Source organism: Shewanella sp. 30m-14, assembly GCF_052977125.1.
The window spans coordinates 1-230686 of record NZ_JBRILW010000002.1 but is presented as its reverse complement, the minus strand read 5'-3'; the positions used below and the strand labels follow the sequence as shown (position 1 = coordinate 230686).

The following is a 230686-nucleotide window of genomic DNA, read 5'->3' as shown; positions in this document are numbered from 1 at the left end:
CTCAATGTACGTCTGAACTCAAAACTAAGCGCGCCGCCAATATACAGCTCATCCATAGACACAGCGGCTTGAATATACAGCTCCACTCCTTGGTCATATAACTCATCTACTAAGCTGATAAAACGCCGCGCGGGGTCATCACTCACCGCGTAAGACAGTTGTCTATTGCCCGTTTCAAAAGCAGCAGTGTTAAATGCAGCCGTTTCAATAGCGGCAGTTGTATTGGCGCTTTCAATTACAGTGGTTGTAAAGTGCTGGGCGCCATCTTCGGTGCCGCGGGCCCTAATCCAACTGCGGGGCTCGCCGCCTAATACAGGCACTTGAGTCAGCAGTACTGTGCTGAAGCGGCTGGCGATGTCGATGTAATCGAGCTGCGAACGTGGGCCGTCACACAGGGCGTCGAACTCAAACCAGGCCACTTTGGAGGTGTATTTTACGGTGTCGATTATGCGGCCATGAATTAACAGCGGCGCTGAAATTAATGCACCTGCATTAGTATCGGTATCAGCATTAGAGCAAGCGCTAAAAATGCGCTCAAACTGTTCAGTCACTTCGTTAGCTTCAGCAGCCAACTCTTGAGAGTGCGTTTCAACAAAGTAGCGCTGGGTCTGGCTTTTTGCTGTTACCTGATGAAAACGATGGTCCTGCTCGCCACTCAGGTGGATTTCTTGGGTAAAGGTATTTAATAGATCTATCGTGGGTAAAAATCGCTGTCGTTGTAAGCCATTTTTATATAGCTCATTAATCGGGGTATTAGAGGTGGCGATTAAGGTAATACCTTGCTCGAATAGCGCTTCAAACAGCTTGGCTAAAATCATGGCGTCGCCAATATCACTGACAAAAAACTCATCAAAACATAACACGCGGCACTCTTTGGCGACCCGTTTGGCAATGCGCTTGAGTGGATCACGATTACCCGCTTCGCTAATCAAGTCTTTATGGATCCGTGCCATAAAGCGATGAAAGTGCAATCTAAGCTTAGGGACGTTAGTTTTAGCACCACCCTCAAGGCTATTGTAAAACAGATCCATCAAATAGGTTTTACCGCGGCCAACATCACCCCATAAATACAGCCCCTGACAGACTGGATTTGCATGGCCATTCATTTGAGGCATTTGAGTTAGCCGCTGATGCAATTGCTCGAGCGCATTAACGGCTTGGTGCTGCGCGCTGTCATCAATAATCAGCAGCCGCTCTACCTGCTGCAGGTAGCGAGCCTGTGGACCACTCTGTGACAGCGGCTCATCACTGCCGCCGTGTTCGACCTGTTGGCTGATTAAGTTGCAGGCTTGATTAGTCATGGTTTCACATAGGGCTCATTACGTTAGATGGCGAGAGTATATCAGCTTGATCGAGGATGTTGGGCACAGCTATACGTGAGTATGCCTAATGATTAACGTGCATCGGCTGATGTTGTGAGGGTGATATCTGCTAACTATTAATCATTAACTATTAACCACAGGCTATCGATTATTTAGCGAAAACGATAATCCACCCTCAACAGCATGAAAGTGGATTATCTTAACGTACAAAAAACGACAAAAAACGACAATAATTACCACAGGCCTTTGGATTTTACTCGGCTTGCTCGCTCAAGTTGAGTCGCTAAGTTTGGTGCCTCATCGTTCGCACCTGCGCTGGCAGGTGTTTGGGCTAATTGGCTAGATAGACTTTTTATCTGTGCCATTAACTTGTCCTGCCCCTGTTTAAGCTGACTAAATTGCGCGGCTAAATCAATTTCTGCATGAGGCTGCACCGTGTCTGCTACGGCGGGCAAGTTATTGAACAGTTTACTTAACTGCTCCTGCCCTTGTTGTAACTGCTCAATTGAGCTTAGGTTCAATGGCTCGCTTTGCTGATTAGGTAAGCTAGTGCCCTCAAGCATAGAGGTTAACTTTAGCCACTGCTGCTCAGATAAACCGTTATCTTCACTCGATTCTAAAGACAGGCCCGCTGAGCGGATCTGGCACACTAAGGTTTGGCAGTTCACCTTATCTTGTAGCAGAGTCTGAGTGAGCATAGACGGCAACTGCGGCGCCAATTCATGCAGGAATAATCCCGATAGATAGAGATCGCGATGAAACTGAATACGGCGCTGTAGCACGATATCAGTCTCATCATTACGCGCTTTTTCCTGCTGCTGCCAACCCCTTAGGGTTTTTATGGCGTAGCTGTGGCTGTCATAGATTTCAGGCTCTAGACCTACATTGAATCGAATGCGCATAAGGGTCCCTTTAAGCCGCGTCGCTTGGCTCTGCCGCGTGGTAGCAGCAGATCTCGCGTGATAGCGCTTCTTGCGGATCTTTCACCATCACAATCTTTTCGCCCAGCGACGGATACGCATCGCGGATCGCGCTTTCAATCAGCATCGCGCCGCCACCCACTAAGTAGATGCGGTTTGGATTACGGGTAAAGGTTTTAGCTTCATAGGCAACAGCCGCACCGAGCTCGGCAATCTTGTCTTCGATACGCTCAAGTACCCAGTCTACCTTGCTGATATCGTTAATGACTTCTTCAACAAACTCGCGGTTATGGCGGCGCTTAATGAGCTCGTTAGCCACTAAGTAACTCGCGTCGCTGTCTGCCGCAGATAAGGCTTTTCTCGCTGCGTTGGTGACCATAGACACGCCAATCTCGGCATTGCCATAAACAGCCGATACATCGTCAAATTCACCGACAATCACGCCCATATCTAAGGTTGTGCCACCGCAATCAATCACTAATGATTTAGCGAACTCGTTAACGCCTGAGTCCATCAGTGTGGTCAACACGGCCGGTAGGCTTTCTGGCAGCACTTCAACGTCAACAATGGTAAATAGCTCGCCCTTGTTAAGCGTAATTTCGCGCATCAAGTTAGCTTTTTTACGTGCGATATTTTCTTCGTTTTTCTGACAATCGTCAGCTTTGTAGTACTCGGTGATGGGCAAGGTAACCAAAATACTGACAGGACCTGGCTTTACACCAGTTTGTAGCAGAGCATGGTGAACAGAAAGTAGGTTTAAGTCATCATATTGAAAGGCAACATGAGTGGTAGAAAGTGCTTTGTCAGATGTGGCATCGTAGGTGTATTTAGTCGATGCGATTTGGTAGTTAAATACTTTGCGGTCACTGAGTAAAGCAGCACTTTTCCAGTCCTTACGAAAAGAGTTAGGTGAGGTAACACTACGCACTTGACCGTTGTCAATCCAGCTAATTTTTACATTGGTAGAGCCATCATCGATAGCAAATTTGGTCATGCTCGAATGCATTACAGTTCCTTAAAATAAACCCAATTTTGCAAATTAATGCGACCGCAACTTTGAAGAACTGAAATCTAAATGTGATTTATTTTTTAAGGCTGATATCTCAGTCGCAAACTTGATAGTTTGGCGCTTGAAAAAGCATCAATAATCGGTGGTGTAAATTGGCGGGTCAGTGGTACGCCATCACCGCTATGCAACCCCTATGTCACCACTGTTATGTGATAGGGGTTGTCATAGGGATGGCCATAGGGATGGCATAGCCTGAATGTCGGCAGATGAGCAGAGCGTTATTGTCGCCACAGCGAGTCATATTGGCTAATCGACACTGGCGTTAACAATGTTCCACTCGGGCAATTTTTGCTTAATATCTTCGCGTATTTTGTCACTATCGCCTCTAATCACGATATAGGGCGTATTGTTAAATACCGAGCTGGCAATCTGTTGTAGCTGTGCAGGGGTTAAGGCTGCCAACCTTGCAGCCTCTTTTTGCTCGCGCTCAGGTTCATAGCCGCGCACTAACTGCTTTATGCTATCGAACTCGACGGCGCGGTAGCTGGCTTGGCGTAGCATCTGCTGACTAGTGAGGTAGTTCTTTAAGGTACTAACCTCTGCCGTTGATGCCGGCGTTTGGCTTGCTAATGCTAAATGATCTAACACGCCGCTGATAAAGGCACCTGAGTGCTCAAGCTTAGTGCTGCCGTAAAACTTAAGTGTGCGTGATAGTGGATTATCAAAGCAGCGGCCATAGATGCCGTAGGTTAGCCCGCGCACTTCGCGTAGATCGTAATAAAGCCGGCCTGAAAAACTGCGCCCAAGCCAGCTGGCCAGTAGTTTACAATCTTGAATGCTATCCTTGCTTGTATCTCTGGCATCCAGTGGGTAGCCGATACGTACCTGTGTTTGTACGCTACCAGGGGCATCGATGATAAACAGTGTCTTGTTATCATTGCTGATATCGACTGCAGGACTGATAGCTGGGATGACAGCAGGGCTAGAGTCCATCACGGCACTCGAACGCGTTGTCAATTTGCTGCTCGCCGCTGAGTTTGCGAGCTGGGCAGTAGAGATTAACGAGCTAAATTGCTTTGTCACCGCAGAAGTAAACTGCTTGTCTTGTCCAAGGCTTAGATTGGCAAACAGCGCCCAGTTAGATTGGGCAAAAATCGTGTCTCTGACTTGGTTAAGCTTGGTTAAGTCAAGCTCATCAGCAAGGGTTTTGTCGTTGAGCACTTGATTATAAACATGTTGCTCACCGAGGATTTTTTTAGCCCACACATCATCAATTTCGGCGCCACTGTAGGCATTGATATGTTTAGCCAACTTGAGTTGGCGGCGCACATTGGCGATGTCTATTTCGTTAAAACTCCCTATCTCATCAAAACTGCCTATTTGGTTAACACTAGCGGCTTGCCAAAACTGCATTAACAACTCACTAGCAAGAGCGGGGGAGTCGGGGCAATCGATACTAATAGTCAGGTTGTGCATGCTTGGGCGAATACGCAGACTCTCAGCGCAGGCTAAGTTTGATTGCTGCGCTAAGTAGCGGATTTTTTCGCGAAAAGCATTCACCAGCACATCAAGATTTGCCATCGGAGTTTGGCTATAAGCCACTAGCGACAGATGATTTAACCCAGAGGGCGTATCGTCAAATAGGTACAGTTCAAGCTCTGGTTTTAACTGAGGCTCAAGTACAGAATCAGAATCAGAATCAGGTTCTGCTTCAATTTCAATCGGCAGCACTACACGCTCAATGGGAGTGGCAGCTTGATAGGTTAGTGCGGCAATCTCTGGTGCGCCCTGCAACTTATCAAATATTGGCAGCTGCGGCTCAGCGGTTGGGGTAAATGTTATCTGGGTTTGCTGGCAGCCCAATAGACTTAACATTACGCTTAGCAGTAGCGTGCCACAGGTTAGTGGCTTAAGTTGTTGCTTCAGCGGCTTTTCAATATATGGCTTCATCACATTACTCCCTCTTCAAGGCTGTCGGTCATTCCCTTAGGCAAGAGTTCTAAAACTGACTTAGTGGCGCGAATATACCAAGGCGGAAGCAGGTCGAGACGAACGCCATTTTGGCTAAAATAGCCTTGGGCAATAGCTTGCAGTTGTGCAGGGGTGACGGCGTTAACTCTCTGCCACGGCCCGGTCAGTGGATGATGCTTATCTTGCGGGGCTGTGGCCGACAGTGCTTTTGCTAGTTGTGATGGTGAGTCTAAACGCGCTAGCGCTTTATTAAGCCAAATTTGTTTTAGCTGACACAGTTTGGCAGCTGATATCGGCTTGTCTGTCACTGTGTCGATTAAGCCCTGCACATTTTCAGTGAGCCTATCGAGCGAAGTGCGCGCGCGTGGCACTAATACTAAGTTAGTTACGCCGTGATGGGTCATCGTTAACGGGATAGAGTAACTTAACAGCTGGTCGGGGTCGTTAAGGCTAGTGCCTTGAATGAGGCTGCTTTTGTTTTGAAACAGATAGGCCTCAAGTAAGGCTAATCCGGCTGCATCGGGTGAGTTGCTCCCCGCAGTGTGCCACGCTAATAGCACCGCAGGCCAGGGGCCTCTCTCATCGATAATCTCACCATGCACAGGCTGTGGGGTTATCTTAAGATCACTTAATTGTGTCCGCTCAATGTTGGGTGCTTGCCAGTCACCAAACTGCTCATCTACCCAAGACTGGGTTTGAGCTGGAATATCGCCCACCAAGCTTAACTGCATGGCATCGGGGCGGTAATAGCGTTGATGAAAAGCGTTTAAGCTCTCGGGTGTGGCCGCCTTGACATCAGCCACGCTGCCAATCACCGCATGACCATAGGGCGTATTCTCAACTTGCGACAGTAAGAACTCCATCGCGCTGCGCACATAAGGCTGATTATCTATGCTGGTGGCCATCTCCTCGAGTACAGCAGCTTGCTGATTTTTTACCGTCGTCTCATTCAAGGTCGGATAACGAAAACGGTCGGCCTCAAGCCACAAACTCAGCTCGAGTGCTTGGGAGGGCACGGTTAAGTAGTAATTGGTGAAATCAAAAAAAGTGCTGGCATTAAACTGGCCACTTAAGGCGCTCATGGTTTGAGTATAACTGTCGCCGGGGGCATGTTTACTGCCCTTAAATAACATGTGTTCAAACAGGTGAGCATAACCGGTCTGGCCGTTAACTTCATTGCGGGAGCCCACATCAAACTGGCTGGCAATGGAAACGGCTTGTGTATCGTCTAAAGGCAGAATCCGAACTTGAAGACCATTATCAAGCAGACGATACTGCAATCGCTGCTCGGCATGAAATAGCGGCTGAGCAAGCGTGCTCAGCTCACAGGCTTTAGGCTCATGTGTGTCCTGGGCGCTCACGGGCAAAGAGAGCATGAGTATCGATAACGCAGTAATGGAGTGGGTTATTAATCGCTGCAATTTAGTCTTAATTCCTTTTAACGGCCTTTTTAGCATGAATAAACAGGCCAATTTATATCAGCTTAATCTACTGAATTATATAGGCGATATCAGCCAAGGTTTTATTTAATGCCGATACGTTTAGCGAGTCGGTGCAGGTTACCGGAGTCGACATCTAGCGCTCTGGCCGTTGCCGCCCAGTTGTTGCTGTTAGCGACTAATGTCTGGCTAATATATTGCGCCTGAAACGCTTCAGTAGCTTGTTTTAGCGTTTGCTCAATGGCTATTGTTTGGCGGGTTTGCGTTGCTGTTTTAAATGTTGTCTCAAACTGCTGCTTGTCTTGACCACGCAAGTCAAAGTGTTGCGGGGTGATCACCGCAATATCTGACTGAGACTGCGCTCTGGACAATACCGCCGCGCGGCGCAAAACATGTTCAAGCTCTCGTACGTTACCCGGCCAATCATAGCTATTTAACAGGTTAATACTGTCAGGGCTTAATCTCAGGCTCTTTAAACCGAGTTTTTCTCTGCTATGCTCGACAAAAAAGCCGCTTAATAAGATTACATCGCCTTCGCGCTCGTTTAGCGGTGGCACTATGACTGGGAATACGCTTAAACGATGATAAAGATCGGCCCTAAAGCGTCCGGCCAAGACTTCTTGCTTGAGATCTTTATTGGTGGCGGCGATGATGCGCACATCAACCTTTAAGCTTTTATCAGAGCCGACTTTTTGTAAATCGCCATACTGTAATACCCGCAATAATTTTGACTGTAAGGACAGTGGTAATTCACCGATCTCATCTAAAAAGAGGGTGCCTTTATCGGCCGTCTCGAACTTTCCGCTACGATGGCTAATCGCGCCAGTAAAGGCGCCTTTTACATGACCAAATAACTCACTTTCAGCAACGGACTCAGGCAGGGCGGCGCAGTTTAAATACACCAGCGGTTTACCTGCTCGCAGCGAACGCTGGTGGATTGATTTGGCAACCAGTTCTTTACCGGTCCCCGTGTCACCTAAAATCAACACATTAAGGTCGGTACTGGCTACCACATTAAGCTCGTTTTGCAGTGTTTGGATAGCAGAGGATTGACCAATAATTTCCACTTCACTGTCTGAGCTATTGTGGTTGAACGATGGCGGCTCTTGAGATTGCAGCGCCTGTTTTTCTAGCTTTTCGATAAGCAGGGCATTGTTAAGTGATGCCGACGCGATAGCGCTTAAGGTGCGTAGCTCTTTATCGCTAAAGCTATTGAACTGCTCTGGGTCAAAACCGTCGATAGTGACCGCGCCGATAAGCGCGCCGTTAGCGACTAAAGGCAGGCCAATACAGGCGTGCACCATTAAATGGTCTTCTTGATGGGGAATTAAACCATCGTAAGGGTCGGGCAGTTTACTGTCGGCTGGAAATCTTACCACATCACCCGCGCGAGCGATGGCCTCAAGTCTTGGGTGCTCGCTCAATATAAAGCGCCTGCCAAGTACATCGGGACTCAAACCATCGATAGCCAGTGGGGTAAAGTGTTTACCGCTAAATTGCAGCAGCGCGGCGGCGTCACAGTGCAGAGTTTGACGTATGGTATCAAGAAGTCTTGAGTATCTATCGTGATCTGACAGCCCTGATGTGATATCCAGTGCTATACGGGTAAGGTCGCTTTGACTCAGTGACATTGGCGCTCCAATTTCAGGTTAATTCGTTAACCTTGGACGAGTGTTATAGCGTGCACATTCCAGTGTGCTGATACTAGTTGCTGATACTAGGATCAGCCTAGGTCACTCGGGTGTGTCTTTTTAACAGTATTTAGCTATGGGCTGTCGATGTCAATTTTACACTTTGACTAAAGTGGGGGAGTTAGATTGCATCTATGGCTGCTGGCCATCAAACTTTGTTTGACCTTTAAGTTAGACTGCGTCTAACAATCAACATCACGGGGCTTCGCCTGCAGTTATAGCTAATCAAACTACGTTTGATAAAAGGTCGTGAGCTTCCAGCTCACGACCCTAGTCAGGCGTAGCCTGATACCTTTAGCTTTGCTAGAACCTAGAACCTAGAACCTAGAACCTAGAACCTAGAACCTAGAACCTAGAACCTAGAACCTAGAACCTATTTATATAGCGAAGCATCACCCTTATTAGGCCGTGTCTTAAACCGTCTATGTAACCACATATACTGCGATTTATTACGGCTAATAATCTCTTCGATAATCTTATTGCCACGCTTGGCATCTTCAATCTCATTCTCGCCGGGAAAGTTATCTAACGGCGGCTGGATCTCAATATTGTAGCCTGTGTCGTCACTATTACGCTCAACAAAGAAAGGCAACACTTTGGCTTTTCCCAGTCTGGCTAGAGTGGTGGCGCCGGTGATCGTTGCGGCTTCGGGTACATTAAAGAAGGGGATGAAAGTGGCGCTTGAACGGCCAAAATCTTGGTCGGCGGTATACCAGATAACGTTAGGCTCGCGCAGGCTGCGTACCATCTGGCGTAGGTCGCGTTTGGGGACTAAGGCTTTGTTCGAGCGGAGCCGACCTTTAACCTGTAAGTATTCCATCACCGGATTATTGTGCGGGCGATACACGCCAACACCGGGCTGGAACTGACCAAAAATACGGGCGCCTATCTCTAGAGGCAGACAATGGACCGCAAACAGAATCACGCCTTGACCACTTTCTAATGTCTGCTCGACATACTCTTGGCCTTTTATTGTCATGTGTTGCTGAATTTTTTCATCAGACCACCACCAAGCATTTGCGGTATCGAAGATAGCTTTGCCTGTTTGCTCGAAGTTTTGCGTCAGTAACTGTTGCATCTCGCTTGGCGACATCTCGGGGAAACATAGCTCAAGGTTGCGTCTTGCGGTTTTTACTCGACTGGCTATTAACTTCATGCCAAGACGGCCGATTGCGGCGCCCATTTTCATCTGAATTCGAAGCGGTAATAGCTGAGTTAAACGCATAAAGCCGACGCCTAACCATATAAGCCAATACTTAGGGTGATAAAGGTGAGATGTAAATTGCGCTTTTTCTACCACGTAATTCTCGAGTCCATTGAAAAATTACTCATTATTCTAACTCAAAAGCGATTAGAATTAGGTACAATCACAATTAAATTTTGCGAAAGATATAGGCACTATGAAGATTTCTCTGCCAGCATTTGAAAAAGCCAAGGTTCTCGTTGTCGGTGACGTAATGTTAGATCGCTATTGGGCGGGCCCTACCGCGCGGATCTCACCTGAAGCTCCTGTTCCTGTAGTTAAAGTTGAACAGCTTGAGGATCGACCAGGCGGCGCAGCTAATGTGGCAATCAATATTGCAACTCTAGGTGGCAGTGCAAGTCTTGCGGGTATTGTGGGTGAAGATGAAACCGCTGACGCGCTTACTCTAGGCATTCAGACCCTTGGGGTCGAGCCGAACTGGCATAAAGTGGCTGGCAAACCGACTATCACTAAGCTGCGTGTTATGTCGCGTAACCAGCAGTTATTGCGTTTAGATTTTGAAGAAAACTACTCTGAAGCTGAGAGTGAAGCGCTGTTAGCACAAACCTTGCCGGAACTGGATAAGGTCGATGTCGCGGTGTTATCTGATTACGCTAAAGGGGCATTAATTTCGCCACAAAGCTTTATTGCCGCCGCTAACGCGAAAGGCGTAAAAGTGTTGGTTGACCCTAAAGGCAGTGATTTTGCAAAATATCGCGGCGCGTACCTGTTGACGCCAAATATGAGTGAGTTTGAAGTGGTGGTGGGCAAGGTTGAGTCTGAGTCGGACTTAGTGACTAAAGCGCAAGGTCTGCTTGAGGCGTATGACTTTACCGCTATGCTAGTGACTCGCTCTGAAAAAGGCATGACCTTGATTACTCGCGACCAACCTGAGCTACATATTCCTACCGTTGCTCGTGAAGTTTTTGATGTAACGGGCGCGGGTGACACGGTGATTTCAGCTTTAGCAACCGCCATTGCCGCGGGCAGTGATTTGCCGCAGGCCTGTGCTATCGCGAACACGGCAGCAGGCATCGTAGTGGCTAAACTTGGCACCTCGACGGTGACCCGCCTTGAGCTAATTGAAGCGTTATCGCTTAATCATGGTGAGTCTGGTTTTGGGGCGGTCAGCGAAGATCAACTGGCCTATGCGCTTGAGCAGGCAAAGCTACGCGGTGAGCGTGTGGTGATGACCAATGGCTGTTTTGATATCTTGCATGCAGGCCATGTGAGTTACTTACAACAGGCTCGCGCTTTGGGCGATCGCTTAATTGTGGCGGTAAATACTGACGCATCGGTTAAACGCCTTAAAGGTGAAGGCCGCCCGGTTAACACCGAAGATAGACGCATGACGGTATTGGCAGCCCTTGCCTCGGTGGATTGGGTGGTACCGTTTAGCGAAGATACACCGCAACGTATTATCTCTCGCTTACTGCCAGACCTATTGGTTAAAGGTGGCGATTATAAAGTGGAAGATATTGCCGGTGGCAGCGAGGTCATGGCCGCCGGTGGTCAGGTCAAAGTCTTGTGCTTTGAAGACGGTATTTCAACCACGGCGATTATCCAAAATATCATGGCTAATCAGTAGTATTAACGTTATATGATGAGCTCGCTTGCCGTCACTTTTGCGCTCAGTGTCGGTACTGCAAGTGGCTTTTTATGGACAGATATTGGTCCTAAAAAAGCCCTTGTTTGCGAGCTAAATCTGCTTGAAACTTGTGTTACCCAGCTTCCGCCATCAGCTCGTCGTCAACTTCCCACTCGGCTCAACGATTTACACTATCTACTCGGTCAGCGGGGCGCGATGGTGCTGCCTCTACGCCATGATCATATTGCTGGTTTGGTGATCACTGATTATGAGCAATTACCGCGTAGCCAAACGATTAATTGGGGCGTGGGCCACTTCTCCTTGCCGCTTAAGCAGCAGGCGCAATTAACTTATTGGCACGAGCTTGGGCATCTGTATGCCATTGACGCGTTAAGTCGTCAGGGGCAAACGATTACAAGCCCATATCAGCACGAGTGGTTGGCGGATCTGTATTTGGTTTGGCGCATTGCGCTTGAGACTCAAAGTTTAGATCTCGCATGGCAGCAGTACCATAGACGTAATCTCGCGGTGATGGCTGACAGTGAGTTTATATCCCACTGGTCGGTGCCCGTGCTCGCGCAGGTACTTGCGCATTATTCACTTGAGCAGCTAAATCAATTTGATAGTTTTAATGACTTTTGGCGCGACATATCGCCTCGACTCGTGCTGCATGACAAAGATACCCTCAATGAGTTTTCTAGCCTTATGCAGCGCACTTTTGGTGCAGGAACCGTGCAACCTTTGCCGGGTTATATCTATTGGCGCAAAGCAACATTGGGCGAGTATTTAACGCCAACCTTGGTTGAGGTGATGGGGCAAACTGCAGCCGCTGACTGGCTTAGCTCGCAACAGATGACGGCTGAGTAAGAGCTGAATGAGAGCTGAATGGAAGTGATTGATTTAGGCATTGATAAAGTACTTTTGCTACAGTATCGCCATATCGATTTCAGTGAAGTGGTGTTATGGCAAAGCGTACTAAAATCCAAACTAAACAGACCATACAACAGATCCTCGATGAGGCGATGAAGCAGATTTTAGATCTGGGTTACGATGCCATGTCATATTCAACTTTGTCTGAGGCAACTGGCATTAGCCGTACCGGGATCAGCCATCACTTTCCCCATAAAATCGACTTCCTAAAACAGTTAGACTCACGCATCGCAAACCTGTTTATCGAACGCTTAGACTTCTCCTGTATTCAATCGTTACAAAATTCGTGGAAAGCCTCATTAAAGCTACCTTACTTTAGATCGATTATCCGTTTGTTCTTTGCCATTTGTGGCTCTAACCAGGTGCATGTTGAGCGTTATAACGCTATCAGCTTGGCCAGTGAAACGGCCGTAAAGGAATTGGGCGAGCAGGGAAGGTTACTGGTTAACGCTTTGGTTGGTCAGAGCGCGTTAGTGCTATTTGGCGAGCCCAATGAGGTTACCCGTTAGTATAGAGTCCACGATAAAAAGGCCGCAATTGCGGCCTTTTTAATGAGCATTAATTTAGTATTAGAAGTGCCACTGCAGGTAAACACTCTGATAGTTACTGCCGCCGCTAATACGGCCGAAGGCTGAACTTGACTCAAAGATCCCCGACCTGTGGTGAATGCTATAACCAAACCACATGTTTTCCATCTTGGCAGAGTTAAAGATATCGCCTACGTTGACGTCCAATGAGAAGTCTAAGTAGTTAAGTAATTTAGAGGGTTTGTAATCTTTAATTTCTAACTCGCTTCCCTCGATATGGGTGACGTTACTGACATAAGATAAGCCTTCTGCGACACCCAGTCTAAAGCGTGGACCCAGATCGAAGGTGTAGAATGCTTTTACGGCTATTACAGCTTCGGCAATATCACTTTGTACCTCTGAGCTATGGTGCCAAACCAGACCTGGGGTCAGGTATAAGTCGATAGGGAAATTAAACAAACTATCGGTGAGCTGAGTACCATAAAATGCCGAGGTCATCTGGTTATTGTATGGGTCGGTCTTGGTTTGCCATTTCAAGATGGCATTAAGGTTGGATGGTGTTGCCCAGCCGTGGGCGATGCGGATATATTCACTACCCTCTTTACGCTTAGTGGGGGCTGGTTGCGCTGAGTATTTTTTGCTATTAGGTTCAGGGAAGAAACCAAAGCCTAAGAATGACTCATATTGAAAGCGGTTATTAATGGTTGGCAAGTTGTAGACATCGTCTTCGAGACGACCAACGCCAAACTGTCCGAGCAGATATAGGTTGCTGAACACATGGTAGCGTGCTTTCACACCGGCGTTAACACTCACACCACCGCCTACATCGTATTGATTTAAGCCGTAGTAGTAGTCATTAAAATCAGCGCTTTTCCATTGAAATTCTGCATAAGGCTTGACTCTCCAGTCACCAGACTCCCAGTGATATTGGGTGCGGCTATAGGCATAACTGCGTTTATGAGAGTCGGATAAAAAGGCCAGGTCAACATCCCACTCATCTTTAACGAAGCGATATTGTAATCCAAAATCAAAGGCTTGAGATTGGGTGTCGTTTTGCAGTTCTTTGGGGATGTCGACAAAACGAAAACGGGTGTAGAGGTTGATCTGATGGTTGTCATTTTTCCAGATATGACCCGCAGCTTCCATTCCATTAATGTAGAAATAATCATTTTTAAAATAGATTAAAGGCAGGGTGTCGTATACCTCATCGTCTTCGGTTGCATAAGGAATATCGCCGCGGCGCATGCCAATGCCTATGCCCCAGTTATCGCTCCATTGCACTTTTGTGTCTTGCGCTAATTCGACGGGGGGCGGGGGCATTTTTGTTTGCTGGCTATTTTCTGCGGCCTGCAATGCGCTCATTGGTGCTAATAGTGTAAGGGGGAGCAACGAAAGCATTTTTTTTATCATATTATTTTCTTTTTAGCGCGGGGTACTGTGAGCTAGAGTACTGCTTTTTAACCGTGAATTACATAATTTTAACAACGACAAGTTAAATAGAACTTAATACCAATGTGGAATAAAAATAAAAGGCCGCATTGGCGGCCTTTTGGTGTTTAGCGATTAAACATTACTGCTAGTCAGCTTCTTTTAAGCTCTGTGTTAGCTCCACAATGGCCTTCTTACCATCGCCAAACAACATCAATGCGTTGTCCATGGCAAATAGCGGGTTAGGCAAGCCAGCAAAGCCTGGGCTCAATGAGCGCTTAACCACAACCACTGTTTTGGCTTTATCGACGTTAAGAATAGGCATGCCGTAAATTGGGCTGCCCTTATCTTCACGCGCCATTGGGTTGGTTACGTCATTGGCGCCAATCACAATCGCGACGTCAGTCTGTTCGAACTGTGGGTTGATCTCATCCATCTCAATCAACTGCTCGTAAGGCACTTCAGCTTCAGCAAGCAAGACGTTCATGTGACCAGGCATACGCCCTGCAACTGGGTGAATCGCATACAGCACCTGTGTGCCACGTGCTTCCATCACCGAGGCCAATTCACGCACGGCGTGCTGTGCTTGCGCCATGGCTAAACCGTAACCAGGAACAATCACTACGCGCTCGGCAGTTTCTAGTAGCATGGCCACTTCTTCTGGTGAAGATGACGTCACTTTACCCGCGTAGACTTCGTCGGCATCAATGGTTTCACCGCCTTCAGCCATCACACCAAACAGGACGTTAAACAGTGAGCGGTTCATGGCTTTACACATGATTTGCGTCAGGATAATACCCGATGCACCAACCAATGAGCCCGATACAATCAGTACTGTGTTGCCAGTGATGAAACCTGTGGTCGCTGCTGCAATACCTGAATATGAGTTAAGTAAAGCAATAACCACTGGCATGTCTGCGCCGCCAATGGGTACCACAAGTAGCAAGCCTAGAACCAGTGACACTGCGACCAAGGCGTAGATCAGGTTGATGTTGCTTGGATCCATGACGATAGCGATAGCAAGACCAATGGCACTGATAAGCAATAGTGCATTAAGCACCTTGTTGCCCGGCACCTTGATCGGGTTACCTGAAATCAGTTCTTGCAGCTTTGCAAACGCAACAAATGAGCCCGAAAGCGTGACCGCACCAATAATCACAGTCGCGGCAATAGACACAAGTGCAACCGTATGAGTTGCTGAGGTTGGATCAAGGAAGTTAGCCAATGCAATAAACAGTGACGCACCGCCGCCGAAGCCGTTTAGCATCGCAACCATTTGTGGCATTGAGGTCACTTGAATTTTGGTCGCCATAACAGCACCAATCGAGCCACCCAGTAACACACCAGCAATAATCCACTCGTAGCTTAAAATGCTTTGGTCAAACAGGGTGACCACTACCGCGATAAACATACCGAGCGCTGAAAGCTGGTTACCCCTAACGGCTGTACGTGGTCTAGTTAGCCCTTTAATACCTAAGATGAATAAGCATGAAGCTACCAAGTAGGCGAGGTAAATAATCGTCGTACTCATAGTGGCTTATTTCCTTTTAAACATGGCTAGCATGCGGTTGGTTACCATGTAACCGCCCACAACATTGATAGTGGCAAGTACCACAGCGACAAAGCCGAGTACGTTCACCCAAATACCAGCGCCAGAACCTGCTGACAACAGCGCGCCCACAAGCGAGATCCCTGAGATCGCATTTGAACCCGACATTAATGGCGTGTGCAGAGTAGGTGGCACCTTAGTGATCATCTCGACGCCTAAGAACACCGCAACCACAAATAGGGTCAATAGCAGTAAAATTTCCATTATTTAACCTCCGGAGCTGTTTCAACTGGACTTTCTGCTGGACTGTCAACTTGGCTTGCAACGTCAAGCGCGGGTAAGCCTAAAAGCTCACGTAAACGCGCGCTGGTAACCTGACCTTGGTGAGCCACGACCGTGTCTTTTACGATCTCATCTTCAAAGTCGAGGTTTAACTCACCTTCTTTGCTGACAAGTAGCTTAAGTAAGTTTTCAATATTGGTACCGTACATCTGACTGGCATGGTTTGCTGCTGTGCCAGGGACGTTTGATGGCCCCAAAATGGTTACACCTTTGTAAACCACCTCTTTATCAAGTTCGGTCAGTTCACAGTTACCACCGGTCTCAGCTGCAAGATCGACAATAATGGTGCCGCGCTTCATGCCATCGACCATCTCTTTAGTGATAAGGATAGGTGCCTTACGACCAGGGATAGCAGCGGTGGTGATAACGATATCTTGCTGGGCAAGTACATTCGCCATCGCTTGCTGTTGGCGTTTAAGGAAGTCATCAGACTGCTCTGCAGCGTAACCACCTTTGGTTTCGGTATTTTCGGTTTCTAGATCGAGCTCAACAGGTTTGGCGCCTACCGAGATAATCTGTTCCCGTGCTGCGGGGCGAATATCGTAAGCCTCAACCACAGCGCCTAAGCGTTTTGCAGTCGCACAAGCTTGAAGGCCTGCTACACCCACGCCCATGATAAAGGCGCGCGCAGGTTTTAGGGTGCCCGCTGCTGTCATCATCATGGGGAATAAACGCGGCGCTTTATGCGCAGCAAGTAACACCGCCTTATAGCCTGCGATTGTAGCCATTGAAGACAGAATATCCATGCTTTGTGCGCGAGTGATCCGTGGCACAAGTTCAAGTGCAATTGCGGTCGCACCAGTATCTGCAATCGCCTGGGCATTTTCGGGATGCGCTAGCGGATCCATCATGCCTATGACAATTTGCTGTGGCTTGATAAGCGATGTGAGTTCTGCGAGCTGTTCATCTTTTGCATTCACCACCGTGATGATGTCAGCGTCACTCAGAACTTGTTCGCGAGACACAATCGATGCGCCTGCTTGGATATAGTCTTCATCAGTAAAACCAGCATTGCTACCAGCGCCACTTTCAACAAGAACTTGTAGATTATTTTTAAGTAGTCGAGCCACATTGGCAGGAATAATCGCAACGCGACTTTCACCTGCGTGACTTTCTTTGGGTAGACCTAGCTTCACAAAGGTAAACCTCTCAGTTGAGGACATTAGTAGGAACAGATGTCATTTATTTTTCAGGGTGCATATTGTGGCGACTCTGGATTTAGACACAAGCGCATATTTTTCAATATCCTATTTTCAGGACTGGTCAGACTGAAAAGTTTGCGCTGCGACACACTTTTGAATAGAAGTTTGCACTCGCAAACCCTAGCCCAAATGGTTTATTTGAACCGCTAGTTACTTTTGTAGCTTAATTTTTGAACTTTGTATATTCCAAAATCGAATTAAAAATCAGCTTTTATTCTTTTTTTCTTTTTCAGCGAGGGGATAAGCTTGCCTACATTACACTGATACAGGGCCGTTTCCATGTTGTTAAAAGAGCTTTCATCACTCGCTTCGCCGCTTTCTGCTGGCCAAGTGGACAAGTTAAAGCAGCTCACTGCAGAGCTGAGTGCCGTTCAACTTGCTTGGGTTAGTGGCTATCTTGCTGCAACGTCTGAGCAAGGATCGGCGGGAGTACCACAAGCCGCGGGAAGCTCGCAAGCGGGTACAGAGCAAACTATTACCATTCTTTACGGAAGCCAAACGGGTAACGGTAGAGGAGTGGCAACTGAACTCGCCGAAAAAGCGCAGGCACAGGGCTATGCGGTCAACCTAGTGTCTATGGGTGACTATAAGACGCGTCAACTTAAACAAGAGAACTTACTGCTGTTAGTTGTGAGTACTCATGGTGAAGGTGAGGCGCCTGATGATGCTATTGAGCTGCACAAATTCTTAAGCTCTAAGCGCGCCCCTAAACTGGATAACCTTAATTACTCGGTGCTGGCATTGGGTGATTCAAGTTATGAGTTTTTCTGTCAAACCGGTAAAGACTTTGAGTCTCGCCTTAACGCATTAGGCGCGAGCGCTATTGCGCCATTGGTTGAGTGTGATGTGGATTACGAGGAACAATCACAGCAGTGGCAAGTGGATGTGCTAGAGGCGGTTAAGCCCTTGGTACAGAGCACGAGCGCAAGCGTGGTTTCAATTGCCAGCACCCAAGCTGTGACCTCAAGTTTTAGTAAACAAAAGCCTTACACCGCAGAGCTGCTTGTGAGTCAAAAGCTGACTGGCAGAGACTCAGATAGAGATGTTCGCCATGTTGAAATTGAGCTGGGTGAGTCGGGTATTGAATATCAAGCTGGTGATGCCTTAGGGGTGTGGTTTACCAACTCTCCAAGCTTGGTCTCAGAACTCATTGAAGCTTTGAAACTTGATGCTGATGAGCAGGTTAGTGTGGGTAAAGAGACCTTAACGCTTCAGGATGCGTTAACGAACAAGAAAGAGCTGACTCAACTTTACCCGGGCTTAGTGTCGGGATGGGCTGAGCTTAGTCAAGATCAAGCATTACTCGCAATCAGTGCGGATAAATCGTTAACCCGTGAGTTTGTTAATAACAACCAGGTGGCTGACTTAGTGCGCCAATACCCTGCGTCTGTGAGCGCCGAGCAATTTGTTGGCTTGCTACGCGGTATTACCCCAAGACTTTACTCTATCGCATCGAGTCAGGCTGAAGTTGAGTCTGAAGTGCACTTAACGGTGGCATTAGTTGAAGATGACCGTGACGGCGTAGCGCGTTTTGGCGGAGCGTCTCAGTTCTTGGCCAGCGCGGAGGAAGGTCAAGAAGTGCAGGTGTACGTTGAGCCTAATAATCACTTTCGTTTACCTGAAAATCCAGACACGCCAGTGATCATGGTCGGTCCTGGCACCGGTGTGGCACCTTTTAGAGCTTTCATGCAGCAACGGGCTGAGCAGGGTGCTCAAGGCAGTGCTTGGTTGTTCTTTGGTAACCCACATTTCGAGCAAGATTTCCTTTATCAAACTGAGTGGCAGCAATACCTGCAATCAGGTCTGTTATCTCGAATCGATTTGGCCTTTTCTCGTGATCAAGACCATAAAGTGTATGTGCAGCATAAGATTGCCGAACAAGGCGAGGCACTGTGGCAGTGGTTAGAATCTGGCGCGCATTTCTATATCTGTGGTGATGCTGAGCGTATGGCGAAAGATGTACATCAAGCCCTGTTAGATCTTGTTGTTGAGCACGGTGGTAAAAGCAAAGAGCAAGCGGCTGAATATTTAGAAGCACTGCGAGCGGCTAAACGTTACCAAAAAGATGTCTATTAAGACTCAGCGTTAAACGAGCACGCAATGATGAGCGCCGCTAGGGTGTAACTGGCGCGAGAGCAGAACAGAATTTGAAGAGAGTACCTTGCTATGAGTGAGCAAAAGTTAGCAGTAAATGAATACCTAAAAACCGACAGTGATTATCTGCGCGGTACGATTCAAGAAGGGTTAGACACCGCAGTAACGGGTGCGTTTAGTGAAGGCGATCAACAGTTGATCAAATTCCATGGCTTTTATCAGCAGGACGACCGTGACTTACGTAACGAGCGAAAAGAGCAAAAACTTGAGCCTCTATATAGCTTTATGTTGCGTGCCCGTGTGGCCGGTGGCGTGTGTTCGCCAGAGCAGTGGTTGGCGGTTGATAAAATAGCCTCGAACTTGACGAGCTCAAACAGTATCCGTTTAACCACGCGTCAAACGTTCCAGTATCACGGTATTCCAAAGCGTAATCTTAAGACGATTATTCAAGATCTCGACAAAGAGGCGCTGGACTCTATCGCGGCATGTGGTGATGTAAACCGTAACGTGATGTGTAACCCAAACCCTGTAGAGTCCAAGTTGCATCAACAAGCTTACGCTTATGCAAAGCAGCTGTCAGATAACATGTTGCCGCATACTAAAGCCTACGCTGAGATCTGGCTAGACGATGAAAAATTAGTGACCACAGAAGGTGAAGAGGTGGAGCCTGTTTACGGTAAAACCTACCTACCACGCAAATTTAAGATGGCGGTTGCCGTACCGCCAGATAATGATGTGGATGTTTACACTAATGATCTGGGCTTTATTGCTGTAGCCGAAGGCGATGAGTTGGTTGGCTTTAATATGGTTGCCGGTGGTGGCATGGGCTCAACTCATGGTGAAGTCTCGACCTTCCCACGTTTGGCCGACGACTTTGGCTATATCAAGGCCGAAGACACCTTAAAGTTTGCCGAAGCGGTAATGACGATTCAGCGTGACTGGGGTAATCGTGAAAACCGTAAATTATCACGCTTAAAGTACACCATTGTTAAACATGGTTTTGACACTTTTAAAGCTGAAATTGAAGCGCGCACCGGCATTAAGTTTGAACCTAAGCGTGATGTAGTGATTGGCGATCGCGGTGATCGCTATGGCTGGAAGCAAGGTGTAGATGATAACTGGCACTTAACGCTATTTATTGAAGGCGGCCGCGTTACAGATCTACCGGGTCAGCCGCTGCAAACAGGCCTGAGAGAAATTGCGAAAATTCACCAGGGTGATTTTCGTATGACCTCAAACCAAAATATTATTATTGCGGGTGTACCGAGTGCAGATAAAGAGCAGATTGAAGGCTTAGCAAGGCAGCATGGCTTACTTGGCAAGCTTATTACCGAAACCCGCGGTCACTCAATTGCCTGTGTGGCACTGCCAACGTGTGCGCTTGCTATGGCAGAAGCCGAGCGCTATTTCCCCGATTTTCTGACTAAGGTTGAAGGCTTGCAAGAAAAGCATGGTTTCCTCGACCAAGGCATTGTTATTCGCATGACGGGTTGCCCCAATGGTTGTGCAAGACCCTTTGCCGCTGAAATTGGTTTAGTCGGTAAAGCGCCGGGTCGCTACAACCTCTATTTAGGCGCTAGCTTTGAAGGCACCCGCTTGAATAAATTATATCGTGAGAATATCCAGGAAGCGGAGATCCTTGCGGAGTTAGATACCCTGTTTGCGCAATATGTATCACAGCGCCAGGCGGGTGAAACTTTTGGTAACTACACCGTGCGAAGTGGCGTAGTTGCAGCTGTGAACGATGCGGCTAAGGACTTTCATGGTTGATACCCACAATGTTGTTGATTCTGTGATTACGGCGGACGCGCTTAGCGCGTTATTAAGCGCGCCGAAAGTAGAGCAACAAGCTGAATTAAAACGCGTCAATGAATTTTTAGCTGAGTTGACACCCGTCCAGCGCGTGCGCTGGGCATTGGCATACTTGCCGGGTAAGCATGCATTATCGTCAAGTTTTGGTATTCAAGCGGCGGTGATGTTGCATATGGTTAGCGCTGAAAAGGCTGATATTCCAGTACTGCTCACCGATACGGGTTACCTATTTAGCGAAACCTATCAATTTATCGACGAGTTGACTGCAAGGCTCTCGCTTAATCTCAAGGTGTATGCATCGCCTTATAGCGCGGCATGGCAAGAAGCGCGCTTTGGTAAGTTGTGGGAGCAAGACTTAGATGGTCTGGATAAATATAACCAGATCAACAAAGTAGAACCTATGCAACGTGCCTTGGCTGAGCAAGAGGTCGGTACCTGGTTTGCGGGGTTGAGACGTTCTCAATCGAGTACTCGTGAGGCTCTGCCAATTTTAGCGATTCATGGACAGCGCTATAAAATTCTACCGATCATTGATTGGAGCAATAAACAGGTGCATGAGTACTTAACCGAGTTTGAGCTGCCTTATCACCCATTATGGGAGCAAGGTTATGTCTCTGTGGGCGACACCCATTCGAGTAAACCCCTAGAGCTGGGAATGAGTGAAGAGGAAACGCGTTTTAATGGATTAAAGCGTGAATGTGGTCTGCACTACGACATTTAGTGATAGAAACAGGCTAAGCAGAGTAATCGCCATAACAAGTGGTACAAACGTGCCATTTGTAGGCGAGTGAAACGTATATCTTTATACAAATTAAATATTTGTAAGTGATTGTTGTAAAATGGTTTTAGTGCTTTAGTATTAATTTTTGTTTATTTCTGTACATTTTTACTCACAAGGTTATGCACAGTTATTTTTTTAGGCTATAGTTTGAGGTTCCCGTAGATGGTTTTAGGGAACTGTTCTGTATCAAGCTCGATTGGGCTAGGCAAGGTTTAGTCTTCCACTGATTATTCGAGACGTACATCAAATGTGGTGTACATATCAAAATCAGCTAAACATTGCAGGCAGAGCCGTCAGTAACCAGATAAACCAAGCTCATTTTTTTACAGCCAAGGGGCGAAAAAAATGAGTGCTTTGATTGGCTTGCTAGCGCCTGCTTATCAAGCGATTTGTGCCCCAGGCAACCCCGCTATGTTGGGTTGCCTGGGGCTTTCAAGTATTTGGGGCTGGCGTTTGCTGTTATTATTCAGTCTCACCTCGCGCTAAATTAGTGTCATTTTTAGTTTCTCCCCACCCCTATTTAATCCAAATAGCATCATATTTCAGTCAATTTCCGCCGCTATTTCATACAGATTAGTATTAGCTACACACAATGTTGTAGTATTGATTCGGTAACACCGTTTACTGCTGTTTATACTGGATTAATTGAATTTTTAAATGGAGTTTTGAATGAATAAGATGCTTATTGCTGCAGTGGTTGTCGCTGCGGGTGCTGGTGGATATTGGTATAGCCAGCAATCAACGCAGGTGTCGGCAAGCGATAATGCTGTATTAAGCTATGTGCCAGCAGATACCCCGATTTTCTCTGCTCAGCTACAACCTTTTCCTATTAAGTCTTATATCAATTCTCTTTCTGAGGCCTATAGGCAGTATCCTGCTGATGCCTTAGATGATCTCGAGCAAGAATCCGACCCTAAAACACGATTTATATTGAGCCTTGCTAAGTCATACATGGCGTCAATGAAAGACGGTAGCACTTTTATTCAAACCTTTGGTCTTGCTGAAAACATTCGTAGCTACTTTTACACGCTCGGCCTAATGCCGGTGATAAAAGTTGAAGTTGAAAATGCCGATGCGATTTGGGCGTTACTCGATAAAGCCGAGGCTGATAGTGGCTTTACTCACACAAATGCCAATTTAAAGGGCGTGGATTATCGTAGCTATCAGCTCACAGATGAAAGCGAAAAAGAGCATATTAATCTGATTGTTACAGTGCATGACGGCCTGCTGGTATCAACCATAACCACCTCTTTTAGTGAAGCTGTTTTACTGGAAACCGCACTAGGCGTGACACCAGTGGATAATTCAATTGTTGATGCACATATTATTGAAGACATCATCAAGAACAATGGCTTTATGAACGAAGGTGTGAGCTATATCAATCATAAAGAGATTGTCACTGCGCTAACCAGCACAGATGGAAATCAACTTGCAGGTCAGCTATCTAAGTTATTTGAAATGGTTGAAGAAGACCCTCTGGTAGAACTTAGAACACCGGCATGTCAGCAGGAGCTTGCATCGATAGCCGATAATTGGCCGCGTACGGTGGCAGGTTATGATGAGCTTAAAGTGACCGACAAAGAAAGCATATTTGGTTTTAGAACGGTAGTAGAAAGTAATAACCAGGTGCTGCTAAATGCCTATCAAAAGCTGCGTGGATATATTCCAGCTTATGTACAAGACATTGACAATAGTGTGTTTACTTTCGGTCTTGGAATTGATGTTAACCAGATGGTGCCGTCATTAACGGCTATTTGGGACGACATGTTAACTCCGGAGTACCAGTGTGGCCCCCTTGCTGAAATGCAGGTGCAGATGAGCCAACAGAGCCCTGCAATGCTAGGCATGTTTACGGGGATGGCAAATGGCGTGAAAGGTATTGGTGTCTCGCTTATCGATTATAAGATCAGTGACAATCTTGATAATCCACAGCTTGAAAGCCTAGATGCGGTATTGAGTTTGTCTGCTGAAAACCCCGCAATGCTGTTTAACTTGGTGAAGCCTTTTGCACCTGAGCTGGCCAACATTCAGCTACCAGCTAATGGTGATGCAATCGATCTCAACACGATTATCCCAATACCAGCAGAGGTGAATGTCTCGCCAAAGTTGGCAGTTAAAGGGAATCACTTAGTGTTGTTTGCGGGCAATAAAGGTGAGGCTATCGCTAATAGCTTAGCGGCTGAAACGCTAGTCAATAATGGCTTGATGGTGATGTCTACTGATTACATGAAGATGTTTAAGCCTTTGCTAACCTTTATTGAGTTAACGGGCGAGCCTATACCTGAAGAGCTTGAGATGATGAAAGACTACGATATGCGCGTTAAGCTAAGTCTAGATATCGACCAGAAAGGCTTTGAGATTGACTCTTATGTTAACTCTCGCTCAACTCAGTAAAGCATTTATGCAATAATGAGCAATCGAAAACGCCAGCCAGTTACGGCTGGCGTTTTTATTTACCAATAGCATTATGGTTTGGAGTCAAGATGACTGAACAGGTTGTTTGTGGGGTATTTTTAAAAGCCAATGAAGTGAGGTTGGTTACCCTGTCGGGAAGTCGGGATACTCATCATGTTATCGCGCCTAAGGTGAATAAATTTAGCTTAGTGAAAAACCCGACTCAACAAGATACTCGTGAGTTTGTCGCGTTAATCAAGGCTTATATCAAGGAACATAAGCTTGATAAGTTAGTTGTCAATCGACGTGCGACAACGGGGCAAGGTGCTGGTGGCGCAGGCACTTTTTTAATGGAAGGCGCGATATTAGCCAGCGTAGAGATCGAGGTTGAGTTTGCTCATCCTGCTACACTAAGAGCAACCGATAAGCGTTGTAGTGACCTCAAAACACACAGACCTAAAACGGTCGACTTGGGCAAGGCTTACGATTTAGCGTTTGAGTGTCTGGGCTAGTGCGGAGTTGATCCTTAATCAGCTCTTTACGTATTAAGTAGCTAAAGCATTAAATAAATAAAGCTAAGTGTTTGATTTGGCCGTGAGGCTAAATTGAATATTGATAATAAAAACAAAATACAAACAATTCATAGAGTCAAAATGATTCATTGAATCAAAAAGGTGAACAACATGATTAAACAGCTTTCAAAATTTGGATTTGTCGCATTATTGCTGATGCCACTCGCTGCGATGGCAACCGATTTAAAGGTGGGGGATATCGCACCAGACTTTAAACTGCAGGCAACAGATGGCCATTTTTACCAATTAAGTGACTACAAAGGTAAGCAAAATTTGGTTTTGGCCTGGTACCCAATGGCAAACACGCGTGGCTGTACTTTGGAATGTAAATCGTTAGTGGAAAAGGGTCACCTAATCCGTGAATATAACGCCGTATACATGATGGCCAGCGTTGATGATTTAGAAGATAACCAAGCCTTTGCCCGTGAGCAAAAGGCAGACTTTCCAATGCTTAGCGATCCAAGCAAAGAGACTGCCAAGGCATACGATGTGCTTAACTTTGTTCGCGTTGCGAGCCGGGTGACATTTTACATCGGCACCGACGGTAAGATTTTAAAAATTGATGAAGATATCAATGCTAAAACAGCAGCGGAAGATATCGCCGCAAACTTGGCTGAACTGAATATTGAGAAGGTTAATCTAGAGTCTGCAACGCCTCAAGGCGACACCGATCAAGTTGACTAATTTCGATTAAACGGCACAGCAAAAATCCCTGCAATGGCGACATAGCAGGGATTTTTATTTGATAAATACCAGCTTAACTAGCTTAGTTATACAGATGAGGATTAAAACTCATCTTCCGTTTCACCCTGGATCCGCGCTTTTCTATCTTGCTCCTCTTCAAAAGCGGCTTGGATCTCGGCTAGCACCGCCTCAATATCGGCACTTTGCTCGCTCTCAATAAACTCACCTGTTAGCTCAGTATCGGGTAACAAGTCGCCAGACTCGAACTTAAGCCACATCTCTTGGGCATATTTACTGCCGAGCAGTGACGGCGCAAATTGACCGTAATACTGAGTCATATTATTCACATCACGTAATAACATGCGTTTAGCGTTATTGTTGGCAGCGGCATCGACCGCTTGAGGCAGATCAATGATCACAGGTCCAGTATGGTCGAGTAACACGTTAAACTCAGATAAGTCACCGTGAATAAGGCCTGCACATAGCATACGCTGCACACCTTTCATCACCATAGCATGGTGCGCAATGGCCATATCGGCGTTGAGAGTGACATCGTTAAGTCGTGGTGCCACATAACCGGCTTCATCTGTGATGAGCTCCATTAATAGCACACCATCAAAACAGCCATAAGGCGTAGGCACACGCACGCCAGCATCCGCTAGACGAAACAGTGCATCGACCTCGGCATTTTGCCATGCCTGCTCTTGTTCTTGGCGTCCGTAGTTAGATCCTTTCTCCATCGCCCTTGTTCGACGAGAGTTACGACCCTTACGTCCTTCACGGTATTCGACGGCTTTCTTAAAGCTGCGCTTATCAGCTTCTTTATAAATTTTGGCACAACGAACGTCGTCGCCACATCTAACTATGTAAACATCGGCTTCTTTGCCGCTCATTAATGGACGAATCACTTCGTCAATTAGTCCTTCATCAACCAGAGGTTGGAGTCGTTTTGGGGTTTTCATTGGGCTCTTATACCTTAGTTAGCCTGGTGATGGAATGCATTCGCTTATTATCATAGAAAAAAAATGACATTAATCAGTATTTGTTAGCCGAAAACCGCTAGCGTTTTTCTTGGGGAACGATAGCTAAAGTCCCCTTTAATGGCAGAAGCGATGCGTCTAACTTCTTGGTTGCGATAAGTTTAACAATCAGAGGATCCTCAAAGGCGAGCTGATTTAGCTGCATTGCTGGGGTAAGACCAACACCTGAGATCAGCTGACCATTGGGAGCATACACAACTCCTTTACTAAATTGCACCTCAATACCACTGTTGGGCAAAGTCACGCGATGACGAGGGCTTAGACTGCCGCGGGTGGTTTCACCTATTAGCTCGACATGAGGCCATTGCAGCGAAGCGAGAGCTACCCATTCGCACTCTAGTTCGCAACTTGAATCAACTAATAAGGAGAGGTAATGACTCTGCTGCTGGCTGTTAGATACCTGAGTTGGATGATATTTACGTACTAGATAATCGCTAAATACGGATGCGGGAGGCTGATGAGTTTCAAACCCCTGGTTTTTTAGCTCAGCTTGTTCAAAAAAGCTTAATTGTGACATTGGTATGTAGCGCGTGGGAAGTTGGTCGGCTCTGGATGTCGCAAAGCGCTTGTATTGTAATAAACCGATACTTTGCGGCTTATGTTGTTTAGCAAAATGGGTAATCAGCCAAGTCATAAGCAAGGGTTGAGGCTGCTTAATTGCCCGGATATCAATAACCAGCGGCGCAGTGGGATCAGTGCTAAGCCTTGCTAATTGGCTTGAAAGTAACTCTATTGTGGCAGCGTCTATATTTGGGCTTAGGCGCACAACATCTAAAGGCAAGGTGCTCTGAGGTGGGCTCGTTTCTGGAGCTGTCACTTCTAGGGCATTTACTTTTGGTGGCAGCTCTTTTGCAGTCAGCAGATCTTGCGTCAGCTTGATAGAGCGTTGCAGGCTTGTTTCGCCATTACTTAGGGTTATTACGGTTTCATCTCTGTCACTAAGGCCAATATCTAGCCTTAATCTGGCAATCTGTTTTATCCAGCGGCTTTGCGCCTGAGTCGACAACTTTATTGGATCGGCAAGATAGGTCAGGCTCGCCTCTACCCAACGTCTCATTGGTAGTCCATCGATATGAGTCAGGTAGGGAAAGTCTGGTTCGAGTATTTCACCATGTTGGGTAAATGCTTGCCAGTACTGACCATCAAAGAGTATGTCTATTGGCAGTTGCTGCAAACGGCTTATGTTGCCCGAGGCATTTATGGGGAGCAGCGCTCCGGCGCCGGGATCATTGAGTTGGCTTAGTAGTTGTAGTAACTGCTGCTCCAACTGTATGGCATGGTTACTGTTAGTCGCTGACAGCAGCAGTGACTGAGTTGCATGTGTGATAGCGGTTACACGCTCAGGGTCCATGGCGGCAAAGGCGGAATGCTGCTTAATGGCTTCAACAAGGGTATCAATATCTTGCTGATACTGTCTGTGGTTAAGTGTGGTTTTACCTGGGCTGGAGGGGAGTGATAGGTGAATGAGCTGAGCAGTACTCGCGCAAATGAGTATAGCGAAAATGCTAATGATGCCCTTAAAGCTCAAGCTCATGCTTCATCCTTTTTAATGCAGGCTTGGCGTGGTGTAGAACCAGGCCTGCTATAGATGTTTTTGGTATCGAGCCTACTACTGGTTATTCAATGCTGCTTACTCGTATCGCTTGCTGGCAGTCGCTCGCTGTCGATAGTGTGTTGTCAGTGACAGTAATGGCTAGTGGCGTCGATTACAAAATGTCGTTGATCGAAACCCCGATACCTATTCGTTGGTTATGTACATTGTAGTCGATTAAACTTTCGCCGTAGCCATTAAAATATTGAGTATAAAGTCTTAAGTTACCCAAAATCGGATAGCTCCAAGTAAACTCGACTGCGCCATAGTTAGGTTTTTGAATGTAGTTGCGCACCATTAAGGTAAACCTATGTTCATCGAGTCCGTAAACGCCTGTGAGCTCTACATTTCCCATATAATCAGTAATGTCGGGATTATCATCGCCTCGTGGTGAGCTGGGCGTCTCTTTTTCATCTTCAGGAATACGCCACCATGCCTTGGCTTCAATGGCAAAGGGACCATTATCAAATACCATCATGCCATAGAGCCTGTTCCAGCTACGAGAACGAGGGCCAGACTGGCCATTAGATTGATGCACAGCACCCAGCCCCCAAAAAGAGTTGGTCAGTGGTCCTAGCTGCCAATCGTTGGTAAACAGCATAAAGATCTCTGGCTCGTGGTTAGTCTCTCTAAACGGCGAGGAGATCTCTTTATTGTATACCTGCCAGTAAGACTGGTTGGTATAGGCCGCAAACAGATGACCGTTATCACCAAATACATTATGCCAAAGCGGAAACTTAAAGCTGATTTGAAACTTAGCTTCCATGTTATCTAAACCAAATGGATGCTCAGCGGCTTCCTCAGCAAAAGGAGCCATATTAGGTGATGCGCTGTAAGTCACAGGCAAAATGTAGTTCACTTTGTGCGGCGTGATGACATAGGGGAGATCGCCAGTGGCACTTTCCTCTGAGATGCGCTTATCGACTAATGACCTTTCTTTCTTTGGCTGGACTTCTATATTCGCGTTGCTGCTTTGTGTATCGGCAGCGTAAAGCGTAAATGAGCAACACACGCATAGCGGTATGAGTAGCGCACTAAGTTTGTTCATAACTTTCCCTGAGATTTGGTAGATCAATATGCAGCATTTTGTTATTTGTGCTGGATTCTACCTAGCTGCATAAAGATTTAACAGCTATTGAGCAGTCATGTAACACAAAGACACCTTTGATGGTGTGAAGTGCGAGCCTGTACGGCGCGTTGCTTATTTACTTGATTTTGTGACGCCTAACTAGATCTAAATGCAATAACTTAGTGCTAAAAATGAGCTAAGAGAAAACCTTCATCAACGCCTTCGTCACGATAAATATTTTTTCCCTTTATTATACATGCAGTTAATGGGTTGCAGGTTTAAGTAGTACGCTATTGAAAATCATTCAAATAACAAAAAGTTATAACGAGTAATAAATATCTATTTATTATGGAATAAGCAGCCCGCTATATTTCAACATAACGAAATAGAGTGAGGTAGCGTGATGGAGATTGTAGCTTTACCCGGTCAAGCCGAATTAGGCAAAGTATGGCTAGTGGGAGCAGGACCTGGTGATGTCGATCTACTGACGGTTAAAGCATATCGGGTGCTGCAAAGTGCCGATGCCGTACTTTATGACGCATTAGTGAGTGATGATATTCTTGCGCTTATCCCACAGCATGCCGAGAAAATTGCCGTCGGTAAACGCGCAGGCAAGCATAGCGCCGCGCAAAGTGAGATAAACCAGCTGCTGGTAACAAAGGCCTACACCCGTAAAAATGTCGTCCGTTTAAAAGGCGGCGACCCGTTTATTTTTGGACGTGGTGGCGAAGAACTCGAGACGATTGTTGCTGCCGGAGTCGATTTTGAAGTCGTGCCAGGAATAACCGCAGCGAGTGGCACTGCAGCCTATGCAGGTATCCCGCTTACTCACAGAGATTATGCTCAAGGCGTTACCTTTATTACTGGTCATTGCAAGCTTGAGAGCCGTCCCATGGACTGGCAAGGCTATGCGAACCCCAATAATACTTTAGTGGTTTACATGGGGATCTTAAACGCAAGCCGGATAAAGCAAGGTTTGATGGGAGCCGGCAGAAAAGCTGACACCCCAGTGGCTATCGTATCGAAAGCCACGACTGCCGAGCAGCAAACTTTTGTAGGGACACTCGACAATATTGATGAGCTAGCTAATCATCCCGACTTAGTGATGCCAGCGTTGATGGTAATAGGTGAAGTGGTAGCGCTCGCCGATAGTTTAAATTGGTTTACCCCTAAAAAGACTAGCCAGCTCAATAGCTCTGAATTAGCCGCACAACTTAAATAAGCTACGCCTAAACGTAACTGCCCGGCCAACTCAATGATCCTGAGTTAGCCGTAATGAAAAATAATTGATTGAAGAATACGGAGAATTAGCATGGCCGCGAAAGAGTTAAGCCATTTGCAACAACTGGAAGCTGAGAGCATTCAAATTATCCGCGAAGTGGCGGCTGAATTCGATAACCCAGTGATGATGTATTCCATCGGTAAGGACTCTTCTGTGATGCTTCATCTGGCTCGCAAAGCTTTCTATCCGGGAAAGATCCCCTTCCCACTGTTACATGTCGACACCGATTGGAAGTTCAAAGAGATGATCGCCTTTCGTGATGCTCAGGCTAAAGAGTTTGGTTTTGAGCTACTGGTTCATAAAAACGCTGAAGGCATAGAGATGGGGATTAACCCATTTGAGCATGGCAGCGCTAAGCACACTGACATCATGAAGACCCAAGGATTAAAGCAGGCGCTGAATAAGTATGGCTTTGACGCCGCTTTTGGTGGCGCACGTCGCGATGAAGAGAAGTCTCGCGCTAAAGAGCGCGTCTATTCGTTCCGCGATAAGCACCATACATGGGATCCTAAGAATCAACGCCCAGAGCTATGGCGCACCTATAATGGTGCGGTGAATAAGGGCGAAAGCATTCGTGTGTTCCCGTTATCTAACTGGACTGAACTGGATATTTGGCAATATATCTATCAGGAAAATATCCAGCTTGTGCCGCTGTACTTTGCCCAAAAACGTCCGGTTGTCGAGCGCGATGGCATGATGATTATGGTTGATGACGACAGAATGCCACTTGCACAGGGCGAGCTGCCGAAAGAGGAGTTAGTGCGCTTTAGAACCTTAGGCTGCTACCCATTAACCGCAGCGATGCACTCAGAGGCCGACACGCTAGAGAAGATCATTGAAGAGATGTTATTGACTCGCTCAAGTGAGCGCCAAGGTAGGCTTATCGATTCAGATCAAAGTGCATCGATGGAACTGAAAAAACGTCAGGGCTATTTCTAAACGCATGTCATCTGGGATGAATGTGGACTAAGAATTCTAAGGAATCATTATGAATCAAGCAGTAAATAATAACGCGCGCCTGGCGGCAGAACTTGAAGATTTAGGTGTGAAGGAATACCTGTCATTACAACAGCATAAAGGGCTCTTACGCTTCTTAACCTGCGGTAGTGTTGACGACGGCAAGAGTACCTTGATTGGTCGCTTGCTGCATGACAGCGCACAAATTTATGAAGATCAGCTTGCGAGCTTAAAGAGTGATAGCGCAAGGCTTGGCACTACGGGTGAAGAAGTGGATTTAGCCCTGTTGGTCGATGGCTTACAAGCAGAACGTGAGCAGGGCATTACTATCGATGTGGCTTATCGTTACTTTTCCAGTGACAAGCGTAAGTTTATTATTGCCGACACGCCAGGCCATGAACAGTACACGCGTAACATGGCAACGGGAGCATCTACCTGTGATTTAGCCGTGCTTTTGGTCGATGCGCGTTATGGCGTACAAACCCAAACCCGCCGTCATGCATTTATTGCATCGCAACTGGGTATTCGTCACTTTGTTGTTGCTATTAACAAAATGGATCTATTGGGCTTTGATGAACAAGTCTTTAATAACATTCGCGCCGAGTTTGCCGCGTTTGCCGAGCAGTTAGGTGATATTGATATTGATATTCGCTATGTGCCGTTGTCAGCCCTTAAAGGTGATAACGTGGTTGATGCCAGTAGTCAAACGCCTTGGTATAGCGGTGGCACGCTGTTAGAGCTATTAGAAACTATCGATACTCGCCGTGAGCTTAACAGCCTGCCGGTACGCTTTCCTGTGCAATATGTGCAGCGCCCCGATCTCGATTTTCGTGGTTTTTCCGGCACGCTGGCATCGGGTGTGATTAATGTCGGTGACGAGCTGGTGGCACTGCCATCGGGTAAGCGCAGTAAGGTTGCCCGTATCGTAACGTTTGATGGCGATCTTGAGCAGGCCGTTGCCGGCCAGGCGGTGACCTTAACCCTTGAAGATGAAATTGATATCTCAAGGGGCGATCTATTATCCCAAGTCGACAACGCGCCAGCACTGGCTAACCATGTCAGCGCCGATATCGCTTGGATGGATGAAAAGCCACTGCAATTAAACCAGCTATATGATCTGAAAGTTGCAGGTAAAAAGTTGCAAGCCAGCGTGGTAAAAATTGAATATGTGGTTGATGTTAATACCTTAGACCGTAATGACAGCAACAGTATTGGCCTTAATGATATGGCGCGAGTCACACTTGAGCTCAATGAGTCGATTGCTATCGACCCATACACGTTAATTCGTGATACCGGTGGCATGATCTTAATCGATCGTTTGTCTAACGCGACCGTTGCAGCCGTCATGGCGGTATCGAGCTCTAAAGAGCTTAAAAGGGCTCAGCAATACAGTGATTTTGAACTTGAGCTCAATGCGTTAATTCGCAAGCAATATCCTCACTGGCAAGCGATAGATATTAGCAAGGTTGAGGGCTAGAAGTGGCCGATTTGTGGGTGTTATCGTGCATATTATTTGCCTTAGTCGCCGCCTTAATGGCGGGGCTATGGACACCTGCAACGCTATTTTTTATGGCGTCGTTAACCACTTACTTACTTGGCATGGTGGAGCTTGAAACCACGTTAGCTAGCTTTACCAATGCCAGTCTAGTGACTCTAGTGCTGCTAATCATGTCGACTGCAGCATTAGAGAAAACCTCGCTATTAGGCAAGTTAAGCCAGGTGGTCGGCCAAGGATCTTTGGCATCGACCTTGGCTAAGCTTGGCTTGTCGACGGCACTATTATCGTCGTTTACGAACAATACCGCAGTGGTGGCATCACTCATTGGTGTGGTGCGCCGTAACCAGGCTCATGCACCGGCTAAGCTGTTGTTGCCGCTATCGTATGCGGCAATTTTAGGCGGAACGCTAACGCTTATTGGCACCTCGACTAACTTAATCGTCAACTCGTTTGTAGAAAATGCAGGCCTAGTACCGTTAGGTTTCTTTGAGTTTTCTATGATTGGCATCGTTATCGTTATTTCGGGCGTGGGGTTATTGGTGTTGTTAGCCAATTGGTTACCCGACAGGCGCGAAGAGTCTATCGATGAGGCTTTGCCTTACTTACTCGAAGCTCGGGTAGCAAAAGAGTCCTTATTGATAGGCCACAGCGTACAAGATAACCGCTTACGCGCGCTTAAAAAGCTGTATTTAGTTGAGCTTGAGCGCAGTGGTATTCGCATCTGCCCAGTGCCACCGCACTTAGTATTGCAAAGCGAAGATGTGCTGCGCTTTAGTGGCGCGGTGGAGTCGGTTGAGTTATTGCATCAGTTTGATGGTCTTGAATGGTTTGGTAAGCAACAAGCCAAGGGACAAAACTTAATTGAAGCGGTATTGGCACCGAGTTCGACTCTCGTTGGTCGCTCGCTCAAGGAGTCGACTTTTAGAGAGAAGTTTGATGGTGCGGTATTAGCTATTCGCCGTGGTCATCACCCGCTTAAAGGCGGTTTAGGTGACATAGAGTTGCAAGCGGGCGATGTGTTGTTAATCACCCCTGGTGACAGTTTTAGCAGCAACACTAAATTGGCGTCTGAATTTGCTGCCGTGAGTGGTTTAGATTTAAGTGTCAGGCTAGATCCTCGCCGCAGCCAATGGGTGTTAGCGGGATTTTTACTGACCATCTTAGCGAGTTTGACCGGTATTTTGCCGTTAGTAAAAGGGTTGGTTTTACTCTTGATGAGCTATCTAGCCATCGGGGCGGTGAGTCTTTCAGAGCTAAAGCGTCGTTTTCCGTTTGAGCTGGTAGTCATTGTTGGTAGCGCCTTAAGTTTGGCGAACTTGATGCTATCAACCGGACTTGCCGATGATATCGCCTCATTTATTTTAGCGGCGATTAATGGTTATGGGGTATTTGCGGCGTTTGTGGCGGTGTACTTCATGACCTTGTTGCTGACAGAACTGATTACCAATAATGCCGCTGCAGCGCTGTCGTTTCCCGTAGCGTATGCTATTTCGTTAAGTTATGGCGTAGATACTCGGCCGTTTATTTTAGCCGTCGTATTTGGTGCTAGTGCCAGCTTTATTTCGCCTTATGGATATCAAACTAACTTAATGGTTTATAACGCAGGTAATTATCGTTTTAGTGATTTTGTTCGACTGGGCTTACCTTTGTCACTGCTTTATTCGGCAATCGTATTGGTGTTGGTTCCGTTGTTGTTTCCCTTTTAAGCCTCTTGAATCGGTCTTGCTTGAATAGACTGATACTTGATTAGCGCTAGTGTTTGAATGAGCAAGTGCTTGTGTGAAGCAGGTATTTGAGAGAATTAAGTGTGCAGTTTACGCTTTTATAATGTTGAAGCACATTTGGCTATGTATTGTATAGATTAGATTTTTTGGAGTTTTTATGTCTGATATTGTTTGGCACCAGCACAGTATTGATAAGCAGTCTCGCGCGGATCAGAAAGGGCAGAATCCTATCTTATTGTGGTTCACAGGCCTGTCAGGTTCGGGTAAATCCACCTTAGCGGGCGCGCTTGAGCGGGCTTTATTTGATGCCGGATTTCACACTTACCTGCTTGATGGCGACAATGTGCGTCATGGTTTATGTAAAGATCTTGGCTTTAGCGCAGATGATCGTGATGAGAACCTGCGCCGAGTAGGAGAGGTGGCAAAGCTCATGGTTGATGCCGGCCTTGTAGTGCTTTCAGCCTTTATCTCGCCAACGCGAGAAGAGCGCGAGCGTGTGCGTGCATTATTCGATAATGGTCAGTTTATTGAAGTGCATGTGTCGACGCCAATAGAAGTGTGTGAAGCGCGCGACCCTAAAGGCTTGTACAGCAAGGCGCGTGCAGGAGAGATTAAAAACTTTACTGGGATCTCAGCGCCTTATGAAGTGCCAACCGCAGCCGAGCTCACCATAGATACCAGTAAAGGTGACTTGGCGACACAGGTGAGTGCGTTACTGGATTACTTAGCGGCGATTCAGGTGATTGACTCAAAGAAGTTAAAAAAAGCGGTGTAAAGGCCCATGTGAAGCCCTTCGCTAACAGTGAGGTGCGTTGTTAGTCCCTGCACTAAAAGGGATGATACCGATAGTGTGTCTATGCGAGACGAATAACTAGCCCCAAGGAACGTGATGAATATAAAAAGGATTTCGATTAAAGAACTCGATGATTTGGTCATGCTATTTGATCAATATATGGTTTTTTATAAGCAAGCATCGGCACCCGCTACCTATCGACAATACTTAAATGAGCGTTTACAAAACGCTGATGCAACGGTGTTTATTGCCTATAGCTCAGAAGATAAGCCTATTGGATTTGTATTAAATTATCATACCTTTTCGTCGGTATCGCTGGGTAAAATCATCGTCTTAAACGACTTGTTTGTGGCAGCATCACATCGAAAGCAAGGCGTCGCCAATAGCTTAATTGATTGCGCTATCGATTTAGCCAAACAAACTGGCGCCGTTCGAGTGGACTTAGGTACAGCTAAAGATAATCTATCGGCTCAGGCGCTCTATGAAAAAATAGGCTTTGTGAAAGACACAGAGTATTTTGCCTATAGCTTCTGTCTTTAAGGCTGATAACGGGCAAAGCTAGCAGCTAGCCTTACTTTGAATGATGAATGATGAATGAGTAATGATAACAAGCAATGCGATGCCCTTATGAACCCCATAGGCATCGCATTTTTGTTTGTGCTTTTTCTAAGTCGCTAAGGTGACATTAGCTAAGCTGTTGCTCGGTAAATAAGTCCTGGCTATTCAATCTTAAAATCTTGGGCAAACAGTACTCTCATCGCCTTGATATAGCTTTTATCGGTACTGAAAGGAATGAGTTGTGCTAGCTCATCGCCTATTGAAGTAAAGCGATAATAGCTGAAAAATAGTTGGCCGCTCTTAGGGGTGAGTTTGAGCTTTTGCTCGCTAAGAGAAAAGCTAATGGGCGTCTTACTGCTAAGCAATCCGGTCTCTAGTTCGCTGCGATGTAAAACTCCCGCCTCAACTAAGGTCAAAATATTAGAGTAGGGCAGGCCAAATTGAGACAGGCCGATATTGGTCGAGGTGGCTTTTTTAAAAAATTGCCCCAAGCCACTGGCATGTTTAAAACCGATAATAAGCTTGAGCCGAGTCTCATTGTTCACTAGGACCGACATACCGAGTGCCTTTTCTAAGATCTGCGCCTCTTTATGGGTTAACTGTTTCAGTGTGCTTAAGGTGCGCAGGCTAAAATTGCCGGGAGAGGTGATCTCATTCGCTAAAATTCTGCCCCAAAGCTCCTGCATTTTACGGTTATGAATTTGCTCGGCCAATTGAAAAAACTGATGCGCCCAATCGGGGTCTAAATCCACGCCAGTCACATCGGATGGTGTGTGGCTGATGGCGATTTTGTAAATGGTTTCAAGGTTCTCTTGATACTGACACGCTTGCTTCTGCGCCCTAAAAGCAGCACGTTCGCTAATCGAGGCAGTGCTAGCACGGTAGTCTTCCTCGCTGGCTAAACCAAGCATACGTCCCAGCAGAAGCGCTTTTTTACGGGCTGAAACATCAGCGGCTTTGCTGCTGTCTTTCGTTCTAGTTTTCACGGTATTGTTAGCCGTGCTTGTTACCGTTTCAACCATGGTTGTTTGTTCACCGTTTACAGGGTTCATAAGTATTAATAGGCTAGCGGTTTGTATCCCAGCTCAGTTAGCTGCGTAGGATCTTATATCGAGCTGAACTATCGAGCTTCAGTATTGAACTTGAGTACGAGCTTGCCGAAAAAAACAGATACTCAACACACGTTTATGCCAAGTATCTGCTTGATTGTCTATTAGTTTGTTACAGCTGTATTTGCTTTTTTAATGACTTTCGTCACTTTGCCAAAATGAGCAACCTCCTCACCTTGCTCTGGGTGACGAGGCACATTTATGGCCAAAATGAGTGAGCACACGGCAAAGCCCGCCCCAATATAAAATACCATGTCAGGTGAGCTTAACCACAAGAAGCCTAACAGGGCCGGAATGATGACCGCCGCAATATGGTTAATAGTGAAACTGACCGACATTGTTGCGGCAATATCTTTAGGGTCAGCAATTTTTTGAAAATACGTTTTCACTGCAATTGCCATGGCAAATAATAAGTGATCGATAACGTAGAGCGCTGCTGCAAATTCAGCGTGTTCAACCAGCGCATAACTCACAAACACTGCGATTAAACCAATATACTCAATGGTCAATGCATTGCGCTCGCCGATGCGGCCAATAAAGCGGCCTATGGCTGGTGCAAATAACAGGTTAACCACATAGTTAATTAAAAATAGCGAGGTGATTTGAGTGATGCTGTAGCCAAATTTTTCAACCATCATAAATCCAGCAAAAACCATGAAAATTTGCCGTCTAGCACCAGAGAAAAAGGTCAGCATATAGTAAAGCCAGTACCGCTTTCTTAGCAGTAGCTTTTTATGTTGGACTTCACCTTGAGGAAACGTGGGGAAATAAAGGCTAATGGTGATCACCATGATAAGGCCTAAGGCACCAATAATGGCGTACATCCATTGGTAATCGAGTTTTAACCAGCTCATGACAAGCCAGATACTGGCATAGCCCCCAAGGGCAGCAGCGCTTCGCCATGCAAGGGCTTTACCCATAAAAGCAGCAGCCTTTTCTTTTTCTACCCATTGCAGAGTTAGTGATTGATTAATGGTTTCAAAATAATGAAACCCAACTGACATTAATACCGTGGTGATGTACAGCCCCAGTACTTGTGGAAAGAATCCAGTAATCGCCACACCAATACAAAGCACGGCAAGAGACACCAGAGCAAACGCCTGTTCGCGGATCAGTAATAATACGAAGATGGCTGTAAAAGCGAGAAAGCCAGGGACTTCTCGTAAGCTTTGTAATATGCCAATTTCAGCTCCGGTAAATTGTGCTCGCTCGATAACAAAATTGTTTAATAGTGCCTGCCAAACCGCAAACACTAACGACATAATAAAAGTCATCCAGAGCAGGAGTTTCTGTGGGTCGTTTCTCATCTTACTTTCCCTGTATCAACCGCTGCCTCAGTACCCTAAATAGCGATTTTAAAAATGGTCATTTTAATGTTCACGAGTATACAAGGTTCAGTTTTGATAATGATATAAGGCGCACAAGATTTGCAGCGCAATAATGCATTTCACTCACTAGTCACCATTTTTGACATGTAAGAGGCCTTAATATTGTTAATAAAGGCACTTAAGTCGTTAATCTTTATACCATTACTGTTGTAACGCTCTCACGCTAATGTGAGCGGCTACTTCTGCTTTAGATATTGTTTTCATTGGTTTTATTCTTGCTTTAGCATCTGCATTGCTTGTTGCTCAATAGCTTTTAATGTAAGTCGTTTGTAAAGATGATTGTAAATATTAATGTAAATCATTCTCATTTGGGTTAATTTGTCCGCGAATTAGGGGAGCTGGTTAATACCGATAGGTATACAGCGTAGGATCAAAATGAGAGCCGTTTATGAAATCTATTTCGAAGCATACCAAGTTGAATATGTTAGCGATTGCTATCGCTAGTGTGTTCAGTACGAATGCTATGTCAGCAACCGAGCCAGAAGCATTAGCTGCTGCAATAGCCAAGCAAGAAGCTGAACTTGCCGGGCTTAAGACTCAGTTGCTGCAATTAGCTGAGCTGCAAAAAGTGAGCACAGAGCAAGCTGCAGCTACTCAGCAACAAGTTTTGCAGACTGCTAAAGCGACAGACACAGTGAATAACTGGGACAAGTTTTCGTTTAAGTCATATGGCAGCGTGATTTACACCAGCGACGAGTACTACGACAACGTACAGGATACATCTCCTGAGCGCCGCAGCCGTTTTGATCTAGAGCGGATCGTGACTGAGTTTGGCTACCAGTTCAATGACGAATGGGACATGGAAGTTGAAATCGAATATGAGCATGGCGGCACCGGCACCGCGCTAGAATATGACGGTTTCGATGAGTTTGGCGAGTTCGAAGCTGAAGTGGAAGCCGGTGGCGAGGTGATGATTGAAAAAGCCGAGATCCGTTATCGCCCAAGTGATGCCTTTGGCGTTAAATTCGGTAATATCCATCTACCTGTAGGTGTCGGTAGTATGCTGCATAAGCCTAGTCAGTACTTGACCGTGCAACGCCATAAGAGTGAAGCGGCGATGTTACCTACAGTCTGGAATGAAAACGGCATCGGTATTTTTGGTGAAATGGCTAACTTTCACTATCAAGCCCAAGTGGTTAGTGGTTTGAACTCAGAATATTTCCGTACCTATGACTGGGTGGCTTCAGGGCATCAAAAGCGTTTTGAGCATGTGAATGGCGATGATCTCGCTTATGTGGTTCGCCTCGATTATGGCAATTTTAAAACAGGCTCAGCCATTGGTGCCTCTTATTATTATGGCAACACCAGTGGTAATCGACATAAAACCAATAAACTAAGTGCTGACGGTACGGTTGAAATTCTATCAATTGCGGGTGCATTTGTTGAAGGCCCATGGATCTTACGCGGTCAATACCTTTATGGCACGTTAAGTGATAGTGACGCTATCACTCAAGCTAATAAAACCACCCCGGGCCTCAAGCCGGGTAACTTCGCTCAATTAGGCTCAAAGTCTGAAGCTTTCTTCATTGAGGCGGGTGTTGACCTTGGTGAATTTACCTCTGTACCAGTCACCATTTTTGCCAACATAGACTACTCAAATCCACTAAAAGAAGTGCAAACCGGCATTGCTACAAAACGCTATGAAAACACTTGGATTAGCGCTGGTATTAACTACTTCCCCATCCCTGAGATAGTGATCAAAGCTGAAGCAGGCGTACAGCAGGTGGCTGTGGCGTCTATTCCAGATACCCACTTTTTTGCTTTAGGCGTTGGTTACCAGTTCTCACTTTAACTAACAAAATACATGGAGTTTTTATGAAACACTTTACTCACTCAGCGCTAGCCATTGCGCTTATTTCAACGCTTAGCGCATGTGGCGGCTCTGGTTCTGACGATACCGCTGTTGTTGTACCAGAAACGGGTTTTAGCTTTGCCGCGACAGAGATGGTCACTAACCTCACTGATGATGTGATTGTTGCGGGGTACTCAAACCTTGCCCAGCGCGGTGAGGCAATGCTGCAAGCGACGCAAACATTGGTTGCCACACCGACACAAGCCAACTTGCTTGCCGCTCAAGAAGCGTGGAAAGCTGCTCGTCAGCCGTGGGAGCAAGGTGAATCACATATCTTTGGCCCAGTAGACTCACTGGGTATCGATCCACATCTTGATAGCTGGCCGCTAAACACCACTGATTTAACGACTGTGCTGGCCAATAGCACGGGCTTTGACGCTGACACCATTAAAGGTTGGAATGATGACGTGCAGGGCTTTCACACCATGGAATACCTATTATTTGGTGACGGTGTTGCAGATAACACCAAAACCATTAGCGAACTGACACCAAACGAGCGTGATTATTTAATGGGACTTGCAGAAGTGTTTCGTGATTACACCAAGACACTCGATGACGCATGGCTTATCAGCCACGACGGTCAAAGCGGTAAGGCTTATGGTGAGTTACTGAAAAATTCTGGTATCGATGGCAATACTTTCTATAGCTCAGAAGTGGGCGTGGTAGAAGAGCTCGTTAACGGCATGATTGCGATTGTTGACGAGGTGGGTAACGGTAAAATTGCCGACCCATTTGGTGAGTCAATCGATAAAGCTGACACCTCAAAAGTTGAGTCTCAATACTCTTGGAACTCGCTTACCGACTTTAGCGACAACATTATTGGCGTACGCAATGTTTACCTTGGTGAGCTAGCGGGCAATGCCGATAAGCAAGGTATTATCGATTTCGTCAATGCCGCTAATCCTGAACTAGCAACGCGAGTTAAGACTGAGATTGATGATGCAATCACTAAAATCAACGCTATAGCCGGTACTCACAATATGCCATTTCGTCAGGCTATTTCTGATAGCGACGCACGTGTGCGTATTCAAACTGCCGTCGATGCACTGACTAAGCTACAAGCGAGTTTAGAGTCTGATGTGTTGCCACTACTTAAAGAGTGGAACATCTAGAAGGTGAATATTTGAGGAGGCCGTAAGGCCTCCTTTTTAATAGGATAATTCCCTTGTTTTTTAAATGGTTAAAAAACGATAAAAGATAATGGGGAATAATTTTTGGCATGCCGTGTGTGGAACAGCAGATGACAGATAAACACTCTCAAAAAAACAGATCGCAGCAAAACGAAATACCGCAAAAAAGAGCGCAATTAAATAGCGGCATTAGTTTTCGAAAAAGCCTTATTAGCAGCCTAGTCTTGTTAGGGACCGCAAGCTTAAGTGCATGTGGCGGCTCTGGCGATGATGCAGCGCCCACACCTGAAGGAAAAATCTATCCAGCTTATACCGATATCAAAGCCCTTGGTGGTGATACCACTACCTTTGATGCCTCTGAGTCGGGCCATGGTTTTTCAACTCCTGCGCCAAACCTGACGGCTAATGAGCTGGAGTTGCACCTTGAGGGAGATGTAGGCTTTGAAACTACTTTTACTACCGCGCCCAATAGTGCCCATCCTGAGCTAGATGGTTTGGGGCCAGTATTTAATAACGCAGATTGTAACTCTTGCCATCAGCGTGATGGCCGTAACTCAAGCCCTATCGTTCCTGCAGGCAAATCTCGGGTTAAACTCGGCTCACAAGCGGGAATATTCTTAAGGATCAGTAAGGTGCCCAGCGAGCCTTGCACCTTAGGTACGGCGGCAAATAATTACTGCGCGCCAATACCTGTGCCCGACTTTGGTGGGCAACTATTTCATCGCGGCGTACTGCAAGCTCGAGATGACTGGCAGCAAAATCAATTTATTGGTCAGGCTGATGTTTACCTCTCCTATGAAACTAAGCGGGTTACTTACAGTGATGGCACGAGTGTCACGCTGAAAAAACCACGGTTCGATGTGGAAAACCCCTATGATGCGCCGGGGGAAACTAGGGCTAGTAGTAACGTCACCTCTAACTTGCTGCAAGATGATGTACTGATGGGCTGGCGAAATGGTATGCCGGTATTTGGTTTAGGTTTGTTAGAGGCCATCGCTGAGGCTGATATTATCGCCAACGTTGATGCTGCTGATAGCAATAATGATGGCATTTCTGGTCGTGCTAACTATGTTTTTGATGCAGTTAAAGCACAAGCGGGAGACAGTAATCCGGTGTCGCTGGGCCGCTTTGGCTGGAAGGCTAATACGCCCAGCGTTAGGGTGCAGTCATTAGGCGCGTTGCGCGGTGATATTGGCATTACTAATCCGCTGTTCCCAGATGAAAGTATTGCTGGCACTGCGCTGCATGATGCTTATTTAACTCGTACTGGCTTTGTCGATACCGGAGTTGGTGTCGATGGAGAGCCTGAAGCGAGCGCTGAGTTCAGTGATGCCGTGGTGTTTTATGCTGAAACGCTAGCGGTACCGGCAAGGCGTAATGTGGATAATGTTGATGTTCGTGAAGGAGCAAGATTGTTTGAGCAGTTAAACTGCAGTGGTTGTCATACCCCACGCTTTGTGACTCAAGCTTCAGGTGACATTGGTGGCTCAGAGATGATTGCTGGCCATAAGAGTCAAACTATCTATCCATTTAGCGACATGTTACTGCACGATATGGGTGATGAACTTGCTGATGGTCGTCCCGATTTCTTAGCCGATGGCAATGAGTGGCGTACGCGTCCGTTATGGGGAATAGGCCTAACGCAAACCGTTAATCCGCAAGCAGGATTTTTACATGATGGCCGCGCAGCCACATTAGAGGAAGCGATTTTGTGGCATGGCGGTGAAGCAGAGCAAAGTCAGCAAGGTTTTATGACATTAAGCCGCGAAGAACGCTCGCAAGTTATTGATTTCTTAATGTCACTATAAGCAAAGTCTGCATAACTGAAATTCACTCAGTCAACGTAAAAACAGCGGGGCTACCTCTTTAGGGGAGGCCCGCTGTTAATTTTGTGAACTAGGTAAAGCTAATTCGATTTATTGCACTACGCCTCGTGATCTGTTTCATGTAATCTTTTAGTCAAATCACCTATGATTTATTTATTAAATTCATTCACTTTAAAATTAACACTTCAGGGGTGCTTAGTGAGCAAAATTCTTATCGTTTACTCTAGTGTGCATGGCCAGACTCGTAAAATTTGTGCCTATTTAGAAGATAAGCTCAAGGCAGTCGGCAATTGTGTCACCGCTGTTAGCATTGCCGATAAAGTGGATTTAGGTGAATTTGATAAGATTATTATCGGTGCCAGTATTCGTCATGGTAAGCACAATGCGGCAGTTTATGATTTTATTGAAGCCCACCAAGCAGCATTAGAGCAAAAGCCGAGTAGCTTCTTTTCGGTTAACTTAGTGGCGCGTAAACCTCTAAAGAATACCGCTGAGACTAACCCATATATGCAAGCATTCTTTGAAAAGTCACCTTGGATGCCTGATGTGGCGCAAGTGTTTGCTGGCAACCTTAACTACCCAAGTTACGGCGTAATGGATAGGAACATTATTCGCTTTATTATGTGGATGACTAAAGGCCCTACTGCAGCTGATACTAATATTGAATATACTGATTGGAATAAGGTTGATACCTATGCTGACAGTATTAATAATTTGGCGGTTACGGTTTAGCAAGCACAGGATGAGATATGGCGCAATCGACGTTTAAACGCTTAGCGAGAAAGTATATTGATTTGCAGCATGTGCTCATCATTATCACCAGTGCATATCTAATTTTTACAAGCGGCTCTATTGTGATGGGCCGCAGATTACGCCCCAATGCATCGTTTTGGGATCAAAGCCATGTGTATCTTGGGCTTATCGCCGCCTTCTTGTCGATTACCTTTTTGATTACTACCTGTCTTAAAGGAAAGTGGCGTCAGTATTTCCCCTGGTTGCTCGGTGATTTTTCGCAGCTTAAGTCTGATATTCTAGGCTTGTTTAAAGGCAAGATCCCGATTGCCGGCGGGCGTGGATTATTCAGTGTTACTGAAGGCATAGGCATGCTGCTGTTTTTAGCGGTTGGAGTCACGGGTCTACTGTGGTTTGCCACTCAAGGCAGCAGTGATGCGCTGTTCTGGCGTGGTTATCATATTCATTTTGCACAAGGTTTTATCGGTTTTATCGTATTACATGCCGTATTTGCTTGTTTGCACCTGCTAGATTTTTTCAGAAGCTAATAAAACTTACACAAATGCGATAAAATTTGCTCTCTTGAGTAAGATTATTGCTTTTTTCGTGTCCTCAATGTCCTCCGTTTCCATAAGTGTCTTCCGTGGTGAATTGCTTTTGCCTTAAAGTGGTTTAGTTAACGTATACAATATTGCGTCGGCATAACTCTATTTCAAAGCGGAAATTTAACCACGAAGCGCTTCGCTTTCACGGAGGTCACGGAGAAGATCGTAGAGCAAAAAATTAAAATGTTTGATGACGAGCCTTTTACTGTTGCTTTTGTTCTAGCTGTTGCTTTTCTTCGTGTAGCGTAGCGCTCCGTGTCCCAATAACATCCGTGTTTAACGGCCAGTTCGCTATCCCTAGCTCTCGCTTATTAGCACATGGCTTCGGCATATTCGCCGTGGTGAATAGCTTATGTCCCAAAATGAGTTAGAAGCTTCTTTAATCTTGTGTGACCACCAAGCGATTATGTCATATCTTAACTACCAACCGATTATGTTGACTTGCCAAATCAGCTTGAGTGGGCTGAGCAAAACAATGCTTTCAAATTAGTTGGTTTTTCTTTAACTTAACGAGTATGAAGTAAAAGGAACTTATCCAGCATTCTATAAGGACTCGCTTTGCGGCCAACCGTAATCCATCTCGTCGATGATATTAAGCTTGGTGGCGTGAACCTCGCGCTAACGAGTCTTGCCGCCTCAAGGTTACAGCAGTCTTTTTCTTTTCAACGCGTGGTTAGTCAATTCAATAAGCCGCAATTTAAACGTTATCAAGCCGATGTTATCGTCGTTCATGGCGCCGTTAATTGGCGCAAACTCCCTGCATTTTTAGCACTTAAACTTGCCAATATTGGCACGCCAATCCTTTATCAAGAGCACCATTATAGTCGAGAATTTGCCCGTCACTGTGTTACGTCCCCTTGGCGTTTTCGCTTGATGCTTAGGCTAGGATATGGGCTTATGGATAAAGTGCTGTCTGTGTCTAACGCCCAGGCAGACTGGTTACAAGCGCTAGGCGTATTACCTACCGATAAGCTGGTGCGAGTCGGGCAGGGGAAAGAGCTGAGCTCGTTTATTGCATTGCCAGAAAAGAGCGCTAGTGCGCCAATTAGGTTATTGGCCTACGGGCGTTTGAGTCAGCAAAAAGGCTTTGATTTGTTGATTAAAGCAATGGCGAAAGTGTCGCCTAACAGAGTCGAACTGATATTGGCCGGAGAGGGAGATCAAGGGCCCGAACTTGCAGCACTAGCAGCGCCTTTAGAACATGTTCATTTGGTTGGTGAGGTGCATGATGTGCCTCAGTTTCTTAGCCGTGGCGATCTTGTCATTATCCCCTCACGTTGGGAGCCGTTTGGTCTAACGTGCTTGGAAGCCATTGCTGCGGGTAAAGGCGTTATCGCGGCAAATATTGACGGATTAGGTGAGCAGTTAGCAGGGTTAGAGCGACAAGGGGGTTATCAGCTGATTAATGAGTTAACCGTCGAGGGCATTGAAAGCGCGATTAATGAAGCAATAACAGAGCCGCTTAAAATCACAGCTTCTGAGCGGTTATCTAGCGTTCAAACTTGGGAGTCGATGCTAGAGCGTTGGCAACAGGTGTTAGAAGATGTGCTTAACAACAAATGATATTTAAAAACAAAAAAGGCGCTAATTAGCGCCTTTTTCTATTTCTCAACACGAGTTTGAGATTACTTGTGCTCAAGTGCTAGGTAGTTCATTAGGTCGATTAGCTCGGCTAGTGTACGGATAGAGCCCATGTTAACTGCATATTTGTCGTTGACGATGAACGCAGGTACGCTTTGTACTTTAAATTCACGTTGCTGTGAACGCCATAGCGCCAACTTCTCGTTGGTTTCTTTGCTGTCTGCTGCAGCATCGTATTGCTCTGCAGTTACGCCAAATTTAGCAAATACGGCTTTGATGTCGTCACGGCTTTGTAGCGGTTCGTCATGCTTGTGGCCTGGTGCGCTGTGATCATGCTTCTCACCATTATCGCCTTGGATAACTTTGAACATAGCATCAGTTAATGGCTTTTGGTTATCTAATGTTTGGATAACCGCAAGAGAGCGCATAACTTCAGTGTTAATTTCGGTGTTGGCAAAATCAACGTGCTTGCTGTCAAAGGTAACTTGCTTGTTCAAGTTGGCTTTGATATCAGCTAAGTACATCTTTTCCATGTTGAAACAGTTGCCGCAGTAGAACGAATAAAACTCAGTTAGTTTTGGTTCGCTGCTTGGTGCTTTATCTGAGATAACGCTGAAGTGCTTACCTTCAACAAATTGTGCGGCAAAGCTGCTCAGTGGAGCAACGGCAAGTGTTAACGCTAAAGCAATATGTTTAATCAAACTAGTGTCCTCTAGGTGACGTTTGTATAAGTAGTCAAGCGATAACGAATAATACAAATATTATTCATCCGTTACAGCAAATTACATTGTTGTTAAGAATAAAACCAGATGCTTAATTATGACTGAATTTGCATATTAATACATGCTCTAGAGTGTGACCCACGCAATGATTTTAAGCGTAAACGGGAGTTTTCATTTTAAATTTTGCTAAGCCTCACAATCTCAGTGAAATTTTATAAAAAGTTAACCTCCCAAGGGAACTTATTGCGCTTTTTAAGCCATGTATATCGAAATGCTGGGTTTAGACTGCAGCGAGAAGCCGATTTCTTTAACGGTAATTAATAAACTTTTAGATAATATCATGACTAATATTAAACAGATTATCTTATCTATTTATGTTAGTTTTTGACTAAGTTTAGAGCACTGCTTTGTTAGTTAATGGAATTGATTAATCAATATCTTCCGATTAATCAATAGCTTCTACATAAAGTCTGAGTATGCCTTGGGGGAAAGGGACTTGAACAATCAACCGCACTTATTTATTGCAGCATTAGCTCTTGTGGCAGTCGGGCTAACAACCAATGCACAGGCGACAGACTGGCGCATTGCATTTGGTGGCCAAAATACCATTGTCGATCAGGCCGATTCTCATACACTCGGCGCACATGCAGGCTTTTATGTCGCGCATCAAACCGAATCAGAGCTGCTATGGCAAGGTGAGTTAGATATCTTTATTGATGATGATAAAGATAAGTTAGACCCTGATCATATTCCTATTTGGTTCCAAAGTGCCTTTTCCGTTGACGGTAATTTATACCGCTTTTCTGAGGTGATGAACTTACAGTGGCAAGTAACCTTAGATGGCAAACGTAATACGGTTAGCTCGGTAGAGAAGCAAGCTAAACTCTTTCCCGGTATCGTAGCAAGGTTTGATAATGGCCGTGTGTATGCGGGATTTGAAGTCGCTGCGGGTTATTACATGCTGGAAATTGACGATGATGTGCCAAGAGAGCGTGGCTATGATCGTGACGACTTTCAAAATAAAACCGGCGCCTATTCAATAGCCCTCGATACTCTGTTACCCCTTGGTGATTCGTTTGACATTTATGCTGCTGCACAAACCTGGAATGATGGCAGTGATTGGCTAGAAAATAAGTATACCGGTGTGCTGAGCTATCATTCTGATGGCTGGATTGAGAATAGCGAAATAAAGCTTAGCGTTGAGCATACAGAATATAATCTTGACCCATTTGATAATCGCGATAAAACCTCACCAGATTACCTGGCTATCTTGCCATGGGACAGAGACACGTTAGTACGAATTTATGTAGATATGCCTTGGGGTTAACGATTGCTCTCTGAGGTTAACTGACGTATTAGTAATAAAAGCGCCATGCATTGCATGGCGTTTTTGTTGGTTGTAAATACTGTAATTAATAGAGCACTATTTATCTGTATTAGATATCTGTAATGCGTTAGCCGTAACTATTTATTAGTGACGAAGTCATCTAGTAAAATGACACTAAATACACCACTGGTATCGGTATCGATTGCAGCAACACCATAAATACCACCATTTTCTAAGCTAATGGGTAATGGACCTATGGCCACGGTTTTAGTACCTGTAACTGTTACGCTAACCACATAGTCACCAGCAGGAACACTTAAGCTACCTGAAGAGGCTTCAAATGGCACATCTGTCAGTACTGGGGTCGCATTAGCAATATCATCGGTTGCAGTTAAATAAATATCAACATTAGGCGCAGAGTATGCTGCATGAGATACCGTTAACTTAGCCTCTGTTGCTACCACTCGGGTATTTTCCATGATGATCCAAGGGGCAATGTCGTTATCAGCTAAAGAGCCTACGGCAAAAATTGAGTAGCTGTCACCAAGGTCTAACTCAAATGATGCGTTGTCGATGACAACAACATTGTTGTCGGCATTGGCTGCAACTGTAACGGTATGGTCACCTGCTGGGATGTTAACGTAACCGACAACGCCTTTAAACATCAGATCTGTGATTGCTGCAGTTGTGCTGCCATCTAAAAATACATCAACCGCTGGCGCATCGGCTACGGCGTGTATGACGCGTATATCACTGCCACTGTTTATGTCATTGAGTAATACTTGCCCTTCAGGCAGCGCCACAAGCAGAGCGACAGGAGACATACCGGTCCAAGTATTAGGGATAGCCGAGATAAAGTAATCTTCTTCATCGGCTAATGTTACCGGCCCTGAATCATATACTGCATCTTTTGAACCCGCAGCCGTAATACGAATTTGATATTTAGCGGCAGGTACCTCAAGTTGTGGACTCGCATCCATATAGTTTGCTGATAGGGTTGGCTGCATTGTACTGATATCGGCATTCGGTTCGGTAACGTAGACATCTACCAGCCCAACTGCAGGCGCGGCATGCAACACCTGCACTCGTGCGTAGTTATCGGCGATATCTTGCTCTGGGTTGGCAATCAGTTTAAGCATGAGTGAGTTGTCAGCGACTTTGCCTAAGGCAACGGCGGTATATTCTGTATCAGCTTCAGTATCTAAATCCGCAGTTAATACTGTTGTTGTCGTACCGTCGGGTAAAAGTGCATCGACCGCTACGGCGTAGCTGCCACTTGGCACCGTTGTTAAACCGCTCGACATGGCATAGTCCACATCGTCAACAAAGTTAGCGCCGTTGGCGGTAACATTGACTAGCGGTGCATCACTACCTGCGTGTATGACACGAATTTCAGATTCATAGAGTACAAATGGAGGGGGGACTATATCATTATCATCATCGCTACATGCAGTTAGACCTAATACTGAAATGGTAATGACAGAGGCATAACGTGCGAATGGAGTTGAAAATTTCATTGCTATATTCCTTGATGTTTAGTTTCGACAACCATTACGCTGCTGAAATTTCGTTAGATCAAAAAATATACAAATAATTTACATTGAGTCTGTTTTATGGTTTTTAAAGAGTGTTTTTTGGCATTCTAACGCATGTGCTTAATTGACAAGTCGGCAGCCGCATACCGTATTGCTGGGTTGAAACAGCACCACTGCAAAGTCTTTATTTTCATCGCGCTCTAAGACTTGAACGCTTAGATTATGCATGCCCTTCTTATTCAGGTTTAGGCTGCTGACATAAGACAGGTATTTAAAATGCTCTGGAGCCTGTTCCTGGTTCGAGTGTGTAAACTCTTGTTTGGTTTTGACTGAAATATCATAAAACATGTTATCAATATCAACCTGATTGACGTGCCCTTGCATGGACACTGAGCCCGCTGAATTGCCGTCTAGGTCGAAATAGCGATAGTTGATTTGTGCTTGTCCGTCTTTAGAAAACAGGTCGACTAATAGGTAATGCTGGCTGTCTTGATTCATTTTCTGTCGATTGAATAGCTCTGAGCTACAGCTAAGCATAAAGCTAGGTTGCTTTGCTGTGAGTTGATAGATCACCGCGACGCAGCTCAGTAAAGCTAGCAAAATGATGATATTTATCGCCCAGCGCCATGTTCGCGTCATACTCAATTCCTCGTTCTTATTCTTGATATTATTGATTAAGCGGCTAGTCACAAATCTCAACGTCTTGCAGCCATTGCTGATTGATAAACTGCTGGGGTTGGCGCAGATCACTAATCTTTAAATTGCGAATGATGGATTGGCCAAATTGATCACCCCGTAAGGTGATATTAAGGACTTGCTTGTCGTGGGATAGCGACAAGTACACGTTCTTCCAACTTGTGAGCGGGCATTGGCGCAGACTGCTTTTCATGATTTGGCCCAACTCGAGCAATAAACCATTGTTGGTTTTTGAATGGGAATACAAAATGACGTAGACAGCTTGTCCTGCGATGGTACTGACTTTGCTGGCTTGCAGTGGTGTGGGTTTACTTTTAGATAAACCGGGCGCAGCGTAAAAAATCCAGCCACAACTTAAGGCGAGGACTAAACAAAAAGTCAATATTGCTGTGAGTTTAAAAGGGAGCCTTTTGCGCGGTGATCCAGGTTGAGTTGCCTTTCTGCTTCGATGGTGGCGTAACAGATACCCCTGGCCTTTGACCGTTTCTATGAGTGACTCATATTGCGGGCCCAAGAATGAGCGAAGTGTGAATACCGCTCGGGTCACCGAGGAGTCACTAAGAGGAGGCTGCTTGCCATCACCGGCTTTTAATAGTGGTTTAGCCACCACTTTGCCTTGATAGTCTATCAATAGGGTTAAAACTTGCAGTTCGGCTCTTGGTAGGTGCCAAGTATTGCCATTGTCTAAGTTCGTTAACTCTTCTTTTTCAATATCAAATCTGCAATGTCCCAATTGCATCTTCGCCGCCTCACTAGAACTATCAATGTATACAAGTCTATGAAGTAAAACTAATGAAGTCTGTGATCCTGGTACTTATGTTGTTTAAAGGTGGCAAAATTGAGTCCTGTGTATAGGTCAGTATGGCTAATTGGGAGCTTGGTCACATTGATTCATACAATTCATTAACCTAATCATGTGTATAAAATGCCGCAAATCACCACAAATTAAGTGATTGCTATCGCAAATTCGCAGTATTTGCGATATGCCTCGGTGCGTTGATTCGTTGATGCGGCGTCTAATTGTTGAGTTGTGTTGCTGCTAGCTTCATCAGTCATAAATCACATTTTTATTTTCCTCATTTCTTACAGTTACTCCATCGAGTCGTTATCCAAAATTTGAACTCGTTGACTAATCGACATAGGCCCAGAGGCTTATAGACAAAATAAAATAATGATGGATATAGGGTGATTATTATGAGTATTGATAGACGTCAGGCGTTAACCAAAATTATCGGATTAAGCACTGCCGCTGCTGGTGCAGCATTAGTGGGGACTTCAGCTTTTGCCGCCACAGATGCAGACGGTAACTATCGATTAGAGATCGGTGAGCAGCTTAAGTATGTGCCGCTGGATGCAATGGCGACGGCAAAGCTAGCCTATGAAACAGGTGGCGGCTGTATGCACCAAGTATTCCACTCGATTATTACCATGTTGGCGCAATCAACTAGTGTTGATGCTGATAAGTTTGCCTCGATCCCAACCGCGCTTGCGGGCTACGGCTGGGCAGGGATTGTGGGTCAAGGCACCATCTGCGGTAACTTAAACGCGGCGGGTATGTTAATCAATATTCTAGATGATATTAACGGTCAAAATAGCGCGATTATCGGCGCATCATTCCGCTATTACGAAACTGAAGATTTACCTCTTTCATCTGATGCATTTATTACTGGTATTGGCTCTACAGCAGAAAAGAGTCTAGAGGTGGGGAAAACATCTATTGCTAATAGCCCACTTTGCCACTCTTCAATCAGTAATTGGTCAGCGGCTTCAGGCAAGGTGTTTAAAGAGAAGGGAGAGCGTTGTAAGCGCCTTTCAGCCAGTATGGCTTATCACATTGTAGAGCTACTTAACCGTGCTCATGGTGGTGAAGATATCTCGTTGCTGCCTGAGGCGAAACCTTCAGCGGAGGCGCAAGCTTGTCAGTCATGCCATGGCGTAACAGAGACGATGGGCTCAGCTGCCAGCGTGAAGACAGATATGGAATGCACGACTTGTCATACGGGTCATTTTAATTAAGGAGTCAATTATGAAGGTCAAATTATTGAGCGCCTTATTGGCAAGCTCTGTGCTCCTTATGGGGTGTGGCAGCGATGATGACAATAATGATGTTACCGAGCCACCAGTGGTTGTGCCACCGCCTGTTGCAGATGTTATTGATATTAGTGAAGCCACGAGTATCGAGATGAGTCTTAAGAGCTTTGATGGGGCAACTGGCGCAATCACGTTTAGCTTGAATGATGGAGATAATAGAGCCATTACTCAGGCCACAAATTACGACATTTATTATTTTGGTTACCCAGATCCTGCGTCACCATCGACTAAGCCAAAGGCTTGGAAACGCTGGCATGTGACTCAAGGCTATAAGTGTGACACTAGCACCGATGACGAATGTGGCGGAGTTTTGACTGAAACGGCGACCAAGGGGCAATACACCTTTGATGCCACTGACTTAGATTTAGATTCTAAAGCTGCAGCTGGGGCGGTTGAACTTTATAAGGTCGCGATTCAGATCCATGGCGCACAGGCAAGCAATGAGATCGAGCTGATTGCTGCTGAAGAATAATAGAGTTCAGTAAAGCACTCTTTTAATTTCAGGTACTGACTTAGATTAGTACGAGCACCCTGCCTAATTTCAATCTATGCAGAGGGGGAGTCCTCCCCTAGATTGAGTTAAGCCTTCAAAGCCGCAATGATTATATTGCGGCTCTTTTTCATTTTACTATTCGCAAATGTGTTCATTCTGGCTCATTGAGCGCGTGCTGTTTAAGCAGCTTGCGCTCCATAATGCTTGAGGCGATAAACATGGTTAAATAGCCACAACCTAGGGCTAAAATTACCGCGACGACGTTGTCGGTAAACAGTCTAAGCAGATAGAACATGATGAGCAGTGTCGAGACACCCAGCAGACGGATCATTAAACTTTGTAAAAACAAGCCGTGGGCTTTGATGTAGGCAACCTGAAAGGCGTTGAGCATCATAAAACCAAAAAATAGCGCGAAGTGCAGTAAAATGGGCGCTGCCTTAATGTAAGTCTCGGGGAAGATAAAGCCGACGATTTCATCACTAAACAATAGTAATACACTCAGTAAGCTTACGCTTATTGATAAACTGAGTTTGAAAAACCAGCGGCGGATCTGCTGAATTTGCTGATGTTGACCGCTGCGAAGACATTGAGCCAATTCAGGCAAAATATAGCGATAAACAGGGAAAACAAACAGCATTGTTAAATACGCAATCATCGGCCTGACAACCACCTGAAAATCACCGAGTTCGTCGATGGTGAAGTAGCCAATCGTTAGAAGCACCGTGATGTAAACCATCAAGATACTGGCGCCAACTTCGAGTGAGGACATCATGCTTTTTTTGACGAAATTCCGCATCTCAGGATCGAGTTGTACCGGCGCTAAGGGCGGGGTGGCAATCTGCTTTCTACGTTGAATAAACATGTAAGCGGCTACAGCTAAGTTAGATAGCATTAAGCTGAAAAATAGCGAGGCGATAGGGGATTGTGCCAATAGATAGTAGCAAAGCAAAAATAGCAATATCTGCACCAGCGGCTCTATCCAGATAGTCTTATTGGCGATGTCATAGAGGCGGTACATACCAATTTGATTGGTAAAATACACCTTAAAGCCCATACCCAGAATAATCCCCACCAACTGGATATATTCCACATCGATATTCAGTTGATGCTTGATATAAGGCAGCACTAGCCCCCAGGTAAATAGCACCATAAAAATAAGTGAATAACGGAAAATATTAGTGATATCTCTATCGTTCTTGGTTTGAGAGAAACTGACTACCATAGAGGTACGAAAGCCACTCAATAAGATAAGTGACATAGAGATGATATCAACGACCGTGTGATACAGAGCCAAGTCATCCTTCTCGACCCATTGAGCTAACCAAATCTTAAATGCTAAGCCGAGCGACATACTGGCAAGTGTCGCCCAGATAGCGCTAATGAAGACTTGCTTAACTCGAACGAATGAAGACTCTGTCATGCTGTTGTGTTACTCAGTGGATGCTTGTTAACGGGTGTCAAATATTAACCATTACCACTTGATGTGCTAGGACTGTTGCTAAAAGCTGTGAAGTGGCGATTGTAAATGATGCTAGCCAACGGTAGTGCAAAAGAAAAGTGCGGACTCAACCGCACCAATACCAATCAATATTATATTATTGAGAACGGAACCAGCCCGTTATAGATAAGCGCTTCGATGGGCAAAAAGGAGCCAAATAGGTGACTGCATGGACATGTTTAACATCAAATAAAGTCATGGAGTTAAATTGTGGTGCCCAAGCATCTCTCGGGGTGCCATCGTCTTGATAAAATTGCAGTAAACCTCCCCAGTCAGGGTGCCACTCTGGACTAAAACTTAATACAAAGGCGAGTATTCGACCCTCATGTTCAACCACATCTCTATGGCGAGTTAAAAAGTTGCCCGGGGTATATTGTGTTCCTTGAGCACTTGCGAGCTTGATATCAGCTCTACCAGATATGAACCTGATCTTTTCAAGCAGCTCCTCGGAATTTAAATAGCGTTTAACGGCATTTAAAGTAGTCGGACTAGATGGGGATATCATATGGCGACCATACCAAAATCCCACACCTTGAGCGGCATCTTGGTATAGATTGTGGAAGAGTGTCTTTTGACTATTGCTAGGCATAGCTCTTAATGCACTATTGCTCGATTCTATTGCTTTGCCAGCTTGAGTATAAGCATGAGAAAACTCCGTGTCATTCGCTAAACATTGCCTAATATCTTGCGCATCTTCAGTAAGCCATATGTTGTTTATTTTTATTCGATTATCTTTGGAATATTCGTTTTTAATCAGATCCCAATTGAGATCTGGAGAGAATGATTTACTCAAAAAAGCCTCCGACGTTTAAACATCATTTACAGGTTCTGCTAGATTAAAAATACCTGTAGGTTCGGTTCCACAGCAACAATAATCAGAATATATCAGATGTTATGCTTTTGCTTCTATGCTGTTTTGCTTTTGCCTCTATGCTGTTTTGGTATTGTTTCGACATTGTTTGGCTGTTTTTGTTATGATTTTTATTTTGTGGACCTAGGCAAAGATATTGGTTTTCAGTGGCTTTATGACTCAGGGACAAGTCATAGATGTTATCTTTTCAGATAGCGACAGGGTTCTTTATGGCGGTAAGAGTTAAGCGGGTTTTGCAAAGGAGTGATTATGCTTAAACAGAATGTGGAGCTGAGGCTTAAGCGGGTGAGTTACGCGTTAGCTTGGGTCTATTTGTTGCTGCCTCAGCTTAGCTATTCGGCCCCTGCTGCCAATGTAAAAACAACGATCGATAGGGTGGAAACCCCTGACAATGTCAAAGAAAAGTTGATTCTACCCTACCTATTTAGCACCGACTCTATGGGGTTGAACATCGGTGTGGGTGGAATGCTTAGTGGTTACTTTCAAGATCAAATGACTGTCGGTGGCACCGTGTTTGGCGGCGATGTGAGTCAAGGCGCTGGACTTGGAGTATGGAATGTAAAACTGCCTAAAACCGAGCGCTTCTTTTTAAGCGCCTATGGTTTTTTGGGCTATTACCCAGATCAAAGAGCCTATACGGGAGGAGCGCGCGAGTTCATCCCGTCGGGTACGCCACTGCCTGGAAGCAATGGTTCCAGTAATCAGCAATTTTTAGAGGCTGATGGCTCCTCTAATTGGTTCGACATTAAGCTTGAATATGCTTTACCTATAGGGGCGACCAAAGATAAGGGGCGAGTTGAATATAAGTTAGAAAACGGTTTACTCATTTCAGAGCCTAGTGGTGGTAAAGAGTGGAACCCTCTTGAAAGTGGTGCGACGGTAATAGTGCTGCGCCAGTTCAATCGTTATCAAAGTTTTGAGTTTGAAGATGAACCGCTTGACGGCAGTATTCATGCTGTTGAGCTTGGGATCTTATATGACAACACCGATTTCTCGGTCAATCCAAGTTATGGCAGTAGTCAGTACCTTTCTATATCACGAGATGTCTCTTGGCTAGATTCTGATAGTGAGTGGACCTTCATTAATCTCGATATGAGTAAATATTTCTCTTTTGGTGAGTCTGATTGGGCAAGCCAACGAATATTAGCGTTAAACTTTTGGAGCGGTTACTCCCCGTCCTGGGAGCTTGAATATGACGAGCAAGGTGGCCGTAGAATAACCAATGCTGCGCCTTATAATGAAGGGGCTACCTTAGGTGGCTTTTATCGTATGCGGGGTTTCGAGCAAAATCGATTTCATGACAAAGCTGCCATTTATACCAGTGCTGAATACCGGTACACCTTGAGGGCTAATCCAATAGAAGATGTGAATTGGTTAAGGTTCTTACGTTTAGATTGGTTTCAGCTGGTGGGTTTTGCTGAAGCGGGTCGAGTCGCGCCACAGTATAGTGCCAGCGAATTGTTGTCTGATGTAAAGTTTGATTATGGCGTGTCGCTGCGAGCCTTAACTGCTGGGATCGTTATTCGGTTTGATATTGCACACTCCGATGAAGCGACAAATGCTTGGGTGATGGTTGATCATCCCTTTTAACCAATGAAAACCACTAGACGGCTGTAAGTTACCTTCTATTTTTTCGAACGTTTGGTGTACCTTTTAGCGTTATTTATTCTGATTTGTGCTTGTTATGCTACAGTCATTAGAGATTAATGAGGCAAGAATGATGAAGCTGCTAGCACAATATCAAGCGCATAAAGCAATGGATGGTGATGGGGTTAATATCCGCCGAGTCGCTGATTTTAATCAGTTAGGTTTCGATCCTTTTTTGATGATAGATGAAATAAAATCTGATGATAAAAATGATTTTATCGGTGGATTCCCCGCGCATCCGCACCGCGGCATTGAAACCTTCACCTATATTTTAAAAGGTGGTTTTGAGCACAAGGACCAATTAGGTAACGTTAAAGCTATCCGTAGCGGTGATGTACAGTGGATGAGCACAGGCAGTGGCGTGATCCATTCAGAGATGCCATTAAAGGATGCTAATGATGGGCTGCATGGTTTTCAGATCTGGTTGAATATGCCTGCAAAGGACAAAATGCGCCCGGCACGCTATCAAGATACGGCCGATATTGAGTTACCTCAAGCGACTATAGAGGGAGTGTCTTTTAAAGCATTGGCTGGCCGTTGGCATGTTGGCGAGCATAGGTTAAGTTCGCCTTTACAGGGGCTTGCTGGCAGTGCTCAGATAGCGGATCTTATATTTGCACCTGAGGCAAACACCGAGCTTGATTTTAGTGTACTTGAGTTAAATGAAAATCGATTTGTGGGGATTTATATCTATGCGGGGTCGCTACAACAAGGTTTACCTGTAAACGGGGACGCTATTACTGAACAGCCAAAGCAGGCATACCAGGCGGGACACATGTTGGTATTAGACAGCCACACTATAACGCAGTTACAAGCTGGTGATGATGGCGCTGGGATCCTATTACTGATAGGCCAGCCGATAAATGAGACCATTGTTCACATGGGCCCGTTTGTGATGAACACTCAAGCAGAGATCCGCCAAGCGGTTGAGGATTACCAAATGGGACGTTTTGGCCATATAGAATAGTGCTAGACGAACGTTAATCGAAATAAAAATGCGAGCGAGTAAGCTCGCATTTTTATTGTCTAAGCCTTACTATCCGCTTGATAAAAATTGCAAAACTTAGCGAGTTTTTTACAGCTAATTTAACTATGACACGACTTACTCATGACGCGGCTTAATTATGAGACGATTTAATTATGAGACAAGTAGTATGCAAGTCGTTTGATATGGCTTTAGGGAGAGTAAATGGCGCTATGTTTAAATATATTTTCATTACCGAATGAGCATATTCGATTTTTGAAGGCTCACCCGCAAACGTTGGACGCTTATTTACAGGGGCAAAAGCCTCAGGCTGATGTGTTTCAGGAGCGCGGCTCTTTGCTGAGCAAAATCGCCAAGTTGATGGCAGGCTCTGGTGCGCAGTCTTTGCCTAATGATTGGCCTGAACACGAGGCGATGATGATAGGGCCTGATGCAAATCATCGTAATGTGGACCTTTATCATTACATTCTCAATAATACTGAAGAGCGAGTAAAAGGCGCGGGCAGTTTGTTTCAAACCTGGCTGGATATAATGCACCACGATGCGATAAAGATGGATGCTGATAATGAATCATTTGCATTTGAAAGCCATCGCTTACCCGCCTTGGTGTCACTGCTATCAGTACTTGATGAGTGCAGGGTTAGAGACCGATTCGATGCTTGGCTTGCGATACATAATCCCGATTACATTGTGCAGGAGCCTGAGTATCAAGAGATGACTCAGGGGATGGAGCGCTTTAGACGCAAGGTGACTGAGGCTAATACGCAGGACTTTGGCTTAATGTGGGTGACTCAGTAATACTTGATTGGGAACCGTTGCGAGTTTAACGATATTGACAGCTTTGCATGGTGCCAACTATTTGCTTATGCACGCTGTAAGGCTCGATATGGTTACGAGCCGTAATTTTACAATGTAGAGTAATCTAATGAGTCTATTTAAGTTTGGTTTAGCGGCAGATAAATCCGCGACAATTCGCCGAGAGCTAGGTAAAGATGCAGCGGCTTATTTTAACGTCATGCAGGCCGCTGAAGCGTCATTTTTTCGCGAGATCACCACAAAAGAGAACAGATTAAAGCTTGATTGGTTGCAGGTGCGTACTCGTTTAATTACTCGAATTGATGACAGTGACTTATCTAGACTAACTGAATTCAATGTCGAACTTATTCAGAATGTGTCTGCAGAGCAAGATGGCCAATCACGACAGGTCTGTGTGGTTACGCTTGAGTCGCTGCAAGCGGCGATAGCCGATATTGAAGCGCAATCTTGGCTAGGTTTTGATACCGAAACGGCGGCCACCTTTGAAAAGGGGCGACGTAATACTAATCCTATCTCATTGATTCAAATAGCAACTGCCACTCATTGCTATCTGTTTCGCATGCAGTCTGAGAATATAGAGCCCTTTAAGGCGGCACTGGCACCGGTATTAAGCAATGAACATCTGCTTAAAATTGGTATCGGCTTGAGACATGATATCAATGCAATGAAGCGAGATTTTGATATTAGTATCACCGCGATACTGGATCTAAATTGGCTGATGAATCAACTTGGTGCACCTAAACAGCTAGGCACACAGCAAGCAGCCGCAACGGTTTTGGCACTAAAGCTGCCTAAAAGCAAAAAGGTGACATTATCAAATTGGGGCAAGCCACTTGCAGAGCCGCTGAGTGAGCTACAACTGCAATATGCGGCGGCAGATACTTTTGTGGCATTGGACATTTTACATTCAATAACAGTGCAAATTGCCCCTTATCAAACACTATGGCCTAAATCGCTGATACAACGTTTAGCCGACTTAACAGGATCTTAAAAGAGAGAGACTTGATGATATATAAAGGTCAATTGGTACGATGGAATGATACGAAAGGATTTGGTTTTATTCGTATTGAGCAGGCTGATGACGTTAATGACTCCAATAATGAAGTATTTATTCATGTGTCTGCGTTAGGCTTGATACCACGTAGACCCTTGGTGGGAGATAGCATCTCTTTTCAAATACTGACGCAAAAAGATGGTAAGCGCAGGGCGGTAGAAGCGCAGATCGAAGGGCTGACTCTAGCACCGACTAGAGAACGGCAGAAGCTTAATCTGGAGCATCTAAATCTGCAGAAGCTTCATCTGCAAAAGGGGACTTCGCAATCGCAGCACCGAAAGTCGATTAACGGCGTTTTATACCGTATTGGCATTATGCTGGTGGTACTGGCTATTGCGAGCTTTGCCTATAATCGCGTATTTACAAGCACTGGGAATTTACATGGTGCGACAACATCAGGCTTAGCTGCACCATTTTCTGGTGAGCAACAGAGTAGCGCAGGAGAATTGCAGCGAGCTTTTGAGCAGGGGCTGAGTAACCTTCAAGTGCAAAGCTCTGGCGTGGTCAGTAAGGTTCTAGCAGATGATGATAAAGGTAGCCGTCATCAACGATTTATTGTGACATTGCCACACGGGCAAACGGTTTTAGTCGCTCACAATATTGATTTAGCGCCGCGAATAGCGGATTTAAATGTTGGTGATTCAGTTGAGTTTTACGGTGAATATGAGTGGAATGATCGCGGTGGGGTAGTGCATTGGACTCATCATGATCCTAGGGGGCGCCATATTGGTGGTTGGCTTAAGCATAATGGCCAGATTTATCAATAGCTTTTTATCTATACGCTCAGTGTCATAGCGGTATGGGAAACACTGGAGCTTGCCGTTAATGTAGTGCCAGATAGTCAAAAGGGGCAAAGCCCTTCAGCTTTTGCCCCTTTTGTTGTTTGCGGTTGTAAGACCCTTTACCTTTCTTTGGTTTTTCAGTGCGCGTTCTAAATAGCGAGCTAGTAACGATTGCCTTTAAAGCGTTATCTTTTATTACGCCGCGACCACTTTCGTGTTCGGTATGCGTTTGCTGGTGATGTTTTGCCATCATATTCTCCAATGGGTTAATTGAATCGATAAAAAAGCACCGTGCGGACAAATTTAAGCTATTGCTAAACTTGTCGTTACGGTGCGATTATACGCTGTTTTTTAATGACGGCGAACATTTATTGTTCACTTTTTAAACCGCGCAGTCACTATGGCTCTGAGCTAATGAGCATTAAGCATTAAAAGATCAGCGTGTATAGGTAACCTGCCGCTATCGCCATACCCAAGATAACCGCTAAAAATGCTGCAATCATTTGGTTCTTGAAGATAGATTTAAGCAAGATCACCTCGGTTAAGCTTGCCCCTGCACTGCCAATAATCAATGCCATCACTGAACCTAATGCCATTCCTTTCGCGACTAAGGCTGAGCTTAGTGGGATCACCGCTTCTGCACGAATGTAGAGTGGGATACCAATTACAGCTGCGATTGGAATAGCATACCAAGTACCTTCTCCGGCGTATTTTGCGATTAGCTCTGTAGGAATAAAGCCATAGATAAGCGAACCAACTAAAATACCAATCATTAAGTAAGGCAGTACTTGCTTAAAGTCTTTCCAAGTTGAACGCCATACGCGCATCCAACGACTATCTTCTTTTACCGCTGGAGCTTCGCAGCAGCTACTTGCTTCTACCTGAGTAGAGCAACCACTGCTGACCGTTGCGAGAGCGGGCTCTGAACAGCAACTTGCTTGGGCAACTGGCTCCACTTTTTCAGGTGCTGAGCAGCAAGCGGCTTCAGTGTTAGCTTTTTGTTTTGCTGTATCGTCACAACTTGTACCACAGCTTGAACCCCCCGCAGCTTCATATGCTTCAGGCTTTACGTAACGCTCAAAGCCAAGTTTCTCAAGCACATAACCCGCTGTTACTGAAACCACCATGGCAACGACGAAATAAAATAACGCCACTTTAAAGCCAAAGGTCACGATAAATAGGCCAATAATAATTGGGTTCAATAATGGGCTTGAGAACAAGAAAACCATCATAGGACCAAAGCCCGCTTTTGCTCTTAATAGACCCTTTAAGAAAGGGATCGTCGAGCAGGAGCAAAATGGCGTTATCGCACCGAGTAGCGCTGCAATAACATAGCCTTTGCCTTTCTTTGAACTCAAAATCGACTGGATCTTTTCTGGAGGAATATACTCCTGTAGTAATCCGACGATATAGCTAATCGCGATAAATAGTACGGTTAACTCAGCTGCAAGGAATAGAAACATTCCGGCTGACTCTTTTGCCATTGCAATGATTTCAGGGCTCATGGTGTTTACCTCTAGATTCTTTGTTTGTTATTTCCGGAATAACCGAAATAATAAGTTGGGCAAATAATAATCCGATTTGAAAAAGTGTCAATCATTATTTCGGTAAATGTGGAAATGATTTTATGGCAGTCTAGTCGTCAGTGACGTGCTTGTCGCGGTAGTCGTTATTCTCTATGATTAAAAAATAATGCAATTTAGGACGTTAGCATGCTTGACGCGATATGTTTATTCGATGAGTCGAATCCTATCACTTACTCTATATTTAAGTTTCAAAAGCTCAGTGAGTTAGATATCGAGCAATATCGTCAGGCATTGATATGTCCTGCTTGCGCAGGTAAAGCCTATTACCGTAAAGCATCTAAAGATGGTAAGGCCGCCTGCTTTGGTTCGCGCTATCACCAGACTGGTTGCCGCGAATTCAAACCTTCTGCGGCTAAAGAGCGCGAAGAGCAGCATGTCGTTGAGGTGAATCAGATATTAGCTGATAGCGATGCGATGATGATTGATTTTAGTCGCCATCCGCGATCATTTAAGTCTATGACAGATGAGCGAGCATCGTTAAACACCAAGGCAGATGTTGCCTTACCTACGGGGAAGAAACCGCTTGATGAAGCGGATTTTCAGCCCAGCGTGGGATCTGAGCTGCAAACACAGACGCAAGCAAGCCCACAGCAGCAGGCTGTGAGTCCGTCACCCAGTGACGTCGCTGCTCATTCTTCCACTGTTGAAAAGCGTATTGTCAGTGAAGGCCTAGAGAAGATATTGCACAGCTTAATGCGTGGCAGTGAGCTGGCCAGTTCAGAACTGTGGGTTTATACCGATCAGAAATACCGCTGGCGCGCCAAGAACCTATTCGTCAATTTTGCCGATGCCGAGCCAACAGAAAATGGCTCTCCTAGAATGTACTGGGGCACTATTTCCCATATGGATAAAGAGGGGCTTTGGCTTAACCCTGCTGATAGCAAAGACGTTGGGATCCCAATTGATAATATTGCTAAAGCATTACAGCAGCGCTTTGGGTTAACTGAAAGGCGAGATTTCGAGGGCGCAGGCATTATCTTATTCGGTAAATGTTTTTGGAATAAAGCTAAAAACCGAAAAATTATTCAATTGTGGGGTAAGGACTTAAATCGTATTTTTATTTCTAAATCGGAAGAGGGCGAATAGTCCAAATTGATGAAATGTAAAACCCGCTGGGATTAGGCAAAGATTTCGGTATTTTTAAGTCAAAATTGGCTGTAATTTGTCATTGGCGTCAATATTGTTAAAGTTAATATATTCAATGGCTTGCGTTTTTTACGTCAGTGGTGCTTATAAAAATTCACTCAATGGGGATATTTATTATTGACTCAAAGGCCAATGGGGATTATTTTCTGCGCGATGTTTTTACTAGGGGCCCCAAAATAGCCCGTAAAATTCAAGGTATCGGCAGGTATCTCAACGGTAAAGCAGCAATTAAACTTCGCAAATAATTGCGTGAGTTTGGTGATTAATTGCCATTTTGGCACTTTATTATAAGGACGTTAGCGCATGTCTGAACCGACAGCCTTAAGTCTTATCCCACCTGTGGTGGTATTGGTGTTAGCGATTGTGCTACGCCGCCCAATTCTTTCTTTGATTATCGGTGCATTAGTTGGCTTGGCTATGTATGAGCCGCAGAATTTACTGACTAATTTTGCTGATACCTCTTTGTCTGTTATGACCGATGAAACCATCGGCTGGCTGATCCTTGTGTGTGGTGGCTTTGGTGCTCTGATTGCTCTGCTAGTGCGTACCGGTGGCTCGATGGCGTTTGGTCGTCATGCATTGAAGTTTGCCAAAGGGCAAAAATCATCACTGTTTATGACCTTTATTCTTGGGGCGGTTATCTTTATCGATGACTACCTCAATGCACTAACGGTTGGCTCAACCATGAAGCGGGTCACCGATAAGTTTAAAGTGTCTCGTGAGATGCTGGCTTATGTTGTGGACTCAACCGCAGCACCGGTTTGCGTATTGGTACCGCTATCTACCTGGGCAGTATTTTTTGGTGGTTTGCTTGTCGATAACGGCATAGCGGCTGAAGGCCAGGGCATTGCTGTTTATATGCAAGCGATACCTTATATGCTTTACGCATGGCTTGCTGTGGCAATGGTATTGTTGGTTATCTTAGGCATAGTGCCTGCATTTGGCCCAATGAAAAAGGCGCAAATTGCAGCGGCTAAAGGTGAGCCAGCGATTAAGCAGATGGACTTAGATGAAGTGCAAACTTCTGACGAGTACGCATTAAAAGCGATTGAAGATGAATTTAAGCATGCCGACGATGGCGGCAAGCTACATAACTTCTTTGTACCAATCATCTTGTTGGTCGGCTTTACCGTCTATTTTGACATCGATGTGCTTAAAGGTCTGATTGCTACACTTGCAGTTACCTTGCCGTATTATGGTCTACAAAAGCTGATGCCACTGTCAGAGATGATGGAGCAGATGATTGATGGCTTTAAAAATATGCTACCAGCAATTGGTACCGTAATTGCTGCATTCATCTTTAAAGATGTATGCGATAAATTGATGCTGCCACAATATGTCATTGAGAGCTTAAGCCCGTTTATGACGCCGCAACTATTGCCAGCCGTGGTGTTTTTAACCATGTCGGTTTTGGCCTTTGCGACAGGTTCTAGCTGGGGTATTTTTGCGGTATCAATTCCGATTGTGATGCCACTGGCTCAGTCAGTCGACGCCAATATTCCATTGGTGATTGGTGCACTTTTATCGGCATCATCATTTGGTAGTCAGGCGTGTTTCTACTCTGACTCCACGGTGCTCGCGGCGCAAGGCTCAGGTTGTAACTTAGTGAGTCATGCGGTGACTCAGTTGCCTTACGCATTACTCGCCGCAGGCATGACTTTTGTTGGCTTCTTATTGCTGGCATAAGCCTTTAATCGCGTAATACGTCATTTGGTTATTATTTTAAAGGGCTGCACTCAGGTGCAGCCCTTTTTGTTGTCTATTAGACTATGCAGCTTGAATTTTAACCACCTCGATAACTATTAATTAATTTCACGTATCGGAGTTTGGCTCAGCAATACTGCTGGTACATTTGTTGGCAAATTTAACTTTACACACATAAGGTTAACAAAAATAAGGCAAAGTGTTGACGTTACTTAACAATACTGTAGATTTGTTGCTTAGTTAAGGGTAGCTACCTTGGCTTAAAAATTAGAAGACTCAACAAAATTGAATGAATTGAGTTCGCAATTAACAAAGGGAATGTTGAATATGACGTCAATAAGCAGTTTATCTAAAGCTGTCAAAGTTGCATTACTCGCAACGACAAGTGCAGCGTTAATGACAAGTGCTGGAGCTTATGCTGAAGAGCAAGAAGGCGATAGTATTGAAAGAATCGAGGTGACAGGATCAAAAATCAAGCGAATTGGTCAACTGTCTCCAACTCCTGTAACTGTGATTACAGGTGCAGATATGATGGATATGGGTATCACAAACGTTGCTGATATCTTGAATAAACTTCCATCGTCAACAGTTGGTATCTCTCCAGAGACTTCTAACAACACTATTTTTGCCAATGGTCTAAACCAAACTAACCTACGCGGTCTAGGGTCAGATCGTACACTTGTATTGGTTAATGGTCGTCGTTTTGTTGCGGGCTCAAATGGTGACTCTGCAGTCGATTTAAACACTATTCCTACCGCAATGGTTTCTCGCATTGAGGTGATTACTGGTGGCGCATCTGCGGTATATGGTTCAGATGCGATTGCTGGTGTAATTAACATTATTACTCGAACAGATATTCAAGGTGTTGAGCTTGATGTCTCTTATACGCAACCAGAACAAAGTGGCGGTGAAGAGGGGCAGTTCTCGTTAACTGCAGGTGGAACCTATTTAGACGATAAACTGTCGACAGTATTTAACTTTACTTATGCTGAGCAAAAAGAGTTACGCTCAACTGACAGAGACTTTTTAGATAATCCAGTAAACAGTATTTATAACCCTGATTGGAATCCAGATTTAGATGATGGAACTCCTGCACGTATTGAGTACATTGGTCGTAAGCCACTGTCTTGGATTAATGAGGCGGGTACTTTCTATGGTGGTGATGGCGGTCAATATACTTTCGGCCCAGATGGTTCGATGAAAGTATTTGATTATGGTGAAGGCTTAATCCCAGGTCCTGGTAATAATGATAGCTATTGTGGACCAAGCTGTGAGGGCTATGATCCTGTTGATTACGGTCTAGTGCGTACACCGTTAGACCGTAAGGTATTTACACTAAATACTGACTATGAAATTAATGATGAGCATAAGATCTTCACTGAAATCACTTATGTTGATTATACCTCTAACGGTGAAAGCACCCCGGTATTCCATACGTGGAACCCCGTCATGGCTGATAACGCTTTTTTGCCACAAGCAACCCAGGATCTGATGGCCGATACAGGTATGGAATACCTAAACCTTTCCCGTATCGATGGTGAGTTTGGTAACCGTACTTATAATCAAGACCGTGAAACAACGCGCTTCCTCGTCGGTGTAGAAGGTGTGATCAGTGATGATTGGGATTACTCTATTCACGCTCAACGTGGTCAGTTAAAGGAAACCACGCTATGGAAAGGTCAGATATGGGATGAGCGTTATGAGCAGGCTAAAGATGCTATCTTAGTCGATGGTGAAATAGTTTGTCGTGATGCAGATGCACGTGCAGCGGGTTGTGTACCTATGAACTTACTTGGTGAAAACCAAGCAAGTCAAGAGTCTATAGATTGGGTTGGCACAAGTGCTGGCCAGACTGCCAAGACAACACAGACTAGTGCTGGTCTCGTTGTTAGTGGTGCGCTATTCGATCTGCCTGCAGGTTATGTTAGTGCAGCATTCAGTGCTGATTACCGTAAAGAAGAGTCTGAAACTAATCCAGATCAAGCGTTAGTTGACGGTACAATTTTTGGTAATAGTGCCAACCCAATGCGTGGTGAGTATGATGTTACTGAATTTGCAGCTGAATTTAATATTCCATTATTATCTGATATGTTCCTCGCACATGACTTAGCGCTTGATTTAGCTTATCGTTGGATGGATTACAGCACTGCAGGTCAAGATGATGCATGGAAAGTGGGTTTAAACTGGGCTCCAATTGAAGATCTGCGTCTACGAGCGACACGTTCTAAATCAGTTCGAGCACCAAATATTGGTGAGCTATTTAGCCCTGCAGGGCAAACATTTGAAAACTTTACAGATGTTTGTGACAAGATTAACGTTGAGCTAGGTCCAAATGATAACCGTAAGGCAAACTGTCAGGCTGCTGGTTTGCAAGATGGGTGGAATCCGTCTGATTCTTGGTACCAGAGTAATCACCCAGGAAGCAACGCTGGTAATCCAGATCTTAAGGCTGAAACGTCACACGATTACACAATTGGTGCGGTTTATACGCCTAATTATCTTGAAGGTTTCTCTATCACAGTAGATTACTGGGCATTTGAGATCTCAGATGCAATTGAATACATAGATGTTAGTACTGCTGTTCGTTATTGTTACGACTCTGAGTCACTAGATAACGTTTATTGCAGCCGATTTACTCGTGATGCCGCGACTGGTGATATTGTCGATTTCGTTCAGAGCCCTGTTAACTCTGCGTCATTTGATGTTAAAGGTGTCGATATTGAAAGCCAATATGACATTCCAACTGATAGCTTTGGTGACTTTAAAGTTCATGTTATTGCGACTTACCTAGAGCAGTGGCAAACAAACCCGACAGGTTTTGCTGATGATCTACAGGTCGATGTTGGTGAATACACAGATCCACGTTGGAAAGCGATGTTTAGCTTAGGCTGGAAGTACGATGCACTAAGTCTAGAAGCACGCTCTAACTATCGTCATTCTGCAGTTGCGAGTAATGACTGGAAGCCTGAGAACAACAACTATAACGATATTCCATCGAGTACTGTTTGGGACTTCACAGGTTCATATGCCTTTAATGATGCTCTATCTTTACGCTTCGGTATATTGAATGCCTTTGATCTAGCGCCACCACGTAACCCATATGTTTATGATGGTGACGGCTATTACGACACAACAGGTCGTGCATTCTTCCTAGGTGCAAACTATAAGCTTTAATATTATTAAATAATTAGTTAGTCATATCGTGCTGTAAAAAGCATTGATATTATTAAAAGCCAGTAGCGATTCGCTGCTGGCTTTTTCATTTCTGTCAGTAAGAGTTTGTCATCAATGATACTGCAGGCTCCCCACTGCTATGCAGCAGATATGGTCGTTACTGAGTCATGTTTGTTTCTCTTACAAAGTGCAAGAAAGTCGCAGGAAAAGTACTCGCTGTAGAGATTGAGCGACAGGCTATAGCTTCAGTGTAGTTAGCAATATTTTTCTCTTTGAATGTAAATCCTTTTATCTAAGTTAGTACGAGCTTTCACATTGGCGCAATCCATTAGATTTAGAATTGGTATCTTTAGCACTCACGCTAGGCTGCTAATTGAACTTAAAGGTATCCCTAAGCAGCTCGATCAATGCTCGGCTCTTCTCTGGTAAAAACTGCCTAGAAGCATAGATTAAGGTGAGTTTGATTTCTGGCAGCTTTTCTTTGGGTAACACTGCGAGCAACTCGCCTGATTTAAGCGCATCTTGGACTAAGATGGTTGGCAATAGGGCGACGCCTTTGTTACTGCTTGCCATGTGCTGAATTAAGCGTAAATCGTCAGAGCACAGCCTAATAGTGAGGTTGTCGGGGAGTGATGCAAAATTATAACGGCTCACCATGATAGGGTGCTTAAACAAGTCGTCAAAATCGACTATAGGCTCATGATTTTGCAAGTAATCAGCAGACGCGACTAAGCTACTCGGGAATCGCAATAGAGTTTGCTGTACATAATCCTCATTTATCACCTTAACCCCATCGGGTAAGATCTGGATATCGACGTTGTCTCGTTTAAGGTCGACACTTTCCTGACAATGCAACACTTCTAATAATACATCTGGAAACTGCTCAAGATAATTATCGATCAATAGGCTGAACATATTAGAGGTAATAAGCGCGGCGGGAACGGCGACTCTTAATACCCCTTGCAAAGACTTTTGCTGATTACTGAGTAACTTTGCCGCCTGCGCCACGCCACTTAATGGCTGATTAATTTGCTGGTACAACAAGCGACCATTTTCTGTGAGCTCTATTTGGCGTGTGGTGCGAATAAGTAATTGGCAACCCAAAGCCTTTTCCAGTTCTTGTAAGCGCCGGCTTACTTTCGAACGCTGTAACGAATGCTGTTTTGCTGCAGCGCTGATCCCTCCATGTTGAACAGTTAATACAAACAGGTGTAGATCATCCATGCTAATGTTCATTGTCCTACCTATAGGTTGTAAATGCGCTATTTGTCATTCTATTTAATCTAATTAGCAATATCTATAATACTTGCCCCTCAGATCGACCTTGGACTTATCCATGCAAACCGCAGAACATGCTTTTCGTCGTTGGATGCAAAGCCTCATTATTCTATTTATTATTTTTATTGGCTATATCGTTATTGCTGATCGCTATGCTCCACTCACCACTGAAAGCCGGGTGCAAGGCTATGTGGTTCAAGTCGCAGCAGAAGTAACAGGTACTGTGGTGGACGTTCAGGCTGAGAATAATCAAAAAATGCGTAAAGGTGACCCGCTTTTTAGCATTGATGACCGTAAATACCGATTGGCAGTGGAAAAGGCGCAGTTAGCGCTAGAGCAGGCGAGCGAACAAGAAGAGGCTATGTATGCCAAGGTTGCAGTGGCTGAAGCTAATGTTGCGACTAATCAGGCCGCTTTTAAAAATGCCAATAGCGAATTTAACCGAATAAATAAATTGGCAAAGCAAAAGTTAGTTTCGGCGTCGATGCTGGATAATTCGCTGGCTAACAATAATGCCTCGCTATCGAATCTGCATGCTGCTAAGCAGGAGTTGCTCGTGTTAAAAGTGCAGTTAGGTGGACTTCCAGGGCAAAGTAGTGGCGTTCGCGCCGCACAAAATACATTAAAGCAGGCGCAATTAGACCTTTCTCATACCCAAGTGTTTGCCCCTAGCGATGGTGTGGTGACCAACTTGCAGCTCAAAGTGGGCAGTACCGCCAATGCGAACATGCCGCTACTGACATTTATTCCCACTGATTCGCTTTGGGTTGCGGCGGATTATCGAGAAAAAGCGGTTGCGAATATTACCCCTAAAACAAGCGCACTGGTGGCATTTGACGCGTTTCCGGGGCGTGTCTTTAGCTTCAATGTGCAAAGCCGTGACTTTGGTGTCGCCGCCGCGCAGCAAAGCCCTAACGGCCAGCTGACTCATGTGGAAGTTAATAACCGCTGGGTACGTGATGCACAGCGAGTCAGAATTAACTTAACCAGCCACAACCCTTTACCACAACCGCTATTTGTTGGTTCTCGCGCTACAGTCGTATTGTATCCAGAAGACAATATTGTGTGGGGATTTCTGGCTAAGGCTCAAATTCATATTGTGAGCTTACTTCATTATATCTACTGATTTTAAGTCAACATTTACTGAGTTTAAGCCAAGGTTTACTGATTTTAAGCCGTGCAAGGGGGGCTGGTTGTGCAACGAAAAACATTAATAAAGACTCAACGGATCTGGTTTGGTTGTGTGTTTGGCTTGGCTGTTACCTTAGTGTTTGGCTGGTCAAACGGCATGTTTGCCGCGCTATTACCCATGTTTGTCTTAACTCAAATTGATAGGTGGAACACAGGCATCATAGTGCAGCTTATTTTGGGGGTAACTTGGGTCTGTTTACAGGTCACTTTTATTGTTGGATTTTTCCAGCCTTACCCACTATTAATGACCCTAGCTGTAGCGATTATGATGATGTTTAAGTGTATCGCCATGACCCATAAAAGCAGCTACCTTTTTGGTTATATTGGGCTATTAATGGGCTCGATTTTGCTTAACTTTGGCAGTTATCAAGGCTTTGACTTAGAAGATTTTGTAATGGGGTTACTTGCTTCTGCCCTGCTAACTGGGCCCGTTGTCGCTCTTGCATTCTATCTATTTCCTGAGCCTGTCACTAAACAGGCTTTACCCAGCTTAGACAGCAATAATGGCGCTCGGGCGCATATCGATAATCAACGCAAAGATCATGTAGGCATGGTGAGGCAAGCCGCACTCGGCTGGATTATTGCCATGGCGGCATTTATCCTGTTTCAAGTGGCAGATCTCAATGATTCCTTATCGGCTCAAGCTTCTATTTTTATTGTACTGGCGCCGATGACTTTTATTGGCTCTATGGCGGTAGCTAAAATCCGTATCATCGGCACATTTTTAGGTTGTTTAGCAGGTTTAGTGCTGCAGTTAACTCTCTATAGCTTAGCGAACAACATGCTGCTATTTTTGCTGGGGTACGCCATTGCAGCCGCTATATTTTGCCGCTGGCTGGCAATCGGAGGTATCAAAGCGGGGATCGGTTTTTCGGCGATGTCGGCACTGACGGTGCCGCTAACAAGTGCTTTTATTCCTGAGCAGCAAGATGCATTTTTCTCTATCTGTTACCGGTTTAGTTCAATCGTCGTGGCCGTGATTTTGACCTCGGTAGTGATTTGGATTGTTCATCACTTTTTAGTACGGATAATAAAACCCAATTCTTTAGGGGTGAAGGCGAGTTAGGCGATAGAGCATTGCGGCGATAACAAGGGAGTTTTATGCTCCCTTGCTACTTGCGGATCTAAGGCTGGGCTGTGACTAATGCGTCATTGCCATTGTGATTAGGAGGCTGGATTAACTCATCTTTTGCCGCTAAAAATGCGAACACCCCCCAGAGCACAGCACAAATAGCGCAGATGATTAATGGCAACTGCCAACTTGCGGTTTGTTCGTGTAGCTCGCCAATTATCATAGGGCCTGTGGCTGCCAACAGATAACCTAAAAACTGCGCCATACCTGATAACGTCGCAGCCTGGTGTGCACTAGCGGTACGCAGGCTTATTAAGGCTAATGCTAGAATAAAGCCACCTCCAGCACCAAAGCCAAATAACATACCCCAAACCATGGCAAACTCAGGTTTCAGTAGCAGCCCCATAATGCCAATAAATGCCAAAAATGTTAGGCCAAAGCTGAGCAAGCGTTTGTCTTTAAGCTTACTCATAAACGGAATTAATACTAAAGCGGGTACCGCTGTGAACAGTTGCAACATGCCATGGATCACCCCCGCCTCATGATGGCTGTAACCGCAGTCGACTAAAATTGTCGGCAGCCAACTGATAAAGATATACATCAAGAAAGAATTTAAAGCCAAAAATAGCGTGATCTGCCAAGCGCTAACGTGACGCCATAAGTAACTATGGCTATCGAGCGCCTGCGTGTCTTTGCTCGGTGGTGTGTGGTTACGCATCTGTGGCAGCCATACCAAGATCGCGATAATCGGGAATATCACTAAACTACCCAATGAAAACGCCCAACTTGGAATAAAACTTATCGATAACTGTTCAGCCATATCGGCTAATGGAATGGCCAAGCTTGCGCTCATTGCGGAACCTGCGCCCATCATCAACACATACATAGAGGTCATGGTGGCAATTTTAGTTGGAAAGTCGCGCTTCATTAAGCTTGGTAGTAGCACGTTAGCAAAGGCGATACCGGCACCTATGATGACGGTTCCGAGAAAAAGAGTGCTTGATGAACCCAAAGACCTGACTGTTAAACCGATAAGAATAAACAATAGCGACAGCATGAGCGCTTGCTCAAGACCACGCTTGCGTGCAAGTTTGGAAGCAACGGGTGAGAAGAAAGCAAAAGCTAACAAAGGCAAGGTGGTCAACATTCCTGCCTGTGTTGCAGACAGGTGCAAGTCTGTTCTTATGGCGTCAAGTAAAGGGCCAACACCGGTTATAGGGCTGCGTAAGCTAATGGAGATTAATAACACACCAAGCAGTAAAAATGCGCTGCTGGCAACACGAGAAGGATGCGATAACGTCATAATAGGCACCTTTTGAGAATATGAAAGTGCGATAGCTTACGCTTCTAAATGCTTGCTGTATTGAGCTATAGTGACTCTATGTTGCTAAAAACGGTCATGCTATGAAGTTCGATACGCCCTCACTACCGGAGTTTGACTCCGACAATTACCCTCAACCTGTGGTGGCACTGCGCTTAGTCGGGGAAGAAGATGCTGAAACTCCGTTTCACCAGCATCGAAAGTGTCAATTGGTACTCGCACTGAGTGGCTTTGTAAAATGTAAAATTGATGACGCAATTTGGATTGTGCCACCCAATTGTGCTGTTTGGATCCCAAGCCAGGTGCCTCACTGCAATCAGATCTCGAAAAACGCTAATGTGTGTATGTTGTTTGTCGACCCTGATGTCGCTGGCATGCCTGATCGCAGTTGTACTTTATCTGTGACTCCTTTAATCAGAGAGCTCATTGCTCATTTGACGCTTGTTGAACAACATTATCCGCAAAATAGCTCAACCGACAAATTGGTGGGAGTGCTTATCGATCAGCTGCGGACTATGCCAACACAGCACTATGACTTTCCTATCCCGACTGAGCCGAGATTGAAATCCATTGCCAATGCCTTGATTACATCGCCAGAAGATAGGCGCACAGTAGCGCAATGGGCGGGACAATATGCGATGAGTGAGCGCACGCTTGCGCGTTTAGTTAAGAGTGAAATAGGTCTTAGTTTTGGTCGTTGGCGTGGACAGCTACATATTCTTTTAGCTTTACAAAAACTGGCGACAGGCGATTCGGTGCAGCGTATTGCTGAAGAGCTAGGTTATGAGTCTGTTAGTGCGTTCATTACTTTTTTCAAAAAGACGTTGGGCCAATCACCTAAGCAATATATGAAACTAAAAGATTAGTCGCTCGACAAGTGCAATTGCTTAGGGCGTTATCGGTTAAAGTTTTATGGTTTCTTTGTAGTTGCCGGTGCACGAAAGGCCGCACATTTCATCGTAAGCAGTCTGGTATTCAAGCTCTGCGACTTGATAGCGATGACGTCGTAATAATTGCTTTGCTTGGGCAAGCGAAGTGACACATTGCACGCTGGTTTCCTCATCCAGTCGAATAAAGTTATCTTTGTCATCCATTGCACCAACAAGATAATGTGGCGCGTCGGCGACACCAATGATGCGAGGCTGGGTCGACGAAGTGTGTAATGTTTGGTTGAGTGACTGACGCATATCCATAATTATCTCCTATTAAGCAGCAGTGACTATCGCTACAGAGCATTACGCTCGAAATGCTAAAAGGGTTCAGCCTATTTCTGTAAATGAATGGGTTAACATTAGGCTGGCACCATACATCAGACGCCAGACATAAAAAAAAGCAAACCACATGGGTTTGCTTTTTAGCGAGTCTGTTATGAATACCGTTGAAAGTAGCCTATTTGAGCGTGACCTTCAGTGTGACATCCTCACTGCTTGGTGTGCTCTGCACTGAAATGTAGTACCAACCATAATCAGGTTGCTGAACAACAACTTGCTCCTGAGTCCCCACATTGGTTGACTTCCCCGTGTTGTTGTCGGCATCAGGCCAGCTTTCACCGACGTATAGTTCCAGCTCTCCACTTCCGTGACCAGTTTCGGCGGTTAAGCTTTGCGTGTCTCTTGGAATGTAGATGTAGAAAGATGAACGCCCGTTTTCAACACAGATAGGGACACCATTACTGATGCTGCCATAATCTTTAGCCGTGCTGGTGGCACACATGTTTTCTAACGCTGTAGGTACTTCCGGCTCCACTGGTTCAACAGGAGTTTCTGTCGAATTGTCGGTTAGGCTAACGGTCATTGAGACACCGCTGTAGTTTGAGCCAGTATCGATGGCAATGTAGCGCCAGCCGCGATTAGCGACAACATGTAGTTGCTCATTATTACCACTCGCTTCAGACTTAGCTTGCGAGCTTGTTGCTGATGCCCAAGTGTCTGCATTGAAGTAAATGTTGGCATTGCCATCACCGCCTTGAGTGCTGATATACAGGTCTGTATTGTCCTGCTCAACCCATACGTAGAAGCTTGATTTACCGCCGCTTACGCATTCTTGCTTTTCAAGGGTTAACTTACCTGAGCCAATGGTCGCTGCGCCGCAATGTGCTACCACGCCATTGTTAGGATCGCTTGGGAAAGCATCACTATTGTCACCTATGCCATCACCATCAGTATCAAGCGTTTCTGTTGCATCATTCGGGAAGGCATCGCCGTTGTTACCCACACCGTCTCCATCAGAGTCGACAGATTCAGTCGCATCGTTAGGGAAGGCATCGCCGTTGTTACCCACACCGTCACCGTCAGAGTCGACAGATTCAGTCGCATCGTTAGGGAAGGCATCGCCGTTGTTACCCACACCGTCTCCATCAGAGTCGACAGATTCAGTCGCATCATTCGGGAAGGCATCACCGTTGTTACCCACACCGTCTCCATCAGAGTCGACAGATTCAGTCGCATCATTCGGGAAGGCATCGCCGTTGTTACCCACACCGTCACCATCGCTATCAGTAGTTTCAGATGGATCATTTGGGAATGCGTCTTGGCTATCAATCACGCCGTCGCCGTCCGTATCAACAGGTACGGTAACATTACCATCGAGCAATTCGTCAGTAATTAGGTACTCATTGAACTCTTCCTCTTGGTCCATCACAGCTACGCCTAAACACTGATTGTTTTCATCAGTAATGGCTGCGCGGCGGTTACCAAACCACTTCCAGGTCGTTTCACTGTCGTAAGTCTCACCGTTTGCGATAGTGGTAAAGCCAAAGCTTTCACTGAGCTCTCCGGTTTCATTGTCTACACGGTGAATACGTACAGGTGTATTAGTGGTGTTAGTAAATGAGAAGTCAGCTTCAAATGGGCCCACTAAGTGCTTAGCTTGAAGATCACAACTACCAATGGTATTCGCTGCTGGAATGACTTCTGGCTCTGCCGCGTTAGCGATAGTGGTTTCATCAAGGGTAAAGTCAGCTGTTGGATTATTGAGTACGCCGACACTTAAACAATTAAGACGCGCATCGGTTACCACAAAGCGACGGTCACCATACCAAATATCCGATGTATAACTTTCGCCTTGGTTTAGTGTGCCATAGCCAAAGTCAAAGCCCGTGGCGGCGCTTGCATATTTTGGTTTGCCAGTCAGATTATCAATACGGAACAGGCGAACTGGGTAGTCCGTGGTATTGGTAATGGTGAACTCGTGAGACTCATCTTTGATGAGGTGAGGTCTAATCAGATCGCAGCTGCCAAGTAGATCCTGTGCTGGGATCTGCTCAGGTACTACATCTTTTACCAATTCTTGCTCAATCGTGAAGTCGTTGCTGGCATGGGTCATTACGCTCACACCTAAACAGTTCATTGCGTTGTCGCTCAGCATCATGCGATCGCCTTGACGCCAATTTTCAGAACTGTAGCTTTCACCAAGATTCAGCGTTTTATAATTGTTAGCAAAGTTGGCTGTGCCTTTATTATTGTCTACCCAGAATAGTGACACTGGGGTATCAGTACTATTGGTGATGGTAAAGTCAATTTTGTCGGCATCGATGTGACGCGCATATTGCTGAGTTAGTGCACACTCACCTATTACATTGTTTGCGGGTATTGTGGCAGCTGGTGGGGCAACAACATCGGCATTCGCTAAGACAAACGCTTCAAAACCAGATTCAGTGCGCTCGGCCACGCCTTTGAGTACTTCTGTATAGGCATCTTTGTCACCGGCTTGCAGTGCTTGGGTTACCTTCACAATTTCGTCAGGGTGCTGTTCAGACAAATAACGCATTGCGTAATAACTCCAAGGATAGAGCTCATCGTATCCATAAGCCATAAACAGTAGGTTGTAGAGCGGTGGAACCGTTTCGCCTTCAAGGCTGTTATTGGTTCTAGGGTGATCATGACCATTGGCTAAGTACTCTGCCATACCTTCAGACCAAGACACGTTGTAATCAAACGAGCCGTAAGAGCCTTTCTTGATATAGCGGCCATCTAAGTAATGCACAAACTCATGGCGCAGGTTGTAGATTTGATCTTCATATTGGCAAGAGTTGCCAACCCATGAATCCGGGCACTGCATGGCAATAAAGCGTGCCTGATTGCCTACAACCTCAGGTGAACCTTCAAGGTACATACCGCCATTATCAGTACTAATACCAAAGAACTCTGGGGCATATTTTTCATAATCTTCAGGTGAAGCGAAGGCTACGACCTCAAGTACTTCATTTTGATCGCCTGCTACCGGAATGCCATTAGTATTAAAGAAGGCGTGAAACTCAGCTTCTTGCTCGGCCAAGTCGGCACAAGATTGAGTTAGCGTTGCTTGTGAGATACTGCTTTGAGCGCGAATGATTAACTTGTCAGTACACTCATGACGCACGCTTAAAATATCTTCCTCTTTTGGCGGCACGATACACTTACCAAACAAGGCATCACCGGCTTCACATTGGCGCTCGGCAGATTCTAAGTAATTCTTAGTCACCATAGTTTCGGTCGTCTCAAGAGAGATGATCGCCGAAATTTTGTCATGAACTTCTAGCACTGTACTGTCAAAGCGTGCTTTTGCTTCATCAGTCGCAATGGTTGATATTTTTCCTAGCGCGATAAGAGTATGTGGCACAATCCACTTTCTATCGTCTTCTGCAGGCCAACGCATATCAAGTGAAGTTTCGCCTAGATAAGCAAAAGAGCGCATAACAGACAATACGTCGAGCATATTGTCGTTATAAGCAGCTTTTGTTGCAGAGTCACCATAATAGGCCGCAGAATTAATGGCCTTTAGCAGCTCCATTGCCGCATCACCCGCGTTGTTACCTGCAAATGGGTTAGATTGCTCTGAGTAATATTGAATACTGGCAAGGAGATGAGGCAGTAGATCTTTAAAGTATACCGCTCCTGCACCACGCTCGAAATTCTTCAATGCACCAGCAAAGCCTTCTTGGATAACGCCGCCAGCATCGCCGATAAAGTTAGTCATTTTGGCTACAGCCTGCAGCGCAATGCTCAATTGCTGCGCTTCAGCATCTGTCATTGCCTCTGCGTAATATTTATATGATGCGAGAAAATATAGAAGTTGGTTTAGATCTGGATCGGCTAAGTCATCAGCGCTTGCTAAGTAATGTAGCGCTTCAGCAGCGTCAGTAATGGGATCTTGGCTTGCTCCTGCAATGGTTTCAAAGTCGCTATAGCTGGCGGCCAGAATGGTTGCAATCGTAGCACCATATTGGCTCTTAGAGGTGATAGCAGGAGCTGGCAGAGCAACGTCAATATTGGTATTAAACACAATGTAGTCACCCATAGGCGGTGGTACATCTCCCCCCGTAATAGTCACTTCTAATGTGGTTTGTTGGATATTGCCATTAATTTTAAAGTAACGCTCTCCTGCACGAGAGGTGAAAGAGAGGCTTTCATCATTGGTGTCTGGAGTACTGCTAATCAGCTCTTGATTACCGCTCCAATCATCACCGTCGTATAAAATAAGATCGGCATCGCTGCCAGTAAAGCTACCACCAGAGGTAGTGATAGTGATCTGACTATTTTCGTAAGGAACATTGATATAAAAGTAATGACCATAATCAGTGATGCAGTGGCTTTGATTCGCCAGAACTTCACCTTGTCGGTCTAAGGTTTTATCTCCACACATTTCTGCAGCTTGTACTGAGCCGATATTTATTGAGGCTAGAATGGCACTAGTGAGAATGGACTTGCGAGAGATGATATTGGGTAAGTGGGCTTTAATGTTTCTTATCATAATTATCTAACCTCAGTGGGTGAGGGATTGTAGAAGTTAGGCTTTGTTGCCATAACTGCTCCCCTAAAGTAGTCGTACCAATTCCCTTGTATGACTTCAGATACTTAACCATCCGAGTTAAGTTGGTTGTTATTGTTTTGTTAAATTTAACTTGAGCTTAACAATATAATGTATACAAAGTCAAAGCTTGATAAAATTTAAATGAGATTTAGGTTCATAAAAAAGAGGAAAAAACTGAAAAGGTGGAGCAAAAAGTGAGTTCTATCTCTTGCTGTTATGGATCCTGCCTGCAGGAAGTTTTTGTGAAGATTAAATAAGTTTAAAAGTCGCTATTAGATTATCTGGGTATACTAGCCCTGATGGCAGTTTAGCCATTGATTTGTTGGAGTAGTTAAATGCAGTTTAAGACGGTAATAGTGCCGGCAGCTTTGGCAATTAGTTTAAGTGGTTGTGGTTATTTTGGTGGCGATGAAAAACAGCAGCTAGAGCAAGCATGGCTAGCCAAAAATGAGCAGTTACAGCAAGTAATTGAACAGATCCGTAGCCAAGGTATCGAGGCCGTTGCCAGTGGTGCAGAGGCCGGTAGTGTGGCGGCTTGTGTAGCTAGCAAACTTGAGATGGACCCTGTTGGCGAGCTTGTTAATGTAGAGGGAGCACTGGTCGAGTCGGCAAAGATTACAGAACTTCTTAGTGAGTTAGAAGGCTTACTAGAGCAAGATTTTAGCTTAGAGAATATGTCTAGCCTGCTACAAAAAGGCGCCGATGCGGCGGCTTACGCTAAGCAGATCATTGCCGAACAAGGTGTTGAGCAAGGGTTACAACAGTTGCAGCAGATGGCAACGGCAAGTGAAGAGTTTGCTAGCCAAGATTTAGGCGCGCATTTTCAGCAGCTATTGCTCGAATGTCAGCAACAAGCCAATTAACTTCCAATAAGCATTGGCTCAATGAATCATGGCTCAATGATCATAGTTTAATGAGCCATAGCTCAAGATCATAGCTCAATGAAAAATGACCACTATTAAGTGGTCATTTTTGTATTAGGATTGGTGTTTATCGCAGACATATTTAGGCTATAGCTACTCGAGATCAATCGTCACTACGTTAGTTACTCCAGGGGTGACATTGATCATTCCGGTGGTGTAGAACTTGCCTTGGTCTGATTTTGCTTTCAGGTAATATTGGCCGCTATTAAGCATCGTCGTGCGAGTATCGTACGCAGCTATGCTTTTATCTGCCATCCAGCCATTGTCATCAACGGCATATAGGTATTGATCGCTTTCCATTGCTGCCCCACTATCTTGATGGAAGGCAACGAAACGCACCATGGTCATGCCTTTAGGGTTTTTTTCAGATTCAATTGAGCGAATAACGCCAAAATCTCTGCTCGTTTTCCCCGTCAGTGCGGCATAAACATCTTCAGATTGATTTGAATATTGTGGTTTGTCGTGGCTGTAACCTGGATTAGAAGAGCCGCTAGTGGATGAGCCTATGCTAGCGATATCTGAAACGGAATCTGCAATGTTTTTGATGTCGTTACTTTTGCAGGCGCAAAGGCTTAGCACGAATGTGCAAAGAAGAATCTTTTTCATAATTTACTCCATGTAAGTCAAACACATCCTTTAAAATGACCATAAATATCCCGAGTAACCACTCACGGTGGTGCTTGACATAAATACAGTCACTTTACTTTATCGGCTAAAATAGCAACCGCTAAATAAGTCGTCAATAGTACAGACGTCTACTTCTGGAGGTATTACTTTTTACGGCCGTAAACTTTAATACCTGCTTTAGAACCATCAGAGTTACCGAAGACTTCCAGCTTTTTTACGCAGCGACGGTAAGCGAAACCACGCCAGTCAGTGTGTTGGTTTTTCTTTAGATCACGATAGAAGCGAATTGTCTTAGTCTGGCCGTTATTAAAGGTGACTTTGATTTTTTCTAAATGCAGATCGCGCTCAGCCTTTACACGAATCGCGTCAGTTTTACGGCAAATCAATAGCGGAATTTTTGCGCCGTGATCGCCGCCGCTCAATAAGATCGTACGACCTAAAGTAATTTGCTCATCAGCCATAGCAATATTGCTTACTGCTAGCATGCTTGCAGCCATCATTAAGCCAGCCACAAAGGATTTGATATTCATATTTTCGGTTAGTGAATGAAAAGGGCGGCTAAATTAGTCTTTTGTTTGCTTTCGCGCTAGCAAATATTGAATGAAGTTAGACATCACTAGCAATAATTTGAATAAGCGCAGAGCGACAAGTTCGCTTGCTGCTCAATGTAAGCTTGTAAGCTCTAGTGGTAATAAATAGGTGATATTTACTTAAGTGTTAAAGATGCTGTCATTGGTGATTTTATCCACCCTGTTGTGTTGTAACTTTTTTGCTGGCTAGTTAAAAGTGCTGAAAAATGTCAAATTTTTGGATTTTATCAACGTGACTTAGGTCATGTTTTGCGTCAACATAGCAGTATTAAGTAAGTGATAGTTAATTTAGAGTCTGGCTCGATTGCCGCCTTGTAAAGGGCGCAATATTTGGCCTGTAGAGGAATGAAGTGATGAGATCGGCAAACCCAAAAATTGTGATTGTAGGTGGTGGCGCTGGTGGTTTAGAGCTAGCAACGCAATTGGGGCATAAACTGGGTAGAAAAAACCTAGCCCAAATTATCTTAGTCGATAAGAATCGTACTCATATTTGGAAGCCATTATTGCATGAAGTGGCGACGGGCTCACTGGACTCTGCGCTTGATGGCGTTGTGTATTCTGCTCACGCAGCTAAACATGGTTATCAGTTTCAGCTAGGCACATTTTGTGGTTTAGATGAGAAAAGTCAGTCACTGTCTGTGGCGCCCATTATTGATGAGGCGGGTAAGGTGATGTTGCCTGAACGTCAAATTCAATATGACAAATTAGTCATCGCAATTGGTAGCGTCAGTAATGACTTTAATACTCCAGGTGTTAAAGAGAATTGCTTCTTCCTAGACTCACATCAGCAAGCGAATCGTTTTCATAATGCGTTGCTAGACAGCTTTACGCGAGTGCATCAGTCTGAAACGATTAATGAGCTTAATATTGCCATTGTCGGTGGCGGCGCAACTGGTGTTGAATTATCGGCTGAACTGTACCATGTAACCGATATGCTTAAGGTTTACGGCTTAAGCAAGATGACGGCTGAAAAACTTAATATTCACTTGATTGAGGCGGGTGAGCGTATTTTACCAGCCTTGCCTGAACGTATTGCCACCTCGGCAAGAACTGAGCTAAGTAAATTGGGGGTTAATGTGATGGAAAACACCCGTATTAGCGAAGCGACGGCTGAAGGTTTTGTGACCTCTGAAGGTCAGTTAATTGAAGCTAACATTATGCTTTGGGCTGCAGGCGTTAAGGCGGCAGACTTTATTAAAGATATCGGCTTTTTTGAGCTTAACCGTGCTAATCAAATTATGGTTAAGCCTAATCTACTCAGTACCGTAAGCGATGATATTTACGTGATTGGTGATTGCTGTGCTTGTCAGCAAGCCGATGGCAGCTTTGTGCCACCAAGAGCACAATCTGCGCATCAGATGGCAGAGTGTGTCGAGAAGAACATTCTTAATGAGCTGAAAGGTGAGCCGCTACATGATTATGTGTATGTCGATCATGGCTCACTGGTTAATCTGTCGCGTTATAGCACAGTCGGTAGCTTGATGGGCAACCTAACTAAAAACAGCATGTTTGTTGAAGGTAAGATTGCACGTCTGGTTTATATTTCGCTATATCGTATGCATCAGCAAGCCATTCATGGCACCTTAAAGACCATCGCGTTATGGTGTGCCGAAAAGCTGATGCGAGTGGTGAGACCGAGAATGAAGCTGCACTAGTTCGCCTATATGAGTCAGGCTTGAGTCGCAAAATGAGAACTCAGGCCTGCATTTAGGCTGAAACGGGTAAAGATAGTAATGGGTAGACCACTTGGTCTCGACCATTTCCTTTGGCCTGATAAAGGCATAGATCGGCCTCTCGTAGCAGGTGAGATAAATCCATTCCTTGGCGATAATGACTGATACCGATACTGACTGTGATCCCCACCTCTATATCTATACTCTTATCTTGTACTGCAAAAATAGCACTCGCTATCTGAGCTCTAATTGACTCAGCTAAAGCAATCGCTTCTTTGTTGCTAGCAGATTCAACAAGCACGCAAAATTCTTCTCCACCAATACGAAAAATATTGTTATCGCCCGCTATACTGCTTAACAAATTGGCACAGCGCTGAAGGATATGGTCACCAGCCTCATGGCCATAGTTGTCATTAATATGCTTAAAGTGGTCAATATCTAAGATCAGCATATGCATGTTTTTATCGTTTTTGTTCATTGATTGCGTGTCAGCCAGCGCAAATTTTCTAGTGAGCGCAAGTCGATTAAAGCTTTGGGTGAGTGGATCTTTGAGGGCTAGCTTCTGTAGTTCAGCTTCCGAGTGGGCTCTATTTTTTTCGTAGGTATGAGAAACAATCCAAATTATCAGATAACTGCAGATAAAGTTGACTAAGACAGGGCTTAAGGCAAGGCCATACTTATTGATGAGATCAATGGTAACCATAATAAACATGATAAAGATGGGAATGCTTGCATATTTTTTACCAAGAATAAGGTAATACACTGTAGGGAGAACTAATGCCCAACAAAAAATAAAGCTATTGATTGCAGAGATATAAACGGCATAGATGACTAGGGCCGTTAGACTGGAAACATAGAGGTGAGTTTGCCAAACTTTATGTTTATTGTTGTACACCCGCCACAATAAATAGAATGAGAATAGACTGTAAAGGAACTGTAAATAGGCCAAAACTGGCCACTTCCCACTAATAAATAGGTTGATGATACCGAGAAAACAGCCTATTGCACCTAATAAGCCACACACACCTGCTAATACAGAGCATCTTAGCCGATGAGTGTTATCTAGCTCTATAGCATCCATGTTACTTCCATTCCTACCTTGTTGCCTACATGTTATTGTACTTTGGGTTTATTTCAAGCAACCATTTAAAAATAATAGCAATTAAAGGAACTAATATGTGCTTAAGAGTGTTAAATAACCTCAATCCAAACTTTCCTGTAACGGGCAGAAATATGAACTGGTTTAGGCCTATAGAGGCGAGTTTATTTCATTTCCCAAAAGGGTTGGCTAAGAAGGGGCTAAGTGTAGCGAAAGCCAATGAACTTGATATCGGCCCTGATGCGATATTTTGCTGGCACTCTACGTATGCCAGTGTGGCCTCTGTGATGGGGGACAATATCCAAGGTTATGCGACAGTTGATGGCATGAATGTAAAGGGTCTAGTGGTAAATGCGTTGTACGATACCCCAGCGACCTATGGTGAGCCTAATCCACAATTGAAAAATGGCAACATTAGCGTACTACGTTGGCCACAGTATATTTTAGATTGCTTTTCGAGTGTTAAGTCTGTGGTCGAATATGCACGCAATAATCATTTACAGTTAATTCAAGATAATGTGCCAGAAGGGGGCAATGCGACAGCATTAGTGCCGAGTAATATTCATCTTGCGATATCAGATAAAGATGGGCAATCAGCGATTATCGAAGTGAAAGAAGGCCAATTGAGTGTCTATTCTGGGGAAGCAGATCAAATCGTAACCAATGAGCCTGATTATCCGATCCAATTAAATATTTTAAAATATTGGCAATATCAATGGGGGCAAACGGAGCCTGCAATCACGACGCCAATGTTTACCGTTCCAGGTGGCACATCACCTACGCAAAGTTTTGAGCGAGCCGCTTTTTATTTGACCTTATCTGATGCCGCACAAGATCCTGCTGCTGTGTTGGCGCAGACCCGTGCGCTGATGCAAAACGGTGCCGTGCCATTTCTCTTTAACCCAGGTAAAAAGGCTGAGGCAACGTGTACGCGTTGGACGAACTTAAGTGACCATAAAGCGGGTCAATATTACTTTATTAACCCACTGAATATGATGCCAGTTTGGCTTGCTACAAACGCTGAAATTGATCATTGCGCCAAAGTTCAGCTTATTTCGGTCAACAATGACAAGCAAACAGCTAATAATCACCCTGAACTTCAAGGTGATATGGTTAGTCATTTGCAGCGCTGTGAAGATCCCTACGCGAATTTGCTTTAGTGCCAATATCGCTTTAAGTCACTATCGCTGTTGTAGCCACCATTTTTTTAGAGTGGGATAAGCCAGGCTGACAAAGCCACCAATCAGGCAAGCCCACATAAGACAAATCAGTGCCGCAACACCGTATAACGCGACTTCATTGTCAGCGTAAGCAATATAGAGATGATGCGTACCTTGAAGTAGCCCGGCAAAAGCGGCAAAGCAAACGATACTGATTAAAATAGCTTTTAACATATTGTACTTCCTTACTTTTGTTGGTTTAAAACAATTTAGGCGAAGTTGGTACTATAAAAAAGTACCAACTTCGTTAGTTGAGAGCTTGGTGCTATTTACTTTAATGCTGCTTCTACACGATCGCGTATTTGTCGTGACTTTTCTTTGGTAAAAAGGCTCATTAGCTCGGCGCAATCTGCTTGTTCAGCCAATATGTCGACTAGATCTGCCTTGGTTTGAATATGTAAAAACGGCATTAAGGATTTGATTTCATCGCGGCGTGCCATGGCGGCAATATAATCGGCCATGCATGGATGGTAGTTTTTGATCATATGCAGCAGCAGGTATTCAGGCTTCACATCATGACTAAATAACCAATCAAGTATTGCTTGATACGCAGCCTGTTCATAATCATCTTCATCGCACTCTAAGCGAGTGGCTAAATCCATTTTGCCTTGTAGGGCAAGCTGGTCCATATAGCCGGTAACAAGCTGCTCGAAAATAATCTTGTAGCTACGATAACTATGATTAGCCAGTAAGTGCAGCAAACGGCCGCAGCGTTCATCATCAAGTAGCCACAAGTATTGGCCTAAACTATGACTTTGGCGCTCTTTTAGGCCAGTAACCGTTTCGTATTCTATACATTCACTAAACTGAGTTGCAAAGGCATCATAGGCTAAATGCCCCTGCAGGTACGCCCATAGATTTTGCTTAAGTAATTGTTCACGCTCTTCACTACTAGGCAGTTGGGCAACGGCGTTAATCACGCTTTGTGCATCGACGCTGTCATTAATGATAAGCAACTGACCTGCGATATAAAGATTGCCGTCACGGGGGAAATTCTTGTCGGCGACTAAGATTTGTAATTCGTCACCGACATGCTGGGCGATAGTGGCATTAATCCAGCTCATCTTGTCACAGTGACGAGTTTGGTTAAGATCGGCATTGGGGTGCAGGGTAACAGGCAATCTCAGTTTTTTGGGTAGGTCGCTTTCGTCTGATAAAAAGTCAAAATACACTGTAGCATCTTTAAACTTACGCTCAATCACCTGTTCCCACGAGTTATTATTGAGTTTGATAAAGTCCTCAAGGCATTGCTGTAGCTCATTATCGAGTGCCAACGGGCGGCTAGGGAAGCGCATTGCCACATGCTTATGAAAGCTAAGCTTAATCGGTTGATAACTATAATCTAGGCCGCACAGTAACGCCTTGGCATCTTGGCGTCTTGCTGCAGCTATCATGCCCGGCTCTGTAACATCAGAGTCTTCATCAACGAGCTCTCCCATTAATTCCACTAAATTAAGGTAATCATCCGTGCGTGATGATCTATCGATATACTGCTCAACTTGATAGGTCTGAGTGAAGGCTTTATCGATGCCATGGCTGTTGAGCATATCGAAAAAGTTTATTTCATCTTGCGGTGTGTCAAACATGCATCTGCGAGTATGTTCGCTAAAGGCTTTACACATCAGCCCGATAATTCTAATCGGCGCCATAGCGACTAATAATTGCCAAATGCGCTTGGCGATTAACGCTTCTGGGCTATTGAGCTGTTTAAGCCAAAAACAAGCTAGCACCACCCGTTGATAATCTTCATCATAATCATTTAAAAACAGATAGCTTTTCTGCATTGGGCTGATTTTAGGGAAATGGAGTACCGTTTGGCGGCAGATATCTTGGCCATAAAGGTGCTGGTTTAACAGTGCGATCATCTGTTGTTGATGTAGCTCTGGCGTTGGTCCAGTAAAATAGCCTTTTACCTGTGCAAGCTCGCTGTCGTTTAAGCCTTTTTCAGTAAAGGGACCTTCGCCTAGAATATCGGCGTTTTCTAGCATCAAGTTAACGGCACGCTCAAACACGCCACTCAGCTTGGTTTGCAACGCCTGAGTGTAGTCATCATTAATATTGTGCTGTTTATCTTGCAAAAGTAAGTATGCGCAAAGAGCGTCGATGCCGAGCTCATCTTCAGGCCAATCTTGGCTGTTTAAACAGGCTCGATTAGCAAATAGCTCATCACTTTGCTCAAGCATATCGGCAGTGACGGCACTGTCCATATCGCTATACTCATCGAGCAGGCTCTCAAGGGATTTTCGCTCTTTTACGCTTATTTCTGTGTCAAGTTTTGCTGTGGCGTCGATTGGCATAAAGCGAGCGTAATAGTCTTCAGCGCTGATAATCGCTTGGTATACAGACTCTCCGGTCAGGATATCGCACAGTTCATCATCGAAGGGCTGCTGGTCGAATAAGCGATAGAAAATATCGATAAAACGCAGCATGGTTTGCGCGCTGCGCACTTGGCTTTGTGGTTGGGTGTTAGCTGCTGTCATTGCTTCAATATCAGCGCCATTATTAGAGCTGTTATTGGCGCTGTTGTTAGAGTGAACATCTGAGCGAATGCTGACTCGGCGAATGAAGCCGTTCACCGTTTCCTCATCCATGTCATCATCTATATCTTGCATTAGATCTTTTGCTAGGTAATGCAAAGGTTCATGGAAGTTCTCTCGCACAGAATTAAAGTTATTCATCTCCCAGCAGGTTTCGTCGATAGTTTCGAAAAGCGACAATGCATGCTGTTTACAGTGCTTAATAAAATTAAAGGATTGAATGTCATCAAGTACTTGAGGATTTTCACCTGTAGAGATGTATGCGAGTAGGTCGTGGCTATTCTCTAGGCTAGCAATAAATTCGCTGAACATGTGCAGACCGCCGAGATACTTATCACGGTCCTTTTCGCGCTTGTCGCGTTGGCATCGGAGCGCTTGCTTATGAGCAACGCTACCGGCATAACAACACAGCGGTTTGTTAAGTTCTAGTTTGAGTTGGTTTTGTAGATCCATCGCCTCATTTTCGAGGCTGTCATTAATAAAATGCCCGGCTAGCTCCTGATTTCTATCTTCATCATGTTGGCCGCAGCACTCTGCAAGTAGTGTGGTGTAGATATCCAACACGGGATTTTGCTTATAAAGAGGCTCATTTTCGCTATAAACTAAGACCGGTAAGCCATGAAAACGCTGCTTTACTAACTCAATAAAGCGTGGGTATTGCGCTGGATTAGCTTTTAAGTAATCCCCAAGAGGCTGATATCTAGGGGTTGGCTGCTCCCAATCACTGCCGTAGAAAGCGAATCTAAACTGTGGATTGTCACACCAGATAAAGGCGTTAATCATCGCCTCACACCAGCCATGTTGCTCAAGTAAGCTTAACAACATATCTTCATAGCCGGTTGCATGTTCATCATCCCAGTATGGGATAAAAAACTGCGCTAAATAGACTGCATCGTTAGCATCTTTGGCCGCCATCATATAAAGCGGTTCTGCGCCAAATACCCGAGTATCATCGAGCCACATTTTACTGGTGTCGTTTTCAAAACGGGCGTAGTTAACCATTGCTTGGGCGGTATTACGCAGTTGCGGTATTAGCGATTCATGTTCAAGCGCGAGGGCAAATAGCAGGGTTTCAGACAGATAAAGTTCGCGGTCGCTGCTAACGATATAATTGCTTCGATAGCCGCCGTCTGGATTCAGGCTCAGCGCCTTCATTGCTAGCTGTTTATCTTGTAGGTTATCAAGCTGCAGATGCTCACGCGCGCCGCTGCTGTTATCCATAAATACCAAGTTTAATCGACCGCTTTTATCAAAGGCTTGATGAGCTTCTAGTTTGGCTTGATAGATTTGTAAGGCTTGCTCGATGCTAGTGGCTTGGTGGCGGTTAAACTCGATAACTTGCAGGTGGCTGAATGCGTCCATACTTCTGTCCTATTAACATTGAATCCATTCCAAAATATGCTGGAATGCCGACGATATTTACATGGGAGGTTAACTGATTTATTGTTTGATAGTAGAGGTTTAGCTAATAAAGTTACTTTATAACTGGAAATGTGTGATGACAGTGGCACAACGTGCTTGTTGCTGGCGAAAATTCATTCGATGTAATGCGATAGCTTGATGAATGCGTGGTCTTCTGTATATGAATGGTACCGATTGAACTATCAGCTACCCCGAGTCATATCTAGATTAAACTGAACTAAAATAGTGACCTTATTTTAGTTCTTTTATTTTAGCTATCTTAACTTAGTTATCTTATGGGGCTTGAAACTGTGGCTTTTGATTGTTTACTATGCGTGCTAATACGATATTTATCGTCATCATAAAAAGGAACTATACATGGATTGGTATCTTCTTGCTTTTAAAAAATATTTTGATTTTTCAGGCCGCTCAAGACGTAAAGAATATTGGATGTTTGCCTTGTTCAATATTATCTTCAGTATTGTTCTATCAGTGCTTGATACCCTGTTTGGTACCATGAATTTAGAAACCGGATTGGGACTGTTTAGCGGCTTGTATGCGCTAGCGGTATTTATTCCAGGCCTTGCGCTATCCGTTCGTCGACTGCATGACATCAACAAGAGTGGTTGGTGGTTGCTGATCTTATTGATCCCATTTATTGGTGCGATAATCCTGTTGATTTTCTTTGTGCTTGATAGCAAGACTGAAGACAATAAGTGGGGCTGCAACCCTAAACTGGCTTAATACTGTTGTAGAGTTAGCGCGTAAATAAAAATGCCTGTCAGAATGTGTGACAGGCATTTTTGTGAGTGCTTTGCACCCATGGCTGGCTAGGGCTTATTTACAGCCTGCAGCGCCTTTATCTACCCATACACTGGCAACGCCAGGCTCATCGCCTTTTGTCCACCACTTTGCTTGCCATTGACGGCCGTTGTGCATCGTGATGTCGTTGCCGTTATAGGCCACGCCATTGCTCCAGCCAAGCTGTACATTGCTGACTAATAACCATTGGTCTGCAGTACGCGATGGCGTATTACCTTGAGTCCAATATTTAGCTTGCCATACTAGGTTGTCGTGACTAACGGTATCACCACCTGTGTAAACGCTAGCTGATTGCCACGCAGGGTGGTTCGCGGCATCAGGATCGGTTGCGCCGCAGCCGTTATCACCGCCATCATCTTTAACGGTCACTTTTACCACGCTTGAGGCACTGGCATCTAAGCTGCCGTCAGACACAGTTACAGAAACGCTAAACTCAGTTGCCTCTGTTACCCTTGGCGCAGTCATCGTAATGCTATGGCTGCCTTGACCTGTAAAGGCGATATCCGCTGGTACGGTCCAAGCATAAGTTAGCGCGTCACCATCTGCGTCAGCCGCTTTTGCATTTAGGCTTACTTTCTTAGCAGATTCCACTGCAACACTCGTCACTAAGCTTACGCTTGGTGCTTGGTTAGCTGCAGGGGCTTTATTGGTCACAGTAACAGTATCTGTTGCTGACAAGCCTTCGATATCGGTCACTGTCAGGCTAAATTCATATTCAGTATCAAGCTCAACGAGTTCTAACTCGATATTGGCAATGGCGCTATCGTTGTTGCTGATGGTTAGCGCAGGGCCAGAGACTTGCGTCCACAGATAAGTTAATGCGCTATTTTCAGGATCGCGAGAGTTGCCACCGTTTAGCTCGGCATCTGCCGGGCCCGTCACTGTGATATCAGCACCGGCGTTAGCAATCGGCGCTTTGTTTACAGGTGGCGTCGTGCCTTCACCGTGACCTAAGCCTTCGTGCATAGCATTAAGTAAATCACCGTTATCGGCATCAATTTCCCAAGAGAAAATACCAGCAAGTTGATTGTCTAATACATATTGGCCTTTGGCTTTAACCGAACGCTCATCATCATAAGTGATTAAATCACCGCTTGAGGCTTTAAATAGGTAAGGCGCTTCAGCTGCAGTGTCGTAACCATATTCCCACTCTGGGCCCATGTGGTTATTAACGATGTCGCGGTAATCAATAACGCCATCTTCCCAAGTACCTTTGATAGGACCTGTGGCAGTACCAGTAAATGGATTGCCATTGCTGTAATCGCTGACGCCCGTCCAGCCGCGGCCATATTTAGCGACGCCTAGTACCAGTTTACCCGGTTCAACGCCTTGCTCTAGCAAGATACGCGTGCCTTTATCAGCGGTGTATTTAGTATTTTCTTGCCAGTGACCATCGTAAAGGGCAGTCTGATGGCCTAAATCTGTGTTCTGCCATGCGCCATTGAAGTCATAGCCCATCATAAAGATGTAGTCCATGTACTGCTGAGCATCGGCGTAGTTAACGGCGCTAAGTTTGTCGTAACCGACGTTGATAGCCGATGTTAGCTGGTAAGTACGGCCTGTTTCAGCACTTAACTCGTCAAGCATGGCACGCAGTTCACGCATCAAGGTTACGTAGGTTTCGCCGTCTTTGCTGCTACCCAGGTTAGGGTTAGCGCCGCCGCCACCTGGGAATTCCCAGTCGATATCTAGACCATCAAAGAACTTCCACGTTAATAGGAATTCACGAGCTGACTCAATGAACGTGGCACGTTTGGCTTTGTCATCAAAGAAGAAGAAGGGATCTGACAAGGTCCAGCCGCCGATTGATGGCAAGATTACTAACTCAGGTTGCGCTTGCTTAAGTGCCATTAACGCGCCGAAGTTACCTTTGTAAGGCTCGTTCCAGCCTGAAAGACCTGATTGTGACATTTGAATCGCCGCCCATGGATCATGGATTGCGACTTTAAAATCTTCGCGACCTTCACAGGCACGTTGCAACGCTTGGAAACTGCCTTCGATAGTTTTTAAGCTGTCGTTGATACCGTCACCACCACAGATTGGCGTAAAGCCATACAATACGTGAGTTAAGTTTTGCGCGGGCATTTTTTCAACCGGGAACTTTCGGTCGTATACGCCCCATTCAACGTAATAAGTACCGACGACTTTACCTGTCTTATTTTGGTATGGACGGTTGTTTTCAAGCATGGGGGCATTGAGCGGTTTTAGGTGGCTACCATCGGTATCTGCAACCACAATTTCTTTGCTGGTGCTCATTGAGCAGCCATCAGCATTACATAGGCCAACCTGCATTTGATAGCGGCCACCTTTGCTGACTTTAAATGTGGCTTCACCTGAGGCGGCAGCGGGGCCTTGCCAAACTTCATTACCGTCTAAAAATACCTTAGCAAGGTCACCGAAGTCACCGTTCCAAAGGTTCCAGTTAACCGACACATCAGCAGCGTCTTTGACTTTTATTAGTTTATTGTAAGCCGTTGCAGATTGGTCGACTTCGATGATTGAGAATTGTGATTCACCCCAGCCTAAGCTTGGTGTGCCTGGCAGCGCAGCATAGCTGTTAGCCGCGAGCAGTGAAGAAACCACTAATGTGGATATTGAAAGTTTAGCTTGCAAGAGAGTGTTCCTTATTGAGTTTTCAATAAGGCAAACAAAGCATGAGCACAGTTAAACTAGCGCCAAGAGTATTGGTGCTAACTTATGGTTGGCGTCCCCGCTATCTTAGGAAATTCCCTTAGACCGGAAGCTTTGCGTCCCAGCATTTCTACTGGTTTGCCTTTGTCTTTTTAGTCAGTCTAGTGTGCTGACTGGCATGTAGCATAATGCTAAAAATAATAAACGCAATAAGTTGTTGAAAATATAGGGTTTACCGTGCTTTGCGTGCCAATAGGTTGACATGTTTAGCCTGGAGGGGAGGCAATGAGTATGCGCTTGTAATTGATGTTTGATATTGATTTTATTGAGATTATTTTAATTAAAGTCGCCTCACTAAATTAGTGATGGCTTTAATAAACGGCAAGCGCCAAAAGCTGGTCACTAAAAATATTCTTTTAACCAAAGCCTTAACAGCATGAGAATATCCTTACTCTGGGCGATATGATGATGTAAGCCTGATGAAAATCATTTACCTTCAATGTATTTGTGACCGATTTGGGTTAATAAAAAGGCTGCCATTTGGCAGCCATTAGTTACTTCAAGCGCAGATTAACGTCCGCCAGGCTCGGCAAAGCGGGTCATCCAGTCTTCTACTTGGTTGTACCAATAGATAGAGTTATTTGGCTTCATGATCCAGTGATTCTCATCAGGAAAATAGATCATTTTAGATTCGACGCCACGGGTTTGTAAGGTGCGGAACAGCTCAAAACCTTGTCCTACAGGTACGCGGTAATCAAGCTGACCGTGGATCACCAAAGTTGGGGTGTTAAAATTCTCGGCAAAGTAGTGCGGCGAGATCGCTTTGTAGATCTCAGGCTTTTCCCAGTAGTTACCAAAGCGGGTACTATGGACCGAGAAATCTGCTGCCATTTGCGAGTACATGTTGTACACCGCTGCGTGGATCATCAAGGCATTAAACGGATGCTCTTGGCCCAAGATTATCGAGGTTAAATAACCGCCGTAACTTGCGCCCCCAGCCACTAAACGCTCGCTGTCGATCCACTCTTGCTGTTTAAACCAATCCGTTGCTTTAAATACATCTTCAAGTGATTTGTTCTTCCAGTCAGGGTTGATGCTATCGGCAAACTCTTGGCCAAAACCACTTGAACCATGAAAATTTGGCCATGCAGTGACATAACCCCAAGAAGCAAAGGTTTGCGCGTTCCAGCGGTAGTGGAAACCATCGGTAATCGCGCTGTGTGGGCCGCCGTGAATCAGCATCATTAGCGGGTATTTTTTACTGCGATCGAACCCCGGTGGGTAGTGTACCCACATCTGTATATCTTGGTCGTTATAGCCTTTGTAGGTTACCGACTCGTAAGTGCCCATATCGACATCAGCAAGAATGTCGTCATTAAAACTATCTAAACGGGTGGTTTTACCGTTGCGTGGATTAATAGTGACTAGACGTGCTGGATATAAAAAGCTGTCGTTAGTCGCAACGATAGTGCCGTCTTTTGCCATCACAGGTTTACCAAAGTTAGTGTCTTTGGTAATGGCTTTTACTTTGCCGTTGTTAGCATTGATATGATAAATACGGCTGGTGGCTGCATCATCAATTGCGGCGTAAAAGCCTTTGCTGTCTTGAGTCCAGCCAAAGCGTGATACTGAGCGATCCCAAGTGTCGTTAATCACTTTGGGTTGACGCTTTTTCATATCCATCAAGACGAGACGTGATGTATCAGCATAGAAACCGTGAATAAGTTGCTGAGTAAAGGCTAAGGTTTTGCCGTTAGGGCTAAACTGCGGATTGCTGTTTGGCGCTTCATTATCTGGTGTTAGGTTTTGGGCGTTACCGCTGCCGATTTTAGCTAAGAAGATATCAATCTTTGGGTCGACTTCACGGGTTTTAAGTGAGGCATCCCAGCCGTTAGCAGTAAAGGCAATCCACTGCTCATTTGGCGCGATATCGTAGCTTGAGGCGCTTTGTGATGAACGCGGTAGCTGCTGTTTTAATGGCTGAGTAATAGCTTCGATTTCACCGCCTACAGCAGGGATACGAAACACGTGCGCTTCACGGTCTTCATCAATCCAGTGGTCAAAGCTTGAATAGGGCAGAGCGTTCCATTGGTGAGCCGATACCTTATTGTCTTTGTCTGCTTTTAGCTGAGCAATCATTTCATCCCAGTTTTTGCCTGGGAAAATACGGCTAATAAAGTAGATGTGTTTGCCAACCCACCTCATACCATATACGCCGCCTGGCACATCAGTAAGCTTTTGTGCTTCGCCTGGGCCGTTCATTGGCAGCAGGTATACTTGACCTGCTTCATCGTCGTCACGCTTGCTGATAAAAGCCAGTGTTTTACCGTCAGGGGAAAAAGTGGCTTCGCTTGCGCGCATGCCTTTAGCGGTTAATGCTTGTTGGCTATCGCCGTCTTTGTTAAATAACCAAAGCTGGGTAGAGCCTTTATCTTCCGGTACATCATATTGGGTAACAGGCGCGATAATTTTGTCGCCCTGCGGTGAAATAATTGGACTGCCTATACGGTTAAGTTGCCACAGCACATCAACCGAAAGCGGTTTGGTTTGTTCTGCAAATGCGCTTGCCATTGGCATAAGCATACACAGCAACAGGATCCCGGCTTTCTTCACGAGTGGTTCTCCTTGAGAGCAATTTGTTGAGTTTTTTATTAGTGTTTTAACCAGCTTGTTACTGGCGAGGCTAGTATAGCTGCCAATATTACAAAAAGGATATCAATATCAAAAGGCTGTTGCAGATGGTTACACAACTGATTTAAGCCAAGATTAATTACAGGGAATAGAAACAGAATTGAGAAGAGAGTGAGACTCAAATAGAAATGGCGGCTGAACCTTGAGTTCAGCCGCCATTATCTTTTGCGCTTTTAGCTATGATGCTAGCTATGATGCTAGCTGTGATTAAGCGAGATTAAAAATCTTCGTCATCGCCACCAAAATCACCGAAACCGCCGTCATCAAAGCCGCCAAAGCTTTCATCACCACCAAAACCGGTGTTAGCAAAGGTGTCTTCACTCGCATACTCAGAAGCGAAACCTGAGTTGTCATCTAAGAAGCTAGAACCAGCTTCTTCTGGCGCAGCGGTATCAGCAGCTGCAGTTTCTGTTGGCGCTTCAGTTTCTGCAGCAGCTTCAGGAGCAACTTCTGGCGTTGCTTCTGCAGTTGCAGTATCTTCACCACCAAATAGTGCATTGCTAATAAGGTTACCGGCAACCATACCCGCTGCAACACCGGCTGCAGTTTGCATAAAGCTACCAAAAGCACTTGGCTGACGTACAGGTTGAGGCTGCACTGGCGCTGGGTTAGTACCGCCCATCATACGGCTTAATGTGCCGCGCTCTGATTCTTTTCTGAAGTGCTCAACTTGTGATTCTAAGAAGTCATTTTTTGACTTCATATCTTTAAGCGCCATCTCTTGCACGATGACCGCTTGAGTTAGCTTGTAAACGATATCTTCTTGAGATGCGATCTCTTGGCCGATTAGGCTTTCAGCTTCTGCATCTTTTGGCTTGTTTGGGCTAGCCTTTAATTTATTGGCTACGTTTTGGATTAGTTCTTGTTCTTGCGGAGTCATGTTTCAATTCCTAATGTAAGGATACGTCTTTACGTATTTGACGCGCATCCTAGCCTAAGGTTCACATCCTGCGTATCACTAATAATTGATTAGCTAATCAATAGCTTAAATAACTATCAGTTAACAACATTTAACAAACAAGCAGCTTTAAATACTTACAAAGATTAAGAGAATTTTATCTAAAAAACAGCAGGGGATTGAGGTAAGTAGAGGTAGATTTGCTGAAGAGAAGAGTATGGCAACCGCAATCGCTCCGGTTGCCATCTGTTATTTCATTCAATCTTGAGTGTTGAGATTGAATGAAAAGGTGATTTTAAAAAGACATAAACAGACCCACAACGGTTGCTGATAATAGGTTTGCCAGCGTCGCTGCTAGTAGCACTTTCATACCGACAGACGCAATGTAGCTAGACTTATTTGGGATCATAGTGCTGAGCGCTGCAACCACCATAGACACAGAGCCGATGTTAGCGAAACCACATAGAGCCACGGTAATAATCGCCACCGATTTCGGTGACATCACTTCACCTGTTGCGGCAACCACAGTTTCACCAGATATATAAGGCGCAAAACCTGCGTAGGCCACAAACTCGTTTAGTACGAGTTTTTGCGCAATAAAGTTACCGGCAACATTGGCTTCAGCCCAAGGTACACCAATTAACCAAGCGATGGGTGAAAATGCGTAACCCATCAATAGTTCAAGTGTTACGTCTTTAAAGCCAAATAGTCCGCCAGCCCAGCCAATCATGCTGTTTAGCATGGCCATTAAGCCGATACAGGCAATCAAAATTGCGCCCACTACCGCGGCAATTTGCATACCGGCAATGGCGCCTTTAGCAATCGCATCGATAAAATTAGATGGCTTTTCATTATCAGGCAGAGCTGGGACATCATTCACTGGCTGCTCTGTTTCAGGGATCATCAACTTTGCAAATAACAGACCCGCTGGCGCACTCATAAAGCACGCCATAACTAAGTAGCGAACTTCGACGCCCATGCCTGCAAGACCTGCTAATACAGAGCCTGCAATGGAGGCTAAACCACCGACCATGATGGCAAAAATTTCTGATTTGGTTAGGTGAGGGTGCCAAGGTTTAACAAATAGAGGCGCTTCAGTTTGGCCGCATACTGTGTTGGCGATAGCGTTCATTGATTCAGCCTTGGAAGAGCCAATAGCCTTTTGCAGTCCGCCGCCGAGTACCTTAACAACAAAGGTCATGATGCCCATGTAGTGCAGCAAGCTGACTAATGATGCGGTGAAGATAATGGCTGGCAATACCTGGAAAGCAAAGATAAAGCCTAAGTTTTCAACCTGGAAGGTGACTAAGTTGCCGAATACGAAACTAATGCCTTTAGCTGCAAAGCCAAGCACGTTGGCGACGCCATTTGAAACGGCTAATAATACGTTAGCGCCAAAGCTGGTGGCTAATACAAAGCCTGCAATGGCGAGCTGAATAATGAGTGCGCCACCGACTGTACGCCAGTTGACTTGTTTTTTAGCATTACAAAAAAGATAACCCACAACTAACAGGGCTGTGATGCCTAATAGAGATTGCAACATTATAAGAGGACCTATTTATGATTAATTCAGTTGGTTGATTACGTTGGTTAAGCGCTCAACATGTTGTTGAGCCAATTGCATAACGGTATTTTGATCGCCACCCTCATCAGATGTTGAATTCATTTCAAAGGTGATAACCGTATCGACAATCTCCATTTGTGCAGCTTTGATAGGGTGCACAGCGGCTTGTAAATACTGCTCTAGAGGCAAGAAGTTAAACTCTCCTGGCTGATAGGAGCTCGCGGTTGCGCCACAGGTGATAGATAGAATCACTTTCTTGTGTTTTAGCTTGTCTCCTTCAGGGCCGAAGGCGAAGTTGTAGGTAAATACTTCATCAAACCAAAGCTTCATTAAAGCGGGGTAGGTGGACCAGTAAAGGGGAAACTGGAACACGATAATATCGGCTTGGCTCAGTAATGCTTGTTCAGCTTGGATGTTAATCTGATAGCTGGGGCAGGCCTCATCGAGTTTATGGATCGTAAACAGGCTTGTTGTATCGAGCCGTTTAAGAATTTCGGTGTTAGCAACGGAGCGACTGAGATCGGGATGGCCCGAAATAAGCAGTATGTTACTCGTCATGTCTTTCATGTTTTCTACACTTAAAATTAGTCAAAAAGTAATGTTAAAGTGCGCGCAGTCTCCTCAGTTTTTTAGGTATGAGGCCGCCTATCGCTTTATAAAACAAAGTGATAAACCCTATTAAAAATCAGGTTTATACATTGGGTTATAAGCGTTTTATTTTTTAGGTCTAGATCTACGGCGCGCTAATATTGCATAGCGGCCAAGTAAAGTAGATTGGCTTAATGAGTTATTGGTATTGGAGTCACATTTAGGCGCCAAGTTGAGTGTGATGCATGCATGTTTTGCAGGTAAATCGACAGGTTTTGGCTCGTGCAATTTTATAAAAGTCTTATTTATTAGTTTGTTAATTAGCTAGTTATTAATTATGGCTAATAGATGTCTTGAGCGAGTTAGTTGTGATTTTATCGCTGATCAAGGTATTGGTTAGAGACTAATTGAGGGTGTTTCTTAATGAGATATCGCCACTGATGATGTTAGCTTGCTCTCCCGTCAGGCTGACCAGTTTAGCTTCGATGTGCATCGACATTGGAAATTGGCTATCGGGTTGTTTGATGATCACTTCAGCATAGGTCCGAACGCGATTCGACAAAAAGTAATAAGTGCCATTCCATAAACAATCAAAGTAAAAATTAGACTCACTTAGATTGATATTCTCTAAGCGATTTTTAGCGTGTCTAAGGTAATTATCTGTAGTGATAATACTGCAGGTATTGTTAGCGCTGCCATTACCAAATTTAAAGATAAGAGCCGATTTTTCTTTGAGTTTTCCCTGGGAACCACCAAGATACTTATTTAAGTTAATCGTGGTGGCAGGCTTATCGATAGCTGTAGTCGTTTTGGTAGTTGCTTGAGTATTTACCGATAAAAACAGCAAGCCAATAGTTACTAATACTGGGCTAATCCAGAGCTGAAGATGCATGGTGCACTCCTTGTCGCATATTCTTTATTGCCAAAGTGTTCTCACTACACTTGAGCAAATCATGCACTTGAATATGTGTTTCAGCAAGTTTTGGAGTGTAATTAAGTTATTGAAAATTAAGCATTCAATTGAATAGCGAACAACAAGGATGACTCTGTGTTGTATATGGGAATGAAAGAAGAGGCTAGCGCTTGTAGGACAAGGACTGAGCTGTAGCGCTATTGTTTTAGACGGTGATGCTTTACCTAGTAAAAGGGGATAAACCTCAGTTTATCCCCTCTGTATCGCGACGAAAGTCTGTATTTAGCTTGTTACAGAGTGCTGACTTTGCGTGTTATTACTTCTGCGCGCTTAGCTCAATCGTTGACTCAACTGCAGCGGCAATATCGCTTTCATTAAACAAGAAAGGACGGAATTGCTTACTGTTTGAGTAAAGTTCACTTTGGTCATTAAACTGCGGGCTCATAATATTGCTCGATTGCGAGTACGTTAAGATGCCTTTAGCCACTGGGCCTTGATCGGTAAAGCTCACCGCCATCATCCAGCTTGACCCATAACGAATTGCATAGCCTTGCTCAGATAGACCCGATGCGAGTGGTTTGCCGGTAACGGCGTCCATCACCGCGGCATACTCATGCTGAGGTACTAACGTATCGTCACCCGATAAACGGGTTGAGAATACATTAAATCCGCCTTCTGCATTATGGGTACCGGGCCAAGGTAGCTTGGTGCCTGATGGTGTGCCATCGGGTAATGACTTTTCAACAAATTGCACAGTGCCCATTGCGGCATCAACATCAAAACCTGCAGCTTCTACGTTTAACGCTGCTTTGGCTAGCGCCACTAATGCACTGCCATCTGTGGCTAAGCTATTTGGCGTAGTGGCGGCATTATTGGCATCAAATGGGACAGTCAACATACTTGCTTGATCAAACTGGTGGGCAAACTCACGTACAAGTGCACCAGCAATGCTGTCGTTATCTTGCTTACCGTTCCATTGCTTTAACGCTGCGCAGGCAGCACTGATATCTTTAGATTGAGTCGGGCTGACCACCACTGGATCGCTACCTTGAGCTTCACACTGAGCAATTAAGTCAGTAAATACCAAGCTATCAAGATAGATGTTATTAGCCAGTGCAGCAGCTTCTAGCTCGTCGATATTAAATTTACCGTCTTCACCTGCAGCCTCGTTCATAAGCTTAAGCGCCATACGGGTACGTAGAGACTGTTGCCCACGTTCAGGGCCGTACATTGCAGAGTAACCTTCAAGCGGCGCTTCCAGGTTGGTTGACCAAAATGAGTTGTTGGAGTTTTGCACAAAGTCACTACGCTCAAGCTTAGGGGCGTGCTCGTAGGCCATTGGCTTGTCAAAGGCAAACATAGAGGCATTGCCCGGTAAAATCGTAAACCCAGCTTGCTGTCGTGCGGCAATAATATCGGGGTTTGATTTTAATAGGCTAATGGCGATCCCAGATAAGCCCGGAACGGTCGAGTCATCAATATAGAAAGTGTTACCGTCTTTATCGGCATACATGGTGTTATTAAAAATCACGCCATCGTAATCTTTAAAGGCCTGCTGGAACTCATCTTTGTTGGTTGCGCGGTTCATGGCTAACCAATGATCGATTGGATCTTTGTTAGCCATGTTGGCATCTTGCAGCATAAAGGCTTGGCCATCATCCCAACCAAATGGCGCTTGGTTAGCCGGAGCTTCTGCAATAGGGCCTTTTGGTGTGGTGTAGATATCTTTTTCTGCCACCAACATGCCCGCAGGGCCGCCATTGACTAAGATCTGTACTGTTTCTTTAGTGATGGGCATTGCCTCACCATCAAACAGGTATTGCATGCGATCGCCGCTAACGAGCTCAAGATTGTACAATACAAAGTGTTCAGCGGTTGAGAAGGTATGCGTCCACGCCACATCTTTGTTAAAGCCAATGTTAATGGCTGCTGGCATACCGACTAAAGAGCCTCCCATGACATCAATATGACCAGGAATGGTTAAGTGTGATTGCCAAAAACGCAAGTTACCTGTATGGGGGAAGTGCGGATTACCCAGCACCATGCCTTTGCCGTTTTCAGTCTTATCTTTACCTAAGCCCCAACCATTTGAACCGAGATCTCTAGGGTTAGTTTCTGGTGTCTTAATAGCGTTTTGATAAGCAATAAACTTGCTATTCACGTCCTGAATAAAAGCTGTTTGCGCTTGAGTTGGCGCTGGGCCGACGATGCGCGGAAGGTACTCTTGACCATCACCGGGGTTGGCGTAAAAAATCAGGTCAAGGAAGTTAGCCGCACCCGGTAGCAAGGCGATAGAAAATAGGTAGTTGGCCACATCTACGCCATCAATAGGTTTAACCCAAGGCTGGCCTGAACAAAATGGCTCGCCAGTTTGGGTCCCTGCTTCTACGTCGGCTAGAAATTGGTTGTAACCAGCACTGAAACCTTCCATTAATGCGCGTGAGTTGTAGCTAAAGCTTGGGTATTGCGCTTCAGCTTTTTCACGGATCTTCAGTGCCTTGTAGGCAAAGTCTGAAATTAAGTTGCCGTTGTCTTCAGCCGTTGGCAAACCCGTGGTGAAATCGATAGAAGCATGAGGGCCAAAGTACATCGAGCGTTCAGAGTTAGCCTTGATAAACCCATCAGCGAGCACACATAAGTTGTCTTGAGCCTGAGCATAACCGCTGCCAAAACCTAAGCTTTCAAGATTGTCGGCTTGGATATGGGGGACGCCATAAGCGGTGCGGCGAATTTGGGCTTTAAGCTGCCCTTCGGGAGCAAAAGCTTGCAGCGGAGGGATCACTTCAGGTGTGGGTTCTGGTACAAAGAGTGAGTCACTTTTGTCAGTTTCTTCATAGCCGCAACCGGTTAAAACAACCGTCGAAGCCATCCCCAAAGCGAGCACTAACTTATTTAAGCGCATTAAAAGATCCTTTTTATTGTGTTGTTCCATCAATCATTGTTGATGGATACTTTTATTATTTCGGATGTCTTAATTTTGATAGTAAAACATATGCTTACTGAACTAGTGAACGAATAAGTACCCAAAATATTTTTATCAAATACGACAAAGACATGTTGGTTAGTTAACCAGTCATTTAAACGTTTGTCTACATCTTGTTAACTTTTTGGCGTGGGGGATCATAGCGGCGAGAAGGGGGCGATTATTCAGACTTCAATTGATTAATAGCGTTAGCGATTAAAAATTAAGTAGGTTTAAAAGCTTTGCTGGAAAAGCAGTGGTTTAAAGGTGTTGGTTTTTAGCCAGAGTGCAGCACCGAAGTTTATCGGCGCATGCGCAGGCTTAATGAATACTTTGGTGGCTGAAACGTAAGTGCTTAGCGTCTTTTATGAGCTCGATAAAGTTTTGTCTACTCAAATGCACTAAGGTGTTGTGATCGCCGGCCTCGAAATAGATCTCCTTAGCTTCGACCAGTAGATCGTCGTAAACCGCCTCTAGGTTGTAAGCATCGCCTAAAGAGGGAATGGCACCTTTGTGACAATCGCTAAACATGTCATAGACCTCTTTCTCCTCAATCAAGCGAAGATCTCGGTTTAGCTTGTCGCCTAATGTTCGTAAACTGACCTTGTGATTGGCTGGCAATACAGCCATGACTCTTCGGCCTTCATGATCCTCTAAAATGACGGCTTTGGCTAACTGTGACGGGGGTATATTGGCGGCAATAGCACTGCTCAGCGAGCTAGAGCTATGGGGATGGGGAACAAGATCAAATTTGATCTTGTTGTCATCTAGGTAGTCATTCAATCGAGCTGAAATAGACATGGTGTTACCTCATAAAGGCTAAATAATGCTACCTATTATTATAGTTCAGAGAGGGATAACTGGCTTATAAACGCATTAACTACAGCAGGAAATATCTTGGTTTTTCTGGGGAGATAGAGAGTAATGGTTGAGCCTAGATTGGCAAGCGAGTGTGGCGATATTCATTTCAATATCATAGGCAATAGGCTTTGGATTAGCTGCTTATGACCTGGTGTTAATTGGCTATTCTTTCAAGGCTTAAGTAGAGGGGGGTTAAATAATAGACAGTTAAGGCATAACAGGTTACCGTAGCTTGAATGTTTTTTAGTCACACATTTGTAACAATTAAACGTCTGCTTTGCTTGGGGTTTATACAATCCCTTAAGGGAGCCTGTTAACGAATAGCTATTGACTATAGCAAGTAACTAATAAGCAAATTTAATGGGTCATTGATGGCCATTTAACGGGTTTAGACGCAACAAGACTAAATAAGTGACTATTTGGTTTATTTATACATATTCAGGAAGAAGATATGACAACAAGAAAATGGACGCTAACAGCATTATCTGCATTGGTTTTAACCGCATGTGGCGGAGGTGGTGATGATTCATCAGGCTCTACTGGCAATGGTGGCTCATCTGGCGGTAATGTGCCGCAAATTACATTAAATACAGTTGTGGACAATCAATGTGGAATAGAACAGCCTAAGTCTGGCGTCAAAGTATTTGTGCACAATAATACGGGTGACATTATTGCTGAGTACGTAACAGATGCCGATGGCGCGCTCACTGCAGACTGGCCGAGTAACGCTAAACATATCACGTTAACCGCGGACAACCAGTACTATTACAAAGACCTGCCAACACTCAAGGTTATTTCTAATGTTAATGTTGAAGCAGGCGATTTAGGCATTACCTATTTTCGTGATGACAACAATGATGAAGGTTGTAACTGTAAACAAGTCGAGTTTCCGGTGCAGTCGCTTATCGAGGATGCGCCAGACAGTTTGCTGTATTTGGGAGGCAGCAGCTATGAGTTAACGCCATTTACTCGTTCCCCCTTAATTGAGTGGTGTGATGGTGTTGGGCCAATAGATGTGCAGTTAATTGCTGCCGATGGCCAAAGTAGCCTAGGTGGCAGTATTGATTTGACCGATAAAACTCAATATACATTGAATATGAGTGACTTTACCCAGCAGGGCGTAGTGGTTGACTATGTTAATCCTTATGATGCACGGATCTTATATGCCCGCTCATTTGAAGGTTGGACCAATTATAGTCAAAACGATCCGGTATTTGTTTACCCAACATTAACTAATAGTAGCTATGTTTGGCCAGCGAGAATGGGTCAAGAATACATTGGTAATGTTACCGCCAATAGTTATAGCTCTGCACGACATCTAGTCACATCAGAGGGCAAGACTTCTCCGATAATGCTTTGGGATCCGGCTAACGGCTTTTCTGATGCGGTCTACTCATTATTCAGTGAGATCTCAACTGGCCAGGCGCCATACCAATATGATTTTAGCAACGTAAGTACTGATATCGCGTTGACTCACATGAGTTTGTCTGGAGATATTGATAATGGGGATGCTGAATGGATTATTTGGGGGGGCGTATCAGGCAGCATGCCAGATATCAAATTGCCAGCGGATTTAGATGCAAAATTTGATTCGCTAAATTATCCAAGACTACAGATTGGTGTTAGAGGCTACGGCTCAGAAAAGCCACTAAGTGAGTGGCGTAAACTGTTGGCTGAACGAAGCCGCATGGCAGATGGTCAATTGAGCGTACTTGATTATGAAACGAATTATATGCGACTGAGTTTCGATCTTAATCAGTAATTTGAGTTAACAATGAGTTTAATTACCGATAATTAAACTAAAAAGACAGCGAAAACTGTCTTTTTTATATCGGGGTTTATGCAAACGACGAGCCTTTGTGAGGCTCTTTGGTTATAGCGCTGCTCAACGTTAGTGCTAAACGAGTCTATAAATAGTTGGGTTGATTGAGCTTATCTCAATACTTTACTTAAAAACGCCTGAGTTCTGGCTTCTTTAGGATTGCTGAACAGGGCTTCTGGTTCATTCTGCTCAACGATAAAGCCGCCATCCATAAAGATAACTCTGTCTGAGACATCGCGGGCAAAGCCCATCTCGTGGGTGACAATCACCATGGTCATGCCTTTCTGGGCGAGCGACTTCATCACATCGAGTACATCACCGACCATTTCAGGATCGAGCGCTGAGGTGGGTTCATCAAACAGCATCAATTCAGGTTTCATTGCGAGTGCACGGGCAATTGCTACCCGCTGTTTTTGTCCACCCGATAGGCTCGATGGATACGCATCGGCCTTATCTTTTAGGCCAACCTGCTCAAGTAGAGACTCGGCTTCAATGTCGGCTTGTGCTTGTGTCATCAGCTTTAGTTTTACAGGTGCAAGGGTGATGTTTTGCTTAACCGTCTTATGGGGAAACAGATTAAAGTTTTGAAACACCATACCCACTTTTTGTCTTAGCTTATCGATACAAGCGCCCGCAGCGGTAATCGATTGACCATCGATAAAAATTTCGCCTTGAGTTGGCAGCTCTAGTAAGTTGATGCAGCGTAAGAAGGTACTCTTACCGCTACCTGACGGGCCGATCACACTGACAACCTCGCCATGGTTAATCTGCTCATCTATCCCTTTTAGCACTTGGTTATCGCCAAAGCTCTTATGTAAACCATTAATTTTAATCACTTTGCTTTAACCTCGTTTCAAATCTAGATAGCATAAAGGTAAAAATATACGTCAGTAACAGGTAGATAAGTGCGCAGGTAAATAGCGGCACACTGTCTTCAAAGGTACGGCTACGGATAATTTCACCTGCACGCATTAAGTCCACGCCACCAATAAAGCCAATTACCGCAGTTTCTTTAAGTAACACAATAAACTCGTTACCTAGTGAGGGCAGAATGTTTTTAATCGCCTGAGGCAGGATCACCTCTTTCATGGTCGCTGCTTGCGATAAGCCTAATGAACGTGCCGCTTCCATTTGCCCTTTATCGACGGCTTGAATACCGGCTCTAATGATCTCAGAGATATAGGCGCCGCTATTAAGACCGAAGGCGATAACGGCTGCAGTGATCTTATCCACGTCCAGTGCCGCTAGCACAATAAAGTAAAGGATCACTAACTGCACAACCACTGGCGTACCACGGATCACGCTGACATAAAAACTGGCTGGCCAACGTAGATACCATTTCGATGACATCTTCATCAAGGTGGTTGCCACACCGAGAATTGAACCGATTATCATTGCGAAGAAGGTCACAATCAAAGTGACTTTAAGGCCATTCAGAATAAGATAAATTCCGATTAAGCCATCTTCGCCTATTGGGGTAAACAGTGAAGTATTAATTGCATCAATCATGCTCTACTCACTTCATGTGCTTGTTAACGAGGGCGTCATAGCCACCGTTTTGCTTCATGATGCTTAAGCTGCTGTTAATGCTGTTTAGCAGCTCAGCTTTGTCTTTAGCCACTGCAAAGCCGTAAAACTCGGGTGAAAAATCCAGCTCAACCATTTTTAGCTGTGGATTCTTCTCTAAAAAGCTGATGGCAGGTTCACTGTCAAACAACACCAGGTCAACCTTGGCATTTTTTAGCTCCATCACGGCTTCGAAGCCTGAGTTGAAGGCGGTCACTTGTTGGCTGTAGCCCTTAGCCATAATGTCGCCAGTAGAGCCTAGTTGCACTGCGATATGCTTATCCTTAAGATCATCTAGGCTGTTGATGCTGTTATTGTCTTTATTGACGAGTACCATCTGGGTGGCTTCATAGTAAGGCTCAGAAAAGTTAACGCTAGCCTGACGCTCTGGAGTGATGGTCATGCCCGAGGCGATAAAGTCGACCTTACCAGCATTGAGCGCTACGATAAGCGAGTCAAAATTCATGTTTTCAACTTTTAGGGTTTTGCCTGCATCCTTCGCGATCTGCTGAGCTAAATCGATATCGAAGCCCATAATCTCATCGCCACTAACGCCACCCACATATTCAAAAGGTGGGAATGACGCATTGGTGCCCACTACAAGTACATCATCACTCTTACCGCAGCCAGATAACATTAATGTGCCTGTTAAACCTAAGCTTGCTACAACCAATACTGACTTCTTCATTTTCCACTCTCTTAATCAAAATACTCAACTGGGATTGACTATAAGCTCATATAAAGTTAAATCAATACTTATGCGTTAAATGTGACTAAAAATTCAATTGAAATTGGTTTGACTGATTAGTTATTAATCTGCCGGAAGGTTTTTTAACGTATTTTTAACAGGTTTTTCTTTGTGTTATAAGGTTGCTTCACATTATTTAGTTTTTAATGTAGTAGCTATTGATGAATAAGTATGTGTTAGGAAGGTGTTTTGTTGTATGGCGAGATAACCTTGATCGCGTATCTTTAGCGAGATTACCGCAGAAGGCTAATAGCTCCTCAAGTGACTCAGTATTTTGTCTATATCATTTTTTATTTTTATCGAAAACAGTCGCCTTAAGTAAGGCTTGCCACTGTTTACGTTGCTGGCCTGATTTTATATGAAAATTAATAAAAACAAACATCACATCAACTGATTTCCCGTTTAAGGTTATTACTTATGAAAAAGCTCTTACTTTCAACATTGTGTTTTATTTCTCCTTTTGTCTATTCAGCTAACGAGTCGGTCTATCTGCATTATGATGAGGCATTGGATGGTGTTACCGACTTCCAGAAACAGATCAAATTAAATATCGATCTATCAGGGAACACTATTATTGGTACGACTGATACGGGGTCGGTTATTTCTGGAGAAGTAGAAAACACTAATAGCCAGTATATAGGTTCTGGTGATAAGCCAAGATTTCAGTTTGAGATCCATCAAGGTGAAACCCGTAATTGGTATTTTGGTAACATCAACGGCAAGTATTGGGAGGGCGTGTGGTTTGGTGCGGATGGTGAAAAAGGTGACTTTTCACTCTATAGTGATTTATTGACTAAAGACGTGCCTCAGTTTGAAAATATTATTGCCTATTATGCTGATGATGTATTTCAGTCAGGTGGTAATAACACTCATAACAGCTTGAACTCAACCTTCTTAGTTGACTCTGATAATCTTGAACCTCATTTTACCAATGATGAGTATTTCGACACCAGCAAGGGCATGTTGCTGCAGGCTGATGTACGTGATGCTAACTTGCCAATCTCTTTTTATATCGATTTTGAAAAGCCTATGCCGATGAAAACGTTCCGCTTAGGTTCGTTTAACAATGGTGAAGGCACAAGACTGCGTACCTTTAACTTTGATATTTGGAAAAATGGTGAGTGGCAAACAGTAGGAAACTTTGAGTTTGCGCCGATTTATGCACCAACTTATCAAAGACAGGAGTTTAATTTACCGCGTACAGTCTATGCCGAGCGTATTCGTATTTCTGCCACCGCGACCGATGACTACACCGATGGTAGCAAGCTACTAATGTGGGGTCTTTCTTTTAAGCGTTAGTTGGTTATCGGCTAGCGAAAATGTCCGGGACTTTGAATAAGTGCCGGACATTTTATACGAGTACTCTCTACTCAAAACTGCATATAAATAATTCGAGAGTCGTTAAGTTACTCGTTGAGCTTTACACCTTCATCGACTTCATAATCATTAAACGGATATTCAGTTCTGTCAGTGGATTACCTGTTGCCCAAAGGGCTCTTAGTTTCACATTGTGACTCACATCTCTAGCAGTGAGTTTTTGTCTGTGACGTGTAGCTGGGTCAGTTTTTGGCTCTGGCTCGCATCCAGCTGAGTGAATGCGTTATACATCGAGCTAAGCTGTTTAACAAAGAGTTCGCTAATATCGCCCTTGAAATTGCATCCGCTTAGGATATTGATCGTTGTCGCTGTTCATTTTTTGTGTAATTCGGCGCATCATATCGTCTAATTGATCCAATTCATGACAGCTTAATGCTGATAGCATCTTCTGCTCTTGCCTATGTAGTTCGGGCATAACCTCTTCGACCAAGTCTTTACCTTTAGCTGACAGCACGACTAACTTGCTGCGCTTATCTTCATAGTTATCACAGCGTTCAATTAATCCCGACTCTTGTAAGCGGACCAGCACTTTAGTCAATCCCCCTGAGCTAAATAGCAAACTTTGATACAGCTCTGTAGGCGAGAGTATGTGGGGGGCAGGTTGACGACGAAGGCAACTAAGTAAGTTGAAGTCAATGGGCTGCAATTGATAATGGCCAACGCACTCAGTGATAAGTTGGATAAAAATGTTATTTACCTGAGTCAGTCGCAATAAAGCGGGGTAGGAAGTTTTTGCACACTCAGGCCAGTTTGCCGCATTCTGTTGCAGCACTTCTTCCATACTCTTTTCCACTTGCGTTACCTCTCAAAATCAAGATTTTGCGCACAATATACCTTGCTGGAAAGCTAAAGGCTATCTAGTATCTTTCTGGAAAGAGTCTTTCTAGAAGGTTAGTTTTCATTGGTAAATATTTTGCTGCTGAAACATAAGCTTTCAATCGATAACAAAAATGCAATTGGAAGGTCTTTTAAATAGTTAACCGCAACTAATCAATAACTTACTTGGTGAGCGAGACCCGTTGCTACAGGCTACTGAAAGTATGCTGTTGAATGCGCGTGGTCATTGAGGTTTTAGGCTTAATTGGCAGCGTTTTGGAGGCATGACATTGGTCTCCTGCGTGAAGATATTTATAAAAATGAGGAATGATATGAAAAGGTTCAAAACGGGAGCTGCAATACTGCTGGTCGGGCTGACATTAACAGCTTGTGGTAGCGATGACTCAAACTCAGTGCCGTCGTTAGACAATTCTGCGCCGGTTGCTGTTGCTGATACCACAATGGCTTGGGTAAATACCCCTGTACATATTGATGTATTGGCTAACGACACTGATGCAGACAACGATGCGCTAACACTATATGACTTTGTTCTCACCCAAGGCGATGATGAAGTGACTCAGTCCGGTAACAATATTGTCTTTACCGGTAAAAATGTAGGCACAAGCATAATTGATTATACGATTGTCGATACCCATGGTGCTAAAGCTACGGCTACCGTGACCATTACGGTACAAGCGCATGCGGTGGAATTTGTTGGCTCTCAAACTTGTATTGGTTGCCATGAAGATAAGCAAAGCTTTTTCGAAACCGGGCATAATTTCAAACTAAACAAAGTGGTTGATGGTAAGGCGCCAGAGATGCCATTTACAAACCTAGAAGGCTCGGTTGAGCTATTCAATGGTGTGGCAAATAGCACTAATAATACTGCTAACCCTAGTGATTTTGAGTGGACTTGGAGTGACATCAGTTATGTGATCGGTGGCTACGATGCTTGGGCAAACTTTATCGACAAAGATGGCTATATCCTAACCGGTAAGCATGTTGCGGTATCCATGCCGCAAAACGGTGAAGCGATTTCAGAAAAGCATATGCAGGGTTTTTCATCGGGTCCGTTAACAACGCCTAAGGAATTTGATTGTGGTCTTTGTCACTCTACCGGATGGAAAGACTTCACGCCTGATTCAGATCTAAACCCCAACCGTCAAGACGGCATGAAAGGCTTTGGTGGGACATTTAATCAAGCAGGGATCCAGTGCGAAGCTTGTCATGGTGCGGGTGGGCAACATATCAAGAGTCAATCTCGAGATGATATCGTATTGGCAGCTAAAGGGCGTTTAGCAGCAGATTTACGTCAACCTGATATGGGCTATGGTTTGGCAATTAAGTGCTCAGAATGTCATACCAAGCAGACGAACCGATTCTTTGTTAACGACTTTGTTAGCGAGCATAACCGAGACTTTTGTGGTGATAACGCTAGCTGTGAGGACACTATTGGTGGGCGTGCCATCAATTACTTCGATGGTGGTCGTTTTGCCGGAGATGCGCTACTGGGCTTAGATGCTAATACGGGAGAGCCAACAGGTAAAAAGCGCAATATGGCGTGTTATACCTGCCACAACCCGCATGCCTCTATGAATAATAGGGATCAGCCGGGCCACGAGGATGCACTCATCACTAGCTGCACCAATTGTCACGCTAATAAGATGTTCAGTGCTGATCTAGAGATGCATGCTGAGATTGATTGTACTACTTGCCATATGCCATCGAGTAAACACCTTTTCCGCATTAACTTAGCATTCCCGTCTGACGACATTAGAAACTACTCAGAGGCGAATGAGGCGACGAATACGAAGGAGAAGCAATTTGTGCAGCCTTGGAATATCGCTAAAGACAGTTGTGGTAGTTGCCATAAAAAAGACTACGATGCGCGCGCTGCTGCGATTGTAGGGAGGATGCATAATTAAACGGTATCTATAAGTTTCAATTCATGCACATGGTTTAAGTTTGCTTAAGCTGTGTGCATGGCATCAATGAGTGGTCTGGTGAAGTTATGTGCTAATTCAGCATTGGCTCTACTATTGAGCGCCGAGCTCAAAGTCCATTTACTCATTTTAGTGTCCAGCTATTTTTTGCAGTGAATAATAATGATAAATATCCATAAAAATTGGCATTTTAGCCTACTGGTCGGCCTTGTTTTTACTGGGCTAACAGCTTGCGGTGGCAGTGACGGTAGCTCAGATAATTCAGGTGGAGAGTTACCTGATGGCAAGCCTGCCACAGAGATTAACGAGTTGCAGCTCAGCATTACTGACATCACAACTAGTCAAGATGAAACACAAGTGACCGTGTTAGCAACCAACGAGAGTGATGAGTTTGTTGCGGGGTTACAAGGCCTGTCGCTGAACCACTATCTGCTATATCCACAAGGGTTTACCGGCAGTGGGAACTCCGCTCGGTGGGCAAGCAATGGTAGTTTTGAAAACTACATTAATAATGGTGATGGCACTTATACCTTCACCCGAGCTGCTGTTGAGGTCGATACAGGGCTGACGCAGCGTTTTAATATCATTTCACGAGAAGGTCCATTTAATGGCCGTAAAACATTAGCCCCACATCAAGAAGTCAGCCTCGATTTCAGCGGCGATGGCGCAGATGCGTTTTACACTAAAAGCATTGTTGCTCAAGCAAGTTGTGAGCAATGTCATAATCCCGCTGAACCTATCGCACGTCGCCATGATCAATACTTTGAATTGGAAACCTGTGTCAGCTGTCATAGTGAAACCAATATGCAGGGTAAGCGTGCAAGCTTTCAGCATTTAGTGCATGCAATCCATGATAATACTCGTGCCTTTAGCGACAGCAAAGGCAATGAGTACACGGGGCAAACTGCCGAGAAGCTACTGCAAAATAATTGTGAAACTTGCCATGTCGCTTCTAGCGAACTCAGCGAGTGGGGCAATTGGAGTCTGGTGCCAACTAAAGAGACTTGCTCAGCTTGTCATAATGCAGGCTACGACGACAATAACGAGATTAAATATGTAGCTCATTTAGCGAGTCAAATAGACAATGCCAGCTGCGGTGCTTGTCATTCTAAAAGTGATATAGAGCAAAATCATGTTGCTGATTTACGCCTAGATAACCAAGCCGCCGATTCACTCAGCTCTGAATTAACACTCACTGCAGCCGCTGATGGCATGGTTAGCGTCAATCTGCAATTATTCGATTGGCAGGGTAATAAGGTTAGTGCTAATGACTATATTGACTCATTAGACTTTGTTGAAATTATTGGCAATGTTAATCCACAAGCAACGCAGCTCAATTATGGCGCTAAAGCTAAGCTGTCAGTTCGTGGGAGTGGTGATAAGAAAATTGCTGATTACCTTACTCAAGATGGCAGTATTGCCACTCAGTTTAAGCTGCTCTCAGAGCCATTCGCCCATGACACCGCTTTAGTTATTGCCGGTATACGTTTGTGTAGCGCAAAGGGGGAATTTGTTAGTTGTGGTCAACATGACAGCTACATTGCTATCGACTCCGCGGCAGCGACTGTGGCTATTGAAGGGGTAGCACTGACGTCGCGCCATAATGATTCAATTGATAATAGTCGTTGTGCAGCTTGTCACTCGGATAACTTCCAAATCCATAACAGCTTTGTTGAGTCGAGTAGTGCAGCAGGTTTCACGCTGAACGACAATATGCAACTGGGGGATTGTGCAGCCTGTCACTCGACTCATGGCACTTGGGCCAATGGTGCAAACCAAGGTGCCATAGAGATGAAGTTACATCGCACCCATCAATCTCAGCCAATCGTATCTGATTGTAGTCAATGCCACAGTCAGTTTAACCTTGCCTCATTCGAGCAAAAGACGCCGTTAGCCACCGAAAAGAACTTGTACAGTTCACCTTGGGCGGCGACTTGTGGGTCTTGTCATGACTTTGATAGCAAGATGAAGGATGGCACGGTTGCTGAGCATATGGTGGACTTTGGTAATGCAGTTATCAATATGCCACTAGAAAGTGCGATGAGCATGGAGTCGTGTGGTATGTGTCATACCCCATCACTCAGGGATCATAGAGCCCGCAAGTTCTAATCTTCAATGACTATATATAAGAAAAGACAGCCTTAGCTGTCTTTTCTCTATCTGTTCAATTAAGAATCTCTTTTTAATCAACCTTGGTTAAAATCCCTGTGACACTCGTTTGCAGTAACGCTGCTCAAAATTAAATGGCGTCATCTTCAAGGTGCGTATGGCATCCACCCAGCCAACGACCATAGGTACCAGTGTCCAGCTAAAGGCTAGGTACAGACTGCCCTTTAGGTGCTGACCTAAATAGAACTTATGTAGCCCCAGCCCACCGAGTAGGAAGCTAAACCATATCGCGAGCTTCTGGTTTTTGATGCGCATATCAGGGTCGACTCCAGCAAAGGATTCTAACCCTTGTGCGGCATGACATTGTGGGCAAGACACTGAATTAAGGTCGATTTTATGGCTGCACTGTGGGCAATCTATGTTCTGCATTGCAAACTCCAATAGTCAATACTGCTGATACCTGGCTCATACCTCATTATGCGTACAAGTGTGCGCCGAAACCTAGGTGCCTAGTTCACAAAATTAAAATAAAAGCGCTAGTTTTGCGCCGTGGTGAGCGAGTTTTGAAGAGGTAGGAGTGAATATTGAGTTTTATTATTCTACTTATGATGATAAAGCTAATCGCTTAACCCATGATGGAGATGATGATGGTGATGGCATGATTGATTACCGTTATAGTAGCACTTTCGATACTGATGGCAATCAGCTAACCGATGAGTATGATAGGGATAACGATGGCAGCCCTAATCGTGTTTATCGTAATACTTATAATACTTATAATACTTATGGTAATAAATTATCAGAGTCACGAGATAGAGATGGTGATGGTGTAGTCGATGAGATTATTACTTATACCTTGAGCCCTGCTAACTTTAGAGCCGTGCTGTACGATGTTTTTTAATTTTCAGTTTTAATTTTAGCTATAAACGAAAAAAGCCTATCAATTCAATTGATAGGCTTTTTGTACATTACTGTCTGGATTATGCTTGAGAGTTTATAACTAGTATTAGCCAATAAACTTCAATAGAGACTGTTTCACTTCGTCTGATGCAAACGCATTGTCGACACTCATCTTATAGATGGCAAAATAGTCTGCTTCAGTTAGGTTAAACTTCTCTACCGCCAGCTGTAGCTCTTTGGTCATGGTGGTGTCTGACACGGTACGGTTATCAGTGTTAATGGTGACTAATAAACCATCGCGATAAAACTCACCCAATGGGTGGCTTTCTAAGCTCTCTACCGCCTTAGTTTGTACGTTGCTGCTAGGGCAAGTTTCTAGTGCTACAGCCTCTGAACGCACTAAATCGTAGGCCTGTTTATGACTATTGATATGAATGCCGTGTCCGATACGTTCAGCGCCTAGTAGCGCAATGGCGTCATACACATTTTGACCAACACCTTGCTCACCCGCGTGAATGGTAATGCGGTAGCCGCTTTCAAGGGCATACTTAGCGTAGGGAATATACTCGTGGCAAAAACCTGGCTCTTCACTCGCCGCTAAATCAAACGCCACCACCCCATTATTGAGGAACTTAGCACCGGCGTCGATCACATCATTGATGTCATCTTTTGGTAGTACCTTAATAATCGATAGGATGTAGTTACCCTTAATGTCGTATTGGGCTTCGGCTCTGCGCATACCTTTAACGACACTGGCAATGATCTGCTCAAAGTTAAGGCCTTGCTTACGGTGAAGCTGTGGACCAAAACGTACCTCTAGGTACTTCACGTTTTCTAGAGCGGCATCTTCAAATAGCTCAAATGAAATGCGCTCAAGCGCTGCTTCTGTTTGCATAACCGATAACGGAAGTGCAAAGCGAGTGAGATATTCATCGAGGTTTGGGCAAGATTCTGGCGCCACCATTAACGCTTTAATGTCATCAACATTATAGCTTGGTATTTCAACACCCTGAATTTGGGCAAGGTCGATAACTGTTTGCGGGCGAACGCTACCGTCTAGGTGGCAATGAAGATCGATTTTGGGTAGCTGTAGATAATTCATGAAGCTCTCCTTTATTGATTGGTTATACCGATCTGGATAAGTAAAGGTTCAAACATTGCATAGCAAGCATAAACAAAAACTTAATTAGATTGGTATTACATAAAGTAAAGTCTTCATAATCAAGAGTTTAGGGCTCTTGGTAGAAACTCTCAAACCATATCATTGAGATTATACGAAGGGTTAATGCTAAATATTAGCATTCAATTACCCAGTTGCGAAAGATCTCAATAACAAATAACTGCAAAGTGATCTTCATTTAATGCTAAAAGTGGGCTACGGAGTAGCCTATTTTGCGAAAGTAAACCCAGCCAAAAGGTAAGAGTATTTCTCCTTTCGACTGGCTCTAATTGCATGCACTAAGCGGCATATCATGATTTGCTACGGATAACTTTGCTACGGATAGCTAGGTTACTATATAGCTGCGGCTATCTTAGTTACTAATAGCGACTCCATGACAGCTTTAGCCGTGGTGTGCTTTGAGTTTTTGAAATAAGCTGTCTTTTAAGTTAGCGCGGGTCAATTTAAGTTGATGCATATGTTCGTCATCGGTAGGACTACCGGCAATTTCAAGCTGACGAATGTCATAGTCTAAGAGGTGATATTGTTTTGATAATTTTTCAAACTCTTGGTCGGTATAGTTCAAGTAAACAATGTCTTGTTTAAACTCTGGAAAGTCGAAAATAAGCGCATGATTTTCATTTAACATAGATGCTCCTTGAAAGACTGAACTGGTTTATTTTAGAACTGCAATCACTATAGCACCATGATACTGAGTAAAGAGGTAGTTTTTCGACATTTTAGCGATCCAGTTAACAAAAATGTTGCTGTTCTGCATAGAGTGAGGCATGGCATAAAATGTCGAATTGAAATAGAAGGTTACGTGTCTTGGGGTTTAGGTGGAAAATCACGCACATGCACATCCATTTGCGGGAAGGCAATTTCAATCTCGTGCTCTCGGAACAAGCGGTCGATGTTTTTGTTGATGATATGAACCGTTGATAGGCGTAATTCAATCGCAGTGATATGCACTCTCAATTCAAAATCAAGACTACTTGCCCCAAATGTTCTGAACACCACGGAAGGTTGTGGTTCGGGTAACACTAATGGGTGCTCATCTGCAATTTGGTACAGCAAGGTCTCCACTTGATCGATATCAGAGCCGTAAGCGACTCCAATAGGAATGACGATTCTGGTGATGGGGCTCGTCAATGACCAGTTAATTAGCTTTTCTGTAATAAAGGTCTTATTTGGCACCACGATTTCTTTGTTATCCCAATCAATAATGGTGGTTGCACGGGTCTGAATTTTACTGACTGTTCCCGATAAATCATTAATAGTGACAATATCGCCAATACGTATTGGCCGTTCAAACAAGAGAATCAAACCGGAAATGAAGTTAGCGAAAATTTCTTGTAATCCAAAGCCTAAGCCAACGCCGAATGCGGCGACCAGCCATTGCAACTTAGACCATTGAAAGCCCAAGATGGAAAATGCGGCCATTAAGCCTCCCATCAAGATCACATAGCGCAGCAGGGTTGTTACGGCATAGCCTGCACCTGGAGCCAAATCAAGACGGCGTAGGACCAAGAGCTCTAAAATTCCCGGTAAGTTTCGTACTCCAACAAAGGTTACGATTAATGTCACCATTGCATAAAGCAATGATTGCAGAGTCACATCCACTAGCTTCACACCGGTTTCCGTGATCTCGTTTACCTGCCATACCACGATGCTATCTAACCAGCTGGTCATCTCCAATGCACTTGACCACAGGGTTAACACCGCAACAATTAAGCCTATCAAGGAAAAACCACGTAATAAGGTTAATGATTGATCACTTATCTGCTCACTCGCTAAACTGCGTTCTTCCACATCAGGAATCGTTTCTCTTAGCTCGGCAATTTCGGGTATTTCATCTGTTTGCTCTTGTTCTTGCTGCTGGGCAATCAGCTCTTCGCGTCGGGCCAGCAATCGTTGGTAGTTAAGTTGCCTATGCTCTAGCTTTAACCAGCGCTCTCCCATTTGGTAGGTGAACAGCACTGCTAACACCACGTAAATAGTGAGTTGCTGATAGATAAGTAAAATCCATGACGCAATATAGAGCCCCATGACCGCCATAACGATAATGGTGATAAACGAGCCGATAATCACAAAACGAAATAGATAGAGAGAAAATCCTCGATTGAGAGGCGCGGGTAACGTGGAGGGCAAATGGTTTTCCTTCAACAGTGAAATAAACACCGTCATCATGACGCCCATCAGTAATAGGAACAGTACTCGTGATATTTCTGCTTCATGGATACCAGATATAAGCTCTGCAGCAAAAATACACAGCAATAAAATGATAAATGGCCAGCGAATGCGTTGCGTTCCTCGGTGCAGGTAGTCACAAATATTTTCAGGCCAATTTAGGTGTAAAGCTAATACGCCCTGCTTATAACTTAGGGCGTTAATGAGTTCGACGACAAACAGGCCTGATGCACTGGCGAAAATGAGTGTACTGAGCTCATTCGAAGTTGGTACAGGCCAAAGCCAATAGACTAACCAAGTCGTTATCACATACCAAATAGGTAAAATAAGCGCACGCAGGATTGCTAATGCAAACAACGAAAAAGTAAAGTGAAAACGGTCTTTTAATGGGTGACCAAAGACCTTATGGAGCTCATCTTTACGTCGTGCTGCGTATCGATTGAGTCGTGCAGTCATATAGATAAGAAGGCTGGTGTATAAAGCAAACACTGTAGCCAATATTATCGACTGCCTTTGTGTCACTTTATCGAACATGTCTTTAAATGATTTATTGGTTCCAAACCAAATCTCTTCTTTAAAATCGGTAAGGTGCTGCCAGATTGGTACGTTGCTGCGCGTCCATAACTGCTGTTCTTTTAAAAAGCTGCGAGCCTTTTCAACAGTTTGCGCATATTGGTCTTTGACTAATTTTAATTGGCTCAATGCAGAAATAAGTTTTTCATAGTCCTTTGTCAATTGAGCTAATAATTGATCTAATAGCGCGGCTAACTTATCAGGGGCTTTATCGCTCGCTTTATCTGCGGCAGTAGTACTTTCTAGTGCATTATCTCTTATCTGACCTATTTCGTATTTGCGAATGTGGGCTTTGGCAATACCGTCTGGGATATATCGAGTGTCCACTTTGGAAGGCAGGCGTTGCAACTGTGCTCGAATGGAAGCGCCAAAAGCGGTGCTGTCACGCAACCAGGCTAGGTTCGTTTTTATCAAGCGCTGTTCATCGGTTAAACTGCTCTGTTCCGACTCTATTTTTTGATAAGCGATCCGAGCTTTATCTATTTCTGCTAATACCTGTTCTAATTCCAAAGTATATTTTTTGAGTTGCTCTATCTGTTGTTGATCTTGTGCATCGCCTAGGGCTGACTCCTCGCTAACCTGTCTTGCTTTTTCAATCAGTGTTTTAACTGAAGCTTGTTCAACTCGCGTCAATTTATCTTGTAATTTAATCAGTATTGGCGAGGCTGTTTGAATTTTTTGGTCCAACAATTGTTGTTCTAAACGCAGCAATTCAGTGCGTTCGTCTAAACTTTGTAACTGAGCGGAAGTTACTTGTCGTTGAAGTTTGAGCATGGCCAAATGGGTTGACTCAAGCCACTGATCTAACTGACTGCCTGTATCGCTTTTAATAATAGAGGCTTGTTCGATTTCTCGATCTGTTTGCGCAAGAGATTGGGGCAGAGCCGTTCTTGCATTAACCAGCTGTTTACTTTGATCACTATTGGATTGATAGCTTGAGCGCCACTCAGTCACAGCAGCCTCTAGTGTTGCGATAGATTGAGAAAGATCGCTGTACTTATTTTGTTGTCGAAAATTAAAGATCTCTAGCTGCTCTACGTCGGTTATTTTTTTTAGTAACCGCTCTCGCTGCACCGGAAACTGGCTGACAATATTTCGATATTTGTCGCGTTCGGCTTTCTGTTTTTTGTAGCCATTAACCCGGGAGAGTAAGGTCTCATATTGGTTAATTAAGGCTTCACTTTTTGGGGATTCACTATTAAGGCGAGTGATTTCATTTTTTAAAAAAGTGGCGTCAGGTAGGGTTTGGGCGCTTGAAGGCATAGATAACAGCATTACCGACAAAAATAGGTAAAGCCAGCATAGTCGTCCTTTGCGCTTGAACTTGGTTACTCGACTCACGTACTTTCCCCATTTTCACTTTATTATCCATAGATATAAGTGTATACGGCTTGGAAAAAGCTGCAGGAAGTATCCCAAGATTTAAGGCGATTAATTTTGTTGTGTCACTAGGCTAGATTGCCACGTTGCGAATATAAAAATTGCAGGCTTAGGTAAAATAGCTTGCTTACCACAGAGGCTTAGCTGCTCAGTGGATAGGGTATGGCTTCATAAACAGATACACTCTCTCAATATCCACTCCTTCACCTCGAAAAATCCTCAACCTGAATAACTGGATTCGATTGAAACGGTTTTATTTCATAACAGGGAACATGGTGTCAGGGGCACTGCTTGTCTTTATTTACAATGGCTTGATGTTATTTCACAGCGGAGCCCGCAGCTAACCTGCTTTAAGGGGGTTTTACAGGGAAATAATTTGTACCTATAGTTAATTCAAAATGTGGTCTGTATTGATGTCGATACTATTTTATTTGTACGGATAACATACTGGAAATGAGTTTGTTGAACGGAGCTGTATATGGCACTTCATAAAAGTAAGGCGGAGCTATTTCCCTTACTTCACCTGCTTGATGATTTTAGCCGTTTTCAACTACACAATGGCTTTATTCAAACATTAGCTGAAAAAGATTTACGCCTTCAGGCTCCACCTTCTGTGGAGCTAGATGAGTCATCTGTTATACCTTGTGTCAGTGTTTATGACGATTCACTTCATGAAAATACCTCTGCTTTGCAGCAATATTTTTGCAGTAAAAGTGCAGACGATAATGCCGCTATCCAGCAGATTTTTCAAACGCTAAGCCCGGTAAGCCACCTATCGGAAAGTCGACATAAAAGACACTATCGGTTGGTCGCTTTCACTGAAGAGGAAAAGCGCACGCCAGTGGCTTTTGTGACCTTTAATGTTGGCTTACTCGACTCTTGGTATTCAGACGATAATACCTGTCATGACCGGCAAGTTGGTGGCTGTTGTTACTTATTATATGCCTATGTGATACCTGAGTGGCGTCACCTAGGTGTGGGGAGTTGCCTGTTTCATCTGATCTCAAACTTTTTTTGGTCCCAGTTACAGTTTATCGATGCGCAGGCTATGTCCCATGATTTAACTATGGTGCCTTTGGTTTATGAGAGCGAAGCGGCAAAAGGAGCTGAGGGGTTATTGAGTCAAGTGGCCATGAATATTAATCAGTATAAGGCGTTATCATTAACCCATGATAAATCCTCGACAAGGGTAAAGCCTTGTATGAGTAATATTTCATAGTATATTCATGGCCTTAGGTACAGCTTAGTCTTTTAGTTGAACGCGACTAATATTGGTCACGCCAAAATAACGAGATTGTGAATGAGCAAAGTATTAACCCAATAAGTTCTGCTGTCGGAAAGACAAGATAGCTTTGATATGTGGACAAGCTAAGTCACTCTAACTCAGGGGGAAGGGTCTTAAATATCAGTAAATTGACATCTCCTCTATAAAAAAGCCCCTATTCACAGCTTCTACGTATATAGCTGTAGGAATAGGGGCTTTATGATTGCCTCTACTTACTCGCTTAATAAATACTTACTAAGCTTGTGGTGGAGTGCCTTCGCAATTAGATACCACAGCATCGATTTGCACTAATGCATCCATAGGAATAGCTGACACGCCAACGACGGTTCTTGCTGGAAGCTCGCCGTTAAAGAACGTCGTATAAACTTGGTTTACGGCATCAATATCGGTGATGTTTTTAACTTGGATATTGATTTTCACCACATCATCCATCACGTGACCAACGCTTTCAACAATGGCCTTAATGTTGTTTAGGCATTGCTTGGTTTGCGCAGTGATATTGTCAGCAACCAACTCGCCCGTTTTCGGTTCTATAGGCAATTGACCTGAAACGTGGTTGTAATGCGAGAATGCCACTGTGTGTGAGTATGGCGCATGCGGAGCATTGTCGCTGTTGCTTGCTTCAATAACGATAAACTGGCTATCTTCTGGAGGCTGCGGCGGTGTGCCGTCGCCGTGTGATACAGCGGTATCGATTTGCACTAATGCTCCCATAGGTAAAGCTGCGGCATTTACAATCGTACGCGTTGGCACATAGCCTTTGAAAAACGTGTTACAGACTTCATTTACCGCTGCGGCATCGGCGATATCTTTAACGAATATGGTTGTTTTAACGATATCGGCCATCACGTGGTCGATACTTGCTAAAATCGCCTTAATGTTATTTAAGCATTGCTGAGCTTGCTCTTTTACACCGCCTACAATCAGTTTTCCGGTAGCAGGAACGATAGGTAATTGAGCCGAAAGGTTGTTGTAATGAGAAAAAGCGACTGTCTGCGTCGATATTGCTGTTAACGGTGCGTTTTTAGTGTTTCTTGATACTTTAACTAGTGCACATGGAGCTTGTGGTGCAGTGCCTTCACCATTTGAAATCAGGGCATCCATCTGTACTAATGCATCGCTCATCGGCAGTGCTGCAACGGCAACTACCGTACGTGTAGGAACAGAATTTGGGAAGAATGTGGCATACACTTCATCGATAGCGTCAATGTCTTCGATATTTTTAACAAACACATTGATTTTAACCATATCGTCCATCACGTGGCCGATACTTTCGACAATGGCTTTGATATTAGCGAGACATTGTTTTGCTTGAACTTTTACGTTGCCAATAACGATGCCACCTGTTGTTGGGTCGACAGGCAATTGCGCAGAAATATTGTTGTAATGAGAAAAGGCGACAGTTTGAGTCGAAACAGAGTTTTGAGGTGCATTGTCTGTATTTCTTGAAACTTTTTTGATGTCGTGACTCATATTGGTATTTTACCTCTTTGATATAGTTAACTGAATGTCAGTTTGATGGTGATAGCAATCGATTCTTCGCAGCTAAGTCACCGGTTATAAAAGCAAAGGTCGATATTTTCAACCCTTATTTTTACTCTTCTTTCTGCCAAACCATGATGCTGATTTGGCGGTAATGTGCTATTCACAGCCGCTAGCAAGTTTGGCTGGCATAACAGATTGAGTTTCTATGCTGTCGACTAAATGACAACTCAGCTATATGACTCAACTACTAAATAAGCAGAAAAGGATCACGCCAAGCGATGACCTAGATTGCCCATTTAGATATTCAACATACCGGCTGTTTCGATAAAGTTGATGATTTCAGGCACGCCTTTACCGATTTTCATATTGGTAAACACGTAGGGCTTTTCAGGGCGCATGCGCTTAGTGTCTTGGTCCATCACTACCAGTGACGCACCTACATACGGTGCCAGGTCGATTTTGTTGATGATTAATAGATCGGAGCGGGTGATACCGGGGCCACCCTTACGCGGGATCTTCTCGCCTTCAGCAACGTCAATCACGTAAATGGTGAGATCGGCAAGCTCTGGGCTAAAGGTCGCGCTTAGGTTATCGCCGCCACTTTCAACAAACACCACATCTAAGTTCTTATGGCGCTTGGCCAACTCTTCAACCGCAGCTAAGTTCATTGAGGCATCTTCACGAATGGCGGTATGTGGGCAACCGCCCGTTTCAACACCGATAATGCGGTCAGCAGCTAATGCCTCTGAGCGGGTTAAGATCTTGGCGTCTTCTTGGGTGTAAATATCATTCGTGACAACGGCAATCTGGTACTTATCACGCAGCGCTTTGCATAACACTTCTAGTAGTGCCGTTTTTCCAGAGCCAACGGGTCCACCTACGCCAATTCGTAGTGGTTGCTTATAATCTAATTCGGTCATTTTTATTCCTAATTTTGGTTAAGGTGAACTTAATGCTTGATTTGATTAGCTATTGCTTCAAGATGACAGCCTTTAAGTGATAGAGCCTTAAGTGATATCAGCTCGCATGGTGGCAAGCTGTATTCAGTTTGGTTTTTCGATTAAAACTGGCCAGCTAAGAGCGAAATAGCCGCGTATATTGATGTTCATGACGACAACTGGCCATGACCTGCGCTGGCGTAAAGCTACCAATGTCTTCGTCAGCCATGGTCAGTGCTTTTTCTACCGCAGCAGGAATGCTCTCAGCTAACGACATCAGGAGTTGCTGCCCAGCACTTTGGCCGAGTGGCACTAACTTGATGCCGACCACCACTGCATTTTCAAGCCAGCTCCACAGGTAGCCGCCAAGTGCTTTATCTAGCGGGATCTGCCATTGATTTATCCCTAACGCAAAAGCCGCAAGTTGGGTGGTTTTCACCATGGTGGTTAACTCTGGGGTCAGTGCTATTCCTAACGTTGGCAGTAACTGCACAAAGGCGATGCCCCGTTGATGTTCCTCTAGGCGTAACTCTTTGGTTTCGCGGCTCACCGCAAGGTAGTTACACCAAGCTTGCGCCTGCACATAATCGTCAGCGGCCAGATAGCCTTGAATACGTACTAAAATAGGCAATTCAAGGCTGGTTAGACTTGCTAGCATTTGGCTTTTAAGCCAATCTTCCAGTGCTTGTGGCGTAGTTACCCAGCCTTTTTCAATTGCCCACTCAAGTCCTTGAGAATAGGTAAAGCCGCCTACGGGAAGTGACGGGCTAATAAGCTGATAGAGGCGTAGCTCAGGCAACATGCTGTGAGTGCTGTACATCAACTAATGCTCATGCGGATGTGAATGGCTATGCTCTTGCCCCATTTTTTCTAAGCTATCGTCGTAGGCATCACCATGTGAATGACCACCAGTGGTACCACCGTAAGCGCCAGGTTCCGGTTGAAATGCTTGCTGCTCAACGGTGACCTTCAAGCCTAAGCCGATTAGCATCTCATCGAGTACATGATCATGTTGATAACGGCACCAGCCAGCCTCGACTTGCAAAGGCACATGGCGATTACCTAAGTGATAACATCCTTTAGCAAACAAGGTCGAATCATCACAGCTTGCAGTCGAGACTTGCTCTTTGGCTGCAATCACTTCAACCACAAAACCGTCATCGGTTGCGAGTATATCGCCAGCATGCAAAACATGGCCGCGTGGCAATACCAAGCCCGCATCACGGCCATCGTCAAGGGTGATACGTAAACGACTTTTAGTGCGTTCGACCATGGTCAAACAAACCGTGGCATCGATCTGCGACGCAGCGGTTAATATTTTTGTTAACTTAATCATTTTTGTCCTTTTTTAAGCAAAATAGAGCAAGTTTATTGCTCTATCAGCGAGGTTAGAATAGGGAACTAAAATAAGAAATAACGCTGCGCCATTGGTAGCTCAGCTAGCGGTTCACACACTAAGGGCATGCCATCGGCCTTTACCACGTAGGTTTGCGAATCAAGCTCTATCTCTGGGGTGTAGTTGTTATGGATCATGTCTTTCTTACGAATATCACGGCAGCCTTTTACCTCGCCAATTAAGTGAGTTAATTTAAGTTTTTCTGGAATGCCTGCATCGATTGCGGCTTTTGGTAAAAAGGTCATCGAGGTTGCCGCTTTTGCTTTACCTGTTGCGGCATACATAGGGCGGTAATGCACTGGTTGCGGCGTTGGTATTGCACCATTGATATCGCCCATAGGCGCATAAACCGTGAGGCCACCCTTTAAGACTAAAGCGGGTTTAACCCCAAAAAATGCCGGATCCCACAACACGATATCAGCCAGCTTACCGACTTCAATTGAGCCGACTTCATGGCTTATTCCATGGGCAATGGCTGGGTTAATGGTGTATTTGGCCACATAGCGCTTTAATCGAAAGTTGTCTGAGCTTTCTGAGTCTCCCTCTAGCGGGCCACGTTGTAATTTCATCTTATGGGCGCACTGCCAAGTACGCATCGCCACTTCAGCAACTCGGCCCATCGCTTGCGAATCAGAGCTCATTACAGAGATAGCGCCTAAGTCATGCAAAATATCTTCGGCGGCGATGGTTTCACGGCGTATACGCGACTCGGCAAATGCCACATCTTCGGCAATCGCTGGGTCTAAATGGTGACACACCATCAACATGTCCAAATGCTCGTCAACGGTATTAATGGTGTATGGCATAGTTGGGTTAGTTGATGCGGGAATAATATTCGCTTGACCCACCGACTTGATCACATCGGGTGCGTGACCGCCCCCTGCACCCTCTGTGTGGAATACGTGAATCACTCGGTCGCCAATCGCTTTGGCCGTGGTTTCGTAAAAGCCACCTTCATTTAAGGTATCTGAGTGAATGGCAACTTGTACATCCATCTCATCAGCAACCGTCATGCAAATATCGATTGCGGCAGGGGTTGCACCCCAGTCTTCATGGATTTTGAGTCCCATGGCGCCGTTGGCGATTTGTTCACGAATCGCGTCGGGATTACTGACGGTTCCTTTGCCAAAAAAGCCGACATTAATGGGCAACTCATCGGCCGCTTCAAGCATACGATGCATGTTCCAGATGCCTGGTGTCACAGTGGTTGCGGTTGAGCCAGCAACGGGCCCGGTTCCACCACCTATAAAGGTTGTGGTTCCGGCTGATAGCCCCTCTTCTGCTTGCTGTGGGCAGATAAAATGAATATGGGTATCAATTGCGCCAGCAGTAATTATCTTACCTTCACCGGCAATGGCCTCGGTGCCTGCGCCAATCACAATATCAACATTGGGCTGCACGTCAGGGTTGCCGGCTTTGCCGATACCGCTGATGCGACCATTTTTAATGCCGATGTCGGCTTTGATTATGCCCCAGTGGTCGAGAATCAGCGCATTGGTGATCACTGCATCGGCGCAATCTTTACTTAACGCTTGGCTTTGGCCCATGCCGTCGCGGATCACCTTGCCGCCACCAAACTTAACCTCTTCACCATAAGTGGTGAGATCTCGCTCGACTTCTAATAACAAAGCGGTATCGGCTAAACGCACTTTATCGCCAACGGTTGGGCCAAACATGTCGGCATAAGCCTGTCTTGAAATGGTAGCCATACTTACTCCTTAATTTTCCCCATTACTTGGCCATCGAAGCCCTGAATAATGCGTTTACCAGAAAATGCGACTAGCGCGATTGTGCGGCTTTGACCTGGCTCAAATCTCACCGCCATTCCGGCAGGAATATCGAGACGAAACCCTAAGGTTTGTTCTCTGTCAAAGCTTAAAAATTCATTCACTTCATAAAAGTGATAATGGGAACCGACTTGAATCGGTCTATCGCCCATGTTGGCAACGGTTAACGTATGTTTGTCGTAGCCTTGGTTGAGCTCAACATCACCGAGCGCCTTATTTACAATGATTTCACCAGGGATCATGGTGTTCCTTTAACAACTTAATCGACGAAGTACTTAATGGACTGAAGTGCTTAAAATGTGTTTAAACAATCGGTTCATGTACCGAAACTAGCTTAGTGCCATCAGGAAAGGTGCATTCCACCTGGACGTTATGCACCATCTCTGGTACGCCTTCCATGACCTGCTCGGCTGTCAAAATAGTGCGGGCGTAATTCATCAATTCGGCTACTGTACGTCCGTCTCTAGCACCTTCCATAATGGCGCAGCTGATCAAGGCTATTGCTTCTGGGTAATTCAGTTTCAAGCCGCGTGCTAATCGGCGCTCAGCGACTAAGCCTGCAGTAAACAGCATCAGTTTGTCTTTTTCTCTTGGGGTTAATTTCATGGTTTTTTCTCTTTCAAATCGATTGTTATATCGAGGCAATGGCGACCATCTTGTTGGTGTTATTGATACTGAGTCAGTGTACTTTGCATTAGGTTGACCATATTCTTGGCACTTCTGGGTACTCACCAAACCAGTGCTCGCGAACGCAGCGCCAAATTTGCACAAAGCTTGCCATCATGGGTTCGGTTTGTTGGCCTAAGGCTCGCACGATCATCAAACTATCTTCCGCGCCACTGGCTACGGACATCGCACTACTTACTGACGCACTGCCTATCTCACTGGCACCGAGCAAAACTTCTGTTTTAAAGCGTCTCTGTTGCTCGTCAATCACCTGGTTAATCTTTGCGATTAGTTCAGGTTCCACTGGAGTGATATACAGGCTTCCAGACATAGCAAACTCGCGTAAAGCCGCAGCTTGAACTAAGTCAGTTGGCGTTTGCAGTCGTACCGTTTCTGCCAGTAATACCCGGTCATTACGACGGATAAAGGTTTGCCCTAATACTTGGCCATGATCAAAGTGCTCTGTTAGCATTGGGCGACCAAAACACTGGATTTCCCAACCGATAAACCGGGCATCCGCTGCCAGCTTAATTTGTGTCAGCAATTTACAGTTCGCCCCAGGAAAGAAAATGTTTTCCATTGGTAGCCATTCAAGTAAGCCGCCTTTTTCGACGCTTAACTCTTGGCTTTGCCATGCTTGCTCGCCATTACTGCGGTAAAATTTAGTTGCTCCAGGCGTGGTTAATAAGGCGTGAGCGTGACAGCCAACATCAATATTAAAACTCAGCTGATCGCCACCGACCACGCCACCTGGAGGGTGTAATAGATAGGTATGACAAACAGCACCTTCAGGGAAGAAAGTTTTTTGTACCGTTAAAGGGCCGAGCTGATGACGTTCTAAAAGGCGAGTTTTTTCTCGCTTGAAGCCATATTTAAGGCTTAGCTCAGCACGCCAACCCAAATGAGACTCGGGGCGTTTAAAGCAAACGCTCTCAGGAATATTCATCAATCAAATTTATCCAAATATTGAAGGCCAAATAGCAAGCCGACAGTTCGCATATCTAAAAATTAGTATGCAAAATAAATAAAGATTTCAGAAAAACGCGCAAAACTAGGCTGCTCAATCAATATGAAGTTGATGAGATTTAGGCAGGGTCTAAGTAACGTTTGAGCAAGCCCTAAACGGAAATTACGCTGAATCTGAGCTAAATCTAGGCTAAACCTAAACTAAAAGTAGCAACAAAACTCAAACGATTCAGTGAAGGATCGGCTGCGAGCGCTTTTAAAATCTAATGAATAAAAGAGTGTGAATATTTAGCGTTTAGAACGGAGCCAAATAGCGCCACCAGCGACGATAACGGCTAGCAAGATAAGAGGTGCAACATCAGATAAGTGATGGAATAAACCAACAGAACCGTGACCTGGGTGTGCCCATGAAACAGAAGGGATCAATAGCATGATCAATGTAGGAAGAAGCTTCTTCATTGTGTGTATCCTAAAATAAATTGTGGTAAGCAGTGCGGAGGAAAGAACATTCCTCCTGAGAACGGCGAATAATAAACCTTTTTGGCCGCGAGACAGTGATCTGAATCACTAAATTGGCGGTAAATAACAATAATTTGAATTTAGATTGTTCCGTGGTGCTCTGGGGGATTAATTCTGAGTTACCTTAAGTATATGCCAATCTTTACAGTTAGGAATTTGAGCACTTTCAGCATTAGTCAGGTTTAAGAGTCATGTTCTGTTAGAATACTGCGCATAATAATAACGACATGAAGTATTTGGTATCCATGAAAGAATTTATCATTATTGGCGCGGGTCAGTCTGGGCTGTCTATGGCCTATAACTTGTCTCAAAATAAGCAAGATTACTTAATTTTAGATGCCAATGAACACATTGGCGCGCCTTGGTTAAAGCGCTGGGATTCTCTAAAGTTGTTTACTCCGACTGAATATAACCATCTGCCGGGAATGCCATTTCCGTTCCCTAAAGGGTATTATCCCAATAAGTATGAAGTGGCAGATTACTTAAAGAGTTATGCCGAGAAGTTTTCGATACCTATTGAATTCAATCAAAGAATTACTTCGGTAAAGAAAGTCGATGGTATTTTTGAGATTACCAGTGATACGGCTAGCTATCAAGCCAAACAACTCATTATCGCCACGGGCCCTTTTCATACTCCCTACACGCCGCCTTGCCATGTCAATATCGCAGAAGATATTACTCAATTACACAGTGAAAACTATAAAAGCCCTGCACAGCTACAAGAGGGTGACTGTTTAGTGGTTGGAGCGGGTGATTCTGGCGTGCAAATTTTATCAGAAATTGCCGATACCGGGCGCAAAGTTCACTTCTCTGGTACAGATAAAATCACCGCTATTCCGCAGTCATTTTTAGGTAAAACGCTATGGTGGTGGTTTACTCATATTGGCTTTTTATCGGTTAACCGTTTTAGCAAAATAGGTAAATGGCTGAGTAAGGGCGGGCAGCCTGTTATCGGTACTGATGTGAAATCTCTTTTGGCAAAAGAAAATGTGATTCATATGGGCAGAACATTGTCAGCTGATGCAAGTAGTATCAAGTTTCAAAAAGGCAGTATCAGCAGTATCAAAAACATTATTTGGGCTACCGGTTTTAAACCCAATTTCTTTTGGATTGAAGATATCTCTTTTGATGAGATGAACTACCCGAGTAATTATCGCGGCGTGAGTAAAGACGTTGATGGATTGTATTTTATTGGGCTGCCTTGGTTGTATACCCGCGGCTCTGCAACACTCGGCGGTGTTTGGAAAGATGCTAAATACCTGATGACTCATATTCAGGAAAGTAAGTAAACGTAATAGCAAAGTCCCACTGATAGGGTTATCAGTAGGACAATACTTGAATTCCATCTTACTCTATCTTCGACCCTGCACGCTTGGTACAAGCGTGTTGGGGACTCTTTTTGCTTTTTGTTTTAGGCCTACGGCCACCGAACAAACAAGTTTGTTCTCCCGCTCAAGGCTGTTTGCTTTAGGCCTATGGCCACTGAGCTACCAAGTTTGTTCTCCCGCTTAAGGCTGGCTCTTACTCTGGGTCATAGTCAAGCACAGGGGCTAACCATCTTTCCGTTTCTTCAATGCTCATACCTTTACGTGCTGCGTAATCTTCTACCTGATCGCGGCCAATATTGGTGACGCCAAAGTAGCGGGATTTAGGATGGGCAAAGTACCAACCCGAAACAGCAGCCGTTGGGAACATGGCATAACTTTCAGTGATGTTAAGGCCAATGGTTTCATCTGGCTTTAATAAATCCCAAAGCAGACCTTTTTCTGTGTGGTCAGGGCAAGCAGGGTATCCTGGTGCAGGGCGAATACCTTTGTACTTTTCACGAATAAGCGCTTCATTATCGAGTACTTCATCGCTGGCATAACCCCAAAACTCTTTACGTACACGCTCATGCATACGCTCGGCAAAGGCCTCGGCTAAACGGTCTGCTAAGCATTTAAGCATAATGGCGCTGTAGTCATCATGGTCGGCTTCAAAGCGCGCCACATGCTCGTCGATGCCATGGCCTGCTGTTACCGCAAAGCCCCCCATATAATCGGCAACCCCAGAGTCTTTTGGCGCAACAAAATCAGCTAAGCAGAAGTTGTCGTTACCGACGCGCTCAATCTGCATCCGCAGGTGGTGCAGGGTGATGATTGGTTGCTCGCGAGATTCATCCGTCCCATCGGCAGAGTACAGCTCAATGTCGTCATGGTTAACTGTGTTGGCTGGGAACAAGCCGATAACCGCTTTGGCGGTAAGCCACTTTTCACTGATTATTTTATCCAGCATGGCTTTACCATCAGCGAATAATTTACGCGCTTCAACACCCACCACTTCATCATCTAAAATACGTGGGAAGTGACCGTGTAGCTCCCAACTGCGGAAAAATGGCGTCCAGTCGATACGCTCTACTAAGTCTTCTAGTGGATAATCATCAAACACTTGACGTCCCAGTATGTTAGGTACAAATGGAGTGTAGTTTTCCCAGTCGTGTTGGCAGCGGTTTTCACGCGCCACCTCAATAGAGGTAATAATCTTTCGTTTAGCCTGTGATAGACGCTTTTCGCGCATCACTTGGTATTCTTGATACGCTTCATCGATGGTAGCTTGACGCGTTTGGTTGTTAATCAGCTTCGATACCATAGGCACGGCGCGTGAGGCGTCAGCAATATAAATAGCACCGGTTGGCGAGTGCGGGGCTATTTTCACTGCGGTATGAATTTTTGAGCAAGTCGCACCGCCAATGATTGACGGAATCGTTAAGCCTGCCTTATGGAAACTCTTAACGTTATGCACCATCTCATCAAGGCTTGGCGTGATAAGCCCTGACATGCCGATAATATCGACATTTTCAGCCTTGGCGACTTCGATAATTTTCTCCACCGGCACCATCACGCCTAAATCAATCACTTCATAGCCGTTACAAGCCAGTACCACACCAACGATGTTCTTACCTATATCGTGCACATCCCCCTTAACGGTAACCATTAAAATTTTACCGTTAGACTGGCCTGGGACTTTTTCAAGCTCAATATAAGGGTTTAAATAGGCAACGGCTTTTTTCATTACGCGCGCAGATTTAACCACTTGTGGCAGGAACATTTTACCGGAACCAAATAGGTCGCCAACAATGTTCATCCCATCCATTAGCGGCCCTTCAATCACATCGAGTGGGCGGGTTGCCTGTTGGCGTGCTTCTTCGGTATCTGCATCGATAAAGTCGGTGATGCCTTTTACCAGCGCATGGGCTAAACGCTCATTTACCGGCTTGCTGCGCCACTCTAAGTCTTCTTTCTTGGCAGCCTGGCTACCGTCACCACGGAACTTCTCGGCGACTTCAAGCAGTAGCTCGGTGTTATTGCTTGGCTCACCGTTGGCATCTGCCGCTGTGCAAGGGAGGTTTTGCACGATCGCCTCAACCCTTTCCTTTAGCTCTGGGTCGATATCATCATAAATCGCCAGTTGTCCGGCGTTGACGATACCCATGTCCATGCCTGCTTGAATTGCATGATACAAAAATACGGCATGAATCGCTTCACGCACCGGGTTGTTACCACGAAACGAGAACGATACGTTCGACACGCCGCCAGAGATCATCGCATGAGGTAGGGTGCGTTTTATTTCACGGGTAGCTTCGATAAAATCAACGGCATAGTTATCGTGCTCTTCAATACCTGTGGCAATGGCAAAGATGTTGGGGTCAAAGATAATGTCTTCTGGCGGAAAACCGACTTTATCTACCAGCACGTTATAGGCGCGAGTACAAATCTCGATTTTACGCGCTTTGGTGTCGGCTTGGCCTTGTTCATCGAACGCCATGATAATTGCCGCAGCGCCGTAGCGTTTAACTAAGGTTGCTTGCTCGATGAATTTTTCTTCACCCTCTTTAAGCGAGATAGAGTTAACGATGCCTTTACCTTGAATGCATTTAAGGCCCGCTTCAATCACTTCCCACTTAGAGGAGTCGATCATAATCGGTACGCGCGAGATATCAGGCTCAGAGGCGATAAGGTTGAGGAATTTATGCATGGTTTCGGCACCATCAAGCATGCCTTCATCCATGTTGATATCGATTATCTGTGCGCCGCTTTCAACTTGCTCACGGGCAACCGACAGCGCTTCTTCATATTCGCCAGTTTTGATCAGGCGTAAAAACTTAGCCGATCCGGTTACGTTAGTGCGTTCACCTACGTTCAAAAATAGCGAGTTGGCATCAATGGTCAGTGGCTCAAGCCCTGATAGACGACATGCAACTGGGATGTCGGGCAGTACGCGGGCCGGGTGCTTGATAACGGCTTGTCGAATAACGCGGATATGATCAGGCGTGGTACCACAGCAGCCACCAATGATATTTAAAAAGCCCTCTTCGGCCCACTCTTCAATGATTTCCGCCATCTGCTCTGGAGTTTCATCGTAGCCACCAAATTCATTGGGTAGACCAGCATTTGGGTGCGCCGACACAAAGCATTCAGATATTTTTGACAGCTCTTCTACATATGGTCGAAGCTCTTTTGGTCCAAGGGCGCAGTTAAGGCCGATAGACAGAGGCTTAACGTGGCGCAGTGAGTTATAAAAAGCCTCGGTAGTTTGTCCGGTAAGGGTACGCCCTGAGGCGTCGGTAATCGTCCCCGAGATCATAATCGGTAGACGGAATCCTTGTTCATCAAACACCGTTTCAATCGCAAATAATGCGGCTTTGGCATTTAGCGTATCAAAAATGGTTTCGACCATGATGATGTCGCAGCCGCCTGCAATTAGCGCGTTGATTGACTCGATGTAGGCTTCAACCAGCTCATCAAAGCTAACGTTACGAAAGCCGGGATCATTAACATCTGGACTAATGGAGCAAGTGCGGTTCGTTGGGCCAAGTACCCCTGCAACGTAACATTGGCGACCCGTCTCTGCTTCAACTTCATTGGCGGCTTCGCGTGCAATGCGTGCACCCGCTAAGTTGATCGCAGCTGAATGCTCCTGCATGTCGTAATCGGCCATGGCGATGCGGGTGGCATTAAAGGTGTTGGTCTCTATGATGTCAGAGCCGGCTAACAGGTAGTCTTTATGGATCTGCTTGATAGCATCGGCTTGGGTGAGCACCAACATGTCGTTGTTGCCCTTTACATCACAATGCCAGTCTTTGAACTGTTCACCACGAAAGTCATGTTCTTCAAATTTGCGATCTTGGATCATGGTGCCCATCGCGCCGTCGAGGATAAGGATCCCGTCTTGAAGCTTTTGGGTAAGTACTGCTAAAACCTTGTCGGCAGAGTCTTGAGTATGTGCTACTGCGCTCAAGGCATGTGTTGGGGTACAGGTTGCCATAGATAATTCCTACCAGTTCGCAAATCGTTATTCTTGTAATACCAAGCAAAATAAGTCTCTGAATACTTAACTTACCTAGATCTGGTGTAAATCATGTCCGTTATTTTCAGTTAAGGTCGTTTATTATTAGTGACCTTTTATTTTGTTTGGACATTTATACGTATAGACGTCCATAATACGTGAGAGGCGATAAAAAGTGCAAGTGCTAAAGCATGATACTTTTTCAGCATTAAAAGCCAATGAATTTTAACTAAGTTGCTGATAAATAATGAAGGTCAACAGGTATAATGCAAACCACTAAGGTGATTTTACTTCGGCACGGCGAATGCGATGGTGGCAATATTTTACGCGGCCAAGTTGATGTTGCGTTAACTGAGCTTGGTCAGTTGCAGATGAAAAAGGCATTTTCCGCCTTATGCTTAACCGATTTGTCAGTCGATTTTACCGTTGGTTTTACTGTTAATAGTGTGATTAGTTCACCGCTTCAGCGCTGCGCCAACATCGCAGAGCAATTGGCTCGTGAGCATGATTTAGACTTTTCTATTGAAGCAGGTTTTAAAGAGCTGAACTTCGGCGATTGGGACGGACAAACCTTCGACGCGCTTTATCAAACTTGTGGCTCAGCGCTTGATCACTACTGGAAAAACCCTTGGTTGTTATCGCCGCCTCATGGCGAGTCTATGCAAGATTTTGAGGCGCGTATCGATAAAGCCTGGCAGGCGATGCTTGAGCTGCATCAAGGAAAGACGGTATTAGTGGTGACTCACGGTGGCGTAATACGTCATTTAATGAGTAAAGCTCTGGACGTCAGTCAGTGTGCGGGTTTTTACACCTCGCTTAAATTGCCTTACGCGGCCACGGTAGTGATTGATGTGCTGCACAATGATAATAAGCAGTTCATGACCCTAAATTGGCGGTAGAAGTTTAAAGAAGGACCTAGAACCTAGGACCTAGAACCTAGGACCTAGGACCTAGAGCCTAGAGCCTAGAACCTAGAACCTTTTTATCGTAGGTCGGGCTTTAGCCCGTCAATCTTGGTTTTATTTATAAAACAAAGGTGATATCAGCCTTGCTGGTATGATGCTAAACTGCGGCGTTATCTTACTTGAGTGCTACTGTCTGCATTAAGGTTAGTGCTTAATACTCACGGGGATTGTCGCTGGGATAGTCTCGTTAGTATCAGCGCGACTAAGCTAATAATAAGTCAAACAAAATGAAAGCTAGGTGCTTAATCGCATAAAGGGAACCGGAGGCTGGCAGTTATTCGCCGCTTAGTCCGGACTGTACCCGCAACTGTAGGGAAGGTTAGCCATAGGGCTGTGCTTCCAAGTCAGATACCTGCCTAGCTTATGTTGTTCAGTACGTATGACTCAGTACGTGTTGTAATTAAAAGTGTATCCATATACACATAAACTCGTGCGGGCGACTCGAGGGAGACAATAAAATGAAGTTCCATGCTTGGTTGTTAGACCTAGATCTAGATCGAGGCTTGCTAAAGGCCTGTTTATATGATGCTTGCTTATTCGATGCCCGTTTTTTCAAACAATGGGTAAATGGCTGCAATGGCTAATTCGCAATTAAAGCAGCAGATTCACGCTGAAGCTAAAACCCAAACAGTGCTGTCTGTTAACGACTTAGGCTGGCAACTGGATGGTAAAGCCATTTTGTCGGCAATCGACTTTAGCTTAGCTGAAGGTAAGATGCTGGGCATTATAGGGCCTAACGGCGCAGGGAAATCCAGTCTACTGCGCTGCTTATATCGCTTCATTAAGCCAACAACGGGTTGTATTAACTTGTTTGGGCAAGATATTAGCGCGCTATCGGCTAAAGCTTTTGCCCAGCAAATCGCCGTGGTACTGCAAGACACCCCCCATCATTTCGAGATGACCACTGCGCAACTTATCGGCCTAGGTTTAACGCCTCATAAAAGTGCCTTTGATTTTACTAGCCGCAGCGATCGCGTTGTGATCGCACAAGCACTTGAAAAAGTAGGTCTTGAAGATAAAGCCAATCAAGCCTATGAGAGCTTATCGGGCGGTGAAAAGCAGCGTGCCTTGATTGCTCGCGCCATTGTGCAGCGCCCTAAACTACTTATTCTCGATGAGCCGACAAATCACTTAGATATTCGTTATCAGATCCAAACCTTAGAGCTACTGCGCAGTCTCAATATCACCGTTATCACCTCTATTCATGATCTTAACCTTGCCAGTGCACTTTGTGATGAACTCCTCCTGCTTGATAAGGGCCGTGCTATAGCCAATGGTTCACCTAAGATGGTACTCACTGAGCAGCGCATCGCTGAAGTGTTTGATGTGTGCTGTGAAATCAAGCCTCATCCTCAGCATGGTAATCCGCTTATCTGTTATTTCTATGGTTACGAGGGCGTGTCGGCAAGTGGTGAGAAAACCGCCGCGGATATAAAGGCGTCAGTTCAAGCTGAAGCTTTCGTTCAAATAAAAGCGAGAGGTACAGATGTTTAAGGTGAGTAAGGCCTCAATCGCGAGTCTGCCGTTAGCCATTAATTGTCGTCGCCGAACTGAGCATCTCGTTCTGCTTATACTCACTTTGGTGGCGCTAATCACCCCATTTGCTGCCACCAGTTTTGGTGCTGCCAGTATTAGTACCTTAGATGTGCTAAATGTGTTTAGCCACAAGCTGTTTAGTATCGGCGATCCTGTTGGCGTAAAAGAACGCATTATTTGGGAGCTACGTTTACCGCGAGTCTTATTAGCATTTATTGCTGGGGCTGGACTGTCGATAGCGGGCAGTGTGCTGCAAACTGTGACGCGAAATCCGCTGGCAGATCCTTATCTATTTGGGATCTCATCGGGTGCCTCTTTTGGCGCTGTAGTGGCGTTAACCCTCTTTAGCCAAAGTATGCTTTGGCTCAGTCTGCCGGTTGGCGCATTTATCGGTGCCAGCTTATCGGTATTGCTGGTATTGAGCTTATGTGGCCGTAACCTAAGCACCCAGGTTGAGCGCATGTTGCTTTCTGGCGTGGCAACCTCGTTTATGTTTGGCGCACTCGCCAGTTTGATGTTGTACTTTTCCAGTCCACAAGCTGCTGCATCGGTACTGTTTTGGACCTTAGGCAGCTTTGCTAAAGCCAGCTGGCAAGGCTTGTGGCTGCCAGCTTTAGTCGTGCTGATTTCATTGCTGGTTATCTTGTTGAATAAGCGTCAAATTGTCGCTATGCGGGCGGGTGATGAAACGGCTCATACTTTAGGGATCAATGTGGGTCGCTTACGTTTATCTATGCTGCTTATCTGTTCGCTAATCACTGCTATTTTAGTGGCTAATTGCGGTGGCATTGGCTTTATTGGCCTCATGGTACCGCATACCGTGCGTTTACTGTTTCCGGGGCGATTCCCATTGCTGTTAACAGCGTTAGTCGGTGGATTATTTATGGTTTGGGTGGATGTATTAGCGCGAACCTTATTGAGTTATCAAGAGCTGCCAGTGGGGATCATAACCTCGGTGATGGGCAGTATCTTTTTTCTATTTATTTTGGGCGGCCGCAGCGCTAAACGCTTTTAGTTTACGTCAGTTTGCGACGCAAGATAATTATCCTTATTAAGTGGTTAAGGGGAACCTGAGATGTTTAATATCGCACCAGTAAATGTTGAGTTTGATGCTGAGATCCAACACAAAATAGACACCAAAACTAAGCCACTCGGTGCGCTTGGTGACTTAGAAGCCTTAGCGCTGCAGATTGCTCGCGTGTTAGGTAAAGATAAGCCGCAGATTAAGCACCCTAAGATGATGGTGTTTGCTGCAGACCATGGTATTGCTGAATCGGGCGTGTCAATTGCGCCCAGTGAAGTCACCACGCAAATGGTGATTAACTTTATGCAAGGCGGCGCGGCAATTAACGTGTTTACTCGCCAGGTGGGTTTTGACTTAGAGGTAATTGATTGCGGGATCTTAAAGCCGATTGAAAACCTAGAGGGTGTGATTAACCAACGTTTAGGCTCAGGTACTGGCCCTATTCATAAGCGCGCGGCGATGACGCTCGGTGCGGTTAAGCAAGGCTTTAAGATGGCGACAGAGCGAGTCGAGTTCCACCATCAAAATGGTTGTAATTTGATAGCGCTTGGTGAGATGGGCATAGGTAATACCTCGTCTGCTGCTGCGATTATGGCGGCACTAACAGGCATGAAGGCTGAAGATTGTGTCGGCCGAGGTACAGGGATCGACGCGGCGACCTTTAAGCGTAAGAAGATGTTAGTCGAGCAAGCACTGCTTGTGCACCACAGTGAGCTTAACGATCCCATGCAATTGCTTGCCTGTATTGGCGGCTTTGAAATTGTGCAGATGACTGGCGCCATGCTAGCTGCTGCAGAGCGTAACATGCTTGTCGTTGTTGATGGCTTTATTGCCAGTGCTGCGGCGCTCGTTGCGGTAAAGATTAATCCCAACGTGCGTGACTACATGATTTTTGCCCATCAGTCAGATGAGAAGGGTCACTTTTTAATGCTGGAGTTTCTGCAAGCTAAGCCTCTATTGAAGCTCGGCATGAAGCTCGGTGAAGGAACGGGCGCGGCATTAGGGTTACCGCTTATTCAAGCGGCGACCAACTTCTATAACGAAATGGCCAGCTTTGAAGATGCCGGCATAGAGATTTAGTTTTTAGAAAAGAAGGGGCTAGGTTCTAGGAAAAGAAAAAGCTAGGTACTAGGGCGTTACAGTTAGCCTCTTTTGTAGGACCTAGGACCTAGGACCTAGGACCTGAAATCGGAGATTTACATGCAAGCTTGGCAAAAACAGCTGAATCTATTTTTTATTGCGATGGGCTTTTTTACGCGTATTCCGATGCCGAAATGGATTGAGGTTGACGCAGATAAGCTAAATAAAGCCAGTCGGTACTTCGGCTTGGTAGGTCTGCTGGTGGGCGTAATTAGTGCGCTGGTTTATAGCTTAATGCTGCACTGGGTATCGCCATCTGTTGCGATTGTGTTTGCCATGATAACTAGCGTGATAGTGACAGGGGGCTTTCATGAAGATGGGCTTGCCGATACCGCAGACGGATTAGGTGGTGGCTGGACGGTAGAAGCCAAACTTAACATCATGAAAGACTCGCGGCTGGGGAGTTATGGCGCGCTGGCTTTGGTATTGGCGCTGCTGCTCAAATGGCAACTGCTTACAGAACTCGCGCTATTTGACCCGAGCTCTGTGAGTCTGGCATTCATTCTGGGCCACTGTTTAAGCCGTGTGGTGGCTGCGAGTTTTATCTTTTCTGAAGAATATGTCAGTGATTCTGATACCAGTAAGAGTAAACCTCTGGCTCAGCAGCAAGGGATTAATGAGCTATCGATATTGTTAGCAACTGGCGTATTGGCACTGCTGTTAGTTGGCTTGCTACCAGCACTTGTATTGATAGCCGGGCTTTTGTTCGTGCGTTACGGTTTTGTCAGGTTATTTAGAAAGCAGATCGGCGGCTATACCGGCGATACTTTAGGCGCAGCGCAGCAAGGTAGTGAACTGGCTTGTTATCTATTGTTACTTATTCTAGGAGTTAGCTGGTGATCCATCTGGTATTAGGCGGAGCTCGCAGTGGTAAAAGCGGGTATGCCGAGTCACAAGTACTTAAGCGGTTAACTGAACACACTGCACAAAGCAGACAAACTGAGCTGCAGAGGTTTGAGTGCTTTTATTTTGCAACGGCGCAAGCGCTTGATAATGAAATGGATGAGCGTATTTCTCATCATCAAACTCAGCGTGAGTCAGATACCATTCCATGGCGCACTATCGAATGTCCCCTCAAGTTAAGTGCTGGCTTAAAGGAGCATGCATCTGAAAATAGCATCATCTTAGTGGACTGTTTAACCTTATGGTTGACCAATCATTTATTAAAGCCTAGGGACGACTGGCAACAGGTGAAGGCGGCATTTTTACACACTTTAGCTGAGCTGCCGGGCAGTGTGGTGTTAGTCAGTAACGAAGTGGGTTGCGGCATCGTGCCGCTCGGCGAAATCAACCGCCGTTTTGTGGATGAAGCGGGCTGGCTGCATCAAGATATTGCTGCGGTTGCAGACAAGGTGACTTTGGTGACAGCAGGCTTACCGCTTAATTTGAAAGGTTAAAAAAACAATCTCATGGCAACAATAAATAACACTGAGTTATATAAGGCTGAGCTAGATAAGACTCAGTTAGATAAGACACAGTTAGATAAAAATAAAGCCAAAGTGCTGATGATACAGGGCACCACATCCGATGCAGGTAAGAGCACTTTAGTGGCCGGCCTGTGTAGAATGTTTGTTAGACAAGGTGTGAAGGTTGCGCCGTTTAAGCCGCAAAACATGGCACTTAATAGCGCGGTCACAATAGATGGTGGTGAGATTGGTCGTGCGCAGGCACTACAAGCTGTGGCTTGTCTGCTTGAACCGCAAATTGACTTTAATCCTATTTTATTAAAACCCAGTTCAGATACTGGCTCGCAAGTCATCGTGCACGGTAAAGCCTTGATGCAGATGGAAGCTGAAGATTACTTTGGTAAAAATGCCGAGGGTTATCGAGTTAAGGCCATGGCGGCAGTGCTTGAGTCTTATCAGCGTTTAACATCTCAATACGACATGCTATTGGTAGAAGGAGCGGGCAGCCCTGCAGAGATCAATCTGCGTGAAGGCGACATTGCTAATATGGGCTTTGCGGAAGAGGTCGACTGCCCAGTCATTATCATCGCCGATATCGATAAAGGCGGCGTATTTGCCCATTTGGTTGGCACTTTGGCGCTACTGAGTGAATCAGAGCAAGCGCGGGTTAAGGGCTTTGTGATCAACCGTTTTCGTGGTGATGTTAGCCTGTTGCAAGACGGCCTAGACTGGTTAGAAAGCTACACTAACAAACCTGTGCTTGGGGTCTTACCCTACTTACACGACCTGCACCTCGACGCCGAAGATGCACTCATTGCTGCGCCCGTAAAGAGCTGCGAAACTAAGCTTAAAGTATTAGTCTTAGTATTACCGCGCATTAGTAACCACACCGATTTTGATCCGTTAAGGCTTAATCCGCAGATCGATTTCAACTATGTGTCGTTGCAGACCCAAGCTGAAGCGAGCAGACATAACAGCCTGCAATCACTCCCAGCTGCGGATTTAATCATTATTCCGGGCAGTAAAAACGTGCGCGCCGATCTTGAGTTTATCCGTGAGCAGGGTTGGGACACAGCGATAGATAAACACTTACGCTATGGTGGCAAGGTGTTAGGGATCTGCGGTGGTTACCAGATCTTAGGGCAGGCGATCGACGATCCTGCAGGGATCGAAGATAATGCGGGCTGCAGCGAGGGCTTAGGTTTATTGCCATTAGTCACTGAGCTGACAGCCAACAAAGTATTGCAGCAAGTTGAGGGGAGTTTATCTTTGCTCGGTGAAACGGCTAGGGTACAGGGCTATGAAATTCATTGTGGCCGCTCACGATCGCTACTGCCATTAACTCAGCCGCTAGCACTCATGCCAAAAACAGAGGAATCCTCTGTTGATCAAACAGAAGCAAACAAGTGCGTGAGCCATGCCGAGGGCATGTTATCCAGTGATGGCCAAATTATGGGGACTTATCTGCACGGATTATTTGATTCGCCACAGGCGTGTCAGTTGCTCCTTAAATGGGCGGGTATGGAGCAGGCAGAGGTCATCGATGTGAATCAAGTGCGTGAACAGCAACTAGAGCGGCTCGCAGATGTGTTAGAGCAGCATTTAGATCTCGGTCGGCTTAATCAGATCTGGCAGGCAGTAGAGTGAAAAATAGCTGTGCTTGACTAAAAAATAGTAGATTTGTGTAAAAGTCAAACGATAGTTGAGTGCTTACTAAACAATTAAATTCTTATGAGCATTCATCATAATTCATTTGCTGAAATCCTCGCCAGTACTGGGATGCAGCCAAATTAAGTCAAAATAGGGACGTAACATGACAGACGCTAACGTTAATAATAGTGCCAATGAAAATAGTGCCAATGAAAATAGTGCCAATGAAAATAGTGCCAATGAAAATAGTGCAAATGAAAATGAAGCCGAAAACGTAACCGCCGTCGAGAACAAGGCAAAGCGTCATAAAGCGCGTCAACAACGGATCAAAGAAGGCGTGGATGCCAAGATCGCGCGCGCCCAAGAAGAGAAAGGCATTCTGTTAGTGCTAACCGGTAATGGCAAAGGCAAATCCACTTCAGGTTTTGGCACTGTCGCTCGCGCAGTCGGTCATGGTAAGAAAGCTGCCGTAGTGCAGTTTATTAAAGGTAACTGGGATTGTGGTGAACGCACCTTGCTCGAAGGTGCAGGCGTCGATTTTCATGTGATGGGCACCGGTTTTACCTGGGAAACTCAAGACAGAGAAAAAGACACCGCAGCAGCGGTTAAAGCATGGGAAGCCACTGAGCAATTACTTAACGATCCAACGATCGATCTTGTGATGCTCGATGAGCTAACTTATATGATCAGTTATCACTATCTAGAAGTTGAGCGAGTGCTTGAGGCGCTGAAGAACCGTCCGCCAATGCAACATGTGATAGTAACAGGCAGAGCGTGTCACCGCGCGATAATCGAGCTGGCTGATACCGTTAGCGAGGTGCAACCCATAAAGCATGCGTTTGATAATGGTATTAAAGCCCAGCCCGGCTTCGACTACTAAATTTCTTCCTGCTAGCTTCTGTAGCGTTATTGTCTGCGCTTTCTCACCCAATCACTTGAGCCTTCAGCGGTTTTTGGGTGAAAAGTGCGTATGCTCATAGGCTGAGAAAGCTTGACGGCTTAGCCACAACTTCGAATGCTGTGAAATATCACGATTAGCTTTGTTACGGCTGCAACCGTTTGAAATTACTTTCTTCGCTTTCTTTGTTGTGGCGTTATTGTTGGTGCGGGTAGAGTTTAGAAGCGAGCTTACTCAATCAACCGGCTCTTAGAGTGAGTCGTATGGTCGGGGGCTGGATCTTTATTCTGTTGGTGTTATAGCGGGACGAAATTCGCTCTAGCCGCGAAGCGTTCTCGAAGTGAGCTTGCGAACGCTCTAGGAAAGTGAGAGGAACATGCCGAAATTAGAACTAAAAAGGATTTTAATGAACAAAATTACCAGATTATTTATGTTGCTGACGGCTTGCGCCTTACCGTCGGCTTTTGTGTTTGCAGATATCGCAGCGCCCGCTAAACGTATTGTCGCGCTGTCGCCACATTCGGTTGAAATGCTGTATGCCATTGGGGCTGGGGAGTTTATTGTGGCGACAACTGAGCATGCGGATTTTCCTAAGGCAGCGCTGCAAATTCCGCGTATCGGCGGCTATTACGGTATTCAAATTGAGCGGCTGTTGGAGCTAGAGCCCGACTTGGTGGTGGTATGGGGCAGTGGCAATAAGGCTGAAGATATAACGCGTATCAAAGAGTTGGGCTTTCAGGTGTTTGATAGCAACCCGAGTACACTCGAAGCGGTGGCCGACGAGCTTGTCTCTCTTGGAGAGCTAACGGGGCATCAAGCAAAAGCTGCAAAGGTGGCTGCTGATTATCGCCAGCAACTTAGTCTGCTACGCAGTGAAAACAGTGCTAAATCTGAGGTCAGTGTTTTTTATCAGTTATGGTCGACTCCACTGATGACTGTCGCCAAAAACAGCTGGATCCAACAGATCATCAGTGTCTGCCATGGCAAAAATGTATTTGTCGATGCAGCCAACGACTACCCACAAGTCAGTCTAGAAACCGTAGTGCTAAAACAGCCTGAGGTTATCCTGCAAAGCCAAGATGAAGGCAATATCATCGGCGTGGACTGGAATGCGTGGGCTGAGATCCCAGCCGTTAAGAATAAGCACATCTATCAGCTCAACGCCGACCTTTTGCACCGCGCTGCACCAAGAGCGCTACTTGGCGTAGAAGCCCTATGTGTTGCGTTAGATAACGCCCGTTAAAAATCAGTAACTCAATTTGCAAGCCTATTCGATTTAGGCTTGCCGCAGGCCGTAAAGTCATCCTCAACCTTATATTGCTATAAGAAATATAAGGTTATAGTTGTCAATCAAAGTCATGTTATTCGGTTATTTGTGATGTCGGTCTCATTTATTTTTAATGTCGAACTCTACCATATTAACTTAGCTAGGCGTATATCACTTAGATTGGGTGCATATCCCGAGTTAAAACCTATCAAAACTCACTAAGTACTAGATTACACCAAGAAAAATAACCTTACAGCTAGTCATATTTTTATTGATGACCGATACTAGAGGTTGTATCGCCAATTCACATTATTGCATTGGTTATTGAGTAGGCTATTTCAACTGGGGTTGCACAGTTAACGCTAACCCTTGAATACTCAACGTTTAAATGCAAATTAATTACTTGATTGTTAAAGGATATAATATGGAAAACCCAGTAAATACCATGCTAACTAAAGGCTGGAAATGGTTTGTCATTGTTGGCGTGGTTGTTACCCTTGCCGGCTTTTTTGCTATAAGCCTACCCGTTGCTGCAGGAATGACGATTACCACGATAATTGGCGCAATCTTTTTGGTTATTGGTCTGGTTCAGCTTTACCACACCTTGAGTTTTCCAACATGGAAAGCCAAGTTTTGGTATGTCATTAGCGCACTGTTTTATCTTATAGGCGGCATACTTATTCTCGCTGAGCCTTTTGTAGGCCTATTTACCATTACAGTAATGATGATCACTATTATGCTGTTTAACGGGGTGACTAGGATGTTTTTTGGCTTCAACAGCCGTAACAACCTAGATGGATGGCGCTGGATAGTGTTCAGTGGATTGCTATCAACTGCTATTGCGGTTTACTTTTTTACTTTAATGAACAACCCTGAATTTTCACTATCTATTTTAGGGATTTTCATTGGTGTCTCTTTCATCTTTGAAGGGATCAGTTTTATCTTCATTGGGGTACAGATGAAAAAGGTGGTCGCTAAATAATCCTCTAAATCAACATAGTGTTGGCACTGCTAGATATCTGCTAGCTGTGCCTGCATTATGCCTATAGTAAAAGAGACACAAGCTAAGCTTGTAGTACTTCTTTCTTTGGCTTGTGCCATCTTAAATGTAACTCACTCTTCGGTAAAAATGACGGCATAAATGCCGACCTACAAAAGCATCTTCGCTGTCCCGTAGCTGTTGCTTTTCCCGCTTTTCTAGAACCTTCTTTTATTATGCGGTAGTGTTATACCAATCGTACTAACGATATGATTAGTATTAACTAATAAAAACATGACAGATAAATAAAACAATAAGAAAGGACTTCAATTATGACGACGCTACTCATCTGCCTATTTATCGCTATGTTGCTACCTTATGCAGCAAAAGGTCCTGTTGCGGTGGCAATGGCTAAACTGGGGGGGTACGACAATAGTCACCCGCGCGAACAACAATCTAAACTCACAGGTTTTGGCGCTAGAGCGGTTGCAGGGCATCAAAATGCCTTTGAATCTCTACTGATTTTTGGATTAGCCGTACTGGCGGTGATCGCCACGGATAAAGTGAATACTATCGCTGAAACCGCGGCTATCGTGCATGTCATCGCACGTATAACTTATCAAGTTTTGTACCTTATGGATAAAGGTACACTGCGATCGTTATCTTGGTTTGTCGCTGTTTTTGCCTCGTTCACCGTGTTTTGGCAGGCGGTTTAAAAGAAGGTTCTAGGCCCTAGGAAAAGCAGGTCGTAGGAAGAGCTAAGACGGTAAGAGCCGAACGGCCTACGGCTTAGTGAACGTGCCTGCGTCACTACAGAACGCTCCGCTTACGAATAGGCAAAGAAAGGTACCAGGTCCTAGGAAGAGCAAGAAAAGCAGTGTTTGTTGTAGGTCGGGCTTGAGCTTTTCCTAGTAGGGCGAAGCCCGTCCTCGTAGCGAAGCGTCCTAGGAGCTAGGTCCTTATTTTTAAGCTGAGACGGTACGGCTGTAGCTTGTTCGTCAGGTCAGAGCTATTACATCTATGACCGCTCGTCTTTGCTCTATTTGGCTGTTAACCGACTCAGCACTTTCCTACTCTTTAGCGTCTTAGCTTGCTTCATCTTTACTTATACCGTCTCAGCTTTACCCATTTCGGACACTTTCCTCGTATCGGACATCTCATTCTGCAAAGCGGACACTTTTAATCTGTGTCCGCGGACACTTGTGCGGCTATTTGCATCTGAAAATAGATTAAGATTATGTTTATTAGTGCTTTATTGTTTATGGCACGCAGATTGTATTAATAGACCTATCGAAAGCGATGAATGCTTAGAACGGACACTTTAGGGAAAGCAGATGATTCAGGATACCAGCGGACAAGACACGATTAAGCAGCCAAGCAAGGCCAGTAAATTTAAGCGTCCGTTGATGTTTGGTATTGCGGCATTACTTGTTTCAGGTCTGGTTTGGTCGAGCATGGGTAGCGACTCAGTTGCTACATCGATTAAACGCTCTGAACTGCGTTTTGCTACATTGGAACGTGGCACTCTGGTTCGTGATATTCCTACCACGGGCAAGATTGTTGCTGCTAATGCTCCTGTTCTGTATAGCCCTGAGCAAGGTTCAGTGACGTTAATCGCCAAGCCCGGTGACAAGGTTGTTCAAGGTGAGGTAGTCGCAACTATTGAGAGCCATAGACTCACTAACAGTTTAAAGCAGCAGCAAGCTGTACTTGAGGGAATGCAAAGCTCACTAGAGCGCGCTCGTCTAGAGGCTCGTCGTCAACAACTAAAAGCGCAGCAAACGCTGGATATGGCCAAGGTAGATTTAGCGGCTGCTGATCGCGAAAGCCGCCGTGGCGACCAGCTAATTGAGTCAAAGTTGATCAGTAGAATCGATTTTGAAAAGAGTAAAGATGATCTGCATAAGGCCAAGCTGCTGTTTGCTCATGCGGGTCAAGAAGCGCAGTTAATGAAAGACACCTTAACTTTCGAGCTTAAGAACACGTCACTAGAGGTGGACCGTCAAGCTTTGGTGGTTAAGGAGCTTGAACGTCAAGTTGTAGCGCTTGATATCACAGCGCCCGTTGGCGGCATTATTGGTAACTGGCTGACAGAGCAAAAAGCGCGTATTGGTCAGAGCCAACCCATTCTTACTGTCGTTGATTTAAGTGCCTTTGAAGCCGAATTAGCCGTGCCAGAGTCTTATGCCGACGAACTGGGGATAGGTATGGCAGTCGAGCTGAGCTTTGGCTCTGTGACGGTAATGGGCGAGCTGTCTTCTATCTCTCCTGAAGTGCGTAACCGTGAGGTGACGGCAAGAGTACGATTTGAGCAAAACGATAATTTACAATTGCGTCAAAACCAACGTTTATCAGCAAGAGTGCTACTTGAGCATCGTCCTGATGTATTGATGGTCAAGCGCGGAGCGTTTGTTAATAGCGGTGGCGGGCAGCAAGTGTATGTGATGCATGATGATATAGCGGAGCAAACCCCGATCCAATTGGGTGCACGTAGCATGAGTCATATTGAAGTGATTCAAGGCGGGCAGGTTGGCGATATTTGGGTGACCTCAAGCGTTGAGCCGTTTAATCAAGCCGCGCAAGTATTGGTCCGCTAGTCGAATAAGGAAGCAGGCAATGAATCAGGTAATAAACACAATAGTGAACAGAGTTAAGCAAATGAATCTGCAGCAAGCCATTACCGCAGCGGTATTAATGTTACTGGTCGTCGCGGTACAAGTCTCTACGGATAGAGCGGGTGACTGGATGTTTATTGGTTTGAATTTGATTGAAATTGGCTGTGATAACCCATTGAATTTAAGCGACGTATCAGATGTCACAGTAGATGTAACCGTCGGTGATACGGAGTTTGTGCAGCAGATAGTGACGAGGGTGCTCGAAAGTATCATTACAGGGCTGACTCAGTAGGTTTGAACAGATTTCAGATAGATTTGATAAACAGAATTAAAGGAATATAACCATGTTATCGATGAACAAGATTAGCAAAGTATTTAAAACGGATTTAGTTGAAACTCACGCACTACGAGACTTTAACTTAGAGGTTAATGAGGGCGAATTTGTTGCGGTCACGGGACCGTCGGGTTCAGGAAAAACCACTTTTTTGAACATTGCCGGCTTACTCGAAGGCTTTACCCATGGTGACTATTTTCTCGATGGGGTGAATATCTCAAATTTAAGTGATAACAAGAGTGCGGCTATCCGTAATGAGAAAATCGGCTTTATCTTTCAGGGATTTAATCTTATCTCTGATCTAAACCTCGCCGAGAATGTTGAGGTGCCACTGCGTTACCGTGGTTTTAACGCCAAAGAACGTAAAATTCGTGTGGAACGTGCGCTTGAACAAGTCGGGCTAGCAGCGCGAATGAAGCACCTACCAACACAACTTTCAGGTGGTCAGCAGCAGCGAGTGGCGATAGCCAGAGCCTTGGCAGGGGAGCCGCGCTTTCTGTTAGCGGATGAGCCAACGGGTAACTTAGACAGCCTAATGGCCCGCCAAGTGATGGAGCTGCTAGAAGATATTAATAAGGCGGGTACCACTATTATCATGGTGACTCACGATGCTGAGCTTGCGCGCCGAGCGCAGCGTAATATTCAGATTGTCGACGGTCAAGTGTGCGATTTCACTATGTATCAAGCTGGTTCGTCTGATCAAAAAGTACAGTCTATCGCCGATGCGGCATCGGTTGCTTAATCAACGGCTAAGGAGAGCATGATGTTTTTTTATTACCTTGATTTAGCTTGGCGCAGTATCAAGAAGACGCCATTTTTATCTTTGTTGATGGTCCTCGCCATCTCTATTGGTATTGGTATCACTATCACTACGTTGAATATCTATAAAATGGCCTCAGTTAATCCGGCTGGCGAGCGTTCATCACAGCTGTTTTCGGTGCGCTTGATGAGTCAAAACATTGATACTTGGGAAGAGATCAACGAGCAAATTACCTATCAAGATGGCTTCAACTTAAGAGAGAGTGGAGTACCCGTTCGCCAAGCCGCGATGTTTCGCACCGGTCTTGCTGTGCAGACTGATGATGAGAATTTCTCGCCGATGCTTGAAGGGGTTCGCGTAACCGACGGTGATTTCTTTGAACTGTTTGATGTGCCATTTATTTATGGCGGTGTGTGGGATAAGCAGGTCGATAGTGAAGGTGGCTACAAGGTGGTTATTAACCAAGAGGTTAATCAAAAAGCCTTCGGTGGGGGAAACAGTGTTGGTAAGACCTTACTACTCAACCGTAAGCCATATCAAGTGGTGGGGGTGATTGAAAACTGGAACCCAAATCCAAAGTATTATGACATTAATAATGGCGCCTTTAATGATTCTGAGCAGATCTATGTGCCGTTTTCTTTAGCGCCTATTGAAGAGTTTGAAAGCTGGGGGAATAACAACAGCTGGCGTCATGAAAATATCCAGAGTTATAGCGATAGGCTTAATTCAGAAATGCACTGGCTGCAGTACTGGGTAGAGCTTGATACTCCCGCATTGCAGCAAGAGTATCTGCAGTGGCTGTCTGCCTATGTTGAGCAGCAAAAGCAGCTCGGCCGTTTTGAGCGCCCCGATGCCAGAGGTGAGATCTCTGATGTTGAAACTTGGCTGAACGTCAACAAGGTGGTTCCAGAAGATAATAAGATTTTGGTGGGGTTAAGTGCACTGTTTTTGATTGTCTGTTTGGTCAATATGCTTGGGCTGTTACTGGCTAAGTTTTTAAAGCGTGCCCCTGAAGTTGGGGTGAGACGTGCCATTGGTGCCAGTCGTATGCAGATCTTCTCTCAACACATAGTCGAAGTGGGCTTAATTGGTTTTTGTGGTGGCGCCTTAGGGCTACTTTGGGCTTGGACTGCACTGCATTTCTTATCATCTAAGTTTGAGCTTGAGGCATCGCTGGCTCAGCTGGATCAAAGCATGTGGTTTATTGCGCCGACTATTGCTGTGAGCGCTACCATTGTAGCCGGGATTTATCCCGCGTGGCGCATCTGCAGCACCAACCCAAGTGTCTACTTAAAGAGTCAATGATTTACAGAGTGAGAAAGGAGCTTACGATGTTGCAAATTAAACCCATATTAAGCATGTTGATGCGTAATAAAAGCGGGCCTTTATTACTGCTTATTCAGATTGTGTTATCGGTTGCGATAGTGGCCAATGCCAGTTTTATTATTAGTGAGCGTATTGGCTTGATGAGCCGTGAGTCAGGGATTGCCGAGTCTGAAGTATTCGATTTCAGTATTTATAATTTCGATTCGAGTATCGAGCCGCTTAAACAAAACCCTCGCGATATCGAGATTATTCGTCAATTAGATGGCGTAAAATCAGCGACGTCTACCAGCATGACGCCACTTAGTGGCGGCGGCTGGTCATCGAGTTTTTCGCTAGGCAGCAGCGAAGAGAACCGTAAAGACACGCCCAGTGCGGCTATCTATTATGGTGATGAGCATATGCTCGAAACCCTTGGCATTAAGCTTATCGAAGGGCGTAACTTTTACCCTGATGAGGTAAGAAGTGGTGGCCCTGAGCTAGGCAATTTGGCGATAGTGTCGGCTGAGTTTGCGAAAAAATCTTGGGGAGATGAGTCAGCACTTGGGCAGGTGATGTACCGCGGGAATGTAGGGGAAAGCCCGATGACGGTGATTGGTGTTGTTGAGCGTCTGCAAGGAGCCTGGGTAAACCACTCAAACTTTAATAACAGTGTGATTGTTAATGTGGAGCTCGCTTCATCGTTTACTAAGTTTCTGGTTAGAGCCGAAGAGGGCACGTTAGTCAGACTCAAAGAAACGATCCCGGCCGCATTACATAAAGAGCATCCTAATCGAGTGGTGCGAGGGTTTACGTTAATTAGTGAGCACCGAGAGAAGGTGTATCGCAACCATGAATTGATGGCCACGGTACTGTCGATGATGGTGGTATTACTGCTGCTTATCACCTCTTTAGGACTCGCTGGCATGGTGATGTTTAATATTGAGCGCCGTACTAAGCAGATTGGTACAAGACGAGCATTAGGGGCTAAAAAACGCGATATTATCAGCTTCTTTTTAGTGGAAAACTATTTATTGTGTCTCGCGGGGGGGCTGATTGGCGGCTTAATTGCGGTGCAGCTCGGTCAGCAGTTAATGAGCCTTTATAGTTTACCTAAGCTAGAGCTTATTTATCCGATAGTGACAGTGGCGGGTCTGCTTGTGTTGACCACGATAGCAGTGATTTTACCGGCTCAAAAAGCCGCAAAGATTTCCCCTGCGATTGCGACGCGAAGCGTGTAATCCACTACTGCTAACACCAAGAAAGGCTAACTAATTGTTAGCCAAATGTGAGCTTTGCTTTAACTCTGTTTGGCTTTCAGTTAGTTTTATAGCTAGCCCTCTAAAAGAATAAATAATAAAGAGTTTATGGATACCATCCTAATTGTCGACGATAACCAAGCCGTGTGTAATGCGCTGTCTTTAATGTTAGAGCTTAACGGTTATCGAACGCTGACCTGCTTATCACCTGAAGTCGCACTTGAATTAGTGCAGTTGCACGATGTCGTGCTAGTTGTGCAAGACATGAACTTCACTCAAGACACGACCTCTGGTGAGGAGGGCAAGAGTCTATTTTATGCTTTTAGGCAACTGCAGCCTGAGCTTCCCATTATATTACTGACCGCTTGGACCCAACTTGAACTCGCTGTCGAGCTAGTCAAAGAAGGCTCGGCTGATTACATGGGTAAACCTTGGGATGATGCGAAGCTATTAACCAGTATTAATAACCTTATTTCATTGCATCGATTGTCTAAAGAAAATGCGCAGCTAAGCCGTGTTGAAAATCAACGTATGGTCGCGATTAAAGATGCCGATTTATGCGGCATTATTTTTAATAGTGGTGCGATGCAGCGTTGTGTTGATTTGGCACTACAGATAGCTAAATCCGATGTGTCAGTATTAATCACCGGCCCTAATGGCGCAGGTAAAGACAAGCTTGCCGATATTATTCATGCTAATTCTCCTTTAAAGCATAAGCCGTTTATTAAGGTCAATATTGGTGCGCTGCCAATGGATCTACTTGAAGCCGAGCTGTTTGGCGCTGAGGCGGGGGCGTTTACTGGGGCAATAAAAGCAAGGATTGGTCGCTTTGAAGCGGCAGACGGTGGCACCTTGTTTTTAGATGAAATAGGTAACTTGCCACTTTCTGGCCAAGTTAAATTACTGCGGGTGCTGCAAACCGGTGAGTTTGAGCGCCTAGGCAGCCATCAGACCCGTAAAGTGAATGTGCGGGTGATAAGTGCGACTAATGCTGATTTGGTTGAGGATATTCAAGCGGGGCGCTTTCGAGAAGATCTGTTCTATCGCCTCAATGTGATTGAGTTAGCGCTGCCTGCACTTAATGACCGAAAAGATGATGTGCTGCCATTGGTTAAACATTTTGTTGGTGCCGATTTCAGCTTGTCGCGACAAACACAGCAAGTGTTGCAGGCTCATCATTGGCCGGGAAATGTACGTGAACTTGAAAATGCCTGTAAGCGAGCCGTAATCTTAGCTAAATGTGCTCAATTGTCTGTAGCAGATTTTGGTGTAGAGAGTGCATTAGGACAGACTAAACCAATTGATTGTGACGCACAATCGCTAAGCCACAGCCACAGTAAGGCTAACATGAGCACTAGCAGTCAAAGCGATAGCCAAAGCCAGATCCATCATTACAGCCAGATAACCGAACAAGCTAATACCAGCGCATCTGCAACAACACAAGTTATAGATGAGAAAGCTGGTATCGAGGCTGCACTTGAGCAACACAATGGCGTTATTGCAAGGGTGGCTAAGTCTTTAGGGTTAAGCCGTCAAGCCTTGTACCGACGTATGCAAAAATACCAGATTGATAAATAGCGCCGGCAAATAACCAGCGAACATCATGAACAACAATTAGGAGTTAATTTATCACAGTGTCATTAAGGGGGAAGCTGATAGGCAGTGCCGTATTAGCGTGCGCTGCGGGGCTGTTGTTGGCATTTACTGGCTTACTATGGTTTGCATCAACTGAGGTACAGCAGGCGATTGCGGCAGACTCTTGGCTGTATATGTTGTTATTTACTTTAGCGATATTGTTGACGGTGGCGATAAGTTATATCGGTACTCGTAGTCTGGCAACAAGCTTAATGGCACTTGAAGTTGGCTTACTTAACTTTAAAGATAACGACTTCAGCGTGAGCATTCCGGTGAGTGGTGATCGTCAATTAAAGGCATTATCAAGCCTGTTTAATGAGTCTGCTCAGACATTGCGTAAAGAGCGGCAGTATATCTATCAACGTGAACTGCTACTCGATAAGGTCATACAAAGCTCGCCTAATGTGATGTTACTGCTCGATGACCAACAGCGGATTATTTACGCAAATGATGCGGCAAGGCACTTGTTTCATAATGGTTTACATATCGAAGGGATGAGCTTAGAGAGTTTGTTACAAGGGGCCTCTCAGGAACTCGTTAGCGCGCTAAACAATCCGAAAGATGGGTTGTTTTCACTGAGTAGTGACACTGAAAATAGTGATGTTGAGACATGGCACCTATCTCGTGGACAGTTTTTGCTTAACGGTCAGTTTCATCACTTAATACTATTAAAGCAGATGACCCGAGAGCTTAATCGCCAAGAAGTGGCGGTATGGAAAAAAGTGATCCGTATTATCAGTCATGAGTTGAATAATTCGGTTGCTCCCATTGCTTCTATGGTCAACTCTGGCCGTATGATCACCAAAGATCTCAACGACCCTAAGTTAAAGCTGATCTTCGATACCATTGAAGATAGAACCAGCCACCTGAGCCAGTTTATATTTAACTACGCTCGATTTGCTAAATTATCATTACCGAACAAAACATGCGTCGATTGGCACACTTTAACTGAGCAACTTAAGCAGCATTACCAGTTTGAGTTACACGGTGAATTTCCTAAAAGACCCGTTAATGTTGACCTGATCCAGATGGAGCAGGTACTACTAAACCTGCTTAAAAATGCCCATGAGTCGGGTTCTGATATTGATAAGATTACCCTAGAGATCAAAGAGTCGAGCGCATCCGATCCCAATCAAGAGTTATGCATCGAAGTTAAGGATGCTGGCTCGGGGATGTCGGCTGATGTATTAAGGCAAGCATTGCTGCCTTTTTACTCAACCAAGCAGTCTGGCACGGGGTTAGGGCTGCCATTATGTAGAGAAATTATTGAAGCCCATGATGGACGAATAAGCCTACATAATCGTGACGATAAAGGCTTATGTGTGAGCTTGTGGCTACCTAACGCTTAAGCCTTGCACTAAAACGATTAAATTCGAACAAGAATTAAGCTTGCAAGAATAACAGCCCTTAGGCTTTCATCGCATTCCAAAACATTGCAAAGCTTGCCTGCTTATGTGGCCCGTCTTGCCATGCTTGTGGATTATCTAGAAAGTAGCGCGTGGCAGCAATATATTGGCCATGGCAACTCTCTAACATCAAGGGTAGTGGATAATGTGCTAGCACACCTATTTTTTGCCCCTGCTCAATGAGCTCACCCATAAAGCCCAAAATACTGTGCATGGCCTGCAGTCTAACCTCTGATGAAATCGACGGAGACATAGAGTATTGCTGGAAAAACTCTTGTTTTAATGGGTTGTTCATCGCCCAATTTATGGCAACTTGCCACAGGTGCTGAGTATCGGATTTCAAATCACCCGTTTGACTTATTTGTGACTGAATAGCATCGGCAAACTCCTGCTTGATAGACAGGAACAGGTGATTCATTAGCTCCTCTTTTGAAGCAAAATGATGAAATAGGGTGCCAGTGGCAACGCCGGCTTGCTTGGCTATGGAAGCGGTCGACGTTGCATAAACCCCTTGGCTGACAAACAGCGTCAGCGCTGTGTTCAATATGGCTTGTTTCTTGTCGATACGACTCATTAAATGGGTTACCTACTGCAACAGTGAAGAGCAAAGCTTACAAGGTTAAAGCTTGTAAGCTTTATGCTTAATAAACGTAAGTCTATAAAATAAAAGCTTAACGTAAGAAAAGTTTCATCAGGATGCGTTGAATAATGCCACCGTAAGGCGGATGCACCAGTTTACCTGTATTGAGGTATTTTCCGCGGCTAAGTACTGTTTTTGCATGGCTTAGGGTTAAGAAGCCTTCTTTACCGTGATAATGCCCCATACCCGATGGGCCGATACCACCAAAAGGTGCATCATCAGCTGCTACGTGAAAAACGGTTTCGTTAATACAGACGCCACCAGAGTGAGTGTTTGCCAGAACCCGTTGCTGGGTGTCTTTATTAAAGCTCATCAGGTACAAGGCCAGTGGGCGAGGGCGCTGATTGATATAAGCGATAGCCTCTTCTAGGTTGTCGTATGGGATCACGGGTAATAGTGGGCCAAAAATCTCTTCTTGTAGCAACAACATATCATCTGAACTGTTTTGGATAAGTTGAGTTGGCACCTTACGCTTATCAGTATTAATGGCTTCATCGTTCGCGCTAATAATCGTAGCGCCTTTGGCTTTAGCATCTTCGAGTACATGCATAATACGGTCGAATTGGCGTTGATTGATCACACTGCCATAATCTTTATTGTCGCTGACCTTACCGTACATGCGAGTGAACTTATTCTTATAAGCTTGGATAAAACTATCCACCTTGTTACGTGGCACTAGAACATAATCTGGAGCGACACAAATTTGCCCCGCATTTAAGCATTTACCATAGATCATACGTTCAACGGCGATATCCATGTCGATATCATCAGCAACAATAACCGGAGACTTACCACCCAGTTCAAGGGTCACCGGGGTGAGGTTGTCAGCTGCGGCGCGCATCACATGGCGACCAACAGTGGTTGAGCCGGTAAACAGTATGTGGTCGAACGGTAGTGCTGAAAATTCTGCCGCGACCTCGGCTTCCCCTTCAACACACACCACGTGAGTGTCATCAAAGATACTGCTGAGCATAGTCTTAATGACTTGGTTAGTTTCAGGGGTAAACTCAGACAATTTAATCATCGCGCGGTTACCCGCTGCCAGCGCAGTTATCAGCGGCCCTACAGAGAGCATGATGGGGAAGTTCCATGGCACGATAATACCAACGACCCCTAATGGCTGGTAATGAACTTTGATTTTAGCTGGCGCTAATAATAAACCCGCGTGACGAGAGCTAGGCTTCATCCACTTCTTAAGATGTTTTAGGCTGTAATTAATATTGTTAATACAAGGCATGATGTCAGAGATCATGCTGTCATCTATTGAGCGGTTGCCGTAGTCGCGGTTTAGGGCTTCTACGAGTTGGTCTTGATAGTTAAGTATGGCGGCTTTAAGGCTTTTGAGATGTTCAACTCTGGCGTCATAGCTTGGTGCGGGTTGATTTACATAGCAGCTACGCTGTTTGATTAGCATCTGTGAGAGTGGTTGAGCAGTCTTATTATCGATATGCAAATTCATTAGCTGAGCTCCAGAGGTGGCTTTAAAGTAACCGACTGATTAGTCGGTCTAATGGTAATGAAGTTTTGTTTAAAGAGCAAATATCAGTTTAAATCGTGACCGAGATCAAATTTAATCATCGTGAGAGTTCTAGAATTGAGGTAAGTAAAAGCAAACATTATTCATAAAAAAGGATCATCAAATGAGTCAAGATAGACATGGTGTATCAGTTGGAATTGAACGCAGTGGTAACACGTTTTACATGACGTTTGTTGCTGTTGGTAAGCTAACCCATGAAGATTATGAATACATGGTTCCTATGCTTGAATCTGCGATTGCAGGTGTTGAAGCCCCAGAAATCAATCTGCTAGCAGATATCTCTGAACTGGATGGTTGGGAGTTGCGCGCCGCATGGGATGATCTAAAGGTCGGCATTGCTCATGGCAAAGCGTTTAAGAAGATAGCTATTGTCGGTGAGGGGCGCGTCCAGCATTGGATGGCAAAAATTGCGGATTGGTTTACTCCTGGCGATGCTAAGTTCTTTGAGCGTAAAAAAGAGGCGCGTGAGTGGCTTAATGACTAACCTTAATGTGAGGAAATAGCGTTACGTTACGTTTTCGTGATTACATAAAATAATAGTATTAAGTCTTTGCCATAACGCAGTATTTATCATGGCGATAGCAAGCGAATAATGTTTGGAGGAAATAATTATGCGTAGTCGTCAAATCTTATGTCCAACGGATTTTTCAGACACTGCTTCTCATGCACTAAAGTATGCGATAGAAATGGCGAATCTATATCATGTGGGTCTACGTATCGTGCATGTCATTGAGCAGCCAATGGGGGTTGATAATTATCAAATTCTTACCGTCACGCCTGAAGAGCTCGCACAGAGTATGGAAGACAACGCTGCTGAGAATATGAAACAGTTATTAACCGAGCTCAATAGTGAGCTTTCAGTTGAGTCGGTTATTCGTCACGGCAGCGCCGCTGAGCAGATCCTTAAAGAGGCCGAGGGCTCGGAATCTGGAATGATAGTCATTGCCAGTCATGGCCGCACCGGACTGTCGCATTTTTTACATTCTAACGTTTCAGAAGCTGTGGCTAACCGTGCTCTGTGCCCGGTATTGGTAGTGAAATAGCATGCGATAAGATATCGCGCTAACCGTTAGAAGCATAAGTTGTTAGAAACATAGGTTGTTAGCGCATGCTAGTTGTTTGAAGCTAACAGAAAGTCGCTTTCTGTAAATTGTTCACTGTTGCTCTAATGCAGTGAGCCTTTGATGATTAAAGCAATCAAGCTCGTTAAGGTTTGATTGAGGAGAGGTTATGCGTACCCGACAAATTTTATGTCCGACGGATTTTTCCCTAACGGCATCTCATGCACAACGTTATGCGATTGAGATGGCAAACCTATATGGTGTGAGTTTACGACTGGTACATGTAATGAGTGAGCCTTTTAGTGAACATTATTACGGCATTGCAGTTGAATCAGCAGAGAAGTTAGAAAAGCAGATAGAGGTTGCAGCACGTGAAAATCTTGAGAAGTTACAGCTGCAGATCCAAGCGGAATTAAACCATGGTCTAACCGTGAAAACCGTAATGCGTAAAGGTGATACCTTAGAAGAGCTGCTTGAGGAGGCTGAAGTGGGCGAGGTGGGTATGATCGTTATCGCCAGCCATGGCCGTAAGGGAATTTCGCACTTATTAAGCCCTAATATCGCAGAAGGGTTAGCCAACAAAGCTAAGTGCCCAGTGCTGGTGGTGAAGTAAGCTTAACTTAACAAGCTTCATTTAGCCTCACACTGACTATTTGGGCTCAGATCTGACGATCGAAGCCTATTGGCAAATAAAGCCGCCTCGGGTAATGACCTGAGGCGGCTTTATTGTGCAGCTAAGCTTAAGGCTATGACTAAGCCTATAACTAAGACTAAGTTTACGCTGGCGTCTAGCGGGCTGCATAAACATGCAGAGCTAAAAGCTTGAACCTGGCTGTTGTAAAAAGGCGATTTCCTCAGCGGTGGATTCACGCTTTAAAATTGCGTTTCTGTGCGGGTAGCGACCAAATTGGTCGATAATTGCTTTATGTTTAATTTCGAAATCTAAATTGCCCTGAGCGGCTTCTCGGCCAAATAACCTTAAGGCAACCTCATGTATGACTGATGATTCGCTGTGCATATAGGGCATAAACAAAAAAGGCACCTGTTTGCCCTTAAGTTCGGAGTCGATTTTAAGTGCTACCGCTTCTTGAGCAAGCACCAGCGCAATAGGATCGGCTGCAAAAGACTGTGGGGTGCCGCGGTAGATGTTGCGAGAGAACTGATCTAAGACGATGATTTCAGCCAATCGTCCCTCAGGTGTGGTGCGCCAATGATATAGCTCTCCTTGCATGGCAGCGGCTAATAAGTCTGCATATCGCTGCTCAATTAAGGCATCAAACTCTAGGTCTTTTATCCACCACTGCTTAGGTTCAATCTCTTCAAACCAGAAATGAATAATCATGTCAGGTGTCATGGAATGAGCTGGTATCTTTGCTGGTACAGGTGTGTTCATGGCTATATCCAATTTCGATGATCGTTATTAATCAGCGCAAGTGATCGCTCTGCAATGTCTCGCGCCACTGTGATTGAAATATAAGGCAGTTTTACTGTACCACTCGCAAGGCCAATTTCAAGGTTTGCTAAACCACTGCGTTTTTGATTTGGCGATTGAGAAATTGCAACATGCTGCACTTTGCTAAGTGCAATGAGTTGCCAACTATGGCCGAGTAAACCTGAGTGAAACCAAAGGTTATTATCTTTAAGTAGATAACCATACTGACGGTACTTAAGATAAATACCAAGGCTGAATAATCCAGCTGCAAGCCATAAAATATCGGTAAAGAGGTTTAAGCCTAAAAAGTAAGTGTTAATAGCGGGGACTAATAATGGTAATAAACCTCGACGCCAAAACCAACCTAAGTGGATCCCTTGATAGCGATTAGGTAGCTGCAGCGAGGTGGCTTCGATGCCGTTAAGCTGTGGTAATAAATTAGCAATATTTTTAACTGACATACTAGGGACAAGCATATTGCTGCTGCCTTGCTTTTCAATTTCATGTCCCTGGACTTGTTTAAAATACACTGTCCATAACTTAAGGAGCCTGCCGACTAGCGGTTGGTAGAATTTAATGACCTGGATGCGCTTAATTGCCAGAGCATCATTTTGTTTAGCAATAATACCGCCAGTACGGTGCAAAGTATTGCCGCTACGGCTGAGTTTGTAAGGAAAGTATTTCAGCACAGCTGAAGTAATCGATAGGATCGAAAATAGCAGGTAAAACAGAACTAAAGCGAGACAAGCAAACAAGATTTGTAGCAAAGTATGGCTGGCAATATTGCTGTCATACCAAGCTAAAAACAGCTGAACTTGCTGTAGGTTTTCCATTGACTCCCAGTCAAGTTGGCCAAAAATAGGGCCTAAAATGACCGCTAACCAAATAGCATTATTTTGATAAAATCCAAATAGCAGTAGCTGTTTTAAGCTTTTACGGCTAAGCGTATTAACCTGGTTAGATTTGTGTTGGCTTTGTGATGGGTCGTTAACCTGAGCGATTTCGCTTTGAGGTCCATGGGCATCATGCTCAGCCATTAACTGTTTTTTAAGGGCGAGGGCATCTTTATAATCAAGGGCTGACAGCTCCGCTTCATTATTTTTAGAGCCTGCGGTTTCAACAATAATGCGGTAGAGCCCTACAGGGCGAAAATATAACGGCTGCTCTAAGCGTACATTTTGGATTTTAGCAAATGGTAGCTCGTCCGCTTTTTTAAAGACAATGCCATGCCTGATGATGAGCTTGTCGACAGTCACTTTAAAGCGAAACTTGAGCCATTGCAGCACACTAAAAATAAAGATGGCACTAATAATCCCTGCAATGGCAATGATAACCCAATGGCTGCTAAAGCCTTTTTGCCACCCGGTATAAACGACAGGGATGATGGCATAACCACTGCTGAGTAATTGCTTTATGGCGAGCAAGGTAAAGCTGATGATTGACCAGGCTGAAAGCGACGACCATTGAGAGAATTTATGTGTCATCGCTATGGCCTTGCTGAGCCGCCATGTTCTTCTCGTATGACTCTTCTTTAGCCGCACTTGTTGTATCAGCGGCCAATAGTGAACTTTTCGTTTGGCTTGCTTGTGCTTGGTCTGGCTCAGGTTGCTGTAATTTAGTCTCTGCTGCGGCCTTTGGGTTCGCTTTAGCGGCCTGGGCTAACAAATGTTGGCGCAGACGTTCAGCGGTTTGCTGCTCTATGCCTGGCAGTTCTATTTCTGCTGAGCCGCTACCAGCACTGAAACATTTAATTGTGGCGAGGTTAAAGTGGCGCTCAAGCGGCCCGTGAGACACGCTAACGTGCTGCAATCTAGAATAGGGTAGCGAGGTGCGTTTAACCCACCAAAAGCCTTGCTGCATAATCAGTTCGTGGTCACAAACAGCATAAGCAAGGGACTTGGCATGTTGATAGCGTAGATAGCTCCCTAGGCTAATGATTAATAATGCTGTGGTGCTAACTCCAAGGATTTTTGTGAGGTAGAAATCACCGGGAATAATAATTATCAATGATGCGGCAACCAGTAATAAGCAGCTAAATATCAGGCTTTCGATATTCACTTGGGTGTAGTGCTTGGCATCGACGGGGTCGAGTGGTACTTGATCGAAGCTTAGCCAGTCACTTTCTGGTATCGGGGTATGGCTATTACGATTGATTGTAATGATAGGCTCTGACGTGGGCGCTTTTGCAGCTATAGGCACTGAGCTAGGATTATCAATCTCTTCCAGCGCAATACTCGTCTGCTTCATGTCTGCAAGGTTTGAGGGGTGAGATTGATGTTTTATTGCTGCTTTTTGTTCAGGAGTCACTTCATGCCCTAGTTTACTGTCCGTGTCACTATTCATGTGTCACCGTTAACGTTATCGCTTTTTACCTTTCATCGACTATATCAGCATGGCAGAGGTTGTTGCTACAGCGAGACATATTTAGCAACATATTGTGATTTACTTGCCAGTGCGAGCTGTTTGCGACTTGTTATTTATTGTCAATGACGTACTTTATCGGCAATGCCCTTAATAATAAGAACCTTATGAGTCTCAACTTTACCGCATCTAAGCAGCAAAAGGCTTTGCTACGAAAGCTATATATTGCCTATCTGATCGACAGTGAAAGACATAACTTACTGTCTTTGCATAAGCTCACCGAAATGCCGCGTCGCACATTGCAAGACGCTATTGTTGCTTTGGCTGATCTCGCGATTGAGTGTGAGTTTGTGCAAGAGGGGGAGCGCAATAATGCCGGTTTTTACCAAATTAACCATTGGGGCGCCATTAACCGTGAATGGGTGGTGGAGCATTTATCCGAAATCGAAGCTCAACTTAACTAATCCAGCCAGAGGGAGCTTTCTCGCTCCCTAATCTCGTTTCTCTGCCTTTGATTTAACACAAAATTAAGCCTTGCTGATTACACTGCGCGATCCTTTGGCTAGCGTAGCGTTTGCTTGCGTGGTCTAGAGCAGTTTTATTGCCTTTTTAATCCCATTTTAAATAGGAGCACAGCGTGCTTGCGAATGTTTCTGGCTTACAGTCAAAACTCAAAAAAATTGATAACAGTAAGTTTTTTCAAGGCTTCATTATCTTCGTTATTGTGGTTTCTGCTCTGTCGATTGGCGCACATACCTACCACTTACCGAGTTGGATGGAGAGTAGCCTCGTGGTGCTCGATATCGGTATCACGGTGTTTTTTGCTATAGAGCTTATTATTCGCTTTCTTGCCAGTGACGGGCCGAAGCGATTTTTTAGCAATGGCTGGAACCTCTTCGACACCATTATTGTTATCGGAAGCCTTATTCCAGCTGGTGGTTCGGCGATATTGTTAGCGCGCCTATTACGTATTTTCAGGGTGTTGCGTTTAGTCTCGATGATCCCCGAGCTACGAATGCTGGTGAACGCCTTGCTTAAAGCCATCCCCCGAATGGGCTATATCGCTTTGCTCATGTTTGTGATTTTCTATATATACGGCGCTATAGGCAGCATGTTCTTCGCTCACATTAATGATTTCTTGTGGGGAGATGTGTCCGTTGCCATGTTGACGCTATTTAGGATCTCTACCTTCGAATCATGGACATCGATAATGTATGAGACGATGGCGGTGTATCCATTGAGCTGGGTGTACTATTTAAGTTTTATCTTTTTAACGGCGTTTGTATTTTTAAATATGATGGTGGGTGCTGTACTGGATGTCATGACCCAAGAAACCGCGGCGATGCGCGGTGAGCAAGAGCCTCAAGATCCAATGGATAAGCCAGCGAGTGTTGCCGATGTAGCAGAGCTTAAGGGGCAGATTGAGGAGCTAAAGGGGTTATTGTTGAAGAAGGCCAGCTAAACTGAACAGGGTTTAGATAAATTGCACTATTCATATTTTTTCACAATGTTGGTTTTTTAGTTCATATCTACTCTCAAGGTCATTAATAACTTGAGAGTAAGATTTTTACCTAAGCTCAGATTATAAAATCGTAAATTAAAAGCTGTGATTAATAGCTTTAAATTAAAACTTAGATCGAAAACAGTTGGGATGATGATTATGAAATTTACACATGCGATTATGCTTGGTGGCCTAGCGATGGCGAGTATGGGCTCAGCAGTAGCCGCCGATGACAACGAACTTTTCGGTGGTCAAATTAGCGGTAATGTTAAGTTTGCAACTGACTATGTATTCCGTGGTGAATCCGAAACGATGGATGGCGACGTACCTGTAGTACAGGGGACTTTGGGCTGGGGCAATGATGATGGCTGGTACGCAGGTGCATTTGCGTCAAACATTAAGTTTGCCGATCCAAACCTTGAGATCGTAACTGCGCCATATATCGGTAAAGCGGGTGCCTTCGGAGATAGCGGCTTTACTTATGACGTAATGGTATTTTCATATCTTTATCCTGGTGCTTCCTATTCAAACTATACCGAATTATGGCTGCGTGTTGCTAAGCAATTTGGTCAGGCAAATGTTCAGCTTGAAGTCACACCGACATTAGACGATTGGTTTGGTGTTGATGGTTGGCAGGGTGTTAACTATGCTGTTCACCCAAGCTATGCTTTCAATAATGGCGTTAAGTTATCAGGTTCACTCGGTTACCAAGACCTTGATGGTGAAGGCGCCGAGGGCTGGACTCACTGGAACTTGGGTGTCGAAGCTAACTATGTAGGCTTAACTTTCGACCTTAGATACCATGGTAGTTCAGTTGGTGACTCTCACTTAGTTTATGGTACTCAAACTGAAATCTTCGATGACCGTGTCGTGTTTGGGGTCAGTAAAAGCTTCTAATGACATTGCTATTTTGATGAATTAATCACTACTCGCTAAAAGCCAACTTAAATTAAGTTGGCTTTTTTGTGTCTTATTTGTCGCTATAACTTGTGGCTATCTGTGACTTCCCACCTCAACGGCTCGCTTTACGTGTTAACTTGTGTATATTATGTGCCGCGTTTAAGCAGACACTTTTTATAGATAAAAGCGGTTTAGGGTTGAGGTGATATATGGGTTACCGAGTACTAGTTGTCGATGATGAAGCTGTCATTAGAGCTAGATTAAAAGGTTATTTTGAGAAAGAGGGCTATGAAGTGCTCGAAGCTCAAGATGGAGACCAGATGTGGCGTGAGTTTGAACGCCAACATATCGACTTGGTTATGCTTGATATTAATTTGCCCGGTGTTGATGGATTGAGCCTTGCGCGTGAGTTGCGTAGCAAGAGTCATGTGGGGATCATTCTGGTTACTGGGCGTGATGAAACCATAGACAAAATTGTTGGCCTAGAGATGGGCGCAGATGACTACGTCACCAAACCTTTCGAGCTAAGAGAACTGTTAGTTAGGGTAAAGAACTTACTCTGGCGCATGTCACTGGTGGCAAAGGCGGTTGCAGATAGTGCAGAGCAAGATGACCCCAATGACAATATCATTGCCTTCAATGATTATGTGTTAGAGCTTAATAGCCGGCAATTGACCCATAACGGTGAGCAAATTAAGTTAACTAAAGCCGAGTTTGAACTGCTAACCGCCTTTTCATTACACCCGCAGCAAGTGTTATCCCGTGAGCGTTTAATGCTACAAACTAGCCACAGAGATCAAGACGTTAACGACAGAACCATAGATGTGATCATTCGTCGACTGCGTAATAAGCTATCAGCTGAGCTCTTTGTCACCATCCACGGTGAAGGCTACTTATTTGCCGCGAAAGTGAAGGATTAATACCTAATTAGGCATTTTGTTATTTGAAGGTTTTGTCCTGGAACCGCCATTAATGGTGAACTTTCGGCTTACACTGGTTTTAGGGCAGAAGCGGAGCTAAAGGTCAACGCTAGACGGTATTTCAGCGCTAATATCGTGACGTTTAGCCCTACCTTTTTATAGAACTACGCGGCAGCTATCTCAGCCTTATATAGCTGTTTTGTACTAGACAGTCGACTAAGCGCTCTGCTTTTACATGCTTAAATTTAAGCGGTGATGCGAGTTTGCCAAAAAGCGGAATACCTTCGCCGAGTAATATCGGGATCGTGGTGATGATGAGCTCATCAATCAAGTCCTCCTGTAAGAAGCTTTGAATGGTCTTGCCGCCGTCGATATACAGGTTGTTATAGCCTTGAGCCTTAACTTGCTTTAGCACCTCGTTAAGAGGGCCATTCACTAAGAATACCTTCCCCTCTAATGCATCGGGTAATGCTGTTAATGTATGACTTAATACAAAAACGGGCTTAGTATAGGGCCAGTCTATGCCAAAACTGAGCACGATCTCTAATGTATTTCGTCCCATTATCAGTGCATCAACTCCGGTCATAAAGTCGCTGAAACCCAAGTCTGAACCATCGGGATTGGGGATATCATGTAACCAGTCAATTTTGTTATTTCTGTCAGCAATAAAGCCATCAAGACTGGTTGCGATATAAACGATATTAGTCATATAAACTTCTCAATTAAGCATCTCATTTAAAATTCGCCGTAGTCCGTAGTCCGTAGTCCATAGTCTATAGTCTATAGTCTATAGTCTTGCAGGTATCAACTCCATACGCCCATGATAATCTCAAGCTTAAAAGTCGTTGTTCTATTAGGCTCAATATTCAATGTTTACTCGGTAAATCGGGTAATAGTCCGCTGGAGGTAAACTGGTCTCGAGCACATTTTTGCTAATATGGCCTGGGTAAAGAGTGTGGATTTTGGGGCCGATATCACCGAAGGGTTTAGCCCCTTCAAGTTCTCGTACTGTAATGTCGATAGCCAACTTTCCTTGCAGAACCACCTGATCGTCGTTACTAAACTCCACTTTATCACGATAAATTCCGCGCAATATCGCTGGGGATAAATAGCTGCTGATAAGCTTTACTTTATCGGTTAGCTGATACTGACGCAGCATGCTAACCCCCGCCTCTATGGCTACAGCACTACCTAAAATATAATCTGGAGTTTGCTTACTGAGTAGGGACTCTAATTCATCACGGTACAGGTTGCGATTATTGTCGGCGTGGTGAATAGCGCTAATGCTAACTAAGCTGCCTTTTAACGCTGCAGATAGGCCTTGCTCAACAAGGTCGCTGCCACCTAATTTATCTGGGCCAGTTAACAAGGCAAGGTTGGCAGGCTTGTGGGCCTGTTGTTTAATATAGTGACCAGCAATATAGCCCATCTGATACCAGTTAACACCGATGCGAGTATTGATTTTTTCGTGAGCCAGCCGATTAACCAGCGCGATAACGGGTTTATTAATTGGGGCCTGGTAAAGGTCTAAAATATCGGGGCGAACACCACCGAGTAAAATCGCGTCAAAGTTGTGTTTCATACAGTTATCGAGCTGGCTTAACTGCTTGTCTACGCCGTAATAACCACCGGCTTCGAATAGCGCCAGTTCGAGATTTAATTGCTTTGCTTGTTGCACTAATCCGTAGTTAATTCCGGTCCAGTAGGTGTCTTTTAGGTGAGGTACGAGCGCACAAATTCGCCATATTTTTTTAGATGAGGTGAGCGGTATGAGTTCGATTGCAGTCCTTTGCTGCTGTATGCTCTCAAAGGGCGTTCTTTGCTCTAATAACCAAGGTGAGGCTGTTTCTGCGGCGGTTAAAAGCGGACTTAACAAACATAAGCCAACAAAGGGTAACAAACGCTGCAGCAGAATTTTTACCATGGTTAACATCCCTATGAATCGACTGAATAAGCGATTAATATTGTACCAGCTTAACAGATAACAGTGAGTGTATTGTTTTTGCCAAAATCACCTTTGCCTAAATTATCCCTATCAACAAAAAGCCTAACAGGTCGCCTTATGCTGGCTTTTGGTTTGCTAGCCTTATTATTGCTGCTGCTGGTTAGCCTAGGGAGTATTAGTCTGCGTTGGGTTCAAGAGGCAGATAAATATTTATATAACCGCGCGTTACCTGCATCAGAAGCGGCCAGTGAGTTGGCTCTTTCGAGTAATGCCTTAGCTGAAAATGCAAAACAATTAGGCCAGACACAAGATGAGTCTCAGCGTCAGTTTGTGGGGCGTAAGTTGTCAATTGAAAGCGCGACCATGGTTGGTGCAATTCAGATCCTCAAGGCGCTAGAGGTGAATTTCGACTTAAGTCTTGAGCAAAGCGCATCGGATATTATTGTCGACATTTCAAAGCTGGGTGAGCAGGTTGGCCAACGTATTGAGGTAGCTTACAATTTAAAAATGCAGGGCAAAGAGTTAGTCAATGCGGCCAATAAAAGTACCGAGTTACTCTTGGCGGAGCTCGCTATTGTTGATTCGGGTATTTTGTCTAAGCTGAGCCTAGCTTACCCCGAGGCGGTAGGCGCTGAAAAAACTGCGCAGTTACTCGATACATTGATTGAGCAAGATTTAGATACTCAAGAACGCCTCAATCGCGCGTTAAAAATAGTGCATAACATTGCGCTTATGGGGCAGATGTTCCAGTCTCCAGAACTGGAGTCCGGTATTTATAGTCTGCTGGGTAACATGAGCGGTCGTACCACTCCTGTGGTGCGCGACCTCTCTTTTCAAAATCGTGTACCTTTGCAGCTCCCGGCTAAACCTCTTGCCAGCAGAGGGAAAGCAGTGGCTGGCACATTTGGTGATGTTGAGAAAAGATACCTTTCTTCTCTGACAAGTCTAACAGCCATTATTCGTGACCCTAATCGCGCCAAAGCCTTATCTAAGCAATTTTCTCTACTGCAAAAGTTACCGAAAAGTATGATATTGCAACAGGAATACACCCAATACAATCGAGCGCAAGAGCTGCAACTACAACAGATAACCGACAAACTGGATGTACTCAATAAGGTGGTGGCGAATGCCATGCAGCAGCAACGTTTAGAAGCTGAGAATGCCAGAAGTGCCTATCTCAAGCAGCTAAGTTGGTCAAAATTGGGCCTGTGGGTGACAGGGCTATTGATGTTTTTGGTGATCTTTTTTGTGGTCTACAGAGTTATTTATAAAGGCATTGCACTTAAGCTTGATGCGGCGACTAAGGCGTTGGCCCAGCTGAGCCTTGGCAATACAGCAGTAACCATTGATACCCAAGGTGATGATGAACTCGCCGCGATGGCGAGTGCTATTAAAGCGTTTAAACAGAAAACTGACCATAACCAAAAATTACAGGCTGAATTACGTGATATCGCTGCCGAATTGTTTGAACATAAACAAGCGTTGGAAGCTAAGGTTGAGGCGAGAACACTTGAGCTTGCGGAAGCGAATATTCAGCTAGATAAAGAATCCAAAGGTCATGTGTTAGCCCGTGATATGGCTGAGCAAGCTAATCAGGCTAAGTCGCTGTTTTTGGCGACGATGAGTCATGAGATCCGTACGCCGCTTAATGGTCTACTGGGTACCTTAACCTTGCTTGGGCATTCTAACTTGCCAGCTGCTCAGCAACAGATGTTAGCACTCTCTCAATATAGCGGTACCTTGCTGCAAACCGTGTTGAACGACATTTTAGACTTCTCTCGCTTAGAGCAGAGAAAACTCGCTAATGAACCGCGCGCGGTCGATATTAACGAGTTACTCGATCAAGTGGTGGCAATTATGCTTGCCGGTGCCGGACTTGCTGGATTAACGCTGCGCTCCAATCATGCAGGCTTACCTCAATGGGTTTATATCGATGGGCCCAAACTCAGGCAGGTATTGCTTAATTTATTAGGCAACGCGATTAAGTTTACTCCTCGAGGCATGGTTGAGCTCACGGTTGAAGCTAAAGACAGTCAACTGCTGTTTACCGTGCAAGATACTGGTGTTGGTATTGATGCTAAAGCGATGAAAAAGCTTTTTAAAGCATACAGTAATGAGTCGAGTAAAGGCCGGGACCGTGGTACAGGTTTAGGCTTAGCTATTTGTAAGCAGCTTGTGGAATTAATGAATACCGGTGCAGAGACTGAAAATCATGGCGTCTGGGTAAAGAGTGAGCTGGGTAAAGGCAGTACCTTTGGTTTTTCACTCCCATTAATGCGTTGTGATAGACCCGATATTGAACTGCAAGCTACGGCTGTGCATGTTGAATCCAAACATATCTTAGTGATTGAAGATAATAAAATTAACGCCATGGTAGCTCAAGGCTTCTTAGCCCATTTGGGGCATACATCAGTATTAGCCCAAAGCTGCGAAGCGGCGCGGAAAATTTACCATCAACAAAGCGCAGAGCAGTTTGACGCCATCATGCTCGACATTCAACTTGGCGACGGTTCTGGGGTCGCATTATTGGCAGAGCTGCAGCAGGTGAATAAGCAGGCTCAGCATCAGATAGAAATTGCCGCATTTACCGCGCAGGTGCAAGCTGATGATATAGATAACTACCATGAAAAAGGCTTTAACCTAGTCTTGATGAAACCCTTAGACATGCAAGCCTTATCAAACTGGTTGGGGGAGGCAGAGCCCTCAGCAGGTAAAGAGCCGTCAGCGGGTAAAAAGCCTTCAGCGAATATAGAGCCATCAGCGGGTAAAAAGCCTTCAGCAAGTATAGAGCCCTCTGGGGGCAAACACCCTTCACCTTTTCAATTGCTCGATGAAGTCCAGTTAACTCAAGACTTAACTTACCTCGGCCTAGAAACTGTAATAGAGCTAGCAACGCTTTATCAAGACACCAGTCAGGTGCATTTTGACAATTTATTCAAGGATGATTCACTCAATAACAGGTTACTCAAAGACGGTGTCGATATTGGTCATATATTACATGCCCTAAAAGGGAGTAGTGCCAATATGGGCTTAGGTGAGTTATCAAAGCAGTGCAAGGCACTTGAAAAGTCCGGCTTAACTCTAAGCGAGTATCAAGCCAGCGAGCTTGAAATGCTCAAAGTATTATGGCAAGCATCAATCGCCCAATTACAGGCTTGGATAGAGCAGCAAAAATCTGAGCGTAACGGTTTGTAAAAGTGCAATCAATTAAGGTTCGCTGATCGATTAGCAGATGATTAACAGACATAAAAAAGCGTGAGAGAACTTAGGTTCACTCACGCTTTTTATGGACGGTTTTTAATAGACGCTTGGTAATAGCTTTGGGGTTAGCTTAATTCAGATGCTAACCATTCGGCATCAGACTTAACCCAAGAATAGGTGAGTCTTGCCAAAGCTTGATAGAAGTTACCACGATCAACTTTGGTGACTTTAGCCACAAAGTTATTTAGCCAATTAGCTAAGTTGTCTTGAATAAAGCTGAGCTGAGCAGCGTCATCACTATGGGTACAAAGGTGAGCGACATAAGCCAAGATCACCGCAAGGTGATCGGCAGGCTCTGGAAACTCGCTTTGTACTTGTAGCTGACTCTGCTTCAAAAACTCACTCATCTGCTGATGCTGCTCACCAAAGAGCAGTGGCTCATCGCCTTTTCTTGCTGGCTTGTTGTCTAAATACAAGCTTGCGTAGGGCGATGCACTGAATTTAGTGCCAACTAAGAACAAGCCACAATAATCAGCAGCAAGTTCTAGTAGTGCCTTATCGGTGTTAAGCGTAGCAAGCTCTGCAACCAAGGTATTTACATCGGCTTTAAAGGCGCTTTCACTGCTCAGTTGTGCCCAGAAAATCTGCGCTTGCTCACTGGTTAAATCATGCAGTGTTTTATGATCAATTTCTTTCGCAAACAATGACGAAAGTAATTGATAAATAGTGCTTCGAACCTGATTAACTGGGTTAACCTCTATTGACTTTGCGTTTACAGCATCTGTACTCATAGTGCTATCTCAACCGGACCACTGAATGAACTGACTGCAGGTACTTTACCTTGATACTTTTCGTAGTCAACAAGGCAAGTATAAGCAGAACAAGCCTGTGCAAGCTTAGAGGTACCGATATCTAGCGTTAGGGTATTTGGATCGCCATAACTGTCTAGCGCGCCAATTTCTGCACCACCTTCTTTGCTACCATCTTTGCCAACCGGCCCATACCAAGCACCCTCTTGAATACGGATAACGCCTTCAGGGAACTTATCCGATACTACGGCACCGGCAATAAGCTGACCACGGTCGTTAAATACACGTACAATATCGCCAGATTTAATGCCGCGTTTCTTGGCATCTTCTGGGTTTAAGTATACTGGCTCACGCCCTTTAACTGTGTAGGTTTCACGGAACTCGGTTGATTCACACATTTGTGAATGCAAGCGTTTGTCAGGATGACAAGACTGCAACCAAATTGGGTGCTTCTTAGAACCTGGACCGCCATGACTACGTTCAACCTTTTCCATCCAAGTTGGGTGGCCTGGGCAGTCATCATATTTGTAATTAGCTATTTTACGGCTGTAGATCTCAATCAGGCCAGAAGGGGTACCTAATGGATTGATCTCTGGGTCGTCTCTAAATGCCTGATGGCGAACCCAAGGTTTACCTTCACCAAAGTTTACATAGCCAGCTTGCCAGAACTCTTCAAATGATGGCATTTCAAACTTGCCTTTATTCGCCGCTTTACAATCGTTGTATAGCATCTCTAGCCACTGATGCTCGGTCATGCCGCGAGTGTACTCTTGTGCTTTACCTTCGCCTAACAATGCTGCAAATCGAGTGAATATTTCAAAATCTGACAGACTCTCGTATAGCGGCTCGACCATTTTCTGCATGGCAAGCAAGCCACGGTTAGCATAAGATCCGTAGACGTCGAGATCGTTACGTTCGAACGTGGTACAGGCTGGCAGCACGATATCAGAGAAACGACAAGCTGCAGTCCAGTTCATATCGATAGACACAATACACTCAAGCTTGAAGAAGGCTTCCTTCATGCGGTTACGGTCTTGGTGGTGGTTCCATGGGTTGTTACCAGAGAACACCATCATCTTAATGTCTGGGTAGGTGACCTTAGAGCCGTTTGCATCGATGGTTTTACCTGGTTCAAGAATTGAGTCAATCCAACGGGCAACAGGAATAACACTACTTGCACCTTTAAAGTCTGTGCTATCAAAAAGTTGCTTTTGGCCATCGTCAAGGTTACGTGGAAACGCACCTGGCGCCGCGGCACCTGAAGATGGAATACCAATACCTGAGTAATGGTGGCCATAGCTAATACCGCCGCCAGGCAAACCAATTTGGCCTATCATGGTCGCAAGTACCGCAGACATCCAGTATGGCTGCTCACCATGCTGCTGACGCTGTACACACCAACCCATCAAAATTTGAGTGCGGGCCTTGGTCATGACTTTTGCAAGATCACGGATAATCTCTGGTGAAACACCACAAATTTTTGATGCCCATTCAGGTGTTTTTTCAACACCATCAGTTTGGCCCTTTAGATAAGGTAAAAACTTGTCAAAGCCTAAGCTATAGCCTTCGATAAACTCATTATCGTGTAGGTTTTTTTCTACCATTTCATGGGCAATAGCCAGCATGAATGGCACGTCGGTTTGTGGGTTTATGTATAAATGCTCACAACCTAGGTATTTCTGTGTTTTGGAAACAACAGGGTCGATACTGATAACACGGATCTCGCCTTTAGCAACCTTCTCTTTTAACTGAGCAAGGTAGGCATATGATTCATGGGTTTCAGCATTCCAGCCAACCTGTAGGTTTTTGTATGGATCATTTGACCATAAAATAATCGTTTTAGAGTGTTCAAGGATCAGTGACCAAGAGGTACCTTGTGCATACACTTCGGTAGAGCCTAAGACGTAAGGCAAAATGGTTTGCCCTGCACCTGTTGAGTAGTCACCGACTTTTTTAACAAAATTACCGTGCATGGCGACTGCGCGCTGCATGTGGCTAGTACATGAGTGCAGCTGACCGGTTGCACGCCAACCTGTTTGTCCAGCGTGCAGTCCTGATGGACCATATTTTGTTTGAATAAGATCGAGTGAGTCTTTAAACAAGCCAAGTGCTTTGTCCCAGGTCACACGAACAAAGCGGAAGTCACCACGTTGTTTAGTGTCGCTTTGGTGACCTTTTAATAAAAAGTCTAAGCGAACCATTGGGTAGCGAATACGTGATTCGTTATAAACTAACCCTTTAATGCCGTTGATCATATCCGTTGGATACATATCGGTATCGAAAGGAATAACCTCAGAGATCACGCCATTTTTACGCTTCATCTTGAACGCACCCATGTGCGAACCTGTTGTAAGCCAGCCGTCACTTGCATCGGCACCTGATGCTGCTAACGCATTGAGAGGTGCAAGTACTGATGATCCGCTAAGTACGACATAAGATGTTCCTACTAAGCCTTTTAGAAAGTCTCTTCTGTTCATTGCATTATGTCCTATTAGTGAGCCGACTTATCGAAAGTTGATGAATGCTCTTGTAAATACTTCTGCACCAAAGCTTGCGTATCTTGATCCATGTTGACGAATGCGATCATGCCTTGGAACATGCCTGGCCAAGTATTTGCGTCAAAGTGGGCAGGTGCTGGTTGAGTGTGACATACACTACAGCTGGTATCGTATGTGCTACGAGCGTAATCCCATAGTGGCTGTAGATCAGATAATAAGTAGTCAGTATCTGTCCAAATGTCAGCTTCTACACGTTGCCAAATTAGGCCCGTCATAGGATCTTCTTTCTCTTCGAATGTCTTAATCACACCTTCTTCTAGCGCAGCATCTTTAGTGAGCTGAGCTGAAAGGATATTTAAGCCAAAGTCGTAATAGATCACGCGGCCAGCACCGATTTTCTTTCTCCAGCCGTCAATACCAATCTTGGCGCGAGTACCCACAACTTCAAGCACTTTGACCTTAGTTGCGATATTTAGCGTACCCGCTTCAACGTCAGTTTTATCGTTGAAGAATAGTGGCTTGGTTAGCGCAGTGAAGTAGCTTTGTCCTACTTGAAGACCGCTAATGCCACGACCGACTTCAGCAATCAATTCAGGTGCACGAGCTGTACCCATGTCAGGTAGCGTATGTGCAATACCCTTATGGCAGTCAACACAACTTTGGTCTGTCTCAGCAGCGCGCTTCATTTGCTTAACTGCAAGCTTAGACATGGTGTCCCACTTCATTGAATCGTAGTTATGACAGTTTTTACAGGCTGCAGACTTGTCACGGTCAAATCGTTTCCATTCGCGGCTCGCCATTTCGAGGCGTTTCGCGTTGTACTTTTCAGGCGTATTGACCGTATTGAATAACCAGCCGTATACATCGTGAGAGGCTTCTAACTTACGGGCAATTTTACGGCCATAGTTATGTGGTACGTGGCAGTCTGGGCAGGTCGCACGCACGCCAGAATTGTTAGAAAAGTGCACCGTTTTTTTCAGTTCTTGGTATGGCATGCTTTCCATACTGTGGCAGCTGATACAAAAAGCTTCTGTGTTAGTTGCTTCAAGTGCAGTATTAAAGCCTCCCCAGAAGATAATACCCATTAGGAAAGCTGAAATACTTACAGTGCCTAAAGTCAGATATTTAGCCGGTTTAGTTAGTGTGCGCCAGATGTTAAGTAACCATCTCATAACGGCATCCTCTTAATAGAATTTAAAATAAGTTGTTGAAATTAGTGAGATGGAACGCCTGTAAGTGTCAAGGTTAGCCAGACAATTAAGCCGTATACGCTAACCAAGGTAACGCTTAGCGCAGGGAATAAAATAAAGATGATAAAGCCTAATGCTTTTAGCTCATCTTTTTTGTTACTAACTTGTTCTTTTGGGGGGCATTGCTCAGTCATGACCGTGTGCTCCAGCTAATCCATATATTTTGATAGGCTAAGTATAGATAGATATTGTGAATAGTGATGGAGAGATCAATGAATGAGATAAGACAACTTATGACAAATTATGAACAGATCTCCACCTAACTTTAAAATCAGAATCTAGAAATAAATCAAATGCTAAACAATATGGCGCTAAATGAGAATTGCACTAATGGCTAGTATTAGTGCAATTTCTGAAAGGAAGTGGCAGATAAGGTAAAGATGTGACTTATTGAGTGAGGATTATGTAGATAATAAAGCCAATCCAACTCAATGTGAGCAGTCCCCAAGGCAGGTACGGACTTGCTGCGCGATCTTCAATGTTACTGTGGTCATGATCTTGCTCACTGGCTTCACGCGCTTTACTTCTTAAGTCTTGTTTACGGGCTTTATCGCGCTCTCTTGCCTTACCCTTTTGCAATTTTTTATATTCGGCGATGCCTTTTTCAATCCCCTGGGCGATGAGTTTGGTTTGATCTTTGCTTTGCCCTGGCTTTTGAGTCGCTTTAGCCATTTTCATCGCTTCAGTTTTGCTTTCGGTTGAAATTGACGGTTTTGACATCGGTGCTTTTGAGTTAGTACGCTTTGGGGTTGCTGTTGCCATAGATAAATGAATGCTTAGCTAAGAATATGCGCACTATATCAGCTCTTTAAACAGATTGCAGTGCGCGTAATGGTGACATAAGCCTTGGTTTAGGTTTGGGGAAAATGTAGCCTAGCTGGCAGTTGCATGATTAGGCATTGCAACATGTTTGGGTTTTGGAACGGTACTATTAATCGAATGCCCTGCTGGTTCAAGAGGATTTTCTGCAAGATACTCAAACAAACCCGTTTGCATATTAACATTCCAAAAACGTCCGGCTAATGTAAGTCTTAACTCACTTGAAGTGAGCGTCGCTAACCCATTTTTTTGCCACTCGCTAAACAGTGGCTGTAGGTGAGTGACCATTTCAACAGACAACAAATTAAGTGTTAGTTTACCGCTATCTAAGCCACGCTTAAATATGGCATCTAACTTGGCTGATGGGTTAGGGCTCATCAACATACCCGGCACCTGCACTGGGTTATTTTGTACAGAGGAGGTATCGCTTGATATTGCTGGAGTCATCACTACATCATGAGCTAGATGCCACTGTTTAAGATCTCTGCCGTTCATACAACCGTGGCCGTGAATACTGCCGCCTGCACCTGCGCCAAAAGGTAAGATCTCTATGCCACTTTTTGCCAAGCTATTATAAACGCTGCGCTCACGGCTATCTCGGCGCCAGTGGCAACTAGATAATCGTTGCCAATTTAGTGATTCAAAGTGCGCGGCACCACTGGCATACATATTGGCACGAGTTTGACTGTCTGCTTGAAACTCGCTGAGGGCTGTACCCAGAATTTTGCCTTTTTCACGGGCGTGCTCAATACGAGTGCCACATAGACCAATCAGTTGATACAGATCAACGCCATGCACGCCACTATCAATTACTGCTTGTAGATCTTGCTGCCAAATATCTAAGGTTTGCCCTGGTAAGCCAAAAATCAAATCAATCACAATACTGGCGCTAGGGTGTTGCCTCAATTGCTGTAGGCGGTTAATTAAATAATCTCTATCATCAAAACGACCAGCAGCTTGGCGTACTTGGGTATCGAAGCTTTGCACCCCAAACGAGAACCGGTTGAAACCGTGTGCTATAGCGTTATGCCATTTATCATCATCAAAACCATTAAGCCTACCTTCTAGAGTGACTTCTGCCTTTTCAATTAGCGGAAATCGTCCAATGGCTTCGCCAAGTTGTTTGACTTCGTTGCTACTGATATCAGTTGGTGTTCCGCCGCCAACATAAACCGTATTAAAAGCTTGGCTCTGCACTAAAGGAGTATCAGCAGCGATTTTCAGTTGCTCCGTTAAGTGCTCAATGTAACGGCTTATCCGCTCTGGATTCGTGCCATTTTCGAAGAAATTACAAAAGGTACAGCGCTTGCGACAAAATGGAATATGTATATAAAGCGCGCGTTCAGATGCTTGGCTGGGTTCTTGCCACCATTGTTGCCATTGAGCAGGCTCAAGAAACACCGGACGGCTGCCACTGCGACCGGCATGAGGTGCACTTTTTACTTTAAAAGCATGTTGCAGTGGGTCTGGGCTCGCAATACCTGTCATGGTTGGTGTTAAAATCATCGCAGTTCTCAATCAACAAAGTTGTTTTGATAATGATAATTATTACTACTTGGTGTTTTGTTGCGATTGATCAAGTTATTGGGCTTTGCAATGTAAAGGTCTCTGCTATTGCTAATAGGCGGTCTAAATATTGTGAGGGGTATGAGTGGTTCGCTACCGGAATAGTTAATAGCTGAGGCGGGTGTAAAGTTAACTGCTAACGATAAACTAAGCCGTCAGTCAGCAGTTAACGGCTTGTAGTTATGAGCAAGCAATGGTGCGGTTGCGCATAATAAAGGCGCGGGTGTGATCGTAGATTAGGTTATAGGTAAAAGCATAAATGGTAATAAATACCGTTACACCTAAGTCCATAATCAATGCTTCTACGATGCCGATATTGAGAATGTAAGCCATTACCGGTATGGAAAAAAACAGCAAACCGACCTCAAACAAAGTGACATGAATGATGCGCATTTTTAACGGGCGCTTTTCTTTATCACCAGTCATAATTCGGTCGAAACCCCAGTTGAAGATGAAATTCCAAATCATCGCAATAGTGGCTACAGCTATCATCATTCCTGATAGTGACTTGATGTCGAAATCGGTAAAAATGGTTAAGCCGATAACAGATAATGTCACTGCTAGCACTTCAAACAACACAGAGTGAAATACTCGCTCTAAAATCCCCATGGTGTACTCCAATAAAAATATTAACGCTGAAAAGTGACGCTGATTATTACAAGAAATGCTAATAGAGAAAGTTAGTAGCTATCACAACTGGTGATAGCTTGTGGGAGGTGATATATTTGGCTGCAGATTTAAGATCAGTATTTGTATTGCGGTTTAGGCAGACTATAAGTTAGCACTGCTCGGTAGAAAGGCTGTGAAAGGAAAAGTGGCATGTATAGTTTTGAGCAGTTAAAAATCTTTGTTGCCGTGTGCGAAACTGGCTCGTTTTCTGCTGCGGCACGTAAGTTAAAGCGGGCGCAATCAGGGGTTAGCCAGGCAATTTCAAATTTAGAGATCGCCATTAATCAAGAGCTGTTTAATCGCGATAAAAATACCCCAGTATTAACTGAAAACGCTAAAGCGTTATTGCCAATTGCGTACTCAATCTTGCATCAACAGCAATACTTCGATCAAAAAGTTGAGTCGTTATCTAAAGTTACTGAGCATGAATTGATTATTGCTGTGGACGAAAGCCTAGTAAACGATGAGCTAGTGGCCATTATTGCACCGTTAGCTGATAAGTTCCCAATTACTCAGTTTGAGATTATTGCCGCATCGACCTTTGATGTTGAAGAGCTGATTCGCCAAGGTAAAGCGCAGGTGGGGATCATTTATGCCGATGGTGAGCTTAAAGTGGATATGGACTTCTTTGTATTAGGGCAGGCGCGTTTTCTGACTATTGCAGCAGCTGAACATGATTTGGCCAAACTGACCTTGGTGCAGGACTCGGATCTAAAAAGCTATCGTCAATGTGTGCACCGCAGTTCAGAGCAAAAGGAATTGTGGTTTAGCTACGTGATAAGCACAATGGCATGGTACGCCAATACTCATCAAAACTTAGTTAGCTTAGTTGGCAAAGGAGTGGGCTGGGCGGTTGTGCCTGAATGGTTAGTGAAACAGAGAATTGAACGTGGCGAACTTGTAGCTTTGCCTGTAGCTCATGAATATCACGGTTGGTTAACCACGGTTGGCTGCTTGATATCGAGAAGTCATGGCTCTGGACCGGTGCTAGAAAGTGTAATTGAAAGTTTAAAGGCCTATTTCTTTAGCTATGATAATCCTTAATCTAGCGGTAATTTGATCTACTATCAAAGCTAACGAGTAGGCGTAAATTCGCAGGAAGTTAGCCTACCTCAACATGTTATCTAAACGCCTCATTCAAAATAGTTAGCCAGATTTCTTCGCTTCCTATTCATAACCGACATTTCATGGGTTTCAAGCTGTTGTAACTTTTCAGTGGACAGCGTTGATCGAGCCGTGCAGTAGTTTAGCTTGATATCTGCAATAGCCCGCGGCATATGAAATGCTGAAGTGACTAAGGTCATTTCATTAAATCTATGTTGCTCAACGATAGATTTAGCCAGCGTGGCATCTTCAAAGGTAAAGCGGCTGAGAGTAATATCGGTAAAGGCGCTGTTATCTACGCCTAACTAGGTTAAATAACGCTGGCAATAAATAGCATGTGGGGTGTCAGTTTGGTTAAAGTGCGCATCAAAGCCCCCAGTGAGTAACAGCATACTATTAGGCGATAGCTAGTATTATCTAAAAGCCGTTTGACAGCGAGCAAACGCGATGGCCAACAGATTACCTGAATCGGCATTGTGGGAGCTTAAAACAATAATTACTTGCTTCATGCTGTAAATAACTATAGCAGTTGGTTTTTTGCCGTTTTTGAGAGTCATTATCGTTGTCTGATAAAGCTATTTTGCACTAGGCAGTCAAGTAAGCGCTCGGCTTGAACATGCTTAAATTTAAGCTGCGTAGCAAGCTCGCCAAATAGGGATATCCCACCACCAAGCAATACCGGAATCGTAGTTATAATCAGCTCATCAATTAAGTCTTGTTGTAAGAAGCCTTGAATAGTTTTACCGCCATCAATATAGAACTCATTATATCCTTTAGCATTGAGCTGCTGGATAAGTTCTGGCAATGACCATTAACCAAAAACACTTTTCCCTCAAGCCCATCAGGCACTTGAGTTAGCGTGTTGCTCAGCACAAATACCGGTTTAGTGTAAGGCCAATCAACCCCAAAGCTGAGCACAATTTCTAAAGTGTTACGCCCCATTATCAGTGCATCAATACGCGCCATAAAGTCAAAAAAAAACCAAGGTCTTAACCATCAGAGTTAGGCACATCATGTAACCAATAAACCTGGTTGTTTTTGTCAGCAATAAAACCGTCAAGGCTGGTGGCGATATATACGATATTTGACATAGTAAGCTCTGAATTTATTTAGAAAAACAGTGTACTTTAAGTGATGCAAAAAGCGAGTCTCCAGTAGGGCAACTATGACTCGTCTTTTAGGTTGAGAATGCTAATCGAAGTCGGTTTTTCTAGAACAGTAAAGGCGTTTGCTTACCGGGTTCCATGACCACCACGGGATCGTAATGCCACACCTGCCTTACTGTTTCTGGCGTTAAGGTTTCACTAGGAATGCCATCGCTGACGATACAACCATTTTCTAACACCACTAATCGGTCAGCATAGCGTGAGGCTTGGTTAAGGTCGTGTAGCACCACTATTACCGCATGATTTTGTTCATGGGCAAGGCTACGTGCCAAGCCTAATACACGATGTTGCTGGGCTAAATCGAGTGCTGAAGTCGGTTCATCGAGCAATAAGATCGGCGATTGCTCAGACTGTGCAAGCTGAGTTAGCACGCGCGCCAATTGTACTCGCTGTTTTTCTCCTCCAGAGAGGGTCGGATAGCTGCGCTCTTTTAAGTGCGAAAGCGCTACTTGTTCAAGCTGCTCAGCAACAAGCCTTTTGCCTTGTTGTTGGTTAAGAGATAGTGGATACAAGCCCATCTCCACTACCTCGCGTACCTTAAATGGAAAGGTGAGTGAGGCATGTTGCGGCAACACTGCCATAGACTTGGCTAGCTGTTGTCTGTCCCATGAACTAAGCGATTTACCATGAATTTTAATGTTGCCCGCCTCTACTTCAACGTCTTGGCAAAGGCTTTTGAGTAGGGTGGACTTGCCTGCACCATTGGGGCCTAGCAGCGCGGTCACCTCGCCGGCTTTAATTTGCAGGTTAATATCAGTAAGTACCGGTTTGTGACCAATGCGCACCGATAATTGGTTTACTTCAAGCACATTTGGCGCCGAGTTTGGGTTGTAAGTCTGCATAATGATTGACCTTAAACTAAGCGATGACGTTGCTTAAGTAGCAACACAATAAAGAATGGTGCGCCCAATAATGCGGTAACTAAACCAACGGGGAGTTCAGACGGCGGCACTAGTGAACGCGCACCGATATCAGCTAAGGCTAAGATTGCTGCCCCTAACATAGCGCTAAGGGGTAAAAGCTGTTTATGATCAGGCCCCACCATCATTCGCACAAGATGTGGCACCACTAAACCAATAAAGCCGATAATTCCGGTAGCAGCAACAGAGATACCAACGCCAATGGCGCATAGTACAATCAACTTTAGTTTGAGTTTGTCGACATTTAAGCCCAAATGGCGCGCCTCAGCTTCACCCAGCAGTAACGCATTAAGAGCTTTAGCGCTGCGGTTAAACTGCCAGCTTATCAATGCCAATGCGACTAAACTTAACATCACGTAATGCCACTGCGCTCCAGCAATAGAACCCATCTGCCATAAGGTCAGATCGCGAAGTGCCATGTCATCAGCCATATAGGTGAGTAGGCCAATACCTGCGCCAGTTAAAGCGGCGACTGCGACACCAGATAGCAGTAATAACACCACCGAAGTGCCACTCGGGCTGCTGGCAAGGCGATACACAATCAAAGTGGTGAGCAGGCCTGCAATAAATGCACTGAGCGCGACCATGTATTCGCCGCCTTGTGGAATAAGCACAATACAGATTGCCGCGCCTAATGCAGCGCCCGAAGACACACCAATAATGCCAGGATCCGCAAGCGGGTTTCTAAATAGTCCCTGCATCACTGCGCCGCACTGAGCCAAAATTGCACCGACAGTTAGCGCCAATAGAGTACGCGGTAAGCGTACATTATTGATCACTAGCTGTTCATGGGGAGCAACGCTACCTAGCTCTAATGGTGTAGCCCAATTCATGACGGCATGAAAACTTACAGTGGGGCTAATTTGCAGTGGACCAATGCTGACAGACATTAGGCTCGTTATCACCAAAGTGGCGAGTAAACTGGGCCAAAGCCAACGACGATTATCCATTATATTTCCTGCTCTTTATCTCTAGAAGCGATAGGGCTATGACAACTAATACCGATTAACACTTATAAAGTCGCTGGCCAATTTGTCGGCGGCTTCAATGGCACTTAACCCTAAACCACCAAGCAGTGCTTGTGGCTTGAGTGATTGAATATGTTGATTCTTACCTGCTGGAGTATGTTCAAGTAGTGGCATCTGTTTTAGCAGTTTGGCGACTGGATTTTGAATCTCTTTATCTGAGCGATTAGAGATCAAAATGACATCGGGTTGCAGTGACAAAATCCCCTCTTGCGACACAGATTTATAGCCACTAAATCCTGCAATATTGGTACCGCCAGCTAACTTGATAATGATATCTGCAGCGGTATCATCGCCGCCCACTCGTGCAGGCCTATCAGGTTGCATCAGTAAAAATAAGACTTTAGGTGCATCGCCTTGCTTTGCTATCTGTTGCTGCTTTTGCTCTATTTGCACAAAAGATTGCTGTACTTGATTTTGCAGTGTTTTAGCTTGTTCTTGGCGATTAAGCAGCTCACCCATTTCATCAATATTGCTTAATAATTGAGACTGAGTATAGGCATCTTGCAGTTGGATCACGTTAACTTTGGCACCGCTCAGCACATCAAGTGTAGCTTTAGGGCCCATAGCGTCGGTGCCCAATAACAAACTTGGCGACAGCGCTAGAATACCTTCGGCGCTTAACATACGGTGATAGCCCAGCTTTTTTACTTCATCATAGCCCTGTGGTAGTTGGCTGGTGGAGTCTACTGCGACTAATTCATCGCCAGCATCTAAAGCCAAGAGCAATTCGGTAACTCCAGCGCCAGCGCTAACTACCCGAGCTTGCAGCCCTGAATGATCGTGGCCTTCATGGGCAAAAGCGGTTTGATTAAATACCAATAGCGACAACAAGGCGCCTGCGAGCACGCATTGCTTGGGCCTATTTTTTAACAGTGGCTGTAACAGTTTTATATGTAACATGGGTAACTCCAAATAAATTAATACAGTTGGATTAGCTCGTTAGCTAATCAAAAAAGGGTGAATAAAAATAATTGACAACAGACTATTTCGTGTCGATTAAGGCTCCATCAAAATTTGGGTGTTACTGATGTTTTGTCGCTGCATAGCAGCCAGTAGCGTCATTAAAGGTTGTATTGGTGCGGTTTTATCGGCAGCAATAATCACTTTGGCTTTCGGTGAGACTTTAAAGGCTTTTGTTAATGCGGCTTCAAAGGCGCTAAAATCTGCGTAGCTTTCGCCATCAAGTGCCCAGTGCGGCTCACTTGCTAGCACATTAATCGCAATATGTTTCTCTTGAGATATTGCTGTCAGCTTTGAGTCTGTTTCGGTCGGTACATCCACAGGTAAGCTTAATAACTGGCTATTAGCTGTAAGCAGCAAAAACACCAATACGATAAAAATAATGTCGATAAGCGGGGTCAGGTCTAGGCCAATACTGCCAGTGCTTTCTTCTATACCTGCACAAATCATGAGTGCTGTCCTACAGTTTGAGCGCTTGTGGTATTGGCTTGAACAGTAGAAGCCGCTGAAACACGATTATTACAGTGAGCCTCTTTACAGGTCGTTGCTTTTGAGCATAACTGCGCCGCGCTGTCACTGCCGATGCTCAGTGCTTGATCAAAGCCTTCTAGCCATAAGTTGAGCAGGTTGAGCGCATGGGCGATTTTATTGCAACGACGATCAGCCCAGATAGTAAATAGGTGTGCCATGGTGATTGCTGGCAGTGCAATAATTAACCCTGCAGCAGTGGTGTTCATTGCTAGGCCTAAACCGGAGGCTAACTGCGATGGAGTAACAGGGCCATCGGATAGGCCTAGCTGGTTAAACATTTCGATTAAACCTAAAACGGTACCAAGCAACCCCAGCATAGGACTAATCACGCCGATGATTTGCAGGATCTTCAAGCCTGATAAAAGATTTGATTTTTGCTTTACTAACCAAAGCGATACTATCTCTTCGCGCATAGCTCTTGATTGATCACCATGACTCAACAGTAGCGCTGTGCCCTTGGCTAACATACTGCGGCCTTGGCTTATTTGCTCCATCAGTTGTTGTCTTTGCTCTGGCGTGGCACTGCGTGCTTGCTGACGCAGTTCTGTTAACCAAGTATCACGTTTAGGTAGCTCATAAAGCATTAGCGCTAGGCGCTCTAAGATGATCATTAAGCTTACAAATGCACAGATAATCAATGGCCAGGTTAGATCACCCAGTTGCTCTGATAGTTGTAGATATAATAGTTGAGACATTCACTTTCCTTGGCGAGACCTAAGCATCGCATTTACGGTAAAAATCAATACAAATAATGTTGCATTATCCCTTAAACACTACATTTTTAGAGTTTTACACCCTTAATGTCTGGCTATCCAAGCAAGACTGACTAATACGGGTTAATTGAGCGCAAACTTCACCGGTACTCTCACCGTATAGGAAAAAGCTGTTTGTGGTTTTGGTGCGGTAAATCGCCACTTTTCAACAGCGCTTAATGCGGCTTTATCGAGTAAGCGATAACCCGAGCTATCCACGAGAGTTAACGACAATTGTTCACCGATCTGGTTGAACATCACTTCAATAGTGGCTGTACCCTGAAAGCCGCGTTTACGGGCTTTTTTTGGGTAATGCGGTTGGCTTGGTGGTGCGGCAAATGTGGGCTGACTTAAGGCGACAGTTTGCTTACTCACACCTTGCTTGGCTTCAACTTTAGCTTGGTTGTGCGATTGAGTTTGCGCAACGTCTGTTGTTGGCTCGTCAGTGACTTTTTGATTAACGTCTTTTACGACTGGATTGCTCGCTGGCTTAGTGACGGATTGCGTTTTTTGCTGGGCAAGCTGAGTTGCTGTAGAGCTTGCTTTTACGGAAGTAGGCTTAACCTTTTGTGGTTCAGCTTTAGCAATAGGTTTAGTCGGCTGCTTTTCAGGTATTTTTTGTTGAGGGTTTATCAGCTTAGGCGCTGCAGGTGTTTCTGCTGCCGCTTGGCTGGCTAGCATAGCAATAGACAAACTTACTGCTTGGCTTGACCCCATCGCTGAACCTGTACTGAGTTGCAATTGGGGCGCAGTATTTTGCGATGCAAGTACGCCACCTTGGATTAATACAGTTAAGCAACCAAAAGCAAAATAACGTTTAGGTGTCATGCTGAAACCTCTTACCTAGCAAATAAAACCAAAAATGAATCAATATCAGCATTTTCTAACTTAACTCCAATGTCATCATCTCCTTTACAATCTTGACAGAAGAATTGATTATTTACATTGTTTACAAATAGTTAGGGTTGGCCTGCTGTTCCTAGAGGCATAAGATATATCAATCCTAACGAGATCGCAAATGATAATGATTTTCATTTGATCTTAATTTTTATCTCAGGTAAAGTGCCGAAAAATAACAAAACAGCGATCTGTTTTTTGGGTATTTGCAATCAGCAGCATCCCAATCGAGACGCTATTGATACTGACCTTGAGGATTGAACCAATGATCAAGAAGCCTGTTGTAATCGCAATTGCGATGGCTCTTAGCTCTAGCGCTTATGCTGCACCAACTCAGCAAACTAATGAGCAACAAGTTACTGAATTTGATGAAGTGCTTGTTACCGCAACCCGCGTTAGTGAAAAAGCATCAGAATCGAGCCGCAGTGTGGCAGTCGTAACTGAAGAACAATTGCAAGAGTCGCAACCAGCATCAGTTGCTCAAGCATTGCAAAACGAAGCAAATGTTAACGTGACCAATGGGCCTCGCTCGTCATCTCAAGGGGTTGAAATTCGTGGTCTAGGTGGTCAGCGCGTATTGCAAACTATCGATGGTGCTCGTCAAAATGCTAACTCTGGTCATCGAGGTACCTACTTTATGGATCCCGAGCTACTAAGCTCGATAGAGGTCGTTCGTGGTCCTGCCAGTAGTTTATGGGGCAGTGGCGCAATTGGTGGTGTAGTGGCTCAAAATACCAAGTCAGCGTCTGACTTTTTAGAAGAGGAAGACACTTTTGGTGGCTACTTAAAGCAAAGTTACGACTCCAATGGCGACCGCGTTAAAACAAGTGGTGCAATATATGGTTTGTCAGACACGAGTGCAGGTAATGTCGATTGGTTGCTAAATGGTAGTTATTACGACAGTAACAACATTAAAATTGGCAATGATAAAACCCTTGAGAACAGCGCATCGGAAGGGACTAGTGGCTTAGCTAAGTTTGGCTGGGATCCGACGGAAGCTCAGCGTTTGCAATTATCTGCGCGCTTTTCAAATATTGATGAATTAGTCCCAAGTAATCCTGCAACTAATGTTGGTAGTTCAGTACCTTTGGTTAAACGTAAAACAGAAGACCAAAATGTGACCTTGGATTACAGCTTTAATCCAAGTGACAATGTGCTGTTAGATCTCAATGCCACTGTGTATTGGAATGGTACCGATTACCATGAGGATCGCATCACTAAGAATCAAGTCGATAATACTGAGTATGACACCTTAGGATTTAGCCTTAATAATAGTTCAACGCTTGGTAATACCGTACTGACCTATGGTGTTGATGGTTATAAAGACTCAATCAAAACAGTGCGTGACGATCGCGGTCAAGCTGGCCAGCGTCCTGATGACATAGATGGTGAAACTACAGTTTGGGGCGCATATACGCGAGCAGATATCAAGCTGGCGGAGAGTTGGTCAGTTGACGCTGCGGTGCGTTATGACGCGTTTAAAAACGACAGTAACAACCTAAATATATCATCGGATGACAATGCGTTTTCACCTTCAGTTGGTCTCATCTGGAAAACGACTGACTGGCTAACCTTAAGTGCACGTTACGATCAAGCATTCCGTGCGCCAAGCATGGAAGAGATGTTCTCGACGGGTACTCACTACTGTATTCCTTCAATCCCGGGATTTTTGCCTAATGGCTTATGTAATACCTTTGAAATCAATCCAGATTTGAAAGCTGAGCAAGCACAAAACAAAGAGATTAAAGCTGACCTACGTTTTGCCAATCTTGCTGGCAATGATGAGCTTGCGATTACTTTAAACGCATTTAGAAACGATGTAGATGACTTTATCGAGCAATCAGTTTCTAACCCATTGGTGGGAATTCCTGGTTTTGAGCAAACAACCTCTTGGAGCAATGTTGACGAAGCTAAACTAACCGGCTTTGAGTTTTCAACTCGCTACCGCTATAACCAAACTCGTGTGAGTTTAAACTACGGTCAAACCGAAGGTAAGGATAAGGCTACCGATGAATACCTATCTAATATTCCAGCTAAAAAACTAGGTATCGATCTATCGCAAGCCATTATGGAAGGCGACATGAAGTTTGGTACTCGCTTTACTTATGTTGCCGACCAAGATCAATTACCAACAGACAACGTTAATCAGTACGATTCTTACAAACTATGGGATGTGTATGTGGCGTGGGAACCTGCCATGGGTACATTCGAAGGTCTACGAGTCGACTTTAGCGTTGAAAATATCGGTGATGAGGAATATCGCCAAGCGTGGCAAACTTTGTACGAACAAGGCAGGAATTTCAAATTGTCAGCGCGCTATAGCTTCTAATTAAGTTAATTGAGAGCGAGGTCGATTCATTAAATTGAGTTGACCTCTTTGCCGTTTATTTTACAGGAGGTATTCCATGTCAGTATCAGTTGAGCAAATCCGTCAGCATTTAGACAATAACCCTGCCGCAATGCCAAGTCAGGTGGCAGTAGAGCTTAACATCAGTGAATTTGCTGTTGTGTCGGCTTTGCCAAAAGACCAGCTTACTATCTTGCCGTTAGCGCAGAAAGACGCATTATTAACTGAGCTTCCAGAATGGGGCAATATGACCACAATCGTGTCGACGTCGGCCAGTATTTTTGAGTTTAAAGGTCGTTTTCCTAAGGGAAAATATGCCCATGGTTACTATAACTTAATCACTAAAGGTGATGGGTTACATGGCCATTTGAAGCTTGATGATATCAGTGCGATTGCGCTTATAAGTAAGCCATTTAGAGGTACCGAAAGCCATTCGATTAATTTCTTCGGTGCACAAGGTGAGGTGGTGTTTAAGGTGTATTTAGGCCGTGATAAAAAACGAGTGTTATTGCCAGATCAAGTAGCACGGTTTATTGAGCTAAAGCATAGCGTTAACTCTGTTACAGCTTAATCAATTGAGTTAATCCATGGCTGATATCGTGACTGCTATCAGCCATTTTAATTTGCCGGATAATAGAAAAAGAGACTAGAGCAATGAGCACTGAAAAAGAGCAACGATTACGAGACAAACTGTTACCAGAAATAGAAGCATTCAAAGCCGAACGTTCAACATTGCAACTGGCAACCCAAGACGCTAATGGTGTGCCAAACGCGAGTTACGCCCCTTTTGCTTTAGCGGATGACGGTTTTTATATTTTAGTCAGTGAGCTTGCCCGTCATGGCACTAACCTCAAAGCTGTAAATCGTTTATCGGTTATGTTACTCGAAGATGAAGCTGAAGCTAAAAGTGTGTTTGCACGTAAACGTTTAACGTTTGATGCCACAGCGGAGCTTGTTGATCGTGAAAGCGAAGTATTTACTAAAGGCGTTGCCGCATTATCAGCGCGCTTTGGTGAGATGATAGATAACCTAGCCAGTCTTGGTGACTTTAATCTGTTTAAGCTCAACCCACACCATGGCCTTTATGTTAAAGGTTTTGGCCAAGCATTTAGCCTTTCTGGCGCTGAATTATTAGAAGTTGATTGGAAGCGTGATGGTCACCATAGTACCCCAAAAGTTGATTTGGATCTGCAACAACCAGAGCTTGTTAATTCAGCCAGTTAATCCTCTTCTCCACAATCAGCTATGATGTTAAAAGTATAAATAAACAAATAACAATGCCCGCCTTTGCGCGGGTTTTGTTATTCTGCTGTTGTTTTTATTGTAACCTTTGCATAGGTTAGGGATATTGCATTGAATCAAAACGCTTCTTCTGTTGCCAAAGACAAGCCATACTCACCGACTGCTAATGGTGCTAAACCACATGTTAGTCAGCGTGCGGTATTACCTTGGATTGGCGCTTTTCTAAAACCTTATCGCGCTAAAGTGATCACCGCGATTATCTTTTTGTTTATCGGCTCGCTCGCTTGGCTATCGCTGGGGCAAGGTGTGCGCCTTATGGTCGATGAAGGCTTTTTAAAAGATAACGGATCGCGCTTAAACGAGATCATTTTGTTGGTCATTGGCATTACAGCGCTCAGTAGTAGTGCCATTTTTTGTCGTTTCTATTTAATGACCTGGCTTGGCGAGCGTGTTAGCGCCGACATTCGTTTAAAAGTATATGACCATCTATTAAAACTCTCTCCGGGTTTTTACGCCAAACTCCGAACCGGTGAGGTGATCTCGCGATTTACTGCTGACTCAACACTATTGCAATCTGTCGTTGGTTCAAGCCTATCAATGGCGTTAAGAGCTAGTGTAACTGTGATTGGCGGTATCGTTATGATGGCAATCACCAGCTTCAAAATGACAGGTTTGGTATTGTTGGCTGTCCCTTTAGTGTTAGGGCCTATCTTCTTTTTTGGCCGAAAAGTGCGTGATTTATCGCGTAAAAGCCAAGACAAAGTGGGTGATTTAGGCGCCTATGTGGATGAAACTTTGCATGAGATCCACACGGTGCAGGCATATTCTCATGAAGATCAAGATAGAGCGCTGTTTACTCATCGTGTAGAAGCGGTGATGGATGCAGCAAAAGGGCGAATAAAATACCGCTCAATACTTATCTCGTTGGTGATGTTCTTAAGTATTCTCGCCATCGCGTTGGTAACTTGGGTTGGTGCCCACGATGTCATGAGTGGTGCAATTAGTGCGGGTGAGTTATCGGCCTTTATGTTTTATGCCGTGATGGTGGCAGGTTCAGTCGCAACCATTAGTGAAGTCATCGGCGAAATTCAACGTGCTGCAGGGGCCACCGAGCGTTTAATCGAGCTGATTGAAACCCCAATCGATATTCCGGTTATCACTGAGCCTCTGGAGCTGCCAACACCTGTTCGTGGCGAGCTTGAGCTCAAGCAGGTACGTTTTGCCTACAATAGTATGAGACTGGGTAGCACTGAGTTAGATGAAGAGGGCTTTGAAAGCGAGGTGATCCGCGGCTTGAATATTCATATCAAGCCTGGTGAACGGGTTGCATTAGTCGGCGCTAGTGGTGCAGGTAAGAGTACCCTGTTCGAACTGCTGCAGCGTTTTTATGTGTTAAATAGCGGCTCAATCGAATTAGATGGTGTCGATATCGCCAAGCTCACACCACAAACATTACGTCAGCAATATGCCTTAGTACCGCAAGAGTCGGTGATCTTTGCCACTAGTGTGCTTGAAAACGTGCGCTATGGCCGACTGGAGGCGAGTGAGGATGAGGTGAGGCAAGCCTGCATTGCCGCAAGAGCCGATGAGTTTATTAGCGATTTTAGCGACGGTTATCAGACTTATCTTGGCGAGCGCGGCGTGCGCTTATCGGGCGGACAAAAGCAACGCATTGCAATTGCGAGGGCGATACTTGCCGACAGACCTATTCTGTTATTGGACGAAGCCACCAGTGCTCTCGATGCTGTCAGCGAGCAAAAGGTGAAGTTAGCACTCGATAGCTTGATGGTGGGCAAGACCACTTTGATCATCGCTCACCGTTTAGCGACGGTAATTAATGCGGATCGTATTTTAGTGTTAGATAAAGGCGTTGTTGTGGCAAGCGGCACGCATCAACAGTTGATGCAAAGCAGTGATCTTTATAGTGAGTTTGCGAGCCTGCAGCTACTGACTGACGATAGCCCTGCATAAGGCTATATCGCGAGGTGAGAAAGCTGGGCTGCCAATATGGAGCGGGCAAAAAAACACATTGGTAAATGAGTGGCTAGATAGAGTTGCTAAATAGAGTAGTGAAAAGAGTGAACTTAATATTGTTGTTAATCGTATGGATTACAAGGTTAATTTAAATTTTTAAGGGGAGTGGTATGCGCTTAGGGCTAATGTTGATATCGATACTGTTTTTATCCGCTTGTACTAGCTTGCCCAGTGGCATTGAGCCGGTTAAGCAATTTGAGTTGCCACGTTATTTGGGCACTTGGTATGAGATTGCACGGCTTGATCACAGCTTTGAGCGCGGCTTAAATCAGGTTACCGCCACCTATGAAATGAAAGATGATGGTGGAGTCAAAGTGATTAACCGTGGTTACTCACAAGCTGAGCAAACATGGGATGAGGCTGAAGGAAAGGCTTACTTTGTCGATAGTCCGAATGTAGGGCATCTCAAGGTATCTTTCTTCGGGCCATTTTATGGCGCTTATGTGGTGTATGAGCTAGATAATGGTGACGATAGTGAGGACTACCAATATGCATTTATCACTAGCTATAATCGGGATTACTTATGGTTTTTATCGCGCAGTCCCGTGGTGAATGGTGCGCTTAAGCAACAGTTTATCGATCAAGCTAAACAGTTGGGCTTTGCCACAGAGCAGATCATCTGGGTGAAGCAGAATAAAGTTGAGAGTTGAGAGTTGAGAGATAAAGTTAAGGTTGTGATTTAAGAGTTAAGAGTAATAAAAGGAGCCGTAGGCTCCTTTTATGATTTCATACCATGTCAGTAGTTTGATATGCCGCTGTGGGATAACCGCAGCATTACCTGCGTAGTTCGCGCCTTAAAATCTTGCCGACGGTGGATTTTGGCAGTGCAGCGACAAATTCTATCATTTTCGGCACCTTGTAAGCGGTGAGCTGTTCACGGCAATAGGCTTCGATAATTGACTTTGCTTGCTGTGTATCACTGTGAGGTTCGCTCAGTACGATAACCGCTTTGACTGCTTCGCCACTTCGCTCATCTTCAATTCCGATAACCGCACATTCAAGAATACTGTCGTGGTTTGATAGTACGTCTTCGACTTCATTTGGGTAAACATTAAAGCCTGAGACGATAATCATATCTTTCTTACGGTCGACAATTTTGTGGAAACCCTCTTCAGTAGCAATCGCGATATCACCGGTTTTAAAGTAGCCATCGGCAGTCATCACTTTGTCTGTTTCGCTCTGTTTGTTCCAGTAACCTAGCATGACCTGAGGTCCATAGACGGCAAGCTCACCGGTTTGACCAATGGGTACTTCATTGTCATCCATATCAAGGATCTTCACTTGAGTCGCAATAACGGGTTTACCTATGGTGCCCAGTTGCTCAAGTCCTGGTGAGTTAAGCGATACAACGGGTGATGTTTCCGATAGTCCGTAACCTTCAGAGATGGTGCAACCTGTGGTTTGCTCCCAGATTGTTGCCGCAGCTTGGGTCAGTGCAGTGCCGCCTGAAATGGTCACTTTTAGGTGGCTAAAATCTAGTGCTTTAAATTCCGGCTGATGGCATAGGCCAACAAACAAAGTATTAAGGCCGGCAAATCCCGTGAACGGATATTTTGATAGGGTCGATATTAACCCCGCAATATCACGTGGATTAGGGATCAGCACCGAGCAACCGCCACGCTCATAATAAAGCACTAGGTTTACCATAAAAGCGTAGATATGGTACACAGGCAGCGGCGCCACGAAAATCTCTTCGCCCTCGACGATACGGCTACCTAAGCGCGATTTAATCTGCATCGCATTAGCAATTAAATTACCATGAGTCAGCATGGCACCTTTCGACAATCCTGTAGTGCCACCGGTATATTGCAGTGCGGCAATTTGCCCGGAAACGCTGATCACTGCGGCATAGGTAAGTGTTTGTCCTTTTTCCAAGACATCACAAAAAGATACGGTCGCGAACGGTACTTCAGGTTGTGGCTGCGGCGCAATTAAGTCCATCGCATGGGTGGATATAACGGTTTCAATGCCGGTGTTTTCTACCACTTCAGTTAGCGTAGGTAACAAGTCAGACAGCACGACTAAGGCTTTAGCACCCGAGTCATTAAATTGATGAATAAGCTCTCTTTGGGTGTACAAAGGGTTGGTATTGACCAGCACCATTCCGGCTTTGATGGCGCCATAAGCTGCAATAACAAACTGAGTAATATTGGGCAGCTGGATGGCAATTCTATCGCCTTGCACAAGATTAGTTTCTTGCTGTAGATAAGCGGCAAACTGACGTGAATAGCGATTAATTTCGTTGAAGCTGGTTTCTTTGCCTAGGCACGAATATGCGACTTTATCACCGTAGCGGGCACTGGCAAGTTCGATCAGATCGATAAGAGAGGCGTAACGCGATAGGTCTAGTGTGGTGTCTGAATCGTATGCCATTTAAATACCCTTTAGCTGGTTGGATGACTATTTAGGTCACTATTTTGATCACTATGTTCGATCAAGTTCGTTCTGATTCGTTGTCCGTTCTGATGTTCATTCTGATGTTCGATATTGTGATTATTCAAAATCAAACAGGTGTTTAGATTAGTGCTATCTATACCGAAAGGTCAATGGCATTAGTACAAAAGAGTTGCAAACGAGTTGAAATAAATTGTTTCCTTACTGTCGCCAGTATGTGCTGCTTATCTGACTGTTAAGTTTAGACTTTTTGCTCTAAAACGGAGCAGGGTAAAACGAAGCCGGATAAAGCAGAGCCGGAAGAGCCGGGAAAGCGTGGGCGGGGGTAACCGTGTCTGCTATCGCATTAGTGTAGGTCGGGATTTATCCCGTCAAAGAGGTTGGAAAGGGTGGTAAAGATTGGGTTTGTGCTTTGCCTTTATGCTTTTTCTAGCAGGACGAAGTCCGTCCTAGAAGCGCTGCGCTCTCGAAGCGTTGCGCTCTAGAACTAGAACTTTAAATCGGTGCGAAGAAGCTCGATTGCTGCGAGATCTGACCATGATTGTGTTGCTCGGCAATGGTAAAGGTGATCTCATTTTGGCGACTTGCTAGCTGTTCTGGCTCAGCAACCACTGTAATCGGGTAGTCTAATTGTTCTCCGGGCTTGATCTTCAGATCCACTTCACCAATTAATCGATAGCCATTATTGCCAGAGACATAGATGCGGTAAAGTCGAGTTTGTTGGGTTTTATTGCGGATCTTAAGCGTGAAGCTGTTCTCAATCTTGTCATCTAGCGTTTCACGGTACAGGTTTTGTCTATCGCGAATAACGTTGAATTCAATATTATTACGGTTATAAATATCCACAGCAATAACTGTCATCATCACAATGGCTGCGATGCCGTAACCAATAAACTTATAGGACTCGTAAAAGGGTTCTGCTTTGCCTACCAGTGCATTTTCGCTGCTGTAGCTGATGAGGTTAGGCTGATAGCCAAATTTATTCATGGTTTGATTACAGGCATCGACACAGGCGCCGCAGTTAATGCATTCATACTGCAGACCATTACGAATATCAATCCCGGTGGGGCAAACCTCGACGCATAAGTTACAGTCGACACAATCCCCTAAATCAGGCACCCCTAAATCAGAATCCGTTAAATAGGCGCCATTTAGGCGTAAATTAGCGTTATCCATTTTCGGTTTACGCTTACGTGGTCCACGGCTTTCACCTCGCGCTGCATGGTAAGTCACCGTTTTAGTATTAGCATCAAACATCACAGACTGAAAACGTGAATAAGGGCAACAATGTAAGCACATCTGCTCGCGCATCCAGCCTGCATTTAAGTAAGTGCAGATAGCAAAGAACCACACCCAAGTGGCGACCCAAAAGCTGGCGTTAAAGCTAAAAATATTCAGATAGAGTTCACGGGCTGGCACGAAATAAGCGATAAACCCGCAGCCAGTAAGCAGTGCAATAGCGCCCCAGATAGAGTGTTTTAGCAGGCGTTTTTTGAGTTTGTTAGCATTCCAAGGCGCCTTATCTAGGGCAACCCGCTTATTACGGTTACCTTCGATACGGGTTTCAATCCAGACATACATAAAAGTCCAAGCGGTTTGTGGGCAAAGGTAGCCACACCAGACTCGGCCCCAAAATACAGTGATAAAAAACAGTAAAAATGCCGCCGCAATAAACACCCAGGCTAAAATGGTAAAATCTTGAGGCCATAACGTGGTGCCGAAAAAGATAAATTGCTGCTGATCCAAATCAAATAAAATCGCCTGCCGGCCTTGGTAAGAGATGAAGGGCAACAGGAAGAATAACGCAACCAGTAAGCTATTCATTGTTGTTCTAATTCTCTGGTAATCCCCTTTCTGCTCGCGAATATGGATCTTATTTTGGCTCTGCGTCGGGCTTGGCAGGACGTGTACAGGGATCCGCTGTTCTCTGTGGACGCGATTGGCGTTCTCTATCGTATTATTAGCGTTATTGTTAAGCATTGGACTTCTCTACTATGTGCATTTATTACAATGCAGTCATTGTTCACAGCGGTTGTTTTATTCGCTGCGTCTTAGTAGTGATATAGCAAGCATTAGGCCAAAAAGTAATTTTAGTAAGGTTATGTTTTTATTGGTTAAAGTCTGGAGCCTGAATGCCTTGGTACACGATATATCGCGTTATGACGATATATCGTGTACTACTGCGCGTACTCATAGGATTGAAGCGGTAACAAGCGCTAATTAAACGGGGCGAGTAATTACTAACTTGTTCATTCGAGAGCGCAATGTGCTTGGTGGAAGACCTAGCATGGCAGCGGCGCCATTGGCACCAGATATACGCCATTGAGTTTGCTTAAGAACGCTGAGAATATGCTGCTTCTCAACTTGTTGCAGCGTTTGGTTACTCACCATGGCATCGATTGCATTATCTGGCTGGTGGGGGGCTGGTAATTGTGCAAATTCCAGTATGGGGCCATGAGATAAAATCATCTCTCGCTCAAGAACGTTCTGTAACTCTCGCACATTACCCGGCCAGCGGTGCAGCATTAACTTTTTCATGCCTCTTTGGCTTACCCGATCTACCTTCTTACCTAATTTGCGGTTTAAGTCTTGAATAAGGTGGCTGACTAATGCGGGAATATCACCTAGTCGCTGCCTTAATGGTGGCACGGCAATTGGAAAAACATTGAGGCGATAATAAAGATCCATCCTAAATAGACCTTGTTCTACACGCTTGAGCAGGTCGTGATGCGTCGCAGTTATCAAACGGATATCAACCTTAATCGTTTGGCTACTACCGACACGTTCAAACTCTTGCTCTTGGATCACTCGAAGTAACTTAGATTGGGCTTCTAAGCTGAGTTCTGCCACTTCATCGAGAAACAGAGTGCCTTGGTGGGCCAGCTCAAATCGCCCCTTACGACGGCTTGTGGCACCGGTATAGGCGCCTTTTTCATGGCCAAAAAGTTCGCTTTCTAATAATCCACTTGAAAACGCGGCGCAGTTAACACTGATTAAGGGTTTATTGGCGCGATTACTCAGTCGATGTAAATTACGTGCGACTAGCTCTTTACCTGTACCGTTTTCACCGCTAATAAGTACCGTGCTTTCAGTGTTGGAAACCAGTTTAATTTGTTGGATCAGCTGGATAATCGCCTGGCTGCTCCCTGAAATTTCCACATCACCAGTACGGTCGGCAAGCTCGAGCTGTAGGTATTGATTTTCGAATGAGAGCTTTTCTGACAAGGCTTGAACCTGCTCAAGTGCTTGCCTTAATGAACGCTCAGTTTGTTTTTGAATACTGATATCACGAAATATCGCTACCACGCCGATAAGCACTCTCTCTTTATAGACTGGCGTTGAGGTGTAGTGCACAGGGAAGCTAGAGCCGTCTTTGCGCCAGAACACTTCGTGGCTGATCTCGCGGGCAATACCATCTTTTAGGGTGTTGTAAATGGGGCAGTCATCTTTATGATAATGGCTGCCGTCACTATGGCTATGATGATGGCAATCATGGATATTTGTGCCAAGAAGCTCATCGGCGTTCCAGCCTGTCATTCGCTCTGCTGCTGGGTTAATAAATACCGCATTACCGGCTAAATCAAAACCATAAATCCCTTCGCTAACGGCGTTCAAGATAAGTTGGTTTTCAGGAAGAAAGCCATCGTGATTGGTTGTATCTTCAAGGTTAATCGCAGACATTTTTGCCCTGTATTCTCAGCAGTTAATCAGTAAAGTATACGCTAAAAGAACAAGGTCACGAAATAACGTGACCTTAGTAGTGATATCTTTAACCAAACGGTTAAAAGGGCTGGCTAGGCTACTAGCCTTTGGCTTTTTGCAAGCCGTGCAGCACCGACTCCATAGTGAGTTGGCTTGGTAGCACTATGCCACTGGGGGCACCTGGGCCGTAGATTTTATTATAAGGTGTACCGCCTCGGCCCTGTGTCTGCATGTAGTTTTCTACCACAACATTGGGCTCGGTCCAGTCACCCTGCATGAGAATAATCTTATTCTCAGATAAGGCATTAACTATCTTCTCTCTATGGGTGACACCAATTTTGTTGGCGTAGCAGATATTGCACCAGTCAGCGGTGATGTCCACAAACACGGTATAACCGTCGTCGACCAGTGGCTGAATTTGCGCTGGGGTTAAGGTTTGCCAGTTAAGCTTTTTATAGGCGTCATAATCTTCGCCGTAATGAAGAAAAGCAAATACGCCACCCACGCACACTGCCATAAAACCCATTACCACAATCACGCCATTAGGAATGACTCTACCCTTAATTTTAAGGGTAATAAGTGATGCGATAATGATACAAATCAGCGTGAAAAAAATCAGAATTGAAACTGAGATGCTGGTCATGAATACTCCATGTAATTAGGTCAATACCGACTCGACTGACATGAGTCTCATCGGGTTTTAAACGGATAGATTAAGACATATTGCATCAATTTGATGAAAATTACCTGAGTACGACAGATATTTATTGGCATCAGCTTAATTAGCCATAAGCGAGGTTGTCGATGCTGGTTGTGACCAATAGAGGTTGATGATGTATATTGTGGCGATTAAAGGCCTTATTTAATGCTCAAGGCTGCTTTTTAAGATTGAGCGCCCAGGTTGAGTGCCTAGGTAGGGAATCGAGGTTATTTCAAGGGTAAAAAAAGAAGAGTAATGAAAAGAGCAATCATAAGAACAATGATAAGAGTATTAACAGAGGGGAAAAAATGAGTATTAGCACTTGGCTAGGCTTATTGGCAATTTGCTGTTTGGGCGCGATGTCTCCAGGGCCAAGCTTGGCGATGGTGGTTAGGCATACCTTAGGCGGTGGCAGGGGCAAAGGGATTATCTGTGCGTGGGCGCATTCTATCGGCATTGGTGTGTATGCCTTGCTGACCTTGCTTGGGTTAGCTGTCCTGCTTAAGCAAGCCCCTATGGTGTTTAACGGCATTGCAATTATAGGTGCGCTGTATCTTGCCTATATGGGGATTCAAGCATTGCGCTCTAAAGGCGGTATGTCAGAAAAACTCGCGGCAGGTAAGTCAACCGGAGCCATCACCGCGGCGCGCGATGGCCTGGCTATTTCGTTGTTTAATCCTAAAATCATGCTATTTTTCTTAGCGTTATTTAGTCAGTTTGTGATGGTGGCAGATAACATGACGGGCAAAGCGCTTATCGTATTAACGCCCCTGGTTGTTGATGGTTTGTGGTACACCCTTATCGCCTTGCTGCTGTCCCACTCTGCAGTGTTACCCAAGCTCAGAGAAAAAGCTGCGCTGATTGATAAGCTGTCTGGTGTGGTACTTATTTTACTGGCTGTGCGAGTACTGGTGACGATATAAACTGATCGGCTATAAATACAAAAACGCCATCGAATCGATGGCGTTTTTTGTTTAGCGTTGAATACACTAGTCACTAATTTTAATTAGCGTAGCTTAAGAGTTAAATACCTGTACGGCATCATCTTTAGCTGGTTCTGGCTCACGCGATTGGACAGGGTTCTTGATATGATCTTCAAGGTTGTCCTTTAGCATGGCTTTATATTCATCTGTAAACCATTCAAGAGCATTGTCTTTTTCTGCAGCAAGATCTGATGATTTAAGCGCTGCTTCAAATGCGTTAAAGCGAGAGGCTGCGAAACGCATAGCCGTACCGACTTTACCTACATCTTGCTCTTTACCCGCGAGTTCGTTTGCCAATGCAATGAATTGATCGGCTAGTTCAAAAATTGTGGTTTCTTTTTTAGCTTCTGACATCTTGCTTTTGCTCTTCTTTACCTAGGATAGTAGTTCGATTCTATCTTAAATTAGCCGTTAATAAATCATTGTTATTAACTATTGGGATCTGAATCGGTAATAACGCTGCCATTACGGGAGTCGTAATAGATAGACATAGTTTGATCTGGAAGGTGAAGGTAACGGCATTGATCTGGATTAATATAGGTCGCTAAGTATTCAGCATCTGGTGTGGTTGCAGAGTTTGACACTTGCGGCGCGTCTTGCAAAACTGTGCGCCACACCGACATGCAATCAGCAACGTTGTTTAGCCTTGAGCTTGACTCAAATGGCGGATAGTTCTGCGCTGGAAAGCCCCACTGGTTGATATCGAGCTGGCCATTACTGCCATTACCAAAAACTTGCAGGTTATCTACTGGTCCAGTCGCGCCTTTAGAGGCCCATTTGACGTTAGCTAAGCTAATGCCGCCTTTAAACGCCCCGCCAGTGGCTTTTACACTGGTAATTTCAGCATCTTGCTTTAGGTTGATAAACTTAGATGCCGCGACAACAGCCAAAATCGCCAAAACGATGATAACGACAATCATCTCAATGAGAGTAAAGCCCGAAGATGTTGTGTTTCTAGTCATGAATCAATCCGTAATTTTAGTGTGTTGCTTTATCCAAAGCAGGCACTATTTATACTAGCTGCTGGGGTCCGAGTCCACCACTACGCTGCCGTTATTCGAATTGTAGGTAATTGATAGATTGGTATTATCGCTGTAGTCATAAGTACATACACCTAATGCCACATAACGAGCCTTGTAGTCAGTTTCGTCAGCAGAACCCGACTTTGAAACCGTCGGTTCACTGTTTTGAAATAGCACTTGCCATACTGATATACAGTCTTCTACGTTATCTAACTGAGGCGAGGCTTCATCGGCGGTGTAATAATGCTGCGCAGGCCAGCCGTTAGCATTAAAGTCGACGTGGTTATCATCAGAGTCACCAAATACTGGCAGGTTTTCAGCGGGGCCGTCACCGTTCTTAACCGCCCAAACCGCTCTTGCTAAATCGATCCCTGACTTAAAGGCGCCGCCAGTCGCTTTAACATGTGATACCTGTGCATCTTCCGATAGGCTTAAAAACTTAGGGGCTGCGACAACGGCAAGAATGCCCAGGATAATAATCACCACGACCAGTTCTATCAGAGTAAAACCAGACTGTTGCTTTGATGAGTGGGCTCTAAAGTACATCGTTTAGCGATCCAAGGAAAAATGAACGGCTATCTTAACACTGACAATTTTTAATACCAATGATTAAAGGTTGGCCATTATCGAGAGCCTTGAGTGGTTAAGTGGCAGTCTTGTTGGTTTTTATCGGGTTATTTTATCGGGTGGGGGCTCTATTGTTGGCAGATAGTGCTGTTGGCTTGGTGCTCGCTTCAATGATTTTATCAAGCATGATTGCAAGGCCGCAGCTGACCTTTTAAGCTTAGGGAAATTCACATCAAGGTTCTGTCATGACGTCGCATTCTAGCTGGTCCTCTTTTATCGAAGAGCAACAGCAACAAGGTTATTTTCAATCAGTACAGCAGTTTGTCGAAGCTGAGCGCGCGGCAGGTAAAGTCATCTTTCCGCCTGAACATGAAGTGCTTGCCGCCTTTGATGCTACACCGCTAGACAAGGTGCGAGTCGTGCTTATCGGGCAGGATCCTTACCATGGCCCCAATCAGGCTCATGGTTTGTGTTTCTCAGTGAAAAAAGGTGTAAAAACACCGCCATCACTGGTTAACATGTACAAAGAACTCGTTACCGATATTGACGGATTTACTATCCCAGATCACGGTAATCTAACGCGTTGGGCAGAACAGGGAATACTGATGTTAAATACGGTATTAACTGTAGAACAGGGTAAAGCCCACTCCCATGCTAAATCGGGTTGGGAAACATTTACCGCCAATGTACTTACACTGCTAAACGAGCAGTCTCAGCCTATTATCTTCGTACTGTGGGGCGCCCACGCGATGAAAAAGGGAAAAGGCATTAACGCAATCCAGCATCAAGTGATTTCAGGGCCGCACCCATCGCCATTGTCTGCTTATCGTGGCTTTTTTGGTTGCCAGCATTTTTCAAAAATCAATCAGCTGTTACAAGCAAGGGGCGAAAAACAGATAGATTGGCAGGTCTAAGTGGCATGCCGTAACGCGCAAAAAAGAGCGTATAACGCTCTTTTTTGTTCAGTCGGCGCAGATTGACCACTGCTAGCGTAAACGGATCTTTAACCCACCAAAAAATAAAGCCCAAATCCAAGGCAAGTTAGGCAAATACCTAAGTTGATAGTTTTGGGCCAAGGTAATACTTTTTCGAGCAAGACTAAGATCGATAGCGCTAAAATCCAGCCGATATGCATCACGCCAACGACTAACAATAACGCCATTAACAGCCAGCAGCAGCCAACACAATATTGCCCATGCTTCATCCCCATCTTGACCGCTCCAAGCTTACCTTCTTGCCACTGTGACATTAAAAAGTTGAGTGGTGAGCGGCAGTAATGTAAACATTGCTGCTTGAAGGGGGTGACTTGATACAGGCCAATCATAATCAACAATATCCCGCTGGCGATATCATTGCTGCTTTGCATCATAGGCGTCATTAGTGCGAGGCGATGTAGTTGCCATTGAACAAGGGTGATACCAAGGCTGTATAAGCACCATAACAACAGATAGCCCAGAATAAACAGATTGGTTGAGACAAACTCTGCCGACCTTTGCTGACGAGTGCGGCTGATTTTGGCAAACAGTAAAATCATCGGTGTGGCAGAGGGCATCATCATGCCGACCATCATTACGGCCCACATGGTAAACACCATGGTTAGTTCATAAATATGCCAGTGCGGTGACATCACCATTGTCATGTCAAAGAGCATGTAATACCAACTGAGACCCGTAAGCAGGATAATACTGGCCCAAGTGATAGGAGAGTGTAATTGTCTTGTGAGTGACTGGGCGCTTATCATCTGACTTGAGGCCCTATTTGAGTCACGCGCCAGATCATTGGCATAGCTTATCCATTAGGCCACTGCACATTGGCCCTCGCGGCAAACTTACCCGCATGATTAAAACTCAGCGCGTCATGTTTAAGCCACATACTGTCAGTGGTCCCTATTCGGCCATCACTCCAGATAAAACCGCCATCAGGAAAGGTAATGTGTACGTGTTGTTCATCGCCTGTTACAGGGTTCATCAGTGGCTTTTGCTGGACTTGCATAACCCCTTTTACATCGAAAGAGGCATTTTTTTCACTGGTGTCCATATTAATATCAACAACAATGGGGCCAACTAGCGTGGTAAAGGTCGCGGCTAAGGCTTCTAATGGCATTCCGCCCGCTGCGCCGGTAAATATTGTGGCTAACGCAGTGACTTGCTCTTTACTGGCATTCGAGTCGATAAACAAGATGCAGGTACCATTACCCTCATGGATTGCAGCAGGCCATCTTATCGCTAACACAAGCTTTAAATCGTCGAGTTTAACTTCATCGTAATGGCCTTGATTGACCTTGAAACCGAGTAATGCCTCGCAGGAACCAAAGTCGGGAAAACCGGCAAACTGACAACCGCAACCGTGATTACAATTGCAGGTTTCAATCTGGTGCATGTTTAATGACCAGTTATTTTCAGCGCTCATAATGGCTGTCCAAAATAACGAAAGGTGCTGTTAAGTATAGTCTCGCCGAGTTGTGGAATTTGAGGGGCAATAGAGCAAAGTGTGGTGGAATATGTTGAGTGACAAAGTGAGGATTTTAAGCTGTTGTTTTCACAACAGCGACGAGTAAAACATATAGCCAAAAGGGTTAAGCAGCCAGTTATCAGCAATAATTAGTCTAATGACAGAGATGGCTAAAATTGATAATTGTGGCTAGGAGTGAAAATAAACGGTAATGCTACGTCCCAGTGTTCACAGGGGAGGGCGTCGACCAACTGGCAATCATGGGCATAGCCTATGGGTAACGGCTTACCCTTGCGCTGCCAATTAGCGAGAGTCCTATCATAGTAGCCGCCGCCCATGCCCATTCTGTTGCCTTGCAGATCGAAAGCGACAAGCGGGGTGATCACCACATCGAGCTGATGCGCCAGCAGCATCTGAGTAATATCAAGTTTTGGTTCCCAAATACCTAAGTGACTTTGTTGTAATTCTGAGTCTGGCTCATAGCGAAAAAACAGCAAATTGCCAGCGCTGAAGGGGTGTAACCGTGGTAAATAAACCTTGATGCCTTGTTGCCAAAGCGCCTCGATAAGTGGCTTAGTATCAAGTTCACCATCATTAGTTAAATACAGAGCAACTCGGCGGGCATTAAATTTACGAATGGCAGATAAAGAGAGGTTGGCTGCTGACTCGGCGTATCGTGTTTGTTGCTCAGCAGATAGGGCGCGCCGTGCTTGTCGAATCATGCTGCGGAGCTGCTTGCGGCTCGCTTGGTTTGTATTGGGACTCGTCTCTATAGGCATTGAATAGCACTCCTTTTAATCACCAAAGCAGTCTAACTTTCACACAGGGTAATTGCTATAGATATAAAAACGCCGTTTGGCTTGATAGAACCAAACGGCGTGATTTAAACAAGAGCTTCTAGGCGACCATTAATTAACGTTCCATATTCATTGATTTAAGTAGCACTGGGCTGTTGTAATCCGCCACAGCTGTTTTAGCGTTAAGCCAAAAACGTCGACGGGTTAAAAAATAGCTAAACAGTGCTGAAAGCAAAATAATTTCGACAACATTGTACAGAGTATACATAACTGCTGGCTGCATAATGTCGCTAATTCCTCTCGCGTAGTTCTCTTCTATAGGCACAATACCCAGTGGGCCATTAAGCATGGCAATCACAAACTGAAGACCCACATATAGCGCTGCTGCGGCAATTAAACCTACTGGCTTTAAATACCATTTATTCGGTAATTTAACCCCGATAACTAATAGATATAAGCCTAGGACGATGGCGCCGCCTGCGAGTGCATTAACAAGTGCTGGTGGCTGAACAAATGCGTTTATAGTGTTGTAATACAAGCTTAAGCAAACATGGGGCAGTAGCAAGGTGATGCCTAATGCTAAAGCGTAGGTTTTAGCCTTAGCGATGTTTTTCCAATAGAATTTTTTAACAAATTGATAGCTGACAAAAAATAAGCTTAACGCGAACACGTAGTTGGCAAAAGGGTGAATGCCAAATAGTGCAAATTCGGCACTTAATAGCGCAATAATCCATTGTGGATATTCCATTATTCCCATTCTCATAGTGGCATCTTCGGCAAAGTGTGGGAATAACAGCGCGATCATTACCGCTAAGGTAAAGAACAGGGCGGTATATTTAACCAGCGAACCCAGCATTTTAGGAACTATCCCTTTAATACTCTGCTTTTTAAGCTGGCCAATTAGGCTATCGTAATTAGCACCGATAGCGTCTTTGATATCGGTTGAAACCCAGTTTTCTTCAAGTAACGCAATTTTACTCTTGGTTTCTCTAGCTTCAATAATGTCCTTAATTGCAGGCGTCGCTAGCGCAACCATATCGTCGCTCTTGCTGCCAGCCCCAAGTTGCTGCGCAACTTGCCAAACCGCAGGGTCATAGACTCCGCCTGCATCGTGGGTAAGATTTTGCTTACCAGCAAAGCACATTTTAGTGTCTACTTTATCGATGCTTGCGGTAAATTGTAGCGTAGGTAATACCGCGGTAAAGCCATATATAAAGGTACAACCGTCAAGCTCATCCTTCACATCGATTTCAGTGATATCGTTAACGCAGTGAACAACGTTCAACCCTGTACGTTTAACAAAGTCGTCAGTCCATTCATGGTAATCGCTGCTGGTGTAGAACCATTTGGTACTGCGCTTTGCTTCGCCATCAATGGTGTAGCTATAGTATAAATAACCGCTACCATCACAGGTTCCGCAAGTGGTATCACCGCTACCATTGCAGCTGGTACAAGTGCGGTTACCGCTGCCGTAACAGGTTGAGCAAGTTTCAGTGGTGTAAACCGTACGTTCATTGTAACTGTCGTAGCGACTGACGCTGACTCGGCCGCTGCCACTACAAGATAAACAGTTCAATTTACCGCTGCCACGACAACTTCTACATCTGACACAGCCAGAACCATTACAGGTATTACAAAGATCTTCGCCTACATAGACATCTGGCGCTGAGTTTAGATTAGTATTTTTTATTAAGAAGTTTTTTGAAACATCCGGGCCGAGGATCTTTAAAAAACGTTCGTTGAACAGTGGATTACGGCCACTAACATATTCCTGAGCGGATTTATTGGCCTCTTGGCTTGCTCTTGAAGAGCTACCACTGGCAATCCCTGATGGGCGTCGGCCACCGTGTTTATGGCGGCTTACGCCAATTTCGACTCGCCAGCCAAAGTTGAACTTTAATTGGGCATCTTTAGCCTGTTCATCGCTGAGGACTACGGGGACATTAACCCCTGTGATTTTTTCACCATTGCTTCGAATAAAATCTTGAAACTGTTGCAATTTACTCACGTGAGACTTCCTATAAAATCACTGATTAAAACTTAAGGTTAAACTGGGTTTGGTCGGCTTTGAGGTACACCCATTGGCGGACGTCTTGATAGCCAGGTGCGCTGACTTTGATGTCGTAGCCACCGGGTGGAAGCTGCATGCCAGGCTGATACTTTGGTTTAATATTCATCACCGAAATCCTGGCATTATCCACGTTGGTATTAATGGTTAATGGCAGCGACAAGCTAGGCTTGGCAGCGATATTCTTTTGGTTTGCCACCTCATCATGCTCTGGAAGAACTGCTAAATCGAAACGGTTTAATGGCTCACTAATCGCATGAAAACCTTGGGTCATTTTTAGTAAGCTATCCAATGATGTACCAATAGGTTGTACCAATGGTTGGGTGACGAGTAACCACTTTAATGCGTAGGAAACACTGGCAGAATCATTCTTCTCCATCTGCTCAAAGAAGTAATTCATCGCCGAGTCATCCATGGTGTATTTATTACCACCAATAGATAAAGGCACCACAAAAATACAGGCTAATAGGGCGATAGTTACAGCAGGTTTGATATAGGGTTTAGTTGCGTTCTCACATTCAGCTTCACTTTTAGACATTGCCTGTTTAGCTTGCACTAACTCCACCAGTTTCATTGGCAGTTTAAGTACCGTAAGCAGTACTAAGGCCAAGCTTATTGACATTGAAATCGGCGGAATAATGGTTGCTCGTAGCGCCGATTTACCCGTTGCAGCAAATACACCTCCATCGGCAAACTCAACTTGTTGTGCTTCTAATACATTGATGTATTCGGTGGTTTTGCGCTGAATATTGGGTTCAATGATCTGCTGCTTAAACTGACGGTTGTTCCAGTCCGCTAAGGTTGGCTTGACGTATAGCTCGCCCATACGCTTTTCAATGCGTTGTTGGATCTCACTATGACGTTGGAACTGCTGCCAACTAAGATTGGGCGACATTTCAGTATTTTTAGCGCGCATGTTTTTGCGCCATTCAATATCAGCCTGTTGGCGTACCTTACTGGCAACGGCTTTATCAAAGGTTAAACGGTCTGTAATAGACCAAGCCGTAGGTAAGCTTAAGCCCTTTTGTTTAAGTTTTTTATTCACTTTAACGCTAGTGAGCTCGTGCACTCTAAAGGTATGTAGTGAGTTAATACCTAGCGGGTAGCCGCCTGACTCTTTAATAAAGTCGGGCTCCATTTTTACCATCAGCACGTTCTTATAGTGATTCACATCATTGGTGTAAACCATGCGGTGATCTTTCAAGCCCGCATCGCCACCGGTTGCCGCGTCTACCGCTTGCATGGCGGTGAATAAGCCAAAGGTCATAACACCAGCAATGATAGAGTTACCGACATTTTCAGAGGTGGAGATCTCTTCACGAATAAGCCAGTCGTCAGGTGGGATATAAGGAATGCTTAACTTTTTAATTTCACGGTCATAGTTTGTTTGTAAACGCTCATAGCAGCTATTACGGCTGCTGCCTTTTCGCTCTTTACACTCGTTACGACGTTCGAAATAGTCATACATTTTAGGTGCGATTTTCTGCGCTCTAGATTCAACACGAGCTTCATAGGCGGTTACGCCTTTCTGGTACTTTTCCCAACCTTGTTTGACTTGGTTTTGGGTATCTAACCAATATTCATCTGAGCGCTCTGGTGCGCTGGCAACTGCTCGGTTGTATTTAGCTGAGCCATCGGCATACTCTTGGTACTTGCTGCGCAGGGTTTGGCGAAAATCGTCGTAATCTTGATAGTGAGTATCGAAGCTCGCCATCGCCTTATCACGGACAAACTTTTCCATGATCATGCGTTTTTTCTGCGAGAGATCATCAACCAGTTTATCATCGGCATAGACTAAGCCGCCAAACACAGATAGAAAGGCTTTTTCGGTGCTGCTGTGAGCGGTATCTGGGTCGTAGTTTATACCTTCAAATTGAATCGACTTTTCAATTAATGCGCTACGTAGTACCTGTGAAAGATAGGCTTGTTGGCGCTCTGCAGGCGTCGATGCATCAATAATAAATTTATCCACTAACCACTTTTGGCCAAAAAATACTGTAGGCCATACAAGTACGGCAATTAAGCTGAAATAGCCTAAAGCGTGGCCAACTTTGGCGACACGTTTGCCTGTTAGCAACATATCAGCCAGTAGCAAGGTGACACCAATACCACTAATTGTTCGGCCAAATAGCTCGACTGCGCGCAAGTCATCATGACTAGCGTTACGCCCGCCAGCCACATCAGTTAAGGCGGCGTTGAATATAGCCTCAGGAAACAGGTAAACCACAGAGCAGATGAACATAGTCATCAACCACCAAAATGGTTTTCCTGTAACTGCAATTTGTTGTTCTACTTTTTGCTGCTTTTGTTGTTTAGCCGCCGAAGATTGCTGCTTTTTTTGCACCTTTTGCAGTTCTTTTTCGGCTTGTGCCATTTTAGTTTGCGTTGGCGCCGATTTTAATAAACCGGTGGCAAATGGGCTGTGTTTTTTTTCAGTCATTGTTGCTACTTGGTAGGGTTAAAATAATGGTTTTGCTATTAGTGGTTTCTATTTTTTCATCAACAATTGTTGGGAAACCATGAGGATTGCTCGCATGAGACTTGTGAGTTACTTTTTTAGGCTTGGCTTTAGCGCTAGCAATCGCTTTAAGGCCCGAGTTTAGCGAGATGTAATAGCCTTCTTGTTGGTAACCTAGCATTTCGTTAAAGCGGTCAAAATCAGCGTCTGCGGGGAGCGAGGCGATATACTTACCTGAAGCGGTTAGCGGCTGATAGCGTTTTTTAGGTACAGATGCATTAAATAGTTTTTGGCAGATTTTATAAGGCGTGGTGTCGACAATAACCCCGTCAGGTAGCTTTGATTTAGACAAACGCTTTAGTTGCGACTGATGATAATCGGTGCCGTTGATCGTGTAGCTATACACTTTCATGCCATAACGGTGCGCACTGTTTAAGACGCTAGTGTTTTGCATGAAACTGCGAATATCTAAGTGTAGGCCGGCGTTATTCCCCAGCTTGTCATTGAGCTTTTTAATACCTGATAGTGAGGCATAGTTTTTATAGCGAGAGCGATAACGTTTGGTGCCATATTTACCGGCAAACTCGATACTATTTTGGTTATCTAAGTAGTAGTCATCGTTTTGTGCGCCGCGACGCAGATCTGCAGTCACTTTATCGACACTGGTTGGGTGCGCGCCTTGAACAAATCCAAGATAGACGCGAGGGTTTATCCCACGGAGCTTCTCCAACATTTCAAGATCCGATGCCGAATAATAAAAGCCGCCCTGACCAATAGTTTGGCGCAACATATTGTCGAGCTCAACTAACTCATGGCCATTGGCTTCAGACTTAATCTCTACGTTTAGTAGCTGATCATAAGAGCGATATGCTGCAAAGGTGGTAAAGGCCTCATATGCAGTAATTGGGCGGCTATCGAGCAATTCATTCGAGCCTTTTTGGCGTAGTTTTAGGTTGGCATATTGTTTGAAGTTCATACGCTCAAGTTTGTAGCGCTCGCCAGTGTAATAAACCGTAGCTCGCCCAGTTTGGCTATCATGATGGTTAACCCAAGTGCCATCTCCTAACTGCATCACATCGATTTCGACACTGTTGTAGTTATCAAACAGTGCCGATGCAATAGCAAGATCGCTACTTTCTGGTAATCGAAAGTCACCGCGATGCGCTGATATATCAAGTGGGCACTGTGCAATCGACACCATCTTAATGTGACCATTATCGCTTAGATATAAATTACGGTCGCCAAGCGTTAACTGGATATCGACAATATCGCTGCCTTCAACTTTGGCATCAAAAGGTAAGTGGCTCAGCACGGCAGGAACTTGCTTGAGTGGGGGAACTTCAGCTGTAGGGGTAGACTTACAGCCAGAGAGTGCAATGAGTGTAATAATCAATGCCGTGTAACAGCGACCGGCTTTCCGTAGATAACTTGTCATAGTCCTTAAGTTACAAGTTGTTAATAATTGTGAACTTATACTTGAAATGTCATTAAAATACAATGGTGTAGATAATCGCCGTTAACGTAAAGCTATGATTTCACTAGCTTTATTTAATCTGTTGATTAATGTGGATTTTATATATTGTGACACAACGCATAAGGGGAAGGCATTAGGAAGAAAAGGTTCTAGGTTCAAGCTGAGACGGTACAAGCTAAGACGGTTTAAAGCCGACAAAAGCGCTAGAGAAAAGCAGATATATTGTTGTAGGTTGGGCTTTAGCCCATCAATTTTAACCTCATGCGCAAGGTCTGTCGGCATAAATGCCGACCTACAAATAAGATTCTAGGAAAAGCACTGAGCAGTTCTGTTTCTGTTTTGGTTTTGTCTTGTTCTTTTGCTCTTCCTAGCAGGGCGGAGCCCGTCCTCGAAGCGAAGCGTCCTAGGATCTAGCGCCTAACACAACAAAAAAGCCACTCTGTCATCAACAAAGTGGCTCAATATTTTTAGGACCTATAAATTAAATTGCTCCCCCCAGTCTTTTCATTAAAAGTCCGATAGGTCGGTATCACCAATGCGCAGAAACAAAAAAGCCACTCAGTCATCGACAAAGTGGCTTAATGTAAGAATTAAATTGCTCCCCGCACTCTCTTTATCAAGAGTCTTCATAAAGAGTCCGACGGGTCGGTATCACCAATGCGCAAATAAAAAAAACCACCGTTATTGCTAACGATGGCTTTTTCATAATTAAATTGCTCCCCAGAATACCGACCGCTGGTGTAGCCCTTGAACCGTAGGTTCAAGGCGGGTAAATGAATACCTCCTAAGGCTTCTCGGTACGAGCCGAGCTTGCGCAATGTCAGTAAAACATTCACCCTGGGTTTGTAAGTATCGGCACAGGGACATTACCAGCTAGCGAATATCCCAGGGAGCAAAACTTGTGTTCGTAAACCAGTCGGGTGACTAAAGTGGGCTTACGATAAAACTGTAATCAGCTGCTTATTAAGCAAACTCTATTATAACGACTTTTCGTCAGGTTTTGTAGCGCGTTCAACCAACGCGTCTTCAAGTGTCGACTGCAGCAAACCGATTTTATTATCCATCTGCCTTATATAATCTTGATTCTTTTGCTGTTCTTCTAACAGCTCATAACCGATATTTAATGCTGCCATAATGGCAATTTCTTCACGGCTAATGTTATTGGTACGTGCCTTAAGCGAGGTTAACTGCTTTTCGAGATTATTGGCCACATGCCTAAGCGCAGCTTCTTGTCCTTGTGGACAAGCAATAGAGTAGGTACGACCCATAAGGGTAATTTCAATCGCCTTGCTACTCATTCCGAAAAGGATCCTTTAACCGTGTACTTGAGCGGACTATATCGGTCTCAATAGCAAAGTGCAACACGATCGACGCGCAAACTCGCTCAGTTTAGATTAATTGTTGTTTAGATCGCCATTGGCGTACAAACATAGAGCGACTCGCTAGTTTAGATGTTACTTAATAGCAAGTTTTACATCATCAATAATGGCCAAAATTAACCGCTTTTTTGTCGGTGTATACTTTGCAACTGATTACGATTGTTGCATTTGTGGCTTACTCCACATAGTTTTAGGCACTTTATTGCGGCGACTATTGGTCGAGCTCACCACTTCTGCTAGCATGAACAATAGTAAATTTTGTGATTGGATAACACTTTATTATGGCGAGCCTTCCTACATTGCGCATGGATAAATTACTTGCAGCACTTAATGCTGCCGAAATTGGTCAGCACCCTGTCGAAGTTCACGGTGCTCTTGTTGGGCTTATTTGTGGCGGAGTAGAGCAACACGCCTCAGGCTGGACCCAGCCGTTACTTGAGCTGATGAATGACGGCCAAGCACTGCCAAAAGATCTGCAAGCCTTGATTGAAGAGCTATACCAAGATGCGGTGACGCGTTTGTCAGATACCGATTTTGGCTTTAGCCCAATGCTACCAGAAGAGGAAGAGCCGCTTTCAAAGCGTGTTGAAGCGTTATCTTTATGGGTGCAAAGCTTCTTAACGGGTATCGCGATTATCCAACCTAAACTTAACCAAGCGCCGCTTGATGTGCGTGAAGTTATTCAGGACTTGTCAGAAATCGCACAAGTTGAGTTTGATGTTGGTGAAGACGAAGAGTCTGAAGCGGCACTGATTGAGCTGATGGAGTTTACTCGTATGGCGGCATTAATGTGCTACGCCGAGTTTGGCCCCGCCATCGATGACGACGAACCCATCGACGTGGGTGTTATGCACTAATTATCACGCGTGACCCAATACCGCCATCGCATCTGTTTGCATGGCGGTTTTTGTATCAGCAATATCACACATTATTTTGTTATTGAGTTCATACATTCCATGGCGAATCCTAACGAGCTAGCAAGTAGCAACCAAATCAACGAGGTCGACATCGCGATTGTTGGCGGTGCAATGGCGGGAGCTACCTTAGCTCTGGCGTTGGCCCAGCTGACAAAATCGCTCGCAAAACCACTTAATATCGCCTTAATTGAAGCCCACAAGCCAAGCAGCGATCACCCAGGCTTTGATGCACGATCAATTGCTATCTCCCATGGCTCAATATTTCAGTTAACGCAACTGGATCTATGGCAGCATCTTGAGTCATTAGCAACGCCGATTGAAAATATCCATATTTCAGAGCGCGGCAACTTTGGTATGACAGAGCTTAACAGTGAGTCATTTAATCTGCCGTATCTTGGCCAAGTGGTTGAGCTTGAAGCCGTAGGCAAGCAGCTCTTTAGCTTGCTTGAAAAGAGCGATGTGGCGCTATATTGCCCAGCTAAACTGCAAAGCGTAACAGCCCAAGTTGATGCCCAATTACTTACCCTTGAAGATGGTCAGCAGATCTCGGCTAAGCTATTAATCGCAGCCGATGGAGTTAACTCCAAAGTGCGCCAAGCGTTTAAGCAGCCACTTGAACAGGTCGATTTTAATCAAACCGCCATTATTGCCAATATTCATACCGAGCAGGCGCATCAAGGCTGGGCCTATGAGCGCTTTACTCAAACAGGGCCATTAGCGCTACTGCCAATGGCTGATAGTAAGCATGAATCGCGGTTATCTATGGTGTGGGCCTTACCGCCTAGCGAAGCTGAGCGACTACTAGCTGCCCCCAAAGCCGAGTTTATTGAGCAATTGCAGCAAGCCTTTGGTTACCGGGCTGGACGCTTTATCGATATCGGCAACCGCTATAGCTATCCGCTGTTGCTGTCGTATATGCCAAGGCCGATTTACCATCGCACGGTATTTTTAGGTAACGCGGCGCAAACGCTACATCCTATTGCAGGCCAAGGTTTTAACTTAGGTCTACGTGATGTGGTGTGCTTGATTGATGTGATTGAAAAAGCGCTAACCAAGTTAGCGCTTGCTAACCCCGAAGGGACTATCGATTTGGGCGGCACAAGCGTCACCCACGCCTACCTTGCAAGGCGTAATGACGATAGAAAAAGCACCATGAATAATATTGAGTTTCTCGTGCGCGGGTTTTCAAATGATCATTGGCCATTAGTGATTGGGCGTAATTTAGGCTTGCGATTACTGTCATGGTTCCCACCGCTAAAAGCTCCCGTGGCGCAAAAAGCAATGGGCTGGCTCCAAAGTTAGCCACTCGCGTGGCAAGATAGCCTGCGCGAGATTAAACAGTACGATTAATCGTGTTTTTAGGTCAAAAGCAGTTTTAATGAGTAAGGGTAAAAGATGTTAAGCACGCAAACTTATGATGTTGCCATCGTTGGCGGAGGCATGGTTGGCCTAGCAACGGCTATTGGCTTAGCAATGGAAGGCATTAAAGTCGTGGTGATTGATGCAGGCCACACCCAAGCGGTATCGGGCCCAGCAAAACTTAGGGTTAGCGCCATTAATAAAGCTAGCCAGCAACTTATTACCAACTTAGGTGCCTGGCCTTACTTGGCTGCAGCAAGAGTGAGTCCTTACCAAAAAATGCAGGTGTGGGATAAAGACAGCCTAGGTAAAATCGATTTTGATGCGCATTCACTGGGCGAAACTCACCTAGGCTCAATTATCGAAAACGAGGCCATCGCCTTTGCACTTGCTGAGCGCGCCTCAGAATTTAGTGAGTTGACCTATATCGAAAACCAGCGTTTAGAGCGAATCGCCTTTGGCGAGCGAGAAGCCTGGTTAACCTTAGATAATGGCGACAACTTAAGTGCCGCATTAGTGATTGCTGCAGACGGCGCCAACTCATGGGTGCGCGAGCAATGTAAAATCCCCATGACCTTCTGGGACTACAATCACCACGCCATAGTGGCCACCATTCGCACCGAACTGCCTCACGGCGACACCGCAAGACAAGTATTCGATAAAGAAGGCCCATTAGCGTTTCTACCTTTATATGAAAAAGATCTGTGTTCAATCGTGTGGTCAGTTTCGCCAGAAAAAGCACAGCAGCTTTTAGCATTAGATAAGGTGAGCTTTGAGCGCGCCTTAACCGCCGCATTCGATGGTCGCCTTGGTATGTGCAGCCTCGAAAGTGAACGCCAATCGTTTCCTTTGCGTATGCGTTACGCACGCCACTTTGCACGGCCGCGCTTGATCCTTGCGGGCGACGCCGCTCACACCATTCACCCGCTCGCAGGTCAAGGTGTTAACTTAGGTTTTCTCGACGCTGCCAGCATCGTCGAGGTGGTAAGCGAGCTTAAAAACCAAGGTAAAGACATTGGTGATTATCGTCACCTGCGAGATTTAGAGCGTTGGCGTAAAGCCGAGGCGCTTGAGATGATAGCGGCAATGGAAGGGTTTAAAAAATTATTCCAAGGCACTAACCCGATTAAAAAAGCCATTCGCGATCTGGGCTTAAATATCGTTGATAATTTTGCGCCATTGAAAACACTGTTTATTCAACAGGCGCTAGGCAACAAGAACAACTTGCCGAGCCTGTGTAAGCGCAAACAGAGTTAACAATTTTGACTCATTAGTTGAATCTAAATAAGCCTTTAATTTCATGGGTTTGTTTTAGTGCTGTTGGTGAAAGCTGTTTTTGTGTGAAATTTTCACAAATTCATAATGAGAAAAACTAATGACAAAACTGTTCGGATTAGAAAATTCTTTTGTATACAAAGTAGCGTCTCAAGGTATAATTTCGCCGCATTTTAATACGACGACATTAATCTGAACCCCATAGCTGACTCGAGTACCCTACACAGTACTCTATATAAAGAGCGGGGATCAGCAGCAGACTAGAAGACCCCAAAGAAGGGATAAAAATGGCTAACAAAACTGTACTTTTTAACAAGCATCTAGAATCGAACGGCAAAATGGTAGATTTCCACGGTTGGGATATGCCACTTAACTACGGTTCACAAATTGAAGAGCATCACGCGGTTCGCCAGGACGCCGGTATGTTTGACGTTTCTCACATGACAGTTGTTGATGTGATTGGTGACGACGCTTGTGCCTTTTTACGTAAATTGCTAGCCAATGACGTCGCTAAGCTTAAAGTTCCGGGTAAGGCGTTATATGGCGGTATGCTTGACCATAACGGCGGCGTCATCGACGACCTTATCACTTATTACCTATCAGATACCGAGTACCGTATTGTTGTTAACTCAGCAACACGCGAAAAAGACCTAGCTTGGATCAATGAGCAAGTTAACGGTTTTAGCGTTGAAGTTACCGAGCGTCCAGAGCTGGCGATGATCGCCGTTCAAGGCCCAAATGCTAAGGCAAAAGCTGCCACAGTATTTAACGCCGCGCAAAACGCTGCCATTGAAGGTATGAAGCCATTCTTTGGTGTACAAGCAGACTCACTATTTATCGCAACCACTGGTTATACCGGCGAAACAGGCTACGAAGTTATCGTACCAGAATCAGAAGCCGAAGCCCTATGGCAAGCATTCTTAGACGCGGACATTCGCCCATGCGGCTTAGGTGCACGTGACACCCTTCGTCTAGAAGCAGGCATGAACCTTTACGGCCTAGATATGGACGAAAGCGTTAACCCACTAGCCGCTAATATGGGCTGGACGGTAGCGTGGGAGCCAGCGGATCGCGACTTTAACGGTCGCCAAGCGTTAGAAAAGATTAAAGCTGAAGGTACCGACAAACTTGTTGGCCTCATCATGGATGCTAAAGGCGTTATCCGTCACGGCATGTCAGTATTCTTTACCGATAGCGACGGTGTTGAGCAGCAAGGTACCATCACAAGTGGTACTTTCTCACCGACACTCGGTTACTCAATTGCCATGGCTCGCGTACCGCGCAGCATTGGTGACGTAGCTGAAGTTGAAATGCGTAAAAAGCGTGTACCAGTAAAGGTTATCGCACCGTCGTTTGTACGTAACGGTAAACAAGCATTCTAATTATATTGGTGGGTTTATAGCTATTTGCATTGGCTTCGTTGTCGAAAGTGCTCATTGATGCTTATCAACTGCGCGCTTTCTCCTAGAATCCAAAGCAACTATCGGCTAACCCCACCATATAATGGCTACTGAGTTTGAATAGCTCAGAAAAAGGTTTGTGATACTGCGAATAGAAAGCTTATTCGCAGCATGTAAGATAGAGCAAAATTGACGATTTCATCTATTTTTAGCTAATGCTTAATAAAGCGTACAAAATAATAGATTTACCTCGTTGAACTAAAACAATGTGGCAAACGTCAAAAAGTAGATGAAATCGCTGCACTTATGATGTAAAAAAGGTGCAAAAATTGATATAAGCCTTACAGGCAAGTCAGTGTAACGTCTTATTAAATACAGAATTAGAACATCGAATAAGGATTTAGACCAATGAGCAATATCCCAGCTGAACTTAAATATGCTTCTTCTCACGAGTGGATCCGTAAAGAAGAAGACGGAAGCTACACAGTCGGTATCAGTGAGCACGCTCAAGAGCTTTTGGGTGACATGGTGTTCGTTGAGCTTCCAGAAGTGGGCGACGACGTAAGCGCGGGTGAAGACTGCGCAGTAGCTGAATCTGTAAAAGCGGCGTCAGACATCTACGCACCGCTTTCTGGCGAAGTGATTGCCGTTAACGAAGCGCTGGAAGATTCTCCAGAGCTAGTTAACAGCGATGCATTTGGTGATGGTTGGTTCTTCCGCGTTATGCCAACCGACCTTACTGAACTAGACAACTTGCTTGATGCCGAAGGTTATCAAGCAGTTATCGATGAAGAATAAGCGTCGATGATAAACAAAGCCCCAACTCATCGCTGAGTGGGGCTTTGTTCGTTATATGGCTTATGCCGCAAAAGCTAAAGACATGTAATTAATAATATTTCAGTCAAAGTGTGTGAGCCGAGAGACGTTTGCCAAGCTATTCAAGCAAACGTACATAAGCCAAACAACAATCGAATTCTAAACTAAAGAGACCGGTAGCACCGCCCCCTACAGGCAGGATACTGGCAAATAGGAACTAGGTTACCCATGACCAAAGAAACCCTTACGCAGTTAGAGCAGCACGAACTATTTCTACGCCGTCACATTGGCCCAGGTGCTGATCAGCAGCAAGAGATGCTTAATTTTGTTGGTGCTGAATCGTTAGAAGATCTCACCGCTCAAATCGTACCCGGCGCTATCTTGCTAAACCGTGATTTAGCGGTTGGCGATTCGTGTGGTGAAGCGGAAGGCTTAGCTTATATCCGTAAAATTGCAGACAAGAACAAAGTCTTCAAGAGCTACATTGGTATGGGATACCACGGCACTGAAGTACCGAGTGTTATCCAGCGTAACGTATTAGAAAATCCAGGTTGGTACACCGCCTACACGCCTTACCAGCCAGAGATTGCTCAAGGCCGCCTTGAAGCGATTCTAAACTTCCAGCAAGTATCAATGGACTTAACTGGTCTTGATCTCGCTTCATCATCACTGCTTGATGAAGCCACAGCTGCCGCAGAAGCGATGGCGCTATCTAAGCGTGTCTCTAAAGCGAAAAAAGCTAACATCTACTTTGTGGCAGACGATGTGTTCCCACAAACGGTTGACGTGATTAAAACTCGCGCCGAGTGTTTTGGTTTTGAGGTTATTGTCGGCCCTGCACAGGACGCTGTTAACTACGAGCTATTTGGTGCGCTATTTCAGTACACCAACCGCCTAGGTCAAATTAACGATTTCACTGAGCTATTTGCTCAGCTACATGAGAAAAAGGCGCTGGTATCGGTTGCAGCCGACATGATGTCGCTTGTCTTGCTTAAGTCGCCAGGTTCTATGGGCGCTGACGTAGTATTGGGTAACTCACAACGCTTTGGTGTGCCAATGGGCTTTGGTGGGCCACACGCTGCATTTTTTGTGACCCGTGACGAATATAAGCGTTCACTACCGGGTCGTATTATCGGTGTATCACAAGATACTCGTGGTAACCGCGCACTGCGTATGGCAATGCAGACTCGTGAGCAACATATCCGCCGCGAAAAAGCTAACTCAAACATCTGTACCGCGCAGGTGCTACTTGCCAACATGGCATCATTCTATGCGGTATTCCACGGTCCACAAGGCCTTAAGACCATTGCTGAGCGCATTCACCGTCTAACCGACATCGTTGCCGCTGCACTAACGGCAAAAGGCGTTGAGCTCGTGAACAACACTTGGTTCGATACCCTGTCAATTAAAGGCTTAGACGTTGCGGCTGTACAAGCACGCTCTGCTGCTGCTGGCCTAAACCTGCGCATCGACAGTGATGGCATTGTGGGTTTAAGTTTGTCTGAAACCACGACTCGCAGCGATGTTGCTGAGCTAATTGCCGTTATCCTAGGTGATGACGATAGCTCAAACGGTAGCGCTGATATTGCAGCACTTGATGCAGCGATTATTGCTAACGGCAGCACGTCAATCCCAAGCGAACTTATCCGTAAAGATGCCATCTTAACGCACCCAACATTTAACCGTTACCAGAGCGAAACGGAAATGATGCGTTATATCAAGCGTCTTGAAAATAAAGACCTAGCCCTGAACCACTCAATGATTTCATTGGGTTCGTGCACCATGAAGCTAAACGCAGCAACCGAAATGGCGCCGATTACATGGCCAGAATTTGGCAACATGCACCCATTCTGCCCACAAGATCAGGCGCAAGGTTACGCGCAGCTACTTGAAGAGCTATCTGCATGGCTAATTGATATCACAGGTTACGACGCGGTATCACTGCAGCCTAACTCAGGCGCGCAGGGCGAATACGCGGGTCTTCTAGCAATTAAGCAATACCATGAGTCACGTGGCGACGCGCACAGAAATATCTGTCTAATCCCACAATCGGCGCACGGTACTAACCCCGCTTCTGCGCAGCTTGCAGGCATGAAAATCGTGGTCACGGCTTGTGATAAAGCCGGCAACATCGACATGGCTGATCTTCGCGCCAAAGCGGCAGAAGTGGCTGACAACCTATCGTGCATCATGGTCACTTACCCGTCGACGCACGGCGTGTACGAAGAGACCATCGCTGAAATTTGCGATGTGATCCATGATCACGGCGGTCAAGTTTACCTAGATGGCGCTAATATGAACGCACAGGTAGGCCTAACATCACCAGGCTTTATTGGCGCAGACGTATCGCACCTTAACTTACACAAGACCTTTGCTATCCCACATGGCGGCGGTGGACCAGGTATGGGCCCAATCGGTGTTAAAAAGCACCTTGCGCCATTCCTATCCGGTCACGCGGTGGTTAAGCATGGTCTTGAGTCTGACAACAATGGCGCAGTATCAGCCGCGCCATTTGGTAGCGCAGGCATCTTGCCTATCACTTGGATGTACATCAAGTTGCTAGGTAAAAAAGGTCTACGTCAGTCAACGCAAGTAGCACTGCTTAATGCTAACTACATGATGAAGAAACTGTCGGCGCATTACCCAGTACTTTATACCGGCCGTAACGACCGTGTTGCCCACGAGTGCATCATCGATTTGCGTCCACTTAAAGAAGCATCTGGCGTGACCGAAATGGATATCGCTAAGCGTCTAAATGACTATGGTTTCCACGCGCCAACCATGAGTTTCCCAGTGGCGGGAACCTTGATGATTGAGCCAACAGAATCAGAGTCTAAGGTTGAGCTAGACAGATTCATCGAGGCAATGGTGTCTATTCGCGGCGAAATCGCCAAGGTAGAAGCAGGCGAGTGGCCAGCGGACAACAACCCGCTACACAACGCGCCGCACACCCTAGCTGACATCATGGACCCAGCGTTTGATGAGCGTCCTTACACGCGTGAAGAAGCCGTGTTCCCAACGGCAGCGGTGAAGCTGAACAAGTTCTGGCCAACGGTTAACCGTATTGATGATGTGTTTGGTGACCGTAACCTAATGTGTTCATGCGCTCCAATCTCCGACTACGAGTAATCTTTTAATTGCTGCTTGGGCTTGCTACTGCTACGTTGAACCTCGGCTCCAGTCCTCATTGACTGGAGTCAACTCCGGGCTAGAGCCTTCGGTTCGCCTTGCATTAGCATCGCCAGCGACGCAATTACGGAAACTGTGAGTTTGGTGGTTTCCGGTAGTTATAGAATTGAAAAAGCGACCTTTTGGTCGCTTTTTTATTGGCTGGGGTTTAGAACCGTTGATGGTTGCATCGAGTAGAAACAGCTAGCAAAATCTAGCTTATAAATAGAGTCAGACCTAATGACGGCAGACGAAATGACAAAGGCAGCAGCGACTATGCAAGAACAACTTCCGATTACGATTAGCGCCGATAGCGGCTTTTCTAGTTCGCTTAAGCCGTTGCTGGTTGAGCTTGAAATGTGGATTAACTTTCAAGCGCTGAAAGCAGATTGGTATGGCGATGAAGCCTGTATCTTAGCTTTCGATTTTACTTTGGTTAGGAGCTTGGAAGATAAAGGGCTGGATGTTAGTGAAGAGTGCGCTGCGGCTCAATGGAGAGTCGAGGATGGTTATGCCTATTGCTACGACAGCAGTAGCTTAAACACCACGGCTTTTATTGCGGTTGCAGACCTGCTTGAGGCAGGTGTTGGGATTGAACAGGCGATAAAGGGTAGGTTGGTTGCTGTGGTTAATGCGGTTGCCAAGTCTGTGGGAAGAGGGCATCGGTTGTTGGCTTTGGGGTGAGTCGCTAGCTCATGCCTCTACTAACTAAGGCGACGGATGAAGTGCATTACTACAAGCTTTTCCCTTGCTCCACTTTCCGCTTTTCTGCTGCCTTTTGAACTCACACATAGCGTCCCAACGGCCGCTAACTCCACTGTATTGACGACGAAACTCTTTGGCCGAGGTTATCCATACATCAGGTGCAATACCGAGTTCATTGAGTAATTTTGGTCGTTTTGAATCTATGAAGCCTGTTTTATCATGTCGAATCGCTCTGCCAGTCCAGTCAATAAGCTCTAAGTAGTCACAAAAGTGAAATGGGATCCCCGATTGACTAGCAAGATGGGTTGAACCATCAAATTTAGCGAGTGGTTTTAAGGGATCGTCAACAGCAAGTTCTGGTTCTTGATTGGTGGACTTGGTGGGGGGAGTTGGCTTGCTGGTGTTGCTATCAAGCGAATTTAACTCGGTAATACGCTCTTGAATAGAGGTGAACTCAGAAGTTTGAAGTGTGTCTGCTATTCCTGCTCTAATAGGGTTTAAATCCACGTACATCATACATGCAAGTAATGCCTGTTCATCGAGCAGGGCTTGAGACTTAAACCTTCCTTCCCAGAATGCCCCCTTACACTCATCTTCACGATTTGCCCTACGCGCTACCTCCTCATTAAGACAACGCATAAACCACGATATACTCGATAAACGCTGGTGCCACTCAGCTAATAATCCATCAAGTAGTAAACGCTCACCCTCAATTAATGTCTCACCATTCATGTATTTGGTTGCAACAGGATGCCCTTTAGTGATTTTACACCATCGACTAATGACCTCTTTGTTACTCAATGATTTAGCTTTGTCAGTTTCGATTTTAAGGACTAAATGATAGTGATTATTCATGACAGCATAGGCACAAATATCGATACAGAAGATAGTTGAAAGCGCTTTGATTTTATCGACAATCCAGCCACGCCTATGTTCAAAGCTTTTACCTGTAAGCTTATCCTCGCCACAGAGAAATGCTCTTCTGACACAACGATTTATGATGTGATAGAAAGGAGTCGATTCAGGATCTATCAAAGTTCGTCGAGCAGAGGTCATAATCGCGATCCTAGACTAGGCCAAGAGGAGGTACTACAAAGCCTAGTAGAGGATGTGCTAAAGCACAAAAGATATGGCTGTCCTGTCTTTTTATTTCACTCTGTTTTCTATGACAAAAATTCTTTTTTGCGCTTTAACCACACATTATTGTGCAATCACTTCAAATATAATCTTCTCTTTTTACGAGTCTATTATGAAAACAATAAATATTACTTGGAAAGAAGGTGAAGAGTTTCATGAAGGCACAACGGGGCTGAATGCTTGGCATGATTTTAAAGCCTACGGCAGTGTTGAATTTCTCACCCAAGAAGATCTGGCTATTGCCGATAGCATGACACAATGGTTCATTGATAATGAAAAGCGCATTTATGCATTGGTCTGCGATTATGTTAATGAAAACTACCAAGAGCTGCTTGAAGATTCTGAATTTCTAGATGTGTTTGACGAAGATTCAGAAACTTACGAAACCTGTGTCGGCGAGGTGAATGAAGCCGATATGCGCGCTGGGGATATCTTTAAGTTAATGCAGCTGTCCGGATTTATTTTACATCACCCAGACAAAAATGCCGTTGGGATGATTTTTGAATGTGCTTGGGATGAAGAGCATGGCTTTGGTATTGTGATCCAAGGGGATAAAGTCATTTCCCAAGACGGTGCCCAAGTTGCGTATAGAGGGGTATAACGCTCTAAAAATGAAGCTGTTAATGATTTAGTGTGGTGACTATCTTTTTTGATATGGCTAGTTTGATAGAGCCGAGTACCGCACTTCGGAATTGAACTCAGATAAAAGCCAGTCAGTTTGCACTGACTGGCTTTATGTTTAACTATTATTTTTAACTATTATGTTTAGCTAGAAAAGTTATCGCGTTAAGCGCTTATTGCGGAGTCAAACCTAGCTGCTCTAGTACTAACTTAAAGTTCTCACGGCGCTCTTTGACGTTGTGCACGTCACCGGTTGAACAGGTTAAATCAGGGCAACCACGGTTAACGATACCAGAAACATCATCAATAAAGTCGGTGCCTTTCATACCACCTTCAACATACTTTTTCAGTTCGTTGTGGTAGTTCCAGCCACCGTATTGGCCGCTTTCGTCAGGGTAGGCTTGTACTGAGGTAACCCAGTAGAACAGACCTGCAATCCATTTGATTTCTTTATTCTCTTCAGAGCTACAAATTAAGCCTGGGTTTGAACAGAAATCTAGCTCTGCATATAGCGGGTTCGCTGGTGGCGCTTCAACCACAACACCATCAATGGTTTTGCCAATATTTTCTGGGTCAATGTGTGAACGACCTAAGTAGTGGTTCAGCGTACCGAAGTTTTGGCGTCCTGTAGTTTGAATCACGCCACGGCCCCACCAACCACAACCTTCCACGTCTTCTTGGCTGCTACCATCCCAGATGAACTTACCTGCTTTTTGGTCAACGTAAGTTTTACATTCGTCACGTTCCCATACTTGCTTAGAGCCATCTACTGATGTTGGTACGTCATTACAGTGACCGCTATTTGTCCAACGACCAACGTTACCGTTAACAAGCAAACCACGTTCTTCAAGTACTGCATTTGGTGCAGCGAAAACAGGAGCAGGAGCGCCGTACCATTTAGCATGAGTTAGTGCACTCACTTCCATCTTGTTGTCACGGGGACAAGAGTAAGCGTGATCTAAACCAGAGTCTGGGTTAACACCGTAATCTGCATATTTCTGATCAAGTTGACCACAGCTCGCTGACATTGGGTAATCTGTGGCTGCACCGTATTTAATTTCAGCCCAGTTATTCTCATCACACGCATTGTAGCGAATCGTTTCTTGCATACTTTGTGCTAAGAAGGCTGCAATCGCCACTTTTGCATATTTGATGTTGGTTGCATCATCAACATTTTCATCGAGTAGCCAGAACTTGTTACCCGCTACACCAACGTTATGCATTGCATTTAAGCCCGTCATGAAGTCAGCCCACTTGTAAACGGTAGACGGAACCCATTGTGATTGAGGCGTTTCATATAGGAATGCAGTGTTGTTCATTGACTCTTCAGCATTTGCCAATTCGCGGTTTAACGCATCAATGATGGTTAACTTGCCATTTTCTGTTGATTTACCAACATAGTACAGTGGCATTTTAGCATCTTGGTAATGTGCAATTTTGCTGGTCAATTGTTCAGAATCTTTGTCAAACAAAATAGCAAATACGTTGCTGAATGCCGCTTTACGAATTTGCGGTTTGCTGGTGTTGTTACCCATAAAGTAACTAGCAGCTTGGTCAGTTGGAATACTTTTCAGCATTGCAGGCGTGTTAACAAAGTCAGTCACTTGCTTTACGTACTCTAGCGCATTGTGCCATTGCTCACTTGATAAGGCCTGCGTTGAGCTAGATTTAGTGAAAGCAACAAAGTCAGCTTTGTTTGCAGCGTCAGCTTGATATAGCTCAAGCTTATCGAGTAGATCGGCGGTGAATACCGATGCTTCATCCCAAACAGACTGGCGACCAGAATGCGTATCAAAAGCAAAGTCACCAATACTTAAAGACCAGCCATAGGTTGCTTGTGGCGCTAGAGTGGTAATGATCAGCTGGTGAGCGTGAGCCCAACCCTTCAGGTCGTTGCTTAGCGCGTTGATGTCATCAAGATCAATGCTATTGCCTGTGATATCCATCGCCTTGATTAGCGCGTCTTGAACCGCAATGCTGCTTGTTACTAAAGCTTTATCTTGGGTGGCTTTATCAAGCACATCAGTGCTGATGATAATCGATGCTGACTCTGTCTGTGCAGCCAGTTCCATGATTGACACGAAAGCCGCTGTTAACTTGTTAACATCAGCCAGTTCTGCACTGTTACTGGTTTTGATTGTCAATGTCGCAGGAGCAGTAGTCGATGGGCTAGCCACTACTAAGGTGTTTGGCCAGCCAGCCACTTCTAGACGAACAGGGTCCATCGGGTTTGGCAGTGAAAGCAGTGGTGCGGTGCCTGGCTCTGTGCCGTCACAATTTAAGTGAAGTGCCCATGAGCTGTCACTACCAGGAACTGTTTGTGTCCAGTAAATCGCTGAGTAGGCGATGTTGTTATGCACCATAATGTCGCCACCGGTAGCATGGTCAACACGCGTCCAGTCTGGGTAAACATTGAAATCAGCACATAGTCCACCTGGTGGTGTGACTGGCGGGTCAATAACGTCTTCTTCAATAGTGATGTTTACACTTACATTTGAAGAAAGCCCTTCAGCATCAGTGGCGATAGCTTTTAGAGTGACGCCGCCCACTTGCGTTGGCTGCCAGTCACAGGTAAATGTTGCGGCTTGATCGGCATCAAAGCTACAAATTTGTGTGTTATTGGCTTTAACAACCAGTTTGGCTAAATCATCATCAGCATCAGTGGCATTAACAGCAATAGAGACGGTCTCTGTATCAATAAAGCTTGCACCATTGCTTGGTGCAATGAACTTCACCACTGGTGCGGTAAGTTCTTCAGCTTCTACAGTAATGCTCACACTCACTGTTGAAGTTAGGCCTTCTGCGTCGGTGGCAATCGCTTTAAGTGTTACCTTGCCTTCTTGAGTCGGCTGCCAGTTGCACGCATAGGTGGCTGCATTGGTGGCATTAAACGAACAAATTTGCGCGTTATTAGCTTTAATAACCAGCTTAGTTAAATCATCATCAACATCGGTGGCATTAACAGAAATAGACACTGTCTCAGTTTCATTAAAAATTGCACCATTGTTAGGGGCAATAAATCTCACTACTGGTGCGGTAAAGTCTTCTTCAGCATCCGCTTTTACGGTTACCACAACAGATTGTTGTTCGATTTTTTGGTTATTTTTATCGAATACAAATACCTTAACTGTGGCGCTGCCTGCTTCAGTTGGTGTCCAGCTTTGCGAGTAAATCGTCTGGCTTGGGTTAATGGCTTTTTGAGACAGTTTTTGATTGTTAGCCCAAAATTCAACTTTTGCAGCGAGTTCACCATCAACTTTTGCTTGGATGCTTGTTGCTGCTTCCGCTTTTAATACCTGACCGGCTACTGGAGATAGAATTGATAATTCGGTTGGTTCCGGCTCACCAGGTTCACCTGAACACTCGGTTAACTGCCAAAACCACGAGTCTGCACTTGGGGTTTCCCATACACCTGGATTGTTTTTAGCAATAAAGCATTGGTTAGCATAAGAGACTATATCGCCATTGTTAACCTTGGTTTGACCTGGGATAAAGGCAATGATGTCGCCCGGTTCTGGCTCAGGTTCTGGCTCAGGTTCAGGCTCTGGTTCTGGTTCAGGTTCTGGTTCGCCCGAACAGACTGTGGTATCCCAAAACCATGAACCAGCATTTGGTGATTCCCAAACACCTGGGGTGTTTTTGGCAATAAAGCACTCGCCATTAAAAGCAACGGTATCGCCATTCTGAACTTTTGTTTCTCCCGGAACAAAAGTGACAACACCTGAGGTTAGCGTTGCGTCAGCGGCATACAGGTATCCACTGAACATAACGCTGGTCAATGCGATAGTTATTTTATTTATTTTTATCAAGATTTAGCTCTTCTTTTATTCATTTATCTTTTACAGATAAATTCATCAGTAATTAAAAGTGTGCGTTATCGATGGCACTTAATTGTTAAAGTCCAAGAATAACCAGCACACTTTGGTATTGATTAGAGAGTTAGTGGCCTATAAGCGCCATGGTAACCACTAAGTTAGCTGTATGGGTCGCCATATGAATTGCTAATATAAGAAACTAATTCTCGGCGAAGATATCAGGTAGACAGCCGTAACACACTCAGTTTTTAATGGCTTAAAGCTCAATAGAATAAATAAGAGTCAGTTGGTATTGCTTATGTTAAGTTATTGACTTAAGTCGGAAAATTGACTTATTTTTTTGCGAGCGAATCTTGCATGTTATGACTAAACTTGAGGTGATGTGTTTACTCATGGCTGCATGAAAGGCTGCTGTTTATAAATTGCTTATTTAGCTTAACAAGTTTTATAAGCGGTATATTTAAACGTTTATTTTTAAAACGCTAATTTAATAAGTTATTAACTAGATAAGCAAATGAATCGCTCTGCGAGCAGGTTTTATACCTAGGACATTTCCTGCTCTATTGTCCAATCAGATACTTTGATTGGTTTTGCGTATATAGAAGGTTTTATTGCTTCAATGGCGTTAACAACTGACTGATGAAAAAACACCATGATTGACTCAAATGAGGGTTTAAATACGAGCCTATTTTCTAAAGGAGTAGAATTTAGCTCTTCAAAGTCAAAACCTACCTCATCATCAAGAATGTTAATGATGTTGTAGCAGTGAAGGTAAAGATAATCTTTATCTTGAATCTTAGCGGGAACAACAGAGTTCTTACTATAAATTCAGCTCCACGAAGGGCTTTGCATAATCCATATCAAACAGTAGCTTGGTACTAGCTGAAATATCAAATTTCGCCGCGATAGGTTTAAAGGTTTTCAGGCTTTTACATTCAAAACTCGCAGGTATTGTTGTTGATATTGCTTGGTCTCTTAATATCCTCAGTCTGCGAGTATCGTTCATATTGACCACAAAACTGACTTTGGAGTAGTCATTTGAAAAAACGAAATACTCATCTTGAATCGACATGCTAGCTTTCTCTCAGCTGTATAAATTGATGACAACTACCTTGAAAAACACCCAAGCCTATCGTTATGGCTTAAGTCTGTTGGGCTGACTGTAACTCTGCAGAGAATGTACTAACAAGACTTACTTGCTGATTTATATCGATAATATGCCTTTGCTCACCATTGAAGCTCACGGTTTGAATTTATTGATTCAGGCTGAGTTTGAGCTGCGCCTTTTCGGCACTGCTTAGCATTGGCTCGTAGGCGACCTGCATGTTAGTTGGGCAGGCAGATTCATTGTCTAAAACCTTGTCAAACACCTGAAAATGGCTAGAAGAGAGTGTTTGATATTGGCAAATTAGCAAGTTGTCATCAGTTTTTGAGCTGACTAGATTGGCGGTTACAGCCGTATTTGGTGAGGCGTGAACGCTGCCCATTGAGATAAATAAGGTTAGAGCGATAGTGGTTGCCGTTTTCACTGCTGTTGCTGACATATTTACAGCGGTTGCTAGCATTTTAGTTAATTGCTTCATCTGTCGCCTCTGCTTAATCTTGTTAACTTGATAATTAATATAGCAACAGAATGCTGTACGGAAACTTAACGATTTATAATGGGGCGCTCAATTTTTTATCTATTTTTTTTACGTCAAAATAGCTGCTCGCATCTACATATTTCGCTGCTAAAAGAGTCTGCTTTTATGTCTGGGCCCTGTCATTACGTCCTGTGACTTATACCAATCAGTATAAAGATTTGGTCGTTCAGCGAGAGTTTAGCGGCATAGAGACAAGGTCATTAAATGCTCCTCGGTAACTGCTCTTGCGTTACTCTACCGCCTATATCCATATAGTCGTGCATTAATGACATTCACCACATCTGACCTCCAGAGATGGAGGAAATGTCTTATGTATGTCGGGAGCATACAAGACCATGTGCTATGCCTCGCGCTAGAGGCATAACAACTCGTTGATCAACGTGGCTCTACTCTTGCGGTATTACCGTCGACATTAATTTGTACAGCTTCACCTTGTTGGAAAATCATGTTTGGATTAACTTCTTGAACAATAGAAATAACGCGTCCATCATCCAAGCGAATCGTCAGATTTACGCCATTGCGCTCACCTGTTTTATCAGCGATTTCGCTACCAGCGTATCCACCAGCGACACTACCGCCAATTGCCGCAATATCCGATCCCGCTCCGCCGCCAATCTCGGAGCCTAGGATCCCTCCGATTGCTGCGCCAGCAATCATTGCTATAACGTTTGTTTTATCTGATTCAGCAATCGTCACCGGTTCTGCTTTGACTATCGTACCGTAATACACCTGCCCAATTGTTTGTGTTTCTGCTGCTCCGTAAGCGTCCCCATACGGGTTGGGGCTGGTGCATCCCGCTATAGTGGCAAGCGACATAGTGAGTAGAACTGCCAAGTTGATTTTTTTTGTCATGGGAACTCCAAAGCCTAGATGAGAGACAAAAGTATAGGATCGCCGCGACAGTTTTGCTGTGGAGATAGGGCCGAGTGCGCATTATTTGCACTTAGTATTAATAATATAAGGGAAACTGTTACTTACGCCGCATTAAAGTTTCTAAGTCCTTATGCTCAATCGCTATCTTTTGACTACGCTTGTATCAAATAACTAAAGGAGACATAGCTGTGTCTATTACTGAATATCTGTATTTGGGCATGATTGCGATTATAAGCGGTATAGCACAGGCGACAGTCGGTGGCGGCGGACTATTACAACTACCGGCATTATTTAATGCTATGCCAGGTGTCGCAATTCCAATTGTGATTGGTACCAACAAGCTAGCGATGCTGGCAAGTGGTGTTAATAATGTTAGGCGCTATGCATTTTCAATGGATTTACCTTGGCGGTTAATTGTCCCTGCCATCATTAGTGGCTGTATATTTGCCTTTATTGGCTCCTCCTTGCTAGATGATGTGTCAGAGTCTTGGTTTAAGCCTATTTTATTAGTGATTATGATTGCACTGGCTATCTATACCTTCCGTAATAAAGAGATGGGAGAGAAGGCTGTTGAACCATTGTTTCACCAGCACCAAAGGGGAGTGAGTGCGGTAATGGGCGCTATACTTGGCTTCTATCAAGGCATGTTTGGTCCTGCAACGTTAACCTTTATTATACTCGGTAATATTCGTGCCTTTGGTATGGATTTTCTTCATGCGATGGCGTCATCTCAAGTGTTATCAACCCTGTTTAATGTCAGTGCGTTAGTTTGGTTTATCAGTCATGGATATTTTGATATTAAACTGGCGTTAATTATGATGCTTGGCACTCTTATTGGCTCGCAAATAGGTACACGCATAGCGTTGAAGGGGGGCAACAAAGTTATCAAAATTCTGTTTGTTATGATGTTACTGATTGAGATTGGCCGTTACTCTTGGGCTCTTTTTTAATGAGTTCAGTATGCTGGAGGCCTAGGGTTTAGGTTTTTGTTCGATATGGATTTAGCTTTAGTGAATTAAGCCGGGCTGCCATGAACCGTCACATTGGCATAACTGATTGATAAGAGGGTTGATTGAGTTTTAATGAGGGCTCGTTATTTCAGGTGTTACACTTTTTATTGTAAGCATGGCAGTAAGAGTCTCTTACTACCATGTCAGCTTACGAGCATTACAATATTAATTAGTCTTTATGGCCTGTTTTATGGTGTTCTCGAGATGATTCTTTATGGTCATGTTTTTTTACTTTGTGGTGCTTATGTTCATCATGTTCATGACGATCATCATGGGTTTGCACTGAATGTTTATGGCCTGTAGGGTTTCCACCATGTTGAGTGTGCGGGTGGCTTTTTTCATGGTCTCGTGATGCATGATGATCTTTATTGTGCTTATGCTCATTCCCATCATCATATCTATGTTCCATACGCTCATGTTGTGCTTCGGCAGTATGCTGATGACCATGATTATGGGTTTTATGATCTTCTTTTTTTGTTTCACCGTGCTTGGATTTGTGACTCATTATTGAACCTCTGAACTGGGTAGCTAACGATTGATGAGTCTAGGTTGCGCTTAAGCTAAAAGCAAAGTTGTGATCTATGTCAACCTTTGTCAAAGGCTGAAATTAATTAAAAATCATCAATAGTTCATCTTTCAAATACACACTGTCATCATCTGTGTTTGCTGTGGATTAAAGTAGGCATTTTTGTACTTATATTGCTTATAGGCTTCTATGATTAGGCTCGATTAATTCGAAACACGTTTTATTAATATACTCCCTCAGCTTATGGTTAAAACATTAACCCAGAAGATGTTTTATCGAGGAATCAGTATGTTGGTATACAAAAGTGCAGCATCTAAGTGTTGCTATACTTTTCTAACACTCAGCACCTTAGAGAAATTAAACATGGCTATTACCAAGCTTGATGACGACACAGCGCTTCTTGTAATTGACTTGCAGTATGGCATTGTTGCCCTACCTGATCCTATAGATGTACAGCGTGTCATTGAAAACACTAACCACTTGATTGAAGCTTTTCACCGCCGTCATTGGCCTGTTGTGCTGGTTAATGTTTCTGGCCGTCCCTCGGGGCGTACAGACCAAGCTGTGAGTTCTGGCAATACTGCTGATAACTGGTCGACATTAATAGCTGACCTGAACCGTCATGAAGAGGAGATATTGTTCACGAAAAGAAGCTGGGGAGCCTTTAGTCATACCAAGCTGCATGCAACCCTGCAAGGGTTAGGGGTTACACAAGTTGTTATTGTTGGTATAGCGACCAGTATGGGAGTTGAGTCTACCGCGATGCAGGCTTTTGAGCTTGGTTACAACGTAACACTCGGCATCGATGCTGTAACTGATGTGGTAGCAGATAACCATAAACATGCTATTAGAGTGACGCTTCCTAAGCTGGCGGAAACAGGGACAACTGAGGATATTTTGCATCAAATTACGCTGTAGTGGCTTATCTAAAGCCATTATAGGGACGGCGTATCTGAGGCATGCTTGTGGCACCTCTTTGGCATTTATGTGATTTGTCTTTGGCACCTCTTTGTGTGTGCGTGGCAGTCATTTATTTGAGCGTGATGTATGCGAGTGCTGAACTTGGCGAGTATTATGCCTAGTGCATTTTGCTGATGATAAAACAGTACTTATTTTGCTGGTGATAAAACAGTACTTATTTTGCTGGTGATAAAACAGTACTTATTTTGCTGGTGATAAAACAGTACTTATTTTGCTG

General features: G+C 44.8%; 189 protein-coding genes, 1 other RNA gene, 2 pseudogenes and 3 riboswitches (1 of these 195 cut by a window edge). Of the genes and pseudogenes, 90 read left to right on the top strand and 102 right to left on the bottom strand.

What is annotated here, in order from left to right:
• The 7 genes from zapE to ACVBIU_RS02710 all read right to left on the bottom strand — a co-directional run.
• On the bottom strand, window positions 1-1301 hold the 5' portion of the coding sequence (gene zapE / locus ACVBIU_RS02740) for a cell division protein ZapE (protein ID WP_447159410.1). Its footprint begins 34 nt before the window's first position; the window shows 1301 of its 1335 coding nt (coding positions 1-1301); its start codon is at window positions 1299-1301; its stop codon lies beyond the left edge, outside the window.
• Window positions 1302-1555: 254 nt separating this feature from the next.
• Entirely contained in the window at window positions 1556-2224 is a 669-nt protein-coding gene (locus tag ACVBIU_RS02735; protein WP_447163003.1) for a hypothetical protein, read from the bottom strand.
• Between the two features lie 10 nt (window positions 2225-2234).
• Entirely contained in the window at window positions 2235-3248 is a 1014-nt protein-coding gene (parM, locus tag ACVBIU_RS02730; protein WP_447159415.1) for a plasmid segregation protein ParM domain-containing protein, read from the bottom strand.
• 309 nt (window positions 3249-3557) lie between these two features.
• Complete coding sequence (locus ACVBIU_RS02725; RefSeq protein WP_447163002.1) at window positions 3558-5201, bottom strand: M16 family metallopeptidase; 1644 nt, start codon at window positions 5199-5201, stop codon at window positions 3558-3560.
• The gene (locus ACVBIU_RS02720; RefSeq protein WP_447163030.1) at window positions 5201-6598 is read right to left on the bottom strand and encodes a M16 family metallopeptidase; all 1398 of its coding nucleotides are present in this window, start codon (window positions 6596-6598) and stop codon (window positions 5201-5203) included. Before ACVBIU_RS02720 ends, ACVBIU_RS02725 begins: the two co-directional genes overlap by 1 nt.
• Before the next feature lie 146 nt (window positions 6599-6744).
• Entirely contained in the window at window positions 6745-8292 is a 1548-nt protein-coding gene (gene norR, locus ACVBIU_RS02715; protein WP_447163001.1) for a nitric oxide reductase transcriptional regulator NorR, read from the bottom strand.
• 433 nt (window positions 8293-8725) lie between these two features.
• Complete coding sequence (locus tag ACVBIU_RS02710) at window positions 8726-9652, bottom strand: LpxL/LpxP family Kdo(2)-lipid IV(A) lauroyl/palmitoleoyl acyltransferase (protein WP_447163000.1); 927 nt, start codon at window positions 9650-9652, stop codon at window positions 8726-8728.
• 100 nt (window positions 9653-9752) lie between these two features.
• Here ACVBIU_RS02710 and hldE point away from each other — a divergent pair, with 100 nt between their 5' ends.
• The 3 genes from hldE to ACVBIU_RS02695 all read left to right on the top strand — a co-directional run bounded on the left by hldE (window position 9753) and on the right by ACVBIU_RS02695 (window position 12622).
• Window positions 9753-11183, top strand: a complete 1431-nt coding sequence (hldE, locus tag ACVBIU_RS02705; RefSeq protein ID WP_447162999.1) for a bifunctional D-glycero-beta-D-manno-heptose-7-phosphate kinase/D-glycero-beta-D-manno-heptose 1-phosphate adenylyltransferase HldE — start codon at window positions 9753-9755, stop codon at window positions 11181-11183.
• Between the two features lie 12 nt (window positions 11184-11195).
• Entirely contained in the window at window positions 11196-12050 is an 855-nt protein-coding gene (locus ACVBIU_RS02700; RefSeq protein WP_447162998.1) for a hypothetical protein, read from the top strand.
• 95 nt (window positions 12051-12145) lie between these two features.
• Window positions 12146-12622 (top strand): TetR family transcriptional regulator, encoded by a 477-nt coding sequence (locus tag ACVBIU_RS02695; RefSeq protein WP_447159421.1) that lies wholly within the window; start codon window positions 12146-12148, stop codon window positions 12620-12622.
• Between the two features lie 60 nt (window positions 12623-12682).
• Here the strand turns inward: ACVBIU_RS02695 and ACVBIU_RS02690 are convergent, their stop codons facing one another.
• From ACVBIU_RS02690 to ACVBIU_RS02675, 4 genes are all read right to left on the bottom strand, one after another.
• Window positions 12683-14050: a MipA/OmpV family protein gene (locus tag ACVBIU_RS02690; RefSeq protein WP_447162997.1), complete on the bottom strand. Its 1368-nt coding sequence runs from the start codon at window positions 14048-14050 to the stop codon at window positions 12683-12685.
• Between the two features lie 166 nt (window positions 14051-14216).
• Entirely contained in the window at window positions 14217-15599 is a 1383-nt protein-coding gene (locus ACVBIU_RS02685; RefSeq protein WP_447159423.1) for an NAD(P)(+) transhydrogenase (Re/Si-specific) subunit beta, read from the bottom strand.
• 6 nt (window positions 15600-15605) lie between these two features.
• On the bottom strand, window positions 15606-15881 hold the full coding sequence (locus ACVBIU_RS02680) for an NAD(P) transhydrogenase subunit alpha (protein WP_447159424.1): 276 nt from the start codon (window positions 15879-15881) through the stop codon (window positions 15606-15608).
• Window positions 15881-17095, bottom strand: coding sequence for a Re/Si-specific NAD(P)(+) transhydrogenase subunit alpha (locus tag ACVBIU_RS02675; protein ID WP_447162996.1), 1215 nt, complete (start codon window positions 17093-17095; stop codon window positions 15881-15883). Before ACVBIU_RS02675 ends, ACVBIU_RS02680 begins: the two co-directional genes overlap by 1 nt.
• 345 nt (window positions 17096-17440) lie before the next feature.
• On the opposite strand from ACVBIU_RS02675, the gene ACVBIU_RS02670 reads away from it, so the two are divergent.
• The 6 genes from ACVBIU_RS02670 (at window position 17441) to ACVBIU_RS02645 (ending at window position 25498) form a co-directional block, all read left to right on the top strand.
• On the top strand, window positions 17441-19237 hold the full coding sequence (locus ACVBIU_RS02670) for an assimilatory sulfite reductase (NADPH) flavoprotein subunit (protein ID WP_447162995.1): 1797 nt from the start codon (window positions 17441-17443) through the stop codon (window positions 19235-19237).
• Between the two features lie 90 nt (window positions 19238-19327).
• Window positions 19328-21025 carry an assimilatory sulfite reductase (NADPH) hemoprotein subunit gene (cysI, locus tag ACVBIU_RS02665; protein WP_447162994.1) on the top strand — a complete coding sequence of 566 codons (1698 nt, stop codon included), beginning with the start codon at window positions 19328-19330 and terminating at the stop codon, window positions 21023-21025.
• Window positions 21018-21788 (top strand): phosphoadenylyl-sulfate reductase, encoded by a 771-nt coding sequence (locus tag ACVBIU_RS02660; RefSeq protein ID WP_447159428.1) that lies wholly within the window; start codon window positions 21018-21020, stop codon window positions 21786-21788. The genes cysI and ACVBIU_RS02660 overlap by 8 nt, the downstream gene beginning before the upstream one ends.
• Window positions 21789-22517: 729 nt before the next feature.
• Window positions 22518-24242, top strand: a complete 1725-nt coding sequence (locus tag ACVBIU_RS02655) for a hypothetical protein (protein WP_447159429.1) — start codon at window positions 22518-22520, stop codon at window positions 24240-24242.
• 89 nt (window positions 24243-24331) lie between these two features.
• Window positions 24332-24754: a DUF3010 family protein gene (locus tag ACVBIU_RS02650; RefSeq protein ID WP_447159430.1), complete on the top strand. Its 423-nt coding sequence runs from the start codon at window positions 24332-24334 to the stop codon at window positions 24752-24754.
• A gap of 171 nt (window positions 24755-24925) precedes the next feature.
• Window positions 24926-25498 carry a peroxiredoxin family protein gene (locus ACVBIU_RS02645; RefSeq protein WP_447159431.1) on the top strand — a complete coding sequence of 191 codons (573 nt, stop codon included), beginning with the start codon at window positions 24926-24928 and terminating at the stop codon, window positions 25496-25498.
• A 101-nt stretch (window positions 25499-25599) separates the two neighbouring features.
• Here the strand turns inward: ACVBIU_RS02645 and ACVBIU_RS02640 are convergent, their stop codons facing one another.
• From ACVBIU_RS02640 to ACVBIU_RS02630, 3 genes are all read right to left on the bottom strand, one after another.
• Window positions 25600-26460, bottom strand: coding sequence for a PA4780 family RIO1-like protein kinase (locus ACVBIU_RS02640; RefSeq protein WP_447162993.1), 861 nt, complete (start codon window positions 26458-26460; stop codon window positions 25600-25602).
• A gap of 97 nt (window positions 26461-26557) precedes the next feature.
• Window positions 26558-28072 carry a hypothetical protein gene (locus ACVBIU_RS02635; RefSeq protein WP_447162992.1) on the bottom strand — a complete coding sequence of 505 codons (1515 nt, stop codon included), beginning with the start codon at window positions 28070-28072 and terminating at the stop codon, window positions 26558-26560.
• Window positions 28073-28244: 172 nt separating this feature from the next.
• Window positions 28245-29177: a phospholipase A gene (locus tag ACVBIU_RS02630; protein WP_447159434.1), complete on the bottom strand. Its 933-nt coding sequence runs from the start codon at window positions 29175-29177 to the stop codon at window positions 28245-28247.
• A 424-nt stretch (window positions 29178-29601) separates the two neighbouring features.
• Here ACVBIU_RS02630 and cobA point away from each other — a divergent pair, with 424 nt between their 5' ends.
• From cobA to ACVBIU_RS02600, 6 genes are all read left to right on the top strand, one after another.
• Window positions 29602-30420, top strand: coding sequence for a uroporphyrinogen-III C-methyltransferase (gene cobA / locus ACVBIU_RS02625; protein ID WP_442529463.1), 819 nt, complete (start codon window positions 29602-29604; stop codon window positions 30418-30420).
• Between the two features lie 90 nt (window positions 30421-30510).
• Entirely contained in the window at window positions 30511-31419 is a 909-nt protein-coding gene (gene cysD, locus ACVBIU_RS02620) for a sulfate adenylyltransferase subunit CysD (RefSeq protein WP_447159435.1), read from the top strand.
• Between the two features lie 49 nt (window positions 31420-31468).
• On the top strand, window positions 31469-32914 hold the full coding sequence (cysN, locus tag ACVBIU_RS02615) for a sulfate adenylyltransferase subunit CysN (protein ID WP_447162991.1): 1446 nt from the start codon (window positions 31469-31471) through the stop codon (window positions 32912-32914).
• A gap of 2 nt (window positions 32915-32916) precedes the next feature.
• Window positions 32917-34641 carry an SLC13 family permease gene (locus ACVBIU_RS02610; protein ID WP_447162990.1) on the top strand — a complete coding sequence of 575 codons (1725 nt, stop codon included), beginning with the start codon at window positions 32917-32919 and terminating at the stop codon, window positions 34639-34641.
• 175 nt (window positions 34642-34816) lie between these two features.
• Complete coding sequence (gene cysC, locus ACVBIU_RS02605; RefSeq protein WP_447159438.1) at window positions 34817-35434, top strand: adenylyl-sulfate kinase; 618 nt, start codon at window positions 34817-34819, stop codon at window positions 35432-35434.
• A 114-nt stretch (window positions 35435-35548) separates the two neighbouring features.
• A complete protein-coding gene (locus ACVBIU_RS02600) occupies window positions 35549-35992 on the top strand; it encodes a GNAT family N-acetyltransferase (RefSeq protein ID WP_447162989.1) in 444 nt (147 codons plus the stop codon).
• A gap of 179 nt (window positions 35993-36171) precedes the next feature.
• Here the strand turns inward: ACVBIU_RS02600 and ACVBIU_RS02595 are convergent, their stop codons facing one another.
• A complete protein-coding gene (locus ACVBIU_RS02595) occupies window positions 36172-37032 on the bottom strand; it encodes a TIGR03899 family protein (protein ID WP_447159577.1) in 861 nt (286 codons plus the stop codon).
• Window positions 37033-37223: 191 nt separating this feature from the next.
• Window positions 37224-38426, bottom strand: coding sequence for an MFS transporter (locus ACVBIU_RS02590; protein WP_447162988.1), 1203 nt, complete (start codon window positions 38424-38426; stop codon window positions 37224-37226).
• Between the two features lie 469 nt (window positions 38427-38895).
• On the opposite strand from ACVBIU_RS02590, the gene ACVBIU_RS02585 reads away from it, so the two are divergent.
• From ACVBIU_RS02585 to ACVBIU_RS02560, 6 genes are all read left to right on the top strand, one after another.
• Window positions 38896-40299, top strand: coding sequence for a hypothetical protein (locus ACVBIU_RS02585; protein WP_447162987.1), 1404 nt, complete (start codon window positions 38896-38898; stop codon window positions 40297-40299).
• Window positions 40300-40322: 23 nt separating this feature from the next.
• A complete protein-coding gene (locus ACVBIU_RS02580; RefSeq protein WP_447162986.1) occupies window positions 40323-41471 on the top strand; it encodes an imelysin family protein in 1149 nt (382 codons plus the stop codon).
• Between the two features lie 128 nt (window positions 41472-41599).
• Window positions 41600-43297 (top strand): di-heme oxidoredictase family protein, encoded by a 1698-nt coding sequence (locus tag ACVBIU_RS02575; RefSeq protein ID WP_447162985.1) that lies wholly within the window; start codon window positions 41600-41602, stop codon window positions 43295-43297.
• A 216-nt stretch (window positions 43298-43513) separates the two neighbouring features.
• Entirely contained in the window at window positions 43514-44047 is a 534-nt protein-coding gene (hemG, locus tag ACVBIU_RS02570; protein ID WP_447162984.1) for a menaquinone-dependent protoporphyrinogen IX dehydrogenase, read from the top strand.
• Between the two features lie 17 nt (window positions 44048-44064).
• Window positions 44065-44595 carry a cytochrome b/b6 domain-containing protein gene (locus ACVBIU_RS02565; protein ID WP_447159445.1) on the top strand — a complete coding sequence of 177 codons (531 nt, stop codon included), beginning with the start codon at window positions 44065-44067 and terminating at the stop codon, window positions 44593-44595.
• A gap of 615 nt (window positions 44596-45210) precedes the next feature.
• Complete coding sequence (locus ACVBIU_RS02560) at window positions 45211-46215, top strand: glycosyltransferase (RefSeq protein WP_447162983.1); 1005 nt, start codon at window positions 45211-45213, stop codon at window positions 46213-46215.
• Window positions 46216-46277: 62 nt separating this feature from the next.
• On the opposite strand, the gene ACVBIU_RS02555 is transcribed toward ACVBIU_RS02560, so the two are convergent.
• A complete protein-coding gene (locus tag ACVBIU_RS02555) occupies window positions 46278-46934 on the bottom strand; it encodes a thiol:disulfide interchange protein DsbA/DsbL (RefSeq protein WP_447159447.1) in 657 nt (218 codons plus the stop codon).
• Between the two features lie 517 nt (window positions 46935-47451).
• On the opposite strand from ACVBIU_RS02555, the gene ACVBIU_RS02550 reads away from it, so the two are divergent.
• Complete coding sequence (locus tag ACVBIU_RS02550; RefSeq protein ID WP_447159448.1) at window positions 47452-48282, top strand: hypothetical protein; 831 nt, start codon at window positions 47452-47454, stop codon at window positions 48280-48282.
• Between the two features lie 137 nt (window positions 48283-48419).
• Here ACVBIU_RS02550 and ACVBIU_RS02545 read toward each other — a convergent pair whose 3' ends face one another.
• The 3 genes from ACVBIU_RS02545 to ACVBIU_RS02535 form a co-directional block, all read right to left on the bottom strand.
• Complete coding sequence (locus tag ACVBIU_RS02545) at window positions 48420-49799, bottom strand: DUF4397 domain-containing protein (RefSeq protein WP_447162982.1); 1380 nt, start codon at window positions 49797-49799, stop codon at window positions 48420-48422.
• Between the two features lie 138 nt (window positions 49800-49937).
• Window positions 49938-50456, bottom strand: a complete 519-nt coding sequence (locus ACVBIU_RS02540) for a hypothetical protein (RefSeq protein ID WP_447159450.1) — start codon at window positions 50454-50456, stop codon at window positions 49938-49940.
• Between the two features lie 43 nt (window positions 50457-50499).
• The gene (locus ACVBIU_RS02535; protein WP_447159451.1) at window positions 50500-51252 is read right to left on the bottom strand and encodes a winged helix-turn-helix domain-containing protein; all 753 of its coding nucleotides are present in this window, start codon (window positions 51250-51252) and stop codon (window positions 50500-50502) included.
• Window positions 51253-51707: 455 nt separating this feature from the next.
• Between ACVBIU_RS02535 and ACVBIU_RS02530 the strand changes: the two genes are divergently transcribed.
• Complete coding sequence (locus tag ACVBIU_RS02530; protein ID WP_447159452.1) at window positions 51708-52529, top strand: cytochrome C; 822 nt, start codon at window positions 51708-51710, stop codon at window positions 52527-52529.
• Between the two features lie 10 nt (window positions 52530-52539).
• Entirely contained in the window at window positions 52540-53076 is a 537-nt protein-coding gene (locus ACVBIU_RS02525; RefSeq protein WP_447162981.1) for a hypothetical protein, read from the top strand.
• Window positions 53077-53248: 172 nt separating this feature from the next.
• Here ACVBIU_RS02525 and ACVBIU_RS02520 read toward each other — a convergent pair whose 3' ends face one another.
• Together ACVBIU_RS02520 and ACVBIU_RS02515 are read right to left on the bottom strand one after the other, a co-directional pair.
• On the bottom strand, window positions 53249-54517 hold the full coding sequence (locus tag ACVBIU_RS02520) for a hypothetical protein (RefSeq protein ID WP_447162980.1): 1269 nt from the start codon (window positions 54515-54517) through the stop codon (window positions 53249-53251).
• 175 nt (window positions 54518-54692) lie between these two features.
• On the bottom strand, window positions 54693-55388 hold the full coding sequence (locus tag ACVBIU_RS02515; protein ID WP_447159455.1) for a 2OG-Fe(II) oxygenase: 696 nt from the start codon (window positions 55386-55388) through the stop codon (window positions 54693-54695).
• A gap of 327 nt (window positions 55389-55715) precedes the next feature.
• Between ACVBIU_RS02515 and ACVBIU_RS02510 the strand changes: the two genes are divergently transcribed.
• From ACVBIU_RS02510 to ACVBIU_RS02490, 5 genes are all read left to right on the top strand, one after another.
• Window positions 55716-57056: a BamA/TamA family outer membrane protein gene (locus ACVBIU_RS02510; RefSeq protein ID WP_447162979.1), complete on the top strand. Its 1341-nt coding sequence runs from the start codon at window positions 55716-55718 to the stop codon at window positions 57054-57056.
• 130 nt (window positions 57057-57186) lie between these two features.
• Window positions 57187-58080 carry a pirin family protein gene (locus ACVBIU_RS02505; protein ID WP_447163029.1) on the top strand — a complete coding sequence of 298 codons (894 nt, stop codon included), beginning with the start codon at window positions 57187-57189 and terminating at the stop codon, window positions 58078-58080.
• A 222-nt stretch (window positions 58081-58302) separates the two neighbouring features.
• A complete protein-coding gene (locus tag ACVBIU_RS02500) occupies window positions 58303-58896 on the top strand; it encodes a hypothetical protein (protein WP_447162978.1) in 594 nt (197 codons plus the stop codon).
• 127 nt (window positions 58897-59023) lie between these two features.
• A complete protein-coding gene (locus ACVBIU_RS02495) occupies window positions 59024-59905 on the top strand; it encodes a 3'-5' exonuclease (RefSeq protein WP_447162977.1) in 882 nt (293 codons plus the stop codon).
• A gap of 14 nt (window positions 59906-59919) precedes the next feature.
• Entirely contained in the window at window positions 59920-60735 is an 816-nt protein-coding gene (locus tag ACVBIU_RS02490; RefSeq protein ID WP_447163028.1) for a DUF3465 domain-containing protein, read from the top strand.
• A gap of 55 nt (window positions 60736-60790) precedes the next feature.
• On the opposite strand, the gene ACVBIU_RS02485 is transcribed toward ACVBIU_RS02490, so the two are convergent.
• Both ACVBIU_RS02485 and ACVBIU_RS02480 read right to left on the bottom strand, forming a co-directional pair.
• A complete protein-coding gene (locus ACVBIU_RS02485; protein ID WP_447159459.1) occupies window positions 60791-61000 on the bottom strand; it encodes a ribosome alternative rescue factor ArfA in 210 nt (69 codons plus the stop codon).
• 178 nt (window positions 61001-61178) lie between these two features.
• The gene (locus ACVBIU_RS02480) at window positions 61179-62255 is read right to left on the bottom strand and encodes a permease (RefSeq protein WP_447162976.1); all 1077 of its coding nucleotides are present in this window, start codon (window positions 62253-62255) and stop codon (window positions 61179-61181) included.
• Window positions 62256-62462: 207 nt separating this feature from the next.
• Here ACVBIU_RS02480 and ACVBIU_RS02475 point away from each other — a divergent pair, with 207 nt between their 5' ends.
• The 3 genes from ACVBIU_RS02475 (at window position 62463) to ACVBIU_RS02465 (ending at window position 68360) form a co-directional block, all read left to right on the top strand.
• The gene (locus ACVBIU_RS02475; protein WP_447162975.1) at window positions 62463-63422 is read left to right on the top strand and encodes a hypothetical protein; all 960 of its coding nucleotides are present in this window, start codon (window positions 62463-62465) and stop codon (window positions 63420-63422) included.
• A gap of 363 nt (window positions 63423-63785) precedes the next feature.
• Window positions 63786-65168, top strand: a complete 1383-nt coding sequence (locus ACVBIU_RS02470) for a Na+/H+ antiporter NhaC family protein (protein WP_447159462.1) — start codon at window positions 63786-63788, stop codon at window positions 65166-65168.
• Window positions 65169-65513: 345 nt separating this feature from the next.
• The gene (locus ACVBIU_RS02465) at window positions 65514-68360 is read left to right on the top strand and encodes a TonB-dependent receptor domain-containing protein (RefSeq protein WP_447162974.1); all 2847 of its coding nucleotides are present in this window, start codon (window positions 65514-65516) and stop codon (window positions 68358-68360) included.
• Between the two features lie 369 nt (window positions 68361-68729).
• Here the strand turns inward: ACVBIU_RS02465 and ACVBIU_RS02460 are convergent, their stop codons facing one another.
• On the bottom strand, window positions 68730-69596 hold the full coding sequence (locus ACVBIU_RS02460; RefSeq protein ID WP_447162973.1) for a LysR family transcriptional regulator: 867 nt from the start codon (window positions 69594-69596) through the stop codon (window positions 68730-68732).
• A gap of 100 nt (window positions 69597-69696) precedes the next feature.
• On the opposite strand from ACVBIU_RS02460, the gene ACVBIU_RS02455 reads away from it, so the two are divergent.
• Both ACVBIU_RS02455 and ACVBIU_RS02450 read left to right on the top strand, forming a co-directional pair.
• Window positions 69697-70764 carry an HlyD family secretion protein gene (locus ACVBIU_RS02455; protein ID WP_447159465.1) on the top strand — a complete coding sequence of 356 codons (1068 nt, stop codon included), beginning with the start codon at window positions 69697-69699 and terminating at the stop codon, window positions 70762-70764.
• 69 nt (window positions 70765-70833) lie between these two features.
• Window positions 70834-71895 carry a DUF2955 domain-containing protein gene (locus ACVBIU_RS02450; RefSeq protein WP_447162972.1) on the top strand — a complete coding sequence of 354 codons (1062 nt, stop codon included), beginning with the start codon at window positions 70834-70836 and terminating at the stop codon, window positions 71893-71895.
• 58 nt (window positions 71896-71953) lie between these two features.
• Here the strand turns inward: ACVBIU_RS02450 and ACVBIU_RS02445 are convergent, their stop codons facing one another.
• The gene (locus ACVBIU_RS02445) at window positions 71954-73204 is read right to left on the bottom strand and encodes an MFS transporter (protein ID WP_447162971.1); all 1251 of its coding nucleotides are present in this window, start codon (window positions 73202-73204) and stop codon (window positions 71954-71956) included.
• A 101-nt stretch (window positions 73205-73305) separates the two neighbouring features.
• On the opposite strand from ACVBIU_RS02445, the gene ACVBIU_RS02440 reads away from it, so the two are divergent.
• Window positions 73306-74088, top strand: coding sequence for an AraC family transcriptional regulator (locus ACVBIU_RS02440; protein ID WP_447162970.1), 783 nt, complete (start codon window positions 73306-73308; stop codon window positions 74086-74088).
• Window positions 74089-74124: 36 nt separating this feature from the next.
• On the opposite strand, the gene ACVBIU_RS02435 is transcribed toward ACVBIU_RS02440, so the two are convergent.
• Both ACVBIU_RS02435 and ACVBIU_RS02430 read right to left on the bottom strand, forming a co-directional pair.
• Window positions 74125-74415, bottom strand: coding sequence for a DUF6482 family protein (locus ACVBIU_RS02435; RefSeq protein ID WP_447162969.1), 291 nt, complete (start codon window positions 74413-74415; stop codon window positions 74125-74127).
• Window positions 74416-74611: 196 nt separating this feature from the next.
• Window positions 74612-78952 (bottom strand): collagenase, encoded by a 4341-nt coding sequence (locus ACVBIU_RS02430; RefSeq protein ID WP_447162968.1) that lies wholly within the window; start codon window positions 78950-78952, stop codon window positions 74612-74614.
• Window positions 78953-79347: 395 nt separating this feature from the next.
• Between ACVBIU_RS02430 and ACVBIU_RS02425 the strand changes: the two genes are divergently transcribed.
• Complete coding sequence (locus tag ACVBIU_RS02425; protein WP_447162967.1) at window positions 79348-79875, top strand: hypothetical protein; 528 nt, start codon at window positions 79348-79350, stop codon at window positions 79873-79875.
• A gap of 153 nt (window positions 79876-80028) precedes the next feature.
• Here ACVBIU_RS02425 and ACVBIU_RS02420 read toward each other — a convergent pair whose 3' ends face one another.
• Both ACVBIU_RS02420 and ACVBIU_RS02415 read right to left on the bottom strand, forming a co-directional pair.
• Window positions 80029-80541 carry a hypothetical protein gene (locus ACVBIU_RS02420; RefSeq protein ID WP_447159472.1) on the bottom strand — a complete coding sequence of 171 codons (513 nt, stop codon included), beginning with the start codon at window positions 80539-80541 and terminating at the stop codon, window positions 80029-80031.
• A gap of 164 nt (window positions 80542-80705) precedes the next feature.
• Complete coding sequence (locus ACVBIU_RS02415) at window positions 80706-81092, bottom strand: DUF2541 family protein (protein ID WP_447162966.1); 387 nt, start codon at window positions 81090-81092, stop codon at window positions 80706-80708.
• Window positions 81093-81505: 413 nt separating this feature from the next.
• Here ACVBIU_RS02415 and ACVBIU_RS02410 point away from each other — a divergent pair, with 413 nt between their 5' ends.
• Entirely contained in the window at window positions 81506-82807 is a 1302-nt protein-coding gene (locus ACVBIU_RS02410; protein WP_447159474.1) for an NAD(P)/FAD-dependent oxidoreductase, read from the top strand.
• 52 nt (window positions 82808-82859) lie between these two features.
• Here the strand turns inward: ACVBIU_RS02410 and ACVBIU_RS02405 are convergent, their stop codons facing one another.
• Window positions 82860-83906, bottom strand: coding sequence for a GGDEF domain-containing protein (locus ACVBIU_RS02405; RefSeq protein ID WP_447162965.1), 1047 nt, complete (start codon window positions 83904-83906; stop codon window positions 82860-82862).
• Between the two features lie 95 nt (window positions 83907-84001).
• Between ACVBIU_RS02405 and ACVBIU_RS02400 the strand changes: the two genes are divergently transcribed.
• Window positions 84002-85084 (top strand): linear amide C-N hydrolase, encoded by a 1083-nt coding sequence (locus ACVBIU_RS02400; RefSeq protein WP_447162964.1) that lies wholly within the window; start codon window positions 84002-84004, stop codon window positions 85082-85084.
• 21 nt (window positions 85085-85105) lie between these two features.
• Here ACVBIU_RS02400 and ACVBIU_RS02395 read toward each other — a convergent pair whose 3' ends face one another.
• Together ACVBIU_RS02395 and ACVBIU_RS02390 are read right to left on the bottom strand one after the other, a co-directional pair.
• Window positions 85106-85318, bottom strand: a complete 213-nt coding sequence (locus tag ACVBIU_RS02395) for a hypothetical protein (protein ID WP_447159477.1) — start codon at window positions 85316-85318, stop codon at window positions 85106-85108.
• A gap of 95 nt (window positions 85319-85413) precedes the next feature.
• A complete protein-coding gene (locus ACVBIU_RS02390; protein WP_447162963.1) occupies window positions 85414-89043 on the bottom strand; it encodes a hypothetical protein in 3630 nt (1209 codons plus the stop codon).
• A gap of 417 nt (window positions 89044-89460) precedes the next feature.
• Between ACVBIU_RS02390 and ACVBIU_RS02385 the strand changes: the two genes are divergently transcribed.
• On the top strand, window positions 89461-89826 hold the full coding sequence (locus ACVBIU_RS02385) for a DUF805 domain-containing protein (RefSeq protein ID WP_447162962.1): 366 nt from the start codon (window positions 89461-89463) through the stop codon (window positions 89824-89826).
• A gap of 93 nt (window positions 89827-89919) precedes the next feature.
• Here the strand turns inward: ACVBIU_RS02385 and ACVBIU_RS02380 are convergent, their stop codons facing one another.
• From ACVBIU_RS02380 to ACVBIU_RS02345, 8 genes are all read right to left on the bottom strand, one after another.
• A complete protein-coding gene (locus ACVBIU_RS02380; protein ID WP_447162961.1) occupies window positions 89920-92517 on the bottom strand; it encodes a glycosyl hydrolase family 18 protein in 2598 nt (865 codons plus the stop codon).
• Window positions 92518-92604: 87 nt separating this feature from the next.
• A riboswitch (cyclic di-GMP riboswitch) is annotated at window positions 92605-92688 on the bottom strand.
• Between the two features lie 417 nt (window positions 92689-93105).
• A complete protein-coding gene (locus tag ACVBIU_RS02375) occupies window positions 93106-95148 on the bottom strand; it encodes a prolyl oligopeptidase family serine peptidase (RefSeq protein ID WP_447162960.1) in 2043 nt (680 codons plus the stop codon).
• Window positions 95149-95443: 295 nt separating this feature from the next.
• Window positions 95444-96106, bottom strand: a complete 663-nt coding sequence (locus ACVBIU_RS02370; protein ID WP_447159482.1) for a DUF2076 domain-containing protein — start codon at window positions 96104-96106, stop codon at window positions 95444-95446.
• Window positions 96107-96419: 313 nt separating this feature from the next.
• Window positions 96420-97667, bottom strand: a complete 1248-nt coding sequence (locus ACVBIU_RS02365) for a NupC/NupG family nucleoside CNT transporter (protein ID WP_447159483.1) — start codon at window positions 97665-97667, stop codon at window positions 96420-96422.
• Between the two features lie 21 nt (window positions 97668-97688).
• Window positions 97689-98255 (bottom strand): NAD(P)H-dependent oxidoreductase, encoded by a 567-nt coding sequence (locus ACVBIU_RS02360; RefSeq protein ID WP_447162959.1) that lies wholly within the window; start codon window positions 98253-98255, stop codon window positions 97689-97691.
• A gap of 424 nt (window positions 98256-98679) precedes the next feature.
• Window positions 98680-99168, bottom strand: a complete 489-nt coding sequence (locus tag ACVBIU_RS02355; RefSeq protein ID WP_447159485.1) for a hypothetical protein — start codon at window positions 99166-99168, stop codon at window positions 98680-98682.
• Between the two features lie 337 nt (window positions 99169-99505).
• Entirely contained in the window at window positions 99506-102091 is a 2586-nt protein-coding gene (locus ACVBIU_RS02350) for an acylase (protein ID WP_447162958.1), read from the bottom strand.
• Window positions 102092-102472: 381 nt separating this feature from the next.
• The gene (locus ACVBIU_RS02345) at window positions 102473-102952 is read right to left on the bottom strand and encodes an aminoacyl-tRNA deacylase (protein ID WP_447162957.1); all 480 of its coding nucleotides are present in this window, start codon (window positions 102950-102952) and stop codon (window positions 102473-102475) included.
• A gap of 511 nt (window positions 102953-103463) precedes the next feature.
• Here ACVBIU_RS02345 and ACVBIU_RS02340 point away from each other — a divergent pair.
• Window positions 103464-104774, top strand: a complete 1311-nt coding sequence (locus ACVBIU_RS02340; protein ID WP_447159488.1) for a hypothetical protein — start codon at window positions 103464-103466, stop codon at window positions 104772-104774.
• 170 nt (window positions 104775-104944) lie between these two features.
• Here ACVBIU_RS02340 and ACVBIU_RS02335 read toward each other — a convergent pair whose 3' ends face one another.
• From ACVBIU_RS02335 to ACVBIU_RS02325, 3 genes are read right to left on the bottom strand one after another with little or no spacing between them, the layout of a single operon-like run.
• A complete protein-coding gene (locus ACVBIU_RS02335) occupies window positions 104945-105670 on the bottom strand; it encodes an amino acid ABC transporter ATP-binding protein (protein WP_447162956.1) in 726 nt (241 codons plus the stop codon).
• On the bottom strand, window positions 105663-106343 hold the full coding sequence (locus ACVBIU_RS02330; RefSeq protein WP_447159490.1) for an amino acid ABC transporter permease: 681 nt from the start codon (window positions 106341-106343) through the stop codon (window positions 105663-105665). Before ACVBIU_RS02330 ends, ACVBIU_RS02335 begins: the two co-directional genes overlap by 8 nt.
• 7 nt (window positions 106344-106350) lie before the next feature.
• Window positions 106351-107088 carry a basic amino acid ABC transporter substrate-binding protein gene (locus ACVBIU_RS02325; protein WP_447162955.1) on the bottom strand — a complete coding sequence of 246 codons (738 nt, stop codon included), beginning with the start codon at window positions 107086-107088 and terminating at the stop codon, window positions 106351-106353.
• A 477-nt stretch (window positions 107089-107565) separates the two neighbouring features.
• Between ACVBIU_RS02325 and ACVBIU_RS02320 the strand changes: the two genes are divergently transcribed.
• Window positions 107566-108447 (top strand): hypothetical protein, encoded by an 882-nt coding sequence (locus ACVBIU_RS02320; RefSeq protein ID WP_447159492.1) that lies wholly within the window; start codon window positions 107566-107568, stop codon window positions 108445-108447.
• Window positions 108448-108784: 337 nt separating this feature from the next.
• On the opposite strand, the gene ACVBIU_RS02315 is transcribed toward ACVBIU_RS02320, so the two are convergent.
• The gene (locus tag ACVBIU_RS02315; RefSeq protein ID WP_447159493.1) at window positions 108785-109318 is read right to left on the bottom strand and encodes a MarR family winged helix-turn-helix transcriptional regulator; all 534 of its coding nucleotides are present in this window, start codon (window positions 109316-109318) and stop codon (window positions 108785-108787) included.
• A gap of 355 nt (window positions 109319-109673) precedes the next feature.
• On the opposite strand from ACVBIU_RS02315, the gene ACVBIU_RS02310 reads away from it, so the two are divergent.
• Window positions 109674-111266, top strand: a complete 1593-nt coding sequence (locus tag ACVBIU_RS02310) for an Ig-like domain-containing protein (RefSeq protein ID WP_447162954.1) — start codon at window positions 109674-109676, stop codon at window positions 111264-111266.
• A 180-nt stretch (window positions 111267-111446) separates the two neighbouring features.
• A complete protein-coding gene (locus tag ACVBIU_RS02305) occupies window positions 111447-113393 on the top strand; it encodes a multiheme c-type cytochrome (RefSeq protein ID WP_447162953.1) in 1947 nt (648 codons plus the stop codon).
• A gap of 87 nt (window positions 113394-113480) precedes the next feature.
• Here the strand turns inward: ACVBIU_RS02305 and ACVBIU_RS02300 are convergent, their stop codons facing one another.
• Entirely contained in the window at window positions 113481-113822 is a 342-nt protein-coding gene (locus ACVBIU_RS02300) for an NINE protein (RefSeq protein WP_447162952.1), read from the bottom strand.
• A 148-nt stretch (window positions 113823-113970) separates the two neighbouring features.
• Here ACVBIU_RS02300 and ACVBIU_RS02295 point away from each other — a divergent pair, with 148 nt between their 5' ends.
• Complete coding sequence (locus tag ACVBIU_RS02295; protein WP_447162951.1) at window positions 113971-114294, top strand: hypothetical protein; 324 nt, start codon at window positions 113971-113973, stop codon at window positions 114292-114294.
• Between the two features lie 105 nt (window positions 114295-114399).
• Here the strand turns inward: ACVBIU_RS02295 and add are convergent, their stop codons facing one another.
• From add to ACVBIU_RS02280, 3 genes are all read right to left on the bottom strand, one after another.
• The gene (gene add / locus ACVBIU_RS02290) at window positions 114400-115395 is read right to left on the bottom strand and encodes an adenosine deaminase (RefSeq protein WP_447162950.1); all 996 of its coding nucleotides are present in this window, start codon (window positions 115393-115395) and stop codon (window positions 114400-114402) included.
• Between the two features lie 96 nt (window positions 115396-115491).
• Window positions 115492-115591: riboswitch (purine riboswitch) on the bottom strand.
• Between the two features lie 264 nt (window positions 115592-115855).
• On the bottom strand, window positions 115856-116101 hold the full coding sequence (locus tag ACVBIU_RS02285; RefSeq protein WP_447159499.1) for a YdcH family protein: 246 nt from the start codon (window positions 116099-116101) through the stop codon (window positions 115856-115858).
• 170 nt (window positions 116102-116271) lie between these two features.
• Window positions 116272-119556 (bottom strand): mechanosensitive ion channel domain-containing protein, encoded by a 3285-nt coding sequence (locus tag ACVBIU_RS02280; RefSeq protein ID WP_447162949.1) that lies wholly within the window; start codon window positions 119554-119556, stop codon window positions 116272-116274.
• A 517-nt stretch (window positions 119557-120073) separates the two neighbouring features.
• Between ACVBIU_RS02280 and ACVBIU_RS02275 the strand changes: the two genes are divergently transcribed.
• The gene (locus ACVBIU_RS02275; protein WP_447162948.1) at window positions 120074-120814 is read left to right on the top strand and encodes a hypothetical protein; all 741 of its coding nucleotides are present in this window, start codon (window positions 120074-120076) and stop codon (window positions 120812-120814) included.
• Window positions 120815-121114: 300 nt separating this feature from the next.
• Here the strand turns inward: ACVBIU_RS02275 and ACVBIU_RS02270 are convergent, their stop codons facing one another.
• The 9 genes from ACVBIU_RS02270 to ACVBIU_RS02230 form a co-directional block, all read right to left on the bottom strand.
• On the bottom strand, window positions 121115-122353 hold the full coding sequence (locus ACVBIU_RS02270; protein WP_447162947.1) for a RidA family protein: 1239 nt from the start codon (window positions 122351-122353) through the stop codon (window positions 121115-121117).
• A 308-nt stretch (window positions 122354-122661) separates the two neighbouring features.
• Window positions 122662-123285 (bottom strand): urease accessory protein UreG, encoded by a 624-nt coding sequence (gene ureG / locus ACVBIU_RS02265; RefSeq protein WP_447162946.1) that lies wholly within the window; start codon window positions 123283-123285, stop codon window positions 122662-122664.
• A gap of 154 nt (window positions 123286-123439) precedes the next feature.
• A complete protein-coding gene (locus ACVBIU_RS02260) occupies window positions 123440-124123 on the bottom strand; it encodes an urease accessory protein UreF (RefSeq protein WP_447162945.1) in 684 nt (227 codons plus the stop codon).
• Between the two features lie 3 nt (window positions 124124-124126).
• Window positions 124127-124639: an urease accessory protein UreE gene (gene ureE, locus ACVBIU_RS02255; RefSeq protein ID WP_447162944.1), complete on the bottom strand. Its 513-nt coding sequence runs from the start codon at window positions 124637-124639 to the stop codon at window positions 124127-124129.
• A gap of 65 nt (window positions 124640-124704) precedes the next feature.
• Complete coding sequence (ureC, locus tag ACVBIU_RS02250; protein WP_447162943.1) at window positions 124705-126408, bottom strand: urease subunit alpha; 1704 nt, start codon at window positions 126406-126408, stop codon at window positions 124705-124707.
• A 2-nt stretch (window positions 126409-126410) separates the two neighbouring features.
• Window positions 126411-126728, bottom strand: a complete 318-nt coding sequence (locus ACVBIU_RS02245; RefSeq protein WP_447162942.1) for an urease subunit beta — start codon at window positions 126726-126728, stop codon at window positions 126411-126413.
• A gap of 61 nt (window positions 126729-126789) precedes the next feature.
• Window positions 126790-127092 (bottom strand): urease subunit gamma, encoded by a 303-nt coding sequence (gene ureA / locus ACVBIU_RS02240; RefSeq protein ID WP_447162941.1) that lies wholly within the window; start codon window positions 127090-127092, stop codon window positions 126790-126792.
• Window positions 127093-127180: 88 nt separating this feature from the next.
• Window positions 127181-128098 carry an urease accessory protein UreD gene (locus ACVBIU_RS02235; RefSeq protein WP_447162940.1) on the bottom strand — a complete coding sequence of 306 codons (918 nt, stop codon included), beginning with the start codon at window positions 128096-128098 and terminating at the stop codon, window positions 127181-127183.
• 308 nt (window positions 128099-128406) lie between these two features.
• Complete coding sequence (locus ACVBIU_RS02230) at window positions 128407-128577, bottom strand: hypothetical protein (RefSeq protein ID WP_447162939.1); 171 nt, start codon at window positions 128575-128577, stop codon at window positions 128407-128409.
• Window positions 128578-128882: 305 nt separating this feature from the next.
• Here ACVBIU_RS02230 and ACVBIU_RS02225 point away from each other — a divergent pair, with 305 nt between their 5' ends.
• Window positions 128883-129926, top strand: coding sequence for a flavin-containing monooxygenase (locus ACVBIU_RS02225; protein ID WP_447162938.1), 1044 nt, complete (start codon window positions 128883-128885; stop codon window positions 129924-129926).
• 232 nt (window positions 129927-130158) lie between these two features.
• Here ACVBIU_RS02225 and metH read toward each other — a convergent pair whose 3' ends face one another.
• Window positions 130159-133941 (bottom strand): methionine synthase, encoded by a 3783-nt coding sequence (metH, locus tag ACVBIU_RS02220; protein ID WP_447162937.1) that lies wholly within the window; start codon window positions 133939-133941, stop codon window positions 130159-130161.
• A 287-nt stretch (window positions 133942-134228) separates the two neighbouring features.
• Between metH and ACVBIU_RS02215 the strand changes: the two genes are divergently transcribed.
• From ACVBIU_RS02215 to ACVBIU_RS02130, 18 genes are all read left to right on the top strand, one after another.
• Entirely contained in the window at window positions 134229-134861 is a 633-nt protein-coding gene (locus tag ACVBIU_RS02215; RefSeq protein WP_447162936.1) for a histidine phosphatase family protein, read from the top strand.
• Between the two features lie 285 nt (window positions 134862-135146).
• Window positions 135147-135301, top strand: a riboswitch (cobalamin riboswitch).
• 202 nt (window positions 135302-135503) lie between these two features.
• Entirely contained in the window at window positions 135504-136421 is a 918-nt protein-coding gene (locus tag ACVBIU_RS02210) for an ABC transporter ATP-binding protein (protein WP_447162935.1), read from the top strand.
• The gene (locus ACVBIU_RS02205; RefSeq protein ID WP_447162934.1) at window positions 136414-137478 is read left to right on the top strand and encodes a FecCD family ABC transporter permease; all 1065 of its coding nucleotides are present in this window, start codon (window positions 136414-136416) and stop codon (window positions 137476-137478) included. Before ACVBIU_RS02210 ends, ACVBIU_RS02205 begins: the two co-directional genes overlap by 8 nt.
• A 60-nt stretch (window positions 137479-137538) precedes the next feature.
• Window positions 137539-138567 carry a nicotinate-nucleotide--dimethylbenzimidazole phosphoribosyltransferase gene (cobT, locus tag ACVBIU_RS02200; protein WP_447162933.1) on the top strand — a complete coding sequence of 343 codons (1029 nt, stop codon included), beginning with the start codon at window positions 137539-137541 and terminating at the stop codon, window positions 138565-138567.
• Between the two features lie 120 nt (window positions 138568-138687).
• Window positions 138688-139467 (top strand): adenosylcobinamide-GDP ribazoletransferase, encoded by a 780-nt coding sequence (locus tag ACVBIU_RS02195; RefSeq protein WP_447162932.1) that lies wholly within the window; start codon window positions 138688-138690, stop codon window positions 139465-139467.
• Window positions 139464-140024 carry a bifunctional adenosylcobinamide kinase/adenosylcobinamide-phosphate guanylyltransferase gene (gene cobU / locus ACVBIU_RS02190; protein ID WP_447162931.1) on the top strand — a complete coding sequence of 187 codons (561 nt, stop codon included), beginning with the start codon at window positions 139464-139466 and terminating at the stop codon, window positions 140022-140024. The genes ACVBIU_RS02195 and cobU overlap by 4 nt, the downstream gene beginning before the upstream one ends.
• Window positions 140025-140132: 108 nt before the next feature.
• Window positions 140133-141680: a cobyric acid synthase gene (locus ACVBIU_RS02185; RefSeq protein ID WP_447163027.1), complete on the top strand. Its 1548-nt coding sequence runs from the start codon at window positions 140133-140135 to the stop codon at window positions 141678-141680.
• Window positions 141681-141846: 166 nt separating this feature from the next.
• Complete coding sequence (gene cobO, locus ACVBIU_RS02180) at window positions 141847-142563, top strand: cob(I)yrinic acid a,c-diamide adenosyltransferase (RefSeq protein ID WP_447162930.1); 717 nt, start codon at window positions 141847-141849, stop codon at window positions 142561-142563.
• Window positions 142564-143011: 448 nt separating this feature from the next.
• Window positions 143012-143824 (top strand): cobalamin-binding protein, encoded by an 813-nt coding sequence (locus tag ACVBIU_RS02175; protein ID WP_447163026.1) that lies wholly within the window; start codon window positions 143012-143014, stop codon window positions 143822-143824.
• Between the two features lie 448 nt (window positions 143825-144272).
• Window positions 144273-144830 carry an HdeD family acid-resistance protein gene (locus tag ACVBIU_RS02170; RefSeq protein WP_447159511.1) on the top strand — a complete coding sequence of 186 codons (558 nt, stop codon included), beginning with the start codon at window positions 144273-144275 and terminating at the stop codon, window positions 144828-144830.
• Between the two features lie 329 nt (window positions 144831-145159).
• Window positions 145160-145543, top strand: coding sequence for an MAPEG family protein (locus tag ACVBIU_RS02165; protein ID WP_447159512.1), 384 nt, complete (start codon window positions 145160-145162; stop codon window positions 145541-145543).
• A gap of 618 nt (window positions 145544-146161) precedes the next feature.
• Window positions 146162-147424: an efflux RND transporter periplasmic adaptor subunit gene (locus ACVBIU_RS02160; protein ID WP_447159513.1), complete on the top strand. Its 1263-nt coding sequence runs from the start codon at window positions 146162-146164 to the stop codon at window positions 147422-147424.
• Between the two features lie 19 nt (window positions 147425-147443).
• Window positions 147444-147734 (top strand): hypothetical protein, encoded by a 291-nt coding sequence (locus ACVBIU_RS02155; RefSeq protein ID WP_447159514.1) that lies wholly within the window; start codon window positions 147444-147446, stop codon window positions 147732-147734.
• Between the two features lie 52 nt (window positions 147735-147786).
• A complete protein-coding gene (locus ACVBIU_RS02150) occupies window positions 147787-148518 on the top strand; it encodes an ABC transporter ATP-binding protein (protein WP_447159515.1) in 732 nt (243 codons plus the stop codon).
• A 21-nt stretch (window positions 148519-148539) separates the two neighbouring features.
• Window positions 148540-149841 (top strand): ABC transporter permease, encoded by a 1302-nt coding sequence (locus tag ACVBIU_RS02145; RefSeq protein WP_447159516.1) that lies wholly within the window; start codon window positions 148540-148542, stop codon window positions 149839-149841.
• 26 nt (window positions 149842-149867) lie between these two features.
• A complete protein-coding gene (locus ACVBIU_RS02140; protein ID WP_447159517.1) occupies window positions 149868-151079 on the top strand; it encodes an ABC transporter permease in 1212 nt (403 codons plus the stop codon).
• Between the two features lie 126 nt (window positions 151080-151205).
• On the top strand, window positions 151206-152675 hold the full coding sequence (locus ACVBIU_RS02135) for a sigma-54-dependent transcriptional regulator (RefSeq protein ID WP_447159518.1): 1470 nt from the start codon (window positions 151206-151208) through the stop codon (window positions 152673-152675).
• A gap of 56 nt (window positions 152676-152731) precedes the next feature.
• Window positions 152732-154081, top strand: coding sequence for a sensor histidine kinase (locus ACVBIU_RS02130; protein ID WP_447159519.1), 1350 nt, complete (start codon window positions 152732-152734; stop codon window positions 154079-154081).
• 58 nt (window positions 154082-154139) lie between these two features.
• Here ACVBIU_RS02130 and ACVBIU_RS02125 read toward each other — a convergent pair whose 3' ends face one another.
• A complete protein-coding gene (locus ACVBIU_RS02125) occupies window positions 154140-154712 on the bottom strand; it encodes a TetR family transcriptional regulator (protein WP_447162929.1) in 573 nt (190 codons plus the stop codon).
• A 97-nt stretch (window positions 154713-154809) separates the two neighbouring features.
• The gene (locus ACVBIU_RS02120) at window positions 154810-156237 is read right to left on the bottom strand and encodes a coniferyl aldehyde dehydrogenase (RefSeq protein ID WP_447162928.1); all 1428 of its coding nucleotides are present in this window, start codon (window positions 156235-156237) and stop codon (window positions 154810-154812) included.
• A gap of 181 nt (window positions 156238-156418) precedes the next feature.
• Between ACVBIU_RS02120 and ACVBIU_RS02115 the strand changes: the two genes are divergently transcribed.
• The 3 genes from ACVBIU_RS02115 (at window position 156419) to ACVBIU_RS02105 (ending at window position 157989) form a co-directional block, all read left to right on the top strand.
• Window positions 156419-156799 (top strand): STAS/SEC14 domain-containing protein, encoded by a 381-nt coding sequence (locus ACVBIU_RS02115; RefSeq protein WP_447159522.1) that lies wholly within the window; start codon window positions 156419-156421, stop codon window positions 156797-156799.
• A gap of 127 nt (window positions 156800-156926) precedes the next feature.
• Window positions 156927-157358: a universal stress protein gene (locus ACVBIU_RS02110; protein WP_447159523.1), complete on the top strand. Its 432-nt coding sequence runs from the start codon at window positions 156927-156929 to the stop codon at window positions 157356-157358.
• A 187-nt stretch (window positions 157359-157545) separates the two neighbouring features.
• Window positions 157546-157989 (top strand): universal stress protein, encoded by a 444-nt coding sequence (locus ACVBIU_RS02105; protein ID WP_447159524.1) that lies wholly within the window; start codon window positions 157546-157548, stop codon window positions 157987-157989.
• A gap of 201 nt (window positions 157990-158190) precedes the next feature.
• On the opposite strand, the gene ACVBIU_RS02100 is transcribed toward ACVBIU_RS02105, so the two are convergent.
• The 3 genes from ACVBIU_RS02100 to ACVBIU_RS02090 are packed head-to-tail and all read right to left on the bottom strand — an operon-like array spanning window position 158191 to window position 161151.
• The gene (locus tag ACVBIU_RS02100) at window positions 158191-158769 is read right to left on the bottom strand and encodes a DUF924 family protein (protein WP_447159525.1); all 579 of its coding nucleotides are present in this window, start codon (window positions 158767-158769) and stop codon (window positions 158191-158193) included.
• A gap of 2 nt (window positions 158770-158771) precedes the next feature.
• Window positions 158772-160292 (bottom strand): PH domain-containing protein, encoded by a 1521-nt coding sequence (locus tag ACVBIU_RS02095; RefSeq protein WP_447159526.1) that lies wholly within the window; start codon window positions 160290-160292, stop codon window positions 158772-158774.
• The gene (locus ACVBIU_RS02090; RefSeq protein WP_447162927.1) at window positions 160282-161151 is read right to left on the bottom strand and encodes a PH domain-containing protein; all 870 of its coding nucleotides are present in this window, start codon (window positions 161149-161151) and stop codon (window positions 160282-160284) included. Before ACVBIU_RS02090 ends, ACVBIU_RS02095 begins: the two co-directional genes overlap by 11 nt.
• A 185-nt stretch (window positions 161152-161336) precedes the next feature.
• Here ACVBIU_RS02090 and ACVBIU_RS02085 point away from each other — a divergent pair, with 185 nt between their 5' ends.
• From ACVBIU_RS02085 to torR, 4 genes are all read left to right on the top strand, one after another.
• The gene (locus ACVBIU_RS02085; RefSeq protein ID WP_447159528.1) at window positions 161337-161633 is read left to right on the top strand and encodes a winged helix-turn-helix domain-containing protein; all 297 of its coding nucleotides are present in this window, start codon (window positions 161337-161339) and stop codon (window positions 161631-161633) included.
• A gap of 173 nt (window positions 161634-161806) precedes the next feature.
• Window positions 161807-162631 (top strand): ion transporter, encoded by an 825-nt coding sequence (locus tag ACVBIU_RS02080; protein WP_447159529.1) that lies wholly within the window; start codon window positions 161807-161809, stop codon window positions 162629-162631.
• Between the two features lie 198 nt (window positions 162632-162829).
• Window positions 162830-163567, top strand: coding sequence for a TorF family putative porin (locus ACVBIU_RS02075; RefSeq protein ID WP_447159530.1), 738 nt, complete (start codon window positions 162830-162832; stop codon window positions 163565-163567).
• A gap of 212 nt (window positions 163568-163779) precedes the next feature.
• On the top strand, window positions 163780-164490 hold the full coding sequence (gene torR / locus ACVBIU_RS02070) for a two-component system response regulator TorR (RefSeq protein ID WP_447159531.1): 711 nt from the start codon (window positions 163780-163782) through the stop codon (window positions 164488-164490).
• Window positions 164491-164665: 175 nt separating this feature from the next.
• Here torR and ACVBIU_RS02065 read toward each other — a convergent pair whose 3' ends face one another.
• Entirely contained in the window at window positions 164666-165199 is a 534-nt protein-coding gene (locus ACVBIU_RS02065) for a dihydrofolate reductase family protein (protein WP_447162926.1), read from the bottom strand.
• A gap of 150 nt (window positions 165200-165349) precedes the next feature.
• Window positions 165350-166414: a TMAO reductase system periplasmic protein TorT gene (gene torT, locus ACVBIU_RS02060; protein WP_447162925.1), complete on the bottom strand. Its 1065-nt coding sequence runs from the start codon at window positions 166412-166414 to the stop codon at window positions 165350-165352.
• A 138-nt stretch (window positions 166415-166552) separates the two neighbouring features.
• Between torT and torS the strand changes: the two genes are divergently transcribed.
• Window positions 166553-169630 (top strand): TMAO reductase system sensor histidine kinase/response regulator TorS, encoded by a 3078-nt coding sequence (gene torS / locus ACVBIU_RS02055; protein ID WP_447162924.1) that lies wholly within the window; start codon window positions 166553-166555, stop codon window positions 169628-169630.
• Window positions 169631-169761: 131 nt separating this feature from the next.
• On the opposite strand, the gene torD is transcribed toward torS, so the two are convergent.
• The 7 genes from torD to ACVBIU_RS02020 form a co-directional block, all read right to left on the bottom strand.
• Complete coding sequence (gene torD / locus ACVBIU_RS02050; protein WP_447162923.1) at window positions 169762-170427, bottom strand: molecular chaperone TorD; 666 nt, start codon at window positions 170425-170427, stop codon at window positions 169762-169764.
• Window positions 170424-172922 (bottom strand): trimethylamine-N-oxide reductase TorA, encoded by a 2499-nt coding sequence (gene torA, locus ACVBIU_RS02045; RefSeq protein WP_447159536.1) that lies wholly within the window; start codon window positions 172920-172922, stop codon window positions 170424-170426. Before torA ends, torD begins: the two co-directional genes overlap by 4 nt.
• 14 nt (window positions 172923-172936) lie before the next feature.
• The gene (gene torC, locus ACVBIU_RS02040) at window positions 172937-174115 is read right to left on the bottom strand and encodes a pentaheme c-type cytochrome TorC (protein ID WP_447159537.1); all 1179 of its coding nucleotides are present in this window, start codon (window positions 174113-174115) and stop codon (window positions 172937-172939) included.
• Between the two features lie 41 nt (window positions 174116-174156).
• The gene (locus tag ACVBIU_RS02035) at window positions 174157-174327 is read right to left on the bottom strand and encodes a periplasmic nitrate reductase, NapE protein (RefSeq protein ID WP_447162922.1); all 171 of its coding nucleotides are present in this window, start codon (window positions 174325-174327) and stop codon (window positions 174157-174159) included.
• A 253-nt stretch (window positions 174328-174580) separates the two neighbouring features.
• Window positions 174581-174955, bottom strand: coding sequence for a DUF2956 domain-containing protein (locus ACVBIU_RS02030; protein WP_447159539.1), 375 nt, complete (start codon window positions 174953-174955; stop codon window positions 174581-174583).
• A gap of 111 nt (window positions 174956-175066) precedes the next feature.
• Entirely contained in the window at window positions 175067-176518 is a 1452-nt protein-coding gene (gene hutW, locus ACVBIU_RS02025; protein WP_447159540.1) for a heme anaerobic degradation radical SAM methyltransferase ChuW/HutW, read from the bottom strand.
• A 240-nt stretch (window positions 176519-176758) separates the two neighbouring features.
• Window positions 176759-177187, bottom strand: a complete 429-nt coding sequence (locus ACVBIU_RS02020) for a PACE efflux transporter (protein ID WP_447159541.1) — start codon at window positions 177185-177187, stop codon at window positions 176759-176761.
• A gap of 210 nt (window positions 177188-177397) precedes the next feature.
• Between ACVBIU_RS02020 and ACVBIU_RS02015 the strand changes: the two genes are divergently transcribed.
• Window positions 177398-178291: a LysR family transcriptional regulator gene (locus ACVBIU_RS02015; RefSeq protein WP_447159542.1), complete on the top strand. Its 894-nt coding sequence runs from the start codon at window positions 177398-177400 to the stop codon at window positions 178289-178291.
• An 89-nt stretch (window positions 178292-178380) separates the two neighbouring features.
• On the opposite strand, the pseudogene ACVBIU_RS02010 reads toward ACVBIU_RS02015, so the two are convergent.
• The 8 genes and pseudogenes from ACVBIU_RS02010 to ACVBIU_RS01975 form a co-directional block, all read right to left on the bottom strand.
• Window positions 178381-178641, bottom strand: a pseudogene (locus tag ACVBIU_RS02010) (ElyC/SanA/YdcF family protein); the annotation flags it as partial.
• Between the two features lie 266 nt (window positions 178642-178907).
• Window positions 178908-179442: pseudogene (locus ACVBIU_RS02005) on the bottom strand (dihydrofolate reductase family protein).
• Window positions 179443-179561: 119 nt separating this feature from the next.
• Window positions 179562-180359 (bottom strand): heme ABC transporter ATP-binding protein, encoded by a 798-nt coding sequence (locus ACVBIU_RS02000; RefSeq protein ID WP_447159543.1) that lies wholly within the window; start codon window positions 180357-180359, stop codon window positions 179562-179564.
• Window positions 180360-180370: 11 nt separating this feature from the next.
• Window positions 180371-181387, bottom strand: a complete 1017-nt coding sequence (locus ACVBIU_RS01995) for a FecCD family ABC transporter permease (protein WP_447159544.1) — start codon at window positions 181385-181387, stop codon at window positions 180371-180373.
• 45 nt (window positions 181388-181432) lie between these two features.
• Complete coding sequence (locus tag ACVBIU_RS01990; RefSeq protein ID WP_447159545.1) at window positions 181433-182365, bottom strand: heme/hemin ABC transporter substrate-binding protein; 933 nt, start codon at window positions 182363-182365, stop codon at window positions 181433-181435.
• Window positions 182366-182461: 96 nt separating this feature from the next.
• Window positions 182462-182875 (bottom strand): ExbD/TolR family protein, encoded by a 414-nt coding sequence (locus ACVBIU_RS01985; protein ID WP_447159546.1) that lies wholly within the window; start codon window positions 182873-182875, stop codon window positions 182462-182464.
• Window positions 182872-183651, bottom strand: a complete 780-nt coding sequence (locus ACVBIU_RS01980) for a MotA/TolQ/ExbB proton channel family protein (RefSeq protein ID WP_447159547.1) — start codon at window positions 183649-183651, stop codon at window positions 182872-182874. Before ACVBIU_RS01980 ends, ACVBIU_RS01985 begins: the two co-directional genes overlap by 4 nt.
• A gap of 141 nt (window positions 183652-183792) precedes the next feature.
• Entirely contained in the window at window positions 183793-184536 is a 744-nt protein-coding gene (locus tag ACVBIU_RS01975) for a TonB family protein (RefSeq protein WP_447162921.1), read from the bottom strand.
• Window positions 184537-184870: 334 nt separating this feature from the next.
• Here ACVBIU_RS01975 and ACVBIU_RS01970 point away from each other — a divergent pair, with 334 nt between their 5' ends.
• The 5 genes from ACVBIU_RS01970 (at window position 184871) to ACVBIU_RS01950 (ending at window position 190878) form a co-directional block, all read left to right on the top strand.
• The gene (locus tag ACVBIU_RS01970) at window positions 184871-186934 is read left to right on the top strand and encodes a TonB-dependent hemoglobin/transferrin/lactoferrin family receptor (RefSeq protein WP_447162920.1); all 2064 of its coding nucleotides are present in this window, start codon (window positions 184871-184873) and stop codon (window positions 186932-186934) included.
• A gap of 76 nt (window positions 186935-187010) precedes the next feature.
• Complete coding sequence (gene hutX / locus ACVBIU_RS01965; RefSeq protein ID WP_447159550.1) at window positions 187011-187523, top strand: heme utilization cystosolic carrier protein HutX; 513 nt, start codon at window positions 187011-187013, stop codon at window positions 187521-187523.
• 83 nt (window positions 187524-187606) lie between these two features.
• Complete coding sequence (gene hutZ, locus ACVBIU_RS01960) at window positions 187607-188176, top strand: heme utilization protein HutZ (protein WP_447159551.1); 570 nt, start codon at window positions 187607-187609, stop codon at window positions 188174-188176.
• 129 nt (window positions 188177-188305) lie between these two features.
• Window positions 188306-190165, top strand: coding sequence for an ABC transporter transmembrane domain-containing protein (locus ACVBIU_RS01955; RefSeq protein ID WP_447162919.1), 1860 nt, complete (start codon window positions 188306-188308; stop codon window positions 190163-190165).
• Between the two features lie 173 nt (window positions 190166-190338).
• Window positions 190339-190878 carry a lipocalin family protein gene (locus tag ACVBIU_RS01950; protein ID WP_447162918.1) on the top strand — a complete coding sequence of 180 codons (540 nt, stop codon included), beginning with the start codon at window positions 190339-190341 and terminating at the stop codon, window positions 190876-190878.
• 124 nt (window positions 190879-191002) lie between these two features.
• Here the strand turns inward: ACVBIU_RS01950 and ACVBIU_RS01945 are convergent, their stop codons facing one another.
• The 4 genes from ACVBIU_RS01945 to ACVBIU_RS01930 form a co-directional block, all read right to left on the bottom strand.
• A complete protein-coding gene (locus tag ACVBIU_RS01945; RefSeq protein WP_447159554.1) occupies window positions 191003-192601 on the bottom strand; it encodes an AMP-binding protein in 1599 nt (532 codons plus the stop codon).
• 516 nt (window positions 192602-193117) lie between these two features.
• Window positions 193118-194602, bottom strand: coding sequence for a cytochrome c oxidase accessory protein CcoG (gene ccoG, locus ACVBIU_RS01940; protein ID WP_447162917.1), 1485 nt, complete (start codon window positions 194600-194602; stop codon window positions 193118-193120).
• Window positions 194603-194842: 240 nt separating this feature from the next.
• Window positions 194843-196303: a sigma-54 interaction domain-containing protein gene (locus tag ACVBIU_RS01935; RefSeq protein WP_447162916.1), complete on the bottom strand. Its 1461-nt coding sequence runs from the start codon at window positions 196301-196303 to the stop codon at window positions 194843-194845.
• A 121-nt stretch (window positions 196304-196424) separates the two neighbouring features.
• A complete protein-coding gene (locus ACVBIU_RS01930) occupies window positions 196425-196967 on the bottom strand; it encodes a thioredoxin family protein (RefSeq protein WP_447159557.1) in 543 nt (180 codons plus the stop codon).
• 365 nt (window positions 196968-197332) lie between these two features.
• On the opposite strand from ACVBIU_RS01930, the gene ACVBIU_RS01925 reads away from it, so the two are divergent.
• On the top strand, window positions 197333-197947 hold the full coding sequence (locus ACVBIU_RS01925; RefSeq protein WP_447159558.1) for a LysE family translocator: 615 nt from the start codon (window positions 197333-197335) through the stop codon (window positions 197945-197947).
• Window positions 197948-198040: 93 nt separating this feature from the next.
• Here the strand turns inward: ACVBIU_RS01925 and ACVBIU_RS01920 are convergent, their stop codons facing one another.
• From ACVBIU_RS01920 to ACVBIU_RS01910, 3 genes are all read right to left on the bottom strand, one after another.
• Window positions 198041-198361 (bottom strand): DUF3144 domain-containing protein, encoded by a 321-nt coding sequence (locus ACVBIU_RS01920; protein ID WP_439267540.1) that lies wholly within the window; start codon window positions 198359-198361, stop codon window positions 198041-198043.
• A gap of 74 nt (window positions 198362-198435) precedes the next feature.
• Complete coding sequence (locus tag ACVBIU_RS01915) at window positions 198436-198969, bottom strand: type II secretion system protein (protein WP_447162915.1); 534 nt, start codon at window positions 198967-198969, stop codon at window positions 198436-198438.
• Window positions 198970-199023: 54 nt separating this feature from the next.
• On the bottom strand, window positions 199024-199575 hold the full coding sequence (locus ACVBIU_RS01910) for a type II secretion system protein (protein WP_447159560.1): 552 nt from the start codon (window positions 199573-199575) through the stop codon (window positions 199024-199026).
• Between the two features lie 266 nt (window positions 199576-199841).
• On the opposite strand from ACVBIU_RS01910, the gene ung reads away from it, so the two are divergent.
• Entirely contained in the window at window positions 199842-200510 is a 669-nt protein-coding gene (gene ung / locus ACVBIU_RS01905) for a uracil-DNA glycosylase (RefSeq protein WP_447159561.1), read from the top strand.
• Between the two features lie 89 nt (window positions 200511-200599).
• Here the strand turns inward: ung and ACVBIU_RS01900 are convergent, their stop codons facing one another.
• The 8 genes from ACVBIU_RS01900 to ACVBIU_RS01865 all read right to left on the bottom strand — a co-directional run bounded on the left by ACVBIU_RS01900 (window position 200600) and on the right by ACVBIU_RS01865 (window position 210142).
• On the bottom strand, window positions 200600-201337 hold the full coding sequence (locus tag ACVBIU_RS01900) for a DUF2182 domain-containing protein (RefSeq protein WP_447162914.1): 738 nt from the start codon (window positions 201335-201337) through the stop codon (window positions 200600-200602).
• A gap of 47 nt (window positions 201338-201384) precedes the next feature.
• Entirely contained in the window at window positions 201385-202005 is a 621-nt protein-coding gene (locus ACVBIU_RS01895; protein ID WP_447159563.1) for a DUF1326 domain-containing protein, read from the bottom strand.
• 212 nt (window positions 202006-202217) lie between these two features.
• Complete coding sequence (locus tag ACVBIU_RS01890; protein ID WP_447162913.1) at window positions 202218-202826, bottom strand: 5-formyltetrahydrofolate cyclo-ligase; 609 nt, start codon at window positions 202824-202826, stop codon at window positions 202218-202220.
• 133 nt (window positions 202827-202959) lie between these two features.
• Window positions 202960-204852 (bottom strand): hypothetical protein, encoded by a 1893-nt coding sequence (locus tag ACVBIU_RS01885; RefSeq protein WP_447162912.1) that lies wholly within the window; start codon window positions 204850-204852, stop codon window positions 202960-202962.
• 25 nt (window positions 204853-204877) lie between these two features.
• The gene (locus ACVBIU_RS01880) at window positions 204878-207352 is read right to left on the bottom strand and encodes a PEGA domain-containing protein (RefSeq protein ID WP_447162911.1); all 2475 of its coding nucleotides are present in this window, start codon (window positions 207350-207352) and stop codon (window positions 204878-204880) included.
• The gene (locus ACVBIU_RS01875; protein WP_447162910.1) at window positions 207345-208805 is read right to left on the bottom strand and encodes a glycerophosphodiester phosphodiesterase; all 1461 of its coding nucleotides are present in this window, start codon (window positions 208803-208805) and stop codon (window positions 207345-207347) included. The genes ACVBIU_RS01880 and ACVBIU_RS01875 overlap by 8 nt, the downstream gene beginning before the upstream one ends.
• A gap of 752 nt (window positions 208806-209557) precedes the next feature.
• A non-coding RNA gene (ssrS, locus tag ACVBIU_RS01870) (6S RNA) lies at window positions 209558-209739 on the bottom strand.
• An 82-nt stretch (window positions 209740-209821) separates the two neighbouring features.
• A complete protein-coding gene (locus ACVBIU_RS01865; protein WP_012156522.1) occupies window positions 209822-210142 on the bottom strand; it encodes a cell division protein ZapA in 321 nt (106 codons plus the stop codon).
• A 362-nt stretch (window positions 210143-210504) separates the two neighbouring features.
• Here ACVBIU_RS01865 and ACVBIU_RS01860 point away from each other — a divergent pair, with 362 nt between their 5' ends.
• The 7 genes from ACVBIU_RS01860 (at window position 210505) to ACVBIU_RS01830 (ending at window position 219842) form a co-directional block, all read left to right on the top strand.
• Complete coding sequence (locus ACVBIU_RS01860; protein WP_447159568.1) at window positions 210505-211080, top strand: UPF0149 family protein; 576 nt, start codon at window positions 210505-210507, stop codon at window positions 211078-211080.
• A 99-nt stretch (window positions 211081-211179) separates the two neighbouring features.
• Window positions 211180-212442, top strand: a complete 1263-nt coding sequence (ubiH, locus tag ACVBIU_RS01855) for a 2-octaprenyl-6-methoxyphenyl hydroxylase (protein ID WP_447162909.1) — start codon at window positions 211180-211182, stop codon at window positions 212440-212442.
• Between the two features lie 93 nt (window positions 212443-212535).
• Window positions 212536-213756, top strand: a complete 1221-nt coding sequence (locus ACVBIU_RS01850) for an FAD-dependent monooxygenase (protein WP_447162908.1) — start codon at window positions 212536-212538, stop codon at window positions 213754-213756.
• A gap of 305 nt (window positions 213757-214061) precedes the next feature.
• Entirely contained in the window at window positions 214062-215156 is a 1095-nt protein-coding gene (gene gcvT / locus ACVBIU_RS01845; RefSeq protein ID WP_447159571.1) for a glycine cleavage system aminomethyltransferase GcvT, read from the top strand.
• 426 nt (window positions 215157-215582) lie between these two features.
• Window positions 215583-215972 (top strand): glycine cleavage system protein GcvH, encoded by a 390-nt coding sequence (gene gcvH / locus ACVBIU_RS01840; protein WP_447159572.1) that lies wholly within the window; start codon window positions 215583-215585, stop codon window positions 215970-215972.
• Window positions 215973-216218: 246 nt separating this feature from the next.
• Window positions 216219-219119 (top strand): aminomethyl-transferring glycine dehydrogenase, encoded by a 2901-nt coding sequence (gene gcvP / locus ACVBIU_RS01835; protein WP_447162907.1) that lies wholly within the window; start codon window positions 216219-216221, stop codon window positions 219117-219119.
• A 279-nt stretch (window positions 219120-219398) separates the two neighbouring features.
• On the top strand, window positions 219399-219842 hold the full coding sequence (locus ACVBIU_RS01830) for a hypothetical protein (protein ID WP_447160658.1): 444 nt from the start codon (window positions 219399-219401) through the stop codon (window positions 219840-219842).
• 24 nt (window positions 219843-219866) lie between these two features.
• Here the strand turns inward: ACVBIU_RS01830 and ACVBIU_RS01825 are convergent, their stop codons facing one another.
• The gene (locus ACVBIU_RS01825) at window positions 219867-220919 is read right to left on the bottom strand and encodes a transposase (RefSeq protein WP_447162906.1); all 1053 of its coding nucleotides are present in this window, start codon (window positions 220917-220919) and stop codon (window positions 219867-219869) included.
• 193 nt (window positions 220920-221112) lie between these two features.
• On the opposite strand from ACVBIU_RS01825, the gene ACVBIU_RS01820 reads away from it, so the two are divergent.
• Complete coding sequence (locus ACVBIU_RS01820) at window positions 221113-221601, top strand: DUF6985 domain-containing protein (protein WP_447162905.1); 489 nt, start codon at window positions 221113-221115, stop codon at window positions 221599-221601.
• Between the two features lie 193 nt (window positions 221602-221794).
• On the opposite strand, the gene ACVBIU_RS01815 is transcribed toward ACVBIU_RS01820, so the two are convergent.
• The 4 genes from ACVBIU_RS01815 to ACVBIU_RS01800 all read right to left on the bottom strand — a co-directional run bounded on the left by ACVBIU_RS01815 (window position 221795) and on the right by ACVBIU_RS01800 (window position 227931).
• Window positions 221795-225430 carry an Ig-like domain-containing protein gene (locus ACVBIU_RS01815; RefSeq protein WP_447162904.1) on the bottom strand — a complete coding sequence of 1212 codons (3636 nt, stop codon included), beginning with the start codon at window positions 225428-225430 and terminating at the stop codon, window positions 221795-221797.
• Between the two features lie 826 nt (window positions 225431-226256).
• Window positions 226257-226508: a hypothetical protein gene (locus ACVBIU_RS01810; protein WP_447162903.1), complete on the bottom strand. Its 252-nt coding sequence runs from the start codon at window positions 226506-226508 to the stop codon at window positions 226257-226259.
• 181 nt (window positions 226509-226689) lie between these two features.
• On the bottom strand, window positions 226690-227019 hold the full coding sequence (locus tag ACVBIU_RS01805) for a hypothetical protein (RefSeq protein ID WP_447160666.1): 330 nt from the start codon (window positions 227017-227019) through the stop codon (window positions 226690-226692).
• Window positions 227020-227454: 435 nt separating this feature from the next.
• On the bottom strand, window positions 227455-227931 hold the full coding sequence (locus ACVBIU_RS01800; protein WP_447160667.1) for a glycine zipper 2TM domain-containing protein: 477 nt from the start codon (window positions 227929-227931) through the stop codon (window positions 227455-227457).
• Window positions 227932-228140: 209 nt separating this feature from the next.
• On the opposite strand from ACVBIU_RS01800, the gene ACVBIU_RS01795 reads away from it, so the two are divergent.
• Window positions 228141-228902, top strand: coding sequence for a sulfite exporter TauE/SafE family protein (locus tag ACVBIU_RS01795; RefSeq protein WP_447162902.1), 762 nt, complete (start codon window positions 228141-228143; stop codon window positions 228900-228902).
• Window positions 228903-229131: 229 nt separating this feature from the next.
• Here ACVBIU_RS01795 and ACVBIU_RS01790 read toward each other — a convergent pair whose 3' ends face one another.
• Complete coding sequence (locus ACVBIU_RS01790) at window positions 229132-229467, bottom strand: cation diffusion facilitator family transporter (protein WP_447162901.1); 336 nt, start codon at window positions 229465-229467, stop codon at window positions 229132-229134.
• 384 nt (window positions 229468-229851) lie between these two features.
• Here ACVBIU_RS01790 and ACVBIU_RS01785 point away from each other — a divergent pair, with 384 nt between their 5' ends.
• On the top strand, window positions 229852-230406 hold the full coding sequence (locus ACVBIU_RS01785) for a cysteine hydrolase family protein (RefSeq protein WP_447168800.1): 555 nt from the start codon (window positions 229852-229854) through the stop codon (window positions 230404-230406).
• The last annotated feature ends 280 nt before the right edge of the window (window positions 230407-230686 follow it).

Excerpts from the sequence above, each read along its gene's own strand:
- ACVBIU_RS02495 (WP_447162977.1), top strand. The coding sequence starts at position 59,024 with ATGAGTCTATTTAAGTTTGGTTTAGCGGCAGATAAATCCGCGACAATT.
- ACVBIU_RS01875 (WP_447162910.1), bottom strand. The coding sequence starts at position 208,805 with ATGACAAGTTATCTACGGAAAGCCGGTCGCTGTTACACGGCATTGATT.
- ACVBIU_RS02285 (WP_447159499.1), bottom strand. The coding sequence starts at position 116,101 with ATGTTAAATGAAAATCATGCGCTTATTTTCGACTTTCCAGAGTTTAAA.
- ACVBIU_RS02470 (WP_447159462.1), top strand. The coding sequence starts at position 63,786 with ATGTCTGAACCGACAGCCTTAAGTCTTATCCCACCTGTGGTGGTATTG.
- ACVBIU_RS02410 (WP_447159474.1), top strand. The coding sequence starts at position 81,506 with ATGAGATCGGCAAACCCAAAAATTGTGATTGTAGGTGGTGGCGCTGGT.
- ACVBIU_RS01810 (WP_447162903.1), bottom strand. The coding sequence starts at position 226,508 with ATGTCGATTCAAGATGAGTATTTCGTTTTTTCAAATGACTACTCCAAA.
- ureC (WP_447162943.1), bottom strand. The coding sequence starts at position 126,408 with ATGGCTACCATTTCAAGACAGGCTTATGCCGACATGTTTGGCCCAACC.
- ACVBIU_RS02195 (WP_447162932.1), top strand. The coding sequence starts at position 138,688 with ATGCAAGCTTGGCAAAAACAGCTGAATCTATTTTTTATTGCGATGGGC.
- ACVBIU_RS02110 (WP_447159523.1), top strand. The coding sequence starts at position 156,927 with ATGCGTAGTCGTCAAATCTTATGTCCAACGGATTTTTCAGACACTGCT.
- ACVBIU_RS01790 (WP_447162901.1), bottom strand. The coding sequence starts at position 229,467 with ATGAGTCACAAATCCAAGCACGGTGAAACAAAAAAAGAAGATCATAAA.
- ACVBIU_RS02480 (WP_447162976.1), bottom strand. The coding sequence starts at position 62,255 with ATGAGCCCTGAAATCATTGCAATGGCAAAAGAGTCAGCCGGAATGTTT.
- ACVBIU_RS02140 (WP_447159517.1), top strand. The coding sequence starts at position 149,868 with ATGTTGCAAATTAAACCCATATTAAGCATGTTGATGCGTAATAAAAGC.
- ACVBIU_RS02660 (WP_447159428.1), top strand. The coding sequence starts at position 21,018 with ATGGTTGATACCCACAATGTTGTTGATTCTGTGATTACGGCGGACGCG.
- ACVBIU_RS02385 (WP_447162962.1), top strand. The coding sequence starts at position 89,461 with ATGGATTGGTATCTTCTTGCTTTTAAAAAATATTTTGATTTTTCAGGC.
- ACVBIU_RS01825 (WP_447162906.1), bottom strand. The coding sequence starts at position 220,919 with ATGACCTCTGCTCGACGAACTTTGATAGATCCTGAATCGACTCCTTTC.
- ACVBIU_RS02500 (WP_447162978.1), top strand. The coding sequence starts at position 58,303 with ATGGCGCTATGTTTAAATATATTTTCATTACCGAATGAGCATATTCGA.
- ACVBIU_RS02165 (WP_447159512.1), top strand. The coding sequence starts at position 145,160 with ATGACGACGCTACTCATCTGCCTATTTATCGCTATGTTGCTACCTTAT.
- ACVBIU_RS02525 (WP_447162981.1), top strand. The coding sequence starts at position 52,540 with ATGAAGGTCAAATTATTGAGCGCCTTATTGGCAAGCTCTGTGCTCCTT.
- torT (WP_447162925.1), bottom strand. The coding sequence starts at position 166,414 with ATGGTAAAAATTCTGCTGCAGCGTTTGTTACCCTTTGTTGGCTTATGT.
- ACVBIU_RS02575 (WP_447162985.1), top strand. The coding sequence starts at position 41,600 with ATGACAGATAAACACTCTCAAAAAAACAGATCGCAGCAAAACGAAATA.
- ACVBIU_RS02630 (WP_447159434.1), bottom strand. The coding sequence starts at position 29,177 with ATGAACAAACTTAGTGCGCTACTCATACCGCTATGCGTGTGTTGCTCA.
- ACVBIU_RS02185 (WP_447163027.1), top strand. The coding sequence starts at position 140,133 with ATGATACAGGGCACCACATCCGATGCAGGTAAGAGCACTTTAGTGGCC.
- ACVBIU_RS02445 (WP_447162971.1), bottom strand. The coding sequence starts at position 73,204 with ATGACGTTATCGCATCCTTCTCGTGTTGCCAGCAGCGCATTTTTACTG.
- gcvT (WP_447159571.1), top strand. The coding sequence starts at position 214,062 with ATGGCTAACAAAACTGTACTTTTTAACAAGCATCTAGAATCGAACGGC.
- ACVBIU_RS01915 (WP_447162915.1), bottom strand. The coding sequence starts at position 198,969 with ATGACTAGAAACACAACATCTTCGGGCTTTACTCTCATTGAGATGATT.
- ACVBIU_RS02700 (WP_447162998.1), top strand. The coding sequence starts at position 11,196 with ATGATGAGCTCGCTTGCCGTCACTTTTGCGCTCAGTGTCGGTACTGCA.
- ACVBIU_RS02225 (WP_447162938.1), top strand. The coding sequence starts at position 128,883 with ATGAAAGAATTTATCATTATTGGCGCGGGTCAGTCTGGGCTGTCTATG.
- ACVBIU_RS02035 (WP_447162922.1), bottom strand. The coding sequence starts at position 174,327 with ATGACTGAGCAATGCCCCCCAAAAGAACAAGTTAGTAACAAAAAAGAT.
- hutZ (WP_447159551.1), top strand. The coding sequence starts at position 187,607 with ATGAGCACTGAAAAAGAGCAACGATTACGAGACAAACTGTTACCAGAA.
- ACVBIU_RS02395 (WP_447159477.1), bottom strand. The coding sequence starts at position 85,318 with ATGTTAAAAGCTATTTTAATCAGTATCGTTTGCTTTGCCGCTTTTGCC.
- ACVBIU_RS02510 (WP_447162979.1), top strand. The coding sequence starts at position 55,716 with ATGCTTAAACAGAATGTGGAGCTGAGGCTTAAGCGGGTGAGTTACGCG.
- ACVBIU_RS02230 (WP_447162939.1), bottom strand. The coding sequence starts at position 128,577 with ATGAAGAAGCTTCTTCCTACATTGATCATGCTATTGATCCCTTCTGTT.
- ACVBIU_RS02355 (WP_447159485.1), bottom strand. The coding sequence starts at position 99,168 with ATGCATCTTCAGCTCTGGATTAGCCCAGTATTAGTAACTATTGGCTTG.
- ACVBIU_RS02305 (WP_447162953.1), top strand. The coding sequence starts at position 111,447 with ATGATAAATATCCATAAAAATTGGCATTTTAGCCTACTGGTCGGCCTT.
- ACVBIU_RS02260 (WP_447162945.1), bottom strand. The coding sequence starts at position 124,123 with ATGTACAGCACTCACAGCATGTTGCCTGAGCTACGCCTCTATCAGCTT.
- ACVBIU_RS01985 (WP_447159546.1), bottom strand. The coding sequence starts at position 182,875 with ATGATTTGTGCAGGTATAGAAGAAAGCACTGGCAGTATTGGCCTAGAC.
- ACVBIU_RS02135 (WP_447159518.1), top strand. The coding sequence starts at position 151,206 with ATGGATACCATCCTAATTGTCGACGATAACCAAGCCGTGTGTAATGCG.
- hldE (WP_447162999.1), top strand. The coding sequence starts at position 9,753 with ATGAAGATTTCTCTGCCAGCATTTGAAAAAGCCAAGGTTCTCGTTGTC.
- ACVBIU_RS02030 (WP_447159539.1), bottom strand. The coding sequence starts at position 174,955 with ATGGCAACAGCAACCCCAAAGCGTACTAACTCAAAAGCACCGATGTCA.
- ACVBIU_RS01990 (WP_447159545.1), bottom strand. The coding sequence starts at position 182,365 with ATGTTACATATAAAACTGTTACAGCCACTGTTAAAAAATAGGCCCAAG.
- ACVBIU_RS01945 (WP_447159554.1), bottom strand. The coding sequence starts at position 192,601 with ATGGCATACGATTCAGACACCACACTAGACCTATCGCGTTACGCCTCT.
- ACVBIU_RS02435 (WP_447162969.1), bottom strand. The coding sequence starts at position 74,415 with ATGGATATGCGTCAGTCACTCAACCAAACATTACACACTTCGTCGACC.
- ACVBIU_RS02095 (WP_447159526.1), bottom strand. The coding sequence starts at position 160,292 with ATGACACATAAATTCTCTCAATGGTCGTCGCTTTCAGCCTGGTCAATC.
- ACVBIU_RS02090 (WP_447162927.1), bottom strand. The coding sequence starts at position 161,151 with ATGAATAGTGACACGGACAGTAAACTAGGGCATGAAGTGACTCCTGAA.
- torA (WP_447159536.1), bottom strand. The coding sequence starts at position 172,922 with ATGAACAGAAGAGACTTTCTAAAAGGCTTAGTAGGAACATCTTATGTC.
- ACVBIU_RS01930 (WP_447159557.1), bottom strand. The coding sequence starts at position 196,967 with ATGACCAGCATCTCAGTTTCAATTCTGATTTTTTTCACGCTGATTTGT.
- ACVBIU_RS02345 (WP_447162957.1), bottom strand. The coding sequence starts at position 102,952 with ATGTCTATTTCAGCTCGATTGAATGACTACCTAGATGACAACAAGATC.
- torS (WP_447162924.1), top strand. The coding sequence starts at position 166,553 with ATGCTGGCTTTTGGTTTGCTAGCCTTATTATTGCTGCTGCTGGTTAGC.
- ACVBIU_RS02670 (WP_447162995.1), top strand. The coding sequence starts at position 17,441 with ATGTTGTTAAAAGAGCTTTCATCACTCGCTTCGCCGCTTTCTGCTGGC.
- ACVBIU_RS02150 (WP_447159515.1), top strand. The coding sequence starts at position 147,787 with ATGTTATCGATGAACAAGATTAGCAAAGTATTTAAAACGGATTTAGTT.
- ACVBIU_RS02595 (WP_447159577.1), bottom strand. The coding sequence starts at position 37,032 with ATGGTTGAAACGGTAACAAGCACGGCTAACAATACCGTGAAAACTAGA.
- ACVBIU_RS02170 (WP_447159511.1), top strand. The coding sequence starts at position 144,273 with ATGGAAAACCCAGTAAATACCATGCTAACTAAAGGCTGGAAATGGTTT.
- ACVBIU_RS02075 (WP_447159530.1), top strand. The coding sequence starts at position 162,830 with ATGAAATTTACACATGCGATTATGCTTGGTGGCCTAGCGATGGCGAGT.
- ACVBIU_RS02275 (WP_447162948.1), top strand. The coding sequence starts at position 120,074 with ATGGCACTTCATAAAAGTAAGGCGGAGCTATTTCCCTTACTTCACCTG.
- cysC (WP_447159438.1), top strand. The coding sequence starts at position 34,817 with ATGTCTGATATTGTTTGGCACCAGCACAGTATTGATAAGCAGTCTCGC.
- ACVBIU_RS02650 (WP_447159430.1), top strand. The coding sequence starts at position 24,332 with ATGACTGAACAGGTTGTTTGTGGGGTATTTTTAAAAGCCAATGAAGTG.
- ACVBIU_RS02125 (WP_447162929.1), bottom strand. The coding sequence starts at position 154,712 with ATGAGTCGTATCGACAAGAAACAAGCCATATTGAACACAGCGCTGACG.
- ACVBIU_RS02155 (WP_447159514.1), top strand. The coding sequence starts at position 147,444 with ATGAATCAGGTAATAAACACAATAGTGAACAGAGTTAAGCAAATGAAT.
- ACVBIU_RS02415 (WP_447162966.1), bottom strand. The coding sequence starts at position 81,092 with ATGAATATCAAATCCTTTGTGGCTGGCTTAATGATGGCTGCAAGCATG.
- ubiH (WP_447162909.1), top strand. The coding sequence starts at position 211,180 with ATGGCGAATCCTAACGAGCTAGCAAGTAGCAACCAAATCAACGAGGTC.
- ACVBIU_RS01865 (WP_012156522.1), bottom strand. The coding sequence starts at position 210,142 with ATGAGTAGCAAGGCGATTGAAATTACCCTTATGGGTCGTACCTACTCT.
- ACVBIU_RS02100 (WP_447159525.1), bottom strand. The coding sequence starts at position 158,769 with ATGAACACACCTGTACCAGCAAAGATACCAGCTCATTCCATGACACCT.
- ACVBIU_RS02340 (WP_447159488.1), top strand. The coding sequence starts at position 103,464 with ATGACAACAAGAAAATGGACGCTAACAGCATTATCTGCATTGGTTTTA.
- ACVBIU_RS02425 (WP_447162967.1), top strand. The coding sequence starts at position 79,348 with ATGCAGTTTAAGACGGTAATAGTGCCGGCAGCTTTGGCAATTAGTTTA.
- torC (WP_447159537.1), bottom strand. The coding sequence starts at position 174,115 with ATGAGATGGTTACTTAACATCTGGCGCACACTAACTAAACCGGCTAAA.
- ACVBIU_RS02460 (WP_447162973.1), bottom strand. The coding sequence starts at position 69,596 with ATGAACATTAGCATGGATGATCTACACCTGTTTGTATTAACTGTTCAA.
- ACVBIU_RS02490 (WP_447163028.1), top strand. The coding sequence starts at position 59,920 with ATGATATATAAAGGTCAATTGGTACGATGGAATGATACGAAAGGATTT.
- ACVBIU_RS01970 (WP_447162920.1), top strand. The coding sequence starts at position 184,871 with ATGATCAAGAAGCCTGTTGTAATCGCAATTGCGATGGCTCTTAGCTCT.
- ACVBIU_RS01995 (WP_447159544.1), bottom strand. The coding sequence starts at position 181,387 with ATGGATAATCGTCGTTGGCTTTGGCCCAGTTTACTCGCCACTTTGGTG.
- ureG (WP_447162946.1), bottom strand. The coding sequence starts at position 123,285 with ATGACCGAATTAGATTATAAGCAACCACTACGAATTGGCGTAGGTGGA.
- ACVBIU_RS01820 (WP_447162905.1), top strand. The coding sequence starts at position 221,113 with ATGAAAACAATAAATATTACTTGGAAAGAAGGTGAAGAGTTTCATGAA.
- ACVBIU_RS02485 (WP_447159459.1), bottom strand. The coding sequence starts at position 61,000 with ATGGCAAAACATCACCAGCAAACGCATACCGAACACGAAAGTGGTCGC.
- ACVBIU_RS02105 (WP_447159524.1), top strand. The coding sequence starts at position 157,546 with ATGCGTACCCGACAAATTTTATGTCCGACGGATTTTTCCCTAACGGCA.
- ACVBIU_RS02430 (WP_447162968.1), bottom strand. The coding sequence starts at position 78,952 with ATGATAAGAAACATTAAAGCCCACTTACCCAATATCATCTCTCGCAAG.
- ACVBIU_RS01935 (WP_447162916.1), bottom strand. The coding sequence starts at position 196,303 with ATGTCTGCGATTAACCTTGAAGATACAACCAATCACGATGGCTTTCTT.
- cysN (WP_447162991.1), top strand. The coding sequence starts at position 31,469 with ATGAATCAAGCAGTAAATAATAACGCGCGCCTGGCGGCAGAACTTGAA.
- ACVBIU_RS02530 (WP_447159452.1), top strand. The coding sequence starts at position 51,708 with ATGAGTATTGATAGACGTCAGGCGTTAACCAAAATTATCGGATTAAGC.
- ung (WP_447159561.1), top strand. The coding sequence starts at position 199,842 with ATGACGTCGCATTCTAGCTGGTCCTCTTTTATCGAAGAGCAACAGCAA.
- ACVBIU_RS01980 (WP_447159547.1), bottom strand. The coding sequence starts at position 183,651 with ATGTCTCAACTATTATATCTACAACTATCAGAGCAACTGGGTGATCTA.
- ACVBIU_RS02695 (WP_447159421.1), top strand. The coding sequence starts at position 12,146 with ATGGCAAAGCGTACTAAAATCCAAACTAAACAGACCATACAACAGATC.
- ACVBIU_RS02680 (WP_447159424.1), bottom strand. The coding sequence starts at position 15,881 with ATGGAAATTTTACTGCTATTGACCCTATTTGTGGTTGCGGTGTTCTTA.
- ACVBIU_RS02505 (WP_447163029.1), top strand. The coding sequence starts at position 57,187 with ATGAAGCTGCTAGCACAATATCAAGCGCATAAAGCAATGGATGGTGAT.
- hutX (WP_447159550.1), top strand. The coding sequence starts at position 187,011 with ATGTCAGTATCAGTTGAGCAAATCCGTCAGCATTTAGACAATAACCCT.
- ACVBIU_RS02330 (WP_447159490.1), bottom strand. The coding sequence starts at position 106,343 with ATGATTGATGCAATTAATACTTCACTGTTTACCCCAATAGGCGAAGAT.
- add (WP_447162950.1), bottom strand. The coding sequence starts at position 115,395 with ATGAATTATCTACAGCTACCCAAAATCGATCTTCATTGCCACCTAGAC.
- ACVBIU_RS02390 (WP_447162963.1), bottom strand. The coding sequence starts at position 89,043 with ATGGACGCATTCAGCCACCTGCAAGTTATCGAGTTTAACCGCCACCAA.
- ACVBIU_RS02725 (WP_447163002.1), bottom strand. The coding sequence starts at position 5,201 with ATGAAGCCATATATTGAAAAGCCGCTGAAGCAACAACTTAAGCCACTA.
- cysI (WP_447162994.1), top strand. The coding sequence starts at position 19,328 with ATGAGTGAGCAAAAGTTAGCAGTAAATGAATACCTAAAAACCGACAGT.
- ACVBIU_RS01910 (WP_447159560.1), bottom strand. The coding sequence starts at position 199,575 with ATGTACTTTAGAGCCCACTCATCAAAGCAACAGTCTGGTTTTACTCTG.
- norR (WP_447163001.1), bottom strand. The coding sequence starts at position 8,292 with ATGTCACTGAGTCAAAGCGACCTTACCCGTATAGCACTGGATATCACA.
- ACVBIU_RS02535 (WP_447159451.1), bottom strand. The coding sequence starts at position 51,252 with ATGCAATTGGGACATTGCAGATTTGATATTGAAAAAGAAGAGTTAACG.
- ccoG (WP_447162917.1), bottom strand. The coding sequence starts at position 194,602 with ATGCTTAACAATAACGCTAATAATACGATAGAGAACGCCAATCGCGTC.
- ACVBIU_RS02015 (WP_447159542.1), top strand. The coding sequence starts at position 177,398 with ATGTATAGTTTTGAGCAGTTAAAAATCTTTGTTGCCGTGTGCGAAACT.
- cobO (WP_447162930.1), top strand. The coding sequence starts at position 141,847 with ATGACAGACGCTAACGTTAATAATAGTGCCAATGAAAATAGTGCCAAT.
- ACVBIU_RS02635 (WP_447162992.1), bottom strand. The coding sequence starts at position 28,072 with ATGAGCTTGAGCTTTAAGGGCATCATTAGCATTTTCGCTATACTCATT.
- ACVBIU_RS02600 (WP_447162989.1), top strand. The coding sequence starts at position 35,549 with ATGAATATAAAAAGGATTTCGATTAAAGAACTCGATGATTTGGTCATG.
- ACVBIU_RS02020 (WP_447159541.1), bottom strand. The coding sequence starts at position 177,187 with ATGGGGATTTTAGAGCGAGTATTTCACTCTGTGTTGTTTGAAGTGCTA.
- ACVBIU_RS01880 (WP_447162911.1), bottom strand. The coding sequence starts at position 207,352 with ATGACTGAAAAAAAACACAGCCCATTTGCCACCGGTTTATTAAAATCG.
- ACVBIU_RS02400 (WP_447162964.1), top strand. The coding sequence starts at position 84,002 with ATGTGCTTAAGAGTGTTAAATAACCTCAATCCAAACTTTCCTGTAACG.
- ACVBIU_RS02420 (WP_447159472.1), bottom strand. The coding sequence starts at position 80,541 with ATGAAAAAGATTCTTCTTTGCACATTCGTGCTAAGCCTTTGCGCCTGC.
- ACVBIU_RS02085 (WP_447159528.1), top strand. The coding sequence starts at position 161,337 with ATGAGTCTCAACTTTACCGCATCTAAGCAGCAAAAGGCTTTGCTACGA.
- ACVBIU_RS02455 (WP_447159465.1), top strand. The coding sequence starts at position 69,697 with ATGCAAACCGCAGAACATGCTTTTCGTCGTTGGATGCAAAGCCTCATT.
- ACVBIU_RS01830 (WP_447160658.1), top strand. The coding sequence starts at position 219,399 with ATGACGGCAGACGAAATGACAAAGGCAGCAGCGACTATGCAAGAACAA.
- ACVBIU_RS02145 (WP_447159516.1), top strand. The coding sequence starts at position 148,540 with ATGTTTTTTTATTACCTTGATTTAGCTTGGCGCAGTATCAAGAAGACG.
- ACVBIU_RS01850 (WP_447162908.1), top strand. The coding sequence starts at position 212,536 with ATGTTAAGCACGCAAACTTATGATGTTGCCATCGTTGGCGGAGGCATG.
- torD (WP_447162923.1), bottom strand. The coding sequence starts at position 170,427 with ATGAGTACAGATGCTGTAAACGCAAAGTCAATAGAGGTTAACCCAGTT.
- ACVBIU_RS02360 (WP_447162959.1), bottom strand. The coding sequence starts at position 98,255 with ATGAAAGACATGACGAGTAACATACTGCTTATTTCGGGCCATCCCGAT.
- parM (WP_447159415.1), bottom strand. The coding sequence starts at position 3,248 with ATGCATTCGAGCATGACCAAATTTGCTATCGATGATGGCTCTACCAAT.
- ACVBIU_RS02465 (WP_447162974.1), top strand. The coding sequence starts at position 65,514 with ATGACGTCAATAAGCAGTTTATCTAAAGCTGTCAAAGTTGCATTACTC.
- cobA (WP_442529463.1), top strand. The coding sequence starts at position 29,602 with ATGGAGATTGTAGCTTTACCCGGTCAAGCCGAATTAGGCAAAGTATGG.
- ACVBIU_RS02440 (WP_447162970.1), top strand. The coding sequence starts at position 73,306 with ATGAAGTTCGATACGCCCTCACTACCGGAGTTTGACTCCGACAATTAC.
- ACVBIU_RS01950 (WP_447162918.1), top strand. The coding sequence starts at position 190,339 with ATGCGCTTAGGGCTAATGTTGATATCGATACTGTTTTTATCCGCTTGT.
- ACVBIU_RS02215 (WP_447162936.1), top strand. The coding sequence starts at position 134,229 with ATGCAAACCACTAAGGTGATTTTACTTCGGCACGGCGAATGCGATGGT.
- ACVBIU_RS02655 (WP_447159429.1), top strand. The coding sequence starts at position 22,518 with ATGAATAAGATGCTTATTGCTGCAGTGGTTGTCGCTGCGGGTGCTGGT.
- ACVBIU_RS02365 (WP_447159483.1), bottom strand. The coding sequence starts at position 97,667 with ATGTTGCAATCTCTATTAGGCATCACAGCCCTGTTAGTTGTGGGTTAT.
- ACVBIU_RS01900 (WP_447162914.1), bottom strand. The coding sequence starts at position 201,337 with ATGATAAGCGCCCAGTCACTCACAAGACAATTACACTCTCCTATCACT.
- ACVBIU_RS02245 (WP_447162942.1), bottom strand. The coding sequence starts at position 126,728 with ATGATCCCTGGTGAAATCATTGTAAATAAGGCGCTCGGTGATGTTGAG.
- ACVBIU_RS02405 (WP_447162965.1), bottom strand. The coding sequence starts at position 83,906 with ATGGATGCTATAGAGCTAGATAACACTCATCGGCTAAGATGCTCTGTA.
- ureE (WP_447162944.1), bottom strand. The coding sequence starts at position 124,639 with ATGATTAAGTTAACAAAAATATTAACCGCTGCGTCGCAGATCGATGCC.
- ACVBIU_RS02645 (WP_447159431.1), top strand. The coding sequence starts at position 24,926 with ATGATTAAACAGCTTTCAAAATTTGGATTTGTCGCATTATTGCTGATG.
- ACVBIU_RS02205 (WP_447162934.1), top strand. The coding sequence starts at position 136,414 with ATGTTTAAGGTGAGTAAGGCCTCAATCGCGAGTCTGCCGTTAGCCATT.
- ACVBIU_RS02160 (WP_447159513.1), top strand. The coding sequence starts at position 146,162 with ATGATTCAGGATACCAGCGGACAAGACACGATTAAGCAGCCAAGCAAG.
- ACVBIU_RS02115 (WP_447159522.1), top strand. The coding sequence starts at position 156,419 with ATGAGTCAAGATAGACATGGTGTATCAGTTGGAATTGAACGCAGTGGT.
- ACVBIU_RS02475 (WP_447162975.1), top strand. The coding sequence starts at position 62,463 with ATGCTTGACGCGATATGTTTATTCGATGAGTCGAATCCTATCACTTAC.
- ACVBIU_RS02540 (WP_447159450.1), bottom strand. The coding sequence starts at position 50,456 with ATGACGCGAACATGGCGCTGGGCGATAAATATCATCATTTTGCTAGCT.
- ACVBIU_RS02175 (WP_447163026.1), top strand. The coding sequence starts at position 143,012 with ATGTTGCTGACGGCTTGCGCCTTACCGTCGGCTTTTGTGTTTGCAGAT.
- ACVBIU_RS02585 (WP_447162987.1), top strand. The coding sequence starts at position 38,896 with ATGAAATCTATTTCGAAGCATACCAAGTTGAATATGTTAGCGATTGCT.
- ACVBIU_RS02065 (WP_447162926.1), bottom strand. The coding sequence starts at position 165,199 with ATGACTAATATCGTTTATATCGCAACCAGTCTTGATGGCTTTATTGCT.
- ACVBIU_RS02685 (WP_447159423.1), bottom strand. The coding sequence starts at position 15,599 with ATGAGTACGACGATTATTTACCTCGCCTACTTGGTAGCTTCATGCTTA.
- ACVBIU_RS01895 (WP_447159563.1), bottom strand. The coding sequence starts at position 202,005 with ATGAGCGCTGAAAATAACTGGTCATTAAACATGCACCAGATTGAAACC.
- ACVBIU_RS02520 (WP_447162980.1), bottom strand. The coding sequence starts at position 54,517 with ATGACAGAGTCTTCATTCGTTCGAGTTAAGCAAGTCTTCATTAGCGCT.
- torR (WP_447159531.1), top strand. The coding sequence starts at position 163,780 with ATGGGTTACCGAGTACTAGTTGTCGATGATGAAGCTGTCATTAGAGCT.
- ACVBIU_RS02545 (WP_447162982.1), bottom strand. The coding sequence starts at position 49,799 with ATGAAATTTTCAACTCCATTCGCACGTTATGCCTCTGTCATTACCATT.
- ACVBIU_RS02000 (WP_447159543.1), bottom strand. The coding sequence starts at position 180,359 with ATGCAGACTTACAACCCAAACTCGGCGCCAAATGTGCTTGAAGTAAAC.
- ACVBIU_RS02325 (WP_447162955.1), bottom strand. The coding sequence starts at position 107,088 with ATGAAGAAGTCAGTATTGGTTGTAGCAAGCTTAGGTTTAACAGGCACA.
- ACVBIU_RS01890 (WP_447162913.1), bottom strand. The coding sequence starts at position 202,826 with ATGCCTATAGAGACGAGTCCCAATACAAACCAAGCGAGCCGCAAGCAG.
- cobT (WP_447162933.1), top strand. The coding sequence starts at position 137,539 with ATGTTTAATATCGCACCAGTAAATGTTGAGTTTGATGCTGAGATCCAA.
- hutW (WP_447159540.1), bottom strand. The coding sequence starts at position 176,518 with ATGATTTTAACACCAACCATGACAGGTATTGCGAGCCCAGACCCACTG.
- ACVBIU_RS01785 (WP_447168800.1), top strand. The coding sequence starts at position 229,852 with ATGGCTATTACCAAGCTTGATGACGACACAGCGCTTCTTGTAATTGAC.
- ACVBIU_RS02300 (WP_447162952.1), bottom strand. The coding sequence starts at position 113,822 with ATGCAGAACATAGATTGCCCACAGTGCAGCCATAAAATCGACCTTAAT.
- ACVBIU_RS02210 (WP_447162935.1), top strand. The coding sequence starts at position 135,504 with ATGGCTAATTCGCAATTAAAGCAGCAGATTCACGCTGAAGCTAAAACC.
- ACVBIU_RS02320 (WP_447159492.1), top strand. The coding sequence starts at position 107,566 with ATGAAAAAGCTCTTACTTTCAACATTGTGTTTTATTTCTCCTTTTGTC.
- cysD (WP_447159435.1), top strand. The coding sequence starts at position 30,511 with ATGGCCGCGAAAGAGTTAAGCCATTTGCAACAACTGGAAGCTGAGAGC.
- ACVBIU_RS02565 (WP_447159445.1), top strand. The coding sequence starts at position 44,065 with ATGGCGCAATCGACGTTTAAACGCTTAGCGAGAAAGTATATTGATTTG.
- ACVBIU_RS02580 (WP_447162986.1), top strand. The coding sequence starts at position 40,323 with ATGAAACACTTTACTCACTCAGCGCTAGCCATTGCGCTTATTTCAACG.
- ACVBIU_RS02720 (WP_447163030.1), bottom strand. The coding sequence starts at position 6,598 with ATGCTCTCTTTGCCCGTGAGCGCCCAGGACACACATGAGCCTAAAGCC.
- ACVBIU_RS02310 (WP_447162954.1), top strand. The coding sequence starts at position 109,674 with ATGAAAAGGTTCAAAACGGGAGCTGCAATACTGCTGGTCGGGCTGACA.
- ACVBIU_RS02235 (WP_447162940.1), bottom strand. The coding sequence starts at position 128,098 with ATGAATATTCCTGAGAGCGTTTGCTTTAAACGCCCCGAGTCTCATTTG.
- ACVBIU_RS02370 (WP_447159482.1), bottom strand. The coding sequence starts at position 96,106 with ATGACTCCGCAAGAACAAGAACTAATCCAAAACGTAGCCAATAAATTA.
- ACVBIU_RS02590 (WP_447162988.1), bottom strand. The coding sequence starts at position 38,426 with ATGAGAAACGACCCACAGAAACTCCTGCTCTGGATGACTTTTATTATG.
- ACVBIU_RS01925 (WP_447159558.1), top strand. The coding sequence starts at position 197,333 with ATGAGTATTAGCACTTGGCTAGGCTTATTGGCAATTTGCTGTTTGGGC.
- ureA (WP_447162941.1), bottom strand. The coding sequence starts at position 127,092 with ATGAAATTAACCCCAAGAGAAAAAGACAAACTGATGCTGTTTACTGCA.
- ACVBIU_RS02640 (WP_447162993.1), bottom strand. The coding sequence starts at position 26,460 with ATGAAAACCCCAAAACGACTCCAACCTCTGGTTGATGAAGGACTAATT.
- gcvP (WP_447162907.1), top strand. The coding sequence starts at position 216,219 with ATGACCAAAGAAACCCTTACGCAGTTAGAGCAGCACGAACTATTTCTA.
- ACVBIU_RS01975 (WP_447162921.1), bottom strand. The coding sequence starts at position 184,536 with ATGACACCTAAACGTTATTTTGCTTTTGGTTGCTTAACTGTATTAATC.
- ACVBIU_RS02690 (WP_447162997.1), bottom strand. The coding sequence starts at position 14,050 with ATGATAAAAAAAATGCTTTCGTTGCTCCCCCTTACACTATTAGCACCA.
- ACVBIU_RS02735 (WP_447163003.1), bottom strand. The coding sequence starts at position 2,224 with ATGCGCATTCGATTCAATGTAGGTCTAGAGCCTGAAATCTATGACAGC.
- gcvH (WP_447159572.1), top strand. The coding sequence starts at position 215,583 with ATGAGCAATATCCCAGCTGAACTTAAATATGCTTCTTCTCACGAGTGG.
- ACVBIU_RS01800 (WP_447160667.1), bottom strand. The coding sequence starts at position 227,931 with ATGACAAAAAAAATCAACTTGGCAGTTCTACTCACTATGTCGCTTGCC.
- ACVBIU_RS02350 (WP_447162958.1), bottom strand. The coding sequence starts at position 102,091 with ATGCGCTTAAATAAGTTAGTGCTCGCTTTGGGGATGGCTTCGACGGTT.
- metH (WP_447162937.1), bottom strand. The coding sequence starts at position 133,941 with ATGGCAACCTGTACCCCAACACATGCCTTGAGCGCAGTAGCACATACT.
- ACVBIU_RS02120 (WP_447162928.1), bottom strand. The coding sequence starts at position 156,237 with ATGAATTTGCATATCGATAATAAGACTGCTCAACCACTCTCACAGATG.
- ACVBIU_RS01860 (WP_447159568.1), top strand. The coding sequence starts at position 210,505 with ATGGCGAGCCTTCCTACATTGCGCATGGATAAATTACTTGCAGCACTT.
- ACVBIU_RS02270 (WP_447162947.1), bottom strand. The coding sequence starts at position 122,353 with ATGAGTCACGACATCAAAAAAGTTTCAAGAAATACAGACAATGCACCT.
- ACVBIU_RS01920 (WP_439267540.1), bottom strand. The coding sequence starts at position 198,361 with ATGTCAGAAGCTAAAAAAGAAACCACAATTTTTGAACTAGCCGATCAA.
- ACVBIU_RS01805 (WP_447160666.1), bottom strand. The coding sequence starts at position 227,019 with ATGAAGCAATTAACTAAAATGCTAGCAACCGCTGTAAATATGTCAGCA.